Annotated in this window: 228 protein-coding genes, 2 tRNA genes, 2 pseudogenes and 1 riboswitch (2 of these 233 running past the window's edge); of the genes and pseudogenes, 88 read left to right on the forward strand and 144 right to left on the reverse strand. The window is 68.1% G+C overall.

Annotated features, from left to right (window positions below; translation table 11 throughout):
- Positions 1-708: the 3' portion of an acyl-CoA dehydrogenase family protein gene (locus GON09_RS12420; RefSeq protein WP_213932037.1), read on the forward strand. The gene continues 447 nt to the left of window position 1, outside the view; only the last 708 of its 1,155 coding nucleotides appear in the window; its start codon lies off the left edge, out of view; it ends in the stop codon at positions 706-708.
- Between the two features lie 74 nt (positions 709-782).
- Here GON09_RS12420 and GON09_RS12425 read toward each other — a convergent pair whose 3' ends face one another.
- The 3 genes from GON09_RS12425 to GON09_RS12435 form a co-directional block, all read right to left on the reverse strand.
- Positions 783-1,220 (reverse strand): DUF6069 family protein, encoded by a 438-nt coding sequence (locus GON09_RS12425; protein WP_213932038.1) that lies wholly within the window; start codon positions 1,218-1,220, stop codon positions 783-785.
- 73 nt (positions 1,221-1,293) lie between these two features.
- Entirely contained in the window at positions 1,294-3,087 is a 1,794-nt protein-coding gene (locus tag GON09_RS12430) for an ABC-F family ATP-binding cassette domain-containing protein (protein ID WP_213932039.1), read from the reverse strand.
- A gap of 52 nt (positions 3,088-3,139) precedes the next feature.
- On the reverse strand, positions 3,140-4,075 hold the full coding sequence (locus tag GON09_RS12435) for a 4-(cytidine 5'-diphospho)-2-C-methyl-D-erythritol kinase (RefSeq protein WP_213932040.1): 936 nt from the start codon (positions 4,073-4,075) through the stop codon (positions 3,140-3,142).
- 89 nt (positions 4,076-4,164) lie between these two features.
- Here GON09_RS12435 and GON09_RS12440 point away from each other — a divergent pair, with 89 nt between their 5' ends.
- Positions 4,165-4,431 carry a hypothetical protein gene (locus GON09_RS12440; protein ID WP_213932041.1) on the forward strand — a complete coding sequence of 89 codons (267 nt, stop codon included), beginning with the start codon at positions 4,165-4,167 and terminating at the stop codon, positions 4,429-4,431.
- A gap of 63 nt (positions 4,432-4,494) precedes the next feature.
- Here the strand turns inward: GON09_RS12440 and GON09_RS12445 are convergent, their stop codons facing one another.
- The 7 genes from GON09_RS12445 to GON09_RS12475 all read right to left on the reverse strand — a co-directional run bounded on the left by GON09_RS12445 (position 4,495) and on the right by GON09_RS12475 (position 11,748).
- A complete protein-coding gene (locus tag GON09_RS12445; protein WP_006553820.1) occupies positions 4,495-4,701 on the reverse strand; it encodes a cold-shock protein in 207 nt (68 codons plus the stop codon).
- A 250-nt stretch (positions 4,702-4,951) separates the two neighbouring features.
- Positions 4,952-5,860, reverse strand: a complete 909-nt coding sequence (rsmA, locus tag GON09_RS12450) for a 16S rRNA (adenine(1518)-N(6)/adenine(1519)-N(6))-dimethyltransferase RsmA (protein WP_213932042.1) — start codon at positions 5,858-5,860, stop codon at positions 4,952-4,954.
- A gap of 53 nt (positions 5,861-5,913) precedes the next feature.
- Positions 5,914-7,041 (reverse strand): resuscitation-promoting factor, encoded by a 1,128-nt coding sequence (locus GON09_RS28720; RefSeq protein ID WP_213932043.1) that lies wholly within the window; start codon positions 7,039-7,041, stop codon positions 5,914-5,916.
- Between the two features lie 429 nt (positions 7,042-7,470).
- A complete protein-coding gene (locus tag GON09_RS12460; RefSeq protein WP_213932044.1) occupies positions 7,471-9,150 on the reverse strand; it encodes a sulfatase-like hydrolase/transferase in 1,680 nt (559 codons plus the stop codon).
- 141 nt (positions 9,151-9,291) lie between these two features.
- The gene (locus tag GON09_RS12465) at positions 9,292-9,720 is read right to left on the reverse strand and encodes a DoxX family protein (RefSeq protein WP_213932045.1); all 429 of its coding nucleotides are present in this window, start codon (positions 9,718-9,720) and stop codon (positions 9,292-9,294) included.
- A gap of 83 nt (positions 9,721-9,803) precedes the next feature.
- Positions 9,804-10,877: a maleylacetate reductase gene (locus tag GON09_RS12470; RefSeq protein ID WP_213932046.1), complete on the reverse strand. Its 1,074-nt coding sequence runs from the start codon at positions 10,875-10,877 to the stop codon at positions 9,804-9,806.
- Positions 10,878-10,917: 40 nt separating this feature from the next.
- Positions 10,918-11,748 (reverse strand): TatD family hydrolase, encoded by an 831-nt coding sequence (locus GON09_RS12475; RefSeq protein WP_213932047.1) that lies wholly within the window; start codon positions 11,746-11,748, stop codon positions 10,918-10,920.
- A 22-nt stretch (positions 11,749-11,770) separates the two neighbouring features.
- Here GON09_RS12475 and metG point away from each other — a divergent pair, with 22 nt between their 5' ends.
- The 5 genes from metG to GON09_RS12500 all read left to right on the forward strand — a co-directional run bounded on the left by metG (position 11,771) and on the right by GON09_RS12500 (position 18,046).
- Entirely contained in the window at positions 11,771-13,351 is a 1,581-nt protein-coding gene (metG, locus tag GON09_RS12480) for a methionine--tRNA ligase (protein WP_213932048.1), read from the forward strand.
- 100 nt (positions 13,352-13,451) lie between these two features.
- Positions 13,452-14,591 carry a DUF2786 domain-containing protein gene (locus GON09_RS12485; RefSeq protein WP_213932049.1) on the forward strand — a complete coding sequence of 380 codons (1,140 nt, stop codon included), beginning with the start codon at positions 13,452-13,454 and terminating at the stop codon, positions 14,589-14,591.
- A gap of 117 nt (positions 14,592-14,708) precedes the next feature.
- On the forward strand, positions 14,709-15,860 hold the full coding sequence (locus tag GON09_RS12490) for an NAD(P)/FAD-dependent oxidoreductase (RefSeq protein ID WP_213932050.1): 1,152 nt from the start codon (positions 14,709-14,711) through the stop codon (positions 15,858-15,860).
- Entirely contained in the window at positions 15,857-16,744 is an 888-nt protein-coding gene (locus GON09_RS12495; protein ID WP_213932051.1) for an RNA polymerase sigma-70 factor, read from the forward strand. Before GON09_RS12490 ends, GON09_RS12495 begins: the two co-directional genes overlap by 4 nt.
- 12 nt (positions 16,745-16,756) lie before the next feature.
- Positions 16,757-18,046 carry an aminodeoxychorismate synthase component I gene (locus GON09_RS12500; protein WP_213932052.1) on the forward strand — a complete coding sequence of 430 codons (1,290 nt, stop codon included), beginning with the start codon at positions 16,757-16,759 and terminating at the stop codon, positions 18,044-18,046.
- Here GON09_RS12500 and GON09_RS12505 read toward each other — a convergent pair.
- The 3 genes from GON09_RS12505 to rsmI all read right to left on the reverse strand — a co-directional run bounded on the left by GON09_RS12505 (position 18,010) and on the right by rsmI (position 24,701).
- Entirely contained in the window at positions 18,010-21,984 is a 3,975-nt protein-coding gene (locus tag GON09_RS12505; RefSeq protein WP_213932053.1) for an nSTAND1 domain-containing NTPase, read from the reverse strand. The genes GON09_RS12500 and GON09_RS12505 overlap by 37 nt on opposite strands.
- Before the next feature lie 287 nt (positions 21,985-22,271).
- Positions 22,272-23,675, reverse strand: a complete 1,404-nt coding sequence (locus GON09_RS12510; RefSeq protein WP_213932054.1) for an alanine/glycine:cation symporter family protein — start codon at positions 23,673-23,675, stop codon at positions 22,272-22,274.
- A 138-nt stretch (positions 23,676-23,813) separates the two neighbouring features.
- Positions 23,814-24,701, reverse strand: a complete 888-nt coding sequence (gene rsmI / locus GON09_RS12515; RefSeq protein ID WP_213932055.1) for a 16S rRNA (cytidine(1402)-2'-O)-methyltransferase — start codon at positions 24,699-24,701, stop codon at positions 23,814-23,816.
- 23 nt (positions 24,702-24,724) lie between these two features.
- Here rsmI and GON09_RS12520 point away from each other — a divergent pair, with 23 nt between their 5' ends.
- Positions 24,725-26,302: a dolichyl-phosphate-mannose--protein mannosyltransferase gene (locus tag GON09_RS12520; RefSeq protein ID WP_374195314.1), complete on the forward strand. Its 1,578-nt coding sequence runs from the start codon at positions 24,725-24,727 to the stop codon at positions 26,300-26,302.
- A gap of 31 nt (positions 26,303-26,333) precedes the next feature.
- Here GON09_RS12520 and GON09_RS12525 read toward each other — a convergent pair whose 3' ends face one another.
- The 5 genes from GON09_RS12525 to mscL (GON09_RS12545) all read right to left on the reverse strand — a co-directional run bounded on the left by GON09_RS12525 (position 26,334) and on the right by mscL (GON09_RS12545) (position 30,206).
- On the reverse strand, positions 26,334-27,137 hold the full coding sequence (locus GON09_RS12525; RefSeq protein ID WP_213932056.1) for a T3SS (YopN, CesT) and YbjN peptide-binding chaperone 1: 804 nt from the start codon (positions 27,135-27,137) through the stop codon (positions 26,334-26,336).
- Positions 27,138-27,225: 88 nt separating this feature from the next.
- Complete coding sequence (locus tag GON09_RS12530) at positions 27,226-27,672, reverse strand: hypothetical protein (RefSeq protein ID WP_213932057.1); 447 nt, start codon at positions 27,670-27,672, stop codon at positions 27,226-27,228.
- On the reverse strand, positions 27,669-29,270 hold the full coding sequence (locus GON09_RS12535) for a BCCT family transporter (RefSeq protein WP_213932058.1): 1,602 nt from the start codon (positions 29,268-29,270) through the stop codon (positions 27,669-27,671). Before GON09_RS12535 ends, GON09_RS12530 begins: the two co-directional genes overlap by 4 nt.
- A 111-nt stretch (positions 29,271-29,381) precedes the next feature.
- On the reverse strand, positions 29,382-29,744 hold the full coding sequence (locus tag GON09_RS12540; RefSeq protein ID WP_213932059.1) for a GntR family transcriptional regulator: 363 nt from the start codon (positions 29,742-29,744) through the stop codon (positions 29,382-29,384).
- Positions 29,745-29,756: 12 nt separating this feature from the next.
- Positions 29,757-30,206: a large conductance mechanosensitive channel protein MscL gene (mscL, locus tag GON09_RS12545; RefSeq protein WP_213932060.1), complete on the reverse strand. Its 450-nt coding sequence runs from the start codon at positions 30,204-30,206 to the stop codon at positions 29,757-29,759.
- A gap of 155 nt (positions 30,207-30,361) precedes the next feature.
- On the opposite strand from mscL (GON09_RS12545), the gene arsC reads away from it, so the two are divergent.
- Positions 30,362-30,709, forward strand: coding sequence for an arsenate reductase (glutaredoxin) (arsC, locus tag GON09_RS12550; protein WP_213932061.1), 348 nt, complete (start codon positions 30,362-30,364; stop codon positions 30,707-30,709).
- A gap of 6 nt (positions 30,710-30,715) precedes the next feature.
- Here arsC and GON09_RS12555 read toward each other — a convergent pair whose 3' ends face one another.
- Entirely contained in the window at positions 30,716-31,927 is a 1,212-nt protein-coding gene (locus GON09_RS12555) for an arginine deiminase (protein ID WP_213932062.1), read from the reverse strand.
- Positions 31,928-32,034: 107 nt separating this feature from the next.
- On the opposite strand from GON09_RS12555, the gene GON09_RS12560 reads away from it, so the two are divergent.
- The gene (locus GON09_RS12560; RefSeq protein ID WP_213932063.1) at positions 32,035-32,502 is read left to right on the forward strand and encodes an FABP family protein; all 468 of its coding nucleotides are present in this window, start codon (positions 32,035-32,037) and stop codon (positions 32,500-32,502) included.
- A gap of 48 nt (positions 32,503-32,550) precedes the next feature.
- Here GON09_RS12560 and GON09_RS12565 read toward each other — a convergent pair whose 3' ends face one another.
- From GON09_RS12565 to GON09_RS12595, 7 genes are all read right to left on the reverse strand, one after another.
- On the reverse strand, positions 32,551-33,399 hold the full coding sequence (locus GON09_RS12565; protein ID WP_213932064.1) for an SDR family oxidoreductase: 849 nt from the start codon (positions 33,397-33,399) through the stop codon (positions 32,551-32,553).
- Positions 33,400-33,511: 112 nt separating this feature from the next.
- Positions 33,512-33,655, reverse strand: coding sequence for a hypothetical protein (locus tag GON09_RS12570; RefSeq protein WP_165369243.1), 144 nt, complete (start codon positions 33,653-33,655; stop codon positions 33,512-33,514).
- Between the two features lie 101 nt (positions 33,656-33,756).
- Positions 33,757-33,829, reverse strand: a tRNA-Ala gene (locus GON09_RS12575).
- A gap of 164 nt (positions 33,830-33,993) precedes the next feature.
- Positions 33,994-34,815: a divisome protein SepX/GlpR gene (sepX, locus tag GON09_RS12580; protein ID WP_213932065.1), complete on the reverse strand. Its 822-nt coding sequence runs from the start codon at positions 34,813-34,815 to the stop codon at positions 33,994-33,996.
- A 256-nt stretch (positions 34,816-35,071) separates the two neighbouring features.
- Positions 35,072-35,707 carry a GNAT family N-acetyltransferase gene (locus tag GON09_RS12585; protein ID WP_213932066.1) on the reverse strand — a complete coding sequence of 212 codons (636 nt, stop codon included), beginning with the start codon at positions 35,705-35,707 and terminating at the stop codon, positions 35,072-35,074.
- Positions 35,707-36,969, reverse strand: coding sequence for a molybdotransferase-like divisome protein Glp (glp, locus tag GON09_RS12590; RefSeq protein WP_213932067.1), 1,263 nt, complete (start codon positions 36,967-36,969; stop codon positions 35,707-35,709). Before glp ends, GON09_RS12585 begins: the two co-directional genes overlap by 1 nt.
- Before the next feature lie 30 nt (positions 36,970-36,999).
- On the reverse strand, positions 37,000-37,911 hold the full coding sequence (locus GON09_RS12595) for a UTP--glucose-1-phosphate uridylyltransferase (RefSeq protein WP_213932068.1): 912 nt from the start codon (positions 37,909-37,911) through the stop codon (positions 37,000-37,002).
- Positions 37,912-37,972: 61 nt separating this feature from the next.
- Here GON09_RS12595 and GON09_RS12600 point away from each other — a divergent pair, with 61 nt between their 5' ends.
- The 4 genes from GON09_RS12600 (at position 37,973) to mscL (GON09_RS12615) (ending at position 40,338) form a co-directional block, all read left to right on the forward strand.
- Entirely contained in the window at positions 37,973-38,575 is a 603-nt protein-coding gene (locus GON09_RS12600) for a 5-formyltetrahydrofolate cyclo-ligase (RefSeq protein ID WP_213932069.1), read from the forward strand.
- Positions 38,576-38,659: 84 nt separating this feature from the next.
- Positions 38,660-38,959: an FmdB family zinc ribbon protein gene (locus GON09_RS12605; RefSeq protein WP_213932070.1), complete on the forward strand. Its 300-nt coding sequence runs from the start codon at positions 38,660-38,662 to the stop codon at positions 38,957-38,959.
- 104 nt (positions 38,960-39,063) lie between these two features.
- Positions 39,064-39,780, forward strand: coding sequence for an SAF domain-containing protein (locus GON09_RS12610; RefSeq protein ID WP_213932071.1), 717 nt, complete (start codon positions 39,064-39,066; stop codon positions 39,778-39,780).
- A gap of 126 nt (positions 39,781-39,906) precedes the next feature.
- On the forward strand, positions 39,907-40,338 hold the full coding sequence (mscL, locus tag GON09_RS12615; protein ID WP_213932072.1) for a large-conductance mechanosensitive channel protein MscL: 432 nt from the start codon (positions 39,907-39,909) through the stop codon (positions 40,336-40,338).
- An 89-nt stretch (positions 40,339-40,427) separates the two neighbouring features.
- Here mscL (GON09_RS12615) and GON09_RS12620 read toward each other — a convergent pair whose 3' ends face one another.
- The 10 genes from GON09_RS12620 to mrf form a co-directional block, all read right to left on the reverse strand.
- Entirely contained in the window at positions 40,428-41,066 is a 639-nt protein-coding gene (locus GON09_RS12620) for an MspA family porin (RefSeq protein WP_213932073.1), read from the reverse strand.
- 53 nt (positions 41,067-41,119) lie between these two features.
- Positions 41,120-41,929 carry an MspA family porin gene (locus tag GON09_RS12625; RefSeq protein WP_213932074.1) on the reverse strand — a complete coding sequence of 270 codons (810 nt, stop codon included), beginning with the start codon at positions 41,927-41,929 and terminating at the stop codon, positions 41,120-41,122.
- Between the two features lie 577 nt (positions 41,930-42,506).
- A complete protein-coding gene (locus GON09_RS12630) occupies positions 42,507-42,719 on the reverse strand; it encodes a hypothetical protein (protein ID WP_213932075.1) in 213 nt (70 codons plus the stop codon).
- Between the two features lie 7 nt (positions 42,720-42,726).
- Entirely contained in the window at positions 42,727-43,224 is a 498-nt protein-coding gene (locus GON09_RS12635; RefSeq protein ID WP_016932331.1) for a MogA/MoaB family molybdenum cofactor biosynthesis protein, read from the reverse strand.
- A 74-nt stretch (positions 43,225-43,298) separates the two neighbouring features.
- A complete protein-coding gene (locus GON09_RS12640) occupies positions 43,299-44,519 on the reverse strand; it encodes a S1C family serine protease (protein WP_213932076.1) in 1,221 nt (406 codons plus the stop codon).
- 168 nt (positions 44,520-44,687) lie between these two features.
- A complete protein-coding gene (locus GON09_RS12645; protein WP_213932077.1) occupies positions 44,688-46,091 on the reverse strand; it encodes a HAMP domain-containing sensor histidine kinase in 1,404 nt (467 codons plus the stop codon).
- 8 nt (positions 46,092-46,099) lie between these two features.
- Positions 46,100-46,789: a response regulator transcription factor gene (locus tag GON09_RS12650; protein WP_026002878.1), complete on the reverse strand. Its 690-nt coding sequence runs from the start codon at positions 46,787-46,789 to the stop codon at positions 46,100-46,102.
- A 70-nt stretch (positions 46,790-46,859) separates the two neighbouring features.
- The gene (gene rpmF / locus GON09_RS12655) at positions 46,860-47,033 is read right to left on the reverse strand and encodes a 50S ribosomal protein L32 (RefSeq protein ID WP_213932078.1); all 174 of its coding nucleotides are present in this window, start codon (positions 47,031-47,033) and stop codon (positions 46,860-46,862) included.
- 45 nt (positions 47,034-47,078) lie between these two features.
- Complete coding sequence (locus GON09_RS12660; RefSeq protein WP_213932079.1) at positions 47,079-47,330, reverse strand: type B 50S ribosomal protein L31; 252 nt, start codon at positions 47,328-47,330, stop codon at positions 47,079-47,081.
- Positions 47,327-48,544: a ribosome hibernation factor-recruiting GTPase MRF gene (gene mrf / locus GON09_RS12665; protein ID WP_307854363.1), complete on the reverse strand. Its 1,218-nt coding sequence runs from the start codon at positions 48,542-48,544 to the stop codon at positions 47,327-47,329. The genes GON09_RS12660 and mrf overlap by 4 nt, the downstream gene beginning before the upstream one ends.
- Before the next feature lie 103 nt (positions 48,545-48,647).
- Between mrf and rpmB the strand changes: the two genes are divergently transcribed.
- Genes rpmB through rpsR form a run of 4 tightly spaced genes read left to right on the forward strand, consistent with a single transcriptional unit; the run spans position 48,648 to position 49,627 of the window.
- On the forward strand, positions 48,648-48,884 hold the full coding sequence (gene rpmB / locus GON09_RS12670; protein ID WP_213932081.1) for a 50S ribosomal protein L28: 237 nt from the start codon (positions 48,648-48,650) through the stop codon (positions 48,882-48,884).
- Positions 48,884-49,051, forward strand: coding sequence for a 50S ribosomal protein L33 (rpmG, locus tag GON09_RS12675; RefSeq protein WP_213932082.1), 168 nt, complete (start codon positions 48,884-48,886; stop codon positions 49,049-49,051). The genes rpmB and rpmG overlap by 1 nt, the downstream gene beginning before the upstream one ends.
- Positions 49,052-49,053: 2 nt before the next feature.
- Complete coding sequence (rpsN, locus tag GON09_RS12680) at positions 49,054-49,359, forward strand: 30S ribosomal protein S14 (RefSeq protein ID WP_213932083.1); 306 nt, start codon at positions 49,054-49,056, stop codon at positions 49,357-49,359.
- 10 nt (positions 49,360-49,369) lie between these two features.
- Positions 49,370-49,627, forward strand: a complete 258-nt coding sequence (gene rpsR, locus GON09_RS12685; RefSeq protein ID WP_006553776.1) for a 30S ribosomal protein S18 — start codon at positions 49,370-49,372, stop codon at positions 49,625-49,627.
- Between the two features lie 100 nt (positions 49,628-49,727).
- On the opposite strand, the gene GON09_RS12690 is transcribed toward rpsR, so the two are convergent.
- The gene (locus tag GON09_RS12690) at positions 49,728-50,591 is read right to left on the reverse strand and encodes a DUF559 domain-containing protein (RefSeq protein ID WP_213932084.1); all 864 of its coding nucleotides are present in this window, start codon (positions 50,589-50,591) and stop codon (positions 49,728-49,730) included.
- A 171-nt stretch (positions 50,592-50,762) separates the two neighbouring features.
- Here GON09_RS12690 and GON09_RS12695 point away from each other — a divergent pair, with 171 nt between their 5' ends.
- From GON09_RS12695 to GON09_RS12705, 3 genes are read left to right on the forward strand one after another with little or no spacing between them, the layout of a single operon-like run.
- Entirely contained in the window at positions 50,763-51,689 is a 927-nt protein-coding gene (locus GON09_RS12695; RefSeq protein WP_213932085.1) for an AEC family transporter, read from the forward strand.
- 32 nt (positions 51,690-51,721) lie between these two features.
- The gene (locus GON09_RS12700) at positions 51,722-52,138 is read left to right on the forward strand and encodes a hypothetical protein (RefSeq protein WP_213932086.1); all 417 of its coding nucleotides are present in this window, start codon (positions 51,722-51,724) and stop codon (positions 52,136-52,138) included.
- Between the two features lie 3 nt (positions 52,139-52,141).
- Positions 52,142-53,314, forward strand: coding sequence for an MFS transporter (locus GON09_RS12705; RefSeq protein WP_213932087.1), 1,173 nt, complete (start codon positions 52,142-52,144; stop codon positions 53,312-53,314).
- 4 nt (positions 53,315-53,318) lie between these two features.
- On the opposite strand, the gene GON09_RS12710 is transcribed toward GON09_RS12705, so the two are convergent.
- Both GON09_RS12710 and GON09_RS12715 read right to left on the reverse strand, forming a co-directional pair.
- A complete protein-coding gene (locus GON09_RS12710; RefSeq protein ID WP_213932088.1) occupies positions 53,319-55,256 on the reverse strand; it encodes a vWA domain-containing protein in 1,938 nt (645 codons plus the stop codon).
- On the reverse strand, positions 55,253-56,641 hold the full coding sequence (locus GON09_RS12715) for an ATP-binding protein (RefSeq protein ID WP_213932089.1): 1,389 nt from the start codon (positions 56,639-56,641) through the stop codon (positions 55,253-55,255). Before GON09_RS12715 ends, GON09_RS12710 begins: the two co-directional genes overlap by 4 nt.
- Positions 56,642-56,715: 74 nt before the next feature.
- Here GON09_RS12715 and GON09_RS12720 point away from each other — a divergent pair, with 74 nt between their 5' ends.
- The 3 genes from GON09_RS12720 (at position 56,716) to GON09_RS12730 (ending at position 58,861) form a co-directional block, all read left to right on the forward strand.
- A complete protein-coding gene (locus GON09_RS12720; RefSeq protein ID WP_213932090.1) occupies positions 56,716-57,345 on the forward strand; it encodes a DUF4126 domain-containing protein in 630 nt (209 codons plus the stop codon).
- 12 nt (positions 57,346-57,357) lie between these two features.
- A complete protein-coding gene (locus GON09_RS12725) occupies positions 57,358-58,323 on the forward strand; it encodes an alpha/beta hydrolase (protein ID WP_213932091.1) in 966 nt (321 codons plus the stop codon).
- A 295-nt stretch (positions 58,324-58,618) separates the two neighbouring features.
- The gene (locus tag GON09_RS12730) at positions 58,619-58,861 is read left to right on the forward strand and encodes a hypothetical protein (protein ID WP_213932092.1); all 243 of its coding nucleotides are present in this window, start codon (positions 58,619-58,621) and stop codon (positions 58,859-58,861) included.
- Positions 58,862-58,899: 38 nt separating this feature from the next.
- Here GON09_RS12730 and purH read toward each other — a convergent pair whose 3' ends face one another.
- Genes purH through GON09_RS12750 form a run of 4 tightly spaced genes read right to left on the reverse strand, consistent with a single transcriptional unit; the run spans position 58,900 to position 63,873 of the window.
- On the reverse strand, positions 58,900-60,462 hold the full coding sequence (purH, locus tag GON09_RS12735; protein ID WP_213932093.1) for a bifunctional phosphoribosylaminoimidazolecarboxamide formyltransferase/IMP cyclohydrolase: 1,563 nt from the start codon (positions 60,460-60,462) through the stop codon (positions 58,900-58,902).
- Positions 60,449-61,096 carry a phosphoribosylglycinamide formyltransferase gene (purN, locus tag GON09_RS12740; protein WP_244866298.1) on the reverse strand — a complete coding sequence of 216 codons (648 nt, stop codon included), beginning with the start codon at positions 61,094-61,096 and terminating at the stop codon, positions 60,449-60,451. The genes purH and purN overlap by 14 nt, the downstream gene beginning before the upstream one ends.
- A gap of 55 nt (positions 61,097-61,151) precedes the next feature.
- A complete protein-coding gene (locus GON09_RS12745; RefSeq protein ID WP_213932095.1) occupies positions 61,152-62,738 on the reverse strand; it encodes a cell division protein PerM in 1,587 nt (528 codons plus the stop codon).
- Between the two features lie 49 nt (positions 62,739-62,787).
- On the reverse strand, positions 62,788-63,873 hold the full coding sequence (locus tag GON09_RS12750) for a DUF5336 domain-containing protein (RefSeq protein ID WP_213932096.1): 1,086 nt from the start codon (positions 63,871-63,873) through the stop codon (positions 62,788-62,790).
- An 81-nt stretch (positions 63,874-63,954) separates the two neighbouring features.
- On the opposite strand from GON09_RS12750, the gene GON09_RS12755 reads away from it, so the two are divergent.
- A complete protein-coding gene (locus GON09_RS12755) occupies positions 63,955-64,578 on the forward strand; it encodes an IMPACT family protein (protein ID WP_213932097.1) in 624 nt (207 codons plus the stop codon).
- A gap of 63 nt (positions 64,579-64,641) precedes the next feature.
- Here the strand turns inward: GON09_RS12755 and sucD are convergent, their stop codons facing one another.
- On the reverse strand, positions 64,642-65,544 hold the full coding sequence (sucD, locus tag GON09_RS12760) for a succinate--CoA ligase subunit alpha (protein ID WP_016932175.1): 903 nt from the start codon (positions 65,542-65,544) through the stop codon (positions 64,642-64,644).
- Between the two features lie 16 nt (positions 65,545-65,560).
- Positions 65,561-66,730, reverse strand: a complete 1,170-nt coding sequence (sucC, locus tag GON09_RS12765; protein WP_213932098.1) for an ADP-forming succinate--CoA ligase subunit beta — start codon at positions 66,728-66,730, stop codon at positions 65,561-65,563.
- A gap of 443 nt (positions 66,731-67,173) precedes the next feature.
- Between sucC and GON09_RS12770 the strand changes: the two genes are divergently transcribed.
- Positions 67,174-68,151, forward strand: coding sequence for a M23 family metallopeptidase (locus GON09_RS12770; protein ID WP_374195315.1), 978 nt, complete (start codon positions 67,174-67,176; stop codon positions 68,149-68,151).
- Between the two features lie 93 nt (positions 68,152-68,244).
- Here GON09_RS12770 and pcrA read toward each other — a convergent pair whose 3' ends face one another.
- A complete protein-coding gene (gene pcrA, locus GON09_RS12775; protein ID WP_213932100.1) occupies positions 68,245-70,623 on the reverse strand; it encodes a DNA helicase PcrA in 2,379 nt (792 codons plus the stop codon).
- Between the two features lie 234 nt (positions 70,624-70,857).
- On the opposite strand from pcrA, the gene GON09_RS12780 reads away from it, so the two are divergent.
- A complete protein-coding gene (locus GON09_RS12780) occupies positions 70,858-71,169 on the forward strand; it encodes a chorismate mutase (protein WP_016932179.1) in 312 nt (103 codons plus the stop codon).
- 57 nt (positions 71,170-71,226) lie between these two features.
- Here the strand turns inward: GON09_RS12780 and GON09_RS12785 are convergent, their stop codons facing one another.
- Entirely contained in the window at positions 71,227-72,678 is a 1,452-nt protein-coding gene (locus GON09_RS12785; RefSeq protein ID WP_213932101.1) for an NAD-dependent succinate-semialdehyde dehydrogenase, read from the reverse strand.
- A 100-nt stretch (positions 72,679-72,778) separates the two neighbouring features.
- On the opposite strand from GON09_RS12785, the gene pgi reads away from it, so the two are divergent.
- Positions 72,779-74,416 (forward strand): glucose-6-phosphate isomerase, encoded by a 1,638-nt coding sequence (gene pgi / locus GON09_RS12790; RefSeq protein ID WP_213932102.1) that lies wholly within the window; start codon positions 72,779-72,781, stop codon positions 74,414-74,416.
- 10 nt (positions 74,417-74,426) lie between these two features.
- Here pgi and GON09_RS12795 read toward each other — a convergent pair whose 3' ends face one another.
- The 3 genes from GON09_RS12795 to GON09_RS12805 form a co-directional block, all read right to left on the reverse strand.
- Positions 74,427-75,218 (reverse strand): FAD:protein FMN transferase, encoded by a 792-nt coding sequence (locus tag GON09_RS12795; protein ID WP_213932103.1) that lies wholly within the window; start codon positions 75,216-75,218, stop codon positions 74,427-74,429.
- Between the two features lie 97 nt (positions 75,219-75,315).
- Positions 75,316-76,938: an acyl-CoA dehydrogenase family protein gene (locus tag GON09_RS12800; RefSeq protein ID WP_213932104.1), complete on the reverse strand. Its 1,623-nt coding sequence runs from the start codon at positions 76,936-76,938 to the stop codon at positions 75,316-75,318.
- Positions 76,935-77,558, reverse strand: a complete 624-nt coding sequence (locus GON09_RS12805; protein WP_213934430.1) for a TetR/AcrR family transcriptional regulator — start codon at positions 77,556-77,558, stop codon at positions 76,935-76,937. The genes GON09_RS12800 and GON09_RS12805 overlap by 4 nt, the downstream gene beginning before the upstream one ends.
- Positions 77,559-77,617: 59 nt before the next feature.
- On the opposite strand from GON09_RS12805, the gene GON09_RS12810 reads away from it, so the two are divergent.
- Positions 77,618-78,841 (forward strand): hypothetical protein, encoded by a 1,224-nt coding sequence (locus tag GON09_RS12810; protein ID WP_213932105.1) that lies wholly within the window; start codon positions 77,618-77,620, stop codon positions 78,839-78,841.
- Positions 78,842-78,896: 55 nt separating this feature from the next.
- On the forward strand, positions 78,897-80,423 hold the full coding sequence (locus tag GON09_RS12815; RefSeq protein ID WP_213932106.1) for a carboxylesterase/lipase family protein: 1,527 nt from the start codon (positions 78,897-78,899) through the stop codon (positions 80,421-80,423).
- Between the two features lie 6 nt (positions 80,424-80,429).
- On the opposite strand, the gene GON09_RS12820 is transcribed toward GON09_RS12815, so the two are convergent.
- The 3 genes from GON09_RS12820 to GON09_RS12830 are packed head-to-tail and all read right to left on the reverse strand — an operon-like array spanning position 80,430 to position 82,077.
- On the reverse strand, positions 80,430-80,756 hold the full coding sequence (locus GON09_RS12820) for a cupin domain-containing protein (protein WP_213932107.1): 327 nt from the start codon (positions 80,754-80,756) through the stop codon (positions 80,430-80,432).
- A gap of 35 nt (positions 80,757-80,791) precedes the next feature.
- Positions 80,792-81,277 (reverse strand): dihydrofolate reductase, encoded by a 486-nt coding sequence (locus tag GON09_RS12825; protein ID WP_213932108.1) that lies wholly within the window; start codon positions 81,275-81,277, stop codon positions 80,792-80,794.
- A complete protein-coding gene (locus tag GON09_RS12830) occupies positions 81,277-82,077 on the reverse strand; it encodes a thymidylate synthase (protein ID WP_213932109.1) in 801 nt (266 codons plus the stop codon). Before GON09_RS12830 ends, GON09_RS12825 begins: the two co-directional genes overlap by 1 nt.
- A gap of 96 nt (positions 82,078-82,173) precedes the next feature.
- Between GON09_RS12830 and GON09_RS12835 the strand changes: the two genes are divergently transcribed.
- Together GON09_RS12835 and GON09_RS12840 are read left to right on the forward strand one after the other, a co-directional pair.
- The gene (locus GON09_RS12835) at positions 82,174-83,040 is read left to right on the forward strand and encodes an Fpg/Nei family DNA glycosylase (RefSeq protein ID WP_213932110.1); all 867 of its coding nucleotides are present in this window, start codon (positions 82,174-82,176) and stop codon (positions 83,038-83,040) included.
- A 10-nt stretch (positions 83,041-83,050) separates the two neighbouring features.
- On the forward strand, positions 83,051-84,100 hold the full coding sequence (locus GON09_RS12840) for a tellurite resistance/C4-dicarboxylate transporter family protein (RefSeq protein WP_374195316.1): 1,050 nt from the start codon (positions 83,051-83,053) through the stop codon (positions 84,098-84,100).
- Between the two features lie 95 nt (positions 84,101-84,195).
- Here the strand turns inward: GON09_RS12840 and GON09_RS12845 are convergent.
- Both GON09_RS12845 and GON09_RS12850 read right to left on the reverse strand, forming a co-directional pair.
- Positions 84,196-84,879: pseudogene (locus GON09_RS12845) on the reverse strand (cytochrome c oxidase assembly protein); the annotation flags it as partial.
- Positions 84,880-84,888: 9 nt separating this feature from the next.
- Complete coding sequence (locus tag GON09_RS12850; protein WP_213932112.1) at positions 84,889-85,383, reverse strand: DUF2243 domain-containing protein; 495 nt, start codon at positions 85,381-85,383, stop codon at positions 84,889-84,891.
- A gap of 82 nt (positions 85,384-85,465) precedes the next feature.
- Between GON09_RS12850 and GON09_RS12855 the strand changes: the two genes are divergently transcribed.
- The 3 genes from GON09_RS12855 (at position 85,466) to GON09_RS12865 (ending at position 88,381) form a co-directional block, all read left to right on the forward strand.
- Positions 85,466-86,014, forward strand: a complete 549-nt coding sequence (locus GON09_RS12855) for a hypothetical protein (RefSeq protein WP_213932113.1) — start codon at positions 85,466-85,468, stop codon at positions 86,012-86,014.
- Between the two features lie 64 nt (positions 86,015-86,078).
- Positions 86,079-86,726 carry an alpha/beta hydrolase family protein gene (locus GON09_RS12860; protein WP_213932114.1) on the forward strand — a complete coding sequence of 216 codons (648 nt, stop codon included), beginning with the start codon at positions 86,079-86,081 and terminating at the stop codon, positions 86,724-86,726.
- Entirely contained in the window at positions 86,723-88,381 is a 1,659-nt protein-coding gene (locus tag GON09_RS12865; RefSeq protein ID WP_213932115.1) for a sensor histidine kinase, read from the forward strand. Before GON09_RS12860 ends, GON09_RS12865 begins: the two co-directional genes overlap by 4 nt.
- 25 nt (positions 88,382-88,406) lie before the next feature.
- Here the strand turns inward: GON09_RS12865 and GON09_RS12870 are convergent, their stop codons facing one another.
- Complete coding sequence (locus GON09_RS12870) at positions 88,407-89,054, reverse strand: response regulator transcription factor (RefSeq protein WP_213932116.1); 648 nt, start codon at positions 89,052-89,054, stop codon at positions 88,407-88,409.
- Positions 89,055-89,235: 181 nt separating this feature from the next.
- On the opposite strand from GON09_RS12870, the gene GON09_RS12875 reads away from it, so the two are divergent.
- Positions 89,236-90,159, forward strand: a complete 924-nt coding sequence (locus tag GON09_RS12875) for a nitroreductase family protein (RefSeq protein ID WP_374195317.1) — start codon at positions 89,236-89,238, stop codon at positions 90,157-90,159.
- A 23-nt stretch (positions 90,160-90,182) separates the two neighbouring features.
- Entirely contained in the window at positions 90,183-90,446 is a 264-nt protein-coding gene (locus GON09_RS12880) for a hypothetical protein (protein ID WP_213932118.1), read from the forward strand.
- Between the two features lie 21 nt (positions 90,447-90,467).
- Here the strand turns inward: GON09_RS12880 and GON09_RS12885 are convergent, their stop codons facing one another.
- The 3 genes from GON09_RS12885 to GON09_RS12895 all read right to left on the reverse strand — a co-directional run bounded on the left by GON09_RS12885 (position 90,468) and on the right by GON09_RS12895 (position 93,425).
- Positions 90,468-91,379 carry a universal stress protein gene (locus tag GON09_RS12885; RefSeq protein WP_213932119.1) on the reverse strand — a complete coding sequence of 304 codons (912 nt, stop codon included), beginning with the start codon at positions 91,377-91,379 and terminating at the stop codon, positions 90,468-90,470.
- A gap of 25 nt (positions 91,380-91,404) precedes the next feature.
- Entirely contained in the window at positions 91,405-92,445 is a 1,041-nt protein-coding gene (locus tag GON09_RS12890; RefSeq protein ID WP_213932120.1) for an LLM class F420-dependent oxidoreductase, read from the reverse strand.
- A 71-nt stretch (positions 92,446-92,516) separates the two neighbouring features.
- A complete protein-coding gene (locus GON09_RS12895; protein WP_213932121.1) occupies positions 92,517-93,425 on the reverse strand; it encodes a universal stress protein in 909 nt (302 codons plus the stop codon).
- A gap of 147 nt (positions 93,426-93,572) precedes the next feature.
- Here GON09_RS12895 and GON09_RS12900 point away from each other — a divergent pair, with 147 nt between their 5' ends.
- From GON09_RS12900 to GON09_RS12910, 3 genes are all read left to right on the forward strand, one after another.
- The gene (locus GON09_RS12900) at positions 93,573-94,016 is read left to right on the forward strand and encodes an RrF2 family transcriptional regulator (protein WP_213932122.1); all 444 of its coding nucleotides are present in this window, start codon (positions 93,573-93,575) and stop codon (positions 94,014-94,016) included.
- 54 nt (positions 94,017-94,070) lie between these two features.
- Positions 94,071-95,294: a globin domain-containing protein gene (locus tag GON09_RS12905; RefSeq protein WP_213932123.1), complete on the forward strand. Its 1,224-nt coding sequence runs from the start codon at positions 94,071-94,073 to the stop codon at positions 95,292-95,294.
- Positions 95,295-95,368: 74 nt separating this feature from the next.
- Entirely contained in the window at positions 95,369-97,660 is a 2,292-nt protein-coding gene (locus GON09_RS12910; RefSeq protein ID WP_213932124.1) for a M28 family peptidase, read from the forward strand.
- 5 nt (positions 97,661-97,665) lie between these two features.
- On the opposite strand, the gene GON09_RS12915 is transcribed toward GON09_RS12910, so the two are convergent.
- Together GON09_RS12915 and GON09_RS12920 are read right to left on the reverse strand one after the other, a co-directional pair.
- A complete protein-coding gene (locus GON09_RS12915; protein ID WP_213932125.1) occupies positions 97,666-99,174 on the reverse strand; it encodes a glutamate-cysteine ligase family protein in 1,509 nt (502 codons plus the stop codon).
- A 67-nt stretch (positions 99,175-99,241) separates the two neighbouring features.
- Complete coding sequence (locus tag GON09_RS12920; protein ID WP_213932126.1) at positions 99,242-100,063, reverse strand: M23 family metallopeptidase; 822 nt, start codon at positions 100,061-100,063, stop codon at positions 99,242-99,244.
- A 235-nt stretch (positions 100,064-100,298) separates the two neighbouring features.
- Here GON09_RS12920 and GON09_RS12925 point away from each other — a divergent pair.
- Positions 100,299-100,371, forward strand: a tRNA-Arg gene (locus tag GON09_RS12925).
- A gap of 653 nt (positions 100,372-101,024) precedes the next feature.
- On the opposite strand, the gene GON09_RS12930 is transcribed toward GON09_RS12925, so the two are convergent.
- Positions 101,025-101,468 (reverse strand): hypothetical protein, encoded by a 444-nt coding sequence (locus GON09_RS12930; RefSeq protein WP_213932127.1) that lies wholly within the window; start codon positions 101,466-101,468, stop codon positions 101,025-101,027.
- A 164-nt stretch (positions 101,469-101,632) separates the two neighbouring features.
- Between GON09_RS12930 and GON09_RS12935 the strand changes: the two genes are divergently transcribed.
- Positions 101,633-102,145 carry a hypothetical protein gene (locus GON09_RS12935; RefSeq protein WP_213932128.1) on the forward strand — a complete coding sequence of 171 codons (513 nt, stop codon included), beginning with the start codon at positions 101,633-101,635 and terminating at the stop codon, positions 102,143-102,145.
- A gap of 268 nt (positions 102,146-102,413) precedes the next feature.
- Here the strand turns inward: GON09_RS12935 and GON09_RS12940 are convergent, their stop codons facing one another.
- The 11 genes from GON09_RS12940 to GON09_RS12990 form a co-directional block, all read right to left on the reverse strand.
- A complete protein-coding gene (locus tag GON09_RS12940) occupies positions 102,414-102,659 on the reverse strand; it encodes a hypothetical protein (protein WP_213932129.1) in 246 nt (81 codons plus the stop codon).
- A gap of 20 nt (positions 102,660-102,679) precedes the next feature.
- The gene (locus tag GON09_RS12945) at positions 102,680-103,582 is read right to left on the reverse strand and encodes a major capsid protein (RefSeq protein ID WP_213932130.1); all 903 of its coding nucleotides are present in this window, start codon (positions 103,580-103,582) and stop codon (positions 102,680-102,682) included.
- 34 nt (positions 103,583-103,616) lie between these two features.
- On the reverse strand, positions 103,617-103,994 hold the full coding sequence (locus GON09_RS12950) for a capsid cement protein (protein ID WP_213932131.1): 378 nt from the start codon (positions 103,992-103,994) through the stop codon (positions 103,617-103,619).
- Between the two features lie 7 nt (positions 103,995-104,001).
- Entirely contained in the window at positions 104,002-104,382 is a 381-nt protein-coding gene (locus GON09_RS28870; RefSeq protein WP_213932132.1) for a helix-turn-helix domain-containing protein, read from the reverse strand.
- Positions 104,379-104,645: a hypothetical protein gene (locus GON09_RS12960; protein WP_213932133.1), complete on the reverse strand. Its 267-nt coding sequence runs from the start codon at positions 104,643-104,645 to the stop codon at positions 104,379-104,381. The genes GON09_RS28870 and GON09_RS12960 overlap by 4 nt, the downstream gene beginning before the upstream one ends.
- A 98-nt stretch (positions 104,646-104,743) precedes the next feature.
- Complete coding sequence (locus tag GON09_RS12965) at positions 104,744-105,205, reverse strand: hypothetical protein (RefSeq protein ID WP_213932134.1); 462 nt, start codon at positions 105,203-105,205, stop codon at positions 104,744-104,746.
- Between the two features lie 14 nt (positions 105,206-105,219).
- A complete protein-coding gene (locus GON09_RS12970; protein WP_213932135.1) occupies positions 105,220-105,462 on the reverse strand; it encodes a hypothetical protein in 243 nt (80 codons plus the stop codon).
- A gap of 22 nt (positions 105,463-105,484) precedes the next feature.
- Positions 105,485-105,856 carry a hypothetical protein gene (locus GON09_RS12975; RefSeq protein WP_213932136.1) on the reverse strand — a complete coding sequence of 124 codons (372 nt, stop codon included), beginning with the start codon at positions 105,854-105,856 and terminating at the stop codon, positions 105,485-105,487.
- Between the two features lie 23 nt (positions 105,857-105,879).
- Positions 105,880-107,454 carry an AAA family ATPase gene (locus GON09_RS12980; RefSeq protein ID WP_213932137.1) on the reverse strand — a complete coding sequence of 525 codons (1,575 nt, stop codon included), beginning with the start codon at positions 107,452-107,454 and terminating at the stop codon, positions 105,880-105,882.
- 125 nt (positions 107,455-107,579) lie between these two features.
- Positions 107,580-107,786 (reverse strand): helix-turn-helix domain-containing protein, encoded by a 207-nt coding sequence (locus GON09_RS12985; protein WP_213932138.1) that lies wholly within the window; start codon positions 107,784-107,786, stop codon positions 107,580-107,582.
- 774 nt (positions 107,787-108,560) lie between these two features.
- Positions 108,561-109,712, reverse strand: coding sequence for a tyrosine-type recombinase/integrase (locus tag GON09_RS12990; protein ID WP_213932139.1), 1,152 nt, complete (start codon positions 109,710-109,712; stop codon positions 108,561-108,563).
- A gap of 344 nt (positions 109,713-110,056) precedes the next feature.
- On the opposite strand from GON09_RS12990, the gene GON09_RS12995 reads away from it, so the two are divergent.
- The 3 genes from GON09_RS12995 to GON09_RS13005 all read left to right on the forward strand — a co-directional run bounded on the left by GON09_RS12995 (position 110,057) and on the right by GON09_RS13005 (position 112,281).
- Positions 110,057-110,872, forward strand: a complete 816-nt coding sequence (locus tag GON09_RS12995) for a DUF5602 domain-containing protein (protein ID WP_213932140.1) — start codon at positions 110,057-110,059, stop codon at positions 110,870-110,872.
- Positions 110,873-110,912: 40 nt separating this feature from the next.
- A complete protein-coding gene (locus tag GON09_RS13000) occupies positions 110,913-111,734 on the forward strand; it encodes an amidohydrolase family protein (RefSeq protein ID WP_213932141.1) in 822 nt (273 codons plus the stop codon).
- Positions 111,735-111,828: 94 nt separating this feature from the next.
- The gene (locus GON09_RS13005; RefSeq protein WP_213932142.1) at positions 111,829-112,281 is read left to right on the forward strand and encodes a hypothetical protein; all 453 of its coding nucleotides are present in this window, start codon (positions 111,829-111,831) and stop codon (positions 112,279-112,281) included.
- 39 nt (positions 112,282-112,320) lie between these two features.
- Here the strand turns inward: GON09_RS13005 and GON09_RS13010 are convergent, their stop codons facing one another.
- The 8 genes from GON09_RS13010 to GON09_RS13045 form a co-directional block, all read right to left on the reverse strand.
- The gene (locus GON09_RS13010) at positions 112,321-112,650 is read right to left on the reverse strand and encodes a YnfA family protein (protein WP_006551592.1); all 330 of its coding nucleotides are present in this window, start codon (positions 112,648-112,650) and stop codon (positions 112,321-112,323) included.
- A gap of 10 nt (positions 112,651-112,660) precedes the next feature.
- On the reverse strand, positions 112,661-113,674 hold the full coding sequence (locus GON09_RS13015) for a hypothetical protein (protein ID WP_213932143.1): 1,014 nt from the start codon (positions 113,672-113,674) through the stop codon (positions 112,661-112,663).
- The gene (locus GON09_RS13020) at positions 113,671-114,885 is read right to left on the reverse strand and encodes an ATP-binding protein (protein WP_213932144.1); all 1,215 of its coding nucleotides are present in this window, start codon (positions 114,883-114,885) and stop codon (positions 113,671-113,673) included. The genes GON09_RS13015 and GON09_RS13020 overlap by 4 nt, the downstream gene beginning before the upstream one ends.
- The gene (locus GON09_RS13025; RefSeq protein ID WP_016692216.1) at positions 114,882-115,154 is read right to left on the reverse strand and encodes a LuxR C-terminal-related transcriptional regulator; all 273 of its coding nucleotides are present in this window, start codon (positions 115,152-115,154) and stop codon (positions 114,882-114,884) included. The genes GON09_RS13020 and GON09_RS13025 overlap by 4 nt, the downstream gene beginning before the upstream one ends.
- 148 nt (positions 115,155-115,302) lie before the next feature.
- On the reverse strand, positions 115,303-116,325 hold the full coding sequence (locus tag GON09_RS13030) for a hypothetical protein (protein ID WP_213932145.1): 1,023 nt from the start codon (positions 116,323-116,325) through the stop codon (positions 115,303-115,305).
- Positions 116,322-117,545 carry a sensor histidine kinase gene (locus GON09_RS13035; RefSeq protein WP_244865504.1) on the reverse strand — a complete coding sequence of 408 codons (1,224 nt, stop codon included), beginning with the start codon at positions 117,543-117,545 and terminating at the stop codon, positions 116,322-116,324. The genes GON09_RS13030 and GON09_RS13035 overlap by 4 nt, the downstream gene beginning before the upstream one ends.
- The gene (locus GON09_RS13040; protein WP_213932146.1) at positions 117,529-118,206 is read right to left on the reverse strand and encodes a response regulator transcription factor; all 678 of its coding nucleotides are present in this window, start codon (positions 118,204-118,206) and stop codon (positions 117,529-117,531) included. Before GON09_RS13040 ends, GON09_RS13035 begins: the two co-directional genes overlap by 17 nt.
- 43 nt (positions 118,207-118,249) lie before the next feature.
- Positions 118,250-120,571 carry an ATP-dependent DNA ligase gene (locus GON09_RS13045; protein WP_213932147.1) on the reverse strand — a complete coding sequence of 774 codons (2,322 nt, stop codon included), beginning with the start codon at positions 120,569-120,571 and terminating at the stop codon, positions 118,250-118,252.
- Positions 120,572-120,717: 146 nt separating this feature from the next.
- Here GON09_RS13045 and GON09_RS13050 point away from each other — a divergent pair, with 146 nt between their 5' ends.
- Positions 120,718-121,443, forward strand: a complete 726-nt coding sequence (locus GON09_RS13050; protein WP_213932148.1) for a GAF and ANTAR domain-containing protein — start codon at positions 120,718-120,720, stop codon at positions 121,441-121,443.
- Between the two features lie 7 nt (positions 121,444-121,450).
- Complete coding sequence (locus GON09_RS13055) at positions 121,451-121,831, forward strand: hypothetical protein (protein ID WP_244865505.1); 381 nt, start codon at positions 121,451-121,453, stop codon at positions 121,829-121,831.
- 338 nt (positions 121,832-122,169) lie between these two features.
- On the opposite strand, the gene GON09_RS13060 is transcribed toward GON09_RS13055, so the two are convergent.
- The 3 genes from GON09_RS13060 to GON09_RS13070 form a co-directional block, all read right to left on the reverse strand.
- On the reverse strand, positions 122,170-122,802 hold the full coding sequence (locus GON09_RS13060) for a helix-turn-helix domain-containing protein (RefSeq protein WP_213932149.1): 633 nt from the start codon (positions 122,800-122,802) through the stop codon (positions 122,170-122,172).
- Positions 122,803-122,834: 32 nt separating this feature from the next.
- Complete coding sequence (locus GON09_RS13065; protein WP_213934432.1) at positions 122,835-123,035, reverse strand: cold-shock protein; 201 nt, start codon at positions 123,033-123,035, stop codon at positions 122,835-122,837.
- 331 nt (positions 123,036-123,366) lie between these two features.
- Positions 123,367-125,169, reverse strand: coding sequence for a glycoside hydrolase family 15 protein (locus tag GON09_RS13070; protein ID WP_213932150.1), 1,803 nt, complete (start codon positions 125,167-125,169; stop codon positions 123,367-123,369).
- Between the two features lie 163 nt (positions 125,170-125,332).
- Here GON09_RS13070 and GON09_RS13075 point away from each other — a divergent pair, with 163 nt between their 5' ends.
- A complete protein-coding gene (locus GON09_RS13075) occupies positions 125,333-126,736 on the forward strand; it encodes an MFS transporter (RefSeq protein WP_213932151.1) in 1,404 nt (467 codons plus the stop codon).
- A gap of 61 nt (positions 126,737-126,797) precedes the next feature.
- On the opposite strand, the gene GON09_RS13080 is transcribed toward GON09_RS13075, so the two are convergent.
- Positions 126,798-127,088, reverse strand: coding sequence for an SHOCT domain-containing protein (locus GON09_RS13080; RefSeq protein WP_213932152.1), 291 nt, complete (start codon positions 127,086-127,088; stop codon positions 126,798-126,800).
- Between the two features lie 32 nt (positions 127,089-127,120).
- Positions 127,121-127,570, reverse strand: coding sequence for a DUF6325 family protein (locus GON09_RS13085; RefSeq protein ID WP_213932153.1), 450 nt, complete (start codon positions 127,568-127,570; stop codon positions 127,121-127,123).
- 200 nt (positions 127,571-127,770) lie between these two features.
- Between GON09_RS13085 and GON09_RS13090 the strand changes: the two genes are divergently transcribed.
- Positions 127,771-129,180 carry a hypothetical protein gene (locus tag GON09_RS13090; protein WP_213932154.1) on the forward strand — a complete coding sequence of 470 codons (1,410 nt, stop codon included), beginning with the start codon at positions 127,771-127,773 and terminating at the stop codon, positions 129,178-129,180.
- Here the strand turns inward: GON09_RS13090 and GON09_RS13095 are convergent.
- The 3 genes from GON09_RS13095 to ppk2 are packed head-to-tail and all read right to left on the reverse strand — an operon-like array spanning position 129,165 to position 134,537.
- Positions 129,165-130,880 carry a SulP family inorganic anion transporter gene (locus GON09_RS13095; RefSeq protein WP_213934433.1) on the reverse strand — a complete coding sequence of 572 codons (1,716 nt, stop codon included), beginning with the start codon at positions 130,878-130,880 and terminating at the stop codon, positions 129,165-129,167. The two genes, GON09_RS13090 and GON09_RS13095, sit on opposite strands and share 16 nt — an antisense overlap.
- 9 nt (positions 130,881-130,889) lie before the next feature.
- Positions 130,890-133,667 carry a cation-translocating P-type ATPase gene (locus tag GON09_RS13100; RefSeq protein ID WP_213932155.1) on the reverse strand — a complete coding sequence of 926 codons (2,778 nt, stop codon included), beginning with the start codon at positions 133,665-133,667 and terminating at the stop codon, positions 130,890-130,892.
- Positions 133,668-133,697: 30 nt separating this feature from the next.
- Complete coding sequence (gene ppk2 / locus GON09_RS13105) at positions 133,698-134,537, reverse strand: polyphosphate kinase 2 (protein WP_213934434.1); 840 nt, start codon at positions 134,535-134,537, stop codon at positions 133,698-133,700.
- 249 nt (positions 134,538-134,786) lie between these two features.
- Between ppk2 and GON09_RS13110 the strand changes: the two genes are divergently transcribed.
- A complete protein-coding gene (locus GON09_RS13110; protein ID WP_213932156.1) occupies positions 134,787-134,993 on the forward strand; it encodes a three-helix bundle dimerization domain-containing protein in 207 nt (68 codons plus the stop codon).
- Positions 134,994-135,057: 64 nt separating this feature from the next.
- On the opposite strand, the gene GON09_RS13115 is transcribed toward GON09_RS13110, so the two are convergent.
- Positions 135,058-137,064 (reverse strand): phage holin family protein, encoded by a 2,007-nt coding sequence (locus GON09_RS13115; RefSeq protein WP_213932157.1) that lies wholly within the window; start codon positions 137,062-137,064, stop codon positions 135,058-135,060.
- 36 nt (positions 137,065-137,100) lie between these two features.
- Between GON09_RS13115 and GON09_RS13120 the strand changes: the two genes are divergently transcribed.
- Complete coding sequence (locus tag GON09_RS13120) at positions 137,101-137,907, forward strand: MBL fold metallo-hydrolase (protein WP_213932158.1); 807 nt, start codon at positions 137,101-137,103, stop codon at positions 137,905-137,907.
- A gap of 32 nt (positions 137,908-137,939) precedes the next feature.
- Here GON09_RS13120 and GON09_RS13125 read toward each other — a convergent pair whose 3' ends face one another.
- The 11 genes from GON09_RS13125 to GON09_RS13175 form a co-directional block, all read right to left on the reverse strand.
- Positions 137,940-138,770 carry a class II glutamine amidotransferase gene (locus tag GON09_RS13125; protein WP_213932159.1) on the reverse strand — a complete coding sequence of 277 codons (831 nt, stop codon included), beginning with the start codon at positions 138,768-138,770 and terminating at the stop codon, positions 137,940-137,942.
- Between the two features lie 60 nt (positions 138,771-138,830).
- Entirely contained in the window at positions 138,831-140,153 is a 1,323-nt protein-coding gene (locus tag GON09_RS13130; protein WP_213932160.1) for a diacylglycerol/lipid kinase family protein, read from the reverse strand.
- Positions 140,154-140,282: 129 nt separating this feature from the next.
- Positions 140,283-140,720 carry a type II toxin-antitoxin system Rv0910 family toxin gene (locus GON09_RS13135; RefSeq protein ID WP_213932161.1) on the reverse strand — a complete coding sequence of 146 codons (438 nt, stop codon included), beginning with the start codon at positions 140,718-140,720 and terminating at the stop codon, positions 140,283-140,285.
- A gap of 96 nt (positions 140,721-140,816) precedes the next feature.
- Entirely contained in the window at positions 140,817-142,451 is a 1,635-nt protein-coding gene (locus GON09_RS13140) for a solute symporter family protein (RefSeq protein WP_213932162.1), read from the reverse strand.
- Positions 142,448-142,813, reverse strand: a complete 366-nt coding sequence (locus GON09_RS13145; protein WP_019289889.1) for a DUF485 domain-containing protein — start codon at positions 142,811-142,813, stop codon at positions 142,448-142,450. The genes GON09_RS13140 and GON09_RS13145 overlap by 4 nt, the downstream gene beginning before the upstream one ends.
- Before the next feature lie 124 nt (positions 142,814-142,937).
- Positions 142,938-144,734, reverse strand: coding sequence for a sodium/solute symporter (locus tag GON09_RS13150; protein ID WP_213932163.1), 1,797 nt, complete (start codon positions 144,732-144,734; stop codon positions 142,938-142,940).
- Positions 144,735-144,741: 7 nt separating this feature from the next.
- Entirely contained in the window at positions 144,742-145,116 is a 375-nt protein-coding gene (locus GON09_RS13155; protein WP_213932164.1) for a hypothetical protein, read from the reverse strand.
- On the reverse strand, positions 145,113-145,895 hold the full coding sequence (locus tag GON09_RS13160; RefSeq protein ID WP_213932165.1) for a LytR/AlgR family response regulator transcription factor: 783 nt from the start codon (positions 145,893-145,895) through the stop codon (positions 145,113-145,115). Before GON09_RS13160 ends, GON09_RS13155 begins: the two co-directional genes overlap by 4 nt.
- A 31-nt stretch (positions 145,896-145,926) precedes the next feature.
- Positions 145,927-147,141, reverse strand: a complete 1,215-nt coding sequence (locus tag GON09_RS13165; protein ID WP_213932166.1) for a sensor histidine kinase — start codon at positions 147,139-147,141, stop codon at positions 145,927-145,929.
- A 95-nt stretch (positions 147,142-147,236) separates the two neighbouring features.
- Entirely contained in the window at positions 147,237-148,772 is a 1,536-nt protein-coding gene (locus GON09_RS13170) for a SulP family inorganic anion transporter (protein ID WP_213932167.1), read from the reverse strand.
- Positions 148,773-148,783: 11 nt separating this feature from the next.
- Entirely contained in the window at positions 148,784-150,430 is a 1,647-nt protein-coding gene (locus GON09_RS13175) for a Na+/H+ antiporter (protein WP_213932168.1), read from the reverse strand.
- 149 nt (positions 150,431-150,579) lie between these two features.
- Between GON09_RS13175 and GON09_RS13180 the strand changes: the two genes are divergently transcribed.
- Both GON09_RS13180 and GON09_RS13185 read left to right on the forward strand, forming a co-directional pair.
- Positions 150,580-152,349, forward strand: a complete 1,770-nt coding sequence (locus GON09_RS13180; RefSeq protein ID WP_307854366.1) for a glycoside hydrolase family 15 protein — start codon at positions 150,580-150,582, stop codon at positions 152,347-152,349.
- A 29-nt stretch (positions 152,350-152,378) separates the two neighbouring features.
- A complete protein-coding gene (locus GON09_RS13185; RefSeq protein ID WP_213932170.1) occupies positions 152,379-153,335 on the forward strand; it encodes a TIGR03885 family FMN-dependent LLM class oxidoreductase in 957 nt (318 codons plus the stop codon).
- A gap of 22 nt (positions 153,336-153,357) precedes the next feature.
- Here the strand turns inward: GON09_RS13185 and GON09_RS13190 are convergent, their stop codons facing one another.
- From GON09_RS13190 to GON09_RS13210, 5 genes are all read right to left on the reverse strand, one after another.
- Positions 153,358-153,642, reverse strand: coding sequence for an antitoxin (locus GON09_RS13190; RefSeq protein WP_060652029.1), 285 nt, complete (start codon positions 153,640-153,642; stop codon positions 153,358-153,360).
- A gap of 64 nt (positions 153,643-153,706) precedes the next feature.
- Entirely contained in the window at positions 153,707-156,184 is a 2,478-nt protein-coding gene (locus GON09_RS13195; RefSeq protein ID WP_213932171.1) for an HAD-IC family P-type ATPase, read from the reverse strand.
- A 52-nt stretch (positions 156,185-156,236) separates the two neighbouring features.
- A complete protein-coding gene (locus tag GON09_RS13200) occupies positions 156,237-157,355 on the reverse strand; it encodes an MBL fold metallo-hydrolase (protein ID WP_213932172.1) in 1,119 nt (372 codons plus the stop codon).
- A complete protein-coding gene (locus GON09_RS13205) occupies positions 157,352-158,083 on the reverse strand; it encodes an enoyl-CoA hydratase (protein ID WP_213932173.1) in 732 nt (243 codons plus the stop codon). The genes GON09_RS13200 and GON09_RS13205 overlap by 4 nt, the downstream gene beginning before the upstream one ends.
- Before the next feature lie 77 nt (positions 158,084-158,160).
- Positions 158,161-158,547 (reverse strand): SPW repeat protein, encoded by a 387-nt coding sequence (locus GON09_RS13210; protein ID WP_238588638.1) that lies wholly within the window; start codon positions 158,545-158,547, stop codon positions 158,161-158,163.
- Positions 158,548-158,664: 117 nt separating this feature from the next.
- Between GON09_RS13210 and GON09_RS13215 the strand changes: the two genes are divergently transcribed.
- Positions 158,665-159,216, forward strand: coding sequence for a TetR/AcrR family transcriptional regulator (locus GON09_RS13215; RefSeq protein WP_213932174.1), 552 nt, complete (start codon positions 158,665-158,667; stop codon positions 159,214-159,216).
- A gap of 50 nt (positions 159,217-159,266) precedes the next feature.
- Here the strand turns inward: GON09_RS13215 and GON09_RS13220 are convergent, their stop codons facing one another.
- The 3 genes from GON09_RS13220 to GON09_RS13230 are packed head-to-tail and all read right to left on the reverse strand — an operon-like array spanning position 159,267 to position 161,068.
- Positions 159,267-159,950, reverse strand: a complete 684-nt coding sequence (locus GON09_RS13220) for a DUF2332 family protein (protein ID WP_213932175.1) — start codon at positions 159,948-159,950, stop codon at positions 159,267-159,269.
- A gap of 5 nt (positions 159,951-159,955) precedes the next feature.
- Positions 159,956-160,165, reverse strand: coding sequence for a hypothetical protein (locus tag GON09_RS13225; protein WP_213932176.1), 210 nt, complete (start codon positions 160,163-160,165; stop codon positions 159,956-159,958).
- Positions 160,166-160,177: 12 nt separating this feature from the next.
- Positions 160,178-161,068 (reverse strand): SPFH domain-containing protein, encoded by an 891-nt coding sequence (locus tag GON09_RS13230; RefSeq protein ID WP_213932177.1) that lies wholly within the window; start codon positions 161,066-161,068, stop codon positions 160,178-160,180.
- A gap of 131 nt (positions 161,069-161,199) precedes the next feature.
- Between GON09_RS13230 and GON09_RS13235 the strand changes: the two genes are divergently transcribed.
- From GON09_RS13235 to GON09_RS13280, 10 genes are all read left to right on the forward strand, one after another.
- Positions 161,200-162,330, forward strand: coding sequence for an NAD(P)-binding domain-containing protein (locus GON09_RS13235; protein WP_213934436.1), 1,131 nt, complete (start codon positions 161,200-161,202; stop codon positions 162,328-162,330).
- The gene (locus GON09_RS13240) at positions 162,327-163,400 is read left to right on the forward strand and encodes a S1C family serine protease (protein WP_213932178.1); all 1,074 of its coding nucleotides are present in this window, start codon (positions 162,327-162,329) and stop codon (positions 163,398-163,400) included. Before GON09_RS13235 ends, GON09_RS13240 begins: the two co-directional genes overlap by 4 nt.
- Before the next feature lie 114 nt (positions 163,401-163,514).
- A complete protein-coding gene (locus GON09_RS13245) occupies positions 163,515-164,858 on the forward strand; it encodes an MFS transporter (protein ID WP_213932179.1) in 1,344 nt (447 codons plus the stop codon).
- A 68-nt stretch (positions 164,859-164,926) separates the two neighbouring features.
- Positions 164,927-166,564, forward strand: coding sequence for an ABC-F family ATP-binding cassette domain-containing protein (locus GON09_RS13250; RefSeq protein WP_213932180.1), 1,638 nt, complete (start codon positions 164,927-164,929; stop codon positions 166,562-166,564).
- Entirely contained in the window at positions 166,565-166,939 is a 375-nt protein-coding gene (locus tag GON09_RS13255; protein ID WP_213932181.1) for an RNA-binding S4 domain-containing protein, read from the forward strand.
- A gap of 85 nt (positions 166,940-167,024) precedes the next feature.
- Complete coding sequence (locus GON09_RS13260) at positions 167,025-167,297, forward strand: helix-turn-helix transcriptional regulator (protein ID WP_016934131.1); 273 nt, start codon at positions 167,025-167,027, stop codon at positions 167,295-167,297.
- Complete coding sequence (locus tag GON09_RS13265; RefSeq protein ID WP_213932182.1) at positions 167,297-167,833, forward strand: hypothetical protein; 537 nt, start codon at positions 167,297-167,299, stop codon at positions 167,831-167,833. The genes GON09_RS13260 and GON09_RS13265 overlap by 1 nt, the downstream gene beginning before the upstream one ends.
- A complete protein-coding gene (locus GON09_RS13270; protein WP_213932183.1) occupies positions 167,830-168,720 on the forward strand; it encodes an ABC transporter ATP-binding protein in 891 nt (296 codons plus the stop codon). The genes GON09_RS13265 and GON09_RS13270 overlap by 4 nt, the downstream gene beginning before the upstream one ends.
- Positions 168,717-169,910, forward strand: coding sequence for an ABC transporter permease (locus tag GON09_RS13275; protein WP_213932184.1), 1,194 nt, complete (start codon positions 168,717-168,719; stop codon positions 169,908-169,910). The genes GON09_RS13270 and GON09_RS13275 overlap by 4 nt, the downstream gene beginning before the upstream one ends.
- A gap of 118 nt (positions 169,911-170,028) precedes the next feature.
- A complete protein-coding gene (locus GON09_RS13280) occupies positions 170,029-171,534 on the forward strand; it encodes a carboxyl transferase domain-containing protein (protein ID WP_213932185.1) in 1,506 nt (501 codons plus the stop codon).
- Between the two features lie 21 nt (positions 171,535-171,555).
- On the opposite strand, the gene GON09_RS13285 is transcribed toward GON09_RS13280, so the two are convergent.
- Entirely contained in the window at positions 171,556-172,233 is a 678-nt protein-coding gene (locus GON09_RS13285) for a GOLPH3/VPS74 family protein (RefSeq protein WP_213932186.1), read from the reverse strand.
- A 130-nt stretch (positions 172,234-172,363) separates the two neighbouring features.
- Between GON09_RS13285 and GON09_RS13290 the strand changes: the two genes are divergently transcribed.
- Positions 172,364-174,256 (forward strand): propionyl-CoA synthetase, encoded by a 1,893-nt coding sequence (locus tag GON09_RS13290; protein WP_213932187.1) that lies wholly within the window; start codon positions 172,364-172,366, stop codon positions 174,254-174,256.
- An 83-nt stretch (positions 174,257-174,339) separates the two neighbouring features.
- On the opposite strand, the gene GON09_RS13295 is transcribed toward GON09_RS13290, so the two are convergent.
- The 3 genes from GON09_RS13295 to GON09_RS13305 are packed head-to-tail and all read right to left on the reverse strand — an operon-like array spanning position 174,340 to position 176,134.
- Positions 174,340-174,582 carry a DUF3618 domain-containing protein gene (locus tag GON09_RS13295; RefSeq protein ID WP_213932188.1) on the reverse strand — a complete coding sequence of 81 codons (243 nt, stop codon included), beginning with the start codon at positions 174,580-174,582 and terminating at the stop codon, positions 174,340-174,342.
- The gene (locus tag GON09_RS13300; protein ID WP_213932189.1) at positions 174,579-175,007 is read right to left on the reverse strand and encodes a phage holin family protein; all 429 of its coding nucleotides are present in this window, start codon (positions 175,005-175,007) and stop codon (positions 174,579-174,581) included. Before GON09_RS13300 ends, GON09_RS13295 begins: the two co-directional genes overlap by 4 nt.
- On the reverse strand, positions 175,004-176,134 hold the full coding sequence (locus tag GON09_RS13305) for a YihY/virulence factor BrkB family protein (protein WP_213932190.1): 1,131 nt from the start codon (positions 176,132-176,134) through the stop codon (positions 175,004-175,006). Before GON09_RS13305 ends, GON09_RS13300 begins: the two co-directional genes overlap by 4 nt.
- A 77-nt stretch (positions 176,135-176,211) precedes the next feature.
- On the opposite strand from GON09_RS13305, the gene GON09_RS13310 reads away from it, so the two are divergent.
- The 4 genes from GON09_RS13310 to GON09_RS13325 are packed head-to-tail and all read left to right on the forward strand — an operon-like array spanning position 176,212 to position 178,576.
- A complete protein-coding gene (locus tag GON09_RS13310; RefSeq protein WP_213932191.1) occupies positions 176,212-176,721 on the forward strand; it encodes a flavin reductase family protein in 510 nt (169 codons plus the stop codon).
- 38 nt (positions 176,722-176,759) lie between these two features.
- Positions 176,760-177,539, forward strand: coding sequence for a pyrimidine reductase family protein (locus GON09_RS13315; RefSeq protein ID WP_213934437.1), 780 nt, complete (start codon positions 176,760-176,762; stop codon positions 177,537-177,539).
- Positions 177,529-178,020 (forward strand): CinA family protein, encoded by a 492-nt coding sequence (locus tag GON09_RS13320; protein WP_213932192.1) that lies wholly within the window; start codon positions 177,529-177,531, stop codon positions 178,018-178,020. The genes GON09_RS13315 and GON09_RS13320 overlap by 11 nt, the downstream gene beginning before the upstream one ends.
- Before the next feature lie 43 nt (positions 178,021-178,063).
- Positions 178,064-178,576 carry a hypothetical protein gene (locus GON09_RS13325; protein WP_213934438.1) on the forward strand — a complete coding sequence of 171 codons (513 nt, stop codon included), beginning with the start codon at positions 178,064-178,066 and terminating at the stop codon, positions 178,574-178,576.
- Here the strand turns inward: GON09_RS13325 and GON09_RS13330 are convergent.
- Entirely contained in the window at positions 178,559-180,358 is a 1,800-nt protein-coding gene (locus GON09_RS13330; RefSeq protein ID WP_213932193.1) for an acyl-CoA dehydrogenase, read from the reverse strand. The two genes, GON09_RS13325 and GON09_RS13330, sit on opposite strands and share 18 nt — an antisense overlap.
- A gap of 125 nt (positions 180,359-180,483) precedes the next feature.
- Between GON09_RS13330 and GON09_RS13335 the strand changes: the two genes are divergently transcribed.
- Entirely contained in the window at positions 180,484-181,128 is a 645-nt protein-coding gene (locus tag GON09_RS13335; protein ID WP_374195320.1) for a TetR/AcrR family transcriptional regulator, read from the forward strand.
- 94 nt (positions 181,129-181,222) lie between these two features.
- Here GON09_RS13335 and GON09_RS28370 read toward each other — a convergent pair whose 3' ends face one another.
- The 5 genes and pseudogenes from GON09_RS28370 to pdxH all read right to left on the reverse strand — a co-directional run bounded on the left by GON09_RS28370 (position 181,223) and on the right by pdxH (position 185,947).
- Entirely contained in the window at positions 181,223-181,588 is a 366-nt protein-coding gene (locus GON09_RS28370) for an FKBP-type peptidyl-prolyl cis-trans isomerase (RefSeq protein ID WP_307854512.1), read from the reverse strand.
- A 6-nt stretch (positions 181,589-181,594) separates the two neighbouring features.
- Positions 181,595-181,945, reverse strand: a pseudogene (locus GON09_RS28375) (FKBP-type peptidyl-prolyl cis-trans isomerase); the annotation flags it as partial.
- Between the two features lie 49 nt (positions 181,946-181,994).
- Positions 181,995-183,293 (reverse strand): citrate synthase, encoded by a 1,299-nt coding sequence (locus GON09_RS13345; RefSeq protein ID WP_080968201.1) that lies wholly within the window; start codon positions 183,291-183,293, stop codon positions 181,995-181,997.
- A 660-nt stretch (positions 183,294-183,953) separates the two neighbouring features.
- Complete coding sequence (locus tag GON09_RS13350) at positions 183,954-185,222, reverse strand: MFS transporter (RefSeq protein WP_213932196.1); 1,269 nt, start codon at positions 185,220-185,222, stop codon at positions 183,954-183,956.
- Entirely contained in the window at positions 185,219-185,947 is a 729-nt protein-coding gene (pdxH, locus tag GON09_RS13355; protein WP_213932197.1) for a pyridoxamine 5'-phosphate oxidase, read from the reverse strand. Before pdxH ends, GON09_RS13350 begins: the two co-directional genes overlap by 4 nt.
- Positions 185,948-186,089: 142 nt before the next feature.
- Here pdxH and GON09_RS13360 point away from each other — a divergent pair, with 142 nt between their 5' ends.
- From GON09_RS13360 to GON09_RS13375, 4 genes are all read left to right on the forward strand, one after another.
- Complete coding sequence (locus GON09_RS13360; protein WP_213932198.1) at positions 186,090-187,217, forward strand: citrate synthase 2; 1,128 nt, start codon at positions 186,090-186,092, stop codon at positions 187,215-187,217.
- A gap of 104 nt (positions 187,218-187,321) precedes the next feature.
- Positions 187,322-188,443 carry a phosphoserine transaminase gene (gene serC, locus GON09_RS13365; RefSeq protein WP_213932199.1) on the forward strand — a complete coding sequence of 374 codons (1,122 nt, stop codon included), beginning with the start codon at positions 187,322-187,324 and terminating at the stop codon, positions 188,441-188,443.
- A gap of 220 nt (positions 188,444-188,663) precedes the next feature.
- The gene (sepH, locus tag GON09_RS13370; RefSeq protein ID WP_213932200.1) at positions 188,664-189,527 is read left to right on the forward strand and encodes a septation protein SepH; all 864 of its coding nucleotides are present in this window, start codon (positions 188,664-188,666) and stop codon (positions 189,525-189,527) included.
- Positions 189,528-189,541: 14 nt separating this feature from the next.
- Positions 189,542-190,243: a DUF6928 family protein gene (locus GON09_RS13375; RefSeq protein WP_213932201.1), complete on the forward strand. Its 702-nt coding sequence runs from the start codon at positions 189,542-189,544 to the stop codon at positions 190,241-190,243.
- A 34-nt stretch (positions 190,244-190,277) separates the two neighbouring features.
- Here the strand turns inward: GON09_RS13375 and GON09_RS13380 are convergent, their stop codons facing one another.
- The 8 genes from GON09_RS13380 to GON09_RS13415 all read right to left on the reverse strand — a co-directional run bounded on the left by GON09_RS13380 (position 190,278) and on the right by GON09_RS13415 (position 197,030).
- Positions 190,278-191,861, reverse strand: coding sequence for an alpha/beta hydrolase (locus GON09_RS13380; RefSeq protein WP_307854367.1), 1,584 nt, complete (start codon positions 191,859-191,861; stop codon positions 190,278-190,280).
- Between the two features lie 133 nt (positions 191,862-191,994).
- Positions 191,995-192,420 (reverse strand): DUF7144 family membrane protein, encoded by a 426-nt coding sequence (locus GON09_RS13385; RefSeq protein WP_213932203.1) that lies wholly within the window; start codon positions 192,418-192,420, stop codon positions 191,995-191,997.
- Positions 192,421-192,629: 209 nt separating this feature from the next.
- Positions 192,630-193,046 carry an SHOCT domain-containing protein gene (locus GON09_RS13390; protein ID WP_213932204.1) on the reverse strand — a complete coding sequence of 139 codons (417 nt, stop codon included), beginning with the start codon at positions 193,044-193,046 and terminating at the stop codon, positions 192,630-192,632.
- Between the two features lie 310 nt (positions 193,047-193,356).
- Positions 193,357-193,782 carry a DUF7144 family membrane protein gene (locus GON09_RS13395; protein ID WP_213932205.1) on the reverse strand — a complete coding sequence of 142 codons (426 nt, stop codon included), beginning with the start codon at positions 193,780-193,782 and terminating at the stop codon, positions 193,357-193,359.
- A gap of 107 nt (positions 193,783-193,889) precedes the next feature.
- Positions 193,890-194,162, reverse strand: a complete 273-nt coding sequence (locus GON09_RS13400; protein ID WP_213932206.1) for a DUF2537 domain-containing protein — start codon at positions 194,160-194,162, stop codon at positions 193,890-193,892.
- Positions 194,159-194,965 carry a TrmH family RNA methyltransferase gene (locus tag GON09_RS13405; RefSeq protein WP_213932207.1) on the reverse strand — a complete coding sequence of 269 codons (807 nt, stop codon included), beginning with the start codon at positions 194,963-194,965 and terminating at the stop codon, positions 194,159-194,161. Before GON09_RS13405 ends, GON09_RS13400 begins: the two co-directional genes overlap by 4 nt.
- 119 nt (positions 194,966-195,084) lie before the next feature.
- On the reverse strand, positions 195,085-195,516 hold the full coding sequence (locus GON09_RS13410) for a MarR family winged helix-turn-helix transcriptional regulator (protein WP_213932208.1): 432 nt from the start codon (positions 195,514-195,516) through the stop codon (positions 195,085-195,087).
- 44 nt (positions 195,517-195,560) lie between these two features.
- Positions 195,561-197,030: an NCS2 family permease gene (locus GON09_RS13415; RefSeq protein ID WP_213932209.1), complete on the reverse strand. Its 1,470-nt coding sequence runs from the start codon at positions 197,028-197,030 to the stop codon at positions 195,561-195,563.
- Between the two features lie 81 nt (positions 197,031-197,111).
- On the opposite strand from GON09_RS13415, the gene GON09_RS13420 reads away from it, so the two are divergent.
- Positions 197,112-197,363, forward strand: a complete 252-nt coding sequence (locus GON09_RS13420; RefSeq protein WP_213932210.1) for a DUF2530 domain-containing protein — start codon at positions 197,112-197,114, stop codon at positions 197,361-197,363.
- Positions 197,364-197,401: 38 nt separating this feature from the next.
- Here the strand turns inward: GON09_RS13420 and GON09_RS13425 are convergent, their stop codons facing one another.
- From GON09_RS13425 to GON09_RS13435, 3 genes are read right to left on the reverse strand one after another with little or no spacing between them, the layout of a single operon-like run.
- Complete coding sequence (locus GON09_RS13425) at positions 197,402-197,941, reverse strand: phosphatase PAP2 family protein (protein ID WP_213932211.1); 540 nt, start codon at positions 197,939-197,941, stop codon at positions 197,402-197,404.
- Complete coding sequence (locus GON09_RS13430; RefSeq protein WP_213932212.1) at positions 197,938-200,784, reverse strand: sacsin N-terminal ATP-binding-like domain-containing protein; 2,847 nt, start codon at positions 200,782-200,784, stop codon at positions 197,938-197,940. The genes GON09_RS13425 and GON09_RS13430 overlap by 4 nt, the downstream gene beginning before the upstream one ends.
- Before the next feature lies 1 nt (position 200,785).
- Entirely contained in the window at positions 200,786-201,643 is an 858-nt protein-coding gene (locus GON09_RS13435) for a DUF3027 domain-containing protein (RefSeq protein ID WP_213932213.1), read from the reverse strand.
- Between the two features lie 135 nt (positions 201,644-201,778).
- Here GON09_RS13435 and GON09_RS13440 point away from each other — a divergent pair, with 135 nt between their 5' ends.
- The 3 genes from GON09_RS13440 (at position 201,779) to GON09_RS13450 (ending at position 204,852) form a co-directional block, all read left to right on the forward strand.
- The gene (locus tag GON09_RS13440; RefSeq protein WP_213932214.1) at positions 201,779-202,594 is read left to right on the forward strand and encodes a glutaminyl-peptide cyclotransferase; all 816 of its coding nucleotides are present in this window, start codon (positions 201,779-201,781) and stop codon (positions 202,592-202,594) included.
- Between the two features lie 91 nt (positions 202,595-202,685).
- Positions 202,686-204,362, forward strand: a complete 1,677-nt coding sequence (locus GON09_RS13445) for an MFS transporter (protein WP_213932215.1) — start codon at positions 202,686-202,688, stop codon at positions 204,360-204,362.
- 1 nt (position 204,363) lies between these two features.
- Positions 204,364-204,852: a DUF2771 domain-containing protein gene (locus tag GON09_RS13450; RefSeq protein ID WP_213932216.1), complete on the forward strand. Its 489-nt coding sequence runs from the start codon at positions 204,364-204,366 to the stop codon at positions 204,850-204,852.
- A gap of 64 nt (positions 204,853-204,916) precedes the next feature.
- Here the strand turns inward: GON09_RS13450 and GON09_RS13455 are convergent, their stop codons facing one another.
- Positions 204,917-205,324: a cold-shock protein gene (locus tag GON09_RS13455; RefSeq protein WP_006551677.1), complete on the reverse strand. Its 408-nt coding sequence runs from the start codon at positions 205,322-205,324 to the stop codon at positions 204,917-204,919.
- 193 nt (positions 205,325-205,517) lie between these two features.
- On the opposite strand from GON09_RS13455, the gene GON09_RS13460 reads away from it, so the two are divergent.
- The 3 genes from GON09_RS13460 (at position 205,518) to GON09_RS13470 (ending at position 207,212) form a co-directional block, all read left to right on the forward strand.
- Positions 205,518-205,760, forward strand: a complete 243-nt coding sequence (locus tag GON09_RS13460) for a hypothetical protein (protein WP_307854369.1) — start codon at positions 205,518-205,520, stop codon at positions 205,758-205,760.
- Positions 205,757-206,149 (forward strand): YccF domain-containing protein, encoded by a 393-nt coding sequence (locus tag GON09_RS13465; protein WP_213932217.1) that lies wholly within the window; start codon positions 205,757-205,759, stop codon positions 206,147-206,149. Before GON09_RS13460 ends, GON09_RS13465 begins: the two co-directional genes overlap by 4 nt.
- A 287-nt stretch (positions 206,150-206,436) precedes the next feature.
- Positions 206,437-206,611, forward strand: a riboswitch (cyclic di-AMP (ydaO/yuaA leader).
- Positions 206,612-206,621: 10 nt separating this feature from the next.
- Positions 206,622-207,212, forward strand: a complete 591-nt coding sequence (locus tag GON09_RS13470) for a resuscitation-promoting factor Rpf1 domain-containing protein (RefSeq protein WP_213932218.1) — start codon at positions 206,622-206,624, stop codon at positions 207,210-207,212.
- A 150-nt stretch (positions 207,213-207,362) separates the two neighbouring features.
- On the opposite strand, the gene GON09_RS13475 is transcribed toward GON09_RS13470, so the two are convergent.
- A complete protein-coding gene (locus tag GON09_RS13475) occupies positions 207,363-207,551 on the reverse strand; it encodes a hypothetical protein (protein WP_006551681.1) in 189 nt (62 codons plus the stop codon).
- Between the two features lie 59 nt (positions 207,552-207,610).
- Here GON09_RS13475 and GON09_RS13480 point away from each other — a divergent pair, with 59 nt between their 5' ends.
- Positions 207,611-209,890, forward strand: coding sequence for a helicase-associated domain-containing protein (locus GON09_RS13480; protein WP_213932219.1), 2,280 nt, complete (start codon positions 207,611-207,613; stop codon positions 209,888-209,890).
- A 20-nt stretch (positions 209,891-209,910) separates the two neighbouring features.
- On the opposite strand, the gene GON09_RS13485 is transcribed toward GON09_RS13480, so the two are convergent.
- The 6 genes from GON09_RS13485 to GON09_RS13510 form a co-directional block, all read right to left on the reverse strand.
- Positions 209,911-210,387: a hypothetical protein gene (locus tag GON09_RS13485; protein ID WP_213932220.1), complete on the reverse strand. Its 477-nt coding sequence runs from the start codon at positions 210,385-210,387 to the stop codon at positions 209,911-209,913.
- On the reverse strand, positions 210,384-212,024 hold the full coding sequence (locus tag GON09_RS13490; protein WP_213932221.1) for a GMC oxidoreductase: 1,641 nt from the start codon (positions 212,022-212,024) through the stop codon (positions 210,384-210,386). The genes GON09_RS13485 and GON09_RS13490 overlap by 4 nt, the downstream gene beginning before the upstream one ends.
- Positions 212,025-212,105: 81 nt before the next feature.
- Positions 212,106-213,461: an LLM class flavin-dependent oxidoreductase gene (locus tag GON09_RS13495; protein WP_213932222.1), complete on the reverse strand. Its 1,356-nt coding sequence runs from the start codon at positions 213,459-213,461 to the stop codon at positions 212,106-212,108.
- A gap of 72 nt (positions 213,462-213,533) precedes the next feature.
- Positions 213,534-214,262 (reverse strand): ABC transporter ATP-binding protein, encoded by a 729-nt coding sequence (locus GON09_RS13500; RefSeq protein ID WP_213934440.1) that lies wholly within the window; start codon positions 214,260-214,262, stop codon positions 213,534-213,536.
- Positions 214,238-215,101 carry an ABC transporter permease gene (locus GON09_RS13505; protein WP_213932223.1) on the reverse strand — a complete coding sequence of 288 codons (864 nt, stop codon included), beginning with the start codon at positions 215,099-215,101 and terminating at the stop codon, positions 214,238-214,240. The genes GON09_RS13500 and GON09_RS13505 overlap by 25 nt, the downstream gene beginning before the upstream one ends.
- On the reverse strand, positions 215,098-216,162 hold the full coding sequence (locus GON09_RS13510) for an ABC transporter substrate-binding protein (RefSeq protein ID WP_213932224.1): 1,065 nt from the start codon (positions 216,160-216,162) through the stop codon (positions 215,098-215,100). The genes GON09_RS13505 and GON09_RS13510 overlap by 4 nt, the downstream gene beginning before the upstream one ends.
- Positions 216,163-216,491: 329 nt before the next feature.
- Here GON09_RS13510 and GON09_RS13515 point away from each other — a divergent pair, with 329 nt between their 5' ends.
- The 4 genes from GON09_RS13515 to GON09_RS13530 all read left to right on the forward strand — a co-directional run bounded on the left by GON09_RS13515 (position 216,492) and on the right by GON09_RS13530 (position 218,910).
- The gene (locus tag GON09_RS13515) at positions 216,492-216,758 is read left to right on the forward strand and encodes a hypothetical protein (protein WP_213934632.1); all 267 of its coding nucleotides are present in this window, start codon (positions 216,492-216,494) and stop codon (positions 216,756-216,758) included.
- Positions 216,759-216,773: 15 nt separating this feature from the next.
- Entirely contained in the window at positions 216,774-216,941 is a 168-nt protein-coding gene (locus tag GON09_RS13520; RefSeq protein ID WP_213932225.1) for a hypothetical protein, read from the forward strand.
- A 21-nt stretch (positions 216,942-216,962) separates the two neighbouring features.
- Positions 216,963-217,121 (forward strand): hypothetical protein, encoded by a 159-nt coding sequence (locus GON09_RS13525; protein WP_016932728.1) that lies wholly within the window; start codon positions 216,963-216,965, stop codon positions 217,119-217,121.
- Positions 217,122-217,251: 130 nt separating this feature from the next.
- Entirely contained in the window at positions 217,252-218,910 is a 1,659-nt protein-coding gene (locus tag GON09_RS13530; protein ID WP_213932226.1) for a DNA repair helicase XPB, read from the forward strand.
- A gap of 13 nt (positions 218,911-218,923) precedes the next feature.
- On the opposite strand, the gene GON09_RS13535 is transcribed toward GON09_RS13530, so the two are convergent.
- From GON09_RS13535 to GON09_RS13545, 3 genes are read right to left on the reverse strand one after another with little or no spacing between them, the layout of a single operon-like run.
- A complete protein-coding gene (locus tag GON09_RS13535) occupies positions 218,924-219,586 on the reverse strand; it encodes a response regulator (protein WP_213932227.1) in 663 nt (220 codons plus the stop codon).
- Positions 219,568-221,238, reverse strand: coding sequence for an ATP-binding protein (locus tag GON09_RS13540; protein WP_213932228.1), 1,671 nt, complete (start codon positions 221,236-221,238; stop codon positions 219,568-219,570). The genes GON09_RS13535 and GON09_RS13540 overlap by 19 nt, the downstream gene beginning before the upstream one ends.
- Before the next feature lie 48 nt (positions 221,239-221,286).
- Positions 221,287-222,654 carry a CitMHS family transporter gene (locus GON09_RS13545; RefSeq protein ID WP_213934441.1) on the reverse strand — a complete coding sequence of 456 codons (1,368 nt, stop codon included), beginning with the start codon at positions 222,652-222,654 and terminating at the stop codon, positions 221,287-221,289.
- 274 nt (positions 222,655-222,928) lie between these two features.
- Here GON09_RS13545 and GON09_RS13550 point away from each other — a divergent pair, with 274 nt between their 5' ends.
- Together GON09_RS13550 and GON09_RS13555 are read left to right on the forward strand one after the other, a co-directional pair.
- Positions 222,929-223,597 (forward strand): DUF3239 domain-containing protein, encoded by a 669-nt coding sequence (locus GON09_RS13550; protein ID WP_213932229.1) that lies wholly within the window; start codon positions 222,929-222,931, stop codon positions 223,595-223,597.
- A 17-nt stretch (positions 223,598-223,614) separates the two neighbouring features.
- Positions 223,615-224,178: a GNAT family N-acetyltransferase gene (locus tag GON09_RS13555; RefSeq protein ID WP_213932230.1), complete on the forward strand. Its 564-nt coding sequence runs from the start codon at positions 223,615-223,617 to the stop codon at positions 224,176-224,178.
- A gap of 19 nt (positions 224,179-224,197) precedes the next feature.
- Here the strand turns inward: GON09_RS13555 and GON09_RS13560 are convergent, their stop codons facing one another.
- The 3 genes in view from GON09_RS13560 to GON09_RS13570 are tightly spaced (each overlapping or abutting the next) and all read right to left on the reverse strand, a layout consistent with a single transcriptional unit that may run on beyond the window.
- On the reverse strand, positions 224,198-225,184 hold the full coding sequence (locus GON09_RS13560) for an LLM class F420-dependent oxidoreductase (RefSeq protein ID WP_213932231.1): 987 nt from the start codon (positions 225,182-225,184) through the stop codon (positions 224,198-224,200).
- Complete coding sequence (locus tag GON09_RS13565; protein ID WP_213932232.1) at positions 225,106-226,461, reverse strand: MFS transporter; 1,356 nt, start codon at positions 226,459-226,461, stop codon at positions 225,106-225,108. The genes GON09_RS13560 and GON09_RS13565 overlap by 79 nt, the downstream gene beginning before the upstream one ends.
- Positions 226,458-227,373, reverse strand: partial view of an LLM class flavin-dependent oxidoreductase gene (locus tag GON09_RS13570; RefSeq protein WP_213932233.1) — the 3' portion only. Its footprint extends 437 nt past the window's final position; 916 of the gene's 1,353 nt are visible here — the last part of the coding sequence; its start codon lies off the right edge, out of view; its stop codon occupies positions 226,458-226,460. Before GON09_RS13570 ends, GON09_RS13565 begins: the two co-directional genes overlap by 4 nt.

The following is a 227,373-nucleotide window of genomic DNA, read 5'->3' on the forward strand; positions in this document are numbered from 1 at the left end:
GACGGCGACGAGTACGTCCTCAACGGTGCGAAGCTCTACATCACCTCGGGTACGCGCGCCGACTTCGTGACCACCGCAGTGCGCACGGGTGACGCCGGTGCCGGCGGCATCTCGCTCGTCGTCGTACCCACGGACACACCGGGTTTCACGGTCTCCCGCAAGCTCGACAAGATGGGCTGGTTGTGTTCCGACACCGCCGAGTTGTTCTACGACGATGTGCGTGTGCCCGTGAGCAACCTGATCGGCGCCGAGAACTCGGCCTTCGGTCAGATCGCCCAGCAGTTCCAGGGTGAGCGCCTGTCGCTGGCGTTCCAGGCCGTCGCCACCGCGCAGCGGTCCTTCGACCTGACCGTCGAATGGGTCAAGTCCCGCGAGACGATGGGCCGGCCGCTGTCGAAGCGCCAGGTCGTGCGTCACCGCCTCGCCGAGCTCGCCACCGAGATCACCGCCGCGAAGACGTTCTGCCGGTCCGTTGCCGAGCGGTGGGTCAACGGCGAGGGCATGCTGCTCGAAACCTCGATGGCGAAGAACAACGCCGTCAAGGTGTGCGATCACGCCGTCATGGAAGCCGTGCAGCTCGCAGGTGGCATCGGCCTGATGCGTGAGAGCGAGGTCGAACGCCACTTCCGCGACGCCCGCGTCCTCGGCATCGGCGGTGGCACCAACGAGATCATGAACGAGATCATCAGCAAGCTGCTCGGCTTGTAGATCTCCGCCTGGACCAGGGGGAGGAAATGTGCGATTTTCCTTGCGGAGACGCACATTTCCTCCCCCGACCTGCTTCAGTCACGCGCGCGGAGCATCTCCAGCGCCGCGACGACCACCGCCGCGATCACGACGTGCATCAGTGTCAGCGCGACGGTGCTCGGCGTATCGAAGTCGGCGGAGATCGTGCCCTGGATCGTCGCCAGCGGCAGCAGTGCCCCGACGACCTGCGCGATCCGGACGAAGCCGTTCCACCACAAGGTGAGCAACGCGGCGACCGCGAGGCCGACGGTGAGCGGAACGACGGTCATGAACACCACACCGCCCGGTGCCGCACTCACCACCTCACCGGCGTCGGTGTGCTCGAACGAACCACCGGCGACGATCCCGACCCCCCACAGCACGAGATTCGCGACCAGCGCCGCCGCGACGGACACGACGACCACCACCGCGGCACGCGCACGCCGGGAGTTCGGGAGAAGCGTGGACCTACTGGATGTTTCGGTGACAGACATGAATCCTCCTGATGGGCGTTCCTTCTGACGACGCCCATCCTGCGACCTCGAGGCGACTCGAGGTCAAGGGGATTCAGTCGAGATCTTCGGCGAGCTCCATCCACTGCTCCTCGGCCGCTTCCTTCTCCGCGACCACCTCACGCAACTGCGCATCGAGTTTCTGTAGACGGTCGGGGTCGGTCGCCGCGTCCGCGAGGTCGTGGTGCAGCTTCTCCTCCCTCTCGGTCAGCTTCGCGACGAGACGCTCGAGTCGGGACAGTTCCTTGCGCGCAGCGCGCTCCGCGGCACCGTCGCGCCTCTTCGGCTGATCTTCGGCGTCAGCGGATTTCGCGACGGTCGACGCCACCGACGGCACGTCCCCGTCGCCCATGGCGGCGCGTCGGCGCAGGTACTCCTCGATGCCACCGGGAAGATTGGTGAGCCGGCCGTCGCCGAACAGTGCCCACGTCGAATCACAGATGCGTTCGACGAGGTAGCGGTCGTGGCTGATGACCACGAGGGTTCCGGCCCAGCCGTCGAGCAGGTCCTCGAGCTGCTGGAGGGTGTCGATGTCGAGGTCGTTGGTCGGCTCGTCGAGCAGCAGCACGTTCGGCTCGGCCATGAGCACGCGCGTCAACTGCAGGCGGCGACGCTCACCACCGGACAGGTCGCCGACCGGGGTGCGCTGCCGGGCCGGCGTGAAACCGAGCCGTTCGGCGAGCTGACCGGCGGAGATCTCCTTGTCGCCCAGGGTGATCCGCTCCGCGACATCCTTGACGGCCTCGAGCACCCGCATGTCGGTGGGCAGGTCGTCGAGTTCCTGCCGCAGCCAGCCGATCTCGACGGTCTGGCCCTGGACACGCCGTCCCCGGGCCGGTTCCAGTTCGCCCGCGAGCGTGCGCAGCAGGGTCGTCTTGCCCGAACCGTTGACGCCGACGAGGCCGATCCGCTCGCCCGGGCCGAGACGCCAGGTGAGGTCGCGGACCAGTTCGCGTCCGTCCGGGGTGGTGAGGGTCGCGTCCTCGAGTTCGATGACGATGCGGCCGAGGCGGCGCTTCGCGAAGGACGCCAGCGCCACCGAATCGCGCGGCGGCGGCACGTTCGCGATCAACGCCTCGGCAGCCTCGATGCGGTACTTCGGCTTGGACGTGCGGGCGGGGGCACCGCGACGCAGCCACGCGAGCTCCTTGCGGGCGAGGTTGCGGCGCCGCTCCTCCATCGCGTCGGCCTGACGGGAGCGCTCGGCGCGCGCGAAGATCCAGTCGTTGTAGCCACCCTCGTAGCTCTCGACCCGGCCGTTCACCACTTCCCAGGTGCGGGTCGCGACGGTGTCGAGGAACCAGCGGTCGTGGGTGACGACGACGAGGGCGCTGCGCCGCGACAGCAGGTGCTCGGCCAGCCACTGCACGCCTTCGACGTCGAGATGGTTGGTGGGCTCGTCGAGGACCAGCAGATCGAGATCGCGGACGAGGGCGGCGGCCAGGGCCACCCGGCGGCGCTCACCGCCGGACAGGCCGTCGACGACCGCGTCGAGACCGAGATTGTCGATGCCGATACCGGTGAGCACCGAGCGGATACGCGCATCACCCGCCCACTCGTGCTCGGCCACACCGAGCGGGCCGAGGACGACCTCACCGACGGTCGAGCCCTCCGGCAACCCGCCACGCTGGGTCACGACGGCCATGCGGAGACCGCCCACGCGGCTCACCCGGCCCGAGTCGGGCTCCTCGACGCCGGCGAGCACCTCGAGCATCGTCGTCTTGCCGCCGCCGTTGAGACCGACGACCCCGATCCGCTCCCCCTCGTTCACGCCGAGGGACACCGAGTCGAGCAGCGGCTTGATGCCGAAGGACTTCGAAACCTGTTCGAGGTTGATCAGATTCGCCACGTGGAGCAACGCCTTCCGAGAATTGCGGGGATGTACTGCGGGAGCACAGGGATCAGGGCTGGGCGGGATCGGCGTCGTCGACGACGCGGGCACCGGGTACCGGGCCGGACGCGACCCGCACCGTACGGCACACACCGGCACCGGCGAGTTCGGCGCTCACGGTGACGGCGGCGTGCTGGTCCTCGACGAGGAACGCGCAGGTCGGACCGGACCCGGAGACGATGCCCGCCAGGGCGCCGGCCTCGACACCCGCCCGGAGCGTGCGCCGCAACAGGGGGTCGAGCGACAGGGCCGCGGCCTGCAGGTCGTTGCCGAGCAGCGGGGCGAGTTCGTGGGCATCGCCGGAGCCGAGCGCGGAGAGCACCGCGTCGGCGCTGCCGAGCCGGTGGGGTTCCCCCTCCGCGCGCAGACGGTCGAGCTCGCGGAAGACGACGGGGGTGGACAGGCCCCCCTTCGCGAGGGCGAGCACCCAGTGGAAGGTGCCGCGGGTGAGGACGGGGACGAGTCGCTCGCCCCGCCCCGTTCCGATCGCCGTTCCGCCGTGCAGGCAGAACGGCACGTCGCTCCCGAGTCGAGCGGCGAGATCCGCGAGATCCTCCCGCGACGCCCCGATCCCCCACAATGCGTCGAGTGCGACGAGCGTCGCGGCCGCGTCGGCACTGCCACCGGCCATTCCACCCGCGACGGGGATGCCCTTCTCGATCGTGATCGCCACCTCGGGGGTGCGGGCGGCCCGCTCCGCCATCATCTCGGCGGCACGCCACGCCAGGTTCGTCGAATCGGTGGGCACCGCGTCGGAGCCCGCCCCGTGCACCGTCACGCTCAGGGTGTCGGCCGGGACCACCGACACCTCGTCGTACAGGGACAGTGCCTGGAAGACGGTGTGCAGGTCGTGGTAGCCGTCGGGACGGAGGTCGCCCACCGCGAGATGCAGATTGACCTTGGACGGGACCCGCACTGTCACGGGGGTCGGCACGACGGAAAGCACGAGTACAGAGCTTACTCGGGATGAGGAAGCTTCCCGACCGCTGCAGCCACGCTCTACGATCGATCGACTCTGAACACTCTGGAGGAAATGTGACTCGTTCCGTACGCAATGCGGTCGCCGTCTGCGCCGTCGCCGTGGCGGCCACCATGGGAACCGCCGGCGTCGCCTCGGCCGAACCGGCCCCGCCGCGCGTCTGCTCGCTCGGCGACCTGGTCCTGCGCTCGCTGAATCTCGTGGACTGCGTGAACCCGCCCACGGGCTCCGCCGGAGTGGCGACCGGCTCCGCCGACTCGGCGGGCTCGTCGACCGGCTCGTCGAACTTGGGCATCACCGGTTACGGGGCAATGATCGGCTGACCGGACGAACGAATCCGGGCCGGCACCCTGAGGTGCCGGCCCGGATTCGGAGAATTATCGGTATCAGCCGATGACGTTCACGCCGGTGGCCTGCGGGCCCTTCTGGCCCTGGCCGATCTCGAAGCTCACGCGCTGGTTCTCCTCGAGGGTGCGGAAGCCGCGGCCCTGGATCTCGGAGAAGTGCACGAAGACGTCAGCGGAGCCGTCCGAGGGAGCGATGAAGCCGAAGCCCTTTTCGCCGTTGAACCACTTCACAGTACCTTCAGCCATGTTGCTGTCCTTCACTTGCAGGCAGAACGGATGTAGACGTTCTGTCTCGTCGGGAGTCGGTTTCGGCTCCCGGGTCTGTCACTACACGGCTGAAACGATTCCATCGTGGCTATCGCATCCGCTCGCAACCAGAAATGTGCGAGGGGTAAACCACGAACACACTACCTAACGACCGAGGACAACTTAACCACAGATCGCGCCCGCCCGCCAGGAAGGGTGACCGGGATCACTCGACGGCGGCGCCCACCCGTCACTCCACGTCGGCGAGTCGCACGAAGGCTGCGGCGTCGAGCTTCTCCCCGCGCGTCGATGGTTCGATACCGGCGGCCAGCAGGCGCCTCTCGGCTTCCGCGGGTGAACCGGCCCAGCCACTCAGCGCGGCACGCAACGTCTTTCGTCGTTGCGCGAAGGCCGCGTCGACGACGGCGAACACCCGGGCGCGCGTCTGCGCGTCGGTCGGCCACGGGGGCTCGGCATAGCGGTCGACACGCACGAGACCCGATTCCACCTGGGGAACGGGCCAGAAAACTGCACGTCCGACGGCACCCGCCCTGCGGACGTCGCCGAAGAACCGCGCCTTCACGCTGGGCACGCCGTAGATCTTGCCGCCCGGCTCGGCCGCGAGCCGGTCGGCCACCTCGGCCTGCACCATCACGAGAGCAGTTCGGAGAGTGGGGAATTCGGAGAAAAGATGCAGCAGCACCGGGACCGCCACGTTGTAGGGCAGGTTCGCGACGAGCGCGGTGGGCGTGACGGGAAGATCCTTCGGCAGCACCTTCATCGCGTCCATGTGCACGACGTCGAACCGGTCGGCGAGCTGCGGGGCCCGCTCCCGCACGGTAACGGGAATACGCTGCGCGAGAACGGGATCGAGCTCGACAGCGATCACGCGGTCGACGACGTCGAGCAGGGCGAGGGTGAGCGAACCCAGGCCCGGCCCGACCTCGAGCACGACATCGTCGGCACCGACCCCTGCGACGTTGACGATGCGGCGCACCGTGTTCGCGTCGTGCACGAAGTTCTGGCCGAGCTGCTTCGTCGGGCGCACCCCGAACTCCTCCGCGAGTGCGCGGACCTCTGCGGGTCCGAGCAGCGCGGCGAGGCCGCGCGGAGAAGCCGGGGTGGCCCTCGGAGTGGTTTCGGGATCGTCTGCTGACACGTGGTGAACCTAGCGCACTCGGGAGGAGGTCACGCCGTGCACACCCGTGCCGGTCAGCGCAGACCGAGCTTGCTGGTGCAGGCCGGCCACGCGCCCCAGCCCTGGGCGGCCTGGACCTTCTCCGCGACGGCGATCTGCTGCTCGCGGGTCGCGAGATCGGCGCGCGGTGCGTACTGGGTGCCGCCGAAGCCGGCCCACGTCTGCTGCGTGAACTGCAGGCCGCCGTAGAAGCCGTTGCCGGTGTTGATGGCCCAGTTGCCGGTCGCCTCGCACTGGGCGAGGGAGTCCCAGGTGGAAGCGCGGCCCGAGGCCGGCACTGCAGGCTTCGGCTTGGTGCCGACGCGGACCACCACGGGCCGCGGCTCGGCGAGGACCGTCGACGCGGTCTCGGTGCGTCCGACCTCGACACCGTTGACGGTGTGGACGTCGAAGGTCACCGACCGCTCGCCGGGAGCACCCGGGTCGCCCACGGCGGTCTCCCCCTCGAGCATGTTCGGATCGTCCACGCGGTTCTCCGGCGGGGCGATCGGCAGGTTCTCGGTCCGCGACTCGGTCCGGTCGCGGGTGATCACGACCTCCATGCCCTCCTCGAGCGGAGCGTCGAGGGCAGGGGTGACGCTGTCGGCCTGCTCGAGCTTCGTGCCCTGGGTCTCCAGGAACTCCGCGACCGTCGGCGCGGCGACGCGCACCTCGGCGGCGGGCGCACCGTTGTCGGCGAAGCGCACGGTCTTGGGGTTGACGACCTCGAGATCGGCGCCGTCGAGCGGGAGGCGGTGCGAACGGGACGCGGAGACGTACGCGTCGTCGGAGAGGCGGAACTGGTCGAGCGCCTCGTCGACGGTCAGCGCGGTGGTCCACACCGAGCGCTCCTCCCCGTCGACAGTGAGACGGACCTCGCGGGCCTGACGCAGGACGATGGTGTCACCGTCGGAGACGGACGAGTCGACGGCCGGGGCCACGACGTCGTTCTCGTCGACGGTGTAGCCGGCGGCGGCCAGGATGTCGCCGACATTGGAGTTCATGGTGCCGAAGGCACGCTGCTCACCGTCGACGTCGAGGACGACGTCCTTGTGCTGAACCACAGCAGTGGCACCACCGGCGCCGAGGGTGACGAAGACAGCGGCGACCACCGAGTAGAACACCGGCGACTTGACGCGATTGATCTTGGTGAAAGGTGACACGATTATTTCCAGACGGACGACAACTGTGATCACAGCACGGTAACGAGACGGCATTGTTATTGCAACTTCATGCCATCTAACAGCGCAGTTGATGATTTCCGTCAGATCACGACGCAGATCACAAATATCGAATCGGTATTACCTTGATCATTTCGACTGTCCGAAATTGCCTTTTTCTATCGGCATTCGGAAAACGGAATTCCTCTCGAATCGGGCGTCCGAGCAGCTGGGCTCTGTGACGTGACCGAGGGCTCTGCCCCTATGTGCTGCGCCCCATCCCGGAAGGTCGGGGCGCAGCCCCGCTCACGGGTGATCGAACTGCCGCCGGGCGGCGCTGTGCAGGCGGAGTTCCTCATGGGCACCGAGGAGAAGTGGGCGTTCGCCGCGCGCCGCGGGTTTCGGATCGCCTGTCGGTAGCCAGGACCGGCGTCAGCGCCCGGCCGACCCGCTGGTGAGCGGGAGATCGGCCGATCCGCTCGGCGGCACCGGGAGTTGCGGAATCGGCACGGCGGGGGTGGTTCCCGTACGGGCCATCACGTCCATCAGGACGGCGTGCATCGCCGCGACCTGCACGGGATCGAAGTTCGCGAGATCGAGCGGGTTCGCGCGATTGTGCATCTCCAGTGGGTCGGCGTGCAGGTCGTAGAGTTCGAACTGCGGCAGCTCGCGTCCCGACGGATCGAAGTACATCGCGTACTTCCACCGATCCTGCCGGACAGCGCGAATGTGGTTGGGCTGTTTCACCGTCGTCTGACCGTTGGCCGCGGCGGCGTTCTCGTCGTCGAAGGTGAACAGGACGGTGTCCTGCACCTGTGCCGGCGTGCCCGCGGAGGCTCCGTCGATCACGGGCGTGAGGTCGACGCCCTTGAACGTCCACGCGGAACGGTCGGGCACGGCGGCCATCGTCGCGAGGGTGGGCATGACGTCGATCAGCGAGGCGAGCGCATCGGTGGCGACGGGTTGAGGGAACATCACCGGATTGCTCACCACGAGAGGAACGTTGAGGGTCTCCTCGTAGGCGTTGAAGGCCTTCTGACGGAGCCCGCCGTGCGACAGTCCCATCTCACCGTGGTCGGCCACCCGGAAGACGACGGTGCGTTCGCGCATGCCGGACACCGATTCCAGCGCATCGATGACGGTCCCGATGTGCTGGTCGACCACCTTGTGCATGTAGGCGTACAGATTGACGTACTGCCTGGCCGCGTCGGGACCGACGAGCGGGCCGAGCGCGCCCGCGAGCAGAAGGAGCAGCTCGGCCTGGGCCGTCGGCTTGAAATTGCGGAGCAGGTCTTCGTCCATGTTGGGAGGCAGGTCGATTCCCTGATCGAACGCTTCGGGAGCGACCGCACCGTAGTTGTTGCAGTCGCCGTCGACCTGATCCCACGTCTTCGGGTACGAGAGGATGTCGTGCGGGTTCGCGAAGGACACGATGAGCGCGAACGGCCTGTCGTCGGTGGCGCTGCGCGACCGCAGGAATTCGGCGGCCTCGGAGGCGATCTTGCTGTCGTGGTCTGCGCAGCCGCCGCCGAAGTTCTCCGGCGCGGTGTCCTGCCCGGCCTCCGGTGGAATCCATCCGGCGAAGCCGTATCGGGCGATGTCGTCGGGCGACGGGTCGCCGCCGTCGGCGCCCTTGCTCATGTGCCATTTGCCCCGGTAGTGGACGTCGTATCCCGCGGAGAGCAGCATCTTCGCCATGTTCTGGCCGTCCACCGGCAGCACGGGTTCGGTGGGCGAGAGTGTGCCGCCCTCGGTGAGGGTGCTCACGACGCCGTGCTGGGCGGGATAGAGGCCGGTGAAGAACGTGCTGCGACTGGGCGAGCACATCGCGGCGTTGCAGAACGACCGTGTGAAGGTCAGTCCCGTATCGGCCAGTCGCTGCCGGTTGGGCAGATTGTTTCGCGCCCAGTCGGCCGGCCAGTGCATCGGCTGTCGTTCCTGGTCGGTCATGATGATCAGAATGTTGGGGCGCTGCGGCGTCCGCGGCTGCGCCGCAGATGTTCCTGCACCCACGAGCCCGGCAGCGAGGAGCGCGCCCGCGCCCACGAGGAAGGTCCGTCGATTGACATTCCACGTGGTGTCGCGACGCGGAACAGCTTGCTGCACGGTCATATCGATCCTGTCGGAGAAATCCGTGAAACGCATTTGTCGTGCAGGAGAATAACAAGACATATGTGAAAAGCGCGCGCTTCGGGACGAAAAAGGCACTGCGGACGATCGGGAGAAATCGTCCGCAGCGCCTCGAACCGCAGGTCAGGCTGTACGCAGAAGCGGGACCTTCCGCGCGAGGACACGGTCGATGCTGAAGGCCCCCGCGCCGACCGCGGCGAGGAGGAGAGCCCCCGCGCCGAGCGCGGCGACGAGTTCGAAGCCACCGTCGCCCACATAGATTCCGTTCTCCACGTGCACGATGAAGAACGCACCGAGCATGAGCAGGAACAGCAGGACCCCGAAGACGGGGACGAGGACGCCGAGGATGAGCGCGAGACCGCCGAGGATCTCGATCCAGGTGGCGACGAAGGCCGAGATCGCGGGAGCGGGAACACCCATTCCTTCGAAGCCGGCCTTGGTGCCTTCGTATCCCCACGTGTTGAACTTCTGCAGTCCGTGGACGAGGAAGATGACGCCGAGCACCAGTCGGGCGATCAGGATGCCGATATCGCGGACGAGAGGGGTCTTCATGTCGAGCCTTTCGATTCGGAGGCCGGAGAGCCCCGTTAAGTTGAAGCGACAACTAAGATAGCAACCGATGGTTGTAGCTTCAACTAGACCTTCCGTGCCGGTTCGGGACGGGTGCCGGCGAATGCCTCCCCCAGCAACCGTCGCACCCCGACCCGCGTCACCTCCCGCGGATTCGGATAGGGCTTCGCGGTCGCCAACCGCGCCGCCTCGTCCAGATCCGCCTCCCGCATCCCCAGCTCCTCGAGACTCGTCGGTCCCCCGGCCGCCGCCACCAGGTCGTAGACACCCGCGGGAGCCGACTCCGTGCCGAGGGCCTGCGCGACTCGGGCCATGACCTGCGGCACCGACGGTTCGTTGTAGGCGAGCGCATGGGGCAACACGACGGTGTGTGTGGCGGCATGCGGCAGGTCGAACGAACCCCCCAGGGTGTGACAGAGCTTGTGGTGCAGGCCCATCCCCGCCGAAGCCAGGCAGGTACCGGCGAGCCACGCGGCGAGCAGCAGATCCGAACGTCCCTCGGGATCCGCCGAATCCGCACCGAGGGCAGGGATACCCCGCGCGATCGCGGCCACCGCCTCGAGCGCGAGGGCGTCGACCATCGGGTTCGTCTGTTCGGAGTACAGAGCTTCGATCGCATGGGCCATCGCATTGATCGCGCTGGTCAACGCCAAGGGAATGGGCATCGACGTGGTGAAGTCGACGTCGTAGATCACGGTCTCGGGCAGGAGGTCGGGCGATGAACGTGTGGTCTTCACACCGTCCGCGGTCTCTCCGAGAACGGGTGTCACCTCCGACCCGGCATAGGTCGTCGGCAGGATCACCTGATCGATCCCGGTGCGGACCGCCAACGCCTTGGCCAGCCCGGTGGTCGAGCCGCCACCGACCGCGACCACCGCGTCCACATCGTTCTCGGTCACCCGATCGAGGACCCGCTCGGTCACTTCGACCGGCGTGTGCATCACCGCGCCGTCGAACCGCGCGACCTGCAGATCGCCGAGTGCTCTCTCGACCAGTTCGGCCTGTGGTCGCACGTGCTCGCCGGCGAGCAGCAGGACCCTCGAACGATCGAGTCGACGTACTTCGTCCGCGACCCGCGAGGCGGTACCGGGGCCGAAGATCACACGTACCGGATGAGAGTTGTAGACGAAGGAACGCATGCCCGTATTCTCACGACGCACGTGAGGGCACGCGTGCCCTTTACGAAAGTCCGTACACCCGCTCGGCGTTCGCGGTGGTGGCCGCGGCCAGTTCGTCGGCGTCCTCGCCGCGCACCTCGGCGAGCGCGCGCACCGTGTACGGCAGGCAGTACGACTCGTTCGGCGCGCCCCGGAAGGGATGCGGCGTCAGGAACGGCGCATCGGTCTCCACCAGCACCAGCTCGCGGGGCACGAGCGGCGCCGCCTCGCGCAGGGCCTTCGCGTTCTTGAAGCTCACGGTGCCAGAGAAGCTCAGCAGGTATCCGGCGTCGACGCACCGGCGGGCCATATCGGCATCCGACGAGAAGCAGTGGAAGATCACCGTCTCGGGTGCACCTTCGTCGTGCAGGACGCGCAGCAGTTCGGCGTCGGCCTCGCGGTTGTGGATCATCAGGGTCTTGCCGAGACGCTTCGCGAGGTCGATGTGCCAGCGGAAGCCCTCTTCCTGTTCGGAGGGTTCCGCGCATCCGTCGAGCTTGCCGGGCCAGTAGAGGTCGAGGCCCGTCTCCCCCACGGCGACGCACCGGGGGTCGGCGGCGAGCGTCTCGATCTCGGCGCGGGTGGCGTCGTCGAGGCTGTTCGCGCGGGTCGGATGGATGGCGACGGCCGCGTAGACCCGATCGTCCCAGTGCGCGGCCCGCACGGCGAACCGCGCTGCCTCGAGATCGTCGGCGACGGTGACGATGCGTCCGACACCCACCGCGGCGGCACGGTCGACGATCGCGGAGGTCGTCGCGGCGTCCTCGGCACCGCACGCGTCGAGGTGCGTGTGGGCGTCGACGAGCGGACTCAACGGTTGCGGGGCTTCGGGGGCGGGACGGGCTGCGCTCACGACCTATAAACTACTGGCCACCATGACTGCGCCTGATTCCTCCCGCCCGGCTGCCGGCGATCCCACCCGCCCGCCGTTCTACGTCACCACCGCGATCGCGTACCCGAACGGCGCCCCGCACATCGGGCATGCCTACGAGTACATCTCGACCGACGCGATCGCGCGGTTCAAGCGTCTCGACGGCTTCGATGTGCGTTTCCTGACCGGCACCGACGAGCACGGTCTGAAGATGCAGCAGACCGCCGCGAAGGAAGGGATCCCGGTCACCGCACTCGCATCCCGGAACTCGGACGTCTTCGAGGCCATGGACAAGTCCTTGAACATCTCGTACGACCGGTTCATCCGCACCACGGATGCCGATCATCTCGAGGCGAGCAAGGCGATCTGGCAGCGAATGGTCGACGCGGGCGACATCTACCTCGACACCTATGCAGGGTGGTACTCGGTCCGCGACGAAGCGTTCTACACCGACGGCGAGACCACGCTGCTCGAGGACGGTTCGCGGATCTCCACCGACACCGGCACCCCGGTGGAGTGGACGGAGGAATCCACCTACTTCTTCCGGCTGTCCGCCTACGAGGACAAGCTGCTCAAGCTCTACGAGGAGCAGCCCGACTTCATCGCACCGGCGACCCGCCGCAACGAGATCGTCAGCTTCGTCTCCGGTGGCCTGAAGGACCTGTCGATCTCCCGTACGACCTTCGACTGGGGCGTCCCGGTTCCCGACCATCCCGACCACGTCATGTACGTGTGGGTCGACGCACTGACCAACTACCTCACCGGCGCCGGTTTCCCCGACACCGAGGCGGAGTCGTATCGCCGGTACTGGCCGGCCGACCTGCACGTCATCGGCAAGGACATCACGCGGTTCCACACCGTGTACTGGCCGGCCTTCCTCATGTCCGCGGGTCTCGACCTGCCGAAGCGGGTCTTCGTCCACGGCTTCCTGTTCAACAAGGGCGAGAAGATGTCGAAGTCGGTCGGCAACGTCGTCGATCCCCTGGAGATGGTCGAGCAGTACGGCCTCGACCAGCTGCGCTTCTTCCTGCTCCGCGAGATCTCCTACGGCCAGGACGGCAGTTACAGCCACGAGGCCATCGTCACCCGCATCAACGCCGATCTGGCCAATGACCTCGGCAACCTCGCACAGCGGTCCCTGACGATGGTCGCGAAGAATCTCGAGGGCACGGTGCCCACGCCGGGCGATTTCACCGCCGAGGACGAGGCCATGCTCGCCCAGGCCGACGCACTGCTCGGGAAGGTGCGTGCCGAGTTCGACGTCCAGGCCCTGCACCTCGGTCTCGAAGCGATCTGGCACGTACTCGGTGAGACCAACCGCTACTTCTCCGCGCAGCAGCCGTGGGTACTGCGCAAGACCGATCCCGAGAGGATGGCGACGGTCCTGTACGTCACGCTCGAGGTCGTACGGATCGTCGGTCTGCTCGTCCAGCCGGTGATGCCGGACGCAGGCGCGAAGATCCTCGACCTGCTCGGTCAGGCACCGGAGGCCCGGGAGTTCGACGCCGTCGCCACCCGTCTGGCTCCCGGCACGGCACTGCCCGCGCCCGCGCCGGTGTTCCCGCGATACGTCGACGAGGACTGAGGCGTCACAACACGGTTCCGGTCCGGTGGCGGAGAGCGTCGACCAGCGTGTTCTCCGTCGCCACCAGAACCTGTCGGTGCCGTGCGCCACACTGCGGCGCATGCGCAGCGATAGAACACATGTTCGACCCGGTGGCCTGAACGAGCACGCCCTTCTCACCGAGCTGGGCGGTGCCTACGAGCGGGGATGGCAGCCCGCCGACATTCTGCACGTGACGGCCCGTTCGGGTGGCACCTCCGACGTCGCGTTCGCCGCAGCCACGATGCTGTTCGATGCGCAGATCCGGCGTGCGGCCGAACGCGCCCCCGTCGAGTGGGTGCGGCAGATCGACGAGATCTCCCGCCGTCACCCGTATCTCGTCCGCGCCACGGCAGCCCCGGTACTGGCCGACGGTCTGCGCCGGGTCTCCCCCGACGTCACCCGCTTCGAGATCGAGAGCCTCGCCTTCGCCTGGAAGTACCTGCCGTCCTTCGCGATCCTCACGCCGCCGCCCTCGCGGTGGCCGTCCATCCGCTCTGCCGACACCGCTGCCTCCACGCCGCCCGACACCCGGATCCTCGAACGCATCCGGGCACTGTTGTCGAAGGCCGAATCCACCGACTTCCCCGACGAGGCAGAGGCGCTCACCGCGAAAGCGCAGGAACTCGTCTCCCGCCACGCCGTGGGTGCCGCGTTGCTCGCCGGGCCCGGTTCCCGCACCGACCCCGTCGTGGGCCGGCGTATCCACCTCGACAACCCGTACATCCGGGAGAAGGTCCTGCTCCTCACGGCCATCGGCGACGCGAACCGGGTGCGCACGGTGTGGTTCACCCGCGTGCAGATCGCGACGATCGTCGGTACCGCGACCGACCTGCAGCAGGCCGAGATGCTGTACACCTCGCTGCTCGTGCAGGCCGGGCGCGCCGTGCAGGCGGCCGGCACGGCGGGGCGACGAGGAGCGTCCGCGACCTCCTTCCGCCGCGCCTTCCTCACCGGCTACGCGCATCGGATCGGCGAACGTCTCCGCGAGGCCGACGTGCGGGCCACCGCCCACGCCGCAGCCGATGCACAGGTACCCATCACGACCCTCGCGCCGATCCTCGCCCGGCGGTCCGATGCCGTCGACACCGAGTTCCGGCGACTGTTCCCCGTCACCCGCGACTCGCGTAGCCGCGGTGTCGACACCGACGGCTTCCACGCCGGTCGCGATGCGGCCGACACCGCGTCGCTGACCCCCGGGCCCTGCCCCGTCGATCGCTGAAGGTCGACCACCCGAGTGACGGGCATCTCAGGATCTCGTGCCCACGCCGTGTCACATCCATGCCGCGGGTGGTGTCACATCGGTAGCACCACTTCCGACAGCGAAGGGACGAGAGCGATGACAACGCAATTCCATGTGGTGGTCGTAGGCGCAGGGTACGCCGGGGTGATGGCCGCGAACCGACTCCTGGCCGAACATCCCGAGGTGGCGGTCACGGTGGTGAACCCGCGCGCGGTCTTCGTCGAACGGGTCCGGCTCCACCAGGTGGCAGCCGGTTCCGGGACCGCCACACACGACCTGTCCGAGCTCCTGCATCCGCGGGCGACGCTGCGCGTCGGCTCGGTCGTGCGGATCGAACCGCATGCGGTGACCCTCGCCGACGGTGCGGTCCTGCAGTGCGACGCGGTCGTCCACGCCGTGGGCAGCGCGTCGGGTTCCGGCGCGATTCCCGGTGCGGAGAAAGCGTTCTCCGTGGCCGACCTCGACTCGGCCACCGCTCTTCACGACGCCCTCGTGACAATGGACGATCACGCTTCCGTCGTCGTCATCGGCGGTGGCCTCACCGGCCTAGAGACCGTCACCGAACTCGCACAGTCCCATCCGCGACACGCACTCACCCTCGTCGGCGATCCGGGCGCCGATCTTCCCGAGAACACGCAGCGCTACATCCGTCGCCGGCTGGAGGAACTGGGCGTCAGGCTCCGCTCGGGAACGCGGGTCACCCGCATCGACGACGAGTCGGTCGAACTCGACGACGGCAGCGCGATTCCCGCGACCCTCGTGGTCCGGACTGCAGGCTTCTCCCTCCCCGACCTCGCCCGTCGCAGCGGTCTGCCGGTCGACGACGCCGGCCGTCTCCGGGTGCGCGACACCCTCCAGGCGGTCGACGGCACACCGATCGTCGGAGTGGGCGACGCGGTGACGGTGGAGGGCAACGACCACCTGCGGATGAGCTGCCAGGCAGCGATGCCGCTGGGCAGCCACGGCGCCGACACCGTGTGGCAGCTGCTCCAGGGACGCGAACCGGCACCGCTCTCGCTCGGATTCGTCTCGACCTGCATCTCGCTGGGCCGCGATCGGGGCGTGGTGCAGTTGTCCGCACGCGACGACACCCCGTCGAGGTGGGCGGTGCGGGGACGGCTCGCGGCACCGGTGAAGGAAGCCGTCGTTCGTGGGACCATCCGTGCCATGCAACTCCAGGCGCGCGGGCGGGCCCTGCCGACCCGGCGCGGACCGGACACCTCCGCACGGGACGAGGTGCGCGTATGAACGGCGACGGTGTGGACGTCTTCACCGAGCACCGCGGACTGTTGTTCTCGATCGCCTACGAGATCACCGGCAGCGTCGCCGACAGCGAGGACGTCCTGCAGGAGAGCTACATCCGCTGGGCCCGCGCCGACACCGAGGCAGTCGACAACCCGCGGGCCTACGCGGCGCAGATCGTGACGCGTCAGGCGCTGAACTCACTGCGGTCGGCGCAGCGCCGCCGCGAGGACTACGTCGGGCCGTGGCTGCCCGAACCGATCCTCACCGCTCCCGACGCGGCCCACGAGATCGAACTCGCCGAGGCGGTGTCCACCGCGATGCTGTTAATACTGGAGACGTTGACGCCCGTCGAGCGGGCGGTCTTCGTGATGCGAGAGGTGTTCGGTTTCGAATACGGGCGCATCGCCGAAGCGGTTGACCGCACCGAGAGCGCCGTCCGGCAGATCGCGCACCGCGCCCGCGAGCACGTCCATGCCAAGCAGCGGCGCTTCACCCCGGCGGGCGTCGAGACCGACCGGGTGGTCACCGCCTTCCTCACTGCCGCGACCACCGGTGATCTCGACGGATTGCTGTCGCTGCTGGCTCCCGACGTGGTGTACCTCGCCGACGGCGGAGGCAAGGTCAACGCGGCCCGGGTCCCGGTCCTCGGTGCCACGAAGGTCGCCCGGCTGTTCCTCGGGCTGGTCCGGCACCCCTTGCCCGACATGACGATCGAGGCCGCAGTGGTGAACTCGATGCCCGGCGTCCTCGTCCGCTCGGCAGGGGTCCTCGACATGGTGCTGCACTTCGAGATCGACGAAGGACTGGTCACCGGGGTCTACGTGGTGCGCAACCCCGACAAGCTCACGCATCTCGGGGCTCGTCCGGACTCCTCCGACCGGCCATGACAAGCTGACGCCATGCGGATGGAACGACTCGGCCGCGGCGGCACCGTCGATCGCGTTCTCGGTGCACTGGCGGAACGCGCCCGGATCCTGGCCATCCCCGCCCCGGCGGCACTGTCGGGCGAGTGGTTCGGAGCTGCGGCCGTGCTCGTCCCGTCCGTATCCGTCGAATCCGTCCCACCGGCGGAGGTCTTCTCGCTCGCATCGGATACTCCCGTGTCCGGCGGCGACCGGCCACTCATCGGGGGCGGTCGCATCGGGTACCTCGCCTACCCGGATCGCGTCCCGGACCGTCCCGCGCTGCCCGTGGCCGCGAGCGGGTGGACCGACACCGTCCTGCGGCTCGACGCCGACGGATGCTGGTGGTACGAGACCCTCGGCACCGCACCCTGCCCCGACGATCTCGCCTCCGCCGTCCTCGATCCACCACCCGTGGCCTCCGACTGGCACATCGCATGGACGCCGCCCTCCCGCGACGAGCACCGCCGCGGCGTCGAACGGTGCCTCGAGGCGATCCGCGCCGGTGAGGTGTACCAGGCGTGCGTGTGCACCCGGTTCACCGGACGGTGGGACGGCGACCCGCTGGCGTTCTTCGCCGACGGGATCTCCCGGACGGCCCCGGCACGGGCCGCCTACCTGCAGGGATCCTGGGGCGCAGTGGCGTCGTTGTCGCCCGAACTGTTCGTCGCCCTCCGCGACGACACCATGCGGTCGAGCCCGATCAAGGGCACACTCCCCCGCTCCGCCGACCCGGCCCGATTACGGGCGTCGGTCAAGGACGTCGCCGAGAACGTGATGATCGTCGACCTCGTGCGCAACGACCTCGGGCGCGTCGCCGAGACCGGTTCGGTGCGGATCGAGGATCTGCTGACGGTGCGGCCCGCCCCGGGGGTGTGGCACCTGGTGTCCACCGTCGCGGCGGAGCGGCGACCGGGCGTGACAGTCGCCGACATTCTCGACGCGGCGTTCCCACCCGCCTCCGTCACCGGGTGCCCGAAGATCCGCGCCCGCACGCTGCTCACCCGATGGGAGGGTTCGGCGCGGGGCGTCTACTGCGGAACCATCGGCATGACGAGTCCGATCGCCGGCACCGAACTGAACGTCGCGATCCGCACGGTCGAGTTCGGTCGCGACGACACCGGCGACGGCGTGAGCGCGCTCGGTGTCGGTGGCGGCATCACCATCGATTCCGACCCCGACGCCGAATGGCAGGAATGCCTCGACAAGGCCGCCAGCATCCTCACGCTCGGCGACAGGCGGGTCTGCCCTCAGCACACCTTGTCCGGCGGTGCCGGTAATTCGTAGCGGTCGAGCACGTCGTCGAGTCGCACCGAGGTGGAGCGGCAGATGCGGGCCACGACGGCGTCGGCATCGAGCCCCCACGTGCGGAGCAGACCGTCGCCGCCGGCGGCGACGATGGTGCCGTCGGGCGCGAAGGTGACCTGCCAGCGTCCCGTCCCCATGTCGGTGACCGGCCCGCCGATCTCGTTCATCCCGTCCGGGTCGGCGACGTCCCACAAACGGACCGTCCCGTCGTCGCTTCCGCTGACCGCGCGGGTGCCGTCCGGGGTGATCGACACCGAGTAGACGGTGCCGCTGTGGCCGCTCAACCGGGTGTCGCGGGCGACGAAATCCCCGGACTCGGCGCGGTCCCAGACCACGACGTCGTGGTCGTCGCCGCCGGTCACCAGCACGTCGCTCGAACCGCCGAAGGCCGCGGTGTTCACCCCGGTGGCGTGCCCGTCCGTGACGTTCACCCGTCCCGGGGAGCGCGGATCGGTGACGTTCCAGGCGTAGATTTCGCTGTCGGCGCTCGTGACCACCAGGCTCCGGCCGTCGGGACTGACGGCCGCACTGCGCACGAGATTCTTCGGCCCGGTCAGCGGTTCACCCCACGGCACGGGCTCCGCAGGATCCGCGATGTCCCACAACTGCACCGAGAAGTCGTCGGCGCCGGTCACGAGGGTCGTGCCGTCGGGGCCGAACGCCAGGGCCGAGGTGAACCTCGTGGCCAGCGGCACCGGGTCGCCGAAGGGCTTCGGCGCCGACGGATCGCGCACGTCCCACAACTGCACGCTTCCGCCGGATGTCGGCGCCGTGGCCAGAATGGTCCCCGAGGGCGAGAGCGCACACACATACGCGCCGCCGAGCGGGCGCGGCAACGCGATCCCGCCCGCACGGTTCCAGTCGCCACCCTCACCGACCCGCCAGAGGGTGATATCGGGGCCGTAGCTGCCGGTCGCCACGAGGGCACCGGCCCGATCGATCGCGGGTCGGGTCAGCGCGCCGTCCGCCACGGCCACGCGGGTCCGCGGCATCGTCCACACCCGGACGTTGGCGTCCTGCCCACCGGTGACGAGGGTGTTCCCCGTCGGGCTCACCGCGAGCGTGGGCACGCCACCTCCGTGTCCGGTCAGCGCCGGGCCGATCTCGTCGAGGGTTCGCGTGGCGGGGTCGATGTCCCACAGTTTCGCGGTGCCGTCCCACGAAGCACTCGCGAGTGTGCGCCCGTCGGGTAGGAAGGCGATGTTCCAGACGCCGCCGGTGTGGGCGTTCGTCGGCATCCCCAGCGGACGGGCCGCGCGCGGATCGGTGGTGTCGAACAGGTGCAGCACCCCGTCGTCGCTGCTCGCCGCGAGGACCGTGCCGTCTCCGTTGAAGCTCACCGAATGGGCGACGTCGCCGAACCCGGTCAGCGGCTCTCCGAGCTGTACCGGCCTCGACGGCGTGCTCACGTCCCACAGACGGACGGTGCGGTCGTCGCTGGATGTGGCGAGGATCTGTCCTCCGGGACGGAAGGCGACCGTCCGGACACCGCCGTCGTGCTCGTCGACGAGGGTGACAGGGAAACGGCCCGAACCGGGGTCCGCAGTGTCGACGAGTGCTACGCGACCGTCGTCGTACGGCACGGCGAGCATCCGGCCGGTGGGCGAATACCGCACGTTGTGCACGGCACCGCCGGCGTACACCTGCCGGTCGAGCACCACGCGCGGCGCGGCACGATCCGTCACGTCGTAGATCCACACCCCGCCGTCACCTGCACCGATCGCGAGGAAACGACCGTCGGGGCTGAACGAGACGGACGCCATGTACTTCGTCGACAGCTGCAGCGGCTCACCCACCGCCGCCGGTTCGTCGCCGTCGAGCGCCCACAAGCGGACGGTGCCGTCGTCGCTCGCCGAGGCGAGGGTGGAGCCGTCCGGTGAGACGACGACGCCGTAGACCGGGCCGCTGTGCCCGCTCAGCGTGTAGGCGAGGGGCACGGCCTGACTGGCGATGAGCCGGGAGTACGCGACCGGGCTGTCCGGCCGGAGTTCGGCCGCCACCAGCGCCAGGTTCGCCGAGATCGTGGGGTCCTCGTCTCTCAGGGAATCGGACAGCGCGACGATCTGCTGGAACTGGGCGGCGCTCCGCTCCGTCTCGGCCCGGCCTTTCGCGTCCCAGGCCAGACCCGTCATCACGAACGCGATGATCGTCGACAGCGCCATCGCCGAGATACCGGTGCGGCGTGCTCGTGTTTCACGAGCGATCTGCCGCCGGGAGGCGTCGAGGAAGGCCACGGCCGTCGGGCTGAGCGCGACCGGTCCGCGCCGGTCCTCGGATGTTCCCGCCATGGCGAGATGCGGATTCTGCTCGCTCACGACGTCCATGCGTCCGCGCTGGTAGAGCAGTTCCCGGTTGCGTCCGGATCCGAGCCACGTCAACGCGTCGGCCTCGATCTGCTGCCGCAGGGCGGCGCCGGCACGGTCCTGCTGGATCCACGATTTGAGCCGGGGCCACGCGTCGATCACGGCGTCGTGGATGAGTTCGACGCACTCGGCGTCGACGACGAGCACCCGGGCCGACACGAAATGGTCGAGCACGCGCTTCGACGCGGCGCGATCCTCGCCTCCCACCGCCAGCAGTTCGTTCAGCGGGCGTGCGATCTTGACATCCGTGCCGGTCGTGGTGACGTACACCAGGTGGACGAGCATCGACCGGGCGCAGGCGCGGTCGGCGTCGTCGGTGAGGTTCTCCCACGCCCGTTCGGCGCCTGCGGCGACGGATCCGCGGACACCGCCGGTCGCGCGGTATGCGGCGACGGTGAGCGTGCCACCACTGCGCTTGTCCCACAGCGAGTCGAGCAAGTGGGACAGCAGGGGAAGTTCGGTGCCGCTGATCTCACCGTCGGCCAGGCCCGTGAGGTCGTGGAGGATGAGGTCGACGAGACCCGGTTCGAGGCGGACCCCCACCAGCTTGGCCGGAGCGGTGATCACCTCGACGAGGTCGTCGCGGTCGAGCGGCTGGACGGTCTTGGTCCGCCGCTCCAGGGCCCGGGCGAGCACCGGAGTCGTCACGGCCTGGTCGTAGAAGTCCGAGCGCATCGTCGCGACGACGAGGGCCGGAGCGTCACCGTCCGTACCGGTCGACGCGGTCTCGAGCAGGGTGAGGAAGACGGCGCGGAGAGCACTGTCGTTGCACTGGGTGAACAGTTCCTCGATCTGGTCCACGACGATCAGCAGCAACGACGACGACGACCGCGAGGCCGCGGCACGCAGGGCCGCGTGGACCGCGACGTGGTCGGTGGGGTCGCCGACGTCGGCCAGCTCGGGCAGCGCGTCGACGAGTCGCGCCACCGGGTCGGTGCCGGGAGTGAGGACCACCGGATGGCAGTCCGGTCCGGAACACAATTGGGGAATGATGCCGGCCTGCACGAGCGAGGACTTGCCGACGCCGGACGCACCGGTCACCACGACCGGCCCCTGCCCGTGGGAAGCCGTCACCACGTCGGCGAGGCTGCGCACACTCTGGGTCCGCCCGAAGAACAACCGGGCGTCGTTCTGGCGGTAGGACGCGAGGCCCTTGTAGGGACGGATCCCGGGCGGCACGGAAACGGACGTCGTCTCCTTGGTGCGCGAAGCGTTCACCTGCCCACGGGCGGCCTTCCACCAGTTCTCCCATTGCTTCAGGGAGTACAGACCGGGAGCCGGCGGTTCGGCGTTGAGTTCCCGGGCCGCGCGGATGAGGACCACGAGCACCGGATGCACCGACTCGAAGTTGGCCGGCATCCGGGTGCCGCTACGCCAGTCGCTGACCCGCTGGACGGAGACGGTCCGGTCGCTGCCCACCGCGCGGGCGACGCTCGAGGCATCCGAGACGACCTTCTTGAGGGCGGGACGACCGGCGGCCGCGAACAGCATCCGCAACTGGTCGGCGAAGAACTGACGCTGCGCCGAGCCGGGCTTTCCGTCGGTGTCTCCCATCCGTTCCGCGCCCCTCGTACTCCCGTTCCCCGCGCTGAAACATCCGCTGCGGAAAAATTCCTCACCATGCCTGAGCAGGGATGATACCGGTTCCGCGCCGGTCGGTATTTTTCGTCCCCCTTCCGGCACGGAAGAGTGGTGCCCACGCAAGGTTCGACCTTGCAGCGTGGGGCGGGGGCCTCCACGCCGATAGGGACTGACGAGGGGTAGTTCCGGGTCGGCGTGGAGGCACGCTCCCCCACACGTTCAGGGCCCCGCATCGCGGGGCCCTTTCCCGTGTCCCCGGCCTACTTCACGACGTCGGGATCGTCCGTCGCGACGGAGCTGTTCAACAGATACGGATCGCGATCCAGATAGGCCTTCGTCTCCCGGGCGATCAGACCCGACAGCACGAGCAGACCGATCAGATTCGGCAACGCCATGAGGCCGTTCATGACGTCGGAGAAGTTCCAGACCACCTCGAGCTGGGTGGTGGCACCGATGAACACGACGACCACGAAGACCGCGCGGTAGGGCACCACGCCGCGGCGACCGACGAGGCGTTCGACGCACCGCTCGCCGTAGTACGACCAGCCGAGGATCGTCGAGAAAGCGAAGAAGACGACCGAGATGGCAACGATCCAGTGACCCCACTCCCCACCGAGGCCGTCGGCGAAGGCGGCCGAGGTCATCGCGGCGCCCTGCTCACCCGACTGCCAGGCACCGGTCGTGATGATGACCAGGCCGGTGAAGGTGACCACGATGATCGTGTCGATGAAGGTCTGCGTCATGGACACCAGGCCCTGACGCACCGGGTGTGTGGTCTGGGCGGCCGCCGCGGCGATCGCGGCGCTGCCCATTCCCGACTCGTTGGAGAAGATGCCGCGGGCCACGCCGTAACGCAGGGCGATCATGAAGACCGAGCCGATGAAGCCGCCGGTCGCGGCGGTGCCGGTGAACGCGTCGGTGAAGACCAGCGCGAAGGCCTCGGGAATCTGGGAGAAGTTGACGGCGAGGACGACGATGCCGGCGCCCACGTAGAGCACGATCATGGCAGGCACGAAACTGGCGGTGACCTTGCCGATGGACTTGATACCGCCGAGCAGGACCGCCGCCGCGAGCACCGTCATCACGAAGCCGCTGAGCCAGGTGGGCACACCGAAGGTGCCGTCGAGCTGGGTCGCGACCGTGTTGGCCTGGGTCATGTTGCCGATGCCGAAGCTGGCGAGTACGGCGAACACCGCGAACAGCAGACTCAGGACGAGACCGAACTTGTTGGGGATGGCGCGGGCGAGGTAGTACTGCGGACCACCGCTCTGCTCACCCTTGGCGTCGGTGGTGCGGTACTTCACGCCCAGGAAGGCCTCGGAGTACTTGCTGGCCATACCGACCAGGCCGGTGATCCACATCCAGAACAACGCACCGGGACCGCCGAAGTAGATCGCGGTGGCGACACCGGCGATGTTGCCCACGCCCACCGTCGCGGCCAGCGCGGTGGTCAGGGCCTGGTACTGGGAGATGTCACCTTCGGTGGCCCCTTCGTCGTGGCGGGTGATCAGGCCCAGCCGAAGCGCGGGCCACAACTTGCGGAACTGGACGCCCCGCAGCCGCACCGTGAGCACCAGGCCCGTACCCAGCAGCAGCGGGATGAGCAGATACGGCCCCCACACCACCCCTGCAACCTCGACGAGGAAATCGTTCGCCGAATCCATCCGCGTCCTCCTGATCGTCGCAAGCCCCCGACAGCGTCCGACCGGCCGGTGACGTCTGTGCCTGGGACCCGGCAGAGTTTAGGCCTCCGTGGCACGGAGTGTCGTCGGACCCCACGACGCGTCCGATATGCGCTTTTCTCAGGCGCGACGTGCGTCCAGCACCGCGTCGTACAGTTCGCGCTTCGAGACGCTCGCGCCGGACGACTTCGATGCCGACTCGGCGACGACCGCGCAGGCGTCCTTCAGCCGCATCCCGTCCGCGACCATCCGTTCCACCTCGTCGACGAGGTCGACGGGATCGGTGGCGACCGCGACCGCCCCTTCGAGCACCACGGTGATCTCGCCGCGCGCACCCTCGACGGCCCATTCCGCGAGCTCGGCGAGCGTTCCGCGTCGCACTTCCTCGTAGGTCTTGGTGAGTTCGCGGCAGACCGCGGCCCGGCGCGTACCGCCGAGCACGTCGACGGCGTCGGCCAGGCACGCGGCGAGCCGGTGCGGCGCCTCGAAGAAGACCACCGCGCGGGGCTCGTGGACGAGCGTTCCGAACCACGCGCGGCGCTGCCCCGGCTTGCGAGGCGGGAACCCGTCGAAGCAGAACCGCTCCACCGGCAGACCCGACAACGCGAGGGCGGTGGTGACGGCGGACGGGCCGGGCAGACAGGTCACCGGCAGTCCGGCCTCGACGCACGCCGCGACGAGCCGGTAGCCGGGATCGCTCACCGAGGGCATCCCGGCGTCGGTGACGAGCAGAACCGTGCGGCCCTCCTCGATGTCGGTGACGAGGCCCGGCAACCGCGACACCTCGACCTGGTCGTAGAAGCTCACGACCCGCCCGGTGATGGTGACACCGAGCGCCGCGGCGAGCGCCTTGGTGCGGCGGGTGTCCTCCGCGGCGATCACGTCGGCGGTGCCGAGCGCGTCGCGAAGGCGCGCCGAGGCGTCCCCCACGTCGCCCATCGGAGTGGCGGCCAGCACGAGCCGGCCCTCTCCCGGATTCGCGCCCTGGACCGGTTTGGCTGCCTGCATACGGCTCAGCCTACGATCGGGAGGTGACCGTGACGGACCGCAGCCCTCGTCAGGCCCCGGACCGTAGTCCTTCCCAGGCCTCGGACCGCCGGCTTCTCGGTCCCGGCCCGCTCGTTCCCGCACCCGAGCCGCTACCCGGCGACCGGGCCCGCGGCTGGATCGTCACCGCCTTCGTCACGGCACTCGCCGCGATCACGCGATTCACGATGCTCAACTACCCCACCGACGCGAAGACGCCGGTGTTCGACGAGAAGCACTACGCCCCGCAGGGCTGGCAGGTGCTCACCGGCGGCTGGATCGAGGACAACCCCGGTTACGGGCTCGTCGTGCATCCGCCCGTAGGTAAGCAGCTGATCGCGCTCGGCGAGGCACTGTTCGGCTACAGCGCGTGGGGCTGGCGCTTCTCGGCTGCGGTCGCGGGTGTCGTGCTCGTACTGCTGATCGTGCGGATCGTGCGGCGGATGACCCGGTCGACGATGCTCGGTGCGATCGCCGGGCTGCTGCTCGTCGTCGACGGCGTGACCTTCGTGTCGTCGCGCCTGGGCATGCTCGACATCTTCCAGGCGGTCTTCGTCGTCGGTGCCTTCGGTTGCCTGATCGTCGACCGCGACGACGTGCGTGCCCGGATGGCCCGGGTACACGCCGAGGGCCGTGTCCTCGACAGTGTGTGGGGTCCGCGCTTCGGTGTGCGCTGGTGGCGCTTCGGCGCGGGCATTCTGCTCGGCCTGGCGATCGGCACCAAGTGGTCGGGTCTGTACTTCATCGCGTTCTTCGGGTTGATGTCCGTGGCCTTCGACCTCGCGGCGCGCCGCGCGTACCGGGTGCAGCGACCGTGGGTCGGGACGGCGCTGCGCGACATCGGCCCGGCGCTGTACGCCCTCGTACTCGTTCCGCTCGGCGTGTACCTGTCGACCTACTGGGCGTGGTTCGCGAGCGAGACCGGCGTCTACCGTCACGCGGTCGGCACGCGGATCGGGCACGACGGGATCTTCTCCTTCGTGCCCGACGCGCTGCGGTCGCTCTGGTACTACAGCGCGAGCGTCCTCGAGTTCCACTCCGGTCTGACGAACTCGGCCGGCAACCAGCATCCCTGGGAGTCGAAGCCGTGGACGTGGCCGATGGGACTGCGTCCGATGCTGTACTACTTCGCCGACGGCGAGCGGATCAGCGGGTGCGACGCCGAGCAGTGCGTCAAGGCGGTCATGCTGGTGGGGACCCCGGCGTTGTGGTGGGTGTCGCTGCCGGTCCTCGGGTGGGGGCTGTGGCAGGTGCTCGTCCGCCGCGACTGGCGGTGGGCCGCGGTGCTCACCGGCTACGGCGCGGGGATCCTGCCGTGGTTCGCGAGCCTCGACCGGCAGATGTACTACTTCTATGCGGTGCCGATGGCCCCGTTCCTCGTGATGGGTGTCGTGCTCGTGCTCGGCGACATCCTCGGTTCGCCCCACGCGTCGAACGAACGGCGGACGACCGGACTGCTCGTGGTGTGCCTGTACGTCGGGCTCGTCATCGCGAACTTCGTCTGGCTGTGGCCGATTCTCACGGCTCTGCCCATCACGCCGGAGCACTGGAACAACCAGCTGTGGCTCCCCAGCTGGCGCTGAGCGGAGCTCGGTTGCCGGCGCCGAGCGGAGCTCAGTTCGGTTCGTCGAGGACAGAGTCCTCGGTGGGCAGATCGACCTCGCGCTCGCTGTCGGAGCCGTAGCGGACACCGTCGAAGCGGCGGGCGAACCGCTCGTCGACGACCGCGAGGAAGCGCTTGAGCCGCTCGAGCAGATCGGACAGGTGGCGAGGCACGAACGGATCGCCGAGCAGGTCGACGGTGGCGACGAGCCGGTCCTCGACGAGCACCACCTTGATGTGCGGCCACGTCCGGTTCAATTCGGTGAGCTCGGCCAGCGCGTGGGTGCGACCGCCGTCCGGCGCAGCTCCGGGGAGGTCGTTCTCGGGGATCGCGTGCAACAGCGGCGCCCACAACCTGATGTTGCCGTCGTCGTCGATCGCGACGAAGACCACCTGGGAGTCGAGGACCACGACGAAGTCGCCGTCGGCGTCGACCGGCACAGGGCGGCCCACGGCGTGGGCGAGGGCGTCACTCACGCGCTCGCGCAGGTCGCCGAGTACGGACGGTGGGTGGGCCTGCAGGAAGGCCGGATGCGGCACTTCTCCACGGCCGCGCAGCACCGACACGATGTGCCGGGCGAGCATGTCTCCCTCGGAGACGGGCCGGGTGACCGACTCGGATCCGGTGACCTCCACGGTGGCGCGCCCACCGGAGCCCGCCCGCACCCGTACGCGGGCCGCGGTGCCCGAGGCGGTCTCGGCGTGCAGTTCGAAGGTGTCGGATCCGGTGAGTTCGGAGATGCGCCGGGCGAGCTGCGACGCGTAGCGGGTCCAGTCGCGGTCGAGGGTCTCGTCGAATCTGTCGGTGTCGGTCACGCGCACTCCTCTCGAAGAGCAACTGCCGGGCAGGCGACACCGTACTCGCGATGGGCGACAACTCACCGCAGGCACGCGGCGTCGTGTGTCACCCGTGATGCCGCCGTCCGACCGCCGCCCACACCGCGACCCGCGCCCCGCGTTCGAGGATGTCGACGATCGCGAATCCTGCCTGTGCGAGAACGGTGCTCACCGCCATCGAGACCGTCCCGGTGTCCTCCCCTGCCCCCGCCTCGTCGATCACCCACAGCTGTCCGTCGTCGGTCAGCAGCGGGGCGAGAGCGGCCACGGCCGTGGTGTCCGCGCGGAATTCGGGGACGTCCATCGCGTAGATGCGCGCGAACGTCTCGCGACGCACGAACTCGTGCACCCGGCCCGCGGTCGGCGCCACGCGTACCCGGGCGTCCGGACCGAGGCGTTCGGCGACCGCACCGGAGGCCGGTCCGGTATCGATCGCGAGAACGGACGTGCCCGGACGGAGATCGAGGACGTCGAGCAGGAACTCGACGCCCTCGATCCGGCAGCGCTCGGTCATTCGACCCTGCGCAGCGTCCGTTTCCTGCGTCCACCCGTGATGAGGGGGTCGCGTTGCAGATCCCGGTACAGCGACACGCACAACCCGATCATCACGAGGAGGAAGGGAGCGGCGGCGATGATCGTCATCGTCTGCAGGGCGTTGAGGGCTTCCGAGCCGCCGCTCCACAGCAGCAGTGCCGCCACTCCGCCGGTGAGTCCGCCCCAGAAGATCACCACCGTGCGCCGGGGTGTGAGGGTGCCGCGCTGGCTGAGAGTGCCCATGACCATCGATGCGGAGTCGGCCCCGGAGATGAAGAAGATGGCGATGAGCAGCATCGCGACGACCGTGGCGATACCGGTGAGGGGGAGGTTGCCGAGCATCCCGAACAGCTGTCCTTCGACGCTGTCGGCACCGGCGATGTCCAGGCCGTCCAACTGCTGTCCGATGCCGGCGCCGCCGAAGATCGAGAACCACACGAGACTGACCAGACTCGGGACGAGGATGACGCCCACGACGAATTCACGGATGGTTCGGCCGCGGCTGATGCGGGCGAGGAACATGCCCACGAAGGGCGCCCACGAGACCCACCATGCCCAGTAGAAGATGGTCCAGCTCGACAGCCACTCGCCCGCGGCGTCGTTGGATGCGGCAGTGCGGGCCGACATCCGGGCGAACTCGGCGGCGTACGCGCCGAGGGTGGTGGGCACGAGGTTGAGGATGAACACCGTGGGCCCGAGCACGAAGACGAAGAGTGCCAGGACGCCGGCGAGCACCATGTTGATGTTCGACAGGTACTGGATGCCCTTGGCCACGCCGGTGACGGCGGACGCGATGAACGCGAGCGTGAGCAGCGCGACGATCGCGACCAGCAGCATCACTCCCGCCGACTCGAGCCAGCCGGTGACCTCGAAGCCCGAGCCGATCTGCAGAGCGCCCAGGCCGAGGGACGCCGCAGTACCGAACAGGGTTGCGAACAGGGCGAGGATGTCGATGACCTTGCCGAGCGGGCCTTCTGCCCGGCGTCCGAGGAGCGGGATGAAGGCCGAGCTGATGAGCTGCTTGCGTCCCTTCCGAAAGGTGCCGTACGCGATGGTCAGACCGACGACGGCATAGATCGCCCAGGGATGCAGACTCCAATGGAACATCGAGGTCGCCATCGCGACACCGGTGCCGCCGTTGGTGCCGGGTGGCGGCTCGACGAAGTGCGAGAGCGGCTCGGCGACACCGAAGAACATCAGGCCGATACCCATTCCGGCGGCGAACATCATCGCGATCCAGCTGACGGTGCGGAACTCCGGTTTCTCGTCGTCCTTGCCCAGCGGGATCCGCCCGTAGCGGCTCAGCGCGAGCCAGATCGCGTAGAACACGAACGCGCTCGCCGTGAGCACGAACAACCAGCCGAACTCGACGACGACCCAGTCGAGGATGTTCCCGGTAACGGTTCCGAAGTTCTCGGTGGCGGCCAGACCCCACACCACGATCGCCGCGACCAGCGCGGCGGAGACGCCGAATACCACCTTGTCGGTCTGCGGCCGATGCGCCGCGGACTCGGCTACTACAGGAGCACCGGTGGCCGAGATCTCCTCGGACCCGGGCCGATCACCAGGGACGTTCATGCGACAAACCTTCCAAGTTTCGGCTGCCTTCGGAGCCGAATCACCGAACCCGAGGTAATCGTCACATTCCGGACGCGGTGTGCATACTTTCGCGCGCTGCCGACCGGCCGGTCAGCCCGCGCGCAGAGCGGCCGAGACGAAGTCGAGGATCTCGTCGTCGGACATTCCGAGTGCCCGCACCTCGGCCACGTACTCGTTGGTGGAACGCTGGGCCCGCGTGCGGGTGGGATCACCCGTATCGGCGACGAACGTCCCGGCCCGCCCGCGGGCCTCGAGCACTCCCAGCTTCTCGAGTTCGCGATAGGTCTTGGCGACCGTGTTGGGGGCGATGCCGAGCGTGTCGGCGAGGCCCCGCACGGTGGGCAGCTTCGATCCTGCGATCAGCTCACCATCGTGTACCAGATCGACGATGCGTCGGCGCAGTTGCTCGAACGGCGGGACCGGCGAGTCGGGATCGATGGTGAGGTCGAGCATTCTCGCAGGTTATCAGCGCTCGGGAACCCTCACGGGCGCTTCGGCCGAGGGCGCCTCGGCGGGGGCGTGATTGTAGTCGCCGGTCTCGAGCAGGTCACGGATCTGGATGAGAAGATCGGTCTCGCTCAGCGGCTCGTCCTCGGGCTCCTTCTCCGGCGCGAAACGTGCCTTGGCCGCGTTGACCGGCACGATGAGCACGAAGTAGACGACCGCCGCGATGATGAAGAAGTTGATCGCCGCGGAGATGACGGCGCCGAGGTTGACGAAGGTCGCGTCGTTCGACGAGAGAAGACGGAAGCCGAAGCCCATCTCGTTGTCGCCGCCCACCGCCGCGACGAGCGGGTTCACGATGTGATCGGTGAACGCCGTGACGATGGACGTGAACGCCGCACCGACGACCACTGCGACGGCGAGTTCGACGACATTTCCGCGCAGCAGGAAATCCTTGAAACCTTTGAACATGAGTGTTCGAGCCCCTTTTTCGGAGAGTTCGTCAAAAATGAGCGAAAGCCAACCGAACACCATAGTGGGCGCCGCGACGACCCTCAACAGAGACATCTCCGGCAACACGTCTCCGGGGAACCGCGTGCGCGCATTCCTCAGGGCACAATCGGTCCATGGCACACACCGCGACGATCTATCACAATCCGCGTTGCAGCACGTCTCGCAACACCTTGGCACTGCTGAAGGAGAACGGCCTCGAGCCGACGGTGATCAAGTATCTCGAGACTCCTCCTTCGCGGGACGAACTGCGCTCGTTGCTCGACGCGGCAGGACTTGCACCGAGCCAGGCGATCCGGAAGAAGGAATCGCTCTACAAGGAGTTGAATCTGGCCGAGGCATCCGAGGACGAACTGCTCGATTCGATGGTCGCGAACCCGATCCTCATCGAGCGTCCACTGGTCGTCACCGACAAGGGCACCGTGCTCGCCCGTCCTGTCGACAAGGTGCGCGAGATCCTCTGACGAGAACTACAGGACCGCCCGCGAGAGGGGGCACGACATGCATCGCGGACCGCCGCGGCCGGAACCGAGTTCCGACCCGGCGATCCGCAGCACCTCGACCCCGGAATCCTCGAGCCGGGTGTTCGTCTCGACGTTGCGTTCGTAGGCGACGACGACACCGGGCGCCACGGCGAGGGTGTTGTTCCCGTCGTCCCACTGCTCACGTTCGGCCACAACGGAATCCAGACCGGTGTCGATGACGCGCAGCTTCTCGATTCCCATCGCGTCGGCGGCGGCCTCGAGGAAGGGGCGCGGTCCCGAGATCTGCACCGCCCCGTTCTCACGGTGGATCGTGAAGGCCCGCAGGCTGTCCCGGATCGCCGGATACATCACCACCGCATCCACGTCGACCATCGTGCACACCGTGTCGAGATGCATCGACGCCCGCCGCTGCTCGATCGGAACTGCCAGCACCGTGTGCGCGAGTCCATCATCGAAGGCGCTGCGCGCCAGTGCTTCCGCACCGGCAGGGCTCGTCCGCTCCCCTACCCCGACGGCGACGACGCCGGGCGCGAGCAGCAACACGTCGCCACCCTCGACGGGCGCGGTGTGCGACTCGTACGCCCGTCGCACGTGAAGGAACTGCGGGTGGAAGGCGTAGATGAGGTCGGTGAGACTGGTCTCGCGCCGGCGGGCGGGCAACGCCAGATTGGGGATCGCCACGCGTGATCCGAGCCAGAACGACGAGTCGCGGGTGAAGAGCAGATTCGGCAGTGGCGCGATGGCGAAGTCGACCCCGTGGTGCATCAGGCGCACGAGGGACGGAGCCGCGCCGCTGCCCACCGCGGGCAGTTCGTCGAAGGTCATGCCCGCGATGAGGATCCGGGCGAGCTCGGCAGCGGGCAGGGCACGCAGATGGCCCGTCAGTTCCTCCGCGAGCGCGTAACCGAGGCGCTGCGCGTCGACGGCCGACGAGACGCTCTGCACCCGCGCGGCGCCACTGACCTCGAGCGTCTCGGTGAGCAGGTCGGCCAGCAGGTACACCTCGACCCCGCGGCTCCGCAGCAGCTCGGCGAAAGCGTCGTGTTCTTCCTGGGCGCGCGCCACCCACGGCAGGGCATCGAAGAGCAACTGGTCGTTGTTGCGCGGCGTGAGGCGTTCGAGTTCGGCGCCGGGCCGGTGCAGCATCACGGCGCGGAGTTCACCGACTTCGGACTCGACACCCCAGTGATGACTCATATGCTCACGGTATCGCGCAGGACGTCGGCATCCGGGTCAGGCGCGTCGAGTACGCCGACAACGATTACGAAGAACACACGGATCCGAGAGCACACGAAGGAGAATTCATGGCCGACGACCCGCTCGGGTGCCTGGCACCGTTCGCCGGGCGATGGACCGGAGGTGGCGACGGCCACTACCCCACCATCGACGACTTCTCGTACGACGAGACGATCGAGTTCGCCACCCTTCCGGGCAAGCCCTTCCTGATGTACGTCAGCCGCACCCGTCACCGCGCGGAGGGACGCCCGCTGCACACCGAGAACGGCTACCTGCGGCGCAGCGGGGACGACGTCGAACTGCTCGTCTCACAACCCACCGGCTTCGTCGAGATCCAGCGGGCCCGGCCCGACGGCGGCGTCCTCGAGTTCACGACGGTCACCCTGGAGCGGTCGCCCGACGCCAAGCCCGTGCACGAGGTCCGGCGGCGTTTCGAGATCGACGGCGATGTGCTCGTCTACGACCTGTGGATGGCCCACGCCGAGACCCCGCTGACGCACCATCTGCACGCCGAACTCCGCCGCGCCTCGGAATGATTCGGGTGGATCGGACCCCGCTGATCGGGGCTCGATCCACCGAAGTCGTCACTTCGTGCCGACGACGCGGCGGAAGTAGTCGTTGGCCGCCTGCATGACGAGGTTGTAGGGCGGGGCGAACTTGCGGGCCCACCAGTATCCGAACCGGGTGTCGAAGGACGTGTAGACCATGTAGCGGTTCTTCAGGATGCCGGTGACGATGCGCTCGGCCACCTTCTCGGGAGTCGCGGCGTGGCGGACGAACCGTTGGGTGAGCTTGCGGACCTCGGGACGATCACGGTCGACGCCGACGATCTGCACGGTGTCGACGAGCGGTGTGCGCACGGCACCCGGAACGACGAGAGAGACACCGATGCCGTCGCGCCGGAGGTCGAACCGCAGCACCTCGGACACTCCGCGCAAACCGAATTTGCTTGCGCTGTAGGCGGCGTGCCACGGCAGGGCGAGCAGTCCGGCCGCCGAGGAGACGTTGACGATGTGCCCGCCGCGACCTGCCTCGATCATGGCCGGCACGAAGTTCTCGATGACGTGGATCGGCCCCATGAGGTTGACGTCCACCATGAGCTTCCAGTGCTCGTGCTGCAACCGGTCGACCGTGCCCCACACCGACACCCCGGCGACGTTGGCGACGATGTCGAGCGACCCGCACGCCTCGTGCACGTCGCGGGCGAAAGCGGTGACGGCGTCGTAGTCGGAGATGTCCAGGGCCGCCGCGTGCAACACGGTGCCCCCGCGTTCGCGAACACTGCGGACGACGTCGTCGAGCGCCTGCTCCTGCAGGTCGGTGAGCACCAACCGGGCGCCGCGATCGGACGCGGCATGGGCCAGGGCGCGGCCGATTCCGCTGGCAGCGCCGGTCACAAGGAATCTGGTTCCACGCAGGTCGGTGATCGCCATGGCGACACCCTAGCGTCGCCGTGGCGACACGACGCTCCGGCGCGCCAGGGAACAACCGGGTGCACCGGAGCGACCTGTCTGCACCGGAGCCCGTCGCTACGGTGGGAGGAACTCAGAGTCGCTGCGCCATCTCCTCCTGGTAGTCCCGAACCGTGCGTTCGATCATCTCGACATCGTCGTGGCGGCCTTCGCTGCGCGCGAGATCGGCGCGCTCGCGCAGTACCCGGATCGCCCGACGCAACTCGTCGTCACTCATCCTGTGGTCCATGCCACACAGTCTGCCGGGTTCCGCGCGGACCCGCTACCGAATGCACCCGGAGACGACGAAAGCCTCGCCGAGGGCGAGGCTTTCGGGGGTGGAGCTGAGGGGAATCGAACCCCTGACCTCTTCGATGCGAACGAAGCGCGCTACCAACTGCGCCACAGCCCCGTGGGTTCCGAGGGAACCGACTCGCAAACTCTAGCAAACCACCCCGTCCATCACGAAATCGGTGTGTCGGTGCAGGTGACGAGCGGTTTCGTTGGCCTGTCCCGAAGACGGGCCGGGGCCCGCACCGATTCGGTGCGGGCCCCGCCGAAAGCATCGTCGGACGATCATTCCCCCACTGCGCGAGGAACGACGTAGTCGCCGGGTTCGTCGTGCCCGTCGCTCGCACGGACGTCGTATCCATGGTCGATGCCGTAGTCGTCCTCGTAGCGATCGAGGTGTTCGAACTCCGGGTCCTCGTCGTCGACCTCGAGGACGACGGCCCCAGGGCGGCGCAGACGATGCGGAACGTCGTGGTGATCGTCGCGGGCACCACCTGCGCGGGACCGTTGCAGTCGCGCGAGCCGACGACGCCGGATCTCCTGCTCGAGACGCACCTGGCGCCGCAGGTAGAAGAGGTAACCGACGAGAGCCACGGCTGCGAGGCCGGCCAACCACCACATGACCGAGGAGACGATCAGCGCGAGCGCCGACGTCATGATCGCAGCGATCAGCAGACCGAGGACGGCCCGCTGACGGAATTCGTATCGCGCTGCGCTGGCGACAGCATCGGCGTGCGGGTCGAATCCGCCGCGGCCCCGCCGTTGCGGGGCGTGTGCGCGGACGGACTCACGCTCGGGTGCTGCTTCGTCGTGGAATTCGGCCTCGTCGGAGTCGATTTCCGGTCGGTCGTCGAGTTCAGTGTTCATGCGGTCCTCCGCGGGGGTGCGGTGCGTGCGGTCGCGACTCGGACGCCAATGAGGATCGCTGCGGTGTCCGGCGGCCGGCCCGCGAGGGGCGATCGGCTCGTCGTCTCCGCGGTGCAGAACTCGAGTTGCGAGTGCGGCGTCGGTCGTCTGCCGGATTCGAGGACGCTTCGTGACCAGCATGGGCACCAGAACGAACAACCACACGGCCACGAGCCCGATCCACAGAAGCGAGTTCGGCATCCGGTGGTCCTCCCTCCAGTCGTCGCCCTACCAGCCCGTCGACGCCACCGACCTACATGAGGCTAATGGCATCACTGCGCTTACCTGTACAGAAACGCCGACTCAGTCGACAACAGAAGTCACTCGAGTCACGCGAAACCAACTGACACTTTCTTCACTCTAATCACAGAGATCCCACACTCGCTGGGGATTGTTACTCGAGTTACGAGTAACCTGCGTTACATATCGGACGAACCCGACTCGAGGCGGGAAGTGATCAGGACCAGGTCGCGCGACCGGCACGGACGAGACGATCCGAGACCGAACCCGGGACCTCCTCGACCGTCATCGCGACCAGCAGGTGATCGCGGAATCGGCCCTGGACGTCGAGGTAGCGTTTCAGCAGACCTTCCTCGCGGAACCCGACGTTGCGCAGCACGGCGCGGCTCGGCTCGTTCTCGGGCCGCACGGTGGCCTCGACGCGGTGCAGTCCGACGGGTCCGAAGCAGTGGTCGAGTCCGAGAGCGACGGCAGCGGTCGCGACACCGAGACCGTTGACCTCCTTCTCCACCCAGTAGCCGATCCAGGCCGAGCGCAGCGCTCCGCGCACGATGTTGCCCACCGTCAGCTGCCCGCAGAACCTGCCGTCCAGCTCGATGGCCATCGGCAGCATCAGGCCCTTGTGGGCCTCCGACCGCAGGCTCCGGTACAGCCCCGGCCACACCGAGATGTGATGGCGCATGTCCCACGGCGCCTCACCTGTCGGCTCCCAGGGCTCGAGGTGCGCCCGGTCGCGCTGACGTAGGCGACTCCACGCCGCGGCGTCGCGCAGCCGGATCGATCGGACGGTCACCACACCCCCGGCCACCCGCAGCGGCCCGAGTTCGGCCGGCCAGCCGGGATGACGGGACATCAACCACGCTGCCCGAGGAACGCCACGTCCACCGGGTCGCCCGTGCGGATCTCGGAGACCTCGGGGTCGACGATGACGAGACAGTTCGCCTCGGCGAGGGTCGCGAGCAGATGCGAGGACGATCCCGCCGCACCACCGAGCGCCTGCACGAGATAGTCGCCCGTCGTCTCGTCGCGCATGAGCTGCCCGCGGAGGAAACCCTTGCGGCCCGGGATCGAGGTGATCGGGGCGACCGTGCGAGCGGAGACGACCCGGCGCATCGGCTGCCGTCGGCCGAGTGCGATGCGGATCAGCGGCCGGACCATGACTTCGAAGACGACGAGCGCGCTCACCGGGTTGGCGGGCAGCAGGAAGGTCGGCACCTCGTCGCGGCCGAGACGGCCGAAGCCCTGCACCGAACCGGGATGCATCGCGATCCGTTCGACGCCCAGATCACCGAGATCGGACAGCGCCTCGCGGACCTCCTCGAGTGCACCGCCGCCCACGGCGCCGGCGATGACGACGATCTCGGCGCGGATCAGCTGGCCCTCGACGACCTCGCGCAACCGCTTCGGATCGGTACTCGCGATACCGACCCGGTTGACGTCGGCTCCGGCGTCGCGCGCGGCCGCGGCCAGCGCATAGGAGTTCACGTCGTACACCTGCCCCGGCCCGGGAGTGCGGTCGACGTCGACGAGCTCGCCGCCGACGGAGATGACCGACAATCGTGGACGCGGGTGCACGAGCACCTTGTCGCGGCCGACCGCGGCGAGCAGACCCACCTGGGCCGCCCCGATGATCGTCCCGGCTCGCACCGCGATGTCGCCGGGCTGGACGTCGTCGCCGGTGCGGCGCACGTAGTCGCCCGAACGCACCGGTTCGAGCACCTTGATGCGCGCGGCACCCCCGTCGGTGTTGTCGAGCGGCAGCACCGCGTCGGCGAGTGTCGGCAGCGGCGCACCGGTGTCGACGCGCACCGCCTGCCGGGGCTGGAGCCGGATCGGCTGACGCGAACCCGCGCGCACCTCGCCCACGACGGGCAGGGTCACCTCGGCGGATGCGGACTCGCCATCGGGATCGCGACTGTCGGACGCGGCCTGGAGATCGACGCTGCGCACGGCGTAGCCGTCGATCGCCGCCTGGTCGAATCCGGGTAGGGGCCGCTCGGTGACCACTTCCTCCGCACAGAGCAGACCCTGGGCCTCGGAGATGGCCACCCGGACCGGCCGGGGTGCGACTGCCGCCGCCGTGACCCTGGCCTGCTGATCCTCAACCGACCGCATACCGCTTCTCGTCCTCCAGCCCGTCCGCAGTCAGCGCTTCAGGCGATCGACGAGCCACTCGCGCAACGAGGGCCCGTACTCTTCCGTGTTCAACGCCGAGTCAACCGCAGCGCGCAGGTAGCCCCCGGGATTTCCGAGATCGTGTCGGGTGCCGCGGTGCACCACCACGTGGACGGGGTGTCCCTCGGAGATGAGCAGGGCGATGGCGTCGGTGAGCTGCAGTTCTCCCCCGGCTCCGGGCTCGATGCGTCGCAGCGCGTCGAAGATCGCCCGGTCGAGCAGATAGCGGCCGGCGGCGGCGAAGGTCGACGGTGCGTCCTCGACCGCAGGCTTCTCGACCATGCCGAGCACCTTGAGCACGTCGGGATTGGCGGCATCCGGCACGACCTCGACGTCGAAGACGCCGTAGGCGCTGACCTGATCCTTGGGCACGTCGATCGCGCACAGCACGGAACCGCCACGCTTGGCGCGGACGCGTTGCATCGTCTCGAGCACGCCGACCGGTAGCACGAGGTCGTCGGGTAGCAGCACGGCGATCGCATCCTCGTCGGGATCGAGCGCCTGCTCCGCGCACGCCACGGCGTGACCGAGGCCGAGCGGCTTCTCCTGGATCACGGACTCGACCTCGAGCAGCCCCTGGGCCTTGCGGACCTTGGCGAGGAGCTCGTACTTGCCCTTCTCCTCGAGCTTGGACTCGAGGACGAGGTCCTCGACGAAGTGCGCGACCACACCGTCCTTACCCGGCGCGGTCACGATGAGAAGGCGTTCGGCACCCGATTCGGCAGCTTCGCCCGCCACGAGCTCGATGCCGGGCGTGTCGACCACCGGAAGGAGTTCCTTCGGGACCGTCTTGGTCGCGGGAAGGAACCGCGTCCCCATACCTGCTGCGGGGACAACCGCGGTCTTGAAATGCCGCGTGCCTCCGGTCGTACTGTTCGTCATAGACTCCCACCCTAAACTTCGGCCACCGAGGACGGTGGTTCGGCGATCGTAAGGCGCAGACATGCCCCCACCCCCGAAAGCGGTCTGGCGTGACCGCATTCTTACAGCTCGGCGCGAGTTGGGTGTCGCGAGGCGCAGAATCGAGGACACCGCGCTCGCCACGATGGCCGCGTCGCTCGCGCCGGCGGGTTCGGTGGTGTGCGCGTACGTGCCGGTGGGTTCGGAGCCCGGATCGATCGCACTTCTCGATGCCCTGACCGAGGCAGGGGTGACGGTGCTCGTGCCGGTGACACGCACCGGCGAACCCCTGTCGTGGGCTCGCTATCTCGGAGAGAAGACACTGCTGGCGGCCGATTTCGGGCTGCGGGAGCCCGGTGGCGAGATCCTCCCGCCCGAGGCAGTGGCCGAGGCCCACACGGTGCTCGTCCCGGCCCTGGCGGTGGACGCGCGGGGCGTCCGCCTCGGCCGCGGCGCCGGCTTCTACGACCGCACCCTGCACCTGGCCGCGCCCACCGCCGCGATCATCGCCGTGGTGCGCGACGAGGAACTCGTCGACGAGCTCCCCGAGGACCCCCACGACATCCGCATGGGCTGGGCGCTGACACCCGGGAAAGGGCTGGTCCGGCTCGGTAGCGACGACCGTGCGGAACAACACACTCCCTAGCGTCGTTGGCACTGTCGGCGGTAGAGTGCCAAGACTGCCGTACGACGAATGCTGCGGTACGACGAACTGGCGGAGGATCAACCGGTGCCCACCTACTCATATGCCTGCACGACCTGCGACAACAAGTTCGACATCGTGCAGTCCTTCAGCGACGATTCCCTGACCGAATGCCCGCAGTGCGAAGGCAAGCTGCGCAAGCTGTTCAACTCGGTCGGCATCGTGTTCAAGGGCAGCGGCTTCTACCGCACCGACTCCCGCAGCGGCAGCACCGCGAGCGAATCCGCGTCGACGAGTTCGAGCAGCTCCTCCTCGAGCGACAGCAGCTCGTCGTCGACCAGCTCGTCGACCAGCTCCTCTTCGGCACCCGCTGCCGCCGCGAGCTGACCTTCCGGGACTCTTTGTCCACAGGCGGTCGAGTCATCCACAGACCGCCGCTTCCGAGAGCCCACGGGGGCCGACAGGGCACTCCGACCTCCTAGGTTCGGGGCATGCCCGTCGGCCCCTTCTCGTTCCACCAGCGTGAGAACACGCGTCCGCATCGTTCCGCGGGTGCCTCGCTGCAGCCCACGCTCCCCGACCGGTTCGCCGAACTCCTCCGTCCCGGCTGGTCGCGCATCGTCCGGGCCCGACGGATCGCGGCCGGACTGCTCGCCGCGCTGGCAGTGATCCTCGCGGTGCGCGGCGACCCCGACAGCGATCGCGTGGGTGTCGTCGTCGCGGCGAGAGATCTCGCGCCCGGGCACACTCTCACCGCCGACGATGTCGCGCATGTGGATCGCGAGCGGTCCGCTCTCGTCGCCGGGACGCTACGTGAGGTCGACGGCGCCGTGGGCCATATCCTCGCCGGTCCCGTCCCGGCGGGTGAACCGCTCGTCGACACCCGCCTCCTCGGCCCGCGCCTCGCCGTAGCGGCCACCGGTTTCGCCGACGCACGCGTGGTGCCCATCCGGCTCGCCGATGCCGGGGTGAGTGAACTGCTCCGTGAGGGCGACCGCGTCGACGTCCTCACCGTCACGGACAGCGCCGACGGCCCCTTACCCGGTGCGCACGTCCTCGCCCGGGGTGCGGTGGTGGTGCTGGCCGAATCCGGCGGTGCGGCGCGGGATCGGAACGAGCGGGTCGTGCTGGTCGCGCTGGAACCCGAATCTGCCACGGCGGTCGCGGCGGCGTCGCTCGTCAGCGCTCTGACCGTGACGCTCCACTGAGTGTCTCGCTCGTTTTCCCAGCGCAATCCCCTCGAGGAACCGACCTGGCGGTTTATCGTGTGGACGTCCGTGTGACCCACCTCATGTGCGCGGCTCCGGCGGACAGGCCGCGAGAAGGAGCACACCATGCTGAAGGGCTTCAAGGACTTCATATTGAGGGGCAACGTCCTCGATCTCGCCGTCGCGGTCGTGGTCGGTGCGGCATTCACGGCGATCGTCACAGCGTTCACCGCGAACATCATCGAGCCGCTCATCAGCGCGATCGGCGGCGACAACGAGATGGGCTGGGGCTTCGAGATCGTGAGCGGCAACCCGGAGACCTTCGTGAACATCGGCGCGGTGATCTCCGCGATCATCAACTTCATCATCATCGCCGCCGTCGTGTACTTCGTGCTCATCGTCCCCGCCAATGCGGCGAAGAAGAAGTTCGTCACCGAGCCGGAGGACAAGCAGGCCAGCGCCGAGGACCTGCTCATCCAGATCCGCGACATCCTCGAGGCACAGGCCGGCCAGGCGACTCAGGGCGCTCACGCCAAGCCCAACCCGGGCATCGAGTAGGTGCTCGACGACGAAAAAGACCGGGCCCGCTCGAGATTCGAGCGAGCCCGGTCTTGTGATGCTGTGTTCGGCGTGAGCCGGACGTCTATTTAGACGGTCCAGGGAGCGCCGTAGGTGGTGACGTTGTCGCCGTTGGCCGTGATGGCGCGGACGAACGGACGGACCTGGACGGCGCCGAGGACGCCGGAGGCGGTGCCGTGGACGTTCGAGAACTGAACGGTCTTGAAATCACCGTCGAACTCGCCCTCGGCGACGACGAGCTCCTCGATGCCCGGAGCCGGGGTCAGCTCGAGCTCGGCGTAGGCCTGCGGGAGGATGTCGGTGACCTTGGCGGTGACGTCGCCGCTGAGCTTAGCGTCCACACCCAGGCCCGGGGTCGAGTAGGTCACGCCGATGGCACCGTCGATGCTGCCGGCCCATGCGAACTGGTAGCCGAACTGGAAGGTGGTGCCCTCGGCGTCGGCAGCGCCCTCACCGATCAGGTTGGCCGTGCCGCGGCCGTTGTGGAAGAACTCGCGGTTGAACGGGCTGCCGCCGAGAGCCGGAACACCCTGGATGAAGGTGTCCTCCTGGGTCACGACGACCTCGAGGCCGTCGGAGACGATGCGGTTCTGGTCGTTGACCTCGGCCGAAGCGGCACCCGAGGCACCGAGCACCAGACCGAAGGCGGCGGCACCGGCGACGGCGGCGTTACGAGCGGCCTTGAAGCCACGCGACTTGATTCCCATGATTACTCCGTTTGTGGTGGTGGGGACTTCTTGCGGGATGGCGCGGAGCAGGACTAGAGGGTCCAGACCTGGCCGTAGGTGGTGACGTTGTCGCCGTTGTCGGTGATGACGCGGACGAACGGACGGACGGAGACCGGACCGATGACGCCGGTCGCAGCACCGTGGACATTGGCGATCTGGACTTCCTTGTAATCGCCGTCGAACTCACCCTCAGCCACGACGATTTCTTCGATGCCAGGAGCCTGACTCAGTTCGATGCCAGCAGTAACCTGAGGCAGAATGCTGCCCACGCCGATGTCGGTGGACTGGTGCTCATACTCGCCACCATCCTCGATAACGGTCCAGAGCTTCTTGCCGTCCTTAGTGCCGTCGACGGTGGCCTGGACTCGCTTCTCTTCGTCCACGACGACGCCCGAGTAGTCGACGTATTCGCCAGCAGGGTTCTTCAGCCAGACTTCCTCGACCGTGTCCGAATAGCCATAACCGAGGTCAGTGCCAAGCTCAGGAGAAGTCCAATTGAAGCCGATTGCCCCGTCGACGGATGCCGTCCACGCGACCTGGTAGCCGAACTGGAAGGTCGAACCCTCGAAGTCCGCCGCCTCGGGGCCGACGATGTTGGCGATGCCGCGGCCGTTGTGGAACCACTCACGGCTCAGCGGGCTGCCACCGATCGGGGGCACACCGTTGATGAAGGTGTCCTCCTGCGTGACGATGACCTCGTGGCCGTTGGAGACGATCCGGTTCTGGTCGTTGACCTCGGCACCTGCGGCGCCGGCCGATCCGAGAACCAGACCGGCCACAGCAGCTGCTGCCACCGTGGCGTTGCGGGTGGCCCGGAAGCCACGTCGCGTCTGAATCTTCATGAATGCCTCATCCGTTCTCTGCGTGCCGGGTTGCGCACCGCGTCCGACAACAAGTAGTCGCCCTGTCGCCCGCGGGCCGCTGTCCACAGCGAACACACCGGCGGATCAGCCGCCGGTGTGTCGGTACGTCCATCGTCCGCACGGTTTTGCTTTACCGATTCGTGACCGAGCCCAGGCTGTGAAGCCTGGGCTCGACCGGTTTGAACCTGAGAGGGAGATTAGACCGTGACCATTCCTAGAGCAACGCCTAGCTTTCGTAACGCTCCGGTATAGGCGCGGCGCAGACCACGCGCTCAGCGAATCACCGAAGCGGGCAAATCGGGCGCCTCCCGGGGTGGAATATGTAACCTCGGGTTACACGTACGTGACCCGACCAGCGCCACATCGGCGCAGGTAGAAGCCACATTCTTATTGCACCCGGAGTGCAGGACAAAATGCCTTATGTGACCGGAAACACAGATCACAAACATCGCACGGACCAGACGGAGGTGAACGGATCGTTGCGGCGACGTTTCGTTGCGGTCGACAACGGGTTGGAATCCGGTTGAGCGCAACTCGACGTCAGTGATGCAGATCACTAACCGGAATGGTGTGGAGGCACCTGCCTGCGCAGCCATTCGTCCGAGCCGCCACCGCCACCGCCGGAGTCGCTCTCGCCCCGTTCGTCGCGTGTCGTCTCGGGAAGTACATCCCCGAAGATGCGCGCCAGCCGCGCCCGATCGATCCGGGCACGGCTCTGCTGCTGCTCGCCGGTCACCTCGTCGTGCGAGGGATCACGGTCGTCGGACACGGCGTCGTCACTCCTCCATCCAGGACAACTCTTCGATGACGTGCGCGGCGAGAGGCAACAACGTCGCCATCCCGTCGCGGATGGCGGGACGCGACGACGCGAGGTTCACCACGAGCGTCGACCCGGAGACACCCACGAGGCCACGGGAGAGACCGGCGTCCATCGCGCCCGACGCCAGGCCCGACGACCGCAACGCTTCGGCGATGCCGCGGATCTCGTGGTCGAGCACGTCCTCGGTCGCGTCGGGCGTCACGTCGCGCGGGGTGACGCCGGTACCACCGACGGAGATCACCAGATCGACGCCGCCGATCACCGCGGTGTTGAGCGCATTTCGGATCTCGACCTCGTCGGCAGCGACCGTCACGACACCGTCGACGGCGAAGCCACCTTCGACGAGAAGCTCCGTGACGAGCGGACCCGCGGAGTCCGGACTGTCGCCGTGGGAGACGCGATCGTCGACGACGACGACGAGTGCGCGGCCTTTTCTGGGAGCTTCGAGTTCCATGAGGTCCACGGTAGTTTGCGGCTCGAAAGCATGCGGCTCTTGTACGGGAATGTGAGCTATGTCCATGTCGTTCCTCATCGTCCGGCCGAATCCGACGCAGTCACCACGTCGACTGTGGTCTCGTTGCCGTCGGGCGTCTTGTAGGTGATCTTCACGGTGTCCCCCGGCGCGCGGGATCGGATCGCCGCGATGAGCGAGTCGCCGTCGGTGACGACCCGATCGTCGATCCGGACGATGATCGCGTTGTCGGGGATGCCGGCTCGGTCGGCCGGCCCGTCGGGCACGACCTCCACGACGCGCGCACCGTAGGCGTCGTCCCGGGACGGAACCTGGACACCGATGATCGCGTGCGTCGCCTTACCCGTGTCGACGAGTTCCTGCGCGACACGCCGGGCCTGCTCGACGGGGATCGCGAAACCGAGGCCGATCGAACCCGACTGTCCGCCGGCCGTGGCGATCGCGGTGTTGATACCGACGAGACGGCCTTCCATGTCGACCAGCGCACCGCCGGAGTTGCCGGGATTGATCGCCGCGTCGGTCTGGATCGCGTCGATGACCGACGCCTGATTGGCGTTGTCCCCGCTCGTGGACACGGGCCGATTGAGCGCGGACACGATGCCCGCCGTCACGGTGCTCTGCAGTCCGAGCGGTGATCCGACGGCCACAACCTCCTGGCCTACTGCGAGATTCTCCGAACCACCGAGTTCGATGGGAGCGAGATCGGTGCGCCCTTCGGCCCGGATGACAGCGATGTCCGATACCGCATCCGCACCGACGACCGTCGCCGGCGCGGTGGACCCGTCCGAGAAGAAGACCGTCAGCTGTGCCCCCTGACCTCCACCCGCCACGACGTGGTTGTTGGTGAGGATCAATCCGTCCGAGGACAGGACCACGCCCGACCCTTCACCCGCGCCGGTGCGTCCTGCGACCTCGATCCGCACGACGCTCGGCACGACCTTGTCGGCGACGGCCTGCACGCTGCCCTCGGGGGCGGCGGCGACCGTCTGGGTTTCGGGCTTCGGAGCGTCGAGGGAGTTGACGACCGGTCCGGACGAATCGCGCACCGACCACGCGCCGACCGCGCCACCGATACCGCCGCTCACCAGCGCGAGCGCGATGGCGCCGACGGCGAGGGCGGAGCGACCCGGCATCCGGCCGGATCCCGTGGCGGGCGGCGGAGGTGACGGCTGCTGGGATGCCTGCGGGTAGGGGCCGGTGTATCCGCCGGGTCCGTACGGATGGGGTTGCGGTTGCGGTTGCGGTGTTCCCGCACCGCGGGTGGGATCCTCACTCATTCGTCACTTCGCCTTCGTCCGCCAGGGCCACCGGACGCACGCGGGTCGATATCGGCGTGCGGTGGCCGATCGTGCGGGGCGCCTCGGAAGCACCCCGCTCTTCTCCGTCCAGCATGGACCGGAGAGCTGAGAGTCGCCTCAGAAGTACCCGCGATTTCCCTGTCGAATTCAGCCCGCGTCGGTGGGATGTGTCTCTCCGTCGAGGGTCGATGTGCCGGGCAGCACGATGCTGATCAGCGTGCCGCCGCGATCCGAACGGTCGACGGCGATCGTCCCGCCGTGCTTCATGACGATCTGCCGCACGATGGCCAGTCCCAGACCGGATCCCGGCATCGACCGCGCTGTCGTCGCCCGGTAGAACCGTTCGAACACGAGCTCGCGTTCTTCTTCCGGAATTCCCGGGCCGGCGTCGTCGACGGTCAGTTCCATCAGCCCGGTGCCGATCTGCCGCATGTGCACGACGACGTCTTCCCCCGCAGGGCTCCACTTCGCCGCGTTGTCGAGCACGTTGACCACCGCGCGAGTGAGTCCCGCCTGGTCGCCGAAGACGAACCACGGCTCGGTGGTCGCCCGGAACTCGATGTCGGTGCGACGCCGACGCGCACGTTCGAGACTCCGGTCCACCACCTCCGCGACATCGACTACCTCGAACACCGTTTCCGGCGCGTCCTCACGCGCCAGGTCGACGAGATCGCCGACGAGCGTCGACAACTCCTCGATCTGGCCGATGACGTCGGCGCGTAGCTCTGCCATGTCCTCGGCGGGCAGGCTCGGCGCACCGGGCCGGCTCGCCGCGATGAGCAATTCCATGTTGGTTCGCAGCGAAGTCAGCGGCGTCTTCAGTTCGTGGCCGGCATCGGCGACCAGCCGACTCTGCCGTTCCCGCGACTCGGCGAGCGCACGCAGCATCATGTTGAAGCTCTCGGTGAGGCGGGCGAGCTCGTCGTGACCGGTCACCCGGATGGGCCGCAGGTCGTCGGTGCGCGCGACCCGCTCGGCGGCGGCGGTCAGCCGGGCGACGGGACGCAGACCCGTGCGGCCGACGGTCGCACCCACGGCCGCGGCGAGTACCACCCCGCAGCCCCCGACGATGAACAGCACACTCGCCAGGCGGTTGAGGATCTCGGCGGTGGGACGCAGTCGCTGCGCGATCACGACCGTGCTGCCGTCGGGCATGCGCTGGGCCAGTACGCGTTGCTGGGCGACGGTGCGCAGTGACGAGTCACGGTCCCCCTCTGCCACGGCCAGCTCGGGGTCGCCGATGGGCACCGACGAACCCGGCGGCACGTACCGGCCGAGATCCGGATAGATCAGGGCGACGCTGATGTCGGAGCTGTAGAGCTGAGCCCCGCCGATGTAGCGCGGGTCGTAGGTGATGAGCGTGCTCGACTCGACGAGGGCGGCGGCGCGCGCCCGCAACTGGGTGTCGACCCCCGAGTACAACGCTCGCGACACCACCGCGTACGCGGCGATGGACGTGACGGCGACGGCGAGCGCCACCGCCCCGGCCGCGAGGAGCGTGACGCGGGTGCGCAGCGGCACCGAGCGGGTCAGCAGAAGAGGTGGTCGCATCAGGTCGCTCACGGCGGGGTCTCGCGCAGCACGTACCCGACGCCGCGCACTGTGTGGATCAGGCGCGGTTCCCCACCGGCCTCGGTCTTGCGTCGCAGATACCCCACGTAGACCTCGAGGGCGTTGCCGGAGGTCGGGAAGTCGTATCCCCACACCTCCTCGAGGATGCGGCTGCGGGTGAGCACCCGCCTCGGGTTCGCCATGAGCATCTCCATCAGAGAGAACTCGGTGCGGGTGAGGCTGATCTGCCGGTCGCCGCGGGTGACCTCGCGGGTCGCCGGATCGAGGCTGAGGTCCGCGAAGCGCAGCACTTCGTCCGCGGAGCTGTCGGGGTCGGGGGTGGCGCGACGCAGCAGCGCCCGCAGCCGCGCGAGCAGCTCCTCGAGCGCGAACGGTTTCGGCAGGTAGTCGTCGGCGCCCGCGTCGAGACCCGCGACCCGCTCGGAGACGGAATCGCGCGCGGTGAGCACGAGGATCGGCAGGTCGTCACCGGTGCTGCGCAATCGGCGGCACACCTCGAGGCCGTCGACGCGCGGCATCATCACGTCGAGCACCATCGCATCCGGACGCGACGCGGTGACCTGCTCGAGGGCATCCTGTCCGTCCGTGGCGAGGTCGACCGTGTATCCGTTGAAGCTCAGTGACCGGCGCAGCGATTCCCGCACCGCACGGTCGTCGTCGACCACCAGAATGCGCATGATCACCATTGTGGCCTGCCCCTACTGAGAGCGCGCTGAGAACCCTCGGCGGGTGAGCGGGTTCTACATCTCAGTGGTCCCTGGGATCGACGTCACCGCTGAGGACGGCCCGGACGAGCCTGCGGGGAACCTTCACGGTCGTTCCGTCGACGGTGACCGGCACGAGATCGGGGACGCTCGCCGTCCACTGCGAGCGGCGATGACGGGTGTTGGAGCGGGACTTCCTGCGCTTCGGGACTGCCATGTCGTTCTCCTTCGGGTTCGGATCTTCTCGGACTCGGAGCCGCGCTCAGGGCCGGCGCCGGCCGTACTTGCGTTCGAACTTCTCGACGCGACCGGCGGTGTCCAGCAGGCGTGCGGCACCCGTCCAGAACGGATGCGAGTCGCTGGTCACGTCGACGGCGATCAGCGGGTAGGTGCGGCCGTCCGACCACACCGTCGTGCGTTCGGAGGTCGCGGTGGACCGGGTCAGGAAGGTCGCGCCGGTATTGGCGTCCTGGAAGACGACGGGGTGATAGTCGGGATGCAGGCCTTGTTTCATCGGTGTCCTTCTCTCTCGTTGTCGCGGCGGTCTGCCGGGAGGTCGTCACAGGGGTCTTCGTGGAACTGTCCGAAGGGGTCGTGCCAGGTGGGCCACAGATCGGGTCGAGCGAACTCGTCGTCGGTCACGACCGCTGCGCGCAGCGCTCGGTCGACGAGTTCCGGGTCGGCGTCGTGGACGAGGACGACGATGCTCGTGTCCCGGTCGCCGTAGCGTTCGTCCCAGCGCAGGGACGCCATCGCGCGGCGTTCCGCCGAGACCGCGCGCTGCTGCTCCGGAGTCATCGCCGCGAGCCACGGTCCCGCATGAGCGACACGCAGTCCTTCACCGGCCGACTCGACGAGCAGCGCATTGTCGGGTTGCGTGGCGACCCACAGTCGCCCACGGGCGCGCACGACGCCATCGAGCAGCACGTCGATCGCGTGGTGGAGACGTTCCGGATGGAACGGGCGGGTGGCGGAGAACTCGACGAGGCGGATTCCGCAGTCCTCGTCGAGGGGAGGTTGACCGCGCAGGAGCGGCGAGTGTGCCCCGTCGATCGTTCCGCGGCGTGCGGTGCCGGGTATCTCCTGCAGCAGACGCTCGACGTCCGGTTCGGCCGTCCACGCGATCGGCGCGTCCGGGGTGAGCCGGGTGAGCACCGCGTGCAGGCGCGCCTGCTTCCAGCCGTCCGCTCCCGGAAGGACTACCAGAGCATCGGCGAATTCGACCTGTCCGACGACGACCTGGGCCAGGGTGCGGTCGTCGTCGAGGCGCTCGTTCAGTTCGTCGTCGCCCGTCGCGTCCTCGAGCCAGGTCGCCGCGTCGAGACAGGTCACGACACCGTCCACCCGGACGTCGAGGGACGCTGGTCCGTCGACGCGACCGACGATTCCGCTCACCACGACGTGTTCGACGGCCCAGCACAGCGCCTCGGGTTCGAGTTGCGGGTCGAGGTGCAGGACGATCCGGTCGACGGTGCTGTAGTCGCGTAGTCGCCGGAGAAGGGGCAGCAGATCCTCGCGCAGCGTGCACGACACGCATCCATGGGCGAGTTCGAGGATCTCGGTGCGTTCGCCCTCGACGGTGTGCACGGTGCGGCGGAGCACGCCCTGGTCGAGACCGGACAGGTCGTGGTGGACGACCGCGGTGCCCGGACGCAGGAGCGACCGCGCTACGTGCGCTGTGCGTCCGCGCCATCCGCAGACGATGACGAGCGGCGTCCTGGTGTCCACAAGAGTCCTTTCGATAACGATTGTCATTAACGAAGCCGAAGCGTACAGTGGTCGACGCGCTTTGTCGAAAATGATTGTCGTTACCTAAGAGGAAGGAGCCGACGTGTCGGCCACCTGCCAACTCACCGGACGGCGTCCCGGATTCGGGAAATCCGTATCGCACTCCCACGTCCGCACCAGCCGGCGCTGGAACCCGAACATCCAGCGCAGGACATATTTCGTGCCCTCACTGGGCCGCCGCGTCACGCTGAACCTGTCGGCCAAGGCGATCAAGACCGTCGACCGCGACGGCATCGAGAGCGTCGTCGCACGACTGCGTGCCCGCGGGGAGAAGATCTGATGGCCGCACGCAACGAGATCCGGCCCATCGTCAAGCTCCGGTCCACCGCCGGAACCGGCTACACCTACGTCACCCGGAAGAACCGCCGGAACGATCCCGACCGGCTCGTGCTGCGCAAGTACGATCCCGTGCTGCGCGAACACGTCGACTTCCGCGAGGAGAAGTAGTCGTGGCGAAGAAATCGAAGATCGCGCGCAACGAGCAGCGGAAGGTGATCGTGGCCCGGTACGCCGAGCGCCGCGCGGAACTGAAGGAGGTCGTGCGCACGCCGTCTTCCTCCCCGGAGGAGCGCCACGAAGCACAGCGGGCACTGCAGCGTCTACCCCGCGACGCCAGTCCGGTACGATTACGCAATCGAGACGCTGCGGACGGCCGCCCGCGCGGCCACCTGCGAAAGTTCGGGCTCTCACGAGTGCGTGTGCGTGAACTCGCCCACCGCGGGGAACTACCCGGCGTCCACAAGTCGAGCTGGTGAGGAGCGAGATATGGCAGTCAAGCGAGGACCGTCGAAGAAGTCGCGTGCCGTCGAGGGACGCAAGCCCAAGAAGAACCCCCTCTTCGCGGCGAAGATCGAGTACGTCGACTACAAGGACGTCAACCTGCTCCGCACCTTCATCTCCGATCGCGGCAAGATCCGCAGCCGTCGCGTCACGGGCCTGACCCCGCAGCAGCAGCGTCAGGTCGCCGTCGCGGTGAAGAACGCCCGCGAGATGGCTCTGCTCCCCTACGTCAGCAGCAAGTAGGCCGTAGCTTCCGACGCCGCCTCTCCCACCGGGAGGGGCGGCGTCGTCGTGTGTGCAGGTCTTGTCGAAATCAGTCGGGATTCTCGACGAGAAGTGCACGTCACACGGGTGCGCCCGAAGCCCTCAGCGCCCTGCGGACCCGTTCGACGATCGTCAGCGGACGCATTCGGAGTTGCTCGGAGTTCACCCGGACCACCGACCAGCCCAGCGACGCGAACGACTCGTAGCGCTCGATGTCCTTGGTGCGTTGCCGCTCGTCGGTCCAGTGGTGCACCCCGTCGTACTCGACGGCGGTGCGCCATTCGTGCCACCCCATGTCCGCCCAACCGATCACCCTGCCCTCGTCGACGATCGGCACCTGGGTGGCCGGCGTCGGTAGTCCGTGATGCACGAGCAACAGGCGAACCCTGGTCTCGGGTGGAGACTCGGCGCCGGGGTCCACTCGGGGTACGACCGCGCGCACCTGCGGAAGTCCACGCTCCCCGCGGTACCGGTCGGCGAGGGCGAGGATGTCCGCCGGATCCAGTCCGGTGGCCCGGCACAACGCATCGAGTTGTTCGACGGCTCGCGCGGGTGCGAGCCACCGGGCGAGATCGAAACCGGTCCGCGCGGGAGTCGTCACCGACATCCCCTCGCGCTCGCAGATCTCCTCCTCGTGCACGGTGTCGCCGTGCACTCTCACCCCGGCCGTGCCGCGGCGACTCCCGGTCCGGAGCAGCTCCGCCGGAGCGCGACCGTCGACCCACCTGCTGCCGTGCACCGCGGCAGCGGACAGCCCTGCCAGTACGCCACCACCTCGCGTCCACAACCACGCCGCACGCGCACGCCGTAACGCAGTCATCTCCGCATCCGGATGGATGTACACGTCGCGATGCAGCCGGCGCATCGTCCGCAGTCGGTACGGCGTCAGGCACTTCCCGGCCAGCGCGTCGGTGCCGCTGAACGGCTCGTCGAATTCCCCCATGGAGGAAGCCTGCACAACGTCCGCTCGACGTGGAACCCCGGATCGTCGCCCTGTGGATGAACGTTCCCGAGTGAGCAGTTGTCGTCGAAAAATTCGGCTCCGATCGACAAGAACTGCACTCCGGGCGCCTGCCTCAGGAATTCATCCACAGGGTCCTTAGACTAGGCAACCGTGTCGGGTGTGATCGCGGGGTTCAGTGTCATCTTCGTGATCATCGCTATCGGCTTCACGCTGGGGCGCCTGGGCACCCTCGGACACGAAGCGCAGACGGTGCTCAGCCGACTCGTCTTCTTCGTCGCCACTCCCGCGCTGCTGTTCGACGTACTCGCCACGTCCGACCTGTCGGTGATCTTCTCGCCCAACCTCTACATCGCGGCGGCCACCGCCTTCGCCGTCGCAATCGTGCACTTCGTCGTCGCAAAGCTCTGGCTGCGACGTGCGGTCCCCGAGGCGACCATCGGGGCGCTGTGCGCCGGCTACGTCAACTCCGCGAACCTCGGCATTCCGATCGCGGTGTTCGTCCTGGGCGACGCCTCGTTCGTCGCGCCCCTGCTGTTGTTCCAGATCGTCGTGCTCTCCCCCATCGCGCTGACGATGCTCGACCTGTCGACGATGCGCGCCGGGGTGTCGCGCCTCGATACCCTGCTCGCGCCGTTCAAGAATCCCATCGTCCTGGCCGCCGCGGCCGGACTCGCCATCGCGATCAGCGGATGGACACCGCCGGAAGCGCTGCTGCAACCGTTCCATCTGCTCGGCGGCGCGTCGGTTCCCGGTGCGTTGCTCGCGTTCGGATTGTCGCTGCAGGGCGTCCGGGTGCTCGAGAAAGGGACGAGCCCGCGCCGCGACATCGCGCTTGCCTCGGTACTCAAAATCCTCGTCCAGCCCGTACTCGCGTATCTGCTGGGACGTTTCATGTTCGGCCTCGACGGTCACGCGCTGTTCGCGGTGGTCGTGGTCGCGGCGCTGCCGACCGCGCAGAATGTGTTCGTCTACGCGAGCGCCTACGGCCGGGGCACGGTGCTCGCCCGCGACGCCGCGCTCGTCACCACCCTCGCCTCCATTCCTGCGATCGGCGTGACCGCCGCCCTGCTGGCGTGATGAACACGCCACACCGGAATACCGTGGGAACCATGCGTTCCGTCGTCCGTGCCTGCCGAGGCATCACCGTCCTCGCGATGTGTCTGCTCATCGCGGCCTGCGGGTCGAGTGCCCCGGACGTGCCGGCGCTACCCGAGGAACCCGTTCCGGCAGGGGCGACGGAGTTCTCGCCACGTGCGGACATCGTCGATGCGCATCCGCTCACGATCATGTCGTGGTCGCGGGTGAGCGACGACCGGATCTCCCTGCACTTCGAGACGGGCACCCCCGAATGCTTCGGCGTCGACGCGACCGTCACCGAAACGGACGAGACGGTGACGGTGGCGCTGCTCGGCGGCACCCTGCCGGAGATGCAGGACCGCATGTGCGTGATGGTCGCCGTCGTCGGCACCCTCGAGGTTCCCTTGCGGTCGCCGCTCGGCGACCGGGCCGTGACGACCGGCGCCTGACGCATGCCGCATCCTCCGCGTCACTGGCTGCTGTACCTGTGCCTGTCCACCGCCCTGCTGCACGCAGCCTTCCAGTCGATCCGCGTGCTGGTCTCCTACCGGATCCTCGCGCTGGGTGGCGATGCTGCGACCATCGGCGCCGTCACCGCCCTCTACGCCATCGTTCCGCTCGTTGCGGCGGTGCGTCTGGGGCGCGCGGTCGACCGCGGACACGCGACGGTCGTCCTGCGCTCGGGCATCGTGGTCACCACGGTCGGTGCCGGGTTGATCGCGCTCAGTTCGGGATTGATCGTGCTGGCCGTCGGCAACGTCGTGCTCGGACTGGGGCAGTTGCTCGTCACGGTGTCGGGGCAGGCGTTCGTGTCGATCCTGTCGCCACCGGACGAACTGGATCGCGGATTCGCCGGCCTCACCCTGGGCGTGTCGGTCGGGCAGGCCGTCGGTGTTCCGATATCCGGCGTGATCGCCGCGACCACCGGCGACGGCAACGGATCCGTCGAGACCACCGGCGCGTTGCTGACCATGACCGTGGCGTCGCTGCTCGCCCTGCCGCTGGTGCTCGGTCTCCGCGAACCCCCCGGATCGGGCCGCACCGCCGAGGACGGCGCGCCCCAGTCGATCCTGTCGATGCTCGCGACGAAGGGCATGAAGCCGGCGATGCTGTCGAGCCTGGTGGTCCTCGCGTCCGTCGACCTCGTCGTCGCCTATCTGCCGCTGCTCGGTGAGCAGTTCGGGTTCGGTGTGCTCCTGGTGACGATCCTGCTCACCGCCCGCACCGTGGCGTCGATCGTCTCGCGTGCCTTTCTGCCGTGGGCGCTGCGACACATCCCGCGCAGATGGCTCCTCGTCTCCGCGAGCGCCGGGACCATCGTGCCGGTCGCGCTGATACCGCTCGTGCCGAATCCCTGGGTCATCGGCGCGCTACTCGCCGTGTGCGGAATGTTCTGGGGCGTCGGCCAACCCCTGACGATGACGTGGGTGGTCGGACTCGTCGCCCCGGCCGACCGCGCGTCGGCGCTGGCCGTACGGTTGACCGGCAACCGGCTCGGGCAGGTCGCGGTACCGCTGGCGGCCGGTGCCGTCGCCGGGGTCGCCGGGGTCGCGGCGGTCTTCTGGGTGACGGCGGTGCTGCTCTCCGCCGCCGCCACCACCACGTGGAGATCCGTACGGAGCTGAGCTCTCAGGACCGCCGCCGGGCACGGACGTAGTCGGCCACGACCGCCGCCCCGAGACCGTCGACGTCGGGCGCGACCACCCGACCCCCGACGCGCCGGGCCAGCACGTCGACGACGCGCGCGAGCCCGGGGTCGCTGCCGAGCCGGAAGATCGTCACCTGGGCACCGAGTCGCGCGACGTGATCGAGTTCGCGCACCGTCAACCCGAGGGTGCGAGAACTCGGTGGGTAGTCGAAGGCCGCGAAGCCGTCCGGTTCGAGATGGGCGGTGGGTTCACCGTCGGTGACGACGAAGACCACCGGCTGCGCGTTGGGATGACGGCGCAGATGGCGGCCCGCGAGCATCAGGGCGTGGTGCAGATTGGTGCCCTGCTCGTAGACCCCGTCGAGCCCGGCCAGCTCGGACGCCGACACCACGCGGGCGTGGCGCCCGAACGCGATGAGCTGCAACGCATCCCCGCGGAAGCGCGTGGACACGAGGTGGTTGAGCGCGAGGGCCGTGCGTTTCATCGGCACCCAGCGACCGTCCATGACCATCGAGAACGATGTGTCGACGAGCAGCGCGACCGCCGCCTGCGTCCGCTGCTCGGTCTCGATCACCTCGACGTCCTGTACCGACATCCGCACCGGCAGCCCGGGACTGCGCAGGGTCGCGTTCGTGAGGGTGCGTACGACGTCCCACGGTTCGGTGTCGCCGAACTCCCACACCTTCGAAGCGCCCGTCGGCTCACCGAGTACACCCGCCCGGCGCGACTCGCGTTGCCCGGTGCGCGACGAGATGCGGTCGACGACGTCGCGTAACGCCGCCTCGCCGAGCCTGCGCATCGCCTTGGGCGACAGGCGCCACTGCCCGTCGGCACCCCGGTCGAAGAAACCCTGCCGCTGCAGTTCCTTCTCGAGTTCGGCGAGGGTGCGCGCATCGGCCGCAGCCTCGGGTCCGAGGTGACGGGCGAGCGCGTCGAGGTCGATGTCGTCGAGCGACGCCCCGGCGTACTGCTGCGACAGTTGCTCGGCGAGCTGGTCGAGTTCCGACAATTCCTGCAGGGCCGCGGTGGCCTCGCCGAGACCCATGCCCTCTTCGCCGCGCACCCGTTCCGAACCGGTCCAGTCCTCCCCGGGGCGGGCGGCACGCAGGTGACCGTCGAGACGGTCGAGCTGGTTCGTCAGCGACGGGGACCCGAAGGCCTGCTGCGCGAGAGCGTCGAGTTCGTCGCGTTGTTCCGGGCTGAGCGAGTTGCGCAACCGCTGCGCCGCCGCCGCGCGCTGCGCGAGGGAATCGAGCAGCTCCTCCACGTTCTGCGGATTCTCGGGGAAGAACTCCCCGTGTTCGGCCATGAACTGTTCGAAGTCCTCGTCGGTGTCCTCGCCGCGCGCATGCTTGTCGAGCAGGTCGTTGAGGTCGTTCAGCATGTCGGTGATGCGCTGCCGATCGGCCTCGGTGGCACCTTCGAGTGCCTGCTTCATCCCGGCGAACCGCTGGTCGAGCATCTCCCGGCCGAGCAGGTCGCGGATCTTCTCGTAGTCCTGCCGGGCCTGTGTGCTGCGCCAGTCGTAGTCGGCGAGTTCCTGGACCGCCTGCGCCGTCGACGGCGGCAGTTCCTCGATCCGCATCTCGGCGAACCGCGCGTCGTCGTCGAGGGCCCGCGCCAGTTCCTTACGTTCCTCGAGCACGGCACGATCGAGAAGCTCGCGCACCTCCTGGAGGGTGCCGTCGAGGTTGGTGCGGTCGAGCAGCCGGCGTCGACGCCGATTGGCTTGTGCCGCAATCTTGTCGAGTCCACGCATTCCGTCGTGACCGCGGCGCAGCAACTCCCGCAGGGCACGCTTCGGCGACGCGCCGGCCATGACATCGTCGCCGATCGCGGCGAGCGCGTCGCGCAGGTCCACCGGCGGGGCGAGCGGATCGCCCCCGGCGTACGGACCGTAGCGGGCGGACCTGCTCATCGGGAGTACACCGCCGAGCCGTCGTCGCCGGTGTCCTTGGCGATGCGTCGCGCCAGATACAACCCTTCGAGTGCGAGTTCCACTGCCGCAGCCCGGCTTCCGGTGTCGGTGGCACCGAGCCGTTCGGCTACGGCGTCGAGCACCGGCAGTTCGGGGAGTTCGTCGAGCAGCACCTTCGCGGTGATCCGCTCACCGGTGACCACCGGCTCGCCCTGCTCGACGGCGGCGACCAGCGGCCCGAGATCGACGCCCGCGAGTCGCGAGCGGGCCGTTTCGGCCGTGGCGCGCCGGAGGAGATGATCGAGGATCTCGAATTCTCTTCCCTCCTCACCCGATTCGAACTCGACCTTGCCGCGGAGCACCTCCACCACGGTCCCGAGGTCGACGGGACGCGCGACCGGATCGTCCTCGCCGAGAACCGCGCCGCGGTGCAGGGCCGCAGCCGAGACGGTCTCGGCACCGGCGACGGCGAACCGTGCCGAGACACCCGAACGCTGGTCGACGGACGTCGATTCGCGCAGCAGCCGGGTGAACCGGGCGAGGATCTCGAAGAGATAATCGGGCACGCGGGCCTGCAGGTGCGCCTCCTGCTCGATGACGGCGATCTCGTCCTCGAGTCGCGTCGGATAGTGCGTGCGGATCTCCGCGCCGAAGCGGTCCTTGAGCGGAGTGATGATGCGTCCGCGATTCGTGTAGTCCTCGGGGTTCGCGCTCGCCACGAGCAGCACGTCGAGAGGCAGGCGCAGCGTGTAACCGCGGACCTGGATGTCGCGTTCCTCCATGACGTTGAGCAGCGACACCTGGATACGTTCGGCGAGGTCGGGCAGTTCGTTGACGGCGACGATGCCGCGGTGCGCGCGAGGCACGAGGCCGAAGTGGATCGTCTCCGGATCACCGAGGCTGCGGCCCTCGGCGACCTTCACGGGGTCGACGTCGCCGACCAGGTCGGCGACCGAGGTGTCGGGCGTCGCGAGCTTCTCGGCGTACCGCTCGCTGCGGTGTCGCCACGCGACGGGCAGGTCGTCTCCGAGTTCGGCGGCGCGGCGGATCGACGCCGGGGTGATGGGTTCGTAGGGATGCTCGCCGAGTTCGGAACCGGCGATGACCGGGGTCCACTCGTCGAGCAACAGCGGCAGGGTGCGCAGCAGGCGGGTCTTGCCCTGACCGCGTTCGCCGAGCAGAACCACGTCGTGACCGGCGATGAGGGCGCGTTCGAGTTGCGGGACGACGGTGTCCTCGAAGCCGAGGATGCCGGGCCACGGATCGGTACCGTCGCGCAGCGCGGCGAGCAGGTTGTGCCGGATCTCGTCCTTGACGGATCGTTGCACGTGGCCGGAGGCACGGAGCTCGCCGACCGTGGAGGGGCGCGGTGTGGGTGACGTCACCTCACCCAAGGTACGACCGAACCGTCGTTTCGGCATCCGCGATCCCGCGTGGCCCGTCCGCCTACACTCGCCGCATGGACACCTGGATCCTGGCGGCACTGCTCGGGCTGGGGCTCGCCGCCGCCACCGGGCTGCGCACCTTCCTGCCGCTGCTGCTCCTGTCGGCTGCGGTGCACTTCGAGCTCTTCGGTGTCGTCCTCAACGAATCCATGCAGTGGCTCGGGTCCACCTCGGCGCTCGTCGCCCTGGCGATCGCGACCGTCGTGGAGGTCGTCGCCGACCTCGTGCCGTTCGTGGACAACGCACTGTCTGCCGTCGGCACGGTCACCCGGCCGATCGCGGGGGCACTCGCGGCGTGGGCGGCCTTCGCGAGCCTCGATCCCGCCATGGCGGCGCTCGCCGGCATCGTCATCGGCGCCCCGACCGCCCTGGCGGTGAGTACGGCGCAGACGGGTACGCGGGTCGCGAGCACCGCGACCACCGCCGGCTTCGGCAATCCGGTGCTGTCGATCGTGGAGAGCGTCACCTCGTTCGTCACGTCGCTGATCTCGCTGCTCGCTCCCCTGCTCGTCCTCCCGCTCCTGGTGCTGTTCGGGTGGCTCGGCGTGCGGGGTTACCGCCGGCTGCGCCGGGCCCGTGCGACACGCACGAAACCGACGGCACACCCGGGCGCCCTCGATACGGGCCGACCCGGCGGCTTCTGATAGACACATGGCATGTCGGACACCGAGATCACCTTTTCCAGCGGCGACGTCACCCTGCACGGCAGTGTGCGGGTACCCGTCTCCATGAGGGGTCCGGTGCCCGGCGTCCTGCTGCTCGCCGGCAGCGGCCCCACCGACCGCAACGGCGACAGCGCACTGCTCCCGGGATCGATCGGCACGCTGCGCCATCTCGCCGACGTGCTCGAACGCCACGGTTTCGCGAGCCTGCGGTACGACAAGCTCGGCAGCGGCGCGACCGGCCTCGGCCCGTACAGCGTCGAGGACGTCGCCGATCTCGGCTTCTCGACGTTCATCGACGCCGCCTCCGACGCACTCGCTTTCCTCGGCGCCCAGCGCGGGGTCGACGCGCAGCGTCTCTACGTCGTCGGCCACAGCGAAGGCGCGCTCATCGCGCTGTCGCTCGCCCAGGACAACGACTCCATCGCCGGACTCGGCCTGCTCGAGCCGCTCGCCGTGCGCCTGCTCGACCTGCTGACCGCGCAGATCGACGCGCAGCTCGACGCCGTGGTCGCCGCCGGCCAGCTGCCGATCCAGATCGCCGACGAACTGCGGGTCGCGCTGACGGGTGCGGTCGAGTCGCTGCGCGCCGACGGCACGCTCAGCGACACTCTGCCCGAGCCGCTGCGCAACGCCGGTCTCGTGCCGACGAACGCGAAGGCTCTCGCCGAGGAGGACTCGCTCGACCCGCGGATGCTCGCCGCGCAGGTCGCCGGCGACCTGCCGGTGCTGACCAGCGTCTCCACGAAGGACATCCAGGTGCGGGTCGAGGACGTCGACGCCCTCGACGCGGCGCTCGTGCACACCCGCCTGACGTCACTGCGCATGACGCACACCAACCACGCACTCAAGGACATCGGCGACCAGCAGTCCACAGGCGCCGACTACATCGCGGATCTGCCCTACTCGAAGGAGTTCACCTCGGGCTTCGAGGCGTGGCTCGACAAGCTCCAGGGCTGATCACCGGACGCCGACACGAAATAACAAATGTCCATTCCGCGTTGTTCGTGTATGGTCTCCCGTTAACCCACTGGTTCACACGAGAAAGGTACGGTCCGATGCGATACAAGCAGATGTACGTAGCCGGTTGTTCCGTACCGTTCTCGCACCTTTTCTTCCACTTCGCGGCGGAGCGCTCCCGAGAATAGAAGTCACACGACGACTCGTTCTCGGGCACTCGGGGCACATGGCCCCGGGTGCCCTTTCTTTATCCCCGACCGCGACCCACACAAGATCACCTCGACAGGAGAACACCATGAAACTTCGAATCGAATCCGGCGGCACCGTGTCGACCGAACTCCCCGACGACCTCACCGGTCACGCCATCACCATCGACCTGAGCCGGGTCGGTGGCACCGAGAGCGGCGCCGCGTCGGCCGATCTCATCCGCGACCTGCTCGACCGTGGCGCGGCCAAGCTCGTCATCTCCGACGGCCGCGGCAAGCGCACCGTCGAACCCACCGCACACGACAACGGCACCCACGCGCACGCCGCCTGAGCGACGGTGCGCGCGGGTGCCGCGCGTCTGCGTTCGGACTAGTGCGCGAAGTGTCGCGCGCCCGTGAGGTACAGGGTCACGCCCGCCTCGCGAGCAGCCTCGATGACCTCGTTGTCGCGCACCGAGCCGCCCGGCTGCACAATCGCCTTCACTCCGGCCTCGGTGAGCACCTGCAGGCCGTCGGCGAAGGGGAAGAAGGCATCCGACGCGGCGACCGACCCTGCGACCCGCTCACCCGCGCGGGTCACGGCGAGACGCGCCGAGTCGACACGATTGACCTGGCCCATACCGACACCGACGGTCGCGCCGCCCGAGGCCAGCAGGATCGCGTTGGACTTCACGGCACGGCATGCGCGCCAAGCGAATTCGAGGTCGCGCAGGACGGCTTCGTCTGCGGCCTCACCGCACGCGAGCTGCCAGTTCGCAGTGGAGTCGCCGTCCGCGGTGAGCACGTCGCGCTCCTGCAGGAGCAGACCACCGGAGATCTGACGGATCTCGACCGGTGCCGACTTCGGTGAATCGGCGCGCAGGATGCGGATGTTCTTCTTGCGGGAGAGCACGTCGACAGCACCGTCGGCATACGACGGGGCGATGATCACCTCGGTGAAGATCTCGGCGACCTGCTCGGCCATCTCGACGCTCACCTCACGATTCGCGGCGATGACGCCACCGAAGGCCGAGACCGGATCGCACTCGTGCGCGCTGCGGTGCGCGGTGGCGATGTCTTGGGCGATCGCGATGCCGCAGGGATTGGCGTGCTTGATGATGGCGACGCACGGCTCGCTGTGGTCGTGCGCGGCGCGCCAGGCGGCGTCGGCGTCCTGATAGTTGTTGTAGGACATTTCCTTGCCGTGGAACTGCTCGGCCTGCGCGAGACCCGGCTCGCCGGCCTCGTTCACGTACAGCGCCGCAGCCTGGTGAGGGTTCTCGCCGTAGCGAAGGACATTCGCGCGGGTCCAGGTCGCGCCGGTCCACGCCGGGAACTGCGACTCGTCGCCCTCGGGCTTCGCGTAGTCGCTGTTCATCCAGCTCGCCACCGCGACGTCGTAGGCGGCGGTGTGCTGGAACGCCTGCGCGGCAAGGCGCTTACGCTCCTCGAGGGTGAAACCGCCACCCTCGACGGCAGCGAGCACGTCACCGTAGGCAGCCGGGTCGACGACGACCGCGACGGACGGGTGGTTCTTCGCTGCGGCACGCACCATCGACGGGCCGCCGATGTCGATCTGCTCGACGCACTCGTCGGGGCTCGCACCCGAGGCGACCGTCTGCGTGAACGGGTAGAGGTTCACGATGACGAGCTCGAACGCCTCGATGCCGAGATCGGCGATCTGGTCGAGGTGGTCCTGCTTGCGGGTGTCGGCGAGGATTCCGGCGTGCACGCGCGGATGCAGCGTCTTCACCCGGCCTTCGAGGCACTCGGGGAAACCGGTCAGTTCCTCGACCTTCGTCACCGGCACGCCTGCGTCGGCGATGGTCTTTGCCGTGGAACCGGTCGAGACCAGCTCGACTCCTGCCGCGTGGAGCCCTGTCGCCAGCTCCACCAGCCCGCTCTTGTCGTACACGCTGACCAGCGCGCGGCGCACAGTCTTACGTTCGGTCACCGGGGATCACGGCCTTTCGTCCATCGGAAACAACTCCACGGGTGGCGACGGCGGCGACCACCTCGGCAAGCAACCGTCGCTCCACAACCTTGATGCGCTCGTGCAGGGTGTCCTCGTCGTCATCGTCGAGCACCTGCACCGCTTCCTGCGCGAGAATCGGCCCGGTGTCGACGCCTCCGTCGACGAGGTGCACCGTCGAACCGGTGACCTTGACGCCGTAGGCCAGGGCGTCGGCGACGGCGTGCGCGCCGGGGAACGACGGCAGCAGCGCGGGATGCGTATTGATGATGCGACCGGAGAACCGCTCCAGGAACGCCGGGCCCAGGATCTTCATGAAACCGGCGGACACCACGAGGTCGGGTTCGTGGGCGGCGACCGCGTCGGTCAGCGCCCGGTCCCATGCGGCACGGTCCTCGAAGTCGCGCAGTGCGACGCGGAACGACCGGATCTCCTCGTCGGCAGCGTGCCCTTCCGCGGGGCACTCGCGATCGACTCCGACAGCGACGACCGTTGCAGGATATCCGTCTGTCCGAGTGGCCTCGAGCAGCGAACGCAGCAGGCTGCCCGTGCCCGAGGCGAGGACGACGAGCCGCGCCGGCGCGGTGGGCGGCAGCTGGTCACGCGAGGCAGTCAGGGTCCACTCCTGTGAAGTCGAGGTGGGTCGGCCGATCGACCGGCCGTAGGAGAGCCTAGTCGGCGCCCTTTTCGGCCTTGTTCGCGACCTCCTCGTCGGGCTCGTCCTCCTCGACGATCTCGACGACCTCGGCGTCGATGACGCCATCGGAGTCGGAGTCGACGACGCCATCGGCGTCCGTGTCGCTCTCCGAGTCCGTGTCGATGACGTCATCGGAGTCCGGCTCATCGTCCTCGTCGGCCGCAACGTCCTCGGCGGCGGCGTCCTCGGTCGCCGGAGCCTCAAGCTCAGGAGTTCCGTCTTCGGACGACTCGAGTTCTGCGGCGGCGTCATCCGTATCGTCCGCGTCACCTGCTTCCGCCGTGGCCGCTGCATCCTCCACGGTCTCCTCGTCGACGTGGGCGTCGGCCCGCAGCGCGGCCGCGGCCAGCCGTCCTTCGCGCCACATCAGCAGCTGCGCCGTGATGATGCCGAGCAGGCCCGACCACGCGAAGACGAGGATTCCGGCGAGCCACCAGTTGGCACCGACCACCCCGAAGACTCCGAGCGGACCACCCGCGGCCCAGGCCGCCAGCGCCGTGACGAGTCCGGCCCCCGCTGCGGCGGCGAGTACCGTCCACGCCGCGTCGGCGCTGCCGACCGGAGCACCGTCGGCCTTCGCCTGCAGGGTCCGCTGGGCGGCGAAACGGCCGAGCAGCGCACCGATCGTCGCCGGAACGGCCAGCAGCACCGGCCAGAACGCCGCGGCCGGACCGGAGGGGACCGCCGCAAGCACCGGCAGGGCCGGGAGGTCGCCACCCGTCGCCTCGAACAGGCTCAGGTGGATGTCGCCGAAGTGCACGGTGCTGCCCGTGAGAACGGCTGCAGCTCCGATGACGACATTGGGCAGATACAGGATCGACATCACCGTCAGACCCAGCACGCCGGTCCAGTGGTCCCCGCGCGCCAGCAGTTCGCCGACGACGTTCCACGACCACAGGAGCCCTGCCACGACCGCGACTCCACCGACCGCGAACATCCCGAGCAGCACCCGCAGCGCCGGACGGAACGCCAGCACGAGCCAGTCGGGCGCCGAGTAGTACCGCACCACCGGCTTCCACACTCGGGACCCGATACCGATGAGCGCTGCGAGGAGGTAGATGCCGGTGACCCACGCCAGGGCGGCTGCGGCGTTCGGTGGCGTCACCGGCAGCACGCTCGCCGCGTCCTGCAGCACGATCAGCGACGCGGCGGTCACCAGGAGCGGACCCGCGAGGGTCGCGACGGTGATGCGGGAGACGTCCTGCCGGTCGAGGGCGTAACCGCTGTTCTCGACGATCGCGTCGGCCGCCGATGCGCATCCGCGTGCGGCCTGCCAGAGCAGGACTGCCGTGGGCAGCAGCGGCAGCACGCCCAGCGACGTGCCGTCGATCGTGAGCGTCACCTGGTGCAGCGCGAGCCACGTTCCGGCGATCGCGGCGTAGATGCCGGTGAGGTCGCTGTTGGCGACGACCATCGTCGTCACCACGATCGTGGCCACGACGGCGAGCGTCACCGCCGGAACACGCGCCGCGGTGCCGAGGAGGATGCGGAACCGCTCCGGGTCCAGGTGGTCGTCGTCGGGTGGAACGTGCCGGGTCGACCGGCCGAGCGTCGAAGTCATCGGGTCGAGAGTGTCACCGTCGCGGCGATCGTGGTGTCAGGCGCGCCGATCACCGCTGGTCGTCCGGGGCGCGGAAGGCCTGAGTGGCGTCCTGGTCGCCGGTCGTGGAGGTGCCGGAGTCCTCGCGATGGTCCGTACCCGTGGTGTGGGTCTCGGACTCGGTCCGGTCGGCCGGGGCGTCGGTACGATCGTTCGACTCCGGCGTCGTGTGCGACTCCTGCACGGGGTACTGCTGGGTCGGCTGCGCGCCCGTGTACTGCTGTCCACCGGAGTACTGCTGGCCACCCGAATAGGGCTGAGCGCCGTACTGCTGGGCACCGGGGTACTGTGCTCCCCCGCCGTACTGCTGGGAGCCCGGGAACTGCTGCGCTCCGCTGTACTGCTGCCCTCCGCCGTACTGCTGTGCGCCCGGATACTGCTGCGACCCCGGATACTGCTGCGACCCGCTGTACTGCTGGGCACCGGAGTACTCCCCGGACGCCCCCTGCTGGCCCGGATACGCCTGATGTCCGGGATGGGAAGCCTCGAACTGTGATTGCCCGCCGGCGACTCCCGGCTGCTGGGCGCCGTACCCCTGCGGCTGTCCGTAACCTTGTGCGCCGTAGCCCTGGGTCGCACCGAAGCCTTGCTGCTGACCGGATCCCGGAGCACCACCGAATCCCGGGTACTGCCCGGCGGCCTGCTGCGATCCGAGCGAGCTGCGGCCACCCGACCGCCCCGACACAAGGATGCCGAGACCGAACAGCAACGCCACGAGCGCCAGCGCGAACTGCAGGAATCCGAGAACGAGGATCGTCACGCCGCCCCACGCGATTCCGGTGTCCTCGGGCAGGTGGAAGAGCTGGAACAGCGACGTGACGAAACCGACGCCCGACGCCGCGACGGCCACGGCACGCAGATCCTGGCCTGGCAGCAGCGACAGTGCGGCGCTCGCACCACCGAAGAGCAGGAAGGCCAGGGGCACGACGGCGAAGCCGAAATCGAACGAAGTGAGCGCCACCTGGGAGCCGAAGGTGATGTTCACGAACGGGGTGAGTCCGAGCAGGAAGTTCACGGCACCGAGCACGGCCACTGCGAGTGGCAGCAGCAACGGCACCACCTTGCTCTGGGCAGATGCGCCTGCGGGGAATGTCATCGATTCTCCTGCCGTCGGTCGGTGTGTCGGTTGCTCGTCCTGCAGTAACCAGCCTAGGGACTACCCGAGAGAATGGGGTCCATGCCGCACACTCTCGCCCCCGGTCCCGATGTCGTGGTCGAGACGGAGGTCAAGCATTCGCGCTTCCTTGCGGCGGTTCGCCGTGTCGACACGGCCGACGCCGCGCTCGCCTTCGTCGACGAACAACGCCGACTGTATCCCGATGCCCGACACCACTGCTGGGCGTTCGTAGTGGGTGACGACCAGTCGATGCGTGCGGAGCGGTCGAGCGACGACGGGGAACCGGGCGGTACCGCCGGGATACCGATGCTGCAGGTCCTGCACCACCGGGATCTCGTGAATGTCGCGGTGGTGGTGACCCGCTGGTTCGGAGGGATCAAGCTCGGCGCGGGCGGTCTGGTGCGCGCGTACTCGGGCGCGGTCGCTACGGCACTGGACGAGGCGTCCCTCGTCGAGCGCCGGCAGCAGGAGAAGTTCACCCTCGCGATCGACCACGCCGAGGCGGGTCGTGTGGAGGCGGAACTGCGGGGACGGGGCGTCGCGGTGCTCGACGTCGCCTATGCGGACAGGGTGGTCCTCACTGTCGCGGGGCGCGAGCGCGGTGAGCTGGAGGGCTGGGTGGCGTCGCTGACGTCCGGTGCGGGCGAACTCGAACCCGCGGGCATCGACTGGATCGACGCCTGAAACGCCCGTGCGCGTTTCCGGTAGCAGCAGCTACCGAAAACGCGCACGGGCAGCGACGCTGCTTTACAGCGACTGCAGGATCTCGCGAGCGAGCGCAGCGGTCTCGGACGGCGTCTTGCCGACCTTCACGCCGGCCGCCTCGAGAGCGTCCTTCTTGGCCTGAGCGGTGCCCGAGGAGCCCGAGACGATGGCGCCGGCGTGGCCCATGGTCTTGCCCTCGGGGGCGGTGAAGCCCGCGACGTAGCCGACGACCGGCTTGGTCACGTTGGCCTTGATGTAATCGGCCGCGCGCTCCTCGGCGTCGCCGCCGATCTCGCCGATCATGACGATGACCTTGGTCTCCGGGTCCTTCTCGAACGCCTCGATGGCGTCGATGTGGGTGGTGCCGATGACCGGGTCGCCGCCGATGCCGATGGCAGTGGAGAAGCCGTACTCGCGCAGCTCGTACATCATCTGGTAGGTCAGGGTGCCCGACTTGGACACGAGGCCGACCGGGCCCTTGCCGGCGATGTTCGCCGGGGTGATGCCGACGAGCGCCTCACCCGGGGTGATGATGCCGGGGCAGTTGGGGCCGATGATGCGGGTCTTGTTGCCCTTCTCGACGTTGTAGGCCCACGCGTACGCGGAGTCCTGCACCGGGATGCCCTCGGTGATGACCACGAGCAGCGGGATCTCCGCGTCGATGGCCTCGACGATGGCGTCCTTCGAGAAGGCCGGGGGAACGAACGCGATCGAGACGTCGGCGCCGGTCTCCTTGATGGCCTCGGCGACGGAGCCGAAGACGGGGAGCTCGACCGGGTTGCCGTCCTTGTCGGTATGCGAAACCGTGGTGCCGGCCTTGCGGGCGTTCACGCCGCCGACGACCTGGGTTCCGGCCTTGAGCATGAGCGCGGTGTGCTTGGTGCCCTCGCCGCCGGTGATGCCCTGGACGATGACCTTGGAATCCTTGGTAAGGAAGATTGCCATTGTTCTGTGTGTCCCTTTACTTCGCTGCGAAGGCGAGTTCGGCCGCCTTGTCGGCAGCCTCGTCCATGGTGGCGACGACCGTGACCAGCGGGTGGTTGGCCTCGTCGAGGATGCGGCGACCCTCGTCGACGTTGTTGCCGTCGAGGCGGACGACCAGCGGCTTGTTGGCCTCGTCGCCGAGGATCTCGAGGGCCTTGACGATGCCGTTCGCGACCGCGTCGCACGCGGTGATGCCACCGAAGACGTTGACGAACACGCTCTTGACCTGCGCGTCGTTCAGGATGACGTCGAGACCGGCAGCCATGACGGACGCGGACGCGCCGCCGCCGATGTCGAGGAAGTTGGCGGGCTTGACTCCGCCGTGCTTCTCGCCTGCGTAGGCGACGACGTCGAGGGTCGACATGACCAGGCCGGCGCCGTTACCGATGATGCCGACCTCGCCGTCGAGCTTGACGTAGTTGAGGTCGTTCTCCTTGGCCTTGAGCTCGAGGGGATCCGTGGCGTCCTTGTCCTCGAACTCGGCGTGGCCGGGCTGACGGAAGTCGGCGTTGGCGTCGAGGGTGACCTTGCCGTCGAGGGCGAGGATCTGATCGTCCGGGGTACGGACGAGGGGGTTGACCTCCACGAGGAGAGCGTCTTCCTTGACGAAGACCTCCCACAGCTTCTGGATGGTCACGGCTGCGGCGTCGAGCACCTCGGCGGGCAGGTGGCCCTTCTCGGCGATCTCGCGCGCGAAGGCCAGGTCGACACCCTTGACGGCGTCGACGGGCACCTTGGCGAGGCGCTCCGGCTTGGTGGCGGCGACCTCTTCGATCTCCATGCCGCCCTCGACCGAGCACATGGCCAGGTAGGTGCGGTTGGTGCGGTCGAGCAGGAAGGAGATGTAGTACTCCTCCGCGATGTCGCTGGCCTCGGCGACCAGGAGCTTCTTGACGATGTGACCCTTGATGTCGAGGCCGAGGATGTTCTCGGCGTGGGTCTGCGCGTCGTCTGCGGTGGCGGCGTACTTCACGCCACCGGCCTTGCCGCGGCCACCGACCTTGACCTGGGCCTTGACCATCACCGGCTTGCCGATTTCCTCCGCGATCTCGCGGGCACCGGCGACAGTGTCGGTAACACGGCCGGCCGACGTCGGCACGTCATGCTTGGCGAAGAGTTCCTTCGCCTGATATTCGAAGAGATCCATCTGCTCACCGTCTCGTCTGCGTTCACGCCCGCTCCGGGGTATCGAGCGGGTCGTTTCGGACTCTAGTTTCTCGGCCGGGCCGCGGATCACGCGCGGCAGTCTCATGTGGCACAGGTCACGCGCGCGTTGGTTCCGGGAACGACTTCGCAGTTCCCCTCCCGAAAGGTGGCCGACGCCACGATCGAGCGGAGCACTCGGTTCAGAATGACAGGTATCCACTTCTCCGCCGACACCGGATCCCGCGCGACCGTCACGCAACGAACTCGTGACATGTCGTAAAGCAGTGTTTGAGTCGCGATCGACTGGGCAATGTCCCTATTTGCCCCGGTTTGAACTGTGATGCCACTCACATAACGTGCTCCGGACGAACTATGGCTTGCCACCCCTGCGATCGCTTCGTTACCGTCGCCTGGTCGAAGTAACGATGAGGTCACGAACGGAGGATGGCGATGCGCTCTGGCAGTCCGAGTGCCGGCAGCCGAACCCGCCGTCCCGAATCGGCCCCCGACGACTGGAACGCCTGGGAAGCCGCCACGCTCGACTTCCGTAACACCGGCCCCGGTCCCGAGCCGACCTACTACTCCGACTCCCACGGCCACGCTGTCCGCTTCTCGCGCGATCACTCCGAGAACACCGACGTCACCGCTCCCGCTTCCCGCAGCGGAGCACACCGACTTCCCACTCCCCCCACCGCCCTCAAGGGCCGTGCCGCCGTCTTCGCGGTCGCTGCCGGTGCCGTCGTGGCGGCCGGCCAGGCCGCAGCCAACGGTGGTCCGGGGCAGAGGACAGAACACTCCGAGGTCGCTCTCGCTGCCGGCGAAGCGGATTCGTCGGTCATCACCGCCACCGCCGTGCCCCAGGCCGCGCAGTTCGCACCGAGCGCCGACGTCGAGCCGTCGCAGGCTCCGCAGGTGCTCAACATCGCCGACCCCAACGACCTGTCGCAGTTCTCGAATCTACTGGCCAAGGGCCAGCGGTTCAGCGAGGAACGCGCTGCGCGTGAGGCCGCGGCCCGCCGTCCGCTGTTCGTGCTTCCCGCTGTGGGTTCGTTCACCTCGCACTTCGGTGCCCGCTGGGGCACACTCCACGCCGGCATCGACATCGCCGGCCCCATCGGCACCCCCATCCTCGCGGTCGCCGACGGTGAGGTCATCGACTCCGGCCCGGCCTCCGGCTTCGGCATGTGGATCCGACTCCTCCACGCCGACGGCACCGTCACCGTGTACGGGCACATCGACCAGTCCCTGGTGACCGTGGGTCAGCGGGTCATGGCCGGCGACCAGATCGCCACCATGGGCAATCGCGGCTTCTCCACCGGCCCGCACCTGCACTTCGAGGTGCACCTCAACGGCGTCGACAAGATCGACCCCGTCCCGTGGCTCGCGACCCGCGGCATCGCCCTCGGCGTCCAGCGCGACTGAAGTTACCGACCTACCGAGTCACCGATCCATCGGGGGCGAGACCCCACCGCCGGGCGCGGTCGCGTCCGCTACGGCATCACGCGCCGCGCGGCATCACAGCTTCACCATCGGCACGCCGCCGACCAGCATCAGCCGCACCTTGCCGGCACTACCGAAATCGATCACGACGGTGGCCGTGGGGCCCGACCCGCGGGTTTCGAGCACCGTTCCCAGGCCGTACTTGTCGTGGCTGACCCGATCGCCCACGGCGAGCACCAAGTGGTTGTTGCGTCCGCGGGCCGCACCGAAACTCGGTGTGCTCGACGAACCTCGCCCCTCGCCCGCACCGAAGCGCGAGCCCGTGCCCGAACCGATCGCCTGCCCGCGCGCGGGCGTGGGCTCGAGGCGTCGCCAATCGATGAGATGCTGCGGAATCTCTTGCAGGAAACGGGATTCCGGATTGGTGAGCGGCTGCCCCCAGGACGATCGCAGCACGGCCCGCGAGAGGTAGAGACGACGCCGGGCGCGGGTGAGGCCCACATACGCGAGTCGTCGCTCCTCCGACAGTTCGGCCGGGTCGCCGAGGGCGCGCATGTGCGGGAACTGGCCGTCCTCCCAGCCGGTGACGAAGACGACCGGGAACTCGAGGCCCTTCGCGGTGTGCAGCGTCATCAGCGTGACGACACCGGCCTCGTTCTCGGGGATCTGGTCGGCATCGGCGACGAGCGAGACCTTCTCGAGGAACGCTGCGAGTGACCCCGGTTCGGGATCGCCCTCCTCACGTTCGTCGTCGACGATCCCGGCCGCGTTGCGAACGTCGGCACTGAATTCCCTTGCCACACTGACAAGTTCGTGAAGGTTGTCGAGACGGGCGCCGTCCTGGGGATCGTCGCTCGCCGACAACTCGGCGCTGTATCCGGTGCGTTCGAGGATCGCATCGACCACGTCGCCGATGTCGACCATGTCGTTGCCGTCGGCGTCGCTCGCGACGAGCATCGTCCGCAGGCCGTCCATCATCTCGACGAATCCGGCGATCGCCTTCTGCGCCCGCGTGTTCAGCAACGCGACCTTGCCGGCAGCGGCGTCGGTGAGGGCCTGCCCGAAACTCACACCGAGGCGCTCGGCATGGACCGCCACGCACGCCTCGGCACGATCACCGATACCGCGACGAGGGGTGTTGAGGATACGCCGCAGGCTCACCGTGTCGTCCGGATTGTCGAGCACCTTCAGGTACGCGACGATGTCGCGCACCTCCTTGCGCTCGTAGAACCGCACACCGCCGACCACCTTGTAGGGCACACCGTGCCGGATGAAGACGTCCTCGAACGCTCGGGAGGCGTTGTTGGTGCGGTAGAACACCGCGATGTCGGAATAGGTGGTGTCTCCGCCGTCGACGAGGCGGTCGATCTCGGCTGCGACGAACCGCGCCTCGTCGTGCTCGTTGTCGGCGACGTAACCGGTGATGAGTTCGCCCTCACCCGAATCGGTCCACAACCGCTTCTCGCGGCGACCCGCGTTCTTGGAGATCACGGAATTCGCCGCCGACAGGATGTTCTGGGTGGAGCGGTAGTTCTGTTCGAGCAGGATCGTGCGGGCCTGTGGATAGTCGCGTTCGAACTCTTCGATGTTGCGGATCGTGGCGCCGCGGAAGGCGTAGATGGACTGGTCGGCGTCGCCCACCACGCACAATTCGCTCGGGGGAACGGCGGATTCCTCCTCCGGATCGCCCACGAGGGTGCGCACCAGCACGTACTGCGCGTGGTTGGTGTCCTGGTACTCGTCGACGAGCACGTGACGGAACCGGCGCCGGTAGTACTCGGCGACCTGCGGATGTGCCTGCAGCAGTGCCACCGTCTCGCCGATGAGGTCGTCGAAGTCGAAGGCGTTCGCCGTGCGCAGGCGCTGCTGGTAGTGCGCGTAGACCCGCGCGACGACGCGGGTGAGTTCGGTCGCCGCCGAATCGGTCTCCGCCTCGTGCGCGGCCTCGTCCGGCCCGATCAGCTCGTTCTTCAGGTTCGAGATCTGCGTGGACAGCAACCGGGCGGAGTACTTCTTACTGTCGAGTTCGAGATCCTTCGCGATCATCGTGAGCAGACGACGGGAATCGTCGGCGTCGTAGATCGTGAAATTCGAATTCATGCCCGTGAGCAGAGCGGCCTGGGCGCGGAGGATCCGGACACAGCTGGAGTGGAAGGTCGAGACCCACATCGCGTTCGCGCGCGGCCCCACCAGGGCCGCCACTCGCTCGCGCATCTCGGCGGCAGCCTTGTTGGTGAACGTGATGGCGAGCACCTGCCCGGGGGCGACGCCGCGCTCGGCCAGCAGATAGGCGATGCGTCGCGTGAGCACGGCCGTCTTGCCGGAGCCGGCACCCGCGACGATGAGCAGCGGGGCTCCTTCGTGTGTGACCGCTTCCCGCTGCTGCGGATTGAGTCCTTCGAGAAGAGCATCGGATCCGGGGCGGGAGTGTGCGAGCGCGACGGGAGTGTTCATCGTTTCACCAAACTACCGGACCGCCCGGACAACGGATCCGGACCGCACCGTCGATCAGGGCGAGTGGCAGGGCCGACAGGGTGAGTGGCAAACTGGAGCCCATGTCTTCTGTCCTTCGCAGGCTCGGATCGAGTTCCGGTTGTCGCTGTCGATTCCCGACTGCCGGCCCGACCCGATACCGGTAACAGCCGCTCCCAGACGGGCGATCCTTCAGAGCAGATGCGAGGAGACGACATGAGCACGCACATCGATTCTTCCCTTTCCGGCGAGCCGGCAGAAGCCGACGACGCCGGAGTGCCCACCGAAGCCGAGATCGAGGAGCTCCGCAAGGAGATCGATCGCCTCGACGCCGAGATCCTGGCTGCGGTCAAGCGGCGCACCGAGGTCTCCCGCATGATCGGGCGTACCCGGATGGCATCCGGCGGTACCCGCCTCGTGCACAGCCGCGAGATGAAGGTCCTCGAGCGGTTCAGCGAACTGGGCCAGGAAGGCCACACCCTGGCGATGCTGCTGCTCCGCCTCGGGCGTGGCCGTCTGGGTCACTGACGGCGGGGCCGTCCCGGTCACTGACGGCGGGGCCGTCCCGGTCACTGATCCACATCCTCACTGCAGGGCGATGTACTTGGTCTCGAGGAATTCTTCGATGCCCTCGAGGCCGCCCTCGCGTCCCAGCCCGGAATCCTTGATTCCGCCGAACGGTGCCGCGACATCGGAGACGATACCGCGGTTCACACCCACGATGCCGGTTTCGAGCGCATGCGACACGCGTAGGGCCCGGTCGAGGTCGCGCGTGAAGATGTAGGCGGCGAGCCCGTATCGGGTGTCGTTCGCGGCCGCGAGCGCCTCCTCCTCGGTGTCGAAGCCGGTGACGGCCGCGACCGGCCCGAACACCTCTTCCTGGAGGATGCGGGCCTGCTGCGGCACGTCGTCGAGCACGGTGGCGGGATAGAACCATCCCGGACCGTCCGCAGCTTCACCGCCCAGTCGCACCGAGGCGCCCGCCGACACCGCGTCCTGCACGAGTTCGATCACGGTCTTCTGCTGCTTCTCGTTGACGAGCGGACCCAGCGTCGCGTCGGGCTGCGTTCCCGGTCCGAGCCTGTACGACGCCATGCGCTCGGTGAGCTTGGCGACGAACTGTTCGCGCACCGAATTGTGGACGTGGAAGCGGTTCGCGGCCGTGCAGGCCTCTCCCCCGTTGCGCAGCTTGGCTGCCACCGCGCCCTCGACGGCCGCGTCGAGATCGGCGTCCTCGAAGACGACGAACGGCGCGTTGCCACCCAGTTCGAGCGAGGTGCGCAGCAGTGATCGACCGGCTTTCTCGGCGAGCGTGCGTCCCACCTCGGTGGAGCCGGTGAAGGTGAGCTTGCGCAATCGGGGATCCTCGAGGAGCGGACCGGTGACCTCACTCGCGTGCGAGGACGGCAGTACCGACAGGACGCCGGCGGGCAGCCCTGCCTCGTCGAAGAGTTGTGCGAGCAACTGGATGGTGAGCGGTGTCTCGGAAGCGGGTTTGACGATGATCGTGCAGCCCGCCGCGAGGGCGGGGCCGATCTTGCGGGTGCCCATCGCGAGCGGGAAGTTCCACGGCGTGATGGCCAGGCAGGGGCCGACGGGTTGTTTGGTCACGAGGACGCGCCCGGTGCCGGCCGGGGCGGGTGTGTAGCGACCGGCGATGCGGACGGCCTCCTCGGAGAACCACCGCAGGAACTCGGCCCCGTAGGTCACTTCGGACCGGCTCTCCGGCAGAGCTTTACCCATTTCGAGGGTCATGAGCAGCGCGAAGTCGTCGGCGCGGTCGGTGATCTTCTGCCATACCGTCCGCAGTAGTTCGGCGCGTTCGCGCGGCGGGGTCGCGGCCCATGCCGGACCGGCCGCCACGGCCGCATCGAGGGCCCGCATGGCATCACCGGGCCCGGCATCGGCGACACGTGCGAGTTCTTCGCCGGTCGCGGGATCGTGGACTCCGAAAGTGGCTCCGTTCTCGGCCGCAACCCATTGACCGCCGAGGAACAGGTCGGTGGGGACGGACCGAATCAGTTCTGCAGCATCCATATGCCCCATCATGCGCGCCACAGCCGCTCGCTGCCGGGAACCTCGGGATCCCCACCTTCACACCGGGCACAGCGTGTCCGGGCGCACTACTGTCGACGACATGAGCGACGTAACCGCAACGGCACCGTGGAAGGCTCTGGAAGACCATCGCGACCGGCTCGAATCGGTGTCGCTGCGGCAGTTGTTCGGCACCGAACCCGGCCGGGTCTCGACGCTGACGATCCGCGCCGGCGAGCTGGTGGTCGATCTCAGCAAACAACGCCTCGACACCGCGGTGCTGGACACCTTGTTCGAGCTCGCCGAGCAGAGCGGTGTCGCCGCGGCCCGCACGGCGATGCTCACCGGTGAGCACATCAACAGCACCGAGGACCGGGCAGTGCTGCACACCGCGCTGCGTCTGCCGCGCGATGCGGAGTTGGTGGTCGACGGGGTCGATGTCGTCGCGCAGGTGCATGCGGTGCTCGACCGGATGGGCGAGTTCTGCGAGCGGGTCCGCAGCGGCGACTGGCGCGGGGCGACCGGGCAGCCGATCGCCACGGTGGTCAACATCGGCATCGGCGGCTCCGATCTCGGGCCGGCGATGGTCACCGGTGCGCTGCGGCGTTTTCACGACGGGCCGGCGACCCGGTTCGTCGCCAATGTCGACCCGGCCGATCTGACCGCCGCCCTGGCCGGCCTGGACCCGGCGACCACCCTGTTCGTGGTGGCGTCGAAGACCTTCTCCACCCTCGAAACCCTGTCCAACGCCACCGCCGCGCGCCGCTGGCTGGTCGACGCCCTGGGCGAGGACGCGGTCGCCGCGCATTTCGTGGCGGTGTCCACGCACACCGAGCGGGTCGTCGAGTTCGGCATCGACCCGGCGCACATGTTCGAATTCTGGGACTGGGTCGGCGGGCGTTATTCGGTGGGCTCGGCGATCGGGCTGGCGGTGATGTGCGCGATCGGCCGGGAACGGTTCGCGCAGTTCCTCGCCGGCATGCACAGCATCGACGACCACTTCGCCACCGCCGACCCGGCACACAATGCGCCGTTGCTGGCCGGGTTGATCGGGGTGTGGAACGCGAGCATCCTCGGTTACCGGTCGCGGGCGGTGGTGCCGTATTCCCAGGATCTGGCGCGGTTGCCGGCCTATCTGCAGCAGCTGACCATGGAATCGAACGGCAAGTCGGTGCGCGCCGACGGCACACCGGTCTCGTGCCCGACCGGGGAGGTGTTCTGGGGCGAGCCCGGCACGAACGGTCAGCACGCGTTTTTCCAGCTGTTGCATCAGGGCACCGAGATCGTGCCGGTCGATTTCCTCGGCCTCGCCCGCAGCGGGGACGATCTGCCCGCCCGCGACGGCGCCACCGGCATGCAGGTGCTGGTGCTGGCGAACATGTTCGCCCAGGCCCAAGTCCTCGCCTTCGGCCGTGACGCCGCCGAGGTGCGCGCCGAGGGCGTCGACGAGGCGCTGGTGGCGCACAAGGTGATGCCCGGCAACCGGCCCTCGACGACGATCCTCGCCCCGGAACTGACCCCGTCGGTGGTGGGGCAGATCATCGCGTTCTACGAGCACCAGACCTTCGTCCAAGGCATCGTCTGGGGGATCGACTCGTTCGATCAATGGGGCGTCGAACTCGGCAAGACCCAGGCCACCGCCCTGCAGGCGGTCCTCGCCGGCGACGACAGCCCGGACACCGGGGACGCCTCCACCGACCAGCTGATCGAGACCTACCGCACCCTGCGCGATCGGGCGTGACCGCTCTCGGTCACGCTGCCTTCGGATCGGACCACGCCGTGGTGGTCCGGACGCGACCATGGGTGTCGACGAGACGCGCGGGCAGGTCGTACTGCTCGAGCCACGACAGGGCCCCGATCCCCCGCTGCAGTGCCGTCGCCGCGGCCGCATCGGCCCACACCGCGTCGGGAGCGATGACGCTGACCAGACGCCACCGCTCCGGGTCGGCGACGTCGGTGGTGTGCGACGCCATCGCCGATCCGGCCGGCAGTTCGACGGACCCTCGATCCGGAAGCGGCACCTGCCATCCTCCGGCCGGCGCGTGACCCGCGGTGGCCATGACATCGCCGATGCGCACGAGCGCTCCGCATTCGAGCAGGCTCGCGACGAGCGCCGCCGAGTAGTCGACGGTGTCGGCCACGGCCGTCGCGCCGAGTTCGAGGCTCACCCCGAACGGGGCGAGCACGATGTCTCCCTCGATCTGCACGTCGCGGTAGGTCGGGATGGGATGGATCGGCGGGATGGCGCCGGCGTCGACGGCTGCATCGTCGGAGTCGACCGGAGTGACGGTCCCGCCCGTCATGCGGGCCGCCCACAGCGCCGACCGCACCATCGACGCCAAGCGGGGGCTCATCGTGACCGGGGTGCCCTGCGCGAGATTGACGGAATGGATCTCGGCGTCGCCACGGCGGCTGTCGCTGACCGCCTCGGATTCGGCGACGACGCCGCGCACGATCATGCGGGCACGGTGCAGCGCATGCGGCTCGGTCACCGCGAGTGCGATCTGCCGACCCCACTCCCACCATTCGTTGCTGCCGATCATGACGGGCTCCACCCGTGTTCGATTTCTCGCAGGATGTATCCCAGTATGCCCGCGGCCCACGACAGGTGACAGCGCCGCAAGATCGGGCCCGTCCTCGTCAGACCCGCTCGAGGATCGCGGCGGTGTCCACACCGGTCGGCAATGTGCCCATCGCGATGCCCCAGTCGTCGTCGAGCCGGCTGCGGCAGAACGCCTCCGCGACCGCGGGGTGTCCGTGCCGGACGAGCTGGGCTCCCTGCAGGACGAGGGCCATCAGCTCCACGACGCGCCGTGCCCGGTATTCGGCGTCCTCGAGGTCGGCGAGTTCCTTGCCCACCCGGGCGATCGCCGAGTCGAGCCGGGGATCGACGCCTGCGGCGAGCCGGACCTCGGTGAAGAACGCCTCGACGGTATCGGGTTGCCGGGCCATGGCACGCAGCGCGTCGAGCGCCGCGACGTTTCCGGATCCCTCCCAGATCGACATGAGCGGCGACTCGCGATACAGCCGCGGCATCCCCGATTCCTCGGCGTAACCGTTGCCGCCGAGACATTCGAGGGCTTCGGCTGTCAGGGCGGGTGCCCGCTTGCACACCCAGTACTTGGTGACGGCCAGCGCGATACGGCGCAGTGCGGCTTCCTGATCGTCCCCCGCGGCACGGTCGGTGGCCCCGGCCAGACGCATCATCATCGTCGTCGCAGCGTCGGATTCGACGACGAGATCGGACAGGACGTTGCGCATGAGCGGCTGGTCGACGAGGAGCGCACCGAACGCCTTCCGGTGCCGCGCGTGGTGCACCGCGCGCAGCGTCGCGACCCGCATGTTCACCGCCGAGCCGATGACGCAGTCGAGCCGCGTCATGTTCACCATCTCGATGATCGTGTTGATGCCCCGCCCCTCGGGGCCGACGAGCCAGCCGATCGCGTTCTCGTACTCGATCTCGGAGGAGGCGTTCGACTTGTTGCCGAGCTTGTCCTTCAGTCGCTGGATGCGGATGGCGTTACGGGTGCCGTCGGGCAGGACGCGCGGGAGCAGGAAACACGACGGTCCGTGCTCGGTCTGCGCGAGCGTGAGGAAAAGGTCGGACATCGGTGCGGACGTGAACCATTTGTGCCCGACGATCCTGTACGAGCCGTCCGCATTCGGGGTGGCGGTGGTGGTGTTGGCGCGCACGTCGGAGCCGCCCTGCTTCTCGGTCATCGACATCCCGGCGATGAGGCCCCGCTTCGAGGAGGGCTCTCGCAGCCCGAAGTCGTAATGCGGGGCGGCCAGCAGCGGCTCGTAGCGCTCGGCGAGTTCGACGTTGTGGCGCAGGGCCGGAATCGCGGCGTAGGTCATCGAGATCGGGCACATGTGCCCGGCGTCGGTGTGTCCCCAGACGTAGAACTTCGCTGCGCGGGCGACATGCGCGCCGGGACGCGGGTCGCGCCAGGGCGCGGCGTGCAGGCCGTTCTCGACGGCGACGGTCATGAGATCGTGCCAGTGCGGATGGAACTCGACCTCGTCGATGCGGCGGCCGTAACGGTCGTGGGTGTGCAGGACGGGCGGGTACTCGTCGGCGAGGCGGCCCCAGTCCTGGGCGCGGGCGGTGCCGGCCAGGTCGCCGAGTTCGCGAACCTCGTCCGCGGCCCAGCTCGCCCCTTCGCGGCGCAGCCCTTCGAGCAGGGCCGGGTCGTCGGCGGCCTGGTAGGGCTCGAGGTTCGGGACCTGGTTGAACACCTCGTGGGTGGCGGGGAAATTCACGGCTTCACTCCTGACAGTTTGTCGTTCCGGACGGCAGGGCACCCGGCCGCCCGCAGGGCGAGGGCGACGAGGTCGGGGACGGTGGATTCGGCCGCGCCACGCAGGCGACCGGTGAGGACCTCACCGACCGCCCCGACGAGAGCGGCGGCGGTGAGGTCGACGTCCTGCTCGGGGAATTCACCGGCCGCGATGCCGTAGTTCACGGCATTCGCGAAGGCCGCCGCGAAGGCGCGGCGCAGCACGAGCCGTTCGGCGTCGACCGCGGCGTCGACCGGCTCGGCGAGCAGCGCGTAGGCGAGGGTGGGATTGCGCAGCGCACGCCGGGAGAACGTCTCGACCACCGCGCTCACCCGGTCGGTGCCGGATCCGGCTGCGGCTGCGGCCGTCACGGCCTCGACCTCCCGGCCGCACAGTTCCCGGAAGATGCGCACCATGAGGTCGGACTTGTCGACGTAGTGCCGGTAGACACTGCCGGTGGCGACGCCGGCGCGTTCGGCGACCGCGGAGACGGACAGTCCGCTGTAGCCGCGCTCGCTCAGCAACCCCACGGCCGCAGCGGCGATCGCCTCGCGTTGCGCGTCGAGTCTCTCCTGCACTGCTGGTGTCCGCCGGTACGCCACACCAAGAATTGAACCTCGGTTCAGTGCTTCGGTCAACGGTCGACGCTACGGTCGGAACTGTGAATCGACTCAGCGTCGTGGACGAGATGTTCCTCCACCGCCACAAAGGAACCGGCCTGCCGTCTGTGATGCAGGGCCTGTGGCGTACCGACGAGACCGTCGACGCGACCCTGTTGTTGTCACTCCACGACGTGCTGTCCGAAGGCCCCCTCGGACGCCGCGTGGTCCGGCCCCGGGTTCCCGGTGCGCGCCCCCGGTTCGAGCCGAACACCCACGTCCATCCGCTGCGTTATCCCGCGACGCCCATTCCCGACGACGAACTTCTCGCCTGGGCCGACGAGCACGCGAACGTGAACGTCGATCCCGAACTCGGTCCCGGCTGGGCCCTTGCCGCGACCCGCCTCACGAGCGGTGGCACGGCGCTGTCGATCGTGTGCTCGCATGTCCTGACCGACGCTCGGGGATTCGTCCGCGCGGTCGCCGACGCCCTCGCCGACCGGCCGCGCCGGCCGGATCCCGGTCGCCACTCCGACCTCCGCGATGCGGCGCAGCTGCTCCGGAAGGTCGGCAGCGGACTGCGCAGCGTGAAGTACACACCCCGCGTGGAGAGACCGCCCGCGCCGCAGACGGTGCGCGCCCGGCCCCGCACCGCACTGGTCGACGTCGATGCCGCGCAGTGGAAGGCACTCGCATCAGCGGAGGACGGCACTCCGAACGCCCTGCTGCTCGCCGTGTCGGCCGGTGTCGCCCGCCGCGCCCGGATCCCGTTCCCCGTGCGCATCTCCATTCCGGTCGACGACCGGGCAGACGGAACCGTCTCCAACGGTGTGTCGATGGTGGGGATCTCCGTCGACGACGGAGACACCATCGCCTCGATCCGCGCACGCGCCGCGCATGCCTACGCGCAGCCGCGGGAGGGGGCACCGCACAACATGCCCGCCGAGATGCTGCAACTCCTCCCCGACCGGCTCGCCGCCCGCGTCGCGCGGGGCGCCGGGGAGCGGGACCTGTTGTGTTCCAACATCGGCGCAGTTCCCCGCGAACTCACCACCCTGGGCCCGTACCGCACCACCGGAATCGCGATGCGCGCCATGCATCCGGGGCTCGACACCCGGCCGGCCCGCACCGCGACCCGCCTGTCGGTCTACGCCTGCCACACCGACGAGCGGTACACGCTGGCGTTCGTCGCCCTCGACGAGGAGCGCTTCCCCGACACCGCGACCCTGCGCACCTACGTCCGGGCCGAGCTCGCGGACCGGGGACTCGAGGCCCACTCCTGGTGATGCCGGTCGCGGATGCGGCGGCTACCGTGACGCCCCGTCACGTACAGTGCGGAGCATGACGCCCGAGACCCACGTCACATTCACCGACGGGACCGTCCGCGGCACCCGGCTCGGCGACCTCCTCGCCTGGCGCGGCATCCCGTACGCCGCTCCCCCGGTCGGTCCGCTGCGACTGCGCGCCCCGCAACCGGTCGAACCCTGGACCGGTGTGCGCGATGCGACGCAGTTCGGGAATGCGGCCCCGCAGCGGGCGCGCTATGCCTCGACCGGTCGCCGCGGTGTGCGTGTCCGTCCCGACGAGGACTGCCTGACCCTCAACGTGCTCGCTCCCGCCGGCCGGGTACACGCGCCGCGACCGGTTCTCGTGTTCATCCACGGCGGTGCGTTCACCCTCGGCACGAGTGCGCTGTCGGTGTACGGCGGCGAGTCGCTGGTCCGGCGCGGCGACGTCGTCTACGTGTCGGTCAACTACCGCCTCGGAGCGCTCGGCTATCTCGACTTCGGCGCCTTCTCCACCGAGTCGGCGCGGTTCGATTCCAATCTCGGTCTGCGCGACCAGGTCGCGGCACTGGAATGGGTGCAGCGCAACATCGCGGCCTTCGGCGGCGACCCCGGCAACGTGACGGTCTTCGGCGAGTCCGCGGGCGGCACCTCGGTGACCACCCTGCTGGCGACACCCGCCGCGCGCGGACTGTTCTCCGCCGCGATCGCGCAGAGTCCCGCACCGAATCTCGTCGTCACCGCCGATCGCTCGGCCGAATGGGGCCGCACGTTCGTCGAACTGCTCGGTGCCGATCCGGATTCGGCGGCCCGCGCGCTCCTCGACGCCTCGCCCGTCGAACTCGGGCGGGTGGGTTCCCGGCTCGGGGCGCAGGTTCTGCGCGCGACCCCCGGTCTGCATCCGTTCGGCCCGGTCGTCGACGGCGAGTTCGTTCCCCTCCAGCCGCTCGAGGCGTACGAGACCGGTGCGGCGCATCCTGTTCCGCTCGTGCTCGGAACGAACGACCGGGAAGGCGCGCTGTTCCCGAAGGTCCTCGACGCTCTGCCCACGAATCCCCGCCGGATCGACGCGCTGTTCGCCGCGACCGACCCGGAGGCGAAGGATCGCATCACGGCGGTCTATCCGGGATATCCGGACGAGCGCGCTGCGATCGATCTCGGCGGCGACCTCACCTTCTGGTATCCGTCGGTGCAGATCGCGCAGGCACATGCACGGTTCGCGCCGACCTTCATGTACCGGTTCGATCTCGCCCCGCGGCTGTTGCGGTGGACGGGCCTCGACGCGACCCACGCCGTGGAGCTGCTCGCGGTCTTCGACCAGAGCGACGAACCGCTCGGCCGCGCCCTCACGGCGCTGGGTGGCCGACGCAGGCTGCGTACGGTCTCCGCGGCGATGCAGCGTCAGTGGCTGAACGTGACGCGGCACGGCGAACCGTTGCCGTCGTGGCCACGCTATGACGAGAACGACCGTGCGACAGTCATTTTCGACGAGGTCACGCGCGTCGAGCACGATCCGCGCCGCGACCGGCGACTCGCGTGGGAGGGCTACCGCGGGTACACCGCTCCGGCACCCGTCCGGTGAGCGCCGCTATTTCGCGACGGTGAGCAGGAAGGCGACGTCCTCGATGGCGCTGACACTGTGCCGCACGGGCGGGATGATGATCAGGTCGCCCGCCGAACCCTTCCAGACGTCGTTGCCGGCGACGAGCTGGAGCTGGCCCGAGAGCACCTGCAGGGTCGCCTCGCCCGGACTGTCGTGCTCGCCGAGTTCGTGCCCCGCAAGCAGGGCGACGACGGTCTGCCGCAGGTGCTTGGTATGCCCACCGAAAACCGTCTGGGAGCTGCGTCCGCTGCTGGACGTCGCTGCGAGTTTGAGCTGCTGCCGTGCCATGGCGGTCAAGGAGAGCTTGTCCATGTACCGCAGTATCGCTCAGATGCCGCCGCGAGCACTCAGCTTCGCGCGTACCGGATCCAGCGGAACCTGATTCCCTTGGTGGACATCTGCCATTCCCCCGGCTCCGCCGCCCACTCGGGTCCGATCTCCGGCGCGGTCGCGTCGCCGTCGACGTCGAGGTCCACCTCGGTCACGAGCAGGTGCGTGGCGAACGGCATCGCCTGCGCGTAGATCTGGCCTCCGCCCATCACCACGGCCTCACCGTCGCCGGCGAGCGTCAGCGCGTCGTCGAGACTCGTCGCGGTCTCGGCACCCTCGGCCGACCACTCGGCGTTGCGGGTGACGACGATGTTCCGCCGGCCCGGCAGCGGCCGGAACCTCGGCGGCAGCGAGTCCCAGGTGAGCCGCCCCATGATCACCGGCTTTCCCATCGTCGCGTCCTTGAAGAACGCCATGTCCTCGGGGATGTGCCACGGGATGGTGTTCTCCCGGCCGATCACACCGTCGTGTGCCTGAGCCCAGACGAGGGTGACATCTCCCATCAGACGGCCACCGGCGCCTTGATCGCCGGGTGGTGCCGGTAGCCGACGACCTCGACGTCCTCGTAGTGGTAGCCGAAGATCGAGTCGCGCGGGTGCAGCTTCAGCGTCGGATAGGGATACGGCTCGCGGGTGAGCTGTTCGGTGACCTGATCGATGTGGTTGGAGTAGATGTGGCAGTCGCCGCCGGTCCAGACGAACTCGCCGGGTTCGAGGCCGGTCTGCTGCGCGACCATGTGGGTGAGCAGCGCGTAGCTGGCGATGTTGAACGGCACACCGAGGAACATGTCGGCGCTGCGCTGGTAGAGCTGGCAGCTCAGTTTGCCGTCGGCCACGTAGAACTGGAAGAACGCGTGGCACGGCATCAGTGCCATCTTGTCGAGCTCGGCGACGTTCCATGCGGACACGAGGATCCGGCGCGAGTCGGGGTTGGTGCGCAGCGTCTCGATCACCTGGCTGATCTGGTCGATGTGCTGCCCGTCCGGCGTCGGCCAGGAACGCCACTGCACGCCGTAGACCGGTCCGAGGTCGCCGTCGGGCGCCGCCCACTCGTCCCAGATCGTCACGCCGTGCTGCCGAAGCCACTCGACGTTGGAGTCGCCGCGCAGGAACCACAGCAGCTCGTAGACGATGGACTTCAGATGCACCTTCTTCGTGGTGATCAGCGGGAAGCCCTCGGACAGATCGAAGCGCATCTGGTGGCCGAACAGGCTTCGGGTTCCGGTGCCGGTGCGGTCGTTCTTCTCGGCTCCGGTTTCGAGAATCAGGCGCAGGAGATCTTCGTAGGGCGTCGGCACAGTCACGCACTGCAGTCTAGGCGGCCTCCGCCCGTGCGCGATTCCGGTAGCCGGTGCTGCCAGAACCGCGCACGAGCCCGGGACGGGCCTTAGCCTGTTCCCATGCCCGAGCTCCCCGAGGTGGAAGCACTTGCGGTGTTCCTGCGCGAGCACGCGGTCGGCAGCGTCGTCGGACGCATCGACGTCGCGGCGCTGAGCGTGCTGCAGACCGCCGACCCGCCGATCACGGCGCTGCAGGGACGCGACATCACCGGCGCGTCACGCTTCGGCAAGTTCCTCGCGATCGCCTGCTCGGACCTGCACCTCATCACGCACCTGTCGCGCGGTGGCTGGTTGCGGTGGCTCGACGAGCCGTCGCAGACTCCCCCGAAACTCGGCCGCGGTCCGCTCGCCCTCCGCGTCCATTTGTTCGCCCCCGACGCGACGACCCCGGCCTTCGACCTCACCGAGGCCGGCACGAAGAAGCGATTGGCGGTCTGGGTCGTCGACGATCCGCAGAAGGTTCCCGGCATCGCCCGCCTCGGCCCCGACGCGCTCACCCTCACGCGCGACGAGTTCGCCGCACTCCTGACCGACAGCACCTCACGCCTCAAGACGTTGCTGATCGACCAGAAGATTCTCGCGGGCATCGGCAACGCCTACTCCGACGAGATCCTGCACGTCGCGCAGCAATCACCGTTCGCGACCGCCGGACGGCTGACCGACGACGAGGTGACCGTGCTGTACGGGGCGATGCGGTCGGTGCTCACCGATGCCGTCACCCGCTCGGTCGGGCAGGACGCGGCGCGCCTCAAGGGCGAGAAACGGTCGGGTCTGCGCGTGCACGCCCGCGCCGGCGAGCCGTGCCCGGTGTGCGGCGACACCGTCCGCGAGGTCTCCTACACCGACCGCTCGTTCCAGTACTGCCCGACCTGCCAGACCGGAGGGAAGGTCCTCGCCGACCGGCGGATGTCCCGCCTGCTGAAGTAGTGTGCGCGCCGTGCAGATCCGGTCCTGGCTTCGCGAAGGAGTCCGCACTCTCGCACCGGGTTATTTCGCCTTCGTCATGGCCGGTGGCATCGTCTCCACGGGCCTCCACATCCAAGGCTTCCGTTTCGCATCGACGGTGCTGCTGATCGTGGCCGCCCTCGGATATGCGGTGCTCGTCGCACTGTCGGTGTGGCGGTTCCTCGCGTTCCGCGGCGAGGTCCGCGCCGACCTCGCCGATTCCGGACGGGCGTTCGGATTCTTCACCTTCGTCGCGGGCAGCAACGTGCTCGGCGTGCGCCTGATGATGGACGCCTGGCATTCCACGGCGGCGGTGCTGCTCGCGACCGCGGCAGTGACGTGGCTGGTGCTCGGATACGTCGTCCCGTGGACCGCGGTGCTCGGCACGACGGAGCGTCCCGTCCTCGCGAAGGCCAACGGAACGTGGTTCATCTGGGTGGTCGCGAGCGAATCGGTGGCCATCGCAGCGGCCGCACTCCAGCCCGTCTACCGCGAACTGGACAGACTGCTCGCCGCCGTCGCGGTGTTCACGTGGGGCGTGGGGCTGTTCCTGTACGCGGCGGCCGGCATCTTCGTCGCGGCGCGGATGCTGCAGTACCCGCTGAGACCCACCGATCTGACCGCGCCGTACTGGGTGTCGATGGGAGCGTGCTCGATCATCGTCGTGGCGGGCTCGCAGATCGTCGAGATGGACGACGCACCGATGGTGGACGCGACCCGTGGACTGATCGCGGGCCTCGCCGTCGTCGTCTGGGCCTTCGCGACGTGGTTGTTGCCACCACTCGTCGCGGCCGGGTGGTGGCGGCATCGCACCCACCGGGTTCCGCTCACCTACGACTCGTCCTTGTGGTCGATCGTCTTCCCCCTGGGCATGTACGCGGTTGCGGGGATGTATCTGGGTCGCGCCGACGAACTTCCACTGGTCGGTGCGATCGGCGCCGCAGAGTTGTGGATCGCGGTGACCGCCTGGGTCGTGGTGTTCGCGGCGATGCTCCACCGCCTGTGGGTCCGGCTCGTGCGCCCGGTCGACGAGCGCGACTGACGGTGGCCGCCCGCGCGGGTCCGCCCCACCTCTCCGTACCAGCGGACGGCGAGGACGACCGCCAGGGCAACCCCGACCGCGTCGCCGCCGTAGTACATCGACTGGGCACCGGCCTGCAGATCGGACACGTCGAAGGTCGTGCCGGGCGGCGACTGCGCGTACAGCGTCTTCGCCAGCACCGAATGGGCTGCGCCGGCCATGAGCAACACCACCGCGAGGTGCGCGAGGCCGTATCTGCGCCGGAGCGGATCGAGGCGGCAGATCGCGACGGTGAAGAGCATCCCCGCGGCGAAGACGTGCAGGTGGACGACAGCCGCGACGAGCGCCTCGTCGTGCATCGCCGCGAACAGCGGTGTCCGGTAGAGCACCCACAACCCACCCATGTCCAGGACTGCCGCGACGACCGGCACCGTCAGCAGTTCGGCCGGACGCGAGTGCAGCACATTGAGCAGACCCGTGCGTGTGCTTCCCACCGGAACGCTCCTCAACAGCAGCGTCATCGGCCTGCCCAGCACGATCAACAGGGGGCCGACCATGCCCACCAGCAGATGCCCGGTCATGTGGGAAGTGAACGGACCGCCGGGCAAGGGCAGCACCGACACCGCGGCCACGGCCCCGGCACCCGCGACGACACTCGCATCACGCCACTGCGGCCACGCGTCGCCACGTCGGCGGAGCCGCACGGCCGCGCCGATGTACAGCGCGACCCCCACCGCCGCGGCGATCAGGACGGCGAGGGCGAGCACGCTCGGTCCTGTGTGGGTCGGATGATCGTGCACCGACGGCTCCTATCCGTCCGAGAGCTCGGTGGTGCGGGCGTTCCGCCGCGCCGACCACCACAGGGCGGCACCGGCGATCAGGAACACGAGCGCTCCTGCGATCCATGCCAGGTCATAGGGCCACACGTCGACGTCGTAGCGGATCTGGTGGATGCGGAACACCTTGTGGTTCACCAGCCCGTCGAACAACTGGAATCCCCCGGCGCCCATGAGCAGGGCCGCCCAGAAGTGCCGTACCGCGAGGGCATGTCTGCGACGCACGTCCGCAAGCAACGCGAATCCCGCTACGAGCACGAGCAACTCGGCCGTGTGCAGCAGGCCGTCGGAGGCGAGCCCGACCGCGGGCGTGGATCGATCGTAGAAGTGGTGCCAACCGAGGATCTGGTGGAAGACGATCTCGTCGATCGCGGCCATGAGCGCCACACCGAGCAGGACGCCACTGATCGCGGAGTGCCGCACCGAGATTCCGTCGCGCGTACCCCCGGATCGCGTCGCGCCGGTCATCGCTTCCTCACCGTATCGTCCTGGGACCTGCTGTATCGGGATTGCGGGTTGTTCCGATCCCGCGGCGGGTACCCGACCGACCATGCTGAGAAACGCACTGTGGGAAGGCCTGGTCGCCGGCACGGCCGGTGTCGCCGCCATGACTGTCGGGGAGAAGATCGAGCAGGCCGTCACCGGGCGCCCGAACTCGCACGTCCCCGGCCGCGTCCTCGCCCGGTTGACGGGTGCGTCCGAGTCCGACGGGCAGCATTCGACCGCCCTGAACTGGGCGATGCACTTCGGTCAAGGCGTCGTCCTGGGCGTGTTGCGGTCGGTCATGGCCGAGGTGGGGCTGCGAGGGCCGCTCGCGTCGACGAAGTTCACCGTCGTGCGGCTGACCAACGACCAGATCCTCGAGAACGCGACCGGCGCCGGGGCACCGCCGCAGACGTGGCCGCGGTCGGAACTGGTGATCGACGTCCTCCACAAGAGCGTCTACGGGTTCGTCACCGGTGCAGTCGCCGACGCGCTGGCCGCCCGCCGGGGTCCCGGCCCGGGCGGGCGGCACGCCGGCCTCGTCCCGGGCCGCCACTCCGACATCGGCCCCGTGCCTCGCAGCGCGGCAGCGGGGCGGCTGCCGCGCGGAGCATGAACCGGCTGCGGCGAAGCGCAGAGGGGCACACGAGCGCAGCCGACCGGGCGGTTACCGTATCGGTGTGAGCGTCGAACCGCTGGACACCGGCACCGTGGCCGGTCACCTGCATCTTCCCGAGGGCAGCGCGCAGGGCGCCGTCGCGTTGACGCACGGGGCCGGCGGCAACTGCGACGCCCGGATCCTGCAACTGATGTGCGCCCGGTTCGCCGACTCCGGCTTCCTCGCCCTGCGCTACGACCTGCCGTTCCGTCGGCGTAAACCCAAGGGACCCCCGCAGCCGTCCCGGGCGGAGGAGGACCGTGCGGGTGTGGCCGCCGCGGCTGCGGAGCTGCGCGAACGGGTGCCCGGTCCCCTGCTGCTCGGCGGCGTCTCCTACGGCGGCCGGCAGACGTCGATGCTCGCGGCCGACGAACCCGGCATCGCCGACGCCCTCGTCCTGCTGTCCTATCCCCTCCATCCCCCGGGGAAGCCGGAGAAGCTACGCACCGAGCACCTGCCGAAGATCGCGATGCCCACGGTGTTCGTCCACGGCGACCGCGACCCCTTCGGCACCTTCGACGAACTTCGGGAGGCACTCGCCCTCCTGCACGCGGCCGCGACCCTCGTGGAGGTCACCGGGGCCGCACACGACCTGAGCCGCGCGAAGACGGATCCGTCGGAGGCCGCCGTCTCCGCTGCACTGCACCTGCTGGAAGAAAAGACATCATGATCGAACCCACCGACGTCGCCATCGACACGTTGCTCGCCGAGCTCCGCGACCGGCTCGACGACTCCGCCGACGCCCCGACGACCCTGCGTGGTCTGCTCGAGGCGGTGCTCGTCGTGGGATCGGGTCTCGAACTCGACTCCATGCTCCAGCGCATCGTCGCCGCGGCGACCTCGCTGCTCGACGCCCGGTACGGTGCCCTCGGTGTGCGCGCCGCCGACGGGGGGCTGTCCGAGTTCGTGTACGTCGGGATCGATCCGACGCAGCGCGAGGTGATGGGTCACCTGCCCGAGGGCCGAGGCATCCTCGGTCTGCTCATCAACGATCCTCGGCCGGTCCGCCTCGGCGACCTGTCGAAGCATCCCGCCTCGATCGGCTTCCCGCCGAATCATCCACCCATGAAGAGCTTCCTCGGAACTCCGATCATGGTGCGCGGCAAGGTCTTCGGAAGCATCTACCTCACCGAGAAGCTGGGGGCGCCCGAGTTCACCGCAGAGGACGAGGTGATCCTCAAGGTGCTCGCGATGTCCGCGGGCGTGGCCGTCGAGAACGCACGCCTGTTCGAAGGCTCACTCGCTCGCGAAAGATGGCTCACCGCAATGGCATCCATCAACTCTCGGTTGCTGATGGGCGGATCGGTGGACGAGACACTGTCGATGCTCACCGGCCAGGTCCGCGAACTCGCCCGATGCGCGGGGGCCTATGTCGTACTCGTCGACGGCCACCACGGCAGCCTGCAGGCCGCGGCACCCGCGATCCCGTGCGGGAAGGACAAGCGCTTCGACCTCACCGGATCGCCTGTGCTGCAAGCTCTCAAGAGTCGCCAGGTGATGCATATCGACAGCCTCGCCGGACTGCCACCGACGGAACTGGGCGACGAGGGACACGCGGTGGTGCTGCCCCTGTCGGCGACGTCGACCGTCACGGGCGTGCTCATCGCGACACGCGAGGCCGGCACCGAACCGTGGGACGACGAGGACGTCGCCCGTTTCGAATCCATGGCGAACCTTGCGGCCGTGGCCCTCGAATTCGCCGAACAACAGCGCAAGAAGCGTCTGCTCGATGTGCTCGCCGACCGCGACCGCATCGCCCAGGACCTGCACGACAACGTCATCCAACGTCTGTTCGCCACCGGCATGAGCCTTCAGAGCGCGACCGCGGAAGGTGCGGGCACCGAACGCGTCGTGGAAGTGATCCGTCACGCGATCGAGCAGCTCGACCGGACGGTGCGCGAGATCCGCACGACCATCTTCGATCTGCACACCACCGGCGCGGCGGCGTCGAACAGTCTGCGCCGGAGACTGCTGGACGTCGTGGGCGATCTGAGCATCCACTCCGCGGTGGCACCCAACGTCCAATTCGTCGGCCCCATCGACACCCTGGTCCCGATGCGTATCCATCCGCACGCCGAAGCCGTCCTCCGTGAGGGGCTGAGCAACGCGCTGCGCCACTCGCAGTCCGACAACATCTCCGTGGCGGTCTCGGTCCAGGACGACTTCCGGATCGAGATCCTCGACGACGGCACGGGCCTTCCCGACACGCCTCGACGCAGCGGCCTGGCGAACCTCGAGCGACGCGCCGTGCAGTGCGGCGGGTCGTGCGAGATCGGTCCGGCCCACCCGCGCGGCACCCGGGTGCTGTGGGCGGTCCCGCTCTGACGGGACGAGCCCCGAACCCGTCGGGTCAGGACGTCGGCTTGCCGCGCTCGTTGCGCAGTTCCGTGGCAAGCACGGCCGCCTGGGTGCGTCGCTGCATGCCGAGCTTCGCCAGGAGCCGCGAGACGTAGTTCTTCACGGTCTTCTCCGCGAGGAACAACCGCTCGGCGATCTCCCGGTTGGTCAGGCCCTCACCGATGAGCTCGAAGACGGCGCGTTCCTGCTCCGACAGTTCGGCGAGCGGATCGGCCGTCCGCGACGCCCGGATCCGGTCCATGAGAGCGGCGGTGGCGCGGCTGTCCAGCAGGGAGCCGCCCTCTCCGACGGTGCGGATGGCCGAGACGAGGTCGGTCCCGAGAATCTGCTTGAGTACGAACCCGGAAGCGCCCGCCATGATCGCGTCGAAGAGCGCCTCGTCGTCGGCGTACGAGGTGAGCATCAGAGCGCGCAGGTCCGGCATGCGGGTACGCAGCTCGCGGCACAGTTCGACACCGTTGCCGTCGGGAAGCCGCACGTCGAGCACCGCGACGTCGGCGCCGCTGTCGGGCACGCGGGCCAAAGCCTCACCCACCGAGGCGGCCTCACCGACGACGGTGAAGTCCGGCACGCTGCTCAGCAGATCCACCAGGCCGCGCCGCACGATTTCGTGATCGTCGACGAGGAACACGCGGGTCATCTCGGCACCTTTCGTTGGCAGGCTTTCCGGTCATTGTCCCAGGTGTACCGCGATACCCACGTCCTCGGGGCCGTTCGACACCCATGTCAGGACCTTCTCCCCCTCCCTCACGAACGCCACTCGGGAGACGCTGAACGTAGATGCGTACATGTGGGACGAACGAGCCGACGAGGAGGATGTCGTGACAGTCGATGCCGGAACCTGGTCGCTCGGTGACACCGAGATCATCGCGCGTGCGGTGGTGGAAGCACCCTCGGTGCACGACACGCAACCATGGAACCTGCGCCTGCCCGATCACAGCGCCGAGCTGGAGGAACGCCTCGAATTCGCCGAGTCGGGCCCCGACCCGCTGCGCGTCGACCGGCTGATCTCGTGCGGCGCAGCCCTCACCAACCTCGAACTCGCGATCCGGGTCCTCGGCAACAGGGCGCGCACCACCGTGCTGCCCGATCCGCAGCGCCCGGAGCTCATCGCGCGCATCGAGACGCTCGGACCGGGCACCCCGACCAGTCGCGACCTGCGGTTGTACGCGGCCATCTCGCACCGGCGCAGCCACCGCACATCGTTCACCGACATCCCGGTGCCGACGGAGACGCTCGCCGACATCATCGCGGTGGCCGGCGAGGTCGCCGACGTGGACGTGCGCCTGCTCGCGGCCGACGAGGCCGTCGCCCTGGCCCAGGTACTCGCGTATGCGGCGGAGGCCCACCGACGTCATCCGCACTATCAGCGCGAGATGTTCTCGTGGACCTCCCACTGGCAGCCGCACGGCAACTCCGAGGTCGTCACCACGTGGAGTGCGACCCTCGACGAGAGGGGCGCGGCGGGAGAAGCCATGGTCACGACGGGAATCCCGGACGTCGATGCGCTGGCATCGGCAATCGCGCGCGAGTCGGTGCTGCTGTTCTCCGCACCGTCGACCTCACCGGCCGATCTGATCCGGGTGGGCGCGGCCGTCGAACGGTGCTGGCTGTCGGCGATCGACGCGCGACTGTCGGCATCGGTACTGACGCATCCCCTGCGGGTGGAGGACGCCGGGTCGCGCCTGGCCGAGATGCTCGACCTGCCGGTCGTGCCGCTGGTCGTCCTACGCGTGGGTTTCTGAAGAGACGGGAGAGCGAGGCGACGATGAGTGCACCGACCGAGCAGCCGATCGACGATCCGACCCACGAGTTGTTCCGCACGGCCCTGGACATGGCGCAGGCCGCGAAGGCCGGCAACGTCTCGGGCTGGCTGACCGCCCGCTACGAGAGTGGACGCCTCGAGGACGTCGCGTTCCTGCTCTCGCAGATGCTCGGAGTGCTTATCGAGAACGGAGCGGTCAGCCGCGGCGTACACCCGGCCGACGCATGGCGGGAACTGCGCGAGCGGGGCATCGACGACTTCGGCTGACGCCCCGGCTCGCGCCCCGGATCAGTCCTCGGTTTCCGTCGAACGCACGACGAGGACCGGGCAGTCCGCGGTCTGGATCAGCGCGTTGCTGGTGGATCCGAGCAACAGTCCCTTGAATCCCCCGCGCCCGCGGGTACCGACCACGAGAAGCTGTGCCGCTTCGGCATATTCGCTGAGCACCCGCACCGGCCGGTCGCGCGCGACGACACGTTCGACGGTGACGTCCGGGTACCGCTCCTGATAACCGGCGAGACGCTCGGCGAGCACGATCTCCTCACCGGTCTGGATCCGGCTCCAGTGCGGGTCCTCGGGGACGGCTCCGAGCGACGGCTGCACGCTCACGTCGCTCCACACATTCACCGCGACGAGCGTCGCACCGCGCGCGGATGCCTCCTCGAATGCGACCTCCACCGCGTCGCGGCACGAGACCGAACCGTCGATACCGACCACGACGGGCCCCTCCGCCGGCGGAGCGCCGTCGAGTGTACGACCCCGCACCACCACGACGGGCGCCGTCGCATGCGAGACGACCGCCGTGGAGACCGAACCGGCGAGCAGACCCTTCACCTCGCCGAGACCGCGTGAGCCGACGACGAGCCGATCCGCGTGTTCGGCCTGGGCTATGAGCGTGGGAACGACCTTGCCTTCGAGCTGCCCGGTGGTGACCTCGACGTTCCCGTGGCGGTTCTCGTCGATGATCTGCCGGGCGAGCGCGGCCGCGCCGGCGAGGCGGTCGCGGGCGGTCGCCTTCATCTCCTCGTGGAAGCTCTGCGCGAGGTAGGGCTCGGAGTAGTAGAAGGCGGGGATGTGCACGACGGTGACGATGCGCAACGGCAGGCCGCGGATCGCCGCCGCCCGTGCCGCCCAGTTCACCGCGGTGGTGGACGCGTCGGATCCATCGACGGCTACGACGATCGGCTTGTTCTCGGTCATCGAACGCGGAACCTTTCTTGGTGGGTCAGCCGCAGATCTGCCGCAGCTGCTCGATCAGTCGCACACGCCCTGCGGTGTCGGCCGCGAACGGAGTGACGTTGAGGGTGGTGACCCCGGCCTCGGCGAACGCCGCGACGCGCTCACGCACGAAGCCCTCCGAGCCGATCAGGGAGATCGAGCGGAGCAGTTCGACGGGCACCGCAGCGGCCGCCTCTTCCTTCTTGCCGGCCAGGTACAGCTCCTGGATGGTCTCGGCTTCCTTCGCGTAGCCGTACCGGATAGCGAGGTCGTTGTAGAAGTTCTTGCCCTTGGCGCCCATGCCACCGACGTACAGCGCGACCATGGGCCGGACCCAGTCGAGCATGTGGTCGACGTCGTCGCCGATGGCGAGCGCGGTCTGTGCGTAGATCTGCAGGTCGCCGAGTGCGGGCTCGCGCTTGGCCTTACCCTTCGCGATCGACTCGCCCCACACGTCGGCGGCCTTCTCCGGGTAGTAGAACAGCGGCTGCCAGCCCTCGGCGATTTCGGCGGTCATCTCGACGTTCTTCGGGCCGAGCGACGCGATGATGATCGGGATACGCTCGCGCACAGGATTGTTGATGATCTTCAGCGGCTTACCGAGTCCGGTGCCGCGGTCTGCGGGCAGCGGGATCTGGTAGTACTTGCCCTGGTGGTCGATCTTCTCGCGGCGCCACACCTGCCGGCAGATGTCGACGATCTCGCGGGTGCGGCCCAACGGCGCGTTGTAGGGAACGCCGTGAAAGCCTTCGATGACCTGGGGGCCGGACGCGCCGATACCGAGCACGAAGCGGCCGTCGGAGACGAAGTCCAGGCCGGCCGCCGTCATGGCGGTGAGCGTCGGTGTCCGGGTGAACAACTGGAGGATGCCGGAGGCGAGTTCGACGCGAGAGGTCTTCGCCGCCAGATAGCCGAGCTGGCTCACCGCATCGAACGAATAGGCCTCGGGCACGAACACGATGTCGAGGCCGGCCTTCTCCAGGTCGGCCACCTCCGCCGCGGTCTCCGCGAAGCCTCCGCTGTAGTTCAGTCCCATTCCGATGCGCATGCGCCACCTTCGTCCCTGCTGCACACCCCGTTCGGGCGCGCTCGTCCTCGTGCCCCCGAACACTACCGCCGTCAGGAGGCCGCCGGTCGCACCACCATCACCGGGCAGTGCGCCTCGCGCATGAGGGCGTTTCCGGTGGAGCCGAGCACCAGGCCCTTGAAACCACCCCGGCCCCGGGTACCGACCACGACGAGCTGGGCTTTTTCGCTCCAGGCCTGCAGGTGGGAGCGGGGACCGTCTATGTAGACCTTCCGGTGGACCGTCACCTCCGGATAACGCTCGCCGTATCCCGCGAGACACTCGGACAGGAGGGAGTGCTCGTACTCCTCGAACGCACGGGGATCGAAGTCGAGAGGCGACTCGTCGATCTCGCCGACCTTCAGATCGCTCCAGACGTGGACGGCGACGAGGTCGACACCGCGCCAGGACGCCTCTTCGAACGCCAGCCCGACCGCTGCGCGACTCGCGGGGCTGCCGTCCACACCGACGACGACCGGCCGCCCGTCGGGGACGGGGCCTTCCGGACCCCGCACCACCACGACCGGGCATTCGGCGTGGCCGGCGACGGAGACCGGGGTGGAGCCGAGCAGGGCCTCCCCCAGCTTGGTGCTGCCGGTAGCACCGAGGACGATCAACCGCGCCTTGCGGGACAGCTCGACGAGCCACTTGGAGCTTCCGGTGAGCGCGAGTTCGGAGGTGACCTCGAGATCCGGAGCCACCGCCTCGGCGGTTTCCGCAGCTTCCTTCAGGAGCGCCTGCGCTTCGACCTCGCTCCATTCGAAGACCTGCGAGGGACGGAAGAAGGGAAGTCTGGTCCACTCGGAGGGGGCGAAATCCACCGCGTGGACGAGGTGCAGGGAGATCTTCCGGCCGGCTGCGGTGGCTGCCGCCCACCGCACCGCCCGCTCGGAGGCCGGAGAACCGTCCACACCGACGGTCACATGGTTGTGGTCGCGGGGTGTTTCACCGAGAGGTTTCACGTCCACGAGGCTAGCCCGATCCGGTACGCCCGGATACGGACTTTGGTCATCGCGACGAGATTCCTTCGAACGCAATGCATTTCCATGGGCGCGATCTACGTCACATAAAATTGTCATCGCAGATGCGAATTTATTACCGTGGGAGTCATGCAACTCACCCGGTTCACCGATCTCGGACTGAGAGTTGTGATGCATCTCGTCGCCGGCCCGGCGGGGAGTATGCCCAGTACCAGAACGATTGCAGACCAGCTCGACCTGTCGTACGCACATACGACGAAGGTCGTCGCCCGACTCGGCGAGCTCGGAGTGGTCACCACCCGTCGCGGACGCGGCGGAGGCCTGACCATCACCGAACTCGGCCGTACGGCGAGCCTCGGATGGCTCACCCGAGCCCTCGAAGGTGAAGAGGAAGTCGTCGAGTGCGAAGGAGCGAAGCCCTGTCCCATGCGTCACGGCTGCAGCCTCCGCTCGAAGCTGCGTGCCGCACAGGACGCCTTCTACGCCACCCTCGACGACGTCACGATCGCCGACCTGGCAACCCCGGACGCCGGCCCCGTCCTGCTCACCCTCGAACCACCCACCGGTCGCTGACCCACGGCGACACCACCGGTGCAGCCCGTCACGACACACACGAGGAGACTCACCATGCCGCTCTCACCCGAATCCAAGGATGTCATCGCTGCGACCCTTCCGGCGGTGGGAGCCGCCATCGGCGACATCACCCCGCTGTTCTACAGCAAGATGTTCGCCGCTCACCCCGAGCTCGAACGCGACCTGTTCAATCGGGGCAATCAGAAGCAGGGTGAGCAGCAGAAGGCCCTCGCCGGATCCATCGCGGCGTTCGCGACGCTCCAGCTCGATCCCGATCCCGCACGTGTCGAGGCGATCCTGTCCCGCATCGCCCACAAGCACGCCTCGCTCGGCATCAAGCCCGACGAGTACTGGATCGTCCACAAGCACCTGTTCGAGGCGATCGTCGAAATCCTCGGAGATGCAGTCACTCCCGAGGTCGCGAAGGCGTGGGACGAGCTGTACTGGCTGATGGCGAACACGCTCATCTCGATGGAGGCCGATCTGTACCGCGCCGCGGGTGTCGAGGTCGGCGACGTCTGGCGCACCGTCCGCGTCGCCGACCGCGTGCACCAGTCCGCCGACACCGTCTCGTTCGTCCTCACCTCGCTCGACGGTTCTCCGCTGCCCACCTTCCGCCCGGGCCAGTACCTCTCGGTCGGCGTCCATCTCCCCGACGGTGCCCGGCAGATCCGTCAGTACAGCCTGTCGAGCGCACCCGCCAAGGGCGACTGGCGCATCACCGTCAAGCGGGTCCTGCGGACCACCGCACCCGACGGCTCCGTGCTCCCCGCCGGTGAAGTGTCGAACTTCCTGTACAACAACCTTTTCGAAGGCGACGAGCTGCAGGTCACCACTCCCTTCGGCGATCTCGTCCTCACCGAGGACGACACCCCGATCCTGTTGGCGTCGGCCGGCATCGGCTGCACCCCGATGATCGGCATGCTCGATCATCTCGCCGGCGTCGGGGACGAGCGTCCCGTCGCGGTCCTGCACGCCGACCGGTCCGTCGCGAGCCACGCCCACCGCCGCGAGCTCGAGACCCTCGCCGAGAAGATCCCCTCGGCCCAGCTGTACCGCTGGTACGAGGATCTCGGCAACCGCGAGCCGCTCGAGACCGTCCGCGTCGGACGCGCCGATATCTCGGACCTGCCGCTCGATCCGACGACCCAGGTCTACCTGTGCGGCCCGCTGCCGTTCATGCTCTCGCTGCGCGAGGCGCTCATCGAGCGCAACGTTCCGGCGGAGAACATCCACTACGAGGTGTTCGGGCCCGACAGCTGGGCGCCTGCCTCCTGATCCTGCCCGATCCGATCGCGGTGCCCCGGCCGAGTCTGCCGGGGCACCGCTGCATTCGCGGCTAGGCTGCACACATGGACTCCGCCGCGGTTGTTCGCCACCCGGCCCCATCCCGATTCGGCCACGTTCTCGCACTGCTCGGCGTCCTTCTCGTGGCCGGTCTCGTCGCTCTGGTCCCCGGCTCCGACGAACCGCTCGGAACCGATGCCCCCGCCGACGTCTTCAGCGCCGCCCGCGCCGGCGAGCACATCGACGCGATCGCGACCGCCCCACGGCCGCTCGGCTCGACCGCCCACACCGCTGCCCGCGACCACCTCGTGGCCGCACTCGACGAACTCGGCTGGACCACCCGGGTCGACTCGGGCGTCGGATGGATGGCGCGGCCCGAGGAAGCGACCCAACGCGGTGCCCGCGTGCAGAACATCCTGGCGACCCGGGACGGTACCGATCCCACCGGCACCGTCATGCTCGTCGCGCACTACGACACGGTGCGGGGCTCCCCCGGCGCCGGTGACGACGGGATCGGCGTCGGCACGGTCCTGGAAGTCGCCCGTGCACTCGACTCCGGCCCTCCCCCGCGGAACGACGTCGTCGTCCTGCTCACCGACGGTGAGGAGAACGGTCTGCTCGGCGCCCACCGGTTCGTCGGCACGCAGTCCGTGCGAGCGGGTCCCGTGGTCGTCCTCAACCACGAGGCCCGCGGGAACGCGGGCACGCCGACCACCTTCCGGATCACCTCACCCAACGGTGTCCTGATCGACACCCTGGCCGGAGCGCCCGGCGCGCGTGCGGATTCCCTCACCGAGCTGATCTTCGAAGCGCTGCCGAACGACACCGATTTCCGCCGCTTCGCCGAGAGCGGCCATCACGCCCTCGACACCGCGATCTCCGCGGGATCGGCCTACTACCACAGCCCTCTCGACACCCCCGACCGTCTCAGCCGGACGTCGCTGCAACACATGGGTGAGACTTCCCTTGCGACCACACGCGCACTCGCCGCGTCCGATCTGGCGGCCGTCGACGACGGCGGAGACCAGGTGGTGACAACCGCTCCGTGGGGACTTCTCCACATGCCGCGCTGGGCGGAGGTCGTCGGGGCGGTCGTGCTCGGCGGCGTCGTGGCGGCGATCGTCGTGCTGCGTGTGCGCCGCGGTGAGACGCCGGCCTGGCAGGTCGGCACTGCCGTCGCCGTGTCCGTGCTCGCCGCCGCGCTCGCCGCAGGGGCGGCATGGTTGCCGTGGTGGTTCGCGCAGATCCTCGATCCGGGCATGGCCGCGCCGGTCGCCGACGAGCCCTACCGCCCGGGCGTCTTCCAGTTCGCCGCGGTCGTCGCGGCTCTCGGTGTACTGGTGGTCACGCGGTCGTGGTGGAGCCGCGGCCGTCCGGCCGCTGCGCTCACGTGCGGAGCGTTCGTGCTCGTCGCGGTGCTCGCACTGATCGGTACCCCCTTCCCCGGTGTGCCGCTGACACTGTCGGTGCTCATGCTGCCGGCGGCGCTGGGGCTCCTGGTGGCGCTGTTGCTCCCTCAGCGCGGCACGGTGTGGCCGCGCGTCGCGATCACGCTGGGCGCGCTCGGGTCCCTGATCTTCGGTCTGCCCGCCGTGCTGGTGTCGTTCGATGCCGGCCTCCTCTACGGGGCACCGGTGGCCGGTCTGTTCGTCGCGTTCACCTTCGCGGCGGTGCTCCCGCTGTGCGAGCCGCTCCCGGCGACCACGCGTGGGCTCGTGACATCCGCGACGGGCACCGCGGTGATCCTCGTGGTGTGCACGCTGCTGGCCGGTTACCTCAACCGGGACGGAGCGACCGATCCCCGGCAGGAATACCTCTGGTACTCGCTCGACGCCGACCGGGGCGCCGCAGTGTGGGGATCGCCCGACAGTCCGCACTCCGACTGGAGCCGAGACCTGCTCACCAGCGGTCCCGACCCGCTTCCCACCGCATTCCCGTGGCGGGAGGACCGTCCGATGCATCACGGGCCCGCCCCGGTCGCCGACCTCGAAGCGCCCGAGGTCGAGATTCTCGAGGACACGATCGGCGGAAGCGCACGGGAGATTCGGTTGCGGCTGACCTCACGGCGGGACGCCCAGGCCGTCGGACTGTGGATCGACAGCACGACCGCCCATGTCCACGGAGCGACGGTGGACGGTTTCCGCGCCGAACCGTCCGATCGATTCGGGTTCCTGTTCTGGGCTCCCGGCCCCGACGGAATCGAGGTCGAGCTGACGCTGAGCATGCGCGAGAACCGCCTCGGCGTCCGCCTGGCCGATCTCGGTGACGATCTCGGCGTCGTCCCCGGATTCGAACCGCCCGCCGATCGCGTGGTGGTCCAGCCGACGGTGGCCGTGACGCGGACCCTGCAACTGTAGGGTCGTCACTCCCACTCGTGGACGGGAGTGCCGGAATCCATGTTCTGCACGTAGTCCTTCATCATCCCGAGCAGAGCGGTGCGGCGGTTCTCGCCGGCGGCCTCGCGCCGGGCCACCTGCTGTCGCTGCCACGCCGCCCCGGTCTGCCGGGTCAGCGCCCGTCCTTCGACGATGCCCAGATAGCGGTCGCGGACCGCGGAGGACAGTCCGTAGGCCTCGAGGCCTTCGTGCGCGAGCGGCAGCAGGCACCGCAGCACCAGCTCGTCGGCACCGACCCATCCGGTCCGCGGCCAGTACAGCTTGGCGTCGAGACCGAACTTCGCGCCGAGGACGAGATTCCGCTCGGCGGCGTCGAAGCTGAGGTCGCGCCAGAGCGGCTCGTCGGCGTCGGCCAGGGCGCGCAGCGTTCCGTAGTAGAAGGCGGCGTTGGCCATCGTGTCGAGGACGGTCGGTCCCGCCGGGAGGACGCGGTTCTCGACGCGCAGGTGCGGATGACCGTCGCTGATGTCGTAGACGGGGCGGTTCCACCGGTAGATGGTGCCGTTGTGCATCTGCAGTTCACGCAGTTCGGGAACCCGGCCGGCATCGAGCTCGGCCATCGGGTCGGCGTCCGAGACTTCCGGGAGGAGAGCCGTGAAGTAGCGGGAGTTCTCTTCGAACAGGTCGAGGACGGAGTCGATCCACCGCTCGCCGAACCACACGCGGGGACGGACACCCTGGTTCCGCAGTTCGAGCGGGCGCGTATCGGTGGCCTGGGCGAACAAGGGGATCCGGCTCTCGTGCCACAGCGCCTTACCGGCGAGGAAGGGCGAGTTCGCCGCCAGCGCGACCTGCGCTCCCGCCAGACACTGGGCGGCGTTCCAATGGGTAGCGAAATCCTCCGGAGCGACCCTCAGATGCAGCTGCAAGGACGTGCAGGCCGCTTCGGGAACAACCGAATTCATATCGGCGCGAAGGGTTTCCACGACATCGCTCCCGGGCAGCGGCACACCGTCGAGGTCGAGTTCGATGTCCTCGCCACGAGCCGCGAAGATCTGGTCGTTGAGCGCTTCGTAGCGGGGATTGGCAGTGATCCGGCCCAGCTCGAGATCGTCGAGCTCGAGCGTGGGCAACATACCGATCATGACCAGCTGCGCATCGTGACGGTGCATCCGCTCGTCGGCGCGGCGGAGCGAGGAGCGCAGCGAATCCTCGAGCTCGAAGGGTTCGTCATCGGTGAGACGTCGCGGCTCGACATTCATCTCGACGTTGAACTGGCCGAGTTCGGTCTGGAAGACCGCATGGTCGTCGATCGCCTGGAGTACCTCGAGGTTCGACATCGCGGGCGACATGTCGTCACGCACGAGGTTGAATTCGATCTCCATGCCGAGATGCGGTTCGGGCGACGAGTGCACGTCGACGAAGACGTCCTCTCGGAGCATCCGCTCGAGCGCCTTCATGCAGTCGCGGACCTTGCTGCGAAACATCCGCCGGTCTTCCCCGGTGAACGAACGAGCAGATATCTCAGCTCCCAATGGAACCCCCGGGTCGGCGCGCAGTCGGTCGAGCCAAGCCTAGCGCGCGACTCCCGTAGGGGTGGGATCAGACGGCGCGGTATCCGCCCCAGTCGGTGACGACGCCGCGGTCGCTCAGCCAGGCGTTGGGGTTGATCTTGGTACCTGCGGTGTCCCAGACCTCGAAGTGCAGGTGCGGGCCGGTGGACCAGCCCTCGTTGCCGACGGTGGCGATCTGCTGGCCGGCGGAGACACGCTGCCCGGCGGAGACCTGGTAGGTGCTCACATGACCGTAGACGGCGGTGGTGCCGTCGTCGTTGAGGACGCGGACCCACTGGCCGTAACCCGAGGCCGCGCCGGCTTCGAGGACGGTGCCGTCGGCGGCGGACTTGATGGGCGTGCCGATCGGTGCGGCGATGTCGATGCCGCCGTGGTGCGCACCCCAGCGCGGACCCCAGTCGGAGGTGAGGGTGCCGGAGACGGGCTGGACAGCGGAGGGAGCAGCCGGGTTGAGCTGGTCGAGCCAGCTGGGACCCGAGAACTGATCGAGGAAGCCGGTGACCTCGGCGGGGAGCTCGGGCGCGCCCTGCTCGGCCGGGGTGGTGATACCGGGGATCGCCGGGATCTCGACACCCTCGGGCAGCAGGCCCGCAGGAAGCTCGAAGGGAAGAGCGGGCGCGGGAGCCTCGGCCTGGACGTGGTCGTGGCCGGGATGCGCGGCGGCGGTGCCGGCGCCGATCTGCGAGCCCACGGCGAAGAAGGCACCCGTGGCTGCGGCAACGGTGGCGGCCTTGACCGGAGCGGACGTCCCGGTGGGCTCGACACGGTGGCGGCCCTTGCCGGAAGACGGCACGCGAATCGGTTCGAGGTCGAATGCTGCGTCTTCGCGTGTGCGCTGATGGCGTCCCACAGTGTGTCCCTTGTTTCGTCCCGACTTCGACCGGGTATCCCCCGGCCGTTCCTGGCGACCCAAGGTAACAAAACGGTATAGAGAATCGCCAGTGTTACCTTTCCTTGATCTCAATCGGCGGGAACCTGCAGGTCGTACGCGTGGTTAGGCAGGGCCCGAGAGCAGGCGCTTGGTTACGGCACCGGCCCGGCGGCTACACTCACAACGCGCCAAGGTCGGTTCCGCCCGGCCGGACGCCTCCGTAGCTCAGGGGATAGAGCACCGCTCTCCTAAAGCGGGTGTCGCAGGTTCGAATCCTGCCGGGGGCACAGAAAACCTGCAGGTCAGGGCCGGTTTCGGCCCTGGTCCGCAGGCTGTGTGCAGAATACGTGCAGAATCTACTGCCGTGGGGCCGACATAGAACGGCCCCGGATCGGGCTTCCCTCCCGAGTCCAGGGCCTCGGCCCAACGGAGACGTATTCCGATGAACCGTTCCACGATCGTAGGACGCGCTGCGTCCATTCCCCACACCGAACACCACTAGGTCAGGACCACACCCCCATCACGGGCGGTGTGGTCCTCGTCGTCGTTCTCTCCCCACGTCCGACGCAAACCAATGTGGGCCGGTGTTCTCAATCCCGCCAACCGGGGCGGGCGCTCTCACTGCGGTATCTGGCCAGACGCTGTGAGGGTCCGACACAGCCACGTACCCGTTCGGGACGTGGCCAGAGGTGTTGGCCGTGACGCGATAACGGGGCATGGTTCGTGGGAGCTCCGGGGAGGGGTATCGACACCGGCACCCTTGGGTGCTCCGCTCGGTCGAGGACAGCACGGGCGCAGCCCGTTCCGATTCATCAGGTCGAGGAATGCACTACCGCTACACTGAGATACGTACTCGATGTGATGCTCGAGAGTCATGACGACAGTGCCCACGTTGCTCCGTTTGGTCACGGGAGACGTGGGCACTGTCGTATCCGTCGAACTACTGCGAAGCCTTCCATTCGAGAAAGTGCTGAGCAATCGGCACGAAACGGAACGAGGTCTGATCCGGCGCAGTCCCCGCACCCGCCGTGGTCGACGTCACCAACCCGTAGGCGTCACGCACATCCTCTCGATACTGTGGCGGAATGCGCTTGTCGCGGTTGGCGACGAATGTCTTGCGCTTGTCCTCGTCCAGATTGCTCCACCACCGTTCAAGAGTGTCCCGCCGCTCCTTCACAAACTGGGCGGCCTCCGGCGTCGCAGTGAACCCGTCAGGGCCAGATCCGATCGTGACCCAGCACTCCGAACCTTCGGGTTCACCAATTGTGACAAGCTCAGGGAGCAGGTCCACCGGGACGGTCCCTTCGGGATCCTGGAACAGGACGTTACGTACCTTCGGACTTAAATCGGTCCACCAAGCACTGATAGCTGCTGGAGTAGTCATCGGTCGAATATATATGCCAGACAGCTATTCCGAGCCTCCCTCACCACGAGCGCACTCCGGTTACGACCATGTCACCCGCGCCCCCATCGCTCCGCTAGGACTGTGGAACGCGCTTTGAGTCGATTCAGCGTTCGGCTGCACAGAACGTCACTTAACTTGATCCTGTGGACACGCTGACAGCCATGGCCATCGCCGGCATATTCATCGAGGTTGTGGGCTTCGCCCTGGCGGCCTTCGGTGTCAGATCCAAATGGAGAGAACATGCCCGAGGATGGGATCGATTCTTCCCCCAGCGGGTACGGAACTTGGTCGGACGACGGCGACCCGTCCAGGTTGAGGCACGCGACGCGGCAATGACGGCAGACGCAGCCGCCAAGGCGGTGGCAGTGCGCAAGTTCAGGGAATCCGACCCCGTCGAGGATCGATTGCGCGCATTAGAGGAGGCGGTGACCGATGCCGCGAGGAACCTCCAACACCACATCCATTCGACCGGCGACGCGCTGCGTGAAGTCAACACCCGCGTGACAGCTCAACGACAAGAGATCATGTCCACTCTTGAACAAGCACAGTCCCAAGGGAGAGTGGAGATCGTCACCGATCTGCGCCTCGCGGGATGGGGTCTGATCTTGGCTGTTCTCGGCCTGGCCCTGCAGGTCCCCTCAACCATCACCGGATAACCCTCTGACCTGAGCGTTTGCTGGGGTGGGGGGCACGGACAGCTCCTCCCACGGTGCCAACTGTCCATTTTTACGTGGGCGGCTGACGGCCCCGGTCGGCTGACCAGGGCAAATGGCGGATCGGTGCCCATCGACGCAGGTCAGGGCGGGGACACCGGTCCTCTGTAGCCTCGATGGCGGTGGCGGCCCCTCGTCTCCCCGGCCACCGACACGAGAACGGCCCCGGGCAACCGGGGCCGTTCGTCGTTGCGGGTCCTGCGGTGTCAGGTCAAACGATCCAGTTCGACAGATCGAGTGTCGCCTCGGCCGCCTCGACGGTTACCGGCGTGAGCTTGGCGAGTGCCACCTCGGCCGCCGCCCCGTCCCGGACGATCTTCGTCGTCCAGAACTTCGCACGGTCGGCGCTGATCCGGCCATCGGCCACCGCAGCGGCCACGAGCGTGCGCGCACTGGTCAGCACCCCGACGGCGGCGTCGATACGCAGCTGTTGATACGCAGCGGCGTCGAGGCTCACGAGACCGTCGCTCCCGGCCGTCACGGCGTCACCAGCGCGGTCAGGCGGCGGATTGCGCGCGGTTGCGTGATTGCCATGACCGGATTGACGTAAGTCTGTACGAACTTGCCCCGCCGCTCACGCACGGGGATCAGTTCGGTGGTGAGCGGGGTCTCGAATGCCAGCAACCCGGCCTTGCCCCGAGCGACGGCGTAGGCGGTGGCCTCGTCGATGTAGGGACTCGTCACCAGCTCGACGCCGGCGGTTGCCAGGACGGCGGGCAGATTCTCACCGTATGCGACCGTGAGGTCGTAGGCACCGGTCGGGCTAACGACGAGGGTGTCGAACTTCAGCCCGAGTCGATCCTGGTCGGCTTCACGCTGCGCGGCGGCGAGCAGGGCCAACGGCCGTTCGGCGTTGCTCGTGATGGTGTCAGGCGCACCGACCGTGACCACCTGGTCCCAAGGCCGGGTAGCCGGGAAGTCACCGCCACCGACACCGAGGTGTTCGACGAGGGCAGCGTCGACGGCCTCGAGGACGGCCGTGTTCAACTTCCGCACGACGGTGTTGGACAGTGCCAGGATCTCGGCATTGACGAAAGCGAGATCCCCTCTGGTGACCTTCTCGTCCTCGACAAAAAACCTTGCGCCCCAGTCTCGTACAGCGGCAATCTTCACTTCGGGATCCGTGGTGCGAACGGTCGCGTACTCGTCGCCGGGTGCACGCTCGACAACATCGTCGGCGGCGTACTTGTCGGACGGGCGGATCACGCTGTGCGCCAGACCGCCGCCGACGATCGGGCCTGCGTGCGGACTCAGGAACACGGAAACGAGTTCCTGACCCTCGACCAGCTCGGCCACCTTGCCAGCGATGAAAGACGGGTTCTGCATGATCGCGTCGACGGTGATCATGTTGTTCTGCGCGGTAGGTGTCAGGATGCCCACGGGGGCACCTCCGTTCTATGTGTGAGTGAAAGGGTCAGGCGTGGAGGCTGACGAGAACTTCGTTACCGGCAGCGGCGGCACTGACCGCACGGCCCACGGGGGTGCCGGTCATCGCGGTGACCACGGCGCCGTTCACGTCGGACTCGACCACCGCGTTCACGGCCACGGTGGCGCCTGCGATGAGACGGACGATCCGCGAGGCGCCACGGGTGACCGGCACGAGTTCGCCGGCGGCCACCGTCGCCCGTGCAACACCGAACACGGCCTCCCCTGCCCCGGCTGCCCTCACGGCGATGTTGCCCTCGACCGGTGCACTGGACACTGTGACCAGTCGGCCTGCGGTCACGGGCGCGGTGGCCCGGGCGGTGACATCGCGGCCACCGTATGCCTCGACTTCAATGATCTGCGCCATCGGCGGTTCACTCCTTCGTTCGTCGTGACCGGGCCTCGACCTCGGCGGCGTCTACCAGCCACCGGCCGCCTACACGTTGAGCGTTGAGACTGCCTCGCGCTGCCATCGCCCGTACGTTTCGTTCCGAGCATCCGAGCTGCGCCGCCGCTGTCGAGGTGTCGATCAGTTGCATCCTTGAGACTGCCGGGGCGGGTGTTCTGGCACGTTCCGCTGTACCGATTGCGGAACGTGTTGCGGAAATTGCGAGTTCACGCTCGAGTTCGTACACCCTCGCGACCGCCCGGCCGCCACCCCGATCGGACAATTCGATCAGCTTGCGCAGGGCGGCGGACAGGAACGCGGCATCGTCGGCGGCGATAAGGACGCCGTTCACCGTCGAGGCGCTCACGATGCCGCGTCCTCGGTGACCAGCTGCCAGACGAAAGCCCTCCGGTGCACCCTGCGGACGATCAGCCCGTCACGGTTCAAGCTGCGGCAGGCACGGCCCGCGAGATTGAACGGGATCGGCATCCCGTCGGGCAGCAGGACACCGCCGTCGAGCATCGCCGCGAACGACAATCGGCCGCCGTGGATCCGCAGCGCGGTCAGGATGGCCCGACGGGCGGCGTCGAGGGCCGTGTCGGTGGTTGTGTCGGTGGTGTGAATGTTCATGGATCGGGTCCTCGGGTCTCGTGACCGGGTGCAGGTCCGGCCCGGGGTTGGTGGGGGCGTGCACCCCCAGTGGTTGCCGGCCACCAGGGGTCGATCGGTTAGACCGCCGTGTCGGCGTGCATCTCGGCCACCATTCGGCCAAGCATGACCGTGTTGTGGGAGATCCATGTGAGCGTGGCGGCCTCGACCGCATCGCCTACGGCCTCGAAAATGGCCGCCCGGTGTTTGTTCGCCCACGATTCCTCGACCCCGTATCCATCGAGCACGGTGTCGGCGGCAGCCATGGCCAGCTCGGCGATCTGGTCGCGGGCCGTAGCGGCTGTGTCGATGGGGGTCAGGGAACACAGGACCGTGCGGCCGTCGCCGTCGGCAACACGATGCAGGTCCCCGTCCGAGGACATGCGGACGATCGCAGCGTCGACCGTCCGGCCACCGACCCGGTGACCCTGCTCGAGCAGGACGGCGTGGATCTGTTCGGGGGCGACCGGGTGGTCGAGGTCGACCAGGACGGCATGGATGGCAACGCGGAGTTCGGTCGAGGTCGTCGAATTTGTGGTCATGGGTCTGGTCTCCTCTAGCGGGAAGTGGGTGCGAAGCGGCGGCGGCCGTGGCCGGTGTGGCCACCGACCCGGTCCCGCCAGCGACCAAGGGCGGCGTCACGCTCGGCCGGGTCCACGCCGACGGTGCGCAGCGCCAGCGGCACCACCACGGCGTCGAACGTGCAGCGTGGGCACACACCTGCGATGTCGAGCGCGGCGGTCACAGCGGACTCGAGGGCTGCGAGGGACGGGTTTCGGGGTGCGATGAGAGTGGTCACGGGTTCGTCTCCTGTGAGGTCGTCAGAGATCGGTGTCGAGTTGCTCAGTGGTGCCGGGCCGGCGCCCGAACAGTCCGTCGAGAGCGATGTCGGGGTCCGCGAACGCAGCGGCGCGGACGTTCTCCACGAGTGCGGCGTACTGCGCCGGGGACATCGACTCAGCGATCGACTCGATCAGCGTGTTCAACAGGACGGTGAGCTTGCCCTCGGCCTCGGCCGTCGACACGATCCGCTCGTACCTGACAGCGTGGGCCATCTCGCCGCTGTCCTCGAAATCGTCGTCGTCGTAGGCGTCGTCGTGCTCGATGGCCGCGACCAGGCTGCCGTAGTGGTGGTGAACGAGCAGCAGGGCAGCTGAGCGTTTCATATCGATGAGGGAGTCGTAAGCGTTCATTGGTGTCAGTTCTCCTGTGATGCTTAGCAATTGGGAGTGGCGAACAGATCCACGGGGGCGGTGAACGGTGCACCGTCCGGGGGTAGGTCACCGTCGTGCTCGTCACGGTCGGCCGGTGTGGTGAACGGATTGGTCACCGGCACCACGGGGTGCGGTGCGGGCCGTTCGTCCTCGGGGATCGCGACCCACTGCGTGCGGTTCTTCTGCGGACTCACGTTGCGGATCCACCCGTCGGCCTCGAGGCGCTTGATCGCGGCATCGAGACCGTTGCGGCTGATCCGGACGGTCGTCGGGTGTCCTGCCTGCGTGGTGAGCGCGACGATCACCGGTTCGGTCTTGCCGAGGTCACGCAGACGGTCGGTGTGCCACATCGTTGGGTGCCCCGGGTGCTCGGTGATCGCGTCGATTGCCCACCGACGGTGTCCCTCGGCCTCGATCCGCTCGGTCGAGATCCGTTCCTCGATCGTGTTGGCCAGAACGCTCGTGTACGTCAACCGGCCACCGGTCAGGTTGATCTCTCCCCGGGGAACGTTGACCCCGCGCCCGTAGGCGTCGAAATACCGTTGAGCGTCCATCTCTTCGCTGCGAACGGTGATGTTCCACAGCGCGGCGGGCCATCCGGGGATCGCGGAGTTCCCTCGGGTGCGTCCTCCCCCACCGTGGCCGCTGTGGTGGCTGATCAGGACACCGTCGAGGTTGCACCGACGGGCCAGCGTGGCGAACGCCTCGAGGGGCTGTTGCACCGCTGCGCTGTTCTCGTCGATGCCCATGGCCGTGAAAATCGGCGCCAGTGGGTCGATCACGAGCACCGACGCCCCGGCGCTGCGGACGATCTCCACAGCGGCGTCCATGTTCTCGGGAATGGTCAGATCCCAGTCACCGGCCTGCCCGGCCGCGTCGACGATCCGAACCCGTTCCACGTTCGTGATGTTCGCCCGGCCCAGTACCTCGACCACCTCGGCCATGCCCTGCTCGGTGTCCACGATCAGCAGACGGCCCCGTGACGGCTTTACGGGCCACTGACCCATGAACCGGCCACCGTCGGCCAGCACAGCGGCCACCTCTGCAATCACGGCCGATTTGCCACGCTTGTACGGGCCGGACAGCACCACGTTCGTGCCCCGTTTCCACAGCCCGGTGATCATCCAATCGACCTCGGGCGTGCCGGCGGCGAGAGCATCGGCAAGGCTGACCGATTGTGCGCGCGGATTGTCACCCCGCTGGCGGGCGGCCTCCTCCTGCCGCTCGAGGGTGACGGCGGTGTTCCGGGCGCGGATCTTGAACCGCTCGGTGAGCACAGCGCGGTCCATCGAGGCGGCCAGACGGGCGGCCACCGCCTCGGGGGAATTGCGCTGTTCGTGAGCGGCGGATACGGCCATCTTCTCGGCGAGCTTGTCGACGCTGGCGGCACGAGCGGCCTCACGGGCTCTCCGGTGCTCAACGGCACGGGCGATCGGGTGCTCGGGATGCAGCGTGCGGGCATCGATCCCCGCGTCGGTCACTGCGTCCACGAGCACGTCGAGGTTTGCGTCCGAGAGTTCTTCCGGGTCATGACCGGCGGCGTCGTACGCAGCCTTGACGGCATAGTCGATGGTCAACGGATCCGACCATTCACCGGTTGTCGGGTCGTCCTCGAACGGGTTAGGATCGTGGACAAATTGTGTGGTTACGCGGCCGTCGATGTGTGCAGCATCGGCGGTCGTTCCGTTGAGCGGGGCCACGGTCAGCGATCTCCCGCTGCGGCCATCGGGCGCAGTAGTGCAGCCTCGGCCTCGTTGAGATCCACGCGAATGGCCTTGCCGCCCAACCGGTACGCCTTCAACGTTCCATCAGCGATCCGACGGCGCAGCGTCTTGGTGCAAACCCCGAAATGGTCAGCAGCCTCGGTCAATCCGACCATGCGGCGGGCGGGTGCGGTTTTCCTGGTCATCGGTTCTCGTCCTCCTCGGAGCCGGACTTCTCGGCCCTTCCGTGACCAGTCTGCGAAATCGGTTTTTCTTCGTAGCCCCGAAAAACGCTGTGCCCCTTTACAACCCGTGAGGTGTATGCAGGTCAGGGCATATATGCACAAACGTGCATATCACCTCACGAGGTGAGACGGAAAAATCGTCCAGTCCGGTGACCAGCACGAATGAGAATGAAATGTGAAATGGATCACAGTCCGGGACGGATCCGGTCGATCTCCCGGCTACTCGGCCCGTAGAGGCGTCGACACAGCTCGGACATACGCTCGATAGGTGGCGGCGTTCTCGGCCGCCTAAGGGGCCACACAGCCCCCGAGAATCGACACCGGTGGTTGCCGGCGTCCACGGCCCCCACCGCTGACACCGCTCGTCACTGTCGGCGAGATCGTCCACACAGCTCACCGGTGGGTCGATCCGAGAGGTCGACACCGCTCCTCGGTGCCCGATCAACGGTCACTCTCCCCACCTCCCACTGTCTACTTCCCACCCGGGGCTACTCCGTAGCCCCCGGGAAGTGTGGGAAGTAGGTTCTGTCAACTTCCCGGGAAGTAGCGGGAAGTAGCGGGAAGTAGCACGGCCGTGTGATCAACGAACCTGGTCAGCGGCGGTTTCCTACTTCCCGAGCGGTGCGGGAAGTAGCACCCGGAAAGTGCCCGTTTCTACTTCCCGCAGGGGTGCGGGAAGTAGCCCCGTTTTCGAGGGTCTGCGGGAAGTAGCAATCGGACCGAATCGACCTACGGTCAGGGCTGCGTTCCCTCGACCAGTTGTGACAGTCGCTCGGCAATTTGGGCGTCCCGGCCAGCTGCGGCGTGCTGGTACCGCATAGCCATGTTCGGGGTCGAATGCCCGAGGCGGGCCATCAGTTCCTTGGTGGTCGCACCGGCCTGCGCGGCAAGGACCGCCCCTTGATGCCGGAGATCGTGCAATCGCAAATCGGGACGGTCGATCTTCTTCGCCGCCTGTTCGAAGTGATATCGCAGCGTCCATTCCCCCAACCGGTCCCCGTCCGTCGAGGTGAACAGTAGGGCGTTTTTCCCACGGGCTACGTGCCCGCTGAGATGGTCTACGACGGCCGTACGGATGTGCGGGGGTACCGCCACGTCCCGAACGCCTGCGGTCGACTTGGGCGCCCCGACGTGCGCCTGCCCCTTGACGAACACGACGGCACGGCGGATACGTACGACACTGCCGTCCTCGGCCACATCGCTGCGGCGTAGCTCGAGCAGTTCCCCTCGGCGTAGACCGCACCATGCACCAAGCTTGACGAGCAAGCGGAGACGATCAGGCATCGCGTAGGCGAGGGCGTCGAGTTCGGAGAGGGTCAGCAACCGGATCTCGTGGGCGCGCTCGGTACGGCCTGCGCGCGGGATGCGGCACGGGTTCGTGGGAATGAGTCCGTCATCGACGGCGGTGGCCAGGATCGTGCGCAGCAAGGCATACACCCGGGCGTTACGCGTCTTCCCCGTCGATGCCTTGTTCGGGCCGGGGGTGTCCCGAAGGTCGGCGAACCATACGCGGACCCGCTCGGGCGTCACCTCGTCGAGCGGGAGGATCCCCAGCGTCGGTTCGATGTGCTGTTCGAACATGCGGCGGTACAGGTGGCGGGTGGACTCTTTCAGGTGGCGGTGTGAGATCCACTTGTCGGCGTACTCCCCGAGGGTCAGGACAGTGACCGCAGCGGCGTCGGTGTGTCCCCGGTCCCCGGGCGGCGTCCACATGTCCAGATCGATCAACCGGCGCTCGGCGTTCAGCCAACCGATCGCGTCATCCTCGGCGGCGAATGTGCGGGGTGCTTTGTAGATCAGCCCGTCCGGGGCGGTGTAGTTGGCTTGCCAGCGTCCCGATGGGAGCTTGCGCAGTCCACCGAACGATCGCTTCTTTCGCTGCGCCATGCCGCCCCTCGTGCAGAAAACGTGCAGAACAGGAGTAATCATAAGGGTCGTTGCGTCACGTTGTGTCCACGTGTAGATTTCCGTTCCACCACGGGAGACCGGATAAATCCGCTGGTCACCCGCCGTGACAGGTTGGCATCCACGACAGGTTCGAATCCTGCCGGGGGCACCATCGGATACCGCCAGGGTCCGCGGGTCTTCCGGGACCACCCGGGCCATCGGACTCCCCGAAGTACCCGCATCCCGAACCCCGCATCACGGTTCGATCTAGTCCGTCCTCCGCCGTCCGCACGACGGTTAGCATCCAGAACGATGCCGCCGACGACGGAAATCGAGGACCCCGCATGGATATTCGGCCTCGTGCCCCACGCCTCGCCGTGATCGTTTCGGCGGCGGTCCTCGGATTGTTCGTCACCCCCTCGCCGGCGGTCGCCGGAGGCATCTCCGGCCTGGTGGAAGGACCCGCGCATCCGGTCGGCGCGGGCAGCGCCCGCACGTACGTCACCCTGGACGACGAGGACACCCCGGTCACCATCGGGGTGCGACTCGACGCGGCCGCACTCGACGACCTGCCCGCCGCGCTGCTGCCGGTCACCGAGGCCTACGTGCTCGACCTCCCCGAGGAAGCGCACGCCACCGCGTTCGACCACGTCACGATCGACTGGAACTCGCAGGGTCACGACCCCCAGCACGGCTTCGACGTCCCGCACTTCGATGTCCACTTCTACCTGCTGGACAGGGTCACCGTGGAGTCGATCCACCCGTTCGCTCCCGGCTACATCCCCGCCGCTGCGCGTGTGCCCGACCCCCGCTATCTACCCCAGGGGTACGCACCGTCCGGGAATCCGCTGACCTCGACGGTCCCAGGCATGGGACTGCACTGGGTGGACACCACCGAGACCGAACACGATCCGGCAGCGGGACACCACCTCACCGAGACCGTGCTCTACGGCACGTGGGACGGACGCCAGGCGTTCATCGAACCCATGCTGAGCCGGGAGTGGCTCGCGACGCGGCCCGCGCACCACGAGGAACTCCGTCTGCCCGAGGCGTACCAGCGCGAGGGTCTCTACCCCACCACTTACTCCGTGTGGTGGGACGACGCGTCGCAGACGTACACGGTCGAACTCGGCGGGCTCACGATGCGCGAGGCGTCGTAGCCCGGAGTCGCCGCTCGACGGCACCGCGCGCGAACTCCCGATGATCCGAATCCTGTCCCGGCCGCGGCGCGCTTCCTATCGTGGAGAGGTGTTCGACGCCCACCTGCACATCATCGATCCGCGATTCCCTCTCGTCGAGAACGACGGATATCTACCCGAACCGTTCACCGTCGACGACTATCTCGCACGGGTCGCGCATCTGGGGGTCACCGGAGGAGCGGTGGTGTCGGGTTCGTTCCAGGCCTTCGACCACAGTTACCTCCTCGACGCGCTCGACCGGCTCGGTCCCTCCTTCGTCGGTGTCGCGCACCTGCCGATCACCGCCTCGGACGACGAGATCGTGCGCCTCGACGCGGCGGGCGTGAGGGCCGTGCGATTCAACGTCCGCCGTGGCGGGTCGGCGCCCCTCGCCGAACTCGACCGGCTCGCCCGCCGCGTCCACGACCTCGTCGGCTGGCACGCCGAGTTGTACATCGACTCCCGCGATCTGGCCGATCTGCACACGACCATCGCGGCGCTGCCCGCGGTGTCCATCGATCACCTGGGATTGTCGCGGGACGGCTTACCGTCACTGGTGCGCCTGGTGGAGAGCGGTATCCACGTGAAGGCCACGGGGTTCGGGCGCGTCGACTTCCCGGTGGCCGACGCGCTGCGAGCCCTTGCCGATGCAAATCCCGCTGCCCTCGTGTTCGGCACCGACCTACCGTCGACGCGGGCACCACGACCGTTCCGGGACACCGACATCACTCTCGTCGAGGACGTGCTCGGCGACGACCTCGCCGACGCGGTACTGCGCCGCAATGCTTCCGGGCTGTATCGGATCGAGACCGAAACCGCTCCTGGGACTTCGGTGTCTCGATAGACTCACGCTCGTCATCGGTGCGCGGGACGCGCCGCGGAATTCCTCGCCGCGGTCGGCTCCCGGACGTGACATCCCTTTCTCGAGGAGCAGCACCATGCCTGCACTGCGACTTGCACGTCGAGTTCTCGCCCTGGCGGCCCCCATCGCTGCCGCAATCGCATTCACCGGTGCGGCAACCGCTGCACCCCCTCAGCCACTGGGCACGGCGATCACCATCGGTTGCATCAATCAGGGCAGCCTCGCGTCGTTGACCTCGGTCGCGGCGCAACCCGGACCGGACGCCGGCACTCCCGGCGGACACGTGTTGTTCTCCACGCGGGAAGCGCTGTGGCCGGTCCCGGCAGCGGGCCAGGTCAGCGTCGCATGGCTCAACCGCAACAACGGCCGTGCCGGCATCGTCGATCTGGGCGGCGCGTACCCGAACCTGTCGGCGCTGGTCGACACCGGACCGGGTGAGGTCGTGGCCACCGTGTTCGGCTCGGTGAATCTCGGCAGTGGACCGCTGTGCAACTCGACTCCCGCAGTCGGGGGCGTCGTAGTGCCGTGACATCGGGACAGGCATCCGGCCCGTGCGCCGGATGCCTCGTCACCGAGGTGAATACATGATGATGGCGACGCCTGCAAGGCAGACGAGCGCGCCCGCGACATCCCATCGATCCGGCCGGAAACCGTCCATCACCATGCCCCACACCAGCGAACCGGCCACGAACACCCCGCCGTACGCGGCGAGGATGCGCCCGAAGTTCGCGTCGGGCTGGAGCGTGGCGACGAAACCGTAAGCGCCGAGCGCGATCACGCCCAGTCCCATCCAGATCCAGCCGCGGTGCTCGCGCACGCCCTGCCACACCAGCCACGCACCGCCGATCTCGAACAGGGCGGCAACGGCGAACAGCAGCAACGACTTCAGCACGGTCACGGGAGGAACTCTAGTCCTGCGACACCGCACCCAGCTCGATGCGGCGCACGCTGTCGCCGCGCACGAGGATCGTCACGAGTGCCCGGCGCCCCGGGGGAAGAACCCGCACAGTGACGGAACCGTGTGACACCGAGTCGAGTTCGTCGGCGACCGCGCGGAGGATGCGGACCTGCTCCTCCCGGGACACCTCGTCCATGCCGTGATCGTCGAGCATCACCACGTCCACGCCTCGTCGACGCGCGGCGTCCGCCGCATCGACGACCTGCGAATCCTGCAGGGCCGGCGCTCGAAGCCCGTCCCGTAGACGCGCTTCGAGCAGCACCCCGGCGCGTCGCTCCCCTGCGTCGAGCACGTCCCCGGTCGCGATGCGTTCGAGGAGGGGCCGGGCCAGAGAGTCGAGCCGGTCGAGCTGCGCGTCGCGCTCCTCGAGCGCCGCAGCCGAGGCCGCCTGTTCCGCACTGCGCTGCAACGACATCGCACGCAGCAGATAGATGGATCCCGCCAGGGGGCGCAGGGTGAACGCGAAGAAGGTCGACATGAGGACCGGGGCCGCGTTGACGACCGACAGTGACAGACCGGGACCGATCCCCTGCCCGGTGACATACGTCCACAGGGTCGCGGTTGCGATCATGCAGGCCAGGCCGATCCACGCCGCGAGGGTGCGGCCGCGCACGCACATGAACGTGAACACGACGGTCGACATCCCGAGCGGCCAGGTCGCGACGCCGCCCGGGGACGGCACCGGCAGCACCGAGAAGACGAGTGCCGACGAGACCGTCCCGGTCGCGGCGAGCAGGCTCGTCGCCGGCATCGGCAACGGATCACCCGGAACGGTGATGAGAGTGAACGCCGCGAACGTACACACGAGGACCGCGAGGGCGGAAGGCCAGCTCGCGGACGTGTGCTCGGCGCCGAACACCGCCAGCACGAGGCAGACGAGGGCGTAGAGGCTCACGAGTACGCGCGCGGCCGTGGTGCGCATCCCCAGCAGGTCGCGTACGTCGCGGGTCGGTTCGTCGGTCACGGCGTGCGACGCTCGGCCGGATCGAACCAGAGCAGCGTCACCGTCGTACCTCCGGGACCGGAGGTGACCTGCGAGTCGCCTCCGGCCAGACCGCGCATGCGGCCGTGGATGCTCGCGCGGATACCCATCCGATAGCGATCGACATCGGCGGGGTCGAATCCGCGGCCGTCGTCGCGAACTGCCACCCGAACCGCTCCCGGCCCGAGATCGACATGCACGGCCCGGCGCGTCCCCGCCCCGGCATGACGCACGCTGTTCCGGACGGCTTCGGCCAGCGCGGCCGCGACCGCCCTGATCACCTCGGCCGGGTAGTCCTGCCCGGCAGCCGTTCCCACCTCGGTCGTGAACTCGACGTCCTCGTCCACCTCGGAAGCCGCCGATCGGAACTGCGCCGCAACCCGGGCGGCGTCGAAACTGTTTTCGGTGTCGTCGCCACGCCGCAGGGAGTCGAACATCTCCAGCGCACGACGGGCCTGGGCGGCGACCGGGCCGTCGGATGCGCCGCGACCCGACGCGAGCAGGGTGGACATCACCTGGTCGTGGACGAGGGCGTCGAACCGCTCCCGCTCGACCGTCCGAGCCGCGGCCGCCGCTGCCGCGACGACGGACCGCTCGGTGGCGGCCACCGTCGAATCGAGTACATCGCCCGTCCGGAAAGCGACGATCGCTGCGGCGGCGAACACCCCGCAGAACATGAGTGCGAACGCGAGTTCCGGGACGAAGCGATATCCCGTCGTGGTGTTCACCAGCAGATAGTTGGTGGTCTGCACGACGACCACGACCGCCATGAGATAGACGAGCGCTGTCCGTGGCCGCCACGCTGCGGCCGCGGACAACCCCGCGACCCCGGGGAAGAGTGCCTGCCAGGCCGTGCTCGTCGACACCTCGCCGGTCCAGGCCGGGAACCACAGAACCGCCGCGACCAGGAAGGCGACGGCATTGGCGGCCGCGAGTCGCCCGACCCACCGGACGTCTGCGAGGAACGTCGCCACACCCAGCGCGATCCCTGTTCCGAAGATCGCAAGCAGCGCCGAGGGCAGCCACCACCACGCCGTGAGGTGATCCTGCGACAGTGCGGTGGGCACGACGAACAGCAGATAGAACACGTAGCCCGCGCTGATGAACCGGCCGAAGACCCGGTGGATCCGGTCGGCCGCACTCGTGGCGTCCGTCGTGTGCCCACCCTGTCCGGTGAGAGGCCGTCGGATCACAGCTCGTCGATGGAGACCACACCGTCCTGCAGGGCGCGGGCGAGCAGTGCCGTCTTCGTGGTCGCCGTACGCCCGACCCGGGCGTACTTCTCGCGGATGCGGACGATGTGGGTGCTGACCGTGGCCGCGGTGACGAACAGGCTCGCAGCCGCCTCGGACTTGGACTCGCAGAGCAACCAGGCCCGCAGGATCTCGATCTCGCGAGCCGAGAGTGCGGGCTTCTGTGGTGCAGGCTTCTGTGCCGGGGAATGTTCGAGCATCGTCGTCATAGCGCGTCCCTACCGAGATGAATACATGGGATCGAACCGGGTCCCCCGACGAACACCGTTTCGAGTGGGTACAACGTAACGGTTGAAGGCGACAACCACCCATACCGATCTTTCTCTGCCCAACAAAATGTGGGCATCGGTATTTCGGCTAATCACCGATCCGTCGGCCGTCGCGCCCGATTTCGATACGCCGCACGTTCTCCCCCTTCAGAAGCATCGTCACCATCGCCGCGCGGCCCGGAGGTAGCACTCGTACGGTCACCGAACCCGCGCTCACCGAATCGAGCGCGTCCACCACCTCGCGATACACGGCACGCCGGATCGCGGACGGGACCGTATCCATCGCGTGGTCGTCGAGCATGACGATCTCGACGTTGCGCCGACGTGCCGCAGCGGCGGCCTGCTCGACCACGGGCACCTGGAGCACGGGCGCACGCAGACCGTCGCGCAGTCGCGCTTCGAGCAGTCCGCACTCGATCCGTTCGTTCTCGTCGAGTGGTTCGTCCGAGGCGATCTTCCGGAGCAGTGGACGGGCCGAGTCGTCGAGGGTGCTCAGCCGGGCGTCGCGTTCCTCGAGCGCCGCCGCAGCCGCGGACTCCGCCGCGATCCGCCGCATGGACTGGGCACGCAGCAGGTAGATCGACCGCGCGAGCGGACGGATCGTGTAGCCGAAGACGGTGCCCATGAGCACGGGTCCCGCACTCGTGATCGTCAGGCCGAGCCCGTATCCGATGCCCGGGCCCGTGAGGTACGACCACGATGCGGCCACGACGAGCATGAGACCCATCCCGCACCAGGCGAACGCCGTGCGTCCCCGCACGCACATGAACACGAGGACCGTCGTGGACATCCCGAACGGCCACAGTTCGATCGGGTGCGGCGCCGGATCGGCGGGAAGAACCGACAGCACCGCCGCCGACGCGATTGCCCCCGAGACCGTCATCGCCAGGGCAGGTCGTAGCGGCAGCGGGTCGCCCTCGACCGCGACGAGTGCGTACGCGGCCGCCACACACACGATCACGGCGACGGCGATGGGCCAGCGAACCTCCGCCTCGGACGCGGTGTTCAGTGCGAGCACGACGCAGGTGACCGCATACAGGACGGCGAAAGCCCGCGCCGGACGGCTGTGCATCCGCAGCAGATCGGAGACGGTCGAGTTCGCCGTGTTCATGCGACCGGATCCCTCCAGTACAGCAGCACCCGGGTGCCGGCTCCGGGCGCAGACTGCACGACCGCCCGGCCTCCGGACAGTCGGCGCATGCGTCCCCGGATACTCACTTCGAGACCGAGCCGGTGCGGATCGACGGTGTCGGGATCGAACCCTCTGCCGTCGTCCACGATCTGTACGGAGATCCATCGCGGTGCCACATCCACCTCGACCCTGCGGGACGCGTCCTTCCCCGCGTGCCGCACGCTGTTGCGTACCGCCTCGGCCAGGGCGGCGGCGGTTGCGCGTGCCGGTTCGGGCGGGAAGGACGCCTCGTCGGAGCCCGGAGCGACACGGCCGGTGAAGACGATGTCCTCGTCGGCCTCGGTCGCCGCAGATCGCAGCCGAACCACGACCGCAGCGGCATCGAGCGCCGAGTCCCGATCCGTGCCGCGCCGCAACTCGTCGAGTTCGGTGAGCGCACGTTCGGCCTGCTCGACGAGCGACTCCCGGGGGGCGTTGCGCGAGGCCGCCAGCAGAGTGGACATCACCCGGTCGTGGACCAGGGCATCGAATCGCTCACGCTCTGCGTTCCGCGCCTCCGCTGCTGCTGCGGCAGCTGCTGTGGCCTGGGTGACGGCGATGGTCTCGTCGAGGGTGCGACCGGTACCGAGCCCTACCACCGCGGCGGCGAGGAAAACCGCACAGAACACGAACGCGAATGCCAGGTCGGGCGCCAGGAAGTGATCGAAGGGCGCGTCCCTGACGAGATGGTTCGCGCACTGCGCGAGCAGTACCGCGACGATCATGTGGACGAACGCCCGCCGCGGTCGCCACGCCACTGCGGCCGCGAGCGACGCGACACCGGGGAAGGCGGTGAACCACAACGACTGGTCCTGCGGGATCGTCGTCCCGTTCCACGCCACGAACCACAACGCAACCATCACGACGTAGGCGAGGGCATTGAGGGCCGCGGCGCGCTTCATCCATACCGTGCCCCGGAACGACGCGAAGCCGAGCGCCACTCCGGAACCGAAGACGAGAACGGTCGCGGTGGGTGTCCACCACCATGCGGTGCGGGTCGGCGACTCGAGGATCTGTGGAAGGAGCAATGCGAAGTAACAGACATACCCGATCGCGACGAATCGCGCGAACATCCGGAGGAGACGGTCGGCGGCCACGGTGCTGCGATCGGGTGACTTCTCCCCGGTGGCCCGGCCCGGCTCGTCAGCGACGGCGGGCATCCGACCGTTCGGGCATCGGCAGCCATCCGTCCTCGACGGCGCGCTTGTACAGATCCGTCTTCGTGGGAGCGGGACGACCTGCCTCAGCGTACTTCTGACGGATCCGCTGCAGATAATCGTTGACGGTCTGGGGCGCGAGACCCGTAAGCCGGGCGACCCGGTCGAGCTTCTCCCCCGATGCATACAGTTCGAGCACCTCGAGCTGCCGCGGGCTGAGTCCCACGTCGTCGAGTTCGGGATCACCGTCGATCGCCGCGGCCCATTCGGTGCTGGCGACCTGGCCTCCGGCGGCGGCCACGCGGATCGCGTCGATCACCACGGCGGCGGGTTCGGATTTCCGCACCACCCCGAGCACACCGGCCCGGGCGGCGGACCGGAGCAGATAGGGGTTCTCGGCGCCCGTGAACACCAGGGTCTCGAGTCCCGCCGCCCGCAACTGCTCGACATTGCTCTTCGGTGAGGATCCGTCGGACAGGCGCAGGTCGAGAACGGCGAGGTCGAGGTCGGTAGCCTGCTCCAGCAGGCCCGAGACGGTGGGGGCCGTACACGCGAGTTCGAGATCGGGTTGGTCGGCGAGCATCGCGGCGAATCCGAGTGCGACCGACTCGTGATCCTCGATCAACCCGATCCGACGGACGACGCCACGCGAGCCCTCGGCCATTCCTGCCTCCCCTGATGCCCGATCACCCGACTTCGCACGAACGTTAGCAGTCAGCGCCTGTTTCCTCTTCTCGCACCACGCTCGACGCGTCCACGTCGTCGCGCAGACCGCGCCAGCTCGCGTGCCGCACACGGTCTCCTTCCGTCCATCCCCCGAACCGCACTTCCCCCACGAGTTCCGGCCGCAGCCACACCGCATCGCGGCGTTCGGCGGCCGGCACCTCGTTCGCGAACGGGTTCGTACGACTCGTGTGCCCCTTCATGGTCTTCGCCACCGACAGGAGGGTCTCGTCGTCGAAACCGGTCCCCACCTTGCCGACGTATACGAACTCGTCGTCGTCGTAGACACCGAGCAACAGGGATCCGAAGGTCGGGGCACGATTGCCGCGGCCGCGCCGATATCCCCCGAGCACGACGGTCTGGGTGAGCCAGTTCTTCGACTTGATCCACCCCGCTCCGCGTTTGCCCGGCAGGTACACGGAGTCCCGGCGCTTCGCGACCACACCCTCCCAGTTCTTCGCCCGGCTACGGGCGAGAGCGTCGGGTCCGCCCCCCGGGAGCAGGTCCGGGACGATCAGCCCGTCCGTCGCGGCGGCGAGCGCCTCGAGGACCCGGCGGCGATCGTCGTAGGTCTTGCGCAGCAGCGACACCCCATCGAGATACAGCACGTCGAACACGCGGTACTCGTAGTTCACGCCGCGCTGCAGCATCGAGAAACTCGTCACCCCGGAACGGTCCACCGCGACGATCTCCCCGTCGAGCACCGCCCGGTGACCGTCGAGGATCGTCGCGAGTTCGACGAGCTTCGAATAGTCGCCGGTGACGTCGCGTCCGGATCTGCTGCGGAGCCTCACCGTGCCGTCCTCGATCTCCGCGATCGCACGGTATCCGTCCCACTTGCCCTCGAACGCCCAGTGTTCGGCATCGAGATCCGAGACGTCACCGGGGGTCGCGAGCATCGGCGCCAGGTCGTGTGGGAAGGCCTTCGACCCTGACGGCGCGCCGTCGGACGAAGGCTCGGGGATCGCCTCCGCCTGGTCTTTCATGCGATGCGCCAGCCACTGATTCTTCTCGGTGCGGATCAGCGCGTACCGTCCCTCGACCCGCTCGCCGTGGAAACGGACGATCACTTCGTCGTCCCGCCACTTCTCGGTGTCGTAGGTGCCGGTATCCCAGACGGTCATGCTGCCGGCACCGTATTCGCCCTTCGGGATCGTCCCGTGAAAGGTCAGGTACTCGATGGGATGATCTTCGGTCCGTACCGCCAGGTTGTTGCGCCCGGAGGTCTCCGGCAAATTCTTCGGTACCGCCCACGACGCCAGCACACCGTCGCGTTCGAGCCTCAGGTCGTAGTGCAGGCGACGCGCATGGTGTTCCTGGATGACGAACCTGTTGCCGGGACCTTCGTCCGGGACGCGGTCGGGTACGGGTTCGGGAGTGCGCGCCGCGTCGCGCTTGCCGCGGTAGGCGTCCAGGGCGTCACCACCGGACGCGGTGCCGCCGCCGAGCGGCGGATCGAGTCCGGCGAGCAGGTCCCCGAGTTCGTCGATGCGGGCGAGCACCTCGCGGAACTGCAGTTGCGAGAGATCGGGGTCGTCGAGTTCGTCCCAGCTGCGCGGGGCCGCTACCCACGGCTCGTCGCGACCGCGCAGCGAGTACGGAGCCACCGTCGTCTTGGAACTGTTGTTCTGACTCCAGTCGACGAAGACCTTGCCCTCGCGCGCGGATTTCGCCATCGTCGCGGTCACCAGGTCGGGAAGGGTGGTCTCGAGATTGCGCGCGACCTGCTTCGCCACCTTCGACGCCCCCGCCGAGGACAACACCCGGTCGAGCGGAACGTACAGGTGGATTCCCTTGCTGCCACTGGTCACGGGATAGGCGTCCCACCCGAGTTCCGCGACGGTGTCGCGCACATGGCGGGCGACCTCCGCACACTCGGCCAGGCCTACCCCGGGCCCCGGGTCGAGATCGAAGACGATGCGGGTCGCGGGTCCGGCCTTCTCCCCGTCGAAACGCCACTGGTGCACGTGGAGTTCGAGGGCGGCCTGTTGCCCGAGCCAGACCAGTCCGGCGGCCGAATCGAACAGCGGGTAGGTGACCCGCCGGTCCTTGTGGTGCAGGGTGCGACGCTCTATCCACACCGGTGCGTGGTCCGGAAGGTTCTTCTCGAAGAAGGATTGTCCACCGACACCGTTCGGCCACCGGTTGCGGGTCGCGGCCCGGCCGGCGATGTGGGGAAGCATCGCCTCCGCGACGGCTTCGTAGTACTCGACGACCTCACCCTTCGTCGTCCCGGTGCTCGGATACAGCACTTTGTCGAGGTTGGTCAGGGTGATGCGGTGACCGTCGATCGTCCGGGTCGGCATACTTCGGATTCTGCCAATTCGGACGCGTTCGGGTGTGGTGTCGAAGTGGTGATCGGAGCGGCACGTCCGTGAACGCCGAAGCTTCGGGGCGGGTAGCGTCGAGGTATCGGTGACGCACGAAGGTGCGTTCGGGCGGGAGGTGGGAGATGACGGAGTCGCATGATCCGACTCCCGATGCATGGGCCGCGGTGTTCGCCCGCATGGCCGGAGTGTTGCTGTCCGAACAGACCGTGACCACCGTGCTGGAGTTGATCACCTCGCTGGCGAAGGACACACTGCCCGGTACGGACGGCTCGGGTATCACTCTCGTCGACGAGGCGAGCAACCGCTCCACGTCCGCTGCGACGGGACCGATGGTCGAGCATCTCGACGCGCTGCAGTACGAACTCGGCGACGGTCCCTGCCTGGCGGCGATCCGGAACGCCGAGCCGGTGCGCGTGGACAACCTCGAAGAGGAAGAGCGCTGGCCGGAATGGTCCAGGCGGGCGGTGGAGCTGGGGATGGCTTCGTCGCTGAGCGTTCCCCTGCAGTACGCGGGCAAGACGATGGGCGCGCTGAAGGTGTATTCCGTACGTCCGCGTGCCTATAGCTCGGACAGTGAGGACATCCTCGGCCGCTTCGCAGATCAGGCCGCGATCCTCTTGGCGAACATGCACACTCTCTCCGAAGCCGAAGCGCTCAACGAGCGGTTGCTTCGGGCCCTGCGCGACCGCGACATGATCGCTACCGCCAAGGGAATCGTGATGCTGCGCGAAAATCTGGATGCCGGTCGCGCCGTGCAGCGACTGCTCGAATTGTCTTTGCAACGGCGCATCGCCGTACGGGAGGTGGCAGCGGAGATAATCGCGTCGACCCACACCGAGACGGTGTGAGGTCGCAGTGGACTATCTACCGGACGGCGAACACCGTCACCGACTCTGTGCTGCCCTTCGTGCCTCCGGACTCGGAGTCGAGGAGTTGTGGCTCCGCTACTTCGCGCTCGGGGGCGAGGTGGGAAAAGTCGAGATCGAGGCGTATCTGAACGGATTGTTGCCGCTGCCCCACCTGCAGCACGATCTCATCGCCCACGCGATCAACGAACGCCTCGACGAGATCTCCCCACCGCGTGCACCCTATGCGTCCGAATTACCCATTTCTACGCGTGAAGGGAACGTCGAACACGGAGAGACCGGTTCGGGGGGCAACCTTCCCCGCGAGACGAACGACGACCGATCGGGAAACGATGTGGACGACGGTCCCGAAGGAACACGCGGCGGATAACCCCGACCGCGCGCCGCGGTGCGCGACTCCACTCGACTCCCGAGAACCGCCGCACGCCGAAACCCCGCCGCCGGCAGGGGGAATAGGCGACGGGGCCCGGCATCGCCGAGGCGGAGTCCTCGGATCCGTCCCCGGCGGCGGCGATCGTCCGTGCAGGGGGGGTGACAGGCGATCACCGATACTCCGAGCATACGCCGGACACCTTGCACGGATGCAGAATATGCGCGGTCGAGCCACTGCCGACGGGGCAGATCGACATATCCGACCCCCTGCGCCGGAAGTCTGGCGTCCCGTCGGCAGTCCTCGACGGCGAGCACATGGTTCGCTTGCTGTGCAGTCTATTCGTTTTCTGCAAGATCGCCAGTAGTTCGATCGGACCACAGTGTGTCCGACCGGGTCACGCGCGGGGACCTGCCGTAGACGGACCGGTATTGCGTCGCGAACCGTCCGGGCGACGAGAAGCCCCACCGAGCCGCGATCGACGCCACCGTCTCATGCTTCGGGTCGGCGGCCTGCAGGTCCTGATGAGCCCCGTCGAGGCGCACCGAACGAAGGTATCGGATGGGCGTCGTGTGAAGGTGGCGCACGAAGTCGTACTGCAAGGCTCGGGCTCCGACCCCCGCGGCAGCCGCGATGTCCGCCAGCCTGATCGGACGAGCCGCTTCGGACTCGATGAAGGCGACAGCCTTACGTAGTGCCGAAGGAGCGGAGGCGGCATCGAGAGTCTCCTGAATTTCGGGGGGTTCACCTGCTCGACCCGAGGCGAGCACGTCCTCCGCGAGCTGCACCATCGGCACAGCCATGCGGCGCGAGGCCTGCAGCAACGACTCTTTCGCACGGTCGGAGTCGAGTCCGTACCGCTCCATCAGCACGCCTGTCGCCCGTTCGATCACAGCCCGCGATTCCCACACCTGCTCCTCGGCAGGAGGAGCGTCGACCTTCCCCGCCCGCTCGTTCGCATGCGTGTCCATGACCCGATCCCATCATCCGGACGGCGTACACGTCAGCACACGTGCACGTCGACCGCCTGCCGGCCGAAGATTCCATAGCCCACCTCGAACCGGACTCGCTGGCCACCTGTCAGGAAGCGGTAACCACTCCCGTCGATCTGTGAATAATGCACCAGGATCTCGGTGCCGTCGTCGTCACGAATGAACCCGTGCCCCAGACCGGCATCGAACCACAGCACAACACCGTGTTCCATAATTGTCCCCTGCCACCGTTCGCGCATTCCCCGACGGAGCAGCGACGCGGAAGCGTATCCCCTGCGCTCCCGACAGCCCCTCTGCACCTGTCATTGAATCCTGAACGGCGCGCGGGGGGAAGCACCCACGCCGAATCGGTGACATTCGTACCATTTCCCCCGATTTATCGATGTACCAATGTAGTTCGTTCGAAGTACAGACACCCGGGGACCGAAAGGTGCATCCGGCGCCTCCGTCGTCGTCAGCGTACCTACACACCGCATGTCGGTCGGTGTAGACCCAACGGACACTTGATATTCGGACCGTGTCGGCAGTCCGAGCAAGGACGGATCAGGTGACCAGCCCTTCCTCCGCCGCATCGGACGCTCCGGTCCGTTCCGCGGCGGTGATCGCGCACGCGGCACCGACGAGCGTGAGATGACTGAAGGCCTGAGGGAAGTTGCCGACCTGCCGCCCCGCCCGCACGTCGTACTCCTCGGCGAGCAACCCGAGATCGTTGGCGAGCCCGAGCAACCGCTCGAACAACGCACGAGCGTCGTCGACGCGGCCGTTGAGGGCCAAGGCGCTCACCAACCAGAACGAGCAGGCGAGGAACTGTCCTTCGTCACCGGGAAGCCCGTCGTCGGTCTTCGCCGTGGAGTAACGGGACACGAAGCCGTCGCGACCGAGTTCGTACCGGATCGCGTCGAGGGTGGACGTGACCCGGTCGTCGGTCGGGGGAAGGAAGCCGACGAGCGGGATGAGCAACACGCTGGCATCGAGTTCCGCGGAGCCATAGTACTGCGTGAATGTGCCGCGGACCGGGTCGTATCCCCGCTCGCAGACCTCGCGATGGATCTCGTCACGGGTCTGCTTCCACCGTTCGACGGGAGCGTCGAGCCCGAACGTCTCCGCGAGCCGGACCGCCCGATCGAAGACGACCCAGGCCATCACCTTCGACTGTGTGAAATCCCGGCGGGGACCGCGGGTTTCCCAGATCCCGTCGTCGGGATCGCGCCAGATCTTCTCCACGTGCTCGATGACGGCCTGCCACCTGGGCCACATGTGCGGCTCGATCCTGCCGATCGCTTCGGCTCCCTTGTACGCAACACTGAGGACTTCTCCGTACACGTCGAGTTGGAACTGTTCCGCGGCCGCGTTCCCGACCCGGACGGGCGCCGAACCCTCGTAGCCGGGCAGATGTCCCACCTCGAACTCGGTCAGTCGACGTTCTCCTCTGATGCCGTACATGATCTGCACATCGGCCGGATCACCCGTTCCCGCCCGGAGCATGAAATCGCGGAAGGCCAGGGCCTCATCGGTGTACCCGCCTGCGAGCAGCGCTTCGAGTGCCAGTACCGAGTCGCGCAACCAGCAGTATCGGTAATCCCAATTGCGTACTCCACCGAGCGCCTCGGGCAGTGAAGTGGTCGGGGCCGCCACGATCGCACCGGTCGTCTCGTCGGTCATCCCTTTGAGGATTATCAGGGACCGCATCACCTCATCGCGATACGCCCCGCCGTAGGTGCATCGTCCCGTCCAGCCGCGCCACCACTCCACTGTTCGCGCGAGCGCGGATTCTGCGTCCTCGACGACAGGAGCCGGTTCGAAGGATGCGTGCCAGTCCAGACCGAATCGGTACCGACCGCTCTCTACAGCGACGAACTCGGATTCGATGGTTCCGGCGTGGATTGCCAAGGGCACCGTCGTACACAGATGGAAGGCGTCGGGACCGGCCGTCGCAACAGCGCCGTCGGCAACGGTCTCCACCCATGGCGTGACAGCAGCGTAGTCCGGTCGTAACGACAGGTGCATGTGCATCGACACCCGACCCCGCAGACCCTCGACGATTCGGATCAGCCGAGGCGGGCCCGCTCCGCGGCGAGGCATGAAGTCGATCAGCCGGACGGCACCGTCCGCCGTCTCGAAATCGGTCTCGAGCACCAGGGTGCCGTCGACGTAGCGACGGGTGACCTCGACGGGCTCCGCTGCGGGTGCGACGAGCCAGCGTCCGTGTTCCGGGCCGCCGAGCAGAGCCGCGAAGCACGAACCGGAGTCGAACGAGGGCAGGCACAGCCAATCGATCGAGCCGTTACGCCCGACCAGCGCGGAGGTCTGCAGATCACCGATGAAACCGTAGTCCTCGAGAAGCATGCCGTTACCTCCGCGAGAAGTAGAGTCGAGTCCTTCGATCGTCCTTGCTCCCGGACACGGGGTCAAGGTCACGGTTTCGACTCGGCGGTGCCACTCGAATACTTCCGCGGAGGATCATGACGAGCAGAAATACGGCGACATCCTTCGCGACGGAAAGCACGAGATGATCGAGAAGCCGGCATCGAGTCCGTCCGCCCCCATGCGGCGGATGTTGCTGCCCCTCGCCCTCGCCCAGTTCATCTGCAGCTTCGCAGGTTCGAACATGAACGTGATGATCAACGACATCAGCGTCGACCTGGACACCACGGTGCAGGGCGTCCAGACCGCGATCACCGTGTTCCTTCTGGTCATGGCGGCGTTCATGATTCCGGGTGGGAAGCTGACGGATCGATGGGGCCGCAAGCGATGTTTCGTCGCCGGCCTCGTCCTGTACGGCGCAGGTGCACTCCTCAGCGCGGCAGCACCGGGGCTGGGTATCCTGATCGTCGGCAACTCGATTCTCGAAGGAGTCGGCACTGCACTGCTGATCCCGCCTGTGTACATCCTCACGACAATGCTGTTCACCGACATGAAATCTCGGGCACGGGCCTTCGGCGTGATCACCGGGATGGGTGGGATAGGTGCCGCGGCAGGTCCGTTGATCGGCGGGTTGATCACCACCGCGGTCGACTGGCGGGCGGCCTTCGTCTTCCAGGCTCTGATCGTCGCCGCCATCGTTCTTCTGAGTAGAGGACTCGACGATCCCCTGCCCCCGAATCCGACCACACCGTTCGACGGAATCGGTGCCGCACTGTCCGCCGCAGGTCTCGTCTGCGTGGTCATGGGGATCCTTCAGGCGGACAACGCACTTTCGGTGTCGGCAACACTCATCGGCATCGGCATTGTGCTCATCGTGGGATTCTTCCTGCACGTACGGAGATTCGAACGGACAGGCCGAGTGCCGCTGTTGTCGACCCGGCTGTTCCGCAATCGCACGTCGAATCTCGCGCTCGTCACCCAGAACATCCAGTGGCTCCTGCTGATGGGCGTCGCGTTCGTCGTCTCGGCATTTCTGCAAGTGGTCCGCGGCTACAACGCGATCGAGACGGGTGTCATCTTCACCGCCGCCACCGCCGGTATTCTCGGTGCCTCACTGCTGGCGGAACGATTGGCCGACAGACATTCACAACGCACCCTCATCATGAGCGGGTTCGTCGTCACCCTCGTCGGCATCGTGGTTCTGCTCCTGCTGGTGCGTGCATGGACGAGCGCATGGGCGTTCGCCCCGGGCCTGTTGTTCATCGGTATCGGCCTGGGCGCGATGCTCACTCCCTCGGTGAACGTCGTGCAATCGGCCTTCCCGGAGGAACAGCAAGGCGAGATATCGGGCTTGTCGCGGTGCGTGTCCAATCTGGGTTCGTCCCTGGGCACCGCGGTGGCAGGTACCGTCCTCGTCGTCGGCCTCGCCACTCCGGATCGTTCGTACGCACTGGCGATGATCGTCCTGGCGGTCATCGGTCTCGTCGGACTCGTTGCGTCCGCATTCCTTCCGTCGACCACCTCACGCACCACGTCCGCAGCGAGCTGACCGCACTGCACCGACGGTGGCCGGCGGGCGTGCCCACCCGCCGCGGCGGCCGGACTCGTTCTCAGGACGCGAGGATCCTCGCCTTCTCCCGCTCGAACTCGGTCTCGGTGAGCACGCCCTGCGCCTTCAATTCGGCGAGGTCCTTCAGCGCCGCGATTCGATCGGTCCCGCCCGGAGGGGGACCCGCCGGGGCCGGTGCGGGCTCGGGTGCGTACTGTTCGGGCCGGCCGTACTGTGCTTGTTCCTGCGCGCTCCACCGCGCCCCTTGACGTCGGGAGACCCGGTTCGAGACGGCCGTCGCCGTCCCCGCTACGACTGCGGTACGAGCCACCCCGCGGAGTAGTCCTGGCATGACGATCTCCTCACGTATCTTGTTCGCTCGAATCACGTTTCGACATCGAGCTTCTCCAGCGAAGCCAGGATGCTCTGCACCGGGATACGCCCGGATGCGACGAGTTCGGCGCCGTTGCGACGCAGTGCCCGTGCCAGCGGAGCAGCCCAGGTGTTCTCGTAGACGAGCACGGCGGCCGAGCAGCCCGGCTCGAGCGCGGCCCCCGCTTCATCGAAATCGGTGTCGTCGAGCAGGCCCGAGGATGCCTCCGCGAACAACGTCACGTCGACCTCTCCTTCGAGTCCGACCTCGGAGATGTCGATCCCGGCGACCGAACCGTCGGTGTCCTTGCGGACGAACGCGAGATCGAGCACCCGGATGATGCCTCGCTCGACGAGGTCGAGCAGCAGCGGTAGAGCAGAGCCGTTCGGCGGTCGGTCGGCGGGGAATTCGATGACGAGATAGTCGACCGGGCCCATCTCGTCGATATCCGAATCGGTCACCTGGAGCCTCGTTTCGATGAAAGATCGTTCGCGGAAGCCGGGAGCCGACCTCCTCCGGTGTCGTCGAGAACAGATCCCCCCTCTTGTCGAGTATGACCACTCGAAGGCCACTTCTGAAGCGAACAGGGTCCGAATTTCCTACCGGAGTGATTCGCCGCGGCGCATACTGAGTCCGGCCCCGGAAGGGGGGCGATGCAGGGATGACCACGAACACCGGCGCGGGCGGTGAAGATTCCCGACCGGGTCGACTGGACGACGACGAACGCGCCGAACTCGATCGGTTGCGCGCGGAAGTCGCCACGCTTCGGGAACGAGCCGCTCCCGGGACGAAACCCGTTCCCGAACCGCGGCCCCCGAGACACGGATGGCGCTGGGCCGCGGTTGCGCTGCTCACCGTGCTGGTCGCGGTTCTGGCCGTCCTGTCGGTCACCGCACGGTTCGTGCGCAGCGAGATCCTCGACACCGACCGGTACGTGACCACGGTCGCCCCACTGGGCTCGAATCCTGCCATCCAGACACAGATCGCGAATTCCGTCACCGACGAGATCTTCACGCGGGTGGACATCGAAGGCCTGACGACCGACGCTCTGGTTGCTCTCACCGACGCCGTTCCGGCCACGGAGAACGCGCCCCGTGTCGACCGCGCGGTGGAGGGACTGGCACCGGTGATCACCGGGCAGGCGCGGAGTTTCGTCAATCAGACGGTACTGTCGCTCGTACAGAGCGACCGGTTCGAGGATCTGTGGATCCAGGCCAACCGCGCCGCCCACAACGGGCTGGTCGCGGTAGTGACCGGGAATGTCGGTCCGTCGTCCGTGACGGTCGACGATGCGGGCACGGTGAGCCTCTCGCTCGGCACGGTGATCGACAACGTGAAGGCTCGTCTTCTCGACCGTGGTTTCACGTTCGCCGAGAAGATCCCGAGTGTCGACAAGCAGTTGGTCCTGTTCCGATCACCGGAACTGGTCCGGGCACAGCGGGCCGTGAACACTCTCGACAACGTGTCCGATGTACTGCCTTGGATCACGCTCGCTGTTGCTGCCGCCGCAGTCGCGGTCGCGCCGGCGGGAAGGCGCCTACGCGCACTCGCATTCGTCGGCCTCGCGCTGGTGGCAGGAATGTTCATTCTGGCGGTCGCCCTCATCATCGCTCGATCGCTGTATCTCGACGGTGTTCCGCCCGACGTCCTGTCCTCGGATGCGGCTGCCGCCCTCATCGATGCCGTGCTGGTACCGCTGCGGACCAGTCTTCGGGCGGTCGCGGTCCTCGGGCTGGTGATCGCACTCGGTGCCTACCTCACCGGTGGTTCGGCCTCTGCCGAAACCGTCCGGCGCGGATTCGGCCGCGGCCTCGATTCCGTCCAGCGGCTGCGTCGGCCACGCCCGCCGAATCCCTTCGAACAAGCGGCCTTCCGCGCCCGCATCATCATCCGGTCGGTCATCATCGGAGTGGCCGCACTGCTCGTGATGTTCTGGCGTTATCCCACCGGGCTCGTGGTCGCGCTCATCGTGCTGGGTGCGGTACTCGCGCTGCTGGCTCTGGAACTGGTGATCAGGCCCGCTCGCGCTGTCGAGGATCAACCGGCGGTCGAGGATCAGCCGACGACCTGATCGTCGCTTCGGCCGGCTCTGCCGATGAAGGCGTTCACCGCGTCCTCGACGGTCGGATGGAAGCGCCTCGCGTCGAATCTGTCTCCTACCCCGAATCTGATGAGCCGGTCCTTGATCGGTCCCTTCATCTCGGCGAACACGAGCCGGATTCCGTTGCCTTCCAGATAGGTGTCGAGGTCGACGAGTTCGTCGACGGCGGTGGTGTCGAGTCCTGTGATCGGTTCGGCCGCGATGATCACCCATTCGACCGGTACCTCGGTCGCGGCGACCACCGAGCGCACGTACTGATCGAAGATCTCACCGTTGGCGAAGAACAGCGGGGCGTCGAACCGGACGAGCACCAACCCAGGGATACGGGTCCCGTCGGGATGACGCTCGACGTCGTGAAATCCCGGACGGTCGGCGGTCCGCACGAGTTCGGTGCGGTACGGCTGCCACGCGCGCGCGACCACCGCAACGAAGGACAGACCGATCGCAACGAGGATGCCCTGCAGCACGCCCACCAGTGCGACCCCGAGGAAGGCCGCGGCTGCCAGCCCGAACTCGACGGTGCTCATCCTCCACATCCGGACCATGCCCCGGACATCGATCAGGGCCGTGGCGGCGACGATCACCACGGCACCGAGAGTCGCATCGGGCAGGTAGGTGGTCAGTCCCGGAGCAACGAGTACGAAGACGAGAACGGCGACCGCGCCCACGACACACGCGAATTGGGTTCGCGCACCGCTCTGCTCGGCGACCGGCGTCCGTGATCCGCTTGCCGAGATCGGGAACCCTCCGAAGAGCCCCCCGGCGATGTTTGCGACGCCCACCGCCTTCATCTCCGTGCTCCCGTTCACGTTCTCGCCTCGGCGCGCGGCGAACGTGCGGGAGAGCACGCCGGTGTCGGCGAAGGCGATCAACGCGATGCCTGCCGCCGGTCCGATGAGCCGCGCCACGTCTCCCCACCCGACCCCGCCGAACGACGGGAGCGGGAGTCCCTCGGGCAGCGCGCCGACCATCCCGATGTCGTCGGTGAGATCCAGCGCGGCAGACGCGATGATCGCCCCGACGACCGCGACCAGGACTCCCGGTATCCGCGGCAACCACAATCGGAAACCCACGATGACCGCGAGGGAGGCCAGCCCGATACCGGCTGCGACCGGGTCGATCCCCCCGCCCACCACGGCTTCTCCGATCTCCCGGATCTCCCCCAGGAGGCCGGGCGCGTCGACCGAGAACCCGAGCAGTTTCGGCAGTTGCCCGACGATCACGACGAGTGCGATCGCATTCAGGTAACCCAGCCGGATCGGTTTGGACAGCAGTTCGGTGACGAAGCCGAGACGGAGGAACCCTCCGACGAGCAGGATCACACCGACGAGCACACCCAGTATCCCGGCGAAGACCAGGGCGCTCTCCGGATCGTCTGCGACGGCGAGCGGGAGGACAGCCGCGGCGATGAGCGGCGCGAGCGACGAGTCCGGGCCCAGGACGAGGATCTTCGACGGGCCGACCACCGCATAGGCCAGGAGCGGAACGATGGTCGCATAGAGGCCGGCATAGGCAGGTAGACCTGCCGCTTCCGCGTATCCCATCCCGGCAGGGATGAGCAGTGCGGTGAGGACGAGACCCGCAGTGATGTCCGGACGCAACCACTCCCGGCGGTAGGCACGAGCCGTTGCGATTCCGGGAAGTGTTCCCAGTCCTTTCACCTGCGGCATCATCCGGCCTCAGTGGGCACGCGCAGGAGCAACGGCTACCGGTGCGGGAATCGACAGGTCCGTCCTCTGTCGGTGCCGTCGAATAACCTTCTCGGCTTCCACGACGATCGGGATGATCGCCGACCAGCCGATACAGACGAGCCACTGAGGGCCTGTCAGCGAAGTGGTCATGAGGAGATCCTGAAGAAATTCCAGCTCGACGGCAAGTACGGTGACGGCGACCGGAATGGACAGGATCCTGAGGGCACCGACGATCGGCGCGGCGAATCCGGATTCCGGATCGCGTCGCATGGACAAGCCTGCGAGAACGGAGCCGAACGACAACACGACGAAGGCGGTCGTCATCGGCACCGTCGGTTCGGTTGTGCTCATCTCGCCGGGAGCGAGGAGCATGGCTGCGAGTGCGACGGCGAACTGAAGGGTGCCGTAGACCGACCACTGCACGAAAGCCGCTCTGTTGGCGATAGGTGTCTTCGGGTCGCGAGGCGGCTTGTTCATGAGATCCGGCGAGGGTGGGTCGAGCATGATGACAGCGACCGGGAACAGCGTGATGAAGAAGTGCTGGAACAACACCATCAACGGGGTCAGGGCAACGCCGTCGTTGATGTCGAAGATGCTCGCGACGAGGAAGAGCAGGACGAGCGACAACAGCTTCGACATCTGGTACCGGATATAGGAGACGATCTTCTCGTAGATGTTGCGCCCCAACCGGATCGCAGTGACCAGCGTTCCGAAGTTGTCGTCGGTCAGTACGATTCTCCCGGCCTGCTTCGTCACTTCGCTGCCCGACCCCATCGCAACTCCGATGTCGGCCTTCTTCAGCGCAGCGGCGTCGTTGACAGCGTCTCCGGTCATCGCCACGACCGCCCCACCCTTCTGCATGAGATCGACGAGGCGGAGCTTGTCCTGGGGGGTGACCCGACCGAACACGTGCAGGTTCGGAAGTTCGTCCGCCAGAGCCTCGTCGGACATCGCTCGAAGGTCGGGTCCGCTGACGACCCCTGGGCCGAGACCGAGTTCGGCTCCGATCGCGGACGCTGTGATCGCATGATCACCGGTGATCATGCGGACATCGATACCTGCCGCGTGCGCAGTTCGTACCGCCTCGATCGCCTCGGGCCGTAGTGGATCGATGATGCCGACCATCCCGACGAAGGTGAGATCCTTCACGAAGGACATCGGATCGGTCCGTACCGCTTCCTCCTGCCCGTCCACGATGCGGGCCGCGAACGCCAGCACGCGCAACCCCTTCTCGGACAGAGTCCGGTTCGCGGCGACGAGTTCGTCACGAGCATGGTCGAGTGGAACGGCTTGTCGCCCAGGTCGATAAGCAGTGTCGCACAGTGCCAGAATCACGTCCGGGGCACCTTTGACGAGTTCAACGAATCGCGTGGCGCCGTCGACCGGAAGGTGATGGAAGCTCGCCATGAACTTGTACGCGGAGTCGAACGGCACTTCGGCGACGCGGGGGTACGACCGGCGGGTGAGCGGCGCATCGATGCCGAGCTTGGCAGCGAGCACGACCAGCGCCGCCTCGGTGGGATCTCCGACCACCACTCCGCTGTCGGACACCGTGGCATCGCTGTCGAGGCACAATCCGTAGGCGAGGAGCGTGAAGTCGGGCAGTTCGTCGCCGGCGACACGGGTGATGCGCCCGGCCTTGCTGTATCCCTCACCCTCGACGGTGTACCACCGGGTGTGGAAGTACAACGAGCGCACCGTCATCTGGTTCATCGTGAGCGTACCGGTCTTGTCCGAGTTGACCGCGTTCGTCGCACCGAGCGTCTCGACATCGGAGAGATTCTTGACGACGGCCTTCGCCTCGGCGAGCTGTCGGGCACCGAAAGCGAGCATCGCCTGGACGAACGTCGGCAGACCGGTCGGGATCGCCGAGACTCCCATGGCGATGCCCAGCAACAGCACCGTGGTCAGATCCTGTCCGCGGATCACACCGATGATCACGATGACGGCAACCGCGGTCCAGGCGATGACCCCGAGCAACCTGGTCAGCGAATCGAGTTCGCGTTGCAACGGCGACTTGCTCGGAGCCACCGCAGACAGCATCGATGCGATCCGGCCCATCTCCGTGTTCATGCCCGTCTCCGTCACCACCATCGTGGCGGTACCACGAGTGACGGACGTGTTCTGGAACAGCATGTCGGAGCGATCACCCAGGGGGACGTCACCGGCAGGAAGGGTCCTGGGATCCTTCGGGACGGGGGCGCTTTCTCCCGTGAGTGCTGCTTCCTGGGTTTCGAGCGTCGCGGACGTGATCAAGCGTCCGTCCGCGGGCACCAGGTCTCCGGCTTCGAGTTGCACGATGTCGCCCGGCACCAGGTCGGTCGCCTCGATCGCGCTCAACGCTCCGTCGCGGATCGTTCGTGCCTGTGGAGTCTGCATTCTCGCGAGGGCATCCACACTCGCACGGGCCTTCAGTTCCTGCCGCGTGCCCAGAACCACGTTGAGGGCGACCAGGACGACGACCACGAGCGCGGTGGAGATCTCTCCGATCACAATGCTGACGACCGTCACGGCGATCAACATCAAGTTCATCGGATCCCGCACTTGCCGCAGCGCGATCGCCCACATCGACGGCGCGGGTTCGGAGACGATCGTATTGGGGCCGAATCGCCGGCGGCGTTCGTCCGCCACGACCGTCGTGAGACCGGATCGCTCATCGGAGGACAAGGCGGTGATCACGTCGGCACTGTCCGTTGCATACCAGGATGTGTCCCGATCGGGGACGAGGGTGTTCGCTCGGTCCGGCCCGGATTCGGTAGTGGCCATCGCCGTTCGTCCTTCCCTACCGGAAGATCCTCAATAGAGCGTCGGTATCCAGTGAAGAGGTTGGGTCGGCGCCGTGTAGCCGGCGGCGTCCTGCCGCGGCGGCAGGACCAGTTCGGGACGCTCGAGCGGCTCGTAGGGGATCAGGTCGAGCAGGTGGCCGATGACGTTGAGCCGACCGCGCTTCTTGTCGTTGTTGTCGACGACATACCAAGGAGCCCAACCCGTGTCGGTGAAGTGGAACATTTCGTCCCGCGCTCGGGAGTAGTCGTACCAGCGTCTGTAGGACTCCAGGTCCAGACTCGACAGCTTCCAGGTCTTGCGGGGGTCGTCGATACGGCTCTGCAACCGCTGCGTCTGTTGTTCCTGGCTCACTTCCAGCCAGTACTTCAGGAGGATGATTCCGGAGTCCACGATCGCACGTTCGACCGCCGGGATCATCTGGAGGAAGTGCTGCGCTTCCTCCTCGGTGCAGAATTTCATCACTCGTTCGACGCCGGCACGGTTGTACCAACTGCGATCGAAGATGACGACCTCACCTCCGGCCGGCAGGTGGGGCACGTAGCGCTGGATGTACATCTGGGACCGCTCGCGCTCCGTGGGGGCGGGCAGTGCGACGACGCGGAACACCCGGGGGCTCACTCGTTCTGTGATCGCTTTGATGACGCCGCCTTTACCCGCGGTGTCACGGCCCTCGAACAGGATGCAGACGCGGGCACCGGACGATCTCACCCATTCCTGCACGGCGACGAGTTCGGCATGCAACGGACGGAGCAGGCGGCGGTACTCCTTGTTCTTCATGGGTTCATCGGTCGGCGATGCGCCCTGCTGCGGTGCACTGGGGGCGTGAAGTGCGCCGGAATCGGAACGCACGGTGAGCGAGTTCTCCGGCGAGCGCTTCCGATGCTTCTTGTGTCCGGTCTTGTGTCCCACGGTTCTCCCTCGGACGTGCCCCCATTGTCCGCCTTCGGTCCTGCCTTCGTGGGAGAACGATCGCTTCGGCTCAATGGACACGAACCGATCGCCTTCTTTCACACGCGTTGTCGAATCGTGCCCGGAGTCGTTGCATCCGATACCGTTTCGAGTCTTGACGGCCTTCGGGGCCGCGGTCACGATTGGCCGATGAGCGGTGACGACGAGTTCCGTCAGATCCAACAGGTGATCGAACGTCTGGTCATTCGCTATCCGCTTGTTCCCCCGGACGACATCGAACGCGCGGTTCACAGTGTCTACCTCCGATTCGCCACGAGCAGAATTCGAGACTTCGTTCCGCTCCTCGTCGAGAGGGCGGTGAAGCGCGAACTCACCGGACACCCGACGCTCGATTGAACCCTCCGCTTGAGGTTTCGGATCTCGGCAGGTAGGACGTGGGCAAGCACGAGCACCCCGCCCGTCACTGGGCGGCGGTCGGGGTCGTCGAGAGGTCCCGCCACCCGACGAGCACCTCGTGCACGTTCTCGGCGCCCTTCAACGGCTCGGGCGGTGGAGGTAGCGTAGCGGGATAGAGGAGGAACGGGGTGCTCTGTGGGCCGCCCATACCGCCGTGCGAGCCGACCTGCTCCTCGAACGCCGCAACCTCGTCGGTCTCGGGCCAGTAGGCACCGCCGACCATGATGTCGGCGACGTTGTCGAAGGTGTCGGTGCGCCGGATCTTCGCCAGCGCATCGGGACCCATCACCTCGAGCGGGTTGCGGCCGGTGACCTCTCCGGTCGCCACGTCCACCCGGCCGTGGGGTCCGAGCACGACGGATCCGCCAGGGGCGGCGACGAGAAGGAAGCCGATTCCGGGATGCGCCCGGAGGTCGGCGAGCAGTCCCGGGTGCGCGGCCTCGATGGCGTCGATGTCGGCGCGGCCGGGCAGATGCGGGAAGTAGATCAGACCGAGGTTGCCCGAGCCGAGCACGATAGGTTCACCGGCGACGGTGTGCGCCTGCTCGCCGACCGGCGCGGCGTGCATGCTGGCTGCGGCATACGCGCGTCCCTCTCCTCCCGGCTGGGCGGAGGTGTCCGCCCGGCGCTCGCGCCGGTGACGATCGGCCGACTCGTTCCGCGTGGTCAACCGGATCACGAGTTGCCCCAGGCTCTCTCCGTAGCGCTGAAGAAACGTCGCGCCCTGGCTCTGCCCGTGATCCGAGAGCACGACGACGCGATAGGACCGGTCGGACTGTTCCGCCACCGCGAGCAGCATCGCGATGATGTCGTCGACTTTCGCGAGCACGGAGAGAGTTTCGGGCCGAGAGATCCCCGAGTGGTGCGAGACCTCGTCGTATCCGATCAGATCGAGGTAGACGACGGCACGCCCCTCGATCAGATCACCGACCACTGCGGCAGCGGTGACATCGGTGGCGAGTACGGTCGCGAAAGCGCGGACGAACGGGTACATTCCGCCGCGCGGTACCCGTGGCCGGATGTCCTTCCGCTTCTGCCGCAGCGACTGACGAAGTTCCCGTTGCAGTTCCGCGGACATCCGGATGAAGGTGCGCAGTGCGCTCGCAGGATCGGCGAAATAGGCGCTGTAGCCGGCGCCCCCACCGAGCCGGGCGCCACGCATACGACTGACGACCAGTACGTTGTCCTGCGCACCACCGGTGAACAAGTTGCCCCGGCTCGCACCGTCGTGGGCGAGCAGCCCGGGCCGGTCTGCTCGTTCGAGTTCGCGCTGCTCGTTGTCGGCCGGGTTGCTGAACACGGAGATATGCCCGGTGGTCTTGTCGTACCAGCGGAATGCGGGCACGTTGTGGTTGGAGCCGTGCAGCACGCCCAGTTGGGTCGCTCCGGTCTGGCTGCTCCAATCGGTGTACCACGGCACCAGCCGGTGGGTCTCACGCACCAACTTCGCCAGTCCGGGCGTGACACCGTCGGCGATCGCCCGCCGCAGTACGTCGTACCCGAGTCCGTCGATCTGGATGCACAACAACCCCGGAGGCGCACCCACGAGCGCCGCGTTGCGCCGCAATCGGAATCGGTTCCGCCGCACCTGCATCAATCGGTAGGCGGTATCGGAGCGGGAGGCGATCGCGCCCGAGACGACGGAGGTGACCAGCGAGACCGAGGCGGCGAGCACGATCGCATCACCCGGGCGGTCCACCGTGGCGACCGGTACCAGGTACAGCGTCAGCAGCATGATCGCACCGCCGGCCAGGAACACTCCGACGAACAGCAGTACCGGACCGATCCACGACATCAACCGCATCATCACCGGCCACAGCGCGGCGTTCAGCAGGCCGAACACCAGCGCGAGTATCAGCGCGGCCGGGAGCGTCGGTATCGGAGCGAAGCCGGACCGGTCGAGGGTGATGCCGCCGAGGACGCGGTCGAGCACGACGAGCACGAGCGCCGACGATCCCCACAACACGAGGAACTCGACGAGTATCCGCAACAAGCCGCCCACCGTACGCATCGCGGGCCCCTTCCCACGTCTGGAATCGTAAGGTTCATGAGCACGCCACCGCGTCCGAATGCCGCTGTATCCGGTCTGCGCTGGCTCGGGCATGCCACCACGCTGATCGAGGACCGCGGGACGGTCGTGCTGACCGATCCGGTGCTCACCGACCGCATCGCGCACCTGCACCGCCGGCGGGGCCCCACCCCTGCCGGACCGCACGTGCACGACCCGGATGCAGTCCTGCTCTCGCATCTGCACGCGGATCACACCCACCTGCGGTCGTTGCGGTTGCTCGATCCCGACGTTCCGATCGTGGTCCCCTGGGGAGCAGCCGACGGATTGCCGGCACTGCGTCGATTCGCCGACCGGCTGGTGCCGTTGCGTCCCGGCGAGGGGACACGGATCGGCACGGTCACCGTGCGTGCCGTGCCCGCCCGGCACGATGGTCGCCGTTGGCGCCGTGGCCCGGAACTCGCGCCGGCGGTCGGATACGTCGTCGAGGGAGACCGGCGCACCTATTTCGCCGGCGATACGGATCTGTATCCGGGTCTCGCGGAGCACGTCGGGCCGGTGGATCTGGCGTTGCTACCCGTGGGAGGTTGGGGACCCACCCTCGGCGACGGTCATCTCGATCCCGGCCGGGCCGCTGTCGTCGCCCGTCTGGTGCAGGCGGGCCTGGCCGTACCGATCCACTACGGCACGCTGTGGCCGATCGGATTCGACGCCGTCCGCCCCCGGTTGTTCTTCGGGCCCGGCGCCGAGTTCGTCCGTCGGGCCGAGCGCACAGGGATCGTTGCCGTGGAGCTGGACCCGGGCGACGCACTCGGCGCATCGGGTACCGGTCCGGCCGACCGGTGAGATCGTGATCGGCGCTGGGTAATCCGTGGCGATCAGCTCGATCGCACGGGCGACATCGGCTCGAACGGCCGGAACTGCTCTTCGCTGCCCCGAATGATGCCCGCGCTCGACTCCGGCACCTCCAGCCAGGCCCCTTCGAGATCCCGGAGGGGTTCGGACACCACGAAACGGGTGTCGTCCCCCAGCCTGTACAACACCTCCACTTCGGGATGCTGCGCCCGTACAGCCGTGATGTCGGCCGAGTAGAACAGCGAACGTGTCTGTCGCTCCGTCGAATACCGGAAAATCCAGACCGAGATACCGTCTGTGGTGGCAAGCGTTCCCTGCATCGGATTCTCGACACCGCGACGGGCGCCGACGTCCTCCACGAAACCGACGGCCTTCGCCACAGCGGTGAACGGATCATCGGTGAGACCGAAGGTCAGCGCGAGGAAGAACAACATCTCGGAGTCGGTCGAGCCTTCGATCCCGTCGTAGAGACTCGGATCCACTGCCATCGCCAGATCCCGCTTCATCACGTGGAAACCGCGCACCGCGCCGTTGTGCATCCACATCCAGTTCTCGTGCCGGAAGGGATGACAATTACTGCGCTGCACAGCGGTGCCCGTCGAGGCACGGATGTGCGCGAACATCAGCGGCGTCCGGATCTGGGAGGCGATCTCCCGCAGGTTCCTCTCGTTCCAGGCAGGTTCGATGCACTTGAACAAGGCCGGCCTCGGGCCTTCTCCGTACCAGCCGATCCCGAACCCGTCGCCGTTCGTGGTGGTCGCCCCCATCCTGGAATGCAGGCTCTGGTCGATCAGGGAGTGGACCGGCCGGAAGAGCACGTCGTCCATCAGGACCGGGTCACCGGTATACGCCATCCATCTGCACACACATACATTGAAGTTGTCCGACACCTCGGAGCGTGACGTAGTGAGACTTCATTTCGGCCACAATATCTTCCGCAGCCCTGCGTAATCGAGGTGCGGAGGCGGCAACCTCACTCCCGGACGGTCACGGGGAACACGAACACGTAGCGCTCCGGTGGAGATCGTGCATCGTACGGGTGTCGACAACATCACCGCCTCGCCGTCGACGCCGACCGGAATCTCCGACACGTCCGAATCGACGACCACCTCTGTCGCGGTGCGCTGCACCAGGCCTCGGCTGTGAGTGCGGCGGAACAGGCCGACGGCCTGGCGGGCGTTCGAGACCGAGATCGCGACGACACCGAGCCGCCCACTGTCCAAACGGGTTCTTCGTCCGAGTCCCGCCAGGTCGTCGAAGGTGTACGGGCCGTTGCTGACCAGGACCGCCTGTGGCCCGTCGACGGTCTCGGTATCGATTCTCGCCCGCAATCCCGGCCTACCCTGTTCACCGAGCAGTTCCGGCAGCATCTGCAACACCGTCGCCGTCTTGTCGGCGCGGTACTGCGGGCTCCGGACCACCTCCGCGTAGACACCGAAGGACGCATTGTTGACGAACGGGCGACCGTTGATCCGGCCGAGATCGACTCGCAGTTCGACGCCGTCGCGGAGAGCATCCAGGCCCGCAGCGGGATCGTCCCGGTCCAACCCGAGATCGAGGGCGAAATGGTTCCGGGTTCCGGCGCTGATCACGACGAACGGAAGTCGATGTTCCGCTGCGACCGCCGCGACCAGGGCCTGAGTTCCGTCGCCACCCGCAACGCCGAGCAGGTCCGCCCCTCGCTCGACGGCCTTCTCCGCCAGTTCGGTGACGTCGAGCTGCTGCGGTCCGCTCAACAACACCACTTCTGCCCCGAGTTCCTCGGCCTTGCGCTGCAGGTCGAAACGGACGACCTTGCCGCCGCCCGAGCGGGGATTCATGACGAAGAAAGGATGCCGGACGGGCACGGCCGGAAAGACGGGCTGCGGGGTCGGCCGAGCATGTCGTAGAGCGCGGCGTCCACACGCGACCGCCACGGCGACGAGCAGCACCGATACGACTGCGACCCACAGGTGGCCCGCCGCTGCGAAGACGACCACCACGACGACCGGCGCGAGAACGGTCACGGCCAGCGCAGCCCCGCGGATCACACCGTGGTGCGTGAGGAACCAGTAGGCCCCGGCAACGGCCAGGGCGGCACCGGCCACCGCGACCAGCAGCAGCGCGACGACGCCGCGCAGACCCGCCTCCGCTAGAGGCACCACGATCGCCGCGATCACGGCGACACAGGCCGCCCATGCCCACCAGCGCGATTCGGTGGCGTTCTCGCCGGTACTCGGGTCGTGATCTTCGGGCATGGAGATCGACCTCGCAATCGCATCGAGTACCGAGCGCCTCGTCGTCGCTGTCGCTCCGGCACGAACCGCTTGATACGAGGCTAAAGGGTGCACGCCTCGCCGGAGGTGGTGTCCGAGAAGCCGGTCGGTTCAGTTCTCGCCGTAGCGGTGCGCGAAAGTGTCGAGCGACGACTGCAGGTCGCCGTGCAGGGCGCGAGCCACCCCCGACCCGATCGGGCCGAACAGCGGCGCCCCGCCGAGTTCGATCTTCATGGTCAGCGTCGAACCGTCCCGGCGGGCTGCGACGGCGAGTCGCATGGAGAACTTGGTGCCGCCCTTGCCCGTTCCCTTCAACACCACGTGGTGCGGTGCGGCCAGTTCGACGATGGTCCACGTGACCCGGTTGCGCATGCCCTTGACCGACACCACCGACTGCAGCGTGGTGCCCTCGGCAAGAGCGTCGGGCAGGTCGCTGCGCCAGCCGTCGTGGATGCTCAGCCACTCATCGAACGAACTCAGACGGGAAGCGCGCTCCCAGGCAGCGTGTGGATCGAGCGGAAGGTCGGTGGACACTTCGAGTTTCGCCATGGTCCGCAACAGTAGACGCTCGGTTCCGGGGACGGAGACCCGAGACACGACGGTGGCCCGCCCCCGATCGGGAGCGGGCCACCGCGGCACGGAGGATCAGTGGGAGACGGCCTTCTCCACACCGACACCGGTGAGCGAACGAACCTCCATCTCCGCCTGCTTGTACCGGTCCTCCTGCTTGCGGCGTCCGACGAAGGTGCCGACGATCCCGAGGACGAACGCGAGCGGGATCGACACGATGCCCGGGTTCGACAACGGGAACCACGAGAAGTCCACGTCCGGGAACATCGCCGACGGGGCACCGGATACCGCCGGGGAGAACACGATGAGGACGAGGCAGCTGATCAGACCACCGTAGATGCTGAACAGGGCGCCGGTCGTGTTGAACTTCCGCCAGAACAGCGAGTACAGCAGCGTCGGCAGGTTCGCCGAAGCGGCGACCGCGAAGGCCAGTGCCACGAGGAAGGCGATGTTCTGTCCCATGGCGAGGATGCCGAGGACGATCGACACCAGACCGATCACGACGACCGTGATCCGCGAGACCCGCACCTGCTCGTCCTCCGTGGCGTTGCCACGCTTGATGACGCTGGCGTAGATGTCGTGAGCGAACGACGCCGAAGCGGTGATGGCCAGGCCGGCGACGACCGCGAGGATCGTTGCGAAGGCGACCGCCGAGATGATCGCGAGGAACAGCGTTCCGCCGAGCTCGAAGGCCAGCAGCGGGGCCGCCGCGTTCTCCTTGCCGGGAGCACCGAGGATCGCGTCGGGGCCGACCATCTTCGCGGCACCGTAACCGAGGACCAGGGTGAACAGGTAGAAGGCGCCGATGAGCGCGATGGCCCAGGTGACCGAGCGACGAGCTTCCTTGGCGGTGGGCACGGTGTAGAAGCGCATCAGCACGTGCGGCAGACCCGCGGTACCGAGGACCAGCGCGAGGCCGAGCGAGAGGAAGTCGATCTGCGACATGTTGCTGATGCCGTACTTGGCACCGGGAGCGAGCACGTCACGCTGCGCGACGGCCTCGTTCGACGAGCTCGACACCATCGCCTGAGCGTCGGCGAGCAGCTGCGAGAAGTTGCCCCGCACCGCGAACAGGACGAGCACGAACATCAGGCCTGCACCGGCGATGAGCAGCACGGCCTTGACCATCTGCACGTAGGTCGTGCCCTTCATGCCGCCGATCAGCACGTACACGATCATGAGCACACCAACGACCGCGACGACGATGGCCTGGCCGACCTTGCCCTCGATGTCGAGCAGCAACGCCACGAGTCCGCCGGCGCCGGCCATCTGCGCGAGCAGGTAGAACAGCGACACCGCGAGAGTCGAGAGCGCCGCCGCCATACGCACGGGGCGTTCCTTGAGCCGGAAACTCAGCACGTCCGCCATCGTGAAGCGGCCCGTGTTGCGGAGCAGCTCGGCGACGAGCAGCAGGGCGACGAGCCATGCCACGAGGAAGCCGATCGAGTACAGGAAGCCGTCGTAACCGTAGACGGCGATCGCACCCGCGATACCGAGGAACGACGCGGCCGACAGATAATCGCCTGCGATGGCGAAACCGTTCTGCGGGCCGGAGAACTGGCCGCCGCCGGTGTAGAAGTCGGAAGCCTTCTTCGTCGTGCGGCTGGCCTTGATGACCAGTGCCATCGTGACGACGACGAACGCGACGAAGATGGCGATATTGAGGATCGGGTTACCGACGTCGGTCCCACCCTGCGCGAGAACGGTCACTGCTGCGGTCCTTCCAGTTCCTCGCGGATCGCGGCGGAACGCGGATCCAGCTCACGACCGGCGAACTTCACGTACACGGCGGTGATCACGAAGGTCGTGACGAACTGGCCCAGACCCAGGATCAACCCGACGTTGATGTTGCCGATGACCTTCGTCGCCATGAACTCGTCCGCATAAGTTGCCAGCAGGACGTACAGGGCGTACCAGGCCAGGAAGAACGCCGTCACCGGAAACACGAAACGGCGCAGGCGGCTGCGCAGTTCCTGGAACTCCGGGCTCTCCTGCATCGTGACGAACTCCTGCGGCGTCGGTATCCGCCGCTGCTGGGGTACGCCACTCTCGCTGAGTGGTGCTGTGGTCACTGCCGACTCCTTGGTAGTCGTGTGAAGTGAGGGTGATCACAACGTTAATGAGACGGCAGTCACACGAACAGAGACCGGAACAGGCGGAACGACGAGGGGAGCGCTCGTGCGACGAGCGGTCGCGTCACCGCGACGAACGGCGCCTCTCCCCGGGTCCCCGCCCCCGGTCGCCGAACGCTCCGAGTTCGCGGTCACGGCCCATGCCGAGCCGCTCGGGCACGTGCATGCGGGAGAACGTCCGGCCCACGTCGCGCGGTATCCGCCGACGCGTCAGCACGCTCACCGCGATCATCGTGACGAACGCCAGCGGCACGCTCAACGCCGCCGGATAGGCGGAGAGCACCGTCGGCCACCCCGCGGCCACCGACGGATCGATCGGCAGCAGCACGGTCGCCAGGGCAGCGCCTCCCGCGACGAGACCACCGACGACCATCCCCGCCGCGGCACCGATCGCGGTGAGGCCACGCCACCAGATCCCCAGGACCAGCAGGGGACACAGCGTCGACGCGGCGATCGCGAAGACCTGTCCCACCGAACGCGACAGGTCGAGCGAGGTCACCGACAGCGCCAGCACGAGCGGCACCACGCCCGCGAGCACCGCGGCGATCCGGAAGTCGCGCACCCGTCCGCGCAGCACGTCCGTGGACAGCACGCCCGCGACACTGACCAGCAACCCGGAGGAGGTCGACAGGAAGGCCGCGATCGCGCCCGAGGCGACGAGGGCCGCGAGCAACTGCCCGCCCCAGCCGGACAGCACCGATCCCGGCAGCAACAGCACCGCGGCGTCCGACCGTCCCGTGATGAGCAACTGCGGGACGTACAGGCGCGCGAACACTCCGAGCAGCGTCGGGAACAGATAGAACAGTCCGAGCAGCCCGATCACGGCGAAGGACGTCACGCGCGCCGCGCGACCGTCCGGGTTCGTGTAGAAGCGCACCAGCACGTGCGGCAGACCCATGGTTCCGAGGAAGGTCGCGAGCATCAGCGAGTAGACCTGGAACAACGGATGTTCGCTGCTCGCTCCCAATCCGGCCCCCGGCGACGCCCAGCTGTCGTTGTCGGTCGGCGCACCGGCCACCACCGGCACCGGAGAACCGGCATCGAGGACGAGTTCGGTGCCGGCCCCGAGGACGTGCTCACCGGGCTCGAGTTCGAAATCACCTGCGACCGATCGGCCGTCGATCTCCCCGGTCACCACGACCGGCAACGGCTCGGCGACCTGCACGACCACGTCGATCGTCACGTCGACGGTCGTGGTCTCCGTGACGGTGGGCGGCACGGGCTCGTCGACGGCCCGGTGGTCGCCGACGAAGTGCAGCGTCAGCACCAGCGCCGGCAACGCGACGGCAGTGAGTTTGAGCCAGTACTGGAATGCCTGCACGAACGTGATCGAGCGCATCCCGCCGCCGACGACGTTGGCCACGACGATCGCGCCGACCACCGCAACACCCACCCAGTCGGGTACTCCCAGAAGGATGTTGAGGGTGAGCCCTGCTCCTTGGAACTGCGGGACCAGATAGAGGATGCAGATGATGGCCACGACCATCATCGACAGGGTGCGCAGCCACTTCTCCCCCAGCCGGAACTCCGCGAAGTCCGGGACGGTGTAGGCACCCGACCGTCGCAGCGGCGCAGCGACGAACAGCAGCAGACCCAGATAGCCCGCCGTGAAACCGACGGGATACCACAGTGCGTCGGCGCCGAACTTCGCGACGAGTCCGGCGACACCGAGGAAGGAGGCTGCGGAGAGATACTCACCGGATATCGCCGCGGCGTTCCAGCGAGGTCCCACACTGCGCGAGGCGACGAGGAAATCCGAGGTGGTGCGCGCCATCCGCACGCCGTACACGCCGATCGCGACGGTGGCGATCGCCGCGGCGACGAGACCGACGACGGTGGCGACGGGAATCGATCCGCTCACGAGGTCGTCAATCGTCGGTGAGGTCGGTGAAATCCTGCTCGTTGCGTTCGGCGAGGCGCAGGTACACCCACGCGATACCGAGCAGGATCGGATAGCCGACCACCCCGAGCAACACCCACGGCAGGCGAATCCCCAGCACCGTCATCTCCGCGAGACCGGGAAAGACGTGGAACAGCACCGGAATCGCGCCGAGCAGACACACCGTGAACAACGCGACCCGAAGGGCGAGCCCGAGCTGCGCACGGACGAGCCCGCGGACCATCGCGTCGCCGACCTCGGTCTGCTGCTGCACCTCGACGCGGGTGCGGACCATGCGCGCCCCGCGCCGCTCGGCGAGAACGACCCTCTGCCGCTGCGGAGGCGAACCACCGGTGGTGCTCATCGCGACGTCCACGACTGCATGGGCCCGCGGATGAGCCGGTCCTTGAGCTCGCGGGTATGCCGGCGGCTGACGGGCAGTTCGACGGGCGGGGAGTTGCTGTCGCCGCGCAGGCATACGACGAGCCCCGAACCGACACTGCGGATACCGGTCACGAGCGGCAGCGCCACCAGATAGGAGCGGTGCACGCGGAGGAAGCCGGCGTCGGCCCAGCGGTTCTCGAGCGTCGATATCGGGATGCGGACCAGGTGCGAACCGGTCGCGGTGTGCAGTCGCGCATAGTCGCCCTCGGCTTCGACCCAGTGGACCGACGAGCGCGGCACGAGCGTGGTCACGCCGCCGAGCTCGACGGGAATCACATCGTCGCCCGGACCGGTATCGGATGTCGCCTGCGCGGTGGGTCGGCTGCGCTCGGCGATCCGCCGGACCGCTTCGGCGAGCCGTTCCTCACGGAGCGGTTTGAGGACGTAGTCGACGGCACCGAGGTCGAATGCCGAGACCGCACGGTCGTCGTGCGCGGTCACGAACACCACGGCCGGGGACACCGCGAAATTGCGGAGAATGCCCGCGAGTTCCAGGCCGTCGAGTCCGGGCATGTTGATGTCGAGGAAGACCGCGTCGATGCCGCCGTCGCGCAGCACGCGCAGAGCGGTCGTCGCGTCTCCCGCGGTGTGCACGACGCCGATCTCCTCCTGCGCGCGCAGCAGGTAGGCCAGCTCGTCGAGGGCCGGCGGTTCGTCGTCGACCGCCAGCACGGTCAGGTTGTCTGTGATCTCGTTCACGGCGAATCCATCGTGCCATGTCGGGTGTTCCTCACGGCCGGATACCCGCCCGGAACTTCGGCACGCGCATGCTGACCCGGGTGCCGGCACCGGGCGCGGTCTCGATGACGAGGCCGTAATCGTTGCCGAAGGCGGCACGCAACCGGTCGTCGACGTTGGCGAGACCCACGTGCGCCGACTCCCGGACACCACTGCCGTGCTCGCTCTCGGCGATCGCGTCGAGCGTCCCCGACCGCAGCAGTTCCGGATCCATGCCGATGCCGTCGTCCTCGACGCTGATGACGCAGTCGGTGCCTTCGTCGGCCGCGGTGATGATGATCGTCCCCGTGCGGGTGTCCTTGCCCGCGATCCCGTGCCGCACGGCGTTCTCGACGAGCGGCTGCAGAGCGAGGAAGGGCAGCGTCACGTTGAGCACCTCGGGCGCGATCTGCAGACGCACCTCGAGGGCATTGCCGAAGCGGGCGCGTTCGAGCGTCAGATACCGGTCGATGTTGCGCAGCTCGTCGGCGAGCAGGGTGTACTCACCCGCCGCGCGGAACGAGTACCGGGTGAAGTCGGCGAAATCCAGCAACAGTTCGCGGGCCCGATCGGGATCGGTGCGGACGAACGATGCCACCGTGTTGAGCGCGTTGTAGATGAAGTGCGGACTGATCTGGGCGCGCAGCGCACGGACCTCGGCGCGGTCGAGCCGGGCGCGGGAGGCGTCGAGTTCGGCCAGTTCGATCTGACTGCACGCATAACGCGCCACCTCGGTGATCGCGCCGAGCAGCGCCGGGCCGGGTTCGACGGTCGTCACGACTCCGAGCACCCCCGCGACACCCACGTCCTCCACGACGAGCGGTTGCGCGATCAGTGCGCGGGCCGCGAGATCGCCGTGGGTCCGGCGGAGATCGTGGTGACCGACGAGGACACGTCGCTTGTCGGCTGCGGCACGAGCGGCGGCGGCGAGCATCTCGTCCGTCAGTTCCTCGAACGGGCCGTCCCATGCGAGCAGTGCACCGTTCTCGTCCAGCAGTGCCACGGCGCGGGCTTCGGCCAGCAGCATCCGCAGGTGCGGAGCCGCTTCCTTCGCCGACGACGCGTCGAGTCCGGCCCGGAGCGGACGAGCCGCGAGGGACGCCGTGTGCAGCGTCGCGTGGACCGCGCGTTCGGCGGGTGTGGTGACCACTCGCCGGGTCCACAGCACCACCGAGATCACGACCAGCACCAGGAGCAGCACTGCCACTGCGAGCTCGATCGCGATCATGCGCTCACGTTACGTCGGATCGATCGGTCGATCAGGGAACGCGCGGTCGGTGTTCTCCACCGCCGAGCGGTCGGTGTTCTCCAACCGCCGAGCGGTCAGTGTTCTCCACCGAGACGACCGGACAGCCGACGCAACCGGTCCAGGCTCGCGCCGTCGAGCCCGACGATCGTGACCGTCTTCCCCTTGGCCGCGTACTTGTGCTGGATCGCGTCGAGCGTGGCCACGGTGGAGGCATCCCAGATGTCGGCGTCGGTGAGGTCGATGACGACCTTCTCCGGGTCGCCGATGTAATCGAATTGGTGGACGAGGTCGTTGCTCGACGCCCAGAACAGTTCACCGGTCACCCGGTAGGTGCGCGTGTCCGTTCCCCCGTCCCCGTCGGTGTCGACGTCGGCGATCTTCTCGACGGTGGTCATGTGCGCGACGCGGCGGGCGAACAGCACCATCGCGGTGAGCACTCCGAGCGACACTCCGATCGCGAGGTTGCCGGTGCTCACCGTGGCCACGACGGTGACGACCATGACGACGGTCTCGCTGAGCGGCATCAGCCGCAGCGTCCGCGGGTGCACGCTGTGCCAGTCGATCGTTGCGACCGACACCATGATCATCACGGCGACGAGGGCGGCCATCGGGACGAGCCCGACGATGTCACCGAGCGCGACCACGAGGATCAGCAGGAACACACCGGCTGCCAGGGTGGACAGACGGGTTCGTGCCCCGGAGACCTTGACGTTCATCATGGTCTGGCCGACGACGGCACAACCGCCCATGCCACCGAAGAATCCGGTCACGATGTTGGCGAGGCCCTGACCCCAGCCTTCGCGGGTCTTGTCCGAACGGGTGTCGGTGATGTCGTCGACGAGCTTGGCCGTCATCAGCGATTCCATGAGTCCGACGAGAGCCATGGCGAGCGCGTACGGCGCGAGGATGCGGAAGGTCTCGACGGTCAGTGGCACATCCGGGAAGAAGAGCGAAGGAAGGCTCTCCGGCAGTTCACCTTGGTCCGCGACATCCGGCACGTTCAGCGAGAAGGCCACCGTCACGACGGTGAGGAGCACGATCGTGACGAGTGGAGCCGGCACGGCCTCGGTGATCCGCGGGAGGAACACGAGCACGAGCAGTCCTACCGCCACCAGCGGATAGACGATCCACGGCACGTCCACGAGGTGAGGAATCTGCGCGACGAAGACGAGGATCGCGAGCGAGTTGACGAAGCCGACCATGACGCTGCGCGGCACGAACCGCATGAGCTTGGCGACGCCGAGGAAGCTGAGCAGCACCTGGAAGATGCCGCCGAGGATCACCGTCGCGATGAGATGGTCCACGCCGTACTGTTCGGACACCGGGGCGATCACGAGCGCCACCGCGGCGGTCGCCGCCGAGATCATCGCGGGCCGTCCCCCGACGATCGCGATGGTGATCGCCATGGTCACCGAGGCGAACAGGCCCACCCGGGGATCGACACCCGCGATCACGGAGAACGCGATCGCTTCCGGGATCAGGGCGAGCGCCACGACCAGACCGGCCAGGAGTTCGGTCTTCAGCCGAGCAGGCGACCGGAGAGCGAAGCGGACGGAGACGTCGGTGCGGGGATCGTGCGGCACCTGTTCCGGGCCGTGCGGGGTGTTCACTTGCGGAAAGTCTACCGTTGCGCGCTGTCGTCCCGACGGCGGCGACGGATCCGCTCCTCCACGGCCGCCTCGTCGACATCGAGACTCTCCAGCACGTCGCGGAGGATCTCGTCGTCGAGTTCCCCGCGATCACGTGCGTCGATGAGAGCCTGTCGTCGCGCCCGCAGGGACGCTCGCCGGATGTCGTCGAACAGTGCGGCAAGTCGTGCTCCCGCGTCCTCCGCCGCATCCTCGACGGTCTCTGCCTCCTGCCGCGAGTGGAGCGACTTACGCGCCCTGGACAGCAGCTTGTCGTAGATCTCCGGATCCACACCGTCAGGCGGATACGCAGCGAGCTCGCCGAGCACACGGTCGCTGGATTCCGCCGAGATCCTGCGGGCCACCGCCAACTGTTCCTCGGTCCGCAGCCGCTCGTACGGGTCGGTGACGTCGAGTCTGCGGATGAGCCACGGCATGGTCGCTCCCTGGATGAGCAGTGTGCCGATGGCGACGACCAGCGCGGAGATCTGGATCATCTCGCGACCGGGGAAGTCGGCGCCCGACGCGATCACCACGGGCACCCCGCCGGCGGCCGCGAGGGTGACGACTCCGCGCATGCCCGCCCAGGACACCACGACGTGTTCCCGGAAGTTCAGCTGGTCGCGGCCGAGGCGTTCGGATCCGGCGCGGCGCACGAGTGCGCGCCGCCCCCAGTGCAGCAGACCCCACGCGGGTCGCACGAACATGACGACGAGCAGGATCACCACCGCGCCCAGCAACGCGACATGCAGGTCGGTACCGCTGTCGCGGACGTCGTCGAGGACGAACCGGAATTGCAGACCCATGTAGGCGAAGACGAAGGTCTTGAGCACCACGTCGACGCTCTTCCACACCGCGCGTTCCTGCAGCCGCGTGCTCACCGAGACCTCGGTGGCGCGGTGCCCGAGGAACAGTCCGGCGGCGACGACGGCGAGCACTCCCGAGGCGTGGATCTCCTCGGCGGCGAGGTAGGCCGCGAACGGCAGGACCAGTCCCAGGACGGTCTCGAGCGGCGAGTCGTACATCCGGGCACGGATCAGGTGGACGATGTACGCGAGCACCAGGCCGACGGCGACCCCACCCGCGACCTCGTAGAGGAAGAACAGGACCGGCGAATCGGCGAGGATGTGCGTGCCCGTGACGGCCGAGATCGCGACGGTGAACAGGGTCAGGGCGGTGGCGTCGTTGACCAGGCCTTCCCCGGTCAGCACCGCGATGACCCGTTTCGGCAGTCCGAGTCGCTGACCCACGGCGACGGCGCTGACCGCGTCGGTCGGTGCGACGACCGCGCCGAGAGCGAGCGCCGCACCGAAGGTCAGCGCCGTCATCATCGCGGACGCCGTCCACGCTACGACGAACGCCGTGACGAGCACCGTGTAGATCCCGAGCCGCAGTATCGACGGCAGGTACTGCCGGAAGGTGGGAACCGAGAACCTCAGGGCCGACGAATACAGCAGCGGCGGCAGGACGACCCCGAGAATGATCTCCGGATCCAGTTCGAGCCTGGGCAGGCCCGGCACGAACGACACCAGCGCTCCGACGGCGACGAGCACGAGCGGAGCCTGGAGGTCGCGTCGCGACGCGACGGTGGTCACCGCGATTCCGGCGATGACGACCAGCAGGATCCAGGCGCCGTTCATCGAGGTATCACCGTGCCAGGCGTCCGGTTCACGGTGTGATCGTGGCACAGGAGCCGCTCGCCCGGAGGAACCTGCAGACCGTTTGTACCGACCCGGCCGGGGTATGTAACCGAGCGACCGCCGTGTACCCGGCCCAGCGAGGAGTGCGTGTGATCCCAGCCCGCGACGACCACGGCTATGCGGACCTGCGCACCTATGCAGCACTGGGCGACGGCGACACGGTCGCCCTCGTCGCCGAGGACGGTTCGGTGGACTGGTATCCGGTACCGCACCTCGACTCCCATCCGGTCTTCGCACGACTGCTCGACGCACCGGCGGGCGGTTCCGTCGAGTTGTGTCCCGTCGAGGAGTTCACCGTCGAACGCGCATACGTGCCGGGGACGAATGTGCTGAGCACCGTGTTCACCACGGCACGGGGTCGGGTCCGGGTCACCGACTCGATCGACACGGGTGTCGCCGGACGGTTGCCCTGGGGCGAATTCGCCCGGCGTGTCGAGGGCCTGGACGGCGAGGTCGCGATGCGCTGGACCGTCACTCCGGGAACGGGACTCGGCCGGTACCAGCCCTGGTGCGACCGGACCGAACACGGTCCTGTCCTGCGGGTCGGGACGGTGAGCATCGGGGTGCGCACGTCCGGCACGGGCGATCCGGAGGTCGAGCACCGCTCGATCGGCGGACGTTTCGTCGCCTCGGCTGGATCCCGGCACCTGATCGCCGTGCTGACGACGGAGAACGAGCCCTTACCGTTGCCCGACGCCGACGTGATCGACGCCAACATCGACCGCACCGTCGATCGCTGGAAGCAGTGGTCGTCGCTTCTGAAGTACGACGGTCCGTGGGCCGACGCGGTGGTCCGGAGCGCGCTCGCGCTGAAACTGCTGCAGAACCGATCGGGTGCCATCGCCGCAGCGGCGACGACGTCCGTTCCGGAGAGCCCGGACGGCGAGAAGAACTGGGACTACCGTTTCGCATGGGTGCGCGACGCCGCCTACACCCTGCACGCGCTGATCCGTCTCGGTGATCGCGAGGAGGTGCACGCCGCGATGAGCTGGTTGCTCCGCGTGGTGCGCGATCAGGGCGCCGACGCGGAGGTGTTCACCCGGCTCGACGGCGGTGAGCCCGACGACGCACGCCGGCTGGAGGTTCCCGGCTGGCGCGGCATCGGCCCGGTGGTCGAGGGCAACAGGGCGGCAGGCCAACTGCAGCTCGGTATCTACGGCGACCTGTTCGAGATCGTGACCCTCTACAGCAGTGAGGGTTACGTGCTCGACATCGCGACCGCGCGTCTGCTCGCGCGCATCGCCGACCACACCTGCGATGTCTGGCAACAAGCCGATCACGGCATCTGGGAGCTGCTCGAACGCGAGCACTACACGAATTCGAAGATGAGTTGCTGGCACGCGCTCGACCGCGCCGTCCACCTCGCCGAGGTCGGTCAGATCCCGGGAACGGCGGATCGCTGGCGCCGCGAACGCGATCTCATCCGTGAATGGATCGAGGAGAACTGCTGGTCGGACGAAATAGGTTGCTACACCGCCTATCCCGGCACCGACCGGTTGGATGCCTCCGTATTGCTCGGAGCCGTGGGCGGATACGATCGGGGTCCGCGCATGCGGGCCACCTGCGATGCGTTGCGACGGGAACTGGGTTGCGGACCGCTGCTCTACCGGTTCAGCGGTGCCGACAAGGAGGAGGGGACGTTCGTCGCCTGCGCGTTCTGGATGGTCGCGGCCCTGGCCGAGACCGGGCAGACCGACGACGCCACCGAACTGATGGGCGAACTCGTGCCGCTCGCCAACGACGTGGGCCTGTACTCGGAGATGATTGCCGAGGACGGGACCTTTCTCGGCAATCTCCCCCAGGGGTTGAGCCACCTGGCGCTCATGACGGCTGCGCTGACACTCATCGAGAAGTACTGATCGCCGATCGACCGGAGGAGCGGACAGCTATGACGTTGATAGGTTTTCACGCCTCACACGAGCAGGCGTCCCCATCACGGTTGCTCGAGGACGTCCGGCTCGCGGAAGCGGCCGGTTTCCGCGCGGCCATGTGCTCGGACCACATCGAACCGTGGTCGCACCGGCAGGGACACTCGGGTTTCGCGTGGTCGTGGCTCGGTGCGGCCCTGGCCACCACCGAACTGCGCTTCGGCGTCGTCACCGCGACGGGTTTCCGCTACCACCCCGTCGTCACCGCTCAGGCCACCGCGACTCTGGCATCGATGTTCCCACAACGCTTCTGGTTCGCGCTCGGCAGCGGTGAGCATTGCAACGAACGCATGTCCGGGGCTCCTTGGCCAACCAAGGAAGAGCGTCAACAGATCCTGGGCGAGAACCTCGGCATCGTGCGGCACCTGCACGCGGGTGAGATCGTCGACCACGACGGCGCCATGAAGGTCGATCGCGGACGTGTCTGGGACCGGCCGCCGGTCCCTCCCGAAATATTGCTCCCCGCACTGACTCCCGAGACAGCCGGCCGATTCGCCGACCGGGTCGATGGGCTCATCACCGTGAACGCCCCACTCGACGATCTGCGCCGCATCCTCGATGCCTACCGCGACGGCGGTGGAACCGGGCGGACCGTGCTGCAAGTCCATCTGAGTTGGGCGAGCACCCGGGAGCGCGCCCAGGAGATCGCGCGTGAGCAGTGGGCGACCAACGCCCTACCGCCGGAACTGATGGCCGATCTCGCGACACCCGAGGAATTCGAGTCGCACGCAGCCGAAGTCGGCGACCACGACCTCCACAACTCCGTCGTGGTCTCCGACGATCCCGCCGAACACGTCGACCGCCTGTGCGAATTCGCCGAACTGGGATTCGACGAGATCTATCTGCATCATGTCGGCCCGGATCAGCGTCCGTTCATCGACACCTTCGGCGACGCGGTGCTGCCGCACCTGTCGTGATCAGCACCGTGTCGGCGACGGATCAGGGCTGACGCGGACCCGGCTGCGCCTCGGGCCCGGGGCCGCCCTCGGGACCCGGCTGCCCGCCCGGCTCCGGCTGCGCTCCCGGAGCGGGATTACCGGTGGTACCCAGATGTTTGCGGGCTGCGTCCTGCGCCTTGTCGACGTGCTGGGCGTACTTCCCGCCGGTACGTCCGTCGACCTGATCGCCGGCCTTCTCGATGAAACCGTCGGCCTTGTCGGGGTTCTTCTCGGCGTAGTCCTTGCCCTTGTTCACAAGGCCCTTGAGCGAATCCATGAAACCCATAGCGCGGTCCTTCCCTCGTGCAGATTGCCGTGGGGTCCGGGCACACCGAACCATGTGCTTCGAGTCAGTGTACGCCCGGGAGCAGATCGTCGGGGGCCGCGAACAGGCGCCGGTGCTCACCGTGCAGACGTCCCGACACCCACCACAGGATCTCGACGAGGACGACTCCGATCAGACCACAGGTCACCGCGATCGTCGTGTACGCGACGTTCGACGGATCGAGCGCGAAGAACTCTCGTGTGAACGGCACGGAGAACAGGATCACGTACCCGAGTACCGAACCGGCGAGCAAGGCGATCTTCCACCACTGGTACGGGCGGGCTACCACGGCGAGCACCCACAGCGCGATGATGAGCAACGTGATCAGGGCCGACGTGCCGGCTTGGATCTTCTGCTGCTCGGTCTGCTCGGGGCCGCCGTAGACGAGCACGTAACAGACGAAGGTCGCTACACCCACGACGACACCGGACGGGATCGCCAGTCGCATCACGCGGGAGACGAAGCCCGAGCGTGCCCGCTCGTTGTTCGGGGCCAGCGACAGCAGGAAGGCGGGGATGCCGATGGTGAACCACGCCGCGATGGTCACGTGCCGGGGCAGGAACGGATAGGGCAACGGCTCGAAGTCGAATATCTGCGACAGCACGCCGGACATGCCCACCAGGAAGGCGAGCAGCACCGAGTACACGGTCTTGGTGAGGAACAGGTTGGAGACGCGTTCGATGTTGCCGATCACCCGGCGGCCCTCGGCCACCACGTAGGGCAGCGTCGCGAACTTGTTGTCGAGAAGGACGATCTGTGCGACCGCGCGGGTCGCGGGGCTGCCCGATCCCATCGCGACTCCGATGTCGGCGTCCTTGAGGGCGAGGACGTCGTTGACGCCGTCGCCGGTCATCGCGACGGTGTGGCCGCGCGACTGCAGGGCGCCGACCATGGCGCGCTTCTGATCGGGACGGACCCGGCCGAAGGTCGTCGATCCTTCGACGACGTCGGCAAGGTCGTTCTCGGCCTCCGGCAGGGAACGCGCGTCGATGGGAGACGTGCTCCCCTGCAGGCCGAGCGACGAGGCGACCGCGCCGACGGCGATCGCGTTGTCGCCGGAGATGACCTTGACGTCGACCTGCTGGCCGGCGAAGTATTCGAGGGTCGGCTTCGCGTCCGGACGCACCCGCTGTTCGAGGACGACGAGCGCCGTGGGCGTGACCGTGCCGGGCGCGAGCGCGTCGTCGACCGGGCGGTCGCTGCGCGCGAGCAGCAGCACTCGCAGGCCGCTCGAACCGAGTTCCTCGGCTCGGCGCGCCGCCTCCGTGCCGGGGTCGAGCAGCACGTCGGGCGCGCCGAGGAGCCAGTTGCCGTGGGCACCGTACGACTGGCCGCTCCATTTCTTCGCCGACGAGAACGGTGCGACGGCCGTCGGTTCGCCCCAGCCGGGGGCGGTGGGGAACGCCTCGGTGATCGCGAGGACGCTGGCGTTGGGACGCGGATCGTCGGCCGCGAGCGCGGCCAGAGCGGCGCGGGCCTCGTCGAGGTCGCTCCCGTCGACGGCTTCGACGTCGGCCAGGCGCATGCCGTTCTCGGTGAGCGTGCCGGTCTTGTCGGCACACACCACATCGACACGCGCGAGCCCTTCGATCGCCGGCAGTTCCTGCACGAGGCACTGACGACGCCCGAGGCGGATGACACCCACCGCGAATGCGATGGAGGTCATGAGTACGAGGCCCTCGGGCACCATCGGCACGAGGGCGGCGACCATGCCGCTCAGCGCGGGGCCGAGCGATTCGCCGCTGGAGAAGAGCTGGTTGTAGATGATGAGCAGACCCGCGGGAATCATCAGATAGGTGATGAAGCGCAGGATCTTGTTGATGCCCGCGTTCAGCTCCGACTTGACGAGGGTGAACTTGCTCGCCTCTTCCGCGAGTCGCGCCGCGTAGGCGTCGCGGCCGACCTTCGTCGCGCGATAGGAGCCGGATCCGGAGGCGACGAAGCTGCCCGACATCACCGTCGATCCGGGCACCTTGTGCACGGCGTCCGACTCACCCGTCAGCAGCGACTCGTCCAGCTCGAGCCCCTGGGCCTCGACCACCTCCCCGTCGACGACCAGCTGGTCGCCGGGGCCGAGTTCGATGATGTCGTCGAGCACCACCTCGCGCGGGACGACCGGCGCTGCGGTGCCGCCACGGCGCACGACGGGCTTCGTCTGGCTGACGATGGCCAGTTTGTCGAGGGTGCGCTTGGCGCGGACCTCCTGGATGATGCCGATCCCGCTGTTCGCGACTATCAGCAGGCCGAACATGCCGTCGATGATCGAACCGGTGGCCAGCACGATCAGCAGCAGCACCCCGAGGATCGCGTTGATCCGGGTGAACACATTGGCCCGGACGATGTCCTTGACCGATCGGGACGCGCGGTCGGGAACGTCGTTGGTGAGGCCACGCGCCACACGCTCGGCGACCTGCTCGGTGGACAGCCCGGTGGCTGCATGGTCGGGTGCGAGCACAGGTGCCGCGTCCGTTCCTACCACCGTCGTGGGCTCTTCTACTGCCATGACGAACCAGATTAGGGTACGAAAGCGAACAACCTGCGTCGTGGCGGGTGGATCAGCTCGACGCGAGCCACCACGGATCGGCCGCGACGGGCTTCGAGGCGTCGACCCGCTGACCCGGCATCGGCACCGCGGTGGTCACCTCCGACTCCTTCGCGGCGGGCAGCAGCCGGGCGATCGGCTCCGACCAGGCGTGGAAGGCGAGATCGAAGGTTCCCCAATGCACGGGTACGAGCAGACTGTCGCGCCGGTCGACACCCCCGAGGTCGAGATGCGTGCGCACCGCCTCCTCCGGATTCATGTGCACGTCGGGCCAGCGCTTGTCGTAGGCGCCGACGGGCAGCAATGTGAGGTCGAACGGGCCGTAGGCCTCGCCGACGTCCGCGAACCGCGGGGTGTACCCGCTGTCGCCGCCGAAGAACACCCGACGCGCCGGGCCGGTGAACACCCACGACGACCACAACGTGATGTTGCGCTGGAGCCCGCGCCCGGAGAAGTGCCGCGCCTCTGTGCACGTGATGCGCAGGCCGTCCACCTCGACGTGCTCGTCCCAGTCGAGCTCGACGATGCGGTCCTCGGCGATCCGCCATCTGCGCAGGTGCGCGCCCACACCGAGCGGCACGACGAAACGGGCGGTCGGCTGCAGCACGGCGAGGCTCTCGACCGTGAACCTGTCGAGATGGTCGTAGTGGTCGTGCGAGATCACCACCGCGTCGAGGCGCGGCAGGCTCTGCAACTCGGCCGGCACCGGGTGCAGCCGCGCCGGGCCGACGGCCGGTGACGGCGAGACCCGCTCGCTCCACACCGGGTCGCACAGCACCCGGTAACCGTCGACCTCCACGAGGGCGGTCGAGTGCCCGAACCACGTCACGGCGAGCTCCGCCGCGGCGACCGGCGCGAGAAAGGCCGACAACGGCACCTCGGTGCGCGGTTTACCCCGCGATCCGCGCGTGAGCAGGTCCTTCGCGAAGCCGCCCGCCGCCTCGGGACCGAGCACGGACGCCGGGTCGGTGTTGTGGAAACGACCGCCCCGGTAGCGGGGCGACGCGGCGGCGTAGGGGCGGATGTCGGAGACCGAGGCGCCGAGGGAACCGGGCAGGCCGTTCACGGCGCGCGCGACCCACAGCGTGCCCGCGCCCGCGAGCGCGGCGGAGACCGCAGACCGGATGTTCATCGTCCGCGGAAGATCGGGTCGCGGCGCTCGGCACGAGCGAGCCGGGCTTCCTGGACGTCCTCGCTGAGCCACGCTGCGGCGAGCGCGGCGGTCTGCTCGGGTGTGGCCTCGTCGCGGGTGCCGTCGTCGTTGAGGAACAACTTCATCGCGTGCAACGACAGTGGCGCGAGTTTCGCGATCTCGCGCGCCCAGGCCCGAGCGTCGGCGAGGTCGCCGATGCGATTGGCGAGTCCGCGCGCGAGGGCTTCCTCGGCGTGGACGGGCTCGGCGGCGAGGAAGACGGAACGTGCCGGACCGCCGCCGAGGAGCGAGGCGAGCCGCCGGACCGTCCAGCGATCCACCGAGATGCCCAATCGTGCAGCGGGTACCGCGAAACGTCCGGTGGGTGCCACGACCCGGAGGTCCGCGGCCAGCGCCAGCTGGGTGCCGGCGCCGATGGCCGGGCCGTTGACGGCCGCGATCACCGGGATCGGGGCTTCCACGATGGTGCGCAGCATCTCGGCGAGGCTGTCGGTGAATCCTTCGGCGTAGACGTCGCCGGAAAGGTCGGCACCGGCACAGAAGCTCGTGCCCCGTCCGGTGATCACCATGACCCGCGCGTCGTCGGCCACGGCCTTCTCCACCGCTTCGCGGATCTCCACGCACAACTGCGTGTTGAGCGCGTTCCTGCGCTCCTCGCGTTGCAGTTCCACGGTCACGACGTCGCCGTCGCGGCTGATCCCGATCATGTGCGGTCCCCATCCCTTCGTCACCGGACACCCCGCATCATTCCACCAGCGACGGGCGGCATGTCATGAAGACGGGATCAACGCAACGCGGCCTCGTAGTTCGCCCGCTGCTCGTGCTCGACTCGACGCGTGAGGTCGGCCGAGTCGTCCGCAAGGTATGCGGTGGCACCGAGAGCCATGATCAGCGCACCGGAGATCCACGCGGTCCATGCGGCGCCGTCGCCCGCGAACTGCCCGACCCACGGCGAGACCAGCATGGCCAGACCCACCACCGACAGGGCCCAGTGATCCTTCGTGGGATCGCGCGCGATCAGCGACCAGAGCGCGTAGATGCTTGCCAGCGCACCGAATCCCAGGGTTGCGCCCCGGCCGAGTGCGGTGGTCTCGGTCCAGAACGAGGACGACATGGTGAGCAGGCCGAGGAACAACGCGATTCCTCCCGACCACGACGTACGAGCAGACAATGTGAACCTCCCGATTCATCGATACGCTACATGTAGTGTAGCTACATACAGTGTAGCGATAATTCGGTCGACATGCTTCGATGGAGACTCGACTCACCACACAGAAGGCCGGAGACGATGGCACCCGCGACGACACTCCCACCCGAACAGCGGATCGCCGACGCCGTGCTCGCACTGCTGCGCACCAAGGGACCCAAGGCCGTCACGATCGAGGCCGTCGCGAACCTCGCAGGCATGGCTCGGACGACGATCTACCGCCGGTATCGGGACCGCAGCGAGATGTTGAAGGCGGTGATGGAACCCCTCACCCGGCCGGCGGCCCCGGAACCGGAGGCCACGGCCGAACAACTCCTGTCGTGGGTGGTGGAGCAGTCCCGCCTCTCCGTCGACGAAGGGATCGGCCTCGGAGGGCTCGCAGCGCTCGTCACCGAACAGGAACCGTGGTTCACCGACCTGATGCGCTCACTTCTGGTGCGCCACCGACAGACGCTCGCCGAGGTGATCCGACGGCACTCCGACGACGGAACCGTCTGTGCCGACCTCGACGTGGAGACCTTCCTGGACTGCGTGGTCGGGGCCTACTTCGCCGAGCAGGCGCGCCGCGGCGAGGTGGACGAGGACTGGTCCGCTCGCATCACACGAACTCTGTTACCGACCTTCGCCGCCTGATCCGATTTCAGTGGATTCAGCCCCGCCGAGCCGGGGTGGAACCACCGAAATCAGTGGAACCAGTCGAGGATCCGCCCCCGCGACCAGCAGCGCGCCACTGCGTCCACATGCTCCCCCGCCCCCTCGTACACCGCGATGCCGACGATGCTGTGGCCCGAGGCAGGGCGATCACCGAGCGTCGGGACCGACGGCGCGACGCCCACACCCTCGGCCGACACCCACGCGACCGTCCTTCGCGCAGCGGCGTCCCGGAGTCGTTGCACGAACAGGGGACGCCGGGCGACGGGGAGACGCGACAGCGCCCAGGTCGTCGTCACGACCGGCAGAGCATCCCCGGGTACGGCCGCGATCGCCTCCGGCAGCAGGTCCACGATGTCGCCGCAGAACCGGACGGGTGGATTCGCGGCGAGCAGAGCGTCCTCGACGTCGGGTCTGTCGCGGGTCACCGAGACGCGGGTGACCACCCGCGGTAGCGCCCGGTCGGGGACCGACCCATCGTGGACGATCGAACAGCTCTCCTGCACAGAAGAATTCGGCTCGCCCAGGAACAGGCCGTCACTGTAGGTGACGCCCACCCGGTCGACGCAGAGATTCAGCGCCGCCGGGCGGCCGATGTCGATCAGGCCGATCGCGGCTGCTCCGGCACGGTCCGCCGCCTCGGCGATCGCGGGATACAGCACCGTGTAGCGACCCGTCTCGTCGGTGACGGCTCGCCGTCGGGCAGTGCCGGACACGTCCGTCACTCATCCTCACCGGTGTCGGCACGCGGGCGGCCCGGGCCGCGCATGCGTCCCGCTTCGCGTGGCATCCGGTCGGCCTCGGTGAGGGCCCGCCGGAGCAGGAACTCGATCTGGGCGTTGGTGCTGCGCAACTCGTCGGCAGCCCACCGCGCGAGCGCGTCGTGGACTGCCGGGTCGAGGCGCAGCAGCACCTTCTTACGTTCGGGCATGCCGCATGATCCCTACTGGTACAGCGATCCTGTGTTGAGGACGGGCTGAGCACTCTGGTCGCCGCACAATACGACGAGCAGGTTCGAGACCATCGCGGCCTTGCGTTCCTCGTCGAGTTCGACGGTGTGTTCGGCCTCGAGGCGGGCCAGGGCGGTCCCGACCATCGACACGGCACCCTTGACGATCTGCTCGCGGGCGGCGATGACGGCACCGGCCTGCTGGCGTCGCAGCATCGCCTGGGCGATCTCGGGTGCATAGGCGAGCTGGTTGATGCGGGTCTCGATCACGCGGATGCCGGCGGACTGCACGCGGTCGTGGACCTCGGCCGAGAGCTTGGTGGTGATCTCGTCGGCGTTCTGGCGCAGCGACATCACTTCCGGCGCACCGTCGTACGGGTAGGAACCGGCGATATGGCGGACCGCGGCCTCGGTCTGGACCGCGACGAACTCCTCGAAGTCGTCGACGTCGAAGACCGCCCGCGCGGTGTCCTCGACCTGCCACACGATCACCGCCGAGATCTCGATCGGGTTGCCGTCGGCATCGTTTACCTTCGCCTTGCCCGTCTCGTGGTTGCGGATGCGTGTGGAGATCTTACGCCGGGTGTTGAGCGGGTTCATCCAGCGCAGACCGGGTTCGCGCAGGGTGCCGGTGTACGAACTGCCGAGGAGCTGAAGGACGCGCGCCTCGTTCGGTTCGACGAGGACGAGTCCTGCGAGCGGCACGACGGCGAGCACCACGATCACAGCGCCGACGACGATCAGGGGGACCGTCACCTCGACCGCCCCCCATCCGATCAGCCCGGCACCGACGGCGACCGCGACGAGAGCTGCGATCAGTACGGGCCAGCCGTTGGACGAGGAACCCGGCCGCTCGGCGGTCACGGGCGATTGCACGACATCCATGTTCCTACCTCCCAGAGTCAAAGCGATATTAAAGTGATATCACATTTCTCCGGATGCGGACAACGTTCCCTCCGCACACGGCCCGCGATAGCGGCATGATGAAGAACAACGATCCGAGAGGGAGGCTCGTGATGCTCGCCGACGAGGCACTCGATGCTGCCGACACGCGTACCGCCGACGCGACACCGGTGGACGTCGTCGTCATCGGCGCCGGACAGGCCGGTCTGTCGACCGCCTACTTCCTCACACGCTTCGGAGTCGCACCCGAGACCGGATTCGTCGTCCTCGACCGCTCGTTCGGCCCCGGCGGGGCATGGCAGGACCGCTGGCCGTCGCTGACCCTGAACACCGTCAACGGCGTCCACGACCTTCCGGGCCTCGCGTTCGCGGACGTCGTCGACACCTCCGCGGGAGAGGTTCCGGCGGCCTCGGCGGTACCGCGGTACTACGCCGCCTACGAGAAGGAGTTCGACCTACCCGTCCGCCGCCCGACCACGGTCCGGGTCGTATGCGACCGCGGCGACCGGCTACGCGTGGAGACCGAGTCGGCCGTCTACGCCGCCCGCGGCATCGTCAACGCGACCGGCACCTGGGAGCGGCCCTTCGTCCCGTGGTATCCGGGGGCCGCGCGGTTCACCGGACGACAACTGCACACCAAGGACTACCGGACGGCCGACGAGTTCGCCGGACAGCACGTACTCGTCGTCGGCGGCGGCATCTCCGCGGTGCAACTTCTCGACGAGATTTCCCGCGTCACCGAGACCACCTGGGTGACACGTCGCGAACCCGCTTGGAGCGACGAGCCTTTCACGTCCGAACGGGGTCACGCCGCCGTCGCGCTCGTGGAAGACCGGGTACGACGCGGACTGCCACCCGGATCGGTCGTCTCCGTCACCGGCCTCCCCCTCACCCCGGCGCTGCGCGCGGCGCGCGAACGCGGTGCGCTGGAGCGGTCGCCGATGTTCTCCGAGATCACCGAGACCGGTGTCCGGTGGAGCGACGGCCGAACCCTCGATGTCGACGTCATCCTGTGGTGCACCGGTTTCCGGAGTTCCCTCGACCACCTGGCCCCGCTGTCGTTGCGCAATTCCGGTGGCGGCATCACGATGGCCGGCCGGCTCGCGACCCGGGTCGCGAAGGATCCGCGCATCCACCTCGTCGGGTACGGCCCGTCCGCGTCCACGATCGGTGCGAACCGGGCCGGGCGCGCCGCCGCGCGCGAACTGCTCGACCATCTCACCGGCGAGGTGCCGCAGCAGTGAGTGGGCGGGGCGGATCGGTACTGCTGGTCGCGCTCGCGACCACCGCCAGCCTCGTCGCCTCGGCACCGGTCCTGATCGACATCGCGCTCCCTCCCCCGCCACCGGCGCCGGCCGCGGCTCCCCCGACACCGCTGACGGCCGACGAGCTCGTCGCGCGCACCGTGCCGGTCGTCGTGACGATCGATGCGAGCGCGGGCTGGACCGGGATGACGGGCACCGGGATCGTGCTCACCCCCGACGGCACGGTCGTCACGAATCATCATGTGGTGAGTGGGGCCACCGACATCAGCGCGGTGAGCGGTGCCGACGGGTTGATCTACGACGCGGAGGTCCTCGGTTACGACCGCGAACGCGATCTCGCCGTCCTGCAGCTCGGCACCGCGAGCGACCTCCCGGCCGCGACGATCGCCGACATCCTGCCGCCGGTGGGCTCCCGTGTCACGGCCTTCGGCAACTCCGAGGGCGGCGGAGTCGTCGTGGCGACCCCCGGCACCATCGTCGAATTCGACCGCAACGTCGTGGTGCGCGACGCCACGAACGGGTCGCGACACCGTCTCACGGGGATGATCCGCACCGACGCCCCGATCCGGCCGGGCGATTCCGGTGGTCCCCTCGTCGACGACTACGGAACGGTCGTGGGCATCAACACTGCGGGTGCGGTGCAGCGGAACACCGACACCTCGCTCGATACGACCCCCGAGGCGTATGCCGTGCCGATCACCGAGGCGATCACCGTCGTCGAGCAGGTGCGCACAGGCGTGAGCGAAGGATCGGTGCACGTGGGTCCCACGCCGCGGCTGGGCGCGAGCGTCACCACCGCACGCAAGGACGGACAGGATCTCGGCGCCGAGGTGCTGTGGGTGTCCTACGACAGTCCCGCCTACCGTGCCGGGCTCGATGCCGGCGACGTCGTGGTGTCGTTCGACGGTGAGCCGGTCTCGTCGACCGCCGAGCTGGAGAAACGGCTGCTGCGACGGCGTCCCGGCGATGTCGTGTCGATCGAGTGGACCACCGAGGGTGGTGAAAGGCGTTCCGCCGAGATCGTTCTCGAATCCGGACCTGCACGCTGACGCCATCGCTCACGAAAATCGGTTGATCCCCGGGCCGACGGGCGAACACACTTGACCTCGAGTCGCCTCGAGGTCGCAAGATCTCATCGGACCGTTCGACGACCGGGAAACACGATGAGCAACCACACCGCACCACCGACGCACCGGCGTCCGCGCCTGGCGCGCGGGCCCGTGCGGCCGTTCGCCCACCCGCAGTACCGCCTGCTGATCCTGGCGCTCGCGGCGGGACTGCTGTCCGTGGGCACCTGGCTCATCGCGGTGGTGTGGCAGGTCGTCGAGATGGGTGGCGGTCCGGCCGAACTGTCTTCCGTCGCAGTCGGACCGGCAGTCGGCATGCTCCTCGTCGCGCTCGCCGGCGGTGTCCTCGCCGACCGGATTCCACAACGCACCCTGCTCTTCGCGACGTACATTGCACGTGCGGTGCTGGTGGCGGTGACGGCGGCACTCGCCGTCGGCGGATCGCTCACCTTCTGGCATCTCACCGTCGTGGGGTTCGCGCTGGGCCTGGCGAACGGTGTGCAGTTCCCGGCCTATTCGGCGTTGCTGCCGTCCATCGTCCCTCCGCAGGATCTGCTCGCCGCCAACGGCGTCGAGGGAGTGCTCCGGCCGACGCTCATGCAGGCGGCCGGTCCGGCGGCGGCGAGCGCTGTCGTGGCCGCCTCGTCCCCCGCAGTCGCGTTGTGCATGGTCGCGCTCCTCGAGGTGGTCGGGGCGCTGTGCATTCTCGCGATGCGTCCGACCGCGGCCCGCCATGGCGACGCGCGGACGGACGGAACGAGCGGTTTCCGTTCCGTCGTGGACGATCTCGTGGAAGGCGTGCGGTTCACCGTGCACACCCCCTGGTTGCTCGGAACGCTCCTCTTCGGGTCCGTCGCGGTCCTCTGTGTGCTCGGACCGATCGAGGTGCTCATCCCGTTCGCGATCCGCGAGTCGGCCGGGGGTGGCCCCTTCCAGCACGCGATGGTGATGGCGGGTTTCGGCGTCGGTGGCGCGGTCGGGTCGACGATCGTGGCGTCGCTCCGGTTGCCGAGGCGCTATCTCACCGTCCCGCTCCTCATGTGGGGTCTGGGCTGCGTCCCCCTCGCCGTCATCGGGGTCTCCGGATCGGTGCTCGTCATGATCGCCGCAGTGTTCGTCGTCGGCGCCCTGTTCAACGCCGGGTCCGTCGTGTGGGGAACGCTGCTGCAACGGCGGGTGCCCGCGCACCTGCTGGGTCGGGTGTCGAGTCTCGACTTCTTCGTCTCGATCGTGTTCATGCCGCTGTCCATGGCCGTGGCCGGGCCGCTGGCTCTCACGGTCGGACTCGCGCCGACCTTCGCGGTCGCCGGGTTCGTGCCGGCCGTCGCCGCGGTGATCGTGATCGTCGCGGCCCGGACACGACGCGACGAGATCGACAACCCACTCGACGTCGTCCCGGTGGACGACGGTGGGATCGTGCCCGCGGAGTGCCGGGGCTGACGGGTGGTTCGTGGCCGGTACCGACCCGCGCCGGAACTCCGACTCCACGCACCCGGGATACTCGGTGCGTGAGCGCAACACTTCGTATCAACGGCCTGTCGGCCTCCCGCGGGGAACGTGTCCTGTTCGACGGACTCGATCTCACAGTCGCACCGGGCGACGTGATCGGCCTGGTGGGGGCGAACGGCGCCGGGAAATCGACGCTGCTCACGACCCTTGCGGGAGTGGGGGACGCCGATGTGACCGGTTCCGTGATCCTCAGCCCGCCCGACGCCACCATCGGTTATCTCGCCCAGGAACCCGAACGGGTGCCGGGCGAGACGATCCTCGGTTTCCTCGCACGTCGAACCGGTGTCGCGGAGGCAGAACGCGTCATGAACGTCGCTGCCGAGCGACTCGGCGACTCCGACGAGGACGACTACACCCCGGCGCTCGAACGGTGGCTGGCGCTCGGCGGGGCCGACCTCGCCGAGCGCGCCGAGAAGGTGATCGACGACCTCGGTCTGGAGGTGGGCGTCGACGCTCCGATGACGGCGCTCTCCGGTGGCCAGGCCGCCCGCGCCGGGTTGGCGGCACTGCTGCTCTCGCGCTACGACGTCCTGCTGCTCGACGAGCCGACGAACGACCTGGATCTGGCCGGGCTCGAAAGGCTCGAACGGTTCGTGGACGAGACGCGGACGGCGTTGGTCGTCGTCAGCCACGACCGCGAGTTCCTCGCGCGCACGGTGACGGGCATCGTCGAACTCGATCCCGTGCAGCAGCAGATCTCCGTGTACGAGGGCGGGTACGAGGCGTATCTCGTCGAGCGCGAGGTTGCGCGCCGGCACGCCCGTGAGCAGTTCGAGGAGTACGCCGACACGAAGACCCAGCTCGAGGAACGCGCTCGGATGCAACGGAACTGGCTCGAGCACGGTGTCCGCAATGCACGTCGCAAATCCAAGGACAACGACAAGATCGGGCGCAAGCACCGCGCCGAGGCCACCGAGAAGCAGGCGGCGAAGGCCCGGCAGACACAGCGGCGCATCGAGCGACTCGACGTCGTCGAGGAACCGCGCAAGGAATGGGAACTGCGCATGTCCATCGCCGCCGCCCCACGCAGCGGCACGGTGGTCGCGACCCTCGACGACGCCGTCGTCCGGCGGGGCGACTTCGTCCTCGGCCCGGTCACCACGCAGGTCGAGTGGGGCGACCGCATCGTCGTCACCGGCCCGAACGGCGCGGGGAAATCCACGTTGCTGCGGTTGCTGCTCGGCACGATCGCACCGGATTCCGGGCGCGCGTCGCTCGGGTCGGGTGTGCTGGTGGGTGAGATCGATCAGGCCCGCAGCCTGTTCGAGGGCGACGAACCGCTGGTCGAGGCGTTCGGGCGCAACGTGCCCGAGTGGCCGGACGCCGAGGTCCGGACCCTGCTGGCGAAGTTCGCCCTCGAGGGGCACCACGTCCTGCGCACGGCGTCGTCGCTGTCGCCGGGCGAACGCACCCGCGCCGGGCTCGCGCTGCTGCAGGCCCGCGGCGTCAATCTGCTGGTGCTGGACGAACCGACCAACCATCTCGACCTGCCGGCGATCGAGCAGCTCGAGCAGGCCGTCGACAGTTTCGAAGGCACCCTGCTGCTGATCACGCACGATCGCCGCATGCTGGAGACCACGCGGACCACGCGTCGATGGATGCTCGACGACGGGAAGCTGAGTGAGGAGTTGCTGTAGATGGGTGGAAGCGTGCGGGTGGACAGTTGGACGTGGTCGGTCCGGTTGTTCAAGACCCGGTCCGCCGCGGCGAGCGCGTGCCGCGCCGGGCACGTCCGGGTCGACGGTGTGACGGCCAAACCGTCGACGCCGGTGACGATCGGCGCCGAGGTCCGTGTGCGTGCCCACGGCACGGAGAAGATCGTCGAGGTCACCCAGCTCGTGAACAAGCGGGTGGGCGCACCGATCGCCGCCACGGCCTACATCGATCACAGTCCCCCTCCTCCGCCGAAGGAGATCCTGGCGGCGCTTCCCCGCCGCGACCGCGGAGCGGGTCGTCCGACGAAGAAGGAACGCCGCGAACTCGACCGTCTGCGCGGCGTCGACGACGACTGAGCACACCACCGACCGAGAACGTTGCGACGTGCATGTTCGTCAGCAGCTGTTGACAAAGTGTTGTGTTTTCACAACACTTTGTTTCATGAGTCCGGTACGTCGTGGGGAAACTCTCCCCATCTATAACCGCATCCGCGTCCTGCGCGCGGAACGTGGCATGAGCCGCGCACAACTGGCCGCGCTCATCGATGTGAACCCGCAGACCGTCGGCGCACTCGAACGCGGCGACCACTATCCGAGTCTCGATCTCGCCTTCCGTATCTGCGACGTGTTCGGACTGCCGGTCGAAGCCGTCTTCTCCCGTACCGAGTTCACGCCGTTGTCGACCGAGCTGTACAAGCCTCGGAAGGAGGCCTGATGACCACCGAATCGCTGCTCGACCGCTACGAGAACTACCGCACCCGCCGGTTTCTGAAGAACGAGGAGATCACTTCGGGATGGATGCCGAACTGGCGCACCCGGCGCCGCCGGCGCATCCTCGCCGGCGCGGTCGTGACACTGATCGCGCTGATGTTCGTCACCGCGATCGCGTCGTATTTCACGAGGTGGGCGGCAATCGCCTGGTTGCCGGTCACGCTGGCATTCCTGCCCACGTGGACGTGCCTGCAGATCGTGTCGGGGCGGCAGTCCGACGCTCCGCGTCACGCCCTCGACGAACGCGAGATCGCCGAGCGCAACAGCGCCCGTTCGATCGGCCTGTCCGTGGCGCAGGGCCTGGTGATGCTCCCGATCTTCGCGTTGCTGTGGAGCGCCTCGATCGCATCGATCGACCATCAGGCACTCGCGTACTCGGCAGGCGGATTCGCTCTCGCCTCGATACTGTTCAGCGGTTGCCTGCCCGCCGTTCTGCTCGCCTGGACCCGCCCCGACGACGACCCGGAGGACCTGCTGTGACACTGACCATCGACGATCTCTCGAAACGCTACGGCGACAAGGTCGCTCTCGACGGCGTGAGCTTCGAGGTACGCCCCGGTGAGCTGTTCGGCTTCGTCGGCAGCAACGGAGCAGGCAAGACCACCACCATGCGGATCGCCCTCGGAGTCCTGTCCGCCGACGCCGGCGAAGTCCGCATCGACGGGCGGCCCGTCGACCTCGAGATGCGCCGCAACATCGGGTACATGCCCGAGGAACGCGGCCTGTACCCGAAGATGAAGGTCGGCAAGCAACTGTCCTATCTCGCTCGGCTGCACGGACTCTCGAAGACGGAGGCGACGGAGGCGGTGCAGCGGTGGACCGAGCGGCTCGGTATCGCCGAACGTCTCGGCGATACCGTCGACGCCCTGTCGCTCGGTAACCAGCAGCGCGTGCAGCTCGCCGCGGCGCTCGTGCACGACCCGAAGGTGCTCGTCCTCGACGAGCCGTTCTCCGGACTCGACCCGGTGGCCGTGGACGTCATGAGCGACGTCCTGCTGGAGAAGGCGAAAGGCGGCGTCCCGGTGGTGTTCTCGAGCCACCAGCTCGACCTGGTCCAGCGCCTGTGCGACCGGGTGGGCATCATCGGCGCAGGCAGGATGCGCGCCGTCGGCACCGTCGACGACCTCCGCGCCGGCGGCGACGCTCTCCTCGTCGTCCACGCGCCGCAGGCACCCCGCGGCTGGGCGCACGGTCTGCCGGGAGTCACGCACGCCGAGTACGAAGACGAGCGCACCGTGCTCACCGTCACCCCCGGCGCCGACGACCAGCTGATCCTCAAGGCCGCCCTGGCCACCGGTCCCGTCCACGAGTTCTCGCTCCGGCGCCCGTCCCTGACCGAGCTGTTCCGAGAGGTGGTTTCCGCATGAGCGCCCCGTTGAGCAACGCCCGAGCGGTCGGCCTCGTCGCGTCGCGCGAGTTCGTCACACAGGTTCAGAAGAAGAGCTTCCTGATCAGCAACGCAATCATCCTCGTCGCGATCGTCGTGGGCATCGTCGCCACCTCGGTCCTGTCCGGTGGCGACGACGACCGGCCCACCGTCGGAGTCGTGGGCGCACCCACGCTGCAGACGACGATCGAATCGCTCGGTGAGACCGTCGGCACCCCGCTCGAGGTCTCCGAGGTTCCGGATGCCGCCACCGCGCGCGACCGGGTGTCCTCCGGCGATCTCGACGTCGCGCTCGTGCCCGGTGACGGTGCGTCCGTCACCGCGATCACCGAATCGGAGCTCGACACCGATGTCCGAGCGGTCGTCGAGGCCGCGGTCGTGCAGCAGGCCCAGGTCGCCGCGCTGACCGACCGCGGTGTCGATCCCGCTGCTGTCGCGGCCGACGTGGCCACGGCGACCGTGACCGTCGACGCCCTCGAGCCGCCGGATCCCGAACAGGGACAACGCATCATCCTCTCGATCATCGCCGTGGTCCTGCTGTACATGCAGATCCTGATGTTCGGCATGTACGTTGCGATGGGTGTCGTCGAGGAGAAGTCCTCGCGGGTCGTCGAACTGCTGCTGTCGACCCTGCGGCCGCTGCAGTTGCTGTGGGGCAAGATCCTGGGCATCGGCGCGGTGGGGCTCCTGCAGCTCACCGCCTACGGTGCGGTCGGAGTCGGCACCGCGCTCGCCACCGGCACCCTCACGATCACCGGCACCGCCCTCGGGGTTCTCGCCGGCACCCTCGGCTGGTTCGTCCTCGGCTTCGCGTTCTTCGCCGTGCTCTACGCGGCGGCGGGATCGATGGTATCGAGGCAGGAGGACGTCAACTCCACCTCGGGCCCGCTGGTGTTCCTCATCCTCGCGATGTTCTTCGCGGCCTTCTCGTCGGTCGACGATCCCGAGGCCGGATGGAGCACCACGCTGAGCTGGATCCCACCGTTCTCGGCGATCCTCATGCCGCTGCGCATCGCCGCGGGTGTGGCCACGCCGATGCAGATCGTCGGCACGATCGTGCTCATGGTGATCGCCATCGGAGTGCTCAGCGTGATCGCCGCGCGCATCTACCAGCGGTCGATCCTGCGCATCGGCCGGACGGTCACGTGGAAGGAAGCGCTCGGCCGGTAGCCGACCCCGCTTCGAGGGGGAGGATATGTGCGGTTTCTCGCAAGACGACGCACATATCCTCCCCCTCGTTCGCGTCGGTATAGGTTGACCTCGACCGACGAGGACAGGTGGAGGCAACGTGGCCGGTGGCAGGATCTCGGCGCAGGAGTTCATCGACAAGGTGCTCGACCCGGGCAGTTTCGTCTCCTGGGACGTTCCGCCCATCGACGTCGGGGCCGGCGAGAAGTACCTCGCCGATCTGAGCAGGGCCGCAGAGAAGTCGGGTGTCGACGAATCCGTGCTCACCGGTTCGGGCACCGTCCACGGCCGGCGTGTCGCGCTGATCGTGTGCGAATTCTCCTTCCTCGCAGGCTCTATCGGCGTCGCCGCCGCCGAACGTATCGTCGCCGCCGTCGAACGCGCGACGGCCGAGGGACTGCCCCTGCTCGCGTCCCCCACCTCGGGCGGCACCCGCATGCAGGAAGGCACCCTCGCCTTCGTGCAGATGGTGAAGATCGCCGCCGCCGTCGCCGCCCACAAGGCCGCTCATCTCGGCTATCTCGTGTACCTGCGCAATCCGACGACCGGTGGCGTGTTCGCGTCGTGGGGGTCGCTCGGGCACGTCACTGCCGCCGAACCCGGCGCGCTCGTCGGCTTCCTCGGCCCGCGCGTCTACAAGGCGCTCTATCAGGAGAACTTCCCCGAGGACGTGCAGACGGCGGAGAACCTCTACCGCAAGGGCGTGATCGACGGGGTCGTGCCCCTCGGCGGTGTGCGGCAGGTCGTGCACCGGCTGCTGCGCGTGCTGGTCGAGCCGAACCGGCCCGAGGTGACGTCGAGCCCGGCGATCACCACCGTCGACGACGTCCCCGACATCCCGGCCTGGCAGTCGGTAATGCTCAGCCGGCGTCCCGAACGACCCGGCATCCGGCAGTTGCTGCGGCACGCCGCCTCCGCGCAGGTACCCCTGTCGGGGACCGGTGAGGGCGAGTCCGACCGCACCGTCCTGCTCTCGCTCGCCCGGTTCCGCGGAGTCTCGTGCGTGATGTTCGGTCAGGACCGCGCGGGACAGTCACCCGAACGCACGATGGGGCCGGGTGCGCTGCGCGAAGCCCGGCGCGCGATGCGTCTCGCCGACGAACTGCGTCTGCCGCTCGTGCTCGTCATCGACACCCTGGGCGCCTCGTTGTCGAAGGAGGCCGAGGAGCGCGGGCTGGCACCCGAGATCGCTCGCTGCCTCGCCGATCTCGTCACTCTGCCCACCCCGACGGTGTCGGTGCTGCTCGGCCAGGGCACCGGGGGCGGTGCGCTCGCCCTGCTGCCCGCCGACCGGGTGTTGTGCGCGCAGCACGGCTGGCTCGCCCCGCTCCCACCCGAAGGGGCCAGTGCGATCGTGCACCGCGACACCACCCACGCACCGGCGATGGCGCAGGATCAGGGGATCCGCTCCCGCGACCTGCTGCGCAACGGGGTCGTCGACGCGGTCGTCCCCGAGTACCCGGACGCCACCGAGGAACCCGTCTCCTTCGTCAAACGGGTCGGCGCGGCGGTCGCGCGCGAACTCGCGATCCTCACCGACGAACCCGCGGAGGACCGCTACCGGCGACGGATCGAGCGGTACCGGAAGCTCGGCGTGCCATCCTGACCGTCTCCTGTCGCGATCGGATCAGCCGCTCGAACCGGCCACCGCTCCACCGGCCGCGACGGCGGCGATCATCGCCGCGTTGACGGACGCGACGGCGTCGCGCACCGCCTTCGCCGCCCACTCGCCCTGCGCGATGTCCTTCGCCCGCTTCTTCACCGCCCGCTTGTCGGCGTCCGGGAACACCTTCGGCGCCGCATCCGCCGCCGACAGCAACGCGATCAGTGCCGCGGTGCGGGGCTCCGGCGTCAGCCCGTCGATCAGCGCAGCACGGATCAGGTCGCGGACGCGCTGTTCGTGGGTGGAATCGATCGCAGGCCACTTCGTCGTCGGGAACAACCCCAGGATCTTTCCGCGCTCCTCCGAGACCCAGCCGTTCTCGACGACCCGTTCGAGGAGCTTGTCCTGGAGGCCCTTCTGCAACTTCTCGATGGCCGCCGTCGGTTTCACGGGCCTTCCCGAAGAAAGGCGGTCGACGGCCTCGGCGAGGATGGGGTCCGCGGGCCGCGCCGCATGTCGCACCGCGATCCGTCCCTTCTTCACCTGATCTCCCACGGTGTCGACCACCACGACGTCGTCGAGCGCGAGTTCGAGGAGCACCGCTCCGGCAAGGACGCGGGGCAATCTGACACCGTCGACGACAGGCTTTCCCGATTCGTCGTCGAGCAGCAGGAGCAGAACGTCTTCCGCTATCGAGGTCATGCGGGTCAGGGTAGGCACTTCGCCCGCTCGTCGCGCGATCGTGTCCGTCCGACGCAGACACGGGGTCACCCCACCGCAGGTCCCATAGAGTGGTTCGGGCCACAACTGCCGTCGAGGAAGGATACAAGCGATGGGCTCGTACGAGGAGGCGTTCCGCCGGAGCACCGAGGATCCCGAGGGATTCTGGCTCGAGGCCGCGCAGGCGGTCGAATGGGAGAGCGCGCCGACGCGAGCCCTCGACGACTCGGCGGCACCGTCGTACAAGTGGTTCCCTGACGGCACCCTGAACACGAGCGTCAACGCGCTCGACCGGCACGTGCGCGCGGGCCACGGCGATCGTCCGGCGCTGATCTGGGATTCGGCGATGGTCCCGGCCAAGCGCACCTACACCTATGCGGAGCTGCTCGACGAGGTCGGGAAGTTCGCCGGGGTGCTGCGCGACCAGGGTGTCGCGGCCGGCGACCGCGTGATCGTCTACATGCCGATGATCCCCGAGGCCGCGATCGCGATGCTCGCCTGCGCCCGTATCGGCGCGGTGCATTCGGTGGTCTTCGGTGGGTTCGCCGCGAAGGAACTCGCGACCCGCATCGACGACGCGAAGCCGGTCGTGCTGGTCACGGCCTCCGGCGGTCTCGAACCGGGCCGCACCATCGAGTACCTGCCGATCGTCGAGCAGGCGATCGGTCTGTCGCCGACGCCGCCGCACACCGTGATCGTCAAGGATCGCGAGCAGATCCCCGGTTCGGCGGGCGACTACCAGGCCTCCTCGGCGGCGTGGTTCGACTGGGACGAGCTCTGCGCCGACGCCGCTCCCGCCGAGCCCGTGACGGTCGCGGCGACCGACCCGCTCTACATCCTCTATACCTCCGGCACCACGGGGAAGCCCAAGGGCGTGGTGCGCGACAACGGCGGGCACGCGGTCGCTCTGACATGGTCGATGCACAACATCTACGACATCGATCCGGGCGACGTGTGGTGGACCGCCTCCGACGTGGGCTGGGTGGTCGGCCACTCCTACATCGTCTACGGGCCGCTGCTGGTGGGCGCGACGACGGTGATGTACGAGGGCAAGCCCGTCGGCACCCCCGATGCGGGTGCGTTCTGGCGAATCATCGCCGAGAACGGCGTCAAGGCGTTGTTCACCGCTCCCACCGCGATCCGAGCGGTGCGCAAGGCGGATCCGAACGCCGAGGAGCTGAAGAAGTACCCCATCGACTCGTTGGAGACGCTCTTCGCCGCCGGTGAGCGCCTCGACCCCGACACCTACCACTGGGCGACGAAGGTGCTCGACCGTCCGGTGGTCGACCACTGGTGGCAGACCGAGACGGGATGGGCGATCGCCGCCAATCTGCGCGGCCTCGAGGCGATGCCGCTCAAGGCCGGATCCCCGACCGTCCCCGTTCCGGGATACCGGGTCGAGATCGTCGACGGCGAAGGCACGCTCGTCGACCCGAACACCGAGGGCAACATCGTCATCCGGCTCCCGTTGCCGCCAGGCACGCTGACCGGCCTGTGGCAGGACGACGATCGTTACCGCCGCTCGTATCTCGATACCTTCCCCGGTTACTACCTCACCGGCGATTCCGGTTACATCGACGAGGACGGCTACGTCTTCGTCCTCGGCCGCTCCGACGACGTGATCAACGTTGCCGGGCACCGGCTCTCGACCGGCAGCATGGAGGCCGTGGTCGCCGGGCATCCTGCCGTCGCCGAATGCGCGGTGGTGGGCATCCGCGACGAACTGAAGGGCCAGCGCCCGTCCGGTTACGTGGTGCTCAAGGCGGGCGTGGAGATCGATCCCGAGACGCTGCGTCAGGAACTCGTCGCGATGGTCCGTGACCAGATCGGCGCGGTCGCGACCTTCCGCGACGTGACGGTGGTCCAGGCCCTCCCGAAGACACGCTCCGGCAAGATCCTGCGCAAGACGATGCGGCAGATCGCCGACCACGAGGAGTACACGGTGCCGTCGACGATCGAGGATCCCGCGGTGCTCGACGCGCTGAAGCAGCAACTCGGCGGCTGACGGCACGCCACCGAGCGTGCACACCGCAACGGACGGATACTCGGGGCAGAGCACGAGTATCCGTCCGCCGGGATATGCCTACGTCACGTGCGGCGTCGGCGCCTCACGATCACCAGCACGATCACCGCAGCGAGCACTCCGCCGGCCGCCGCGATCAGGTCGGGCCGGTTACGCACCACCTCGGCGCGTTCCGCCGCGGACTGCTTGACCCTCGTGGGCACGTCGAGCCGGTCGGTGAGTTCGCCGACGGTCGCGGCGAGTTCGGCCCGTTGGCGTTCGATGTCGGCCACGTCCTCCGGACGCCCACCGTTGTCGGATGCGGTCACTTCGTTGCTCCCTTCGCGGCCTCGATGTCGGCGCGGACACTGGCTACGGTGCGTTCCGGCACGGGCGGCGCGGCGTTCTTGGCCTTCGAAGCGCCGACTGCCGCGAGAATTCCGCCCACGGCGAGCACCACCAACGCGACGATCAATGCCGCGAGCCACGGTTCGACCGCGGTGGCCAGTCCGAGCACGGCCGTCGCGATCAGGGTCGCCAACCCCAGGAACAACAGGATCGCTCCCGCGCCCGAGATCCCCACGCCCACACCGATACGGGTGCCCTTGGACTTGACCTCTTCGAGCGCGTGCGAGACCTCGGTCCGGACCAGGGTCGACACCTGTTCGGTGAGCCGCTCGGTGAGTTCGACCGTGGACAGGTTCTTCGGTTGTTCGGCCACAGGACGCGAGTTACCGGAGGGCGTCGTCGTCATCGCGGATTCCTTTCCGTCGCGGGTCCGGGAGGGCCCACGGAGTCCGTCGCCTCCCCGGAGAAGCTGTCGGTGCTGTCGGTGCTGTGGGCTTCACGCAGCTTCCGCCCGTGCTCGACGAGTTCCTCGAGTTTGGCGGCGTTCTTCTCGCTCGCGCGTGAATCGCGTTCGGGCAGTTGCAGTGTCTTCTCTGCAGGCATACCGGCCTGCAGCTGGCGGCCACGTTCCATCTCGGCGTCGAACTCGGCACCGAACAACAGGGCCAGGTTGGTGATCCACAACCACAGCAGGAAGATCACTGCGCCGGCGAGGGATCCGTAGGTCTTGTTGTAGCTGCCGAAATTCGAGACATAGAAGGCGAATCCCACCGAGGCCACGATCCACACCAGGATCGCGATGAGCGATCCGAGGCTCACCCAGCGGAACTTGGGCTGGGAGACGTTGGGTGTCGCGTAGTACAGCACCGCGACGATCATGACCACCAGCGCGAGCATCACGGGCCACTTGACGATGTTCCACACCGTCACGGCGGTGTCGCCGAGACCGATGATGTCGCCGATCGTACGTGCCACCGGACCACTGATCACGAGCATCAGGGCGGTGGCACCCGCGGCCACCAGGGCCACTGCGGTGATCAGCAGCATCAGCGGGCGCAGCTTCCAGACGGGCCGCCCCTCTTCGATCTCGTATATCCGGTTCATGGCGCGGCCGAAGGCGCCGACATATCCCGATGCCGACCACAGCGCACCGAGAATACCGACGACCAGGGCGAATCCGGCTGTCGGTGCGGCGACGAGCTGTTCGATCGGTCCTCGGAGAGTGTCGACGGCGGAGGACGGCCCGAGGTCCTCGACCATGCCGAGCACGGCATCCACCGTCGTCTGCCCCTGGCCGAACACGCCGAGCAACGAGACCACGACGAGCAGGGCAGGGAACAGGGACAGGACGGCGTAGTACGTCAGCGCGGCGGCGAGATCGGTGCACTGATCCCGACTGAACTCTCGAACAGTCCTGCGCAGCACGTACTTCCACGACGGCTTGGACAGATCGGTCGGAGAGTCGGGTTTACGCGGGTCGTCGGGCGCGAGGGTGGCGCCGGACCCCCGTTGCGCTCCGTGCTCGGGTTCCATGGTGCAGCGAGTACCCACCGTCACAGGGCGACCAAACGCCTCCGCGCCGACGCACGAACGGCCGTACGATTCAGCGCATGCCCGACACCTTGCTGCAGGGATCCTCCGACGGATTCGATTCGATCGTGGGTCACCTGGACTACCCCATGTTCATCGTCACGACGCGGTCCGGGGAGGAACTCAGCGGATGCCTCGTCGGATTCGCCACGCAGGCCGGGATCGATCCCGCCCGGTTCCTGGTGGGCCTGTCCGAGAAGAATCGGACATTCCGGATCGCGAAGGACGTCGAGAACCTTGCCGTGCATGTGCTGCCCGCGGGCGCGCGGGAACTCGCCGAACTGTTCGGCGGCCGCACCGGTGACGACATCGACAAGTTCGCCCGCTGTTCCTGGACGGAAGGCCCCCACGGATTGCCCATCCTCGACGAGGCTGCCGGATGGTTCACCGGACGCATTCTGGGGCAATTCGAACTGGGCGACCACGTCGGTTTCCTCCTCGAGCCGGACCGCGGTGAGTTACGGGAGGACAGCAGCGGTCTGCTCACATTCGCAGACGTCAAGGACATCGACGCCGGACACGACGCGTGACCGCTCGGCGGGACTTCGAGGAGGATCGGATCGGAACCATGCAACGACTCGACGGCGACCCGGCCCTGCCCCGCAGCGTGGACGACACCGCCCTGCGCGACCTGTACGGATATCCGGACGATCTCACGCGTCCATGGATTCGCATCAACTTCGTGTCCTCCCTCGACGGAGCCGTGGCGGTAGAGGGACGGTCCGGCGCCCTGGGCTCGCCTTCCGACAAGAAGGTCTTCGGGCTGCTGCGCGAGCTCGCCGACGTGATCGTCGTGGGTGCGGGCACCGTGCGCGCCGAGAACTACGGTGGTGCCCGCACGAGCGAGGCCCTGCGCACGCGCCGGCAGGAGGCCGGACTGACTCCGATACCGCCGGTCGCAGTGGTGACCGCCTCGTGCGACCTGCCACCCGACCTGCGACTGTTCACGGACACGACTGTCCCGCCCGTGGTGTTCACGACCGCACGTGCTCCCGAGACCGCTCGACGCGCGGTCGAGGCCGCCGGAGGCGACGTCCGCGTCATCGCCGACGCGGCGATCGACGGGCCCTCCCTGCTCGCCGCGATCGGCGAGGCGGGATGGCTCCGGGTGCTGTGCGAGGGCGGGCCGAGCCTGTTCGGCCGCATGATCGAGGACGGCGTCGTCGACGAGCTGTGTTTGACCTGGGCGCCGGTTCTGGCCGCCGGTAACGCCGGGCGCATAGCGCACTCACCGACGGCTGCCCTGACTCCCCTGCGACGTGCGCACCTGGTGTGCGACGACGACGGCACCCTGCTCACCCGCTGGGTGCGACCCGATGCTCTGGAAGGAGACACGCATGGCCGATGACGATGTGGTGGAGGGGACGGACACCTCCGACGAGTTGATCGAGCAACTCGCGCAGCTCGCCTCCGACAAGGAGCTGACGCTCGGCTGCGCGGAGTCGCTCACCGCAGGCACGCTCGCGGCCCGTCTCGGTGCCGCGAAGGGCAGCTCCGATTGGTTTCGCGGCGGCATCGTCGCGTACTCGCGCGAGGTCAAGTACGGGCTGCTGGACGTACCCGAAGGTCCGGTGGTCAGCGAGACCGCGGCGCGCACGATGGCGGAGAGCACCTCCCGCCTCCTGGGAGCCGAGATCGTCGTCGCCGTGAGCGGAGCCGGCGGACCCGATCCGCAGGACGGCCGTCCGCCGGGCACGGTCTGCTTCGCGACGACCGGTCCGGACGGAACCCGCAGCGAGGAGCAGCGCTTCGACGGCGACCCCGAGAAGGTGCTCGCACAGACGGTGCGTCACGCACTGTCGTTGCTCGTCGAGCGGGCGTCCGCCTGAAATTCGGATGCGGCCCCTGCCCGCGGGACCTAACGTGACGACCATGCACGTCGTCTTCACGAAAGGTCCCGGCATCGGGTACGAGATCGCGGTGCATCGCGAGACCGGACCGGAACTCGCTCCGCGTAACGGCCCGGGCGGTCACCCCTATCTCCCCCACGACCTCGTACACCTGCTGGTCGAGATGGAGGCAGGTATCGAACTCGGCGTCTTCGGGCAAGTGGCCGCGGGAGACAACGGCCTGTTCTGGCCCGCCGACAACGCCGAACGGACCCGGGCGAGCCGGCGCCGGCGCTCGAAGAAACACGCGATGTCACCGCGTGCGGAGGCCGACATGATCAGGTCGGAGACATTGGCGCGCATCGCCGTTCCCGTCTGGGAGGCGCGGCGCGGCCTGGCACGCGGGCTGCCGGCCTCTGTGCCCGCGCACGATGTCACCCCGGTGGTCGACCGGATCGTGGACATCTTCGACGACTACGCCGACCGGTGGCATGCGCTACCGGTCGGCGGATCGCTCACGTTGACCTGGGAGAGCCCGTCACAGAGCCGACGATGACACGTCCAGGGTCGTCCGGTCGAGGCTCGCGAGCAGATCGAACTGCGGTCCGGTCTTCGGCAGTTCGAAGCGGAAGAAATAGCGTGCGGCAGCGCGCTTCCCCTCGAAGAAGTCACCCTCGCGGTCGCCCACGGCGAGGAGTTGCTCGAGCCACAACCACGCCACCACGACGTGCCCGACGGCTTCGAGATAGACCGACGAGTTTGCGAGGGCCACAGCGGGATCGCCGGTGGACCACAGTGTCGCGGTGGTCTCCGCGACGCGCCCCACGGCCGCGCTCAGCTGTTCCGCGTAAGCGGCGGCGTCACCCCCGGCCTGTGTCGCCTGCGCGATGGTCTGTCCCACTGTGTCGCCGAGCAGCGCGAGAGCAGCACCACCCTGCATGATCACCTTGCGGCCGAGCAGGTCCAGACCTTGGATACCGTGGGTACCTTCGTGAATGGGGTTGAGGCGGTTGTCGCGGTAGAACTGTTCGACGTCGAACTCGCGGGTATAGCCGTAGCCGCCGAGCACCTGGATCGCGAGGCTGTTGGCCTCGAGGCACCACTGCGACGGCCAGGACTTCGCGATGGGCGTGAGCAGGTCCAGCAGCAGACCGGCGCGTGCGCGCGCTTCTTCGCTCTCGGCGGTGCGCTGTTCGTCGACGAGCGTCGAGCAGTACAGTCCCAGCGCCAGGGCGCCTTCGACATACGACTTCTGTGCCAACAACATTCGTCGCACATCGGCGTGTTCGACGAGGGGGACCTGCGGTGAGGCCGGGTCCTTCGCGCCGAGCGGCCGGCCCTGGGTACGGGTGCGGGCGTAGTCGAGCGACTGCAGGTATCCGGCGTACCCGAGGGAGGTGGCGAGGAAGCCGACGCCGATCCGCGCTTCGTTCATCATGTGGAACATGTACGACAGACCCTTGTGCGGCTCACCGAGCAGGTAACCGACCGCACCGGCCTTGCCGCCGGGCGTGTGGACGCCCTCACCGAAGTTGAGCAGCGTGTTGGTGGTGCCGCGGTTGCCCATCTTGTGGTTGAGACCGACGAGGGCGACGTCGTTGCGTTCACCGAGGGTACCGTCGGCCTCGACGAGGAACTTCGGGACGATGAACAGCGAGATGCCCTTCACGCCGTCCGGTCCTCCAGGGATCTTGGCGAGGACGAGATGGACGATGTTCTCGGTGAGTTCGTGGTCGCCGCCGGAGATCCACATCTTGGTGCCGGTGAGGCGGTAGGTGCCGTCGCCCGCGGGCTCGGCCTTGGTGGTGATGTCGGCGAGCGACGACCCGGCCTGCGGTTCGGACAGGCACATCGTGCCGAAGAAGCGGCCCTCGAGCATGGGCGGCACGAAGTCGGCGATCTGCTCGTCGCTGCCGTGTGCCACGAGCAGACTCGCGTTCGCCGCGGTGAGGAAGGGATAGGCGGAAGTGCCGGCGTTCGCGGCCTGGAACCAGGCCATCGACGCGCGCTGCACCGTCACGGGCAACTGCATCCCGCCGTGTTCCTCGTCGAATCCGCCTGCGAGCAGCCCGGCCTTGGAGAACAACTCGAGGGCCTCCTTGACCTCGGGAATGATCTCCACGCGGCCGTCCTCCCCGATGCGGGGCTCCTGCGCGTCAGCTTTCTTGTTGTGGGTCGCGAAGTGCTTGGTGGCGATGTCGGCACTCAGGTCGAGCACGGCGTCGAAGGTCTCCCGGGAGTGCTCGGCGAAGCGCTTCCGAGCGGTGAGGGACTCGATGTCGAGCCAGTCGTACAGGAGGAAGTCCAGGTCGCGGCGGGACAGGACGGGAGAAGGCATCGAGGATCCTTTCGGGCGACTCGGATATCCGGCCGCAGCAGGAACGAACTAAGCGCTCACTCAGTAGACCAACGCCGGTGCATGATGTCAACGACGCCTTCTCCACCACCCGCAGGACGGACTTCGTGACCGACACACCCGAGCAGACCCCCGACGCCCCCGCTACCGTCGACTCCCCGGCCGCTCTGCCCGGTGGCGGATCCGAAGTCGCACGTCGGCTCGTCGCTTCCGCCGTGGAGTCCTTCGCTCACCGCGGCTACCACGCGACCACCACCCGCGACATCTCCGTCGGCGCGGGCCTGAGCCCCGCGGCGCTCTACGTGCACTTCCCCTCCAAGGAGGCCGTGCTCTTCGAAGCCGGCCGCAACGGACACCTCCACGTTCTCGAGGAGGTCGAGAGCGCGGCTGCGAGCTCCACCGATCCGATCGAGCGGATGCGCGCGATCGTCGACCGCTTCGTGCGGATCCACGCGGTGCACCACACCACCTGCCGCGTCGCGCAGTACGAACTGCACGCGCTCTCCGAGGAGCACTACCGCGAGATCGCGGAGATCCGCAGACGCACCGACGCCGTGGTCCGCGAGGTCATCTCCTCCGGAGTCGACAGCGGTGCGTTCCGCGTCGGCGACGTGCCCACCGCCGCACTCGCGATCCTGTCGCTGGGGATCGACGTCGCCCGTTGGTACCGCCCCGACCGCGTCGACGTCGACGACCTGGCCCGCAACTACGTCGATCTCGCACTGTCGATGCTCGGCGCTCCCCGGCTCTGAACGTCCGGCGCCGGACCCCCGAACGACGACGAGGCCCGCGACACCGGCGGTCCAACCGGTGTTGCGGGCCTCGAATGTCGTTGCGCTTGTTCGCTTATCCGACGCCGAGCAGATCGATCACGAAGACCAGCGTCTTACCTCCGAGCGGATGCCCGGAACCGGCCGGTCCGTACGCGAGCTGCGGGGGCACCGTCAGCTTGCGACGTCCACCGACGCGCATGCCCGGAATGCCCTCCTGCCAACCCGGAATCAGGCGTCCCAGCGGGAACCGGACGGAGTCGCCACGAGCGAACGACGAATCGAACACCTCGTTGGTCTCGTACTCCACACCGTGGTAGTGCACGTCGACCACGCCGCCCGGCTGGGCCTCGTCGCCGTCACCGATCGTGACGTCCTCGATCACGAGATCGGCGGGCGCAGGACCGGTCGCCGGCTCGACCGTCGGAACCTCCGGCGGCACCTGCACGGCGAGCAGGTCGATGATGAACACGAGCGTCTTGCCCGACAGACGGTGTCCCGATCCGGCCGGACCGTAGGCGAGCTCCGGCGGGATGGTCAGCTGGCGACGGCCGCCGACCTTCATACCCGGGATGCCTTCCTGCCAACCGGCGATCAGGCCGGACAGCGGGAAGGTGATGGACTCACCGCGGCCCCACGAGGAGTCGAACTCCTCACCGGTATCGAACTCGACCCCGACGTAGTGGACTTCGACCTTCGATCCGGGTTCCGCCTCGGCGCCTTCGCCGACCACCAGGTCCTTGATGACCAACTGGGTGGGGGCGGGGCCCTCCTGGAACTCGATTTCGGGCTTTGTCATGCGTGTCTCCTCGTCGGGATTCGGTCGAGATGTCCGGCTGCTACGAGGGTCAGCGCTCCTCGAGGGACGTGTACGGCCGCTCGGTGTAGCCGGTGTAGATCTGACGCGGGCGGCCGATCTTGAGGGTCGGGTCGGAGTGCATCTCACGCCAGTGCGCGATCCAGCCGGGCAGGCGGCCGAGGGCGAACAGCACCGTGAACATGCGGTCCGGGAAGCCCATCGCACGGTAGATCAGACCCGTGTAGAAGTCGACGTTCGGGTACAGCTTGCGCTCGATGAAGTAGTCGTCCGTGAGGGCGGCCTCTTCGAGCTTCATGGCGATCTCGAGCAGTTCGTCGCCCGCACCGAGCTTCTTGAGGATGCGGTCGGCGGTCTTCTTGACGATCGCGGCCCGCGGGTCGTAGTTGCGGTAGACGCGGTGCCCGAAGCCCATGAGCTTCACGCCGTCTTCCTTGTTCTTGACCTTGCGGACGAAGTCCTTGACGTCGCCGTCGGACTTCTGGATGCCGTCGAGCATCTCGAGCACAGCCTGGTTGGCGCCGCCGTGCAGCGGGCCCCACAGCGCGTTGATGCCGCCCGAGATGGATGTGAAGAGGTTGGCGTCGGACGAACCGACGAGACGCACCGTCGACGTCGAGCAGTTCTGCTCGTGATCGGCATGCAGGATGAGCAGCATGTCGAGCGCCTGGGCGATCTCGGGATCGATCTCGTAGGGCTCGGCCGGGAAGCCGAAGGTCATGCGCAGGAAGTTCTCGACCAGCGACAGCGAGTTGTCGGGGTAGAGGAAGGGCTGACCGACCGACTTCTTGTACGCGTAGGCCGCGATGGTCGGCAGCTTGGCGAGCAGACGGATCGTCGACAGCTCGACCTGCTCGGAGTCGTCCGGGTCGAGGGAATCGGGGTAGTACGCCGACAGAGCGTTGACCGCGCTCGACACGACGGGCATCGGGTGCGCGTTGCGCGGGAAGCCGTCGAAGAACCGCTTGAGATCCTCGTGCAGCAGGGTGTGGCGACGGATCTTGTCGGTGAAGACCTCGAGCTGCTCCGAGGTCGGCAGCTCACCGTAGATCAGCAGGTAGCTGACCTCGATGAACGTCGACTTCTCGGCGAGCTGCTCGATCGGGTATCCGCGGTACCGCAGGATGCCCTTCTCGCCGTCGATGTACGTGATCGCCGACTTGGTGGAGGCGGTGTTGACGAAACCCGGATCCAGGGTGGTGTACCCGGTCGCCGCGAGGAGCTTGCCCAGCTCGATACCGTCATTGCCTTCCGTCGCCTTGGCGATCGACATCGTGTGTTCGCCACCGGGGTAGCTGAGGGTGGGGTTGGTGTCATTCTCAGCGGGCACGAAGGATCCCTCTCAAGCTCAGACCTACGAGAAACTTCCGGACATTCACGTAGAACCTAGCCGTAGCGCGGGGTATGCGCTGAGGCAGGGTCCGCCGAAAGTCCCCGATCGGTATGTCGTCCATGTGGGTTCCGAACGCTCGCCCGCACCCTCCGCGACTGTGCCGCAAGGCCGGCACACGCCGATAACCTGCGGCAATAATACCCAAGTCTCACCAAGGTCGTTACGCGGGGATCTGCGCGTATCCGGCGTCCCACGCGGGTCACTCTACTCACAGCACCGCGAGGAGCACATCGACGACGGCGGCGGTGGCCTGCGCGACGGGTGCGCCTCTCCAGGGAAGTGCCGGGGTCACCGGTTGTCGAGTCCGAGAGGATCGCCGGCGACACCGGCTGCCCGTCGGCGGCCACACCACCCCGGCGTCGTTCATCGTCCCGTACATGCCCCGGCCGTGGTCGTGTCGCGCTCGTCGCACGGCCCGGCCGCAACCCCGGCGGAACAGATAACTCCTGTGCGCCACAGCGTGTTTCGTATGGAGGTATCGGAAGGCTCGCACAGGACGAGTGCATGCTCACCGGCGTTCGGATCCGCACATCGCCGTCACCGAGACAGGGCCCGCTTCGGGGCGAAGCTGCTCTCGACGAAACCGCGGACCTGCCGTCACCCGAGGGTGCGTGAGACCCGGTAGCGCACGAAGGCCGGGAAGGCGACCACGCACACGAGCGTGCCGACGATCACGAGCACACCGCCACCGGCCGCCGCGACGGCCGTGCCCACAGCCGCTGCGGCCGCGCCGTGGAGCACGTCGCCGATACGCGGCCCACCCGCGACGACCACGATGAACACCCCTTGGAGCCGACCGCGCATCTCGTCGGTCGCGACGGTCTGCAGCATCGTCGAACGAAAGGCCGCAGACACCATGTCGACCGCACCGCCGAAGGCGAGGAAGAACAGCGCGACCCACAGCAGCAGGCCGCTGCCGCCCGGTTCGGCCCACCACACGGCGGCACCGAAGCCCACCATCGCCACGCCCCACAGGACGATGCACACGATCACGGCGAGCCCCTGTCGCTGCACTCGCGGCAGCCACCCGGAGAAGACGCCGCCGATCACCGCGCCCACCGACATCGCCGCGAACAGCAGACCGAGGGCGAAGCCGCCCTGTGCGGGATCGCCGAACGATTCGTGAGCGATCTGCGGGAACAGCGCCCGCGGCATCCCGAACACCATCGCGACGATGTCGACGACGAACGACGCCAGCAGGATCTTCTGGCCGGACAGGTACCGGAAGCCGTCGAACACCGCGCGCAGCCCGGCCTTGGTGACCTCGCCGAGCGGCGGGATCGCCGGGAGCCGGACCACCGCCCACAGCGTGGCGAGCAGGAAGATCGCGTCCAGCAGATAGAGGGTGGACAGACCCACGACGGGGATGAGGGCACCGGCGAACAGCGGCCCGGCGATCGCCCCGAACTGCACGACCGTCATGTTCAGCGAAGTGGCCGCCGCGATCTGCCCGACCGGCAGCAGTCGGGGGATCACCGCCGCACGGGTGGGCTGATTGACGGCGAAGAACGCCTGCTGCACCGAGAACAGGCAGAGCAGCACCCACACGTTGTTCAGTCCGCTCGCGGCCTGCGCCCACAACAGCAGGGATGTGACACCGAGACCGGTGGAGGTGATCAGCAACAGTTTCCGACGGTCCATCGCATCGGCGAGCGCCCCTCCCCACAGGCCGAACACCACGAGCGGCACGAGGCCGAACACACCGGTCAGTCCCACATAGGCGGAGTTGCGAGTGATCTCGTAGATCTGCTGGGGTACGGCGACGACCGCCATCTGCGCACCGATGACGGTGACGACCCCGGCCCACCACAGCCGGGCGTAGTCCTTGTTGCGCAGGGGCGTGGTGTCGGCGAGCAGTCGCCTCACGGCTGCAGACGCTCGGTGATCCAGCGACTGTCCACGACGCGAGTACGGATCCGGTTGTGCAACCGATTGGGTCGGCCCTGCCAGAACTCGACCGACTCCGGCACGATCCGGAATCCGCCCCAGAACGGCGGCACCGGGATCTCGTCGTCGAGGTCGTACCGCTCGGCGGCCTCGACGAGGGCGTGCTCGAGATCGGTCCGCTCCCCCACCGGCCGTGACTGTTGCGACGCCCACGCGCCGAGGCGTGATCCGCGCGGACGGGTGTGCCAGTACGCGAGCGTCTCCTCGTCGGACACGCGGACGACCGGTCCGCGGACCGTCACCTGCCGGTAGACCGGCAGCCAGAGGAAGGTCGCCGACGCGTAGGGGTGCCCGGCCAGATGACGGCCCTTGTCGGACTCGAAGTTCGTGAAGAAGGTCAGGCCGTCGGCGTCGATCTTCTTGCACAGCACGGTGCGGGTCGCCGGGTGGCCGTGCTCGTCGACAGTCGCGAGCACCATCGCGTTGGGCTCGGGCACCGCGGTGGCGACCGCGTTCGCAAACCACGTACGCAGCAGCGGAAGCCAGCCCTCGGCGACATCGCCGGGGGTGAGATCGCGGTCGGCCGGGGACTCGTCGGTCGGCCCGGCCGGGCTGTAGTCGACACGCATACGCGCGAGGTCGTCACCCTCGGGGCGCGGCAACGGTGAATCGGACGGCACGAACGACGACGGTACTCCCGGCATCCGGCGGGCGGCGCTCGGACCACGAAGGCTACAGTTTTCAGGACGACCCGAGTGGGGTGCCGATCACACCCGACGGTGACCTCATTCCACCGGCAGCGCGGCTCGGACCGGGCCGTGCTCGAACGAGGAGAGCCCAACCGTCATGGCAGCGCGCGCGTCAGTTCCCGAGGATTTCGTCGCAGGACTCGAAGGCGTGGTCGCCTTCACGAGCGACATCGCCGAGCCCGACAAGGACGGTGGCGCACTGCGCTATCGCGGGGTCGACATCGAAGAGCTCGTCGAGAAGGGAGTCACCTTCGGCGACGTGTGGGCCCTGCTCGTCGACGGCGAGTTCGGTCGCGGTCTGCACCCGGCCGAGCCGTTCCCCCTGCCGATCCACACCGGCGACGTGCGCGTCGACGTCCAAGCGGGTCTCGCGATGCTCGCACCCATCTGGGGATTCCGGCCGCTGCTCGACATCGACGACGCAACCGCCCGCGAGAATCTCGCGCGCGCCGCGGTGATGGCCCTGTCCTATGTGGCCCAGTCCGCCCGTGGCATCTACCAACCCGCCGTGCCGCAGCAGCGCATCGACGAGGCGAGCACCGTCACCGAGCGTTTCATGGTGCGCTGGAAGGGCGATCCCGATCCCAAGCACGTCGAGGCGATCGACGCCTACTGGGTGTCGGCGGCCGAGCACGGTATGAATGCCTCGACGTTCACCGCCCGGGTCATCGCCTCCACCGGCGCCGACGCGGCCGCCTCGCTCTCCGGCGCCGTCGGTGCGATGTCCGGTCCGCTGCACGGCGGCGCCCCGGCACGCGTGCTGCCGATGATCGAGGAGACCGAACGCACCGGCGATCCGCGCGGCCTGGTCAAGGGCATCCTCGACCGCAAGGAGAAGCTCATGGGCTTCGGGCACCGCGTCTACCGCGCCGAGGACCCCCGCGCCCGGGTGCTGCGCAGCACCGCGAAGCGGCTCGACGCTCCCCGCTACGAGGCCGCGGCCGCGCTCGAGCAGGCCGCGCTGGCCGAACTGCGCGAGCGTCGCCCCGACCGCGCGATCGAGACCAACGTCGAGTTCTGGGCCGCGGTGATCCTCGATTTCGCGGAGGTCCCCGCGGCGATGATGCCCGCGATGTTCACCTGCGGCCGGACCGCCGGCTGGTGCGCGCACATCCTCGAACAGAAGCGCCTGGGCAAGCTCGTGCGCCCCGCCGCGATCTACACCGGCCCGGATCCCCGGCCGGCTTCCGAGGTCACGGGCTGGGAGTCGATCGCACATCGCTGACCTCTCTTCCCGGCCGGGCCCGACCAGCGCCCGGCCGGGGCTCCGAGAAGGCGGTCTAGACTACCTGTGCACCATGTCCCTCGACTCTTAGGACACGCATTCCGATGGCAGACGCGTCACCGATCATTCCCGCCGACCTGAAGCCCGCAGACGGCCGCTTCGGCTGCGGCCCCTCCAAGGTTCGTCCCGAGCAGCTGCAGTCGCTGGTCGATGTCGGCGCTTCGGTGTTCGGCACCAGCCACCGGCAGAAGCCGGTCAAGGACGTCGTCGCCCGTGTCCGCTCGGGTCTGCGCGACCTGTTCTCCCTGCCCGAGGGCTACGAGGTCGTCCTCGGCAACGGTGGCACCACCGCATTCTGGGACGCCGCGGCGTTCGGTCTGATCCGGGAGCGTTCACAGCACTTCACCTACGGTGAGTTCTCGTCGAAGTTCGCGACCGTCGCGAAGAAGAACCCGTTCATCGGCGACCCGATCGTCGTGGGCTCGGAGCCCGGCTCGGCCCCCGAGATCGTCGCCGACGCGTCGGCCGACCTCATCGGCTGGGCACACAACGAGACCTCGACGGGTGTCGCGGTTCCCGTGCAGCGCCCTGCCGGTTCCGACAACGCCCTGATCGCGATCGACGCGACCTCGGGTGCCGGCGGCCTGCCGGTGAACATCGCCGACGCCGACGTGTACTACTTCGCTCCGCAGAAGTGCTTCGCCGCCGACGGTGGTCTGTGGATCGCGCTGATGAGCCCGGCCGCGCTCGAGCGTGTCGCGGAGATCAAGGAGTCGGGTCGCTTCACCCCAGAGTTCCTGTCGCTGCCGATCGCGGTGGACAACAGCAGCAAGGACCAGACGTACAACACTCCGGCTCTGGCGACCCTCCTGCTGTTCGCGAACCAGATCGAGTGGCTCAACGGCAACGGCGGGCTCGACTGGGCGGTGGCCCGCACGAAGGATTCGTCCGCGCGCCTGTACGAGTGGGCCGAGGCGTCCGAGTACGCGACGCCGTTCGTCGTCGATCCGGCACTGCGTTCACAGGTCGTGGGCACCATCGACTTCGCCGAGTCGATCGACGCCGCCCAGGTCGCGAAGATCCTGCGCGCCAACGGCATCGTCGACACCGAGCCCTACCGCAAGCTCGGCCGTAACCAGCTGCGCGTCGGCATGTTCCCGGCCATCGATCCCGAGGACATCTCGCAGCTGACCAAGAGCATCGACTGGGTCGTCTCCCAGCTCTGAGCACGCCGCGAAGCGGGGCCGGGTCCGGGATCGGACCCGGCCCCGTTGCCGTTCGAGTCTCGACCTCGCATCGAGACATTTCGGCAAACCCTGGACGATAACGCGCCGCGTCGGATTTCTTGCGATGCCACCCGGCGTGGCGCGGCGTGTCCGGCCACGAAAAATATCGCGGTCGGTTACAGTCGGGCGGGTCAATCGCGATCGGCGCGAGGAGGTCAAGGTGCGAGAGCTTCGAGTGGTCGGTCTCGAGCCCGATGCTAAGCATGTGGTGCTCGCCGATCCCACGACGGGGGACAAGTTCCGCATTCCCGTCGACGACACCCTGCGCGCGGCCGCTCGTGGCGATCTGGCCCGTCTCGGCCAGATCCAGATCGAGACGACCAGCCAGCTCCGTCCTCGCGAGATCCAGGCCCGCATCCGCGGCGGCGCCTCGGTCGAACAGGTGGCCGACGAGGCGGGGATCCCTGTCGCCAAGGTCGAACGGTTCGCCTACCCCGTCCTGCTCGAGCGGTCCCGGGCCGCCGACATGGCCAAGAAGGGTCACCCCGTCCGTCCCGACGGTCCCGCTGTCGAGACCCTGCAGGAAATCGTCACGCAGGCGTTCCGCGCCCGTGGGCACAGCCTCGACGAGGCCGAATGGGATGCCTGGCGCGACGACGAAGGATTCTGGGTCGCGCAGCTGCGGTGGCATGCCGGCCGTTCCACGAACCGCGCCCACTGGCGGTACCAGCCCGATGCGCACGGCGGCACGATCACAGCGCTCGACGACATCGCGGCCGACCTGGTGGATCCCGATTGCGGTCGTCCCCTGCGCTATCTGACCCCGGTCTACTCGGCGCGCGACGTCGACGATTCCACCGAGGCCGAGAACGCCGAACGTCACGCCCCGGTCGCACTGGAGTCCCCCGCTGCCGAAGAACCGGCTCCCGAGCCGGTCGCTGCAGAGGAGCCCGCCGTCACCGTGGGCGACGAGGCCGATGCCTCACGTGCGCCGCAGGCCCCCGCGAAGGACAAGCGCGGCAAGCCCGCACTCCCCTCGTGGGACGACGTGCTGCTCGGTGTACGCAGTAACGGACGCGTCTGAGGAAGACGTCGGCGATGTCGGCGACGGTGTCGACGCTCTGGTACGTCGACGCACCCGATCCCGCCGCGGTCCTGCGCGAGTTCGCACCGGATCGTGATGCGGCGCAAGCACTTCTGTCACGCCTGTTCCCCGACCTCCAGGTCGATCCCGGTGTACGGGTACCGCTGACCGAGGTCGGTCGAGAGGATGCCGGGGATTCGTTCGAACGGTTCTGGGTCGGCAGCTATCCCGGCGTGACGGTCGTGGCGAGCCCCCGATTCGCACTACGCCACCCATCGGAACTCCCCGCGATGTGGTTGCGTACGCCCGCCGCGGAACGCACCTGCCTGCTGACCTCCGATCCGGCAGGCGCGTGGGGATCGTTCGCCGTGTGGGAGTGCGGCAGGCTGCGACGCAGCTTCGGGGCGAGCACGGTCGAGTTCTTCGAGGACGAGGGCCTGCCGTTCGTGTGGGAACGGCCGTTCTGGGCGGGTGAACATCCGCTCCGCTGGCCGCCGAACATCCCACCACCTCCGGAGTCCCTGCCCTTCCACCCGCGCAAGCTCGTCGAGGAGGCTCACGGCGCGTGGCTCGGATTCCGCTACGTCGGTCGTCGCGACGACGAACCGGACCCACACGAGATCGAGACGTGGAGTTTCACGCTGCGCACCCCGGTCCCGCAGATCACCGTCCCGGCTCCGAAGACCGGCTGGTGGCGGCGTCTCGTGGCGCGCTGACCTCGCACCCTGACCCGATTCTCGATCCGCCGAATCATTCCCCCTCTGCGACAATATTTTTCAGGGAGTCGATGTCTTCGGGCGTTATTTCCGGGGACTGGAGGACGACGGCCCAGGCGTCGACGTACTCGGTGCTGTACTTGTGGCCGTGACCGGCCGGCACACCCGTGGAGAAAGGCAGATCGGCAGTGATCTGCCAGAAGGTCACGAACGGTATCCACACCATGTCCTCGAGCACGTCGCGACCGGGGGCTTCACCGATCCAATCCGGTTCACTCGTGATCAGACGTGGGCTCCACCAGACGATCGGGTCCGACGGATGCATCAGATACAGCACCCGGCTGCCCTCCCACGGACCGTCCTCCGGCGGGATGCCCGCCTGCGGGTCGTTCGTGAATCGCACCGTACGACCGTCCCGGAAGACCGGTTCGACTTCGGGGCTGCCCTCGTCCCGGCGATCACTGAACTCACGGAAGAGGACGTTGAAGTTCGGCGGCCCGGCGAAGACCGTTCCCGCGGTGCGATTGCGAAGGTCGTACTCGCCGCTGAAGGCGGTCTCCCCACCGAACGAGCCGAGACTCTCGCCGGCCACGAACAATCGGGGGCGGGCGTCCTGGGGAAGCTTGGACCAGACGTCGTAGACCGCGTCGAACAGATCTCGTCCGGCTTCCCTCGCCTTCGACTGATCGACCAGATAGGAGATCCACGAAGGCAGGTAGGAATACTGGATGGCAACGGTCGCGACATCACCGCCTGTGAGGTACTCGATGGAGTCCACCAGAGCCGGGTCCACCCAGCCGCTTCCCGTCGTCGTCACCACGACCAGGTTCTGCCGCTCGAATCCTCCTGCCCGCGTGAGATCTTCCACTGCCAGCGCCGCCCGCGCCTCGGTGTCCTCGGACGACGCCAGGCCGGCATAGATCCGGATCGGTTCGAGGGCAGGGCCTGCGGAGAACCGGCCTATCTGCTCGGTGGACGGACCCTGCCCGACGAAGATCCGCCCCTGCCACCCCAGAGAATCCCACGGCACCACCGAATCCGGTCCGCCGGAACGCAGGGCGGTCGTCGGTTGCTGCACACCTTCCTGGGTTCTCGTGTCCCGTGCCGAGAACGCCGTGTTGGCGGCGTCGATGAAACCTGCGAGCAGCACGCCGGAGACGAGCGCGTACACCAGTGCGGCGACGAGCACCCATCCCACGACGTTCGCGGCCCGCTGCCCGATCCACCGGTCGAGCGTCTTCGCCGCCCAGCGATACAGACTGCGGATACCGCGTCCGATCGCCAGGAGAAGGCCGAACACCAGTACCGCGATGACCGGAGAGAGCACCGTCGACGCGAGGTTGTATTCGGAAATCCCCATCAGAGAACGGATTTCGTATTGCCAGTACTGGCCGAGCCCGAAGAAGACCGCGAAGAGGACCACCCCGCAGACGCCGAAGATCCACCACGACGCAGCCTTCGGAGGCCGAGGAGGCCGGTCGGCGAACGCGCGCCACACGAACGCGAGGAGCACGCCGAGGCCGTATCCGATCGCGGCAGTGATCCCGCAGATCATCCCCTGCAGGACCCCGCCGCGCGGAAGCAACGACGGGGTGAAGGACAGGCATGCGAAAAGCACTGCACCCCAACACCCGGGAAGCGTGAGATGCAGTGCACTCCGTCGTCGCTGCGAGCGAGGCCCGTCGGACTCGGTCGTGACATTCCCGACCGGCCCGCCCCGGACGCTGCGACCGCCTTCCTGCACGGCCGCGTCAGTAGTAGTCGGCGCGCGGCTGCCAGGTCGAGACCGCCCAGATCACAACCACATCGAGCGCGATGATCAGGATCGACCACCACGGGTAGTAGGGCAACCACATGAAGTTCGCGACGATGGACAACGCGGCGATGATGATGGCCGTGACGCGAGCCCACGTGGCGCCGCTCATCAACGCGAGTCCGGCGACCAGCATGACGACACCGAGGACGATGTGAACCCATCCCCACGTGGTGAAGTCGAACTTGAACGTGTATTCCACACCCCGCACGAAGACTTCGTCCTCGGCCACCGCAGCGATGCCCTGGAAGATCTGGACGATGCCGACGGTTGCCAGGATGATCGCTGCCCCGATCGAGGTGCCTGCGGCGATGCCCTGCTTGACACTGATCCCGCCCCGGTCGGGGCGTACGTCGTGCGACATGACAATCCTCTCGTGTACGAAGGAGACATCGACCGTGCGCCGATCCCTGCGAGGAGCGGTCACGATCTGATTCTCAGGAACAAGGATGGCTGCGGATTATGCTGCCACCCTCACACTTTCAACCGCCGGCGTCGCGACGCGACGAGTCGTCGAACGTACGAGCCGACCCCGGAAGGACACCGTCCGCAGCGCCCTTCCGCGACGATGATTCACGCGATGGGTACGCCGTCACGTCCGGTCGTGGCGTTGCCGAGCGCCTGCGCCTTGAGGTGTTCGTACTCCGCGGGCGTGATCGCACCGGAGTCGAGCAGGGCCTTGGCATCGGCGATCTGTTGAGCCGGGGATTTCCCGACCGCCACGGTCCGGATGTACTCGTCGGTGGCCTGCTTCGCCTCCGCTTGCGCCTGCTGGGCACGCAGCGCCATTCCCCGACCGCGAACGATCAGGTAGACCAGCGCCGTCAGGTACGGAAGGAGCACCAGGCCGATGACCCACACCGCTTTCACCCAACCGGATACGGAGTGATCCCGGAAGAGGTCGACGATGATTTGGAACAGGACGATCAGATACGCCACGAAGGCGAATACGACGACGGTGTACCACACGTAGTCCCAGAATGAATCCATAGCCGAACCTCCTCGGCCGAACCGGTGGCGGGACGATGCCCCGTGAAACCACCGGAGAATGAATATCTCGAATCCTGTTTCCCCCTGCGGTGTGCCGCTACGGCACTGCCACTACTCGCGGCCCCCGGTCCACTCATCGACACCGGTGTCGAATCGTGACGACTGTCCGATTCGGGCTTCGGCAGGTCCATCTTCGGTCATGACGACCTCCGTCCCTCTGTCCGGGAGGGCCGGATATACCATACGCCCGTTCCCGGGTGGAGGGCACCGGTTTGCGCAATCGGCGCGTTTCGGTACCGGATCGAGTCGATCAGGAGTACACCGCACGGGGATTCCAGGTTGCGATCGCCCAGATGACCACTACATCGAGGGCGATGATCGCGAGCGCCCACCCCGGATAGTAGGGAAGCCACATGAAATTCACCAGGATCGACAACGCGGCGATGACCATCGCCGCCACCCGTGCCCATGTCGCTCCGGAGATCAACGCGATGCCCACGACCACCATCACGACACCGACGACGATGTGAACCCATCCCCACATGGTGAGATCGAATGTGAACAGATACTCCTGGCCGGTGACGAAGACTTCGTCTTCGGCGACCGCAGCAATTCCCTGCAACAGCTGCAGAGCGCCGATCAAGGTCATGATGATTGCGGCGCCGACCGACGTTCCCGCGGCCAGCCCCTGCTTGACCGACATTTCCTCCCGATCGGCATTCACATTGTGAGACATGATGCCCCCTTTCCAGGTGGACCGTCATCACCAAGTGTGCGCTTCGTCGGAATTCTCCAGTAGAGGTTGGAAATTTTCCTCCGGCGGCGGTCGCGCTCGGAAACCGATCAGGACACGAGCAGCGCGAGCCATCCGACCGGCACACCGGCCACGACACCGGCCGCGAGCCAGCGCAGTACCGGCACCCGCAGCCATGACCACACGGTCGGGACGATCCCCGCAACCGTCACGATATTGACGACGACCGCGAGGACCGGATCGATCCGGCCGAGTACCTGGCCGCAGGCGACGACGGCGATGACGGTGGCGACGAAGGAGAACGCCGTCAGCGTGAGCCCCGTCGCCCACGGGGTGGGCGCGGGGTCGCGAGCCTGGGTCATCGCGGAAGCCGGACCCGCTCGTAGAACGCCATCGCCGCCGCGGTGGCCACGTTCAGCGAATCCGTGCCGGGCGCCATGGGAATTCGGGCACGTACGTCGGTCGCCCGCATCGCGTGCTCGGACAGACCCGGACCTTCGGCGCCGAGCAGCAGTGCGACCTTCTCCCCCGTCATCGCGTTCGCGAGCGGGATCGCCCGCGGATCGGGGGTCAACGAGATCAGCTGGAATCCCCTGCCACGCAACTGATCCAGTTCGGACGGCCATTGTTCGAGATGCGCGAAGGGGACACGGAGGGCATGCCCCATCGACACGCGAACCGACCTGCGGTACAACGGGTCGGCGCAGCCCTTCCCGAAGAGCACACCGTCGACGCCGAGACCGGCCGCGTTGCGGAACATCGAACCGATGTTCTCGTGGTCGTTGACTCCTTCGAGCACCGCGACCGTGGTCGCCTTGTCGACGACCTCGTCGAGCGACAACGGTGAGGATCGGCGCGAGACCGCGAGCACGCCTCGGTTGAGGTGGAATCCGACGATCTCGGCCATGGTTCCGGCGTCGGTGCGGTAGAACGGCACATCGACGTCGCGCAGGTCGTCGGCGAGTTCGTCCAGCCGTCGACCCACTCCGAGCAGACTCGTCGGAGCGAACCGGGAATCGAGCATGCGCTGGACCACCAGCACACCCTCGGCGATCACCAGCCCCTTGCCACCGGGAAGGTCGGGCCGACGATCCGCCGAGTTGAGATCGCGGAAATCGTCGACCCGGGGGTCGGAAGGATCGTCGATGTCGATGACGTGAACCACCGGAACATTCTCCCAGCGCGCACGCGCCCTTCCGCACCGGGTCGGTCGTCGCGAGTGTTCACTCGCCGGCGGCTACCCGTTACCGAGTCTGCCGGACCGGCTGGACCTGGTATCTCCCATCAGTCGTCTTCCGAGACCAGCGCCGTGAGGATTCCGACGGCCTCGCGCAGCGTCCCGAGCGACGCGGGGTCGAGCTTCTCGAGCCGTTCGGTCAGCCACACTTCGCGTGCCTGAGCTTCGTCGGCGAGCAGCTCGGTCCCGGCGTCGGACAACGTCACGATGATCTGCCGTCCGTCCGTGGGATGCGGCGTCCGCTCGACGAGGCCGAGCTCGTGGAGAGAGGCGATGACCCTGGTCATCGAGGGTGGTTGGACGCGTTCGCGCGCGGCCAGCGCCCCCGGGGTCATCGCACCCTCCTGCGCGAGGGTGGCCATCGCCGAGATCTGGGTCAGAGAAACTCGGGAATCGGTGCGTCTCCCCCGCAAATGACGCGTCAGACGCACAACGGCGAGTGAGAGGTCACCGGCGAGTGCGCGTGTATCCGAGATCATGGCGTGCAGAATACGTCACATCGCCCGAAACACGCGCCGGCCGTCTAGGTGAGCAGCTCCGTGATGGGATCGACCGAGAAGTACAGGGCGAACAGCACCGCGACGATCCACATCAGGGGGTGGATGGTGCGGATCTTGCCGCTGGCCGCGTGCAGGACCACCCACGTGATGAAGCCCACGCCGATGCCGTTGGCGATCGAGTAGGTGAACGGCATGACCATGATGGTCAGGAAGGCCGGCAGCGCCACGGCGAACACCGAGAAATCGATGTCGCGGACCTGGCCGATCATCAGGGCACCGACCACCACGAGCGCCGGAGCGGCCGCCTCGATCGGAACCACCTCGTACAGCGGGGTCAGGAACATCGCGAGCAGGAACATCACGCCGGTGACCACGTTGGCCAGGCCGGTGCGGGCTCCTTCCGCGATACCCGAGGCCGATTCGACGAACACCGTGTTCGAGGAGGCGGAGGCGCCACCACCGACGATGGCGCCGGTGCCCTCGACGACGAGGGCCTTGCCGATGCTCGGCAGGGTGCCGTTCTTGTCGGCAAGGTCGGCTTCCTTGCCGAGACCGGTCATGGTTCCCATCGCGTCGAAGAAGTTCGCGAGGACGAGAGTGAACACGAGCAGCGTCGCGGCGATCACGCCGATGCGGGTGAACGCGCCGAACAGGTCGACGTTGCCGACGAGGCTCAGGTCCGGGATCCCGAAGAAGGAGTCGGGTGCCTCGGGCGTGCTGAGGTTCCAGCCCTTCGGGTTGGTACCCAGGGACGGACCGACGTCCGTGACGGCCTCGATGATCATCGACAGGATGGTCGTGACGACGATGCCGATCAGCAGTCCGCCGCGCACCTTGCGTGCGACGAGCACACCCATCAGCAGGACACCGACGACGAAGACGAAGGTCGGCCACGAGGCGATCGACCCGTCGATACCCAGCCCTACGGGCACGGTGGTGCCGGCGGCGTCGGGAATGCGGCGGACGAAGCCGGCGTCGACGAGACCGATCATGGCGATGAAGGCGCCGATACCGGCGGCGATGGCGGCCTTCAGTTCCGCCGGGATGGCATTGAACACCGCGGTGCGGAAGCCGGTCAGGGCCAGCACGACGATGATGATGCCGTCGATGACCACCAGGCCCATCGCTTCGGGCCAGGTCACCTGCGGCGCGATGGTGACCGCGAGCAGACTGTTGATGCCGAGGCCGGCGGCGATGGCGAACGGATAGTTGGCGACCACACCGAAGACGATGCTCATGAAGCCGGCGACCAGTGCGGTGACGGCCGCGACCTGGTTGATGGGCAGGATGTTGCCCAGCACGTCGACCTTCGCGGTCGCGTCGTCGGCGGAGAAACTACCGAGGATCAGCGGGTTGAGGACCACGATGTACGACATCGCGAAGAACGTGACGATACCGCCACGCACCTCCCGGGACACGGTCGAACCGCGCTCGGTGATCTTGAAATAGGCGTCCAGGAAGGACGTTCGCTTGGAGTCGGTGCCTACGGCCATGTCCACAAAATCCGCTCGTCGAGTACGGGGCGTCGCAACGGGAACCGATTATTGCAGCGCGAAGGAACTAATCTGCAATCCGTGGAACCCGCCCAGCTCGTCGCAGCCCGTATCCGTCGCCTCGCCGACCCTCGCCCCGCGCTCGCCGTGGGAACCGGTCTGTGGGTGGTAGCGGCCGTCGTCGTGTTGTCGGTCGGCGGCGATCTCCGCGACGCTGCGCTACCGATCTGCGTGGCGGGAATCGTGGTGGGGCTGCTGGGAACTGCGCTCTTCCTGCTGCAGCGTCGCGCTGCCCGACGGGGTGACCGAGGCGCCCAGGTAGGTCTGGACTGATTTCGGCCCCAGCCGTCCGCGACACGTCCGCGGCGGTATCAGCGGCGGATCCGTACGCGAGTGATCAACCACACCCAGAGCAAGGCCCATGTGATCCCGAAGATCCAGCCCGCGACGACATCGGTGAACCAGTGCGCGGCCAGGTAGACGCGGGAAAGCCCGATGGCCACGGTGTACGTTGCGAGCGCCGCGGTCGCGACCGTCCGGCGACCATCTCCCCGCGGCCACGTGCGCATCACCACCGCCACGAGCACCGTGGCCAGCACGGCACTGGTCATCGCATGCCCTGACGGGAACGACTCGGTGGGCAGAACCACCAGCCGTTCGGGTTCGGGGGGCCGGACGCGGCCGAACAGGTTCTTGAGCAGGGACATCACCGGCCAGCCCGTCAGTACGGCACCGGCCACGAAGACCGCATCGCGCAGACGATCTGCGCGGACCAGCAACAACGTCGTCACCGTCGCGATCAGACTCGTCGCGATTCCCCCACCCGTATGGGTGAGGACGGTCACTGCAGTGGTCAGCTCGGGTTCGCGGATCGAGACCATCCAGTCGAGCACCGCGACGTCGATCATCACGGTCCGGTTCCCGGGTGCGGCGCAGCTGCCCCTACAGTCGCGCGGCCCGCCGTAAGCTCCGTGAGCGCCGTGAGCGCGGCGACCAGACCGTTCGGGGTGCTGTGGACGGTGCCGGCGGCATCGACCCACCACTCGACCTCGAGCTCACCGGTCAGAGCGCCGGAACAGCGCACGGCCAGCCGGTCGTGCAGCGCGAGCACACCGCGCGGAAGCGGAACACCGGCGACGATCCCGGCCAGGACGGCGGCCGGTTCGCGTTCCCAGGTCGAGCCGCGTCCCTGCTCGACAGGTTCGGCGTCGACGACCGCGGACGCCACGGAGATGTCGAGCACGTCCGCGAGCGCGTGCGCGGTTCCCCGCCCGCCGGTGACGAGCCGACCGTGCGGGATCACGGCCGCGAACCACGGACGGTCGGGTACGAGGGCGTCCGCTGCGTCGACGACGACGCCGGACAGGCTGCGCACCCCGTCGGGCAGGGTGACCGACTCGGGATCGAGACCGCCCGACGAGAAGGCCGCGGCGAGCGCGTCGTGAGCAGCGACGATCGTGGCCGGTCCCGGCGATCGGCTCTCGTCCGCAAGCCGGTCGAGCAGGGTCTGTGCCAGGTCGACGTCCTCGATCACCGTTCCGGCGAGGGCACCGCGGAAGGCGGCCGCGTCGGGATGGGTGCAGGGATCGAGGAGACCGTCGAACAGGACGTCGTCGGCGAAGCGGTAGTGCCCCAGGGGCCGGCCGTCGAGCGACGCGCGGGTGCGCAGGTACCACGCCGTGTATCCGGCGGGGTCGGCGAGCGCTTCGGCCGTCGCAGGTTCGGCCACCAGCAGGGTCAGCGCTCGCGACCAGCGACGATCGTCGACGAGATCGAGATCGCGCACCGCGACGAGTGTCTCGGGATCCGCGTCGAGTCGCTCCCACCAGAGGTGTTCGTCGGGCAGGTCGTGATCGGGACCGGTGGGCAGGTCGGCGCGGAGGACCGTGAAGCCCCAGCCCACACCGATGGCGCGCAACGCGTCGGCCCCGTACCGGTCGACGACGGACGGGTCGACGGTGCCGAACGGTGCGTCCTCGACCAGCACCTCGGCGAGTGGTGCGCCGGGGAGCAGCAGTTCGTCGGCAGGGACGGCGTCGCCGCGGGTGTCGGGCAGCAGTAACGCCCCGAGTTCGCGAGGCACGGCCGCTGCGGACGCGAACGGCACCAGCCGCAGCACGACGTCGGCGAGTGCGCCCGCCGGGAGATCGCCGGCCGGATCGATGTCGTCGGGATCGGCGTCCTCGACGGCGGCGACGAGCGCCGGATCGGCGAGCAGATCCTCGACCGTCACGGTGCCGGCCCCGAGCCGGGCGAGCAGAGGATGCGCGGCATCGGGATGGACGAGGCGCACCCACGGCATCGACACCGGACCCAGGTCCTGCAGTTGCGTCGCGAGGACGGTCGTGCGCGGGCCGGTCACGGTCCGGCCGTCCGACAGCGGAACCGGCAGGGATGCGAGTTCCTCGGCCGCCACCGCGTCGACGACGAGCGGAGTCAGCGCCTCGTAGAGGCGGTTCCACCACTTCGGATCGCGTTCGTGGCCGGAGAGCAGTTCGGCCAGTCGCGCGAGACCGAGCCGGTGCACTCCGACGGCCGAGAGCGCCGACGAATGTCGCGGGCCGCACAGCTCCGGGATCACGAGCCCGGGGACGACCTCACCGAGGACATCGGCGAGCTCGTCGGTGAGACCGGGCATCGCAACGGCTCGGTCGGGTACCAGATCGGCGCTGCCGTCGGCTGCGGGAAGCCACGCTTCGCCGGCCAGGTCGTCGAGGATCGCCTCGCGGATCCGACCGTCGACCTCGCTGCGCGCGAAGCCCGGGAGGGGCACGAGGTCGAGTCGCTGGTCGGCGGGCAGCGCCGCGACGAACCGCGCGTACCCGCGGGCGACGTTCTCGACGCGGGCACCGGGCAGCACGCGCCGCCGGTCGGGTTGCATCGCGACGTCGGCGACGACGATCGCGGGCAGCGACAGCTCCTCGTCGGAGCGGGTGGGGGCACGCAGGACGTCGCCGCCGACCGGTGTGACCCGGCCGTCCGCGACGGGAACGAGCCACCGCGCCGCCGATCCGGTGGACTCCCACCAGGTGCGATCGCCGATCCGCACCTCCTCCAGGCCGTTGTCGAGTTCGCGCCGGTGGCGGGTGAACTCGTCGTCGCCGATGACGAGGGTGCTCAGGCCGGGAAGTTCGAGCAGGATGTCGTGAGCCTCGGCGCGGAAGGCATCGAGCAGCGCGACCGGATCGACCCCCGCACGCAGGGTCAGCACGACCTCGGTGTCGCTGCCGGGCACCGGCGGTGTCGCCGTCGGCCACACGAGGCGCAGCGCCGGGATGCCGGACTCGGGTTCGGGCAGGCCCCGCTCGGCGAGGACCGAGCGGGTGCGCTCGGCCGAGAAGTGGATCGAGCCGGTGCGCGAACGCACCTCGATGTCGTCGGAGACTGCCAGCACCGCGGTGAAACCGACACCGAACCGTCCGACGGTGGACCCGGTACCGCTCTTGTTCGACGAGCGCAGCGCGGTCAACGCGTGGACACCGCCTGTGTCGAGCGGCTCGCCGATGTTCGCGACGTGGAGCCGACCGTCGGCGAACCGTACTCGCAGCTCACCCCGTGTGCCGGCGCGCGCGGCTGCATCGGCGGCGTTCTGGGCGAGCTCGGTCAGGACGCGATCGCGGTAGCCCGCGCGGACATGATCGGCCTCGGTGGCGGCGTCTTCCCGGAGGCGGGTGGGCGACGACGACCAGGCCGCAAGGATTCCCTCGCGTAACGCCGCGGTCCCGAACGGATCCGCGGGGTCCGGCCGGGTCACGTCAGTCGGTCTGTTCCGGCTCGGACGGGGACGGCTCGGCGGCAGGCTCGTCCGTGGAATCGCCCGACGTGGACTCGGTCTGTGAGGACTCGGTCTGTGAGGACTCCGGGGGCACCGAGCCGGCCGAACCGAGTTCGACAACCTCCACTGCCGAATCGTCGAACGCCTCGTACAGCGGGGAGCCGGCACCGGTGGGCAGTGAGGTGTCGGAATGCGCACCGCATCCGTACTCGGCGTGCACGACGTGCCCGTCGGCGGCGAACTCGTTGCCGCACACCCCGAAGGCCGCACGCAACGACCCGGCGAGGGGAAGGTAGAAACCGCACAGGCGGCACGAGGACGGGGCGGCCTTCGCCATCTCCGAACCAGGGCCGTACTCGCCGTCGAACCAGCGCTGCGCTGCCTCGAGGCGACCCTCGAGGCTCATGACCTGCTTGCGGCCCAACCCGATCTCGAGGGCGGTCTCGTCGACCTCGGGGTCGCCGGACTGCATGTAGCCGGGTACCAGCCGCACATCGTCGGGAGCGGGAGCCAGGAGGTCGCCGGGACCGAGATCGCCGGGACGGATCCGTTCGCTCCACGGCACCCATTCGGGCGCGACGAGCGCGTCGGGGCCAGGCAAGAGCACGAGTTCGCTCACCGTCACCCGATCGGAATCCGGCGCGGCGGCCACGACGACGGCCCATTGCCAACCGCGGTAGCCCGGAAGCTCCGCGGCGAAACGGTGGGTGGCCGAGCACTCGTCCTCGCGCGTCACACCCAGATAGGCGCCGACTCCACCGTCTCCGAGTTCGTCGAGTGCGGCCCGAGCGAGGTCGGCGGCGTCGGCGAGCACGGAACGCACCGCCGGATCGACCACGGGGTTCGTTCCTCGGGAAGTGGAAGCAGAGGCAACACTCACGGCCCCCATTCTGCCTGACCTGTCGGCCCGGGCGCCCGCGGGTCGTGGAAGCTCGTGCAGGCGCGGGTCGCGCACGCGATGCAGGATGGGCGCGTGTCCCGTCTTCTTCTCTCGGCCGCGGTCGCGGCGATCGCCTGCGTCACCACCGCCGGATGCGGTGACGATCTCGTCGCCGAACCCGGCCCACCGGCCGCCGAACTCGGTGTGGAGGTCGTCGCCACGCATCCCCACGATCCGGAAGCATTCACCCAGGGGCTCGAGATCGACGAGGGCGAACTGCTCGAAGGCACCGGACGGGCCGGACGCTCGTGGGTCTCGGCGCGGGAGGTCGACGTCGACGGCGACACCCTCACGCTCGCCGAGGCCGAACGCGCCCGCGAGCCCGTCCTCGACGACTTCTTCGGGGAGGGCATCACCGTGGTCGACGACGAGCTGTGGCAACTGACCTGGAAGGACGGCACCGCCGTCGTCCGCGATCGCGACACCCTTCTCGAGAAGCGCCGGGTCGACTACGAGGGCGAGGGCTGGGGGCTGTGCGCGCAACCCGACCGTCTGGTGATGAGCGACGGCTCGGCCGAGCTGATCTTCCGCGACCCCACCACCTTCGACGAGCTCGGACGCGTCACCGTGCACCGGGAGGGCCACGCCGTGGCGAAACTCAACGAGCTCGAGTGCGCTGAGGACGGCAGCGTCTACGCGAACGTCTGGCAGACGGACGAGATCGTGCGGATCGATCCGTCCACCGGCCGGGTGGAGGCGCGGATCGACGCGGCTCCGTTGCGTGATCGGTTGCCCGAGGGAGCCGCCGTGGACGTTCTCAACGGCATCGCGCAGATCCCGGGAACCGATCGGTTCCTGGTGACGGGTAAGTACTGGCCGACGCTGTTCGAAGTGCGTTTCGCGGGGTGATCCGGGTGGCATACCGATCGCGACACGCGTCACCCGGGCCACGAGCCGCCCTTGTGTTACAGCCGCTACCGCGTGGGGAAGAATCGAAGACGTGACCGAACCGGACGAGCGACCCGCCCCCGAAGGAGCAGATCGACCTGCCCCGGGTTCGCAGCATCCGGGATACAGCAACTACCCGCCTTCCCGCCGCGTCTCGGGACGTCGCACTCCCCTGCCACCCCTGCATCCCGTCGACCACCTGCGCCGACCTCCGGGTGCGTCGGGTGCCGATCGTGGGGAGTCCTCGTCCGGCACCGACGCACCGCGCGCTCCGCGCATGCCGCGGAAGCTGACGGTCACGCGGGTCGCGGCGCTGCGCAGCCGCGAACTCACCTCGAAGGGCATCGCGACGTTCCGCCGGGCGGCCACAGCCGACGGCGCCGACAAGTCGGGACTGACCGCGCTCACCTACGCGACGATGGCGAACTTCGCCTCCGACGCGGCGATCGCCGTCGCCCTCGCGAACACCCTGTTCTTCTCGGCGGCCACCGGGGAGGACAAGACGAAGGTCGCGCTGTATCTGCTCATCACGATCGCGCCGTTCGCGATCATTGCGCCGCTCATCGGGCCGCTGCTCGATCGATTGCAGCACGGTCGCCGCCTCGCGCTGGCGACGTCCTTCGCGCTGCGCACGGTGCTCGCGGTGGTGCTCGTGTTCAACTTCGACAGCTGGCTGTTGTATCCGGCCGCCCTGGGCATGATGGTGCTGAGCAAATCGTTCGCGGTGCTCAAATCCGCAGTGACACCGCGCGTCCTGCCACCGGAGATCGATCTGGTGCGGGTGAACTCCAGGCTGACGGTCTTCGGCCTGGTCGGCGGCACGATCGGCGCCGGCGCGGTCGCGGCGGCCGCCGCGTGGGCGTTCGGGTCGGCGGGAGCGTTGTGGCTGTGCGCCGGGATCACCGCCTTCGGCGCCTATCTGAGCATGCGCATCCCGGCCTGGGTCGAGGTCACCGAGGGCGAGGTTCCGGCGACGTTGTCGTACCACCGCTCCGATGCACGCACCGAGGTGCTGCATTCCGACACCGTCACCGAAGTGATCGTCACCAAGTCCGGGAAACGGAAACAGCCCCTCGGGCGAGCCGTCGTGACCGGGTTGTGGGGCAACGGCACGATCCGCATCCTCACCGGCTTCCTGACCCTGTTCATGGCGTTCGTCGCGAAGAACACGACCGGACAGGATCCGCTCATGCAGGCCGCGATGCTCGGTGGTGTCGGCGCCGCCGCCGCGGTCGGCAACTTCGCCGGCAATGCGACCGGCGCGCGACTCGCGCTGGGGCGGCCCGCCCTGATCGTCGTGCGGTGCACCGCTGCAGTCGTGGTCGTGGCCGCCGTGGTCGCCGCGACCGGCCATGTCCTGGCCGCAGCGCTGGCGGCGCTCGTCGCGGCGTGCGCCAGCGCGCTGGCGAAGGTCTCGCTCGACGCCTCCCTCCAGCAGGACCTCCCCGAGGAATCGATCGCGTCGGGATTCGGACGGTCCGAGACGGTCCTGCAGCTCAGCTGGGTGTTCGGCGGGGCGATGGGTGTGCTGTTGCCCACCGAACTGTGGCTCGGATTCGCTGTGATCTCCGTGGCGCTGGTTCTCGGATTCGCACAAACGGTGCTGACATACCGTGGGGGGACGTTGCTACCGGGATTCGGCGGCCGTCGACCCGAACGCGTCTCCACCGAGACGGCTGCCGGGCGAAGACGCACCGGCGGATCCCCCACCGAAGATTGGAACAGTTGAGTTGCAGGCTCGGACGAAGAAGACTCTCGCGCTGCTAGTGGTGGCCCTGGTGGTCGTGGTAGCGGGAGTGGCCGCCACGGTGTGGAAACTGGTCGATTCGGCCGAGCCCACGCTCCCGACCATCACCGCGTACGCCCGGGGGGAGACCGTGACGGTCGATCCCGCGCAGCACTGCAATCTCTACCTCGAGGACTGCGTGGAGAACCCCATCGGTCAGCTCGACGTGCCGGCGGGCTACCCGCTGCAGTTGTCGCTCCCGACGGAGATCTCCGATGCTCCGTGGCGCATCCTCACCGTCTACGGCGATACGCAGACCGGCCAGACCTACATCGACGGTGCCATGTTCGAGGCGGGTGCACGGCGGACGCTCACCGTGGAGAGCTCTCCTGAGCTGCAACTGCTCGGCGTCGAGATCCAGTTGCCGTCGGCCGTGGTCGACGAGGCCGGTGAACCGATTGCGCACGCCGTCTGGGCCGTGAAGACCTTCTGAGCCCGGCCGCACGAACGACAGGCCGCCCTCGCCGGTAGCGAGGGCGGCCTGTCGTGTTTCGTCCCTAGTGGTCGAGCTCGCGCGCGATCGCCCGCATGACCTCGGAGATGCGCTGCCCGGTCTTGCGGTCGGGATAACGCCCGCGCCGCAGATCAGGCTGTACCGCTGCTTCGAGCAGCTTGATCATGTCCTCGACCATGCCGTGCAGCTCGTCCGGTGCGCGGCGCTTCTGCTGGGCAGGAGCCTCGCGGCGTCCCTGCCGCAGCGTGGGTTGCTCGAGGAGCTCGACCTTGAGCGCCTGCGGACCCCGGCGACCCACCGCCATACCGAACTCGACGCGCTGGCCGGGCTTGAGCGCCTCCACTCCCTCGGGGAGCGCGGAGGCGCGCACGTAGACGTCCTCACCCTCGTCCTGGGACAGGAAGCCGAAGCCCTTTTCGACGTCGTACCACTTCACCTTGCCGGTCGGCACCGCGCTCACCTGCTCCTCGACAGCTGTGCCCCGGACGGGGCAACCCGTTTACCATGCAAAACAACGCGCCCCGACTCGGTCGAGCGGGACGCGTGGACGCTCCTCAGTGTACCTGCAGGGGTGTGCGTCCCCCCGAATCGTCTTCCCGCTCCCGGACGTCACCACGGGACTCCGCGACGACTACCGTGGTCACGTGGGTACTTCATCTTCGGATTCGTCTGCCGCCCCGCGTAACGGCCTCCTGAAGGCCGCGATCGTGTGCTTCGCCGTCGGCGTGGTGGCCGTCCTCGCCATCTTCCTCACCCCGTTGATCACCGACGGCAAGCCCGGGCTCGTGCTGTATCTGCTGACCCTCGCCTGGCCGCTCGGCTTCGCGCTCGCCATCGCTTTCGCGCTGAGCTCGGGCCGGCGCGCACGGAACGGAGATCGGACATGAGGATCCTCCTCAACATCATCTGGCTGATCTTCGGCGGCCTGTGGCTCGCGCTCGGCTACTTCGCGGCCGGTCTGATCTGCTGCATCCTCATCATCACCATCCCCTTCGGGATCGCGTCGTTCCGCATCGGCGTCTACGCGTTGTGGCCGTTCGGCAAGACGACGGTCGACAAGCCGACGGCCGGCACCGCGTCGCTGATCGGCAATGTCATCTGGATCGTGGTCGCCGGCATCTGGCTGGCTCTCGGACACATCGCCACGGCGATCGCCATGGCTGTCACGATCATCGGTATCCCGCTCGCGATCGCGAACCTCAAGATGATCCCGATCTCCCTGATGCCCCTGGGGAAGGAGATCGTCCCTGTGGATTCCCGTCCGAGTTACATGTGATCTTAATCACATAACAAGGAGATAACAGGCGGGACTCGAAACGGATTTTCGGGTACCCGAACCCCACTACCTGGGACTTTATTCCCTGGTCCGCGCCGCGCGTCTCTGTCGCCGCGTGAATCGGCGCGTTATCAATTGGTGACACTTCGCCCTCGGAACCGTTACCGTCATGTCCGGTCGAACCGCCAGGCTCGGCCGGTCCGGAACCGCCGCGCCAAATTCCTGTCCCGTGGTTCCGGAAATCCCGACGAACGATCCACAGGGGACAGGAAACGGGGGACCCACCGGTCTCCCAGGAACCGATCGGCCCACAGCCGGACGGTGTCCAGGAGGCCCGGGCCGACGCAACCGCGACGGCCCTCGGGGTGAAGCCGAAGGCGCTCCCAACGGAGCGACACGGCCGGGCAACCTCTTCAGCCCGAACCCGACAGCTGACCTCGTAGGTGCGTACGGAGAGGAACACGGAACCGACATGAGCGGACGCCATCGCAAGCCCACCAATACCGGTCGTACCGTCGCGAAGTTCGCGCTGACGGGTGCAGTCCTCGGCGTCACGGGTGTCGCGTTCAGCGGCACCGCCGCTGCCGCCCCCGACTCCGACTGGGACCGCCTCGCACAGTGCGAGTCCGGCGGAAACTGGGGAATCAACACCGGCAACGGCTACCACGGTGGCCTGCAGTTCTCGCCGAGCACCTGGAACGCCTACGGCGGCCAGGAATACGCTGCCTCGGCCAGCCAGGCCAGCCGTGAACAGCAGATCGCCGTCGCCGAGCGTGTCCTCGCCGGGCAGGGCTGGGGCGCATGGCCCTCCTGCTCGTCGAGCCTCGGACTGTCGAGCGCGCCCACCCAGCGCTCCGTCGACGCGGCCCCGAGCGCTCCCGCCGAGACCCCGGCGCCGAGCATCGAGAACGCTGTTCCACAGCTTCCGGAGACCCCCGCTCTCCCCGCCGAGGTCCAGGGCATCCTGGCCGGCTTCGAGCAGGGCGTCACCGCCCTCCAGGACGCCGGCGTCGAGCTCGACCCGAACATCTTGGACGCCGTTCGCGCGGTGCTCCCGCAGTAACACCCCGAACATCCCGGAAAGGCCCCGCACCACTGATGGTGCGGGGCCTTTCCGCATCCGGAACCCGCATGTATCTCTACGAACGACGACGCCCGGCCCCTGGGAAAGGGACCGGGCGTCGTACGGAAGAATCGATTCGGTGATCTGCGATCAGCGGTTGATCACCGTCTTCGGGTGCGTGTAGGGCAGGTCCTCGACCGGCAACGGAAACACGGTGTCCTCACCGTAGGGGGAGAGCGGACCGGATCGCGTGGACGACAGTTCGGTGACAGCGTGCTCACCGTCGGCCAGCTCGGGCCATCCGTGGTCGACGTAATGCTTTTTCGAAGAGGTAGCCATGCGCTCATTTTGGCAGGTGAGTTCGGGGCCTGCTACCGCAGGTCTCTAATCTGGAGGGGATGTCCCCGACCACGCCCGCTCCCGACACCGCCTCGGACTCCCTCGCCCGCTGGCTGGCAGGTCGACGCGACACGGATCTCGCTGCCACGCTGCGCGCCCGGCCCGACCTCGTGGTGCCGCCACCGGCAAGCATGAACGTGCTCGCCAACCGGGCGCAGCAACGCGCCTCGGTGTTCCGTGCGGCCGACGAACTCGACACCGCCACCTTCGGAATCATCGAGGTGCTGGCGCGTCTCGGAGCGGTCGAATCCCCTGTGTCCCGGGCCGCCGTACTCGACGAGGTGTCCGGCCGGATCAGCGCGAGGAATCTCGACCGGATCCTGTCCGCTCTGCGCTCGTTGCTTCTCGTCTGGGGACCCACCGACGAGTTGCGGGTCGCCGCTGCCGCCGTGGACGCCGTCCCGTGGCGCGTGGGACGCAGCAGCGACGCCACCGGTCCGTCCCGGCAGGAACTCGACGATCTCCTTGCGGCGCTACCCCCCGAGCAACGCAGCATCCTCGACACCTTGTCCCGCACGTCCCCGATCGGCCGTACCCGCGACGCCGCGACCGGAACGCCCGCCGATCGGCCCGTGCAGAAACTGCTCGCCGCCGGACTGCTCTTCCGTATCGACGACGAGACCGTCGAACTCCCCCACCGGGTGGGCCAGGCGCTGCGCGACGACGCCCCCTTCGACCCGGCGGCACTCACTCCCCCGCGCGCGCCGAAGCCCACCCGGTCGACTGCCGACGTCAACGCGACCGCCGCCGGCGCCGCCCTCGAACTGCTGCGGCACTGCGAGGACGTCCTCGACACCCTCGGTGCGCAACCTGCCCCCGTCCTCAAGGCCGGGGGACTCGGTGTCCGCGAACTGCATCGCGTCGGGAAGGTTGTCGGTCTCGACGACGAAAAGACGGCTCTGGTCGTCGAGGTCCTCGCCGGCGCCGGGCTGATCGCGCGCGGCCTACCCGACCCGCCCACCCCCGGCGACGACGATCACTGGGCCCCGACCACCGCCACCGACGCGTGGCTCGCCGCCTCCCCGGCCTACCGCTGGGCAGTCCTGGCCGGCGCCTGGCTCGATCTGCCGCGGCGCCCCTGGCTGATCGGCCGGCGCGACCCGAACGACAAACCGGTCGCCGCTCTCTCCGACGAGGTGAAGTCCCCCACCGCCACCCGCGACCGGCGACTCCTGCTCGACGTCCTCTCCGAGGTGCCGGCGGCGGGATCGGACGTCGCCGATCTCCGTGCGGCTGCGGCGTGGCGTCGTCCTCGCTGGGCGGGGCGCTTCGACACGACGAGCGTCGTGGAAACCGTGCGTGAGGCGACGACCCTCGGTCTCGTCGCGCACGGCATGCTCGCGTCGCCCGGCAAGGCGCTGCTGCACGGTGGCGACGCCGAGGCCGAGATGGCTGCCGTGCTGCCCGAACCCGTCGACTACGTGCTCGTCCAGGCCGACCTGACGGTCGTCGCCCCCGGACCTCTCGTCCCCCGACTCGGCGAGCGGATCGCGCTCGTGGCGGACGTCGAATCGGCCGGTGCCGCGACCGTCTACCGGATCGGCGACAGCAGCATCCGGCGCGCGCTCGACGCCGGTCTCGGCGCGAGCGACCTGCACGATCTGTTCGCGACGCATTCCCGCACTCCGGTGCCGCAGTCGCTCACCTACCTGATCGACGACGTCGCGCGTCGCCACGGACGCCTGCGCGCAGGTGTCGCGACGTCCTTCGTCCGCGCCGACGACCCTGCCCTCCTCACCGAGGTGTTGTCCGCCCCGGTCGCCGCGATGCTCGCTCTGCGTGCGGTTGCCCCGACCGTCGCGATCTCGCAGGCGCCGCTCGCCGAGGTACTCACCGAGCTGCGTTCCGCGGGCTTCGCTCCAGCCGGAGAGGACGCTTCGGGAGCGATCGTGGATCTACGGCCCCGAGGGGCCCGTGTCGCGATGCCACGCGCCCGGGCCCGTTACGCCGGACCGACCGCGCCGAGCGACGAGCAGCTCGACACTCTGGTGCGTACGCTGCGCGCCGGCGACCGTGCGGAGACCGCGACACCGACGGCCTCGGCGCGCGGTGACGGCAGCAGGTCCGGGGGCGCGGCGACTCTCGCGCTACTGCAGCTCGCCGTGCACGGCAAGCGCAGCGTCACCCTCGGCTACGTCGACGCCCAAGGGGTGGCGACGCGGCGGATCGTCGACCCGGTGTCGGTGGGCGGCGGACAGGTGCAGGCATTCGACCCGGCGACCGGCTCGGTGCGCAGTTTCGTGCTGCACCGCGTCACCTCGGTGGCACTCGTCGACTGACGACGGAACGCGTGCGGCCGTCAGATACTCGACGGCAGGTCGCGCACGAGCGTGAACGGTGACGCCGCAATCCGCGACGCCGGCGTCGCCACGAACGTGAGACCGAGCAGCGTCCCCTCGTCGACGGGCCGGAACTCGTCGCGCACCCAGCGCCACGGTACCGGCCCGCCCGCTCCGTACGACACGACGATCGCGTTGCGCCCGTCGAGCCACGACGGTTCGAGCGCGACCCGCATGGGCAGCACCTCGCGCAGGGCGCCGTCTCCGTCGTCGAGGAGGTTCACCGCACTTCCGCCGTCGGCGAACCGCTTGCCGTACCAGCGGGGCATCCCCCCGAGCGCGATGGCCCGGGGCGCGGCGACCCTCAGCGCAGCCGGTCCGACGAAGACGGCCCGGTACGTGCCGGCGGCCGGAAGTGCGTCGGCGTGCAGCATCCGGAATCGTTCCTGCAGTCCGCGTATCGATCGCGGCAGCACGTCGGTGTCCCGTGTCGTCATGAGTTCTCCTCGGTGGTGTGCACGAATGTGGTTGTGGCGGTGTGGTCATCGGGTACACGACGCGCGGCGTAGCGCGCCGCGAAGCGTTCGGCCATCGCCGTGATGGTGAGCGACGGGTTGACACCGACGTTGGCGGGGATCGCGGAACCGTCCACGACATAGAGACCCGGATGCCCGAACACCTGGTGGTCGGTGTCGATCACGCCGTCCGTTGCGTCGGTGCCCATCGACGCACCTCCGAGGATATGCGCGGTGATGGATTTGCCACCGACGCTCTCGAGCAACAGGTTCAGTGGTCGTCCGCCGATCGACTCGGCGAACGACCGGGCGACAGCGTTCGCCTGGGGCAGGTAACTCGGCGCCTGCAGACCGGGTACCGCGCGCGAGCGCAGCACGCGCCGCCAGGGTCGCACCGGCGACCGGTCGAACACCAGCCGGATCTCGTTCTCCACGTCCTGCATCACCGTGAACACACTGAGCCGCCGAATAAAGTTGCGCGCGAACATCGTCCGCAGTTGCAGGGCCGGTCGCGACGCCAGGGCCCGCAGCGCCGCCCGCCGTCGACGGCGGGGATCGTCACCGTCCACCAAGGGTCCGAGCTGCAGCCGCATGTGCCATCCCCCGACGTAGCGGTTCTGGGTGACGTGGGTGCGGTCGTCCGGGTAGAACTCGCTCGAGATCGTCGGCCCACGGGTGAGGTCGACATCGACGTCGTCGGCGAGCACGGCGGTGATCGCCTCGGAGTTCGTGCGCACCCCGACGCCGAGACGCTGCGACACGTTCGGCAGTCCCCCGTTCTCCCGCGACCGGAACAACAGTTCCACGGTGCCGAGGACACCCGCGGCGAGGACGACCTCCGGGGCGCGGAGACGCTCACCGTCGGCGAGTTCCACTTCGTACCCGCCGCCGTCGAGCGCGGCGACGGACACCACGCGGCTGTCCGGCCGGATCTCGGCGCCGCGGCGCTGCGCGAGCCACAGATAGTTGAGGTCGAGGGTGTTCTTGCTGCCGTAGGGGCATCCGACGAGGCATCCGCCGCACATCACGCACCCGGTGCGCTCCGGCCCTTCTCCACCGAAGAAGGGATCGGGGACGGTGACGCCCTCGTCTCCGAACCAGATCGCCATCGGCGTCGGACCGTAGGTCTCACCCGCCCCGGCCCGTCGGGCGACGACCTCCAGGTGCTCGTCCATGGGTCCCTTGATCGGGGCGGTCGCGCGGCCGAGCATGCGGGCGGCCGTCCGGTAGTGCTCGGTCAGCTCCGCGCGCCATCCGTCCGGCACCGACGGCCACGCGGGGTCGGTGAAGAACGCGTCCTTCGGTTCGAGCAGCACACCCGCCCAGACGATGCTGCCGCCGCCCACGCCGACTCCCCCGATGATCCCGACGTGGGAGAGGACGCGCTGGGCGAAGAATCCGCGCAGCCCCAGCTCGGGCACCCACAGATAGCGGCGGGGATCGCGGCGGGCCGCCTCGAAGTCGTCGCGGGTGTGCCGGCGACCCTGTTCGAGCACGACCACCTTCCGGCCCTGATCCGTCAGGCGCAGCGCCGCGACGGCACCGCCGAATCCGCTGCCCACCACGAGGACGTCGGCGGCGCCGCCGTCCGAAGCATCCGCCTGGCTCTGCGATGACATGGCGCAGAGCATAGAGGGCGACTCGTCCGGCTGCGGCGTTGACATACACCCTGTAGGTTCGCATCCCCGGTGCGGTGAGCCTCAGCCCTGCGTCGCGAACCCCGCGAGCGACCGTCCGACGGTGAACTGGTTCTCCGGCCGCGGGAGGCCGTAGTGCCCGCGCAGGGTGGATTCGGTGTACTCGGTGCGGAACAGGCCGCGCTCCTGCAGGATCGGCACCACACCGTCGACGAACTTCTCGAGTCCCGACGGCAGCACGGCGGGCATGATGTTGAAACCGTCGGCCGCACCACTGTGGAACCAGTGCTCGATCGTGTCGGCCACCTGCTCGACGGTACCCGCGAAGGTGCGGTGGCCGCGACCTCCACCGAGTCGTTCGATGAGCCGGCGCACCGTGAGATTCTCGCGCCGCGCGAGCTGCACGATGAGGGTGTGCCGGCTCTTGGCCCCTTCGATCTCGTCCTCCGACGGCAGGTTCTCCGGGAGCGGCTCGTCGAGGGCAAGCTGCTCGGGCCGGAGCCCGAACCGTTCGGCGAGCCGGCGGCGGGCGTACTCGGGCGAGATCAGGCGCGCCAGTTCGGCGTCGAGTTCGCGCGCCTCCTCCTCGCTGTCACCGATGACGGGCACGATGCCCGGGAGGATCAGCACCTGCCGCGGGTCGCGGCCGACCTTGCCCACCCGGTCCTTCACGTCGCCGTAGAACGCCTTGCCCTCCTCGAAGGTGGGCTGGGCGGTGAAGATCGCCTCGGCGTACAGGGCAGCGAAGTCCTTGCCGTTCTCCGACGAGCCCGCCTGTACCAGCAGCGGGTAACCCTGCGGCGAGCGTGGGACGTTGAGTGGCCCGGCGACCGAGAAGAACTCCCCCTCGTGATCGAAGGTGTGGACCTTCGCAGAGTCGGCGTGGATCGCCGCGCCTTTGTCGGCGACGATCGCGTCGTCCTCCCAGCTGTCCCACAGCTTGGTCGACACCTCGACGAACTCCGCGGCGCGCGCGTAACGGCTCTTGTGTGCCGGCACGCCGTCGAGACCGAAATTGCGGGCAGCGTCGTCACCGGCGGTGGTGACGATGTTCCAGCCGGCCCGCCCACCGCTCACGAAATCCAGTGACGCGAAACGCCGGGCGAGGTTGTAGGGCTCGTTGTAGGTCGTCGACGCGGTGCCGATGAGACCGATCCGCTCGGTGGCCGTCGCGACGGCGGTGAGGATGACCGTGGGTTCGAGCTTGCCGCTCGGACGATGCTCGGGGTTCGCGAACAGTACGGGACTGTCGGCGAGGAAGACCGAGTCGAACTTGCCGCGTTCCGCGGTGCGGGCGAGCGAGATGTAGTGCTGGATGTCGAGATTCGCATTGGGGTCGCTCTCCGGCAGACGCCACGCGGCCTCGTGGTGGCCGACGGGCATGAGGAAGGCGTTCAGGTGCAATCGACGATCGGTCATGTCTTCTCCTGTCGTGAAATATATTTCGTCACCGCTGGGTAATGCCGCTATGCAATGGCGTCTTCGACACCGTCATGCAATGGCGCCTTCGACACCGAGGGCGGTGAGCAGGTCTTCTCGGATGTCCCGGAAACCGGAATCCGTGATCGAGCGGGGCTTGTCGAGCTCCACCTGGCGGTCGACGGCGATGCGCCCTTCGACCAGCACGACGATCCGGTCGGCGAGCACGATCGCTTCATCGACGTCGTGGGTCACGAGCAGCACGGTGGGCCGGTGCGCGCGGACCAGATCGTCGAGCAGGCCGTGCATCCTGATGCGTGTGAGGGCGTCGAGCGCGCCGAACGGTTCGTCGGCGAGCAGGAGCTCGGGCTCCCGCACCAGGGCCCGGGCCAGCGCGACACGCTGTTGTTCCCCGCCCGAGAGTTCGAGCGGCCACGCGTCCTCACGTCCGGCGAGACCGACCTCGGCGAGCATCTCGGATCCGCGGCCCCGTCCCTGCTTGTCGAGGCCGAGGGTGACGTTGTCGAGCACGCGCAGCCAGGGCAGCAGGCGAGAGTCCTGGAAGGCGACGGAAACCCCATCCGGTACCGCGAGGGCACCGCCGCGGATCTCTATGTCGTAGTCGAGTCCGGCGAGCGCCCGCAGCAGTGTGGACTTCCCGGAGCCGCTCCTGCCGAGCAGGGCGACGAACTGTCCCTCGGGGATCTCGAGGTCGAGCCCGTCGAGTACGTTCCGGTCGCCGAAGCCGCGGACGAGGCCCCGGATGCGTACGGCGCTCATCCGCCCAGCGTCTTCCGCCAGGCGAGCGCGCGACGCTCGAGCAACCGGAGGCCGGCGTCGGACGCCAGACCGAAGACGCCGTAGACGAGCAGGCCGACGAGGATGACGTCGGGCTGACCGTAGTTCTGGGCGTTGAACATCATCTTGCCCAGGCCGTTCACGGCGTTGATGCTCTCGACCACGATCAGGGTGAGCCACGCACCGGTCACTGCCAGGCGCAGGCCGAGGAAGAATCCCGGCAGTGCTCCCCGCAACACCACCTTCCACACGAACTGCGCGCGGGTGAGGCCTAGCACCTCGGCGAGTTCGACGAAGCGCTGTTCGATGGCCGTGAGGGCATTGTGTGTCTGGATGTAGATGGTCACGACCGTCCCGAGCGCGATCACCGTGATCTTGAACGTCTCACCGATCCCGAGCCACAGGATCAGCAGCGGGATGAGGCCGAGCGTCGGAATGGCACGCTTGAACTGGACAGGACCGTCGATCAACGCTTCACCGGTGCGTGTCAGGCCGGACGCGAGTGCGAGCACGGTGCCGATCACGCATCCGATCACGAAGCCGAACACGGCACGGCTCAGCGATGCGAGGATGTGCTGCTGCAGAGTGCCTTCCGCGATGAGTTCGACGGCGCTGGTCACCACGGTCCAGGGAGCCGAGAGCTTGCGGTCGTCGATCCATCCCGTACCCGAACCGATCGCCCATACGGCGAGCAGCAGGACCACTCCGGTCATACGCGAGAACGGAACGGCCTTGCGCAGACCGAGCCGCCGGAGCGGTCTGATCCCCTCCGTCGGCGGTGGATCGACGACGGGCTGCGTGCGGGTTCCGATCTCCACCGGTTGCGTCAGCGTGCCGGTCACGAGTCCGATCCCTTCCGATACTCCTGCGGAACAGATTCCGCGGCAATGGATTCGAATCTTCGATCGAAGATCTGCTCGACGTCGAACTCGTCGAACCATCCGGCTTCGTCGAGGAGCGCCGAGGTCTCCTGGGTCCACTCGACCGCGAAGTCCCAGTCGGTGGGGTAGGCCGGTTTCTGCCCGACGGTTTCGATGATCCGCCTGCCGTCCTCGTACGACACCCCCTCGCTCTCGACGTAGTACTTCCGGATCCACTCGTCCTGGTTTTCCCACGCCCAGACGTCGCCCTGCGCCCACAACGGGATGAACTCCCTGATCGCCGCAACCTTCGCAGGGTCCTCGAGCACGGACACCGGAGCCCACAGGACGCTCAGCGCATCGACCTCCGGAGTGAACACTCCTCGCGCGCCCTCGTTTTCGTACTGGTTCAGGTACTTGGTAAGGGTCGGTTCCGCCAGTGGCGCGACGTCGACCTGTTTCGCCTGGAGCGCCGTGAGGAACTGCGTGCTCGGCAGTTCGACGAACTCCACCTCGTCGAGGTCGATTCCGGCCGACTTCAGTGTCCGGAGCACGACGACACCCTGGGCCTGCCCCGGCGACAGTGCGATCTTCTTGCCGCGCAGTTCATCCAGCGTATCGATGTCGGAACCGGGGGCGGTCGCAAGCGAATACTGCGGCGCGTCCTTCTCGCGTACGGCGACGATTCTGGCCTCGAGTCCGGTGGCATGGGACTGGATGGGCGGAATCGCCGCATTGACCGCGAGATCGACTGCGTCGCCACGGAACGCCTGTATGACGTCGGGGCCGGCCGAGACATCCGGCCAGTCCGACACCGTGAACGGCAGCTCGTCGACGCGGCCGGACGCCTCGAGCTGGATACGGGTGGGCTTGACCGCGATGCTCAACGATGTCCCCGGTGGAATGTCCTCGGGGAGTGCGGCGTCGGCGGACAGTCCCCCCGTCGAACCGCCGGCGCATCCGGTGAGCACGACACTCAGCGCGGCGGCGACCACGATCGGGGCGCGCGATCTTCGGGCGCGCACGAGTGAGGACACGGTCATGAGAACTCCTTGCGAAGGTGAGAATCGCGACGTCACGCAGAATGCGCCGACGCGCGCGACGAGAAGAGGAGCGGGCACCCGTACGGGCCCGATCTCGAAATCAGAGGTCGCGGTGCAGAGAACAGTGACAGTGCGGGCAACCGCGGAACCGCGACCGGTACACCACGCGACACACACGGTCGCCGAGATGCGAGACCGCGCGGCCTGCGGTCACGGTCCGTACCATCGCACTCTCCCCGCCTGCCCCGGCTGTGAGCTTTCCCTGTCTGCACAGCATCGCCGGTCACGGTAGCCGTCGCGCGAAACTCCCCGACAGGGATCGACGCACCGTGAAATCAATTCCGGGACTCGGGCGCCGCAATCTTTCTGCATTGTGTTCGGGTGGCGCACAGAATATTTCGAGTGACTGGCTTTTTCTCGGAAATGACGTATGGTGTGGTCCTGTCGAGTGGTTGTTCATCGAAGATGGAGTGACAATGGCCGACAAGGGCAAGAATCCGAAGAAGCCTGCGAAGTCCCTGAAGGAACGTCGACAGGAGAAGCGGCAGAAGACCGCCGAAGCCGGAGAGTTCATTCGTAAGCGGAAGCGGAGCTGAATCCACTTGCAGGCCATGGATATCGAGATCGCAGCGCTCGAAGCGCTGTACGAGAAGGTAAGTGGGTTGTCCGGTCGGGAGTCGGGCACCGACGCGCAGCGGCACGGGTATCGGGCCGCATTGGCGCGTGCGCGTGTGTTCGTTCTCGACGAGCGTGCCGGCGCGATGAAACAGCCGGCCTGAGAACAGAGAATCGGTACTGGAATGAAGCGGACGCTGCATGCCCTGGACAGGATCCAGGAACGACTCGAATCGGAACTGGATTCGAGGCCTCCCGCCTCCGAGAAGGACGCCGGTTACCGGTCGGGAATCTCGGAGGCGCTGGTGTGCGTGATGGAGGTGCGGCAGTCGCTCGCACGGTGAATACGCCGTGAAGCCGGGTCGGCCGTGCATTCCCCCACAGGGAGCACACGGCCGACCCGGCCGTGGTGGCGCGGTGCGGCCCGAACCTGGAGAATGGGAAAGTTCAACTTTCCATCCACAGGAGGCACTCGTGGCCGACGGACCGCTCATCGTCCAGTCCGACAAGACCGTGCTCCTCGAGGTCGACCACGAACGGGCGAACGAGGCGCGGCAGGCGATCGCCCCGTTCGCCGAACTCGAACGCGCCCCCGAGCACATCCACACCTACCGGGTGACGCCGCTGGCGCTGTGGAACGCCCGTGCCGCCGGTCACGATGCCGAGCAGGTCGTCGACGCGCTGGTCTCGCATTCCCGCTTCGCCGTCCCGCAGGCGCTGCTCGTCGACATCGTCGACACCATGAGCCGCTACGGGCGTCTCCAACTGGTCAAACACCCCGCGCACGGCCTGACCCTGGTCAGTCTCGACCGGGCGGTGCTCACCGAGGTCCTCCGGAACAAGAAGATCGCGCCGATGCTCGGCGCCCACATCGACGACGACACCGTGATCGTGCACCCGAGCGAGCGCGGACGCGTCAAGCAGATGCTGCTGAAGATCGGTTGGCCGGCGGAGGACCTCGCGGGCTACGTCGACGGCGAGGCCCACCCCATCTCGCTGGACTTCGAGACGAACCCCTGGCATCTGCGCGACTACCAGGAACTGGCCGCCGACTCGTTCTGGGCAGGCGGCTCGGGTGTCGTAGTGCTGCCGTGCGGCGCCGGAAAGACCATGGTCGGTGCCGCGGCAATGGCGAAGGCCGGCGCGACGACGCTCATCCTCGTGACGAACACCGTCGCCGGACGGCAGTGGAAGCGCGAGCTGATCGCCCGCACCTCCCTCACCGAAGAGGAGATCGGCGAGTACTCGGGTGAGAAGAAGGAGATCCGCCCGGTCACCATCGCCACTTACCAGGTGATCACCCGCAAGTCGAAGGGCGAGTACCGCAATCTCGAGTTGTTCGACTCCCGCGACTGGGGGCTGATGATCTACGACGAGGTGCACCTGCTGCCGGCCCCGGTCTTCCGGATGACCGCCGACCTGCAGTCCCGTCGCCGTCTCGGCCTCACCGCGACTCTCGTGCGCGAGGACGGACGCGAAGGCGACGTCTTCTCGCTCATCGGCCCGAAGCGCTTCGACGCGCCGTGGAAGGACATCGAGGCCCAGGGCTGGATCGCGCCCGCCGACTGTGTGGAGGTCCGCGTCACCCTCACCGACGCCGAGCGTATGGCGTACGCCGTGGCCGAGCCCGAGGAGCGGTACAAGCTGTGCTCGACCGCCCGTACCAAGATCCCCGTGGTGCAGTCGATCCTCGCGCAGCACCGGGATGCACCGACGCTGATCATCGGCGCCTACATCGATCAGCTCGACGAGCTCGGTGAAGCGCTCGACGCCCCGGTCATCAAGGGTTCGACGAAGACGAAGGAACGCGAGGCGCTGTTCGACCGGTTCCGCAACGGTGAGCTCAAGGTGCTGGTGGTCTCGAAGGTCGCGAATTTCTCCATCGATCTGCCGGAGGCCTCCGTCGCCATCCAGGTGTCGGGAACGTTCGGATCGCGTCAGGAGGAGGCCCAGCGTCTCGGGCGGCTGTTGCGTCCCAAGCACGACGGCGGGCAGGCCCACTTCTACTCCGTCGTCTCGCGCGACACCCTCGACGCGGAGTACGCCGCGCACCGCCAGCGGTTCCTCGCCGAGCAGGGCTATGCGTACCGGATCACCGACGCCGACGACCTGCTCGGACCGCAGATCGGCTGACGCGGATCCCGGCTTACGCGGGCCGGTACTCCTGTTCGGGACGTCCGGTGGTGCCGTATCGCAACTGCATCCGCAGCTGTCGTTTCGCGACGAGGGCCGCGAGATAGCGCTGGGCGGTTGCGCGCGACACCCCGATCGTCACGGCGACCTCTCCGGCCGACAAGGGTTGGTCCGACTCCTGGAGTGCTTGCATCACAAGCTTTTCGGTGACCGACTGCGGGGTCGCCGCGCGGCTGGCCGGTAGTACCGGCCGCAGTGCCGCCAGTGCCGTGTCGATCTCGGCCTGGGTGAGTTCCTCCCCCGCGACGACTCTGCGGTACTGCGCGTAGGCCGCCAGGCGACGGGCCAGTTCGGTGCTCGCGAACGGCTTGACCAGGTACACCAGCGCGCCGGCGGCGAGCGCCGCCCGCACCGTCGTGCCCTCGCCGGCGGCACCGAGCACGAAGCTGTCGCACTCGAGACTCCGGATCAGGTCGATCCCGGACCCGTCCGGCAGGTAGACGTCCACGAGGGCGAGATCGACGGGACCGGCCCGCACCGCGTCCCGGGCCGCCGCGAGGCTCCCGGCGACCGCCGCGACCTCGAACCCCGCCACCCCCGACACCACGGACGCGTGGAGATCCGCGACCCGGAAGTCGTCGTCGACGACGAGGACCCTCAGATCCGTTCCGCCCATCCCGCATCTCCCTCGTCGAGCACTCCGGTCAGTGTCGCCAGGAACACCGCGCCTCCGGTCGGATTGTCCGGGGTGCGCCGCCCGCCACGGTCCGCGAGCACGACGTCGCCACCGTGCAACCGTGCGACGCGCCGGGCCAGCGCAAGTCCCATTCCGCGGCCACCGGGCACGGTCGAACCGCTCCGGGTCGTCGCGCCTTCGGCGAAGACGTCGGGCAGAGCGGCATCGACGCCGTCGCCCGTGTCCGCGACACTCACGTGCAGATCGGCGCCGTCCTCCACCAGTTCGACCTCGACCTCGGCCGGGGTGTGCCCGCTAACGCGGGCGGCTTCGATCGCATTGTCGAGCAGGTTGCCGAGCACCGTGGTGACGTCGACGGGCACCCGCACCGTCGCGTGCACCCAGGTGTTCTCGCCGAGCACGAGGGCCACTCCCTGCTCGCGCGCATGCGCCGCCTTGGCGGCGAGGAAGGCGTGCAGATAGGGGTCGGCGAGCGCGTCGGCCCCCTCGAGTTGTTCGCCGAGCGGACCCGAGCCGAGGATCTGCTCGATGTACTCGACGGCCTGATCCGCACGTCCCTGACGGAGCAGGCCGTCGATGAGATGGAGCCGGTTCGCGAATTCGTGCCGTTGTGCCCGCAGCGCTGTGCTCATCGACTTGACGGCGTCGAGTTCACGCGTGAGCGTTTCGATGTCGGTCCGGTCGCGCACCGACATCACCGTGCCGAGGTCGCGGCCGTCGCGCACGACGCGCCGCGAGACCACGACGACGACCCGGTCACCCGTGGTCGCCGCGACCGGGATGCCGTCCGCGGTACGCAGCACGTCGAGCAACCGCGGAGTCATCCCCAGAGTGTCGACGCTGTGGCCGATCCCGTCGTCGAGATCGAGCAGGCGGCGCGCCTCGGCGTTGACGACGGTGACGGTGCCGCCGGCATCGGTGCCGACGACTCCCTCGGAGATGCCGTGCAGCACGACCTCCTGTTCCCTGACCAGTTCGGTGAGCTGCTCGGGTTCGAGTCCCAGCGTGAGCCGTTTCCAGCGGTTGGCCAGCAGCAGCGATCCGACGGCACCGCACACGAGTGCCGCGAGCGCGATGAGGGCGGCGTCGGCAAGGTCGCTGCGCAGATCGGATCGCACCCTGTCGGTGGCGATGCCCACGCTCACCTCCCCCACCACCCGGCCCGAGGACGGATCGGTCACCGGAACCTTGGCGCGTACCGAAGCACCGAGCGTGCCCGACTCGCTCGTCACGACCTCGCGTCCGGCGAGGGCCTCGGCCGGATCGGTACTCACTCTCCGTCCGAGCTGCTCCGGATCGGGATGGGCGAGCCGGAGCCCCTGATCGTCGGTGACCACGACGAACAGCGCCCCGGTGGCGCTGCGAACGGCCTCGGCGGCCTCCTGCACTTCGCCGGACGCGAGCTCGGGGTTGTCCGGTGAGACCAGCCCGTCGTCGGCGGCCGAGTAACGCGCGACCTCACCGCGAAGGGCCGCGTCCGCGGAGACGGACCTGGCGATCGCGAGCGCCCGCTGGCCGTGTTCGTCGGTGACCCGGTCCTCGGTGGTGGTGGCGAACACCGTGAATCCGATGCCCAGCGTCACCGCCACCACCGCGGACTGGAGCAGCAGCACCTGGGTGCGGAGTTTCACGGCGCCGTCCCCGTTCGTCCCATCTGCCCAGTGTGACCCGGCCGCATCTCACCCGAACGGAATCTGCCCGAGGAGTACCCCCACCACGAGCATCGCGACCGACACCACCCCGGCGCGCCACAGCACCTTGCGGTGATGGTCGGCCAGCGGCACCCCGGCGAGGGTCACCAGCAGCAGGATCGCCGGAACCAGCGGACTCTGCATGTGTACCGGCTGGCCGGTGATGGACGCGCGTGCCATCTCGACCGGTTCGATGCCGTACTGGGACGCCGTCTCGGCCAGGACGGGCAGCACTCCGAAGTAGAAGGCGTCATTGGTCATGAAGAAGGTGAAGGGAATGCTGAGCAGACCTGTGATGACCGCGAGGAACGGACCGAGTGTGTCGGGGACGACCCCGGTCAGCCACAGCGCCATGGACTCGACCATCCCGGTGCCCTGGAACACTCCGGTCAGGACCGCCGCGGCGAACACCATCGCGACGACCGACACGATGCTCGACGAGTGCCGCGCGATCGCGGCGGACTGGTCGACCACGCGCGGGAAGTTCACGGCCAGCGCGAGGCCCGCCGCGATCATGAACAGCACGGGGATCGGCAGGATGTCGAGGCCGAGGACGACGAGCAGTGCCACCGTGAGCAGTGCGTTGAAGGGCAGCAGCCGCGGACGCAGAGTCGGGCGGTCGGGGTCGAGGCCGGCGGCGAGCTGCCCGACCTCTCCGTCGGTGGCATCCGTGTCTCCGCCGACCGTGCCCACCCCCGAAGGACCGGCGCCGAGCGACACGACCTCGGGCTTCCACACGAGCCGCCCGATGCGGCGACGTTCGGTGACGCCCAGATGTGCAGCGAAGCCCAGGACGATGACGAGTCCGACGACGAGCGACGGAATCATCGGGACGAAGACCTCGGACGGGGACAACCCGAGGGCGCTCGCGGCGCGCACCGTCGGTCCACCCCACGGGATGATGTTCATCGTGGCGTTCGCCAGCCCGGCGACGACGGTGAGGACGACGGGGCTGACCTTCAGTTTCAGGTAGAGCGGCAGCAGCGCGGAGGTGGTGATGATGAACGTCGTGGACCCGTCCCCGTCGAGGGAGACGACCATCGCGAGCACCGCGGTGCCGATCACCAGCCGTGCCGGGTCGTCGCGGACGAGTCGCAGGATGAGCCGCACGAGCGGATCGAACAGGCCGACGTCGATCATGATCCCGAAGAAGATGATCGCGAAGAACAGCAGGGCCGCTGTCGGGGCGAGACTTTCGACGCCGTCGACGATCATGTCGCCGATGCCGGTACCGGCTCCGGCGATCAGACCGAACGCGACGGGTACCAGGATCAGGCCGACGACCGGCGTGGCCCGTTTCGACATGATCAGGTACATGAACGTGGCGACCATCAGGAAGCCGAGGACGACGAGCATGGCGGTGCCCACTTTCTGACGTGATCGGAGCCGGCCCGGGCACACGTCGGCCACAGGCCGCTGTCGCGACGGGGCGTGGGTGTGGAGTCCGGCACCGAGAGAGGTTCGTGTGGGTCGGCTCCGAGAGCCGTAGGGAATGTGTGATCTCTGCTACATCAGAGTGTGTGACCGCGCCCCTCTCCGAGTCACTGTTGAGCGCGATAGCACCGTTGTGCGCATTCTGCTCGAGACCGTCCCACTCGGTCCCTCGCAGGAGGTCCCATAAGCTGGTGGCGTGCGCCGCTTCGACTTCCCCGTGGACCTGCCCCATGCCAAGGCCGTGAACCAGACCCTCGCGGACGTCCGTCGTCTGCGGTGGTCGGCGATATTCGTCGGCGTGGTGTGCATCGCGGGTGCGGTGGGTCTGCTCCTGCTCGGCGCGGCCTGGGCGTACATCGTCGCCGCCGTGCTGGCGGTCGCGGCCGCGACGTCGGCGTGGGTGGCGCTGTGGGCGCCGCGCAAAGTGGGGACCATCGAGCAGCTCTACCGCGACAGCCCGCTCGTTCCGGCCGTCGTCGCCGCCAAGCGTGCTCGCGGATTGACGCTGCTCTCGCTGGTCGACATCGCCAAGCCCGAGACGTCGGGCCGGCACTTCGCCCTCGTCACCCGCAATGTGGAGGCGGTACCGGGCCATCGGATCGCGATCGGTGAGCGGGTGCCGTGCGCCGCCGTCCTCTCCGACCGTACGACCCGCAACGACTCGGGTATGTGGCAGATGGTCGGCCCGATGCCGATCGCCTGGGGTACGCGTGATCAGAAGGTCATCGCCGATGCGGTCGCGCAGATTCCCGAGGTGGAGTGGCGTGTGCTGAAGGACAAGCTGAAGATGGTGGATCAGGTCGACGCCACCGACGAGCGTCGCCTCGAATTGTCGAGCAAGGAACTGCCGGCCGAGCTGCGGTGACACAGAACTGCGGTGACATGGAACGACGTACGCTGACCGATGGCGCGGTGGTGCTCTCACCACCGGAGTCTGCCGATGTCGACGCCATCACCGACGCGTGCCGGGATCCTCTGATCGCCCGGTGGACCACTGTCCCCTCCCCTTACGCCCGTACCGACGCACTGTATTTCGTCCAGGACGTCGTTCCGGCCAAGTGGGAGAGCGGCTGCCCGGATTGGGCCGTGCGCACCTCCGAGGACGGAGTGCTGTGCGGCATGGTCGGATTCGTGCCGCGCGAGGGTTCGGATCCGGAGATCGGGTACTGGATCGCCCCGACGACGCGACGCCACGGACTCGCGACCGCCGCGGTGCGATTGGCATGTGATTTCGCATTCGCCCCGGACGGCATGAACGTCCGGCGGGTCGCCTGGCGTGCCTTCGTCGGCAACCGTGCCTCCGCCGCTGTCGCACGGCGGGTCGGATTCCGGTACGAGGGCATCGTCCGCAACGGTCTGCTCCAGCGCGGCGTGCCGCGGGACGTGTGGGTCGCCGGACTGTCTGCCGACGACCCACACGGACCTACGGACGACTGGCCGCTCTAGTCCTCGGGCGCTGTAGACCTCATGCGAGGCGCGGAAGCACTTCCTTCTCGAGCAGTTCCAGCCCCGAAGTGTCGTACGCGGCCTCGGGAACATAGAAGATCGCGTACTCGAGGCCCTGATTCTTCAGCGCAGTGAGGTTCTCCACGATCTGCTCCGGGGTGCCGACGGCCGGCATTCCCCGGAACGCATCGAGTGCCCCGTCGGCCTTCTCCGCACCGACGATCGGTTCGAGACGTGCACGCAACGCCTCGAGTCGGTCCTGTACCTCGGCCTCGGTGCGGCCGATCGCCACGTTGTAATTCGCGGACCGCACGATGGCATCGAAGTCGGTACCGACCTCGGCGCAGTGCTCTCGCAAGATGTCCGACTTGCGCGCGAACCCTTCGGGTGTGCCGTCGAAGTTGGTGTACTGCGCGTACTTCGCAGCGATCTTCAAGGTCACCTTCTCGCCGCCGCCTGCGATCCACAGCGGAATACCGCCCTCTTGCAGGGGAAGCGGACGGACGATGGCACCGTCGACGGTGTAGTGCCTTCCGGAGAAGGTCGCGGAACCGGTGGTCCAGGCCTGCCGGAAGATCTGCACGCCCTCGTCGAGGCGGCGCAGTCGCTCACCCGCCGACGGAAAACCGTAACCATATGCGCGCCATTCATGTTCGTACCATCCGCCACCGATCCCCATCTCGATGCGTCCGCCGGAGATGATGTCGGTGGTGGCCGCGACCTTCGCGAGGTAGGCCGGGTTGCGGTAGGCCATGGCGGTGCACATCTGGCCGATGCGCACGCGCTCGGTGACGGCTGCGAAGGCCGACACGAGGGTCCATGCCTCGTGGGTGGCTTCGTCGGTGGGCTGAGGGACGGTGTGGAAGTGGTCGTACACCCAGATCGACTCCCACGGGCCGTCGTCGGCGCGGACCGCGAGGTCGCGCATCACCTGCCACTGGTCGGCGGGATCGATGCCGACGAGGTCCAGTCGCCAGCCCTGGGGGACGAACAATCCGAAGCGCATGCGGGTCCTAAGGTCGAAGTGACGGTGTTCGGTGCCGGTTCGGCCGGCGCCGCCGGTGGTGCCGGTTCGGCCGGCGCCACCGGTTCCAGTGTGCGACGCGGCCACGGCGAGTATCGCGGAACGAAGCGGAACATGCAGGCCGCGCCGAGCAGAGCGAGGCCACCCACGGTCAGCGCCCCGGCGGCGAGAGACACCGTGGCGACGGCGCCGACGGCGAACGGACCGGCGAACATCCCGGTGTCGTGGGTGAGCCGCCAAGCGGCCAGGAACTCCGCCCGTGTCGCGGGTGGGGCCGTGTCGGCGCCGAGCGTCATGATCACGCCGTTGCCCAGACCGTTCCCGATGCCGAGCACCACGGCGACCGCCGCGAGCGAGGCCAGGTCGTCGGCGACCGGCAGGATCAGGAATGCCGTGCCGATCACCAGCAGCGACGGCACCGCTACCGCCCGGCGCCCGAACCGGTCCATCAGTTGCCCGGCCGGATACGAGCAGAGCATGTCGACGGCACCGCCGATCCCGAAGACGATCGAGACGGTGGCCGCATCGAGTCCGATATGGCTCGCCCACAGCGGAAGTACCGCTTCGCGCGACGCCCGGGCCGCACCCATCAGCAACGACCCGGCGCCGAGTGTGCCGAGCAGCCGACGGTGCCGCCGCAGGATCGTGCCGAGCGACACGTGAGCGCCGGGCCCGGCGGTCCCGGAACCCGCACGGCGCCCGGTATCCGGTGCCCGGGCCATCAGTACGCCCGACAGCACGACCCCCACGACCTGCACCGCGAGTCCTCCCCGGACTCCCACGAAGTGGATGACGCCGGCACCGAGGAACGGGCCGAGAAAGAAGCCGAGCCGCCACATCGTGGCGAAGGCCGCCATGGCCCGCGCTCGTCTCTCGATCGGCACGGCCTCGGCGAGATAGCTCTGCCTCGCCAGACCCCACACCGCGTTCGCGAACCCGGTGAGCAGCGCACCCACAGCGAGAACCGCCGCTGTCCAGGCCGTGACCGAGACGAGGACACCGACGGTTCCCAGGGCGGTACCTGCGATGATCGCGCGACGCTCCCCCAGCCTCGCGACGATGCTTCCCGCCGGCAGGTCGCCGATGACGGCGCCGAGCGCGACGAGCGCGACGATCACCCCTGCCACCGGCACCGACGCACCGAGTTCGCGTGCCAGCAGCGCCAGGACGGGGGCGCCCGCACCCTGACCGATCCCGAAGATCGCGGACGGCACGAAGACCGTCGTAATCAGTGGTTTCGGATCGAACCCCGCCCTCATGCAGTGTCGACGAGGCGCTCGGCTGTCGCGGCGAACCTGCTCGCCGGACGTTCGAGACCGTAATGACCGCGCAGCGTGTCGGCGGTGTACTCGGTGCGGAACAGTCCTCGCTGCTGCAGGATCGGCACCACCTGCGTGGTGAAGTCCTCGAGCCCACCGGGCAGATAGGGCGGCATGACGTTGAAGCCGTCGGCGGCCTCGCTGCCGAACCAGAGCTGGATCTCGTCGGCGATCTGCTCGGGCGTACCCGCGACCGTGCGGTGGCCGCGTCCGCCGCCGAGCTTGCCGATCAGCTGCCGGACGGTGAGGTTCTCCTTCTCGGCAAGATTCTTCACGAGCTGGTAGCGGCTCTTGTTGCCCTCGATACGATCGATCGGCGGTAGCGGAGGCAGAGGTGCGTCGAGCGAGTGTTCGGTGAGGTCGACGCCGAGCATCGTCGACAGCTGCCGCAGCGAGTAGGCGGGCGAGATGAGATCGGTGAACTCCTGCTCGAGCGCGCGGGCCTCGTCCTCGGTGGCGCCGATGAACGGCACGATTCCGGGCAGGATCTTCAGTGCCCTCGGGTCGCGGCCGGCCTCGACCACCCGGCTCTTCAGATCCCGGTAGAACGCCCGGCCCTCCTCCAGGGTCCGTTGCGCGGTGAAGACGGCCTCAGCGTACCGCGCGGCGAAATCTTTTCCGCTCTCGGATGATCCGGCTTGCACCAGGACGGGTCGACCCTGCCGCGAACGAGGCGAATTGAGTGGGCCACGCACATCGAACCGCTCGCCGTGGTGGTCGACGGCGTGGACTTTCGAGGGATCGGCGAAACGACCGGAGTCGACGTCGAGTTCGATTGCGTCGTCCTCCCAGCTGTCCCACAGCGCCACGGTGACATCGACGAACTCGGCGGCACGTTCGTAGCGACCCGCG

The organism is Rhodococcus sp. B50 (assembly GCF_013602415.1).
In the GTDB taxonomy this organism is placed as follows: Bacteria; Actinomycetota; Actinomycetes; order Mycobacteriales; family Mycobacteriaceae; genus Rhodococcus.

What these genes read in the sequence shown, in the direction of transcription:
- GON09_RS13525 (WP_016932728.1), top strand. Translation starts at nt 216,963, where the DNA reads ATGAAGCGGACGCTGCATGCCCTGGACAGGATCCAGGAACGACTCGAA.
- GON09_RS12900 (WP_213932122.1), top strand. Translation starts at nt 93,573, where the DNA reads ATGCAACTCACCCGGTTCACCGATCTCGGACTGAGAGTTGTGATGCAT.
- arsC (WP_213932061.1), top strand. Translation starts at nt 30,362, where the DNA reads ATGGCACACACCGCGACGATCTATCACAATCCGCGTTGCAGCACGTCT.
- GON09_RS13315 (WP_213934437.1), top strand. Translation starts at nt 176,760, where the DNA reads ATGCAACGACTCGACGGCGACCCGGCCCTGCCCCGCAGCGTGGACGAC.
- GON09_RS12470 (WP_213932046.1), bottom strand. Translation starts at nt 10,877, where the DNA reads ATGCGTTCCTTCGTCTACAACTCTCATCCGGTACGTGTGATCTTCGGC.
- GON09_RS12825 (WP_213932108.1), bottom strand. Translation starts at nt 81,277, where the DNA reads ATGGGAGATGTCACCCTCGTCTGGGCTCAGGCACACGACGGTGTGATC.
- GON09_RS13135 (WP_213932161.1), bottom strand. Translation starts at nt 140,720, where the DNA reads ATGGCGAAACTCGAAGTGTCCACCGACCTTCCGCTCGATCCACACGCT.
- GON09_RS13485 (WP_213932220.1), bottom strand. Translation starts at nt 210,387, where the DNA reads ATGACGACACGGGACACCGACGTGCTGCCGCGATCGATACGCGGACTG.
- GON09_RS12720 (WP_213932090.1), top strand. Translation starts at nt 56,716, where the DNA reads ATGGACACCTGGATCCTGGCGGCACTGCTCGGGCTGGGGCTCGCCGCC.
- GON09_RS12795 (WP_213932103.1), bottom strand. Translation starts at nt 75,218, where the DNA reads ATGATCGGCAGCAACGAATGGTGGGAGTGGGGTCGGCAGATCGCACTC.
- GON09_RS12495 (WP_213932051.1), top strand. Translation starts at nt 15,857, where the DNA reads ATGAACGGCGACGGTGTGGACGTCTTCACCGAGCACCGCGGACTGTTG.
- GON09_RS12625 (WP_213932074.1), bottom strand. Translation starts at nt 41,929, where the DNA reads ATGAAGATTCAGACGCGACGTGGCTTCCGGGCCACCCGCAACGCCACG.
- GON09_RS13110 (WP_213932156.1), top strand. Translation starts at nt 134,787, where the DNA reads ATGAGCGGTGACGACGAGTTCCGTCAGATCCAACAGGTGATCGAACGT.
- GON09_RS13390 (WP_213932204.1), bottom strand. Translation starts at nt 193,046, where the DNA reads ATGGATTCATTCTGGGACTACGTGTGGTACACCGTCGTCGTATTCGCC.
- GON09_RS12485 (WP_213932049.1), top strand. Translation starts at nt 13,452, where the DNA reads ATGCGCAGCGATAGAACACATGTTCGACCCGGTGGCCTGAACGAGCAC.
- GON09_RS12620 (WP_213932073.1), bottom strand. Translation starts at nt 41,066, where the DNA reads ATGGGAATCAAGTCGCGTGGCTTCAAGGCCGCTCGTAACGCCGCCGTC.
- GON09_RS13190 (WP_060652029.1), bottom strand. Translation starts at nt 153,642, where the DNA reads ATGGGTTTCATGGATTCGCTCAAGGGCCTTGTGAACAAGGGCAAGGAC.
- GON09_RS13120 (WP_213932158.1), top strand. Translation starts at nt 137,101, where the DNA reads ATGAGCACGCCACCGCGTCCGAATGCCGCTGTATCCGGTCTGCGCTGG.
- GON09_RS13545 (WP_213934441.1), bottom strand. Translation starts at nt 222,654, where the DNA reads ATGCTCGTCGTCCTCGGCTTCCTGATGGTCGCCACGTTCATGTACCTG.
- GON09_RS13560 (WP_213932231.1), bottom strand. Translation starts at nt 225,184, where the DNA reads ATGCGCTTCGGATTGTTCGTCCCCCAGGGCTGGCGACTGGACCTCGTC.
- GON09_RS13375 (WP_213932201.1), top strand. Translation starts at nt 189,542, where the DNA reads ATGTCGGCGACGGTGTCGACGCTCTGGTACGTCGACGCACCCGATCCC.
- GON09_RS13230 (WP_213932177.1), bottom strand. Translation starts at nt 161,068, where the DNA reads ATGGATGTCGTGCAATCGCCCGTGACCGCCGAGCGGCCGGGTTCCTCG.
- GON09_RS13025 (WP_016692216.1), bottom strand. Translation starts at nt 115,154, where the DNA reads ATGACGACGATGCTCGAACATTCCCCGGCACAGAAGCCTGCACCACAG.
- pcrA (WP_213932100.1), bottom strand. Translation starts at nt 70,623, where the DNA reads ATGAACACTCCCGTCGCGCTCGCACACTCCCGCCCCGGATCCGATGCT.
- GON09_RS12700 (WP_213932086.1), top strand. Translation starts at nt 51,722, where the DNA reads ATGCGTTCCGTCGTCCGTGCCTGCCGAGGCATCACCGTCCTCGCGATG.
- rsmI (WP_213932055.1), bottom strand. Translation starts at nt 24,701, where the DNA reads ATGCAGGCAGCCAAACCGGTCCAGGGCGCGAATCCGGGAGAGGGCCGG.
- GON09_RS12930 (WP_213932127.1), bottom strand. Translation starts at nt 101,468, where the DNA reads ATGACTACTCCAGCAGCTATCAGTGCTTGGTGGACCGATTTAAGTCCG.
- GON09_RS12885 (WP_213932119.1), bottom strand. Translation starts at nt 91,379, where the DNA reads ATGACCGAGAACAAGCCGATCGTCGTAGCCGTCGATGGATCCGACGCG.
- GON09_RS13065 (WP_213934432.1), bottom strand. Translation starts at nt 123,035, where the DNA reads ATGGAACACGGTGTTGTGCTGTGGTTCGATGCCGGTCTGGGGCACGGG.
- sucD (WP_016932175.1), bottom strand. Translation starts at nt 65,544, where the DNA reads ATGGCAATCTTCCTTACCAAGGATTCCAAGGTCATCGTCCAGGGCATC.
- GON09_RS13415 (WP_213932209.1), bottom strand. Translation starts at nt 197,030, where the DNA reads ATGGCCGTAGGCACCGACTCCAAGCGAACGTCCTTCCTGGACGCCTAT.
- GON09_RS12710 (WP_213932088.1), bottom strand. Translation starts at nt 55,256, where the DNA reads ATGAGCAGGTCCGCCCGCTACGGTCCGTACGCCGGGGGCGATCCGCTC.
- GON09_RS12990 (WP_213932139.1), bottom strand. Translation starts at nt 109,712, where the DNA reads ATGGCGCAGCGAAAGAAGCGATCGTTCGGTGGACTGCGCAAGCTCCCA.
- GON09_RS12770 (WP_374195315.1), top strand. Translation starts at nt 67,174, where the DNA reads ATGGCGATGCGCTCTGGCAGTCCGAGTGCCGGCAGCCGAACCCGCCGT.
- GON09_RS12595 (WP_213932068.1), bottom strand. Translation starts at nt 37,911, where the DNA reads ATGACGAACAGTACGACCGGAGGCACGCGGCATTTCAAGACCGCGGTT.
- GON09_RS12965 (WP_213932134.1), bottom strand. Translation starts at nt 105,205, where the DNA reads ATGACCACAAATTCGACGACCTCGACCGAACTCCGCGTTGCCATCCAT.
- GON09_RS12645 (WP_213932077.1), bottom strand. Translation starts at nt 46,091, where the DNA reads ATGCGACCACCTCTTCTGCTGACCCGCTCGGTGCCGCTGCGCACCCGC.
- GON09_RS13290 (WP_213932187.1), top strand. Translation starts at nt 172,364, where the DNA reads ATGGGCTCGTACGAGGAGGCGTTCCGCCGGAGCACCGAGGATCCCGAG.
- GON09_RS13320 (WP_213932192.1), top strand. Translation starts at nt 177,529, where the DNA reads ATGGCCGATGACGATGTGGTGGAGGGGACGGACACCTCCGACGAGTTG.
- metG (WP_213932048.1), top strand. Translation starts at nt 11,771, where the DNA reads ATGACTGCGCCTGATTCCTCCCGCCCGGCTGCCGGCGATCCCACCCGC.
- GON09_RS13395 (WP_213932205.1), bottom strand. Translation starts at nt 193,782, where the DNA reads ATGTCTCACAATGTGAATGCCGATCGGGAGGAAATGTCGGTCAAGCAG.
- GON09_RS13535 (WP_213932227.1), bottom strand. Translation starts at nt 219,586, where the DNA reads ATGGGCGGAACGGATCTGAGGGTCCTCGTCGTCGACGACGACTTCCGG.
- GON09_RS12835 (WP_213932110.1), top strand. Translation starts at nt 82,174, where the DNA reads ATGCCCGAGCTCCCCGAGGTGGAAGCACTTGCGGTGTTCCTGCGCGAG.
- GON09_RS12785 (WP_213932101.1), bottom strand. Translation starts at nt 72,678, where the DNA reads ATGGATGCTGCAGAACTGATTCGGTCCGTCCCCACCGACCTGTTCCTC.
- GON09_RS13465 (WP_213932217.1), top strand. Translation starts at nt 205,757, where the DNA reads ATGAGGATCCTCCTCAACATCATCTGGCTGATCTTCGGCGGCCTGTGG.
- GON09_RS13255 (WP_213932181.1), top strand. Translation starts at nt 166,565, where the DNA reads ATGGGTGGAAGCGTGCGGGTGGACAGTTGGACGTGGTCGGTCCGGTTG.
- GON09_RS13275 (WP_213932184.1), top strand. Translation starts at nt 168,717, where the DNA reads ATGAGCGCCCCGTTGAGCAACGCCCGAGCGGTCGGCCTCGTCGCGTCG.
- GON09_RS12635 (WP_016932331.1), bottom strand. Translation starts at nt 43,224, where the DNA reads ATGGAACTCGAAGCTCCCAGAAAAGGCCGCGCACTCGTCGTCGTCGTC.
- GON09_RS13225 (WP_213932176.1), bottom strand. Translation starts at nt 160,165, where the DNA reads ATGCCCGAACGTAAGAAGGTGCTGCTGCGCCTCGACCCGGCAGTCCAC.
- GON09_RS13265 (WP_213932182.1), top strand. Translation starts at nt 167,297, where the DNA reads ATGACCACCGAATCGCTGCTCGACCGCTACGAGAACTACCGCACCCGC.
- GON09_RS13185 (WP_213932170.1), top strand. Translation starts at nt 152,379, where the DNA reads ATGACGTTGATAGGTTTTCACGCCTCACACGAGCAGGCGTCCCCATCA.
- GON09_RS12820 (WP_213932107.1), bottom strand. Translation starts at nt 80,756, where the DNA reads ATGGACAAGCTCTCCTTGACCGCCATGGCACGGCAGCAGCTCAAACTC.
- GON09_RS13385 (WP_213932203.1), bottom strand. Translation starts at nt 192,420, where the DNA reads ATGTCGCACGACGTACGCCCCGACCGGGGCGGGATCAGTGTCAAGCAG.
- GON09_RS13470 (WP_213932218.1), top strand. Translation starts at nt 206,622, where the DNA reads ATGAGCGGACGCCATCGCAAGCCCACCAATACCGGTCGTACCGTCGCG.
- GON09_RS12660 (WP_213932079.1), bottom strand. Translation starts at nt 47,330, where the DNA reads ATGAAACAAGGCCTGCATCCCGACTATCACCCCGTCGTCTTCCAGGAC.
- GON09_RS12905 (WP_213932123.1), top strand. Translation starts at nt 94,071, where the DNA reads ATGCCGCTCTCACCCGAATCCAAGGATGTCATCGCTGCGACCCTTCCG.
- GON09_RS12815 (WP_213932106.1), top strand. Translation starts at nt 78,897, where the DNA reads ATGACGCCCGAGACCCACGTCACATTCACCGACGGGACCGTCCGCGGC.
- GON09_RS13520 (WP_213932225.1), top strand. Translation starts at nt 216,774, where the DNA reads ATGGATATCGAGATCGCAGCGCTCGAAGCGCTGTACGAGAAGGTAAGT.
- GON09_RS12465 (WP_213932045.1), bottom strand. Translation starts at nt 9,720, where the DNA reads ATGAAGACCCCTCTCGTCCGCGATATCGGCATCCTGATCGCCCGACTG.
- GON09_RS13410 (WP_213932208.1), bottom strand. Translation starts at nt 195,516, where the DNA reads ATGATCTCGGATACACGCGCACTCGCCGGTGACCTCTCACTCGCCGTT.
- GON09_RS12880 (WP_213932118.1), top strand. Translation starts at nt 90,183, where the DNA reads ATGAGTGCACCGACCGAGCAGCCGATCGACGATCCGACCCACGAGTTG.
- GON09_RS13300 (WP_213932189.1), bottom strand. Translation starts at nt 175,007, where the DNA reads ATGACGACGACGCCCTCCGGTAACTCGCGTCCTGTGGCCGAACAACCG.
- GON09_RS12510 (WP_213932054.1), bottom strand. Translation starts at nt 23,675, where the DNA reads ATGGATTCGGCGAACGATTTCCTCGTCGAGGTTGCAGGGGTGGTGTGG.
- GON09_RS13070 (WP_213932150.1), bottom strand. Translation starts at nt 125,169, where the DNA reads ATGCTTCTCGAGGACTACGGTTTCATCGGTGATCTGCAGACCTCCGCG.
- GON09_RS13125 (WP_213932159.1), bottom strand. Translation starts at nt 138,770, where the DNA reads ATGGCGTATACCGGTGACCCGGTCCTGATGGACGACGTGCTCTTCCGG.
- sepX (WP_213932065.1), bottom strand. Translation starts at nt 34,815, where the DNA reads ATGCCGAACTCGCTTCTGTGGATCGGGCTCGTGGCCGTGTGGTTGTTC.
- GON09_RS12535 (WP_213932058.1), bottom strand. Translation starts at nt 29,270, where the DNA reads ATGAACGTCCCTGGTGATCGGCCCGGGTCCGAGGAGATCTCGGCCACC.
- GON09_RS12960 (WP_213932133.1), bottom strand. Translation starts at nt 104,645, where the DNA reads ATGAACATTCACACCACCGACACAACCACCGACACGGCCCTCGACGCC.
- GON09_RS12565 (WP_213932064.1), bottom strand. Translation starts at nt 33,399, where the DNA reads ATGGCGATCACCGACCTGCGTGGAACCAGATTCCTTGTGACCGGCGCT.
- GON09_RS12570 (WP_165369243.1), bottom strand. Translation starts at nt 33,655, where the DNA reads ATGAGTGACGACGAGTTGCGTCGGGCGATCCGGGTACTGCGCGAGCGC.
- GON09_RS12425 (WP_213932038.1), bottom strand. Translation starts at nt 1,220, where the DNA reads ATGTCTGTCACCGAAACATCCAGTAGGTCCACGCTTCTCCCGAACTCC.
- GON09_RS12460 (WP_213932044.1), bottom strand. Translation starts at nt 9,150, where the DNA reads ATGACCGTGCAGCAAGCTGTTCCGCGTCGCGACACCACGTGGAATGTC.
- GON09_RS12560 (WP_213932063.1), top strand. Translation starts at nt 32,035, where the DNA reads ATGGCCGACGACCCGCTCGGGTGCCTGGCACCGTTCGCCGGGCGATGG.
- GON09_RS13310 (WP_213932191.1), top strand. Translation starts at nt 176,212, where the DNA reads ATGCCCGACACCTTGCTGCAGGGATCCTCCGACGGATTCGATTCGATC.
- GON09_RS12600 (WP_213932069.1), top strand. Translation starts at nt 37,973, where the DNA reads ATGCCCCCACCCCCGAAAGCGGTCTGGCGTGACCGCATTCTTACAGCT.
- GON09_RS13235 (WP_213934436.1), top strand. Translation starts at nt 161,200, where the DNA reads ATGCTCGCCGACGAGGCACTCGATGCTGCCGACACGCGTACCGCCGAC.
- GON09_RS12445 (WP_006553820.1), bottom strand. Translation starts at nt 4,701, where the DNA reads ATGGCTGAAGGTACTGTGAAGTGGTTCAACGGCGAAAAGGGCTTCGGC.
- GON09_RS13100 (WP_213932155.1), bottom strand. Translation starts at nt 133,667, where the DNA reads ATGGCCACTACCGAATCCGGGCCGGACCGAGCGAACACCCTCGTCCCC.
- GON09_RS12530 (WP_213932057.1), bottom strand. Translation starts at nt 27,672, where the DNA reads ATGACCGAGCGCTGCCGGATCGAGGGCGTCGAGTTCCTGCTCGACGTC.
- GON09_RS13130 (WP_213932160.1), bottom strand. Translation starts at nt 140,153, where the DNA reads ATGCCCGAAGATCACGACCCGAGTACCGGCGAGAACGCCACCGAATCG.
- GON09_RS13060 (WP_213932149.1), bottom strand. Translation starts at nt 122,802, where the DNA reads ATGGACACGCATGCGAACGAGCGGGCGGGGAAGGTCGACGCTCCTCCT.
- GON09_RS12540 (WP_213932059.1), bottom strand. Translation starts at nt 29,744, where the DNA reads ATGCTCGACCTCACCATCGATCCCGACTCGCCGGTCCCGCCGTTCGAG.
- GON09_RS13175 (WP_213932168.1), bottom strand. Translation starts at nt 150,430, where the DNA reads ATGAACGGCGCCTGGATCCTGCTGGTCGTCATCGCCGGAATCGCGGTG.
- GON09_RS13305 (WP_213932190.1), bottom strand. Translation starts at nt 176,134, where the DNA reads ATGGAACCCGAGCACGGAGCGCAACGGGGGTCCGGCGCCACCCTCGCG.
- GON09_RS13205 (WP_213932173.1), bottom strand. Translation starts at nt 158,083, where the DNA reads ATGATCGGGATCAGCCGCGACGGCGACGTCGTGACCGTGGAACTGCAA.
- mscL (WP_213932060.1), bottom strand. Translation starts at nt 30,206, where the DNA reads ATGTTCAAAGGTTTCAAGGATTTCCTGCTGCGCGGAAATGTCGTCGAA.
- GON09_RS12910 (WP_213932124.1), top strand. Translation starts at nt 95,369, where the DNA reads ATGGACTCCGCCGCGGTTGTTCGCCACCCGGCCCCATCCCGATTCGGC.
- GON09_RS12490 (WP_213932050.1), top strand. Translation starts at nt 14,709, where the DNA reads ATGACAACGCAATTCCATGTGGTGGTCGTAGGCGCAGGGTACGCCGGG.
- rpmF (WP_213932078.1), bottom strand. Translation starts at nt 47,033, where the DNA reads ATGGCAGTCCCGAAGCGCAGGAAGTCCCGCTCCAACACCCGTCATCGC.
- GON09_RS13360 (WP_213932198.1), top strand. Translation starts at nt 186,090, where the DNA reads ATGGCAGCGCGCGCGTCAGTTCCCGAGGATTTCGTCGCAGGACTCGAA.
- GON09_RS12745 (WP_213932095.1), bottom strand. Translation starts at nt 62,738, where the DNA reads ATGACTTCGACGCTCGGCCGGTCGACCCGGCACGTTCCACCCGACGAC.
- GON09_RS13005 (WP_213932142.1), top strand. Translation starts at nt 111,829, where the DNA reads ATGCCTGCACTGCGACTTGCACGTCGAGTTCTCGCCCTGGCGGCCCCC.
- GON09_RS13035 (WP_244865504.1), bottom strand. Translation starts at nt 117,545, where the DNA reads ATGCCCGCCGTCGCTGACGAGCCGGGCCGGGCCACCGGGGAGAAGTCA.
- GON09_RS12755 (WP_213932097.1), top strand. Translation starts at nt 63,955, where the DNA reads ATGCCGCACACTCTCGCCCCCGGTCCCGATGTCGTGGTCGAGACGGAG.
- GON09_RS13115 (WP_213932157.1), bottom strand. Translation starts at nt 137,064, where the DNA reads ATGCGTACGGTGGGCGGCTTGTTGCGGATACTCGTCGAGTTCCTCGTG.
- rpmG (WP_213932082.1), top strand. Translation starts at nt 48,884, where the DNA reads ATGGCCGCACGCAACGAGATCCGGCCCATCGTCAAGCTCCGGTCCACC.
- GON09_RS13095 (WP_213934433.1), bottom strand. Translation starts at nt 130,880, where the DNA reads ATGCCGCAGGTGAAAGGACTGGGAACACTTCCCGGAATCGCAACGGCT.
- GON09_RS13030 (WP_213932145.1), bottom strand. Translation starts at nt 116,325, where the DNA reads ATGAACACGGCGAACTCGACCGTCTCCGATCTGCTGCGGATGCACAGC.
- GON09_RS13475 (WP_006551681.1), bottom strand. Translation starts at nt 207,551, where the DNA reads ATGGCTACCTCTTCGAAAAAGCATTACGTCGACCACGGATGGCCCGAG.
- GON09_RS12730 (WP_213932092.1), top strand. Translation starts at nt 58,619, where the DNA reads ATGAAACTTCGAATCGAATCCGGCGGCACCGTGTCGACCGAACTCCCC.
- GON09_RS12500 (WP_213932052.1), top strand. Translation starts at nt 16,757, where the DNA reads ATGCGGATGGAACGACTCGGCCGCGGCGGCACCGTCGATCGCGTTCTC.
- GON09_RS13490 (WP_213932221.1), bottom strand. Translation starts at nt 212,024, where the DNA reads ATGTCATCGCAGAGCCAGGCGGATGCTTCGGACGGCGGCGCCGCCGAC.
- GON09_RS12555 (WP_213932062.1), bottom strand. Translation starts at nt 31,927, where the DNA reads ATGAGTCATCACTGGGGTGTCGAGTCCGAAGTCGGTGAACTCCGCGCC.
- GON09_RS12890 (WP_213932120.1), bottom strand. Translation starts at nt 92,445, where the DNA reads ATGCGCATCGGAATGGGACTGAACTACAGCGGAGGCTTCGCGGAGACC.
- GON09_RS12750 (WP_213932096.1), bottom strand. Translation starts at nt 63,873, where the DNA reads ATGACATTCCCCGCAGGCGCATCTGCCCAGAGCAAGGTGGTGCCGTTG.
- GON09_RS12870 (WP_213932116.1), bottom strand. Translation starts at nt 89,054, where the DNA reads ATGACCCGCGTGTTCCTCGTCGACGATCACGAAATCGTGCGGCGCGGC.
- GON09_RS13040 (WP_213932146.1), bottom strand. Translation starts at nt 118,206, where the DNA reads ATGGCCGAGGGCTCGCGTGGCGTCGTCCGTCGGATCGGGTTGATCGAG.
- serC (WP_213932199.1), top strand. Translation starts at nt 187,322, where the DNA reads ATGGCAGACGCGTCACCGATCATTCCCGCCGACCTGAAGCCCGCAGAC.
- GON09_RS13155 (WP_213932164.1), bottom strand. Translation starts at nt 145,116, where the DNA reads ATGAGCACCACCGGTGGTTCGCCTCCGCAGCGGCAGAGGGTCGTTCTC.
- GON09_RS13510 (WP_213932224.1), bottom strand. Translation starts at nt 216,162, where the DNA reads ATGACCGTGTCCTCACTCGTGCGCGCCCGAAGATCGCGCGCCCCGATC.
- GON09_RS12650 (WP_026002878.1), bottom strand. Translation starts at nt 46,789, where the DNA reads ATGCGCATTCTGGTGGTCGACGACGACCGTGCGGTGCGGGAATCGCTG.
- GON09_RS13400 (WP_213932206.1), bottom strand. Translation starts at nt 194,162, where the DNA reads ATGACCCAGGCTCGCGACCCCGCGCCCACCCCGTGGGCGACGGGGCTC.
- GON09_RS13480 (WP_213932219.1), top strand. Translation starts at nt 207,611, where the DNA reads ATGTCCCCGACCACGCCCGCTCCCGACACCGCCTCGGACTCCCTCGCC.
- GON09_RS12950 (WP_213932131.1), bottom strand. Translation starts at nt 103,994, where the DNA reads ATGGCGCAGATCATTGAAGTCGAGGCATACGGTGGCCGCGATGTCACC.
- GON09_RS13555 (WP_213932230.1), top strand. Translation starts at nt 223,615, where the DNA reads ATGGAACGACGTACGCTGACCGATGGCGCGGTGGTGCTCTCACCACCG.
- GON09_RS12985 (WP_213932138.1), bottom strand. Translation starts at nt 107,786, where the DNA reads ATGACCAGGAAAACCGCACCCGCCCGCCGCATGGTCGGATTGACCGAG.
- GON09_RS13165 (WP_213932166.1), bottom strand. Translation starts at nt 147,141, where the DNA reads ATGATCGCGATCGAGCTCGCAGTGGCAGTGCTGCTCCTGGTGCTGGTC.
- GON09_RS13080 (WP_213932152.1), bottom strand. Translation starts at nt 127,088, where the DNA reads ATGCCAGGACTACTCCGCGGGGTGGCTCGTACCGCAGTCGTAGCGGGG.
- GON09_RS13495 (WP_213932222.1), bottom strand. Translation starts at nt 213,461, where the DNA reads ATGACCGATCGTCGATTGCACCTGAACGCCTTCCTCATGCCCGTCGGC.
- GON09_RS12690 (WP_213932084.1), bottom strand. Translation starts at nt 50,591, where the DNA reads ATGGGGGAATTCGACGAGCCGTTCAGCGGCACCGACGCGCTGGCCGGG.
- GON09_RS12725 (WP_213932091.1), top strand. Translation starts at nt 57,358, where the DNA reads ATGTCGGACACCGAGATCACCTTTTCCAGCGGCGACGTCACCCTGCAC.
- GON09_RS13565 (WP_213932232.1), bottom strand. Translation starts at nt 226,461, where the DNA reads ATGAGGGCGGGGTTCGATCCGAAACCACTGATTACGACGGTCTTCGTG.
- GON09_RS13285 (WP_213932186.1), bottom strand. Translation starts at nt 172,233, where the DNA reads ATGACCTCGATAGCGGAAGACGTTCTGCTCCTGCTGCTCGACGACGAA.
- GON09_RS13215 (WP_213932174.1), top strand. Translation starts at nt 158,665, where the DNA reads ATGGCACCCGCGACGACACTCCCACCCGAACAGCGGATCGCCGACGCC.
- GON09_RS13000 (WP_213932141.1), top strand. Translation starts at nt 110,913, where the DNA reads ATGATCCGAATCCTGTCCCGGCCGCGGCGCGCTTCCTATCGTGGAGAG.
- GON09_RS12585 (WP_213932066.1), bottom strand. Translation starts at nt 35,707, where the DNA reads ATGTCCCGTCATCCCGGCTGGCCGGCCGAACTCGGGCCGCTGCGGGTG.
- GON09_RS12780 (WP_016932179.1), top strand. Translation starts at nt 70,858, where the DNA reads ATGAGCACGCACATCGATTCTTCCCTTTCCGGCGAGCCGGCAGAAGCC.
- GON09_RS12850 (WP_213932112.1), bottom strand. Translation starts at nt 85,383, where the DNA reads ATGACCGGCGCGACGCGATCCGGGGGTACGCGCGACGGAATCTCGGTG.
- GON09_RS12975 (WP_213932136.1), bottom strand. Translation starts at nt 105,856, where the DNA reads ATGAACGCTTACGACTCCCTCATCGATATGAAACGCTCAGCTGCCCTG.
- GON09_RS13330 (WP_213932193.1), bottom strand. Translation starts at nt 180,358, where the DNA reads ATGCCTTCTCCCGTCCTGTCCCGCCGCGACCTGGACTTCCTCCTGTAC.
- rpsR (WP_006553776.1), top strand. Translation starts at nt 49,370, where the DNA reads ATGGCAGTCAAGCGAGGACCGTCGAAGAAGTCGCGTGCCGTCGAGGGA.
- GON09_RS12705 (WP_213932087.1), top strand. Translation starts at nt 52,142, where the DNA reads ATGCCGCATCCTCCGCGTCACTGGCTGCTGTACCTGTGCCTGTCCACC.
- GON09_RS12865 (WP_213932115.1), top strand. Translation starts at nt 86,723, where the DNA reads ATGATCGAACCCACCGACGTCGCCATCGACACGTTGCTCGCCGAGCTC.
- GON09_RS13195 (WP_213932171.1), bottom strand. Translation starts at nt 156,184, where the DNA reads ATGGCAGTAGAAGAGCCCACGACGGTGGTAGGAACGGACGCGGCACCT.
- GON09_RS12610 (WP_213932071.1), top strand. Translation starts at nt 39,064, where the DNA reads ATGCCCGTCGGCCCCTTCTCGTTCCACCAGCGTGAGAACACGCGTCCG.
- GON09_RS13090 (WP_213932154.1), top strand. Translation starts at nt 127,771, where the DNA reads ATGACCACGAACACCGGCGCGGGCGGTGAAGATTCCCGACCGGGTCGA.
- GON09_RS12995 (WP_213932140.1), top strand. Translation starts at nt 110,057, where the DNA reads ATGGATATTCGGCCTCGTGCCCCACGCCTCGCCGTGATCGTTTCGGCG.
- GON09_RS12855 (WP_213932113.1), top strand. Translation starts at nt 85,466, where the DNA reads ATGCTGAGAAACGCACTGTGGGAAGGCCTGGTCGCCGGCACGGCCGGT.
- GON09_RS13260 (WP_016934131.1), top strand. Translation starts at nt 167,025, where the DNA reads ATGAGTCCGGTACGTCGTGGGGAAACTCTCCCCATCTATAACCGCATC.
- GON09_RS12505 (WP_213932053.1), bottom strand. Translation starts at nt 21,984, where the DNA reads ATGGGAGACACCGACGGAAAGCCCGGCTCGGCGCAGCGTCAGTTCTTC.
- pdxH (WP_213932197.1), bottom strand. Translation starts at nt 185,947, where the DNA reads ATGCCGGGAGTACCGTCGTCGTTCGTGCCGTCCGATTCACCGTTGCCG.
- glp (WP_213932067.1), bottom strand. Translation starts at nt 36,969, where the DNA reads ATGCGGTCGGTTGAGGATCAGCAGGCCAGGGTCACGGCGGCGGCAGTC.
- GON09_RS13200 (WP_213932172.1), bottom strand. Translation starts at nt 157,355, where the DNA reads ATGAACATCCGGTCTGCGGTCTCCGCCGCGCTCGCGGGCGCGGGCACG.
- GON09_RS13045 (WP_213932147.1), bottom strand. Translation starts at nt 120,571, where the DNA reads ATGCCGACCCGGACGATCGACGGTCACCGCATCACCCTGACCAACCTC.
- sucC (WP_213932098.1), bottom strand. Translation starts at nt 66,730, where the DNA reads ATGGATCTCTTCGAATATCAGGCGAAGGAACTCTTCGCCAAGCATGAC.
- mscL (WP_213932072.1), top strand. Translation starts at nt 39,907, where the DNA reads ATGCTGAAGGGCTTCAAGGACTTCATATTGAGGGGCAACGTCCTCGAT.
- GON09_RS13245 (WP_213932179.1), top strand. Translation starts at nt 163,515, where the DNA reads ATGAGCAACCACACCGCACCACCGACGCACCGGCGTCCGCGCCTGGCG.
- GON09_RS12640 (WP_213932076.1), bottom strand. Translation starts at nt 44,519, where the DNA reads ATGAGTGAGGATCCCACCCGCGGTGCGGGAACACCGCAACCGCAACCG.
- GON09_RS13075 (WP_213932151.1), top strand. Translation starts at nt 125,333, where the DNA reads ATGATCGAGAAGCCGGCATCGAGTCCGTCCGCCCCCATGCGGCGGATG.
- pgi (WP_213932102.1), top strand. Translation starts at nt 72,779, where the DNA reads ATGAGCGACGTAACCGCAACGGCACCGTGGAAGGCTCTGGAAGACCAT.
- GON09_RS13050 (WP_213932148.1), top strand. Translation starts at nt 120,718, where the DNA reads ATGACGGAGTCGCATGATCCGACTCCCGATGCATGGGCCGCGGTGTTC.
- GON09_RS13325 (WP_213934438.1), top strand. Translation starts at nt 178,064, where the DNA reads ATGCACGTCGTCTTCACGAAAGGTCCCGGCATCGGGTACGAGATCGCG.